Source organism: Pseudomonas sp. fls2-241-R2A-110, assembly GCF_030209165.1.
GTDB lineage: Bacteria > Pseudomonadota > Gammaproteobacteria > Pseudomonadales > Pseudomonadaceae > Aquipseudomonas.
In genome coordinates, this window is the sequence record NZ_JARVSN010000036.1 from 52,942 (window position 1) to 222,977 (window position 170,036).

Consider the following 170,036-nt stretch of genomic DNA (forward strand, 5'->3'; position numbering starts at 1 on the left):
GCTGCGGATGGCTCTTGAGGCCGGCGTAATGGACTTTCTCGATGCCATCCTGCTGCTCCAGCCACTCGGCCAGTTGCTGCGCGTTGGCGCAGTGCGCCTTCATGCGCAGACCAAGGGTTTCGAGGCCCTTGAGGAAGATCCAGGCATTGAACGGGCTCAGCGTCGGCCCGGCAGTACGCAGGAAGCCGACGACTTCTTTCATCTGCTCGCTGCGACCGGCGACCACACCGCCCATGCAACGGCCCTGGCCATCGATGAACTTGGTCGCCGAATGCACGACGATGTCCGCGCCCATCTTCAGCGGCTGTTGCAGTGCAGGAGTGCAGAAGCAGTTGTCGACCACCAGCATCGCGCCTTTGGCGTGAGCGATTTTCGACAGCTCAGCGATGTCCACCAGCTCGGCCAATGGGTTGGACGGCGATTCGACGAACAGTAATTTGGTGTTGGCCTTGATCGCCGCATCCCAGCCGGACAAGTCCGCCAAGGGCACGTAATCGACTTCGATGCCAAAGCGCTTGAAATACTTCTCGAACAGGCTGATGGTCGAGCCGAATACGCTGCGTGACACCAGCACATGGTCGCCAGCGCTGCACAGGCTCATGACCACGGCCATGATCGCGGCCATGCCGGTGGCGGTGGCCACGGCTTGCTCGGCGCTTTCCAGTGCGGCAATGCGCTCTTCGAACGCACGCACGGTCGGGTTGGTGTAGCGCGAATAAACGTTGCCCGGCACTTCCCCGGCAAAGCGAGCCGCCGCGTCGGCAGCGGTGCGGAACACATAGCTGGAAGTGAAGAACATCGGATCACCGTGCTCGGCTTCCGGCGTACGGTGCTGACCGGCGCGTACGGCCAGGGTATCGAACGCTACGCCTTCGAGGTCGCTGTCCAGCCGACCGGCATCCCAATCCTGACTCATGCTGTCACTCCTTGCCTTGCTCTTCTAGTAGATACAAAACCGGCCCCTCAGGGCCGGTAATTACTCAGTTGTTGTACAGATCAATGATCGCGCTGACTGCCTGCGTCTTGACCTTGGAGGCATCGTTACGAGCCTGCTCGATCTTGTTCAGGTAAGCCTCGTCGACGTCACCAGTGACGTACTGGCCGTCGAACACCGCGCAATCGAACTTGTCGATCTTGATCTTGCCGCCGCCGACCGCTTCGATCAAGTCAGGCAGGTCCTGATAGATCAGCCAGTCAGCGCCGATCAGGTCGGCCACGTCCTGGGTCGAACGGTTGTGGGCGATCAGCTCATGAGCGCTCGGCATGTCGATGCCATAGACGTTCGGGTAGCGAACGGCCGGGGCGGCGGAGCAGAAGTAGACGTTTTTCGCGCCGGCTTCACGGGCCATCTGGATGATCTGCTTGCACGTGGTGCCGCGAACGATCGAGTCGTCTACCAGCATCACGTTCTTGCCGCGGAATTCCAGCTCAATGGCGTTGAGCTTCTGGCGTACGGATTTTTTCCGCGCTGCCTGGCCCGGCATGATGAAGGTCCGGCCGATGTAGCGGTTCTTCACAAAGCCTTCGCGGAACTTGACGCCCAGGTGGTTCGCCAGCTCCAGGGCCGCGGTGCGGCTGGTGTCCGGAATCGGGATGACCACGTCGATGTCGTGCTGCGGACGCTCGCGCAGGATCTTCTCGGCGAGTTTCTCACCCATGCGCAGACGGGCCTTGTAGACCGACACACCGTCGATGATCGAATCCGGACGCGCCAGGTAGACGTGTTCGAAGATGCACGGGGTCAGGGACGGGTTGGTCGCACACTGACGGGTGTGCAGCTTGCCGTCTTCAGTGATGTAGACCGCTTCGCCCGGCGCCAGGTCGCGGATCAGGGTGAAACCGAGCACGTCCAGGGACACGCTTTCGGAGGCGATCATGTACTCGACGCCTTCGTCGGTGTGACGCTGACCGAACACGATCGGGCGGATGCCGTGCGGGTCGCGGAAACCGACGATGCCGTAACCGGTCACCATCGCCACGACCGCATAACCGCCGACGCAACGGTTGTGCACATCAGTGACCGCCGCAAACACGTCTTCTTCGGTTGGCTGCAACTTGCCGCGCTGGGCCAGTTCGTGCGCAAACACGTTCAGCAGCACTTCCGAATCGGAATTGGTGTTGACGTGGCGCAGGTCAGATTCGTAAATCTCCTTGGCCAACTGTTCAACGTTGGTCAGGTTACCGTTGTGCGCCAAGGTGATGCCGTAAGGCGAGTTGACGTAAAACGGTTGAGCTTCGGCCGAGGTCGAGCTGCCTGCGGTCGGGTAACGCACATGGCCAATGCCCATGTGGCCGACGAGGCGCTGCATGTGACGCTGATGGAACACGTCACGCACCAGGCCATTGTCCTTGCGCAGGAATAACCGGCCATCATGGCTGGTTACGATACCGGCAGCGTCCTGGCCGCGGTGCTGGAGCACGGTTAGCGCGTCATACAGCGCCTGATTGACGTTCGACTTACCGACGATACCGACGATGCCACACATGCGACGCAACCCCTACTTAATGGATCTGAACTGAACACAACTCACTGAGGCGTTTTGACCATCGGCAAGAGGTGCTCCTTGAACGGTATCTCAGCGGGTACGCTGATACCGCTGGCAAGCCACTGACTGCTCCACCCCAGGATCAGGTTTTTGGACCAGTCTGCGACCAATAGAAATTTTGGCACGAGCTGTGACTGTTGCCACCACCCGTCCTGCTGTACCGGCCCCAGGCTCAACAGCCCGACCGCCACGACCACCAGCAACACGCCACGCGCAGCGCCGAAGGCCATGCCGAGGAATCGATCGGTCCCGGACAACCCGGTGACGCGAACCAACTCGCCGATAAGATAATTGATCATTGCCCCTACGATTAACGTGGCGACAAACATGATGGCACAGCCCGTGATCACACGAGCCGATGGCGTTTGGATGTATCCGGCGAGGTACTCGGACAATGAACCACCGAACATCCAGGCGACGACTCCTGCGATGATCCAGGTCACCAGCGATAGTGCTTCTTTGACGAAGCCGCGGCTCAGACTGATCAATGCGGAGATGGCGACGATTGCAACGATCGCCCAGTCAACCCAGGTAAATGGCACAGTGCAGCCTACAGACGGATAAGGCGGCGCATTTTAGCAGAGCGCATGGCTATCGGTAAGCTGCGATTTTCAGTGCATTTCAAATCGGGGCGATAGTTTTAATTGCGCTCAGGCTGGAAGCGCACCACAAAACCCTTGAGGTTCTTCTGCCGACCCAGCAAGTCACGCAGACGATCGGCTTCGGCGCGCTCGATCAGCGGTCCGACAAATACCCGATTCTTGCCATCGGCCGTACGGATGTAGGCGTTGTAACCCTGGCTGCGCAGGTCTTTTTGCAGACTTTCGGCGCTTTCACGGCTCGACAGGCTCGCCAGTTGCACCGACCAGCTGACCGACAGGCCATTGGCGTCGACGCGGCTCTGAGTGGTGTCGGGCTTGCCCGGCGCGGCCGAAATCGGCTGAGACGGCGCGGCCGAGGGCTTGGCAGCCAAAGCGGGCACTGGAGCTGGCGCTGGTGCGACCGGCTTGGCGGCAGGCGCGGCAGGCGCAATCGGCTTCGCCGGCACTACCGGCTGAGCGATCTCTTCATCACTCGGCACAGGTTCCTGAGGCAATGCCTGCGGTTCAGGCACCACCACAGGATCGACCCGCACTTGCGGCACGGACGGTGCTTGCGGCGCGGACGGCGCTTCGACGGTTACCTGACGCTGTTCGTCCTGACGGGAAAACAGCATCGGCAGGAAAATCACCGCCAGCGCCACCAGCACCAGGGCGCCAACCATGCGTTGTTTGTATGCCTTATCCAGCAATGCCATTTGCCGCTTCCTCCGTGGAGCGCCGGGCCAGCCATTCAAGGGCCTCGGCAACACAATAAAATGATCCGAACAACAGAATCTCGTCGTCGCTTGTCGCCAGCGCGCACTGCCCTTCCAGGGCCGCAGCCACGCTGTCATAGGACGTTACCGCGGCGCCAAGGTTCTGCAACGCGGCCTGCAAATCGGCTACAGGGCGCGCCCGCGGTGAATCCAGCGGCGCAACCGCCCATTGCTGGACACTAGCATTCAATTCGCCGATGACACCATCCAGATCCTTGTCCGCCAACAATCCGAACACCGCCAGACGCTTGCCGACCGGCGGACGGCTGGCCAGACGGCGAGCCAGGTACTCGGCGGCATGCGGGTTATGCCCCACATCCAGCAAGAGGCTCAGGCGCTTGCCCTGCCAGTCGAACTGACGGCGATCAAGGCGACCGACCACCCGCGTAGCTTTCAGCGCATCAATAATCTGCGCATCCACCCACGGCAAACCAAGCAACAGGTAAGCCTGCAAGGCCAAAGCGGCGTTTTCCATCGGCAGGTCGAGCAACGGCAGGTCGTGCAATTCGACCACATGCCCTTGAGCATCCAGCCCGCGCCATTGCCAGTTGTGATCGGTCACACCGAGGTCAAAGTCGCGGCCACGCAGGAAAAACGGGCAAGACAGCTCGCGCGCCTTGTCCAGCAGGGGTTGCGGAGGATTCAGATCGCCACAGAGCGCAGGCGCACCCTGACGGAAAATGCCGGCCTTCTCAAAGGCCACGGACTCACGGGTATTGCCCAGATAGTCTGCATGATCGACGCCGATGCTAGTGACCAGCGCCATATCGGCGTCTACCACGTTGACCGTGTCCAGACGCCCGCCCAGACCGACTTCCAGCACCACGGCATCAAGCCCTGCCTGTTGAAACAGCCAGAACGCCGCCAGGGTGCCCATTTCGAAATACGTCAGGGACGTGTCGCCACGGCCCGCCTCCACCGCAGCGAAGGCTTCGCAAAGCTCGGCATCAGTGGCTTCGACGCCATTGACCTGCACCCGCTCGTTGTAACGCAGCAGGTGCGGAGAATTGTAGACGCCCACCTTCAGGCCCTGCGCCCGCAGCAATGAAGCCACGAATGCGCAGGTGGAACCCTTGCCGTTGGTGCCAGTGACCGTGATCACCCGAGGCGCCGGCTTGCCCAGCCCCATGCGGGACGCTACCTGTTGCGAACGCTCCAGGCCCATGTCGATGGCCGAAGGGTGCAACTGCTCAAGGTAGGCGAGCCATTCGCCAAGGGTACGTTCGGTCATATGTTCGCAGGTACCGGCGGAACCACGATCGGCTCGATTGGCGCGGCGACGAATTTCGGCGTCGGCAGGCCCATCATTTGTGCCAGCAGGTTGCCAAGGCGCGGACGCAGTTCCTGACGGTGAATGATCATGTCGATTGCGCCGTGCTCCAGCAGGAACTCGCTACGCTGGAAGCCTTCCGGCAGTTTTTCACGCACGGTTTGCTCGATCACGCGCGGACCGGCGAAACCGATCAGGGCCTTGGGCTCACCGACGATCACGTCGCCAAGCATTGCCAGGCTGGCGGAAACGCCGCCGTAGACCGGATCAGTCAGCACGGAGATGAACGGAATGCCTTCTTCACGCAGACGCGCCAGCACCGCAGAGGTCTTGGCCATTTGCATCAGGGAGATCAGGGCTTCCTGCATCCGCGCACCACCGGAGGCGGCGAAGCAGATCATCGGGCAACGGTTTTCCAGGGCGTAGTTGGCGGCGCGGACAAAACGCTCACCGACGATGGCGCCCATCGAACCACCCATGAAGGAGAATTCGAAGGCCGAAACCACCACCGGCATGCCCAGCAGGGTGCCACTCATGGAAATCAGTGCGTCTTTTTCGCCGGTCTGCTTCTGGGCAGCGGTCAGGCGATCCTTGTACTTCTTGCCGTCGCGGAATTTCAGACGGTCAACCGGCTCCAGGTCCGCGCCCAGTTCGGCACGGCCTTCGGCGTCGAGGAAGATGTCGATGCGCGCGCGCGCGCCGATACGCATGTGATGGTTGCACTTGGGGCAAACGTCCAGGGTCTTTTCCAGCTCTGGACGATACAACACAGCCTCGCAAGACGGGCATTTGTGCCACAGACCTTCAGGCACCGAGCTCTTCTTGACCTCGGAACGCATGATCGAAGGGATCAGTTTGTCTACTAACCAGTTGCTCATGCTTTCTTTCTCCAGTACCGGCGGCCCGAACGCTCTGGTTCGCAGCCCCGCGTATGCCCTTGAGCTAAATTCATATGTGTGGCGATGATCAGTGGATGGCCGGGTCAGTGAAGCGTGACCTGCGTACAACCCAAAAATCCTCAGCCATGCGTGTGGACGGCGGCAGTGTGCCAGCCGTCACATCGACGTATCGCGTACCGCTTTGATGAATGCCTGAATCTTTGCGTGATCCTTGATGCCCTTGCTCGCCTCCACCCCACCGCTGACGTCCACTGCGTAAGGCCGCACCCGGGCGATGGCTTCGGCCACATTTTCCGGCGTCAGGCCACCCGCGAGGATGATCGGCTTGCTCAAGCCTTGTGGTATCAATGACCAGTCGAACGCTTCACCGGTTCCACCAGGCACCCCTTCCACGTAAGCGTCCAGCAAGATCCCGCTGGCACTTGGAAACGCATCGCATGCCGCGGCGATGTCGTCGCCGGCCTTGACCCGCAGCGCCTTGATGTACGGACGGTGCCAGCCTTCACACTCGGCAGCAGTTTCGTCGCCATGGAATTGCAGCAAGTCCAGCGGCACGGCGTCGAGCAATTCGCCCAACTCGCAGCGGCTGGCGTTGACGAACAAACCCACGGTGGTCACGAACGGCGGCAGCGCGCTGATGATCGAGCGTGCCTGCTTGAACGTGACCGCCCGGGGGCTTTTGGCGTAGAACACGAACCCGATGGCATCCGCCCCGGCCTCGACCGCCGCCAACGCATCTTCTATGCGGGTAATCCCACAAATCTTGCTGCGAACGGCTGACATGTCGATAGAACCTCAGGGCAAATCCGAGAAAGTCCCGGATGGTAACAAATGCATTCGAGGGCGTCAGCCGTCAAGTTCCGTGAAACCGGTCAGGAAGTGTGGGCCGATGTAACGCTCGGGCAGTTCGAACTCGTCGCGATACTCGACTTGCACCAGATACAGACCGTACGGATGCGCCGTCACCCCGCCAGAACGGCGAATCCGGCTCTCCAGCACTTCCTTCATCCACTCCACCGGGCGCTCGCCGGCACCGATGGTCATCAGCACGCCCGCGATGTTGCGCACCATGTGATGCAGGAAGGCGCTGGCGCGGATGTCCAGGACGATCATTTTGCCGTGACGCGTGACGCGCAGGTGATGCAGCTCCTTGATCGGCGACTTGGCCTGGCACTGGCCGGCGCGGAAGGCGCTGAAATCGTGAGTGCCGACCAGATACTGCGCCGCCTCGGCCATGCGCTCGACGTCCAGCGGACGGTGATTCCAGGTGATTTCTTCATTCAGGTGCGCGGGGCGGATCTGATCGTTGTAGATCACGTAGCGATAACGCCGGGCAATGGCCTTGAAGCGCGCATGAAAATGCGCTGGCATGACCTTGGCCCAACTGACGCTGACATCGTGGGGCAAGTTGATGTTGGCACCCATGACCCAGGCTTTCATCGAACGCTCGACCTGGGTGTCAAAATGCACCACTTGGCCACAGGCATGCACGCCGGCATCCGTACGCCCGGCGCAGAGCAGCGACACCGGCGAATCGGCGACTTTGGACAAGGCTTTTTCGAGGGTTTCCTGCACCGTGAGCACGCCGGAGGCCTGACGCTGCCAGCCGCGATACCGCGAGCCTTTGTATTCAACGCCCAATGCGATCCGGAAAAAGCCCTCGGCCGCCATTTCGGCGACCGGGTTATCTAAATTTGCCAAGGAGTAACAGCCTGCTGATATGCGCAAAGGCGGGCATTATAAGGCCGTCGCACCGGGACGCCAGAGGCGTGTGGATTTTGTGTCATTGCATCGCCCGGACAGACTTCGCTATATAGATGGCTACACAACGAAAAAAACAGACACCACCGAGACCTGATGATGACCGCCACCCTCAAAGAAGCCGTCGGACTGGCCTACAGCCTGGACGGCATGCTCCACGCCAAACGCAAAACCTGGGAAGCCATCGACGAAATGGCCCGACGCGTGAAACCCGGCATGCGCGAATCCGAAGCCCTGGCGATGAGCCTCGAGGTGCTGAACGAACTGGGAATGGACCGCATCTGGCACCCGTCCAAAATCCGCTTCGGCGAGAACACCCTGAAAACCTTCAAGCAACCCTCCGATGGCGATCCGGTACTGGCTGACAACGATATTTTCTTCATCGACCTCGGCGTGGTCTGGGATCGCCATGAAGGCGACTCCGGCGCGACGTTTGTCGTCGGCGATGATCCTGAAATGACAGCCTGCGCGGCGGCAGCAAAGACACTGTTTGATCAGGTCCACGATTACTGGCGAACTCACCAGGTCGCCGGGCCTGAGCTGTATCGCTACGCCGACGAACAGGCGACGGCCATGGGCTGGAGGTTGAACCTGGAGATTAAGGGGCACCGGGTCAGCGACTTCCCCCATGCGATTTATCGGGCCGGTGACCTGGGGAGTTTCGAGGCATGTCCGAATATCGGGTTATGGATTCTGGAGATCCAGATCGCCCACCCTACCCGGCCGTTTGGCGCGTTTTATGAGGATCTGCTGTCCTGATCCGAAGAGCATCGCACAAACAAAAACGGCAGCCTCAAGGGGCTGCCGTTTCGTTTACTGCCTACCGATCATTCAAGCCAGACGCGAAAGCATTTCCTTGGCTTCGCTCTTCTGCCCGGCATCACCTTCGGTCACCACTTCATTGAGGATGTCCCGGGCGCCGTCGTTGTCGCCCATGTCGATGTAGGCCTGGGCCAGATCGAGCTTGGTGGCCACTTCATCGGTGCCGGAGAGGAAGTCGAAGTCCGGCTCGTCAGCCATCGAAGCCGCCGCGTCTTCTGCGGTGAACGTCGGCTCGCTCATGCTCTGGGACAAACGATCCAACTCGGCGTTGACATCATCCAGTTCGGCCGCGAAGGCATCCGGCTCAACCGGGGTGGCATCCATTTCATCGGACAGCGACAGATCGAAATCGGCCGGCAACTCCAGATCGTCCTGTGGAACCTCAGGTTTAGCGGGAGCAACAGGCTCGACTGGCAGGTCCTTCACGCCCTCGTCCAGATCCAGCAGGAAGTCGTCATCGGCGAGGATAGCCGGCGAAGGGTCGCCGCCCAGATCCATGTCAAGATCGAAGTCCGACAGGTCATCGAGGTTTTCCTTGATGTCGGTCTGCTGCTGCAACACCGATTCAAAGCTCAGGTCGTCGTCCAGCGGGAATTCGTCAAGATCAGCGGCAGGTTCCGGCTCTGGCGCAACCACCGCAGGAGAAGCGGCTTCCAGATCATCCAGGCTCAAATCGAAGGCGCTGTCGAAGTCATCATCCGCCGCTGCCGGTGCTTGCGGCTCGTCCAGCAGCAGGTCCTTGACGTATTGCGCGTCAAGTTCGGCGGCAAGGGCTGCAGCAGCCAGCCCACCGGCAACCGCAATGGCCATTGCCGGGAAGCGGGTTTTAAGCTTTTCGACCTGAGCGAAGTTGTCACCGTTGGCCACCAATTGGCGCTCCTGGGCAACAAACGCATCACGATCGCCCTGCTGACCGTAGACTTCCATCAGCTTGAGGCGCAGGTCGCTACGCTGCGGCTCCTGCTTGATGCCGTCTTCGAGCATGGCGGCAGCCTGATTCAAACGACCAGCGGTAATGTGCGACTGTGCCTTGCCCAGCACATCGTCATCGCGCTCAGCCGCAGGCGAAATCAGTGGCGCGGCAATGGGCTGGGTGACCACAACCGGCTCAATAACTGGCGCTGGAGCGGGAGCTGGTACTGGCGCAGGCGCAAATGCAGGTGCAAATGCCGGCGCGGTCGCGAGTTTCACGTTCGGCGGTGGCACTTCCAGACCTTCGAAGCTGCTTTCCGGCAGCTCCTGCTCGGTAGAGAATTCCTTCTCGTCCTCCAGGGCACGGGCCATGCGCAGGTGCTTCTCGGCTTCTTGCTGTGCTTTGCGTCGACGCGCCAGCAACAACAGCAAGAGCAGCAGAACCACTGCACCGCCACCGACCAGACCCAACAGAATCGGATTGGTCAGCAGTTCGTTGAATTTTTGATCATCAGAGGTCGCGGGTGTCGGCTCGACAGGCTTCTCGGCGGTTGCTGGAGCGACTTCAGCGACTGGCGTCTCAGGCTTTGGTGTTGCCGCCACGTCTGCCGGCGTTGCCGCAGGGCTTGGCGCCAGCTCGGCGGAGATCGCCGGCGTATTAGCGGGAGCAGCAGCGGGTGCAGCGGGTGCACCGGCTGCGCCTTCGGCCTGCAGTTTGGCCAGTTGATTGTTTTTCAGCTCGATCAGACGTTGCAGCTTATCCAGCTGGCTTTGCAGATCGGTCATGCGGCTCTTCAGTTCGGCGTTGTCACGACGAGTCGTGTCGAGGCTTTCCTGGGTGACCGCCAATTTATTGCTCAAGGCCTTGGCATCGCCCCCTTTGCCACGACCTTTAGCGGTGTCGGCCGATACCAGGCTCAGCTTGTCCTTGGCCGTCTGCGCTGAACCGGCATCAGCCCGCCCGCGCTTGGTCGCATCGAGCTGCTGTTGCCCGGTCCCTGGCTTGGCCACATAACGCCGCCCCTGACGCCATGCAGTGTTCTGCGCAGCGACTTCGGCGATGGCTTTAGGCTGTGGCAGGCTGGTGGTTTGGGTCTGATCCGGCATGCGCAGCACCTGGCCGGTTTTCAACCGGTTGATGTTGCCGTCGATAAAGGCATCCGGGTTCAACGCCTGGATGGCCAGCATGGTTTGCTGGACCGAGCCGCCATTACGCGCCTTCGCGGCAATTTCCCACAAGGTATCGCGCGGCGTGGTGGTGTATTGGGCAGACTTGGCGGCACCGGTGACGGGTGCTGTCACAGCTGGAGTCGGTGCAGGCTGCGCAGCCGCTTCAGCGGTCTGCGGCGAGAATTTGGATGGATCGAGCAGCACGCTGTAATCACGCATCAGTCGACCGCTTGGCCACATGACCTGAACCAGGAATTTCACCATCGGTTCGGACAGTGGTTTGCTGGAGGTCACGCGCAGGACACTTTTACCGCTGGCGTTGAGCACCGGGGTAAAGGTCAGATCGTTGAGGAATGCCTGGCGGTCGACGCCAGCCTTGGCGAAATCTTCGGGCGAGGCCAGGCTCGGCACCACTTCGGCAGCGGTGAGGTCCTTGACGTCGAGCAGCTCGATTTCCGCCACCAAAGGTTGGTTCAGCGTCGACTTCAGGGTCAATTCCCCGAGCCCGAGTGCCTGCGCCATACCGGAGGACAGCGCCGAGGCGGCCGCTATTGCTAACACCAGTTTGCGAACTTGAACCATAGCCTCATCCTTTGTTTGAACATTCCTCGGCCAGCGAGAAGGTATTGATGGTCGCTGCCGTAAGGCATTGCGCGCAGCGCCGAAGTGTCGTCGCACGCGATCATTTCATTCATGCCCGGAAAGCCCCGGAGGGTGACTCGCCATCAGCAATCCGCCCAAGCATAACGCTCGACCGGACTCATTCGAAAAATTGTTGCCAAGTATCTTTTACAGCAGGTCTTTTATCAACAATTCAGCCACCTGCACAGCATTGAGCGCAGCGCCTTTGCGTACGTTATCTGACGTCAGCCACAGATTTAGTTCCGACAGGTCGTCGACACCATGACGAACCCGACCGACGTACACCACGTCCTGCCCTACCGCGTCGCCGACTGGCGTCGGGTAATCGCCGGCCTCCACCAGCTCGATGCCAGGCGCATCTTCCAGCGCCGCGTTGACTTTCGCCAAGTCCACAGCGCTCGCCGATTGCAAGGTCACGCTAAAGCTATCGCCAAAAAACACTGGGGCTTGAATGCAAGTGACGGAAATCTTTAATGAAGGCAGCGCCATGACCTGACGCAGCTCACGCACCAGGCGTTTTTCCAGCAGGGTGTGCCCCTGCTCGTCAGGTTTGCCGACCTGAGCCAACAGGTTGAACGCCATCTGCCGATCGAAGAACGTCGGCTCCAGCGGACGCACGTTAAGCAGCTCGGCGGTCTGCCGGGCCAGCTCGGTCACGGCTTCGCGGCCTTGCGCGGAGACCGCCAGGCACGCGGTGACGTGAATGCGTTGCAGGTCTAGCAAACCGAGCAACGGTGCGAGCACCACCGCCAGGGTGGTGGCCGACGGGCTTGGGCTGCTGACCTGGAACGGTTTTTTCAGACTGGCCAGGATGTCGGCATTGGCTTCCGGCACCACTTGCGGCGCCTGATCGGCGGTCAAGGCGCCGGACAGGTCGATCAGCGAGCAACCGGCTGCGACGGCACGCGAGGCAAAACTCAGGGTCACCGCCGGTCCTGCGGCGAAAAACACTAGCTGGACTTTGCTGAAATCGAACTCGTCAACTTCCCGCACCCGCACGTTCTTGCCGCGGAACGGCACCGAATGACCGGCGGATTCGCTGCTGGCCAGCAGGTGCAGATCGCCCACCGGAAAATTGCGCTCTTCGAGTATCTGCACGAGCGTTTCGCCGACAGTACCGGTGGCGCCGATCACGGCAATATCAAAGGACTGGCTCATGGTTCTACCTCTGGCGAAACGGGGGGAGCGGCACTTTACCGGGTGGTTGGCGCGCAGGCAATTCACCCCCACCCCGATCGTTCCCACGCTCTGCGTGGGAATGCCGCCAAGGACGCTCCGCGTTCTGCTTGCGCAAGTGACGCGGAGCGTCACGGGATGCATTCCCACGCGGAGCGTGGGAACGATCGATAAGCGCAGGCTATCGGGATAAAAAAACCCGCGCCTTCTTCAAGGCGCGGGTTCTTTCATTGCTTCAATCAATCAACGCTCAAGCAGGATCCGCAGCATGCGACGCAGCGGTTCGGCCGCGCCCCACAGCAGCTGGTCGCCGACGGTGAACGCGCCGACGAACTGCGAACCCATGTTCAGTTTGCGCAGGCGGCCAACCGGGACGTTCAGGGTGCCAGTGACTTTCGTCGGGCTCAGTTCCTGAATGCTCGCTTCACGGTTGTTCGGCACCAGCTTGACCCAAGGGTTGTGCTGGCTGATCAGCCCTTCGATGTCGGCGATCGGCACGTCTTTGTTCAGCTTGATGGTCAACGCCTGGCTGTGGCAACGCATGGCGCCGATGCGCACGCAGATACCGTCGACCGGGATCGGGCTCTTGAAACGACCAAGGATCTTGTTGGTCTCGGCCTGGGCCTTCCACTCTTCACGGCTCTGGCCGTTCGGCAGTTCCTTGTCGATCCACGGGATCAGGCTGCCGGCCAGCGGTACGCCGAAGTTCTCAGTCGGGTACGCGTCGCTGCGCATGGCTTCGGCCACACGGCGGTCGATGTCGAGGATCGCGCTGGCAGGATCTGCCAGTTGATCGGCAACAGCGGCGTGGGTCGCGCCCATTTGCTTGATCAGTTCACGCATGTTCTGCGCGCCGGCACCGGAGGCTGCCTGATAAGTCATGGCGCTCATCCACTCGACCAGACCGGCTTCGAACAGACCGCCCAAGCCCATCAGCATCAGGCTGACGGTGCAGTTGCCGCCGATGTAGTTCTTGGTGCCCGCGTCGAGTTGCTGGTCGATGACCTTGCGGTTCACCGGGTCCAGCACGATCACCGCATCATCCTGCATGCGCAGGCTGGAAGCGGCGTCGATCCAGTAACCCTGCCAGCCGGCTTCGCGCAGCTTGGGGAAGACTTCGCTGGTGTAGTCGCCACCCTGGCAGGTCAAAATCACGTCAAGGGTTTTCAGCTCTTCAATGCTGTAAGCGTCCTTGAGCGGAGCAATGTCCTTGCCCACGGACGGGCCTTGGCCACCGACATTCGAAGTGGTGAAAAACACCGGCTCGATGAGATCGAAATCCTGCTCTTCCAGCATCCGCTGCATGAGCACGGAACCGACCATACCGCGCCAACCGATCAGACCTACACGTTTCATCGCAACTACACCTTCTTTAAAAAGTGGGCCGCTGCTTTCGAAGTTGAAAGTGGCAGCGGGCCCGAGAGATTACAGATTCCGCAGCGCGGCGACTACTGCGTCACCCATTTCCTGCGTACCGACTTTAGTGCAACCGGCCGACCAGATGTCGCCGGTGCGCAAGCCCTGGTCCAATACCAGACTAACGGCCTTCTCGATCGCATCCGCCGCATCCTGCAGATTGAAGCTGTAACGCAACATCATGGAGACCGACAAAATGGTCGCCAACGGGTTGGCAATGCCTTTGCCTGCGATGTCCGGCGCCGAACCGTGGCACGGCTCGTACATGCCCTTGTTGTTGGTATCCAGGGAGGCCGACGGCAGCATGCCGATGGAACCGGTGAGCATCGACGCCTGGTCGGACAGGATGTCGCCGAACATGTTGTCGGTAACGATCACATCGAACTGCTTGGGTGCGCGCACCAGCTGCATGGCGGCGTTGTCGACGTACATGTGGCTCAGTTCGACCTCTGGGTAATCCTTGGCCACTTCTTCAACAATTTCACGCCACAGCTGGCTGGACGCCAATACGTTGGCCTTGTCCACCGAGCACAGCTTCTTGCCACGCACCATCGCCATGTCGAAACCGACACGGGCAATGCGGCGGATTTCGCTTTCGCTGTACGGCAGCGTGTCGTAGGACTGGCGCTCGCCGTTTTCCAGGGTGCGGGTGCCGCGTGGCGCGCCGAAGTAGATACCGCCGGTCAGCTCACGGACGATCAGGATGTCCAGGCCGGCAACGATTTCCGGCTTCAGGCTCGATGCCTCGGCCAGTTGCGGATAGAGGATCGCCGGACGCAGGTTGCCGAACAGGCCCAATTGCGCACGAATTTTCAGCAGGCCGCGCTCAGGGCGGATGTCACGTTCGATGGCGTCCCATTTCGGGCCGCCAACCGCGCCCAGCAGAACCGCATCGGCCGCGCGGGCACGGTCCAGGGTTTCGTCGGCCAGTGGCACGCCGTGCTTGTCGATGGCCGCGCCGCCGATCACGTCATGGCTGAGTTCGAAGCCCAGGCTGTACTTGTCGTTGGCAAGTGTAAGTACCTTGACCGCTTCGGCCATGATTTCCGGACCAATACCATCACCCGGGAGAATCAGAATCTGCTTGCTCATGCTTTCCTCATGTCATCAGTCGGCGCGCCCGCGGGCACGCCGTGGAAAAAGTCTATTGTCAGGCGCTTATCGTTCAGCCATCAGCACCAATACATCGGTACTGAATGAACCATCGGCCTCAATCTCAAAATATTCGCGTACTTCGCTGCCCATCGACCGCTGCAATTCGCGGATTGCCGCGCGCATCACCTCTGGCGTGCGCATGCGCTCGACCCACGAGGTGTATTCCAGACGCAGCCGCTGGCGCGTGGTGCTGCGGGTATGCAACCCCGCTTCGCTGACCTGGCGCAACCACTCGCCGGCGGAATAATCGCGCACATGGCTAGTGTCGCGCAGCACTTCGACGCTTTGCAGGTAAGTGTCGAACAATGGGCTGCCCGGAGACAACACGTCGATGAACGCCGCCACGCCGCCCGGCTTCAGTACCCGACGGACTTCCCGCAAGGCCAGGCCGAGATCGCTCCAATGGTGCGCCGAATAACGGCTGAACACGAAATCGAACTCGCCATCGGCGAACGGCAGGCGCTCGGCAGCACCGTTGACGGTGGTTACGTTGCTCAAACCACGATCTTGAGCGGCAGCACTCACCACGTCGAGCATTTGCCGGGACAGGTCGTAAGCCACGACTTCCTTGACCAGCGACGCCACGTGAAAACTCACGTGACCGGCGCCGCACCCCAAGTCCAGCACCCGCGCATCGCCCCGCCCGGCCAACTCGGCCTGTAGCAGCGCGAATTCGGTGCCTTGAGCGTGAACGGCGCTGCTCAAATAGGCCGAAGCCTGTTCACCGAATTGCTTTTGGACTACCTGGCTGTGCTGGGCGGTGCTGGTCATCTGGACTTCCTTTTGGGGTGAGTCTTGGAGTGTTTATTCTGGCCTCATCGCGAGCAGGCTCGCTCCCACAGGGTTTTGTGATCGCCGCAAATCCAATGTGGGAGCCAGCCTGCTGGCGATGGCGTCATCACGCCTTACACAAACTTACGCGTCGCGAAACAACCACGGCTGGCTCGCACGATGCTTGGCTTCAAACGTCGCAATCGCCTCGTGATCCTGCAAAGTCAGGCCGATATCGTCCAGACCGTTCAACAGGCAATGCTTGCGGAACGCATCAATTTCAAAGCGCAGCACCTTGCCATCCGGACGGGTCACGGTCTGGGCTTGCAGATCGACCTGCAACTGATAACCCGGGGTCGCTTCCACTTGCTGGAACAGCTCGTCGACTTCAGCGTCACTCAAGATGATCGGCAGCAAGCCGTTCTTGAAGCTGTTGTTGAAGAAGATGTCGGCGTAGCTCGGCGCGATGATGCTGCGAAAACCGTATTCTTCCAGGGCCCACGGCGCGTGTTCACGGCTGGAACCGCAACCGAAGTTCTCACGGGCCAGCAACACGCTGGCGCCTTGGTAACGTTCGGCGTTGAGGACGAAGTCCTTGTTCAGTGGGCGCTTGGAGTTGTCCTGATACGGCTGCCCGACATCCAGGTAGCGCCACTCATCGAACAGGTTCGGGCCGAAGCCCGTGCGCTTGATCGACTTCAAGAACTGCTTCGGGATGATCTGGTCGGTGTCGACGTTGGCACGATCCAAAGGCGCGACAAGACCAGTGTGCTGGGTAAAAGCTTTCATGCTGCGCTCCTTTAGATCAATTCACGGACGTCGACGAAACGACCGTTTACCGCGGCGGCGGCGGCCATGGCCGGGCTCACGAGGTGGGTACGACCACCGGCGCCCTGACGGCCTTCGAAGTTGCGGTTGGAGGTCGATGCGCAATGCTCGCCCGATTCCAAACGGTCCGGGTTCATCGCCAGGCACATCGAGCAGCCCGGTTCACGCCATTCGAAACCGGCGTCGAGGAAAATCTTGTCCAGGCCTTCCGATTCGGCCTGAGCTTTCACCAGGCCCGAGCCCGGCACCACAATGGCTTGCTTGATGGTCGACGCCACTTTGCGGCCCTTGGCGATCACCGCCGCAGCGCGCAAATCTTCGATCCGCGAGTTGGTGCAGGAACCGATGAACACGCGGTCCAGTTGAATGTCGGTGATCGCCTGGTTGGCGGTCAAACCCATGTATTTCAAGGCGCGCTCAATGGAGCCGCGTTTGACCAGGTCCATTTCCTTGGCCGGGTCCGGCACGTTCTGGTCCACAGCCAACACCATTTCAGGCGAGGTGCCCCAGCTGACTTGTGGCTTGATCTGGGTCGCATCGAGCTCGACGATGGTGTCGAACTTGGCATCTTTATCCGTCACCAGGTCTTTCCAGGCTTCGACAGCCAAATCCCATTCCGCGCCTTTCGGAGCAAATGGACGGCCCTTAACATAGGCCACGGTTTTTTCGTCAGCGGCCACCAGGCCTACGCGAGCGCCAGCCTCGATGGACATGTTGCAGATGGTCATGCGGCCTTCGACCGACAGATCGCGAATCGCGCTACCGGCGAATTCGATGGCATGGCCGTTACCGCCGGCGGTGCCGATTTTGCCGATGACAGCGAGGACGATGTCTTTGGCGGTCACGCCGAACGGCAGTTTTCCTTCGACCGACACCAACATATTCTTCATTTTTTTGGCGACCAGGCACTGGGTGGCGAGCACGTGCTCGACCTCAGACGTGCCGATACCGTGAGCCAAGGCGCCGAATGCACCGTGAGTCGAGGTGTGGGAGTCGCCGCAGACCACGGTCATGCCCGGCAAGGTGGCGCCCTGCTCAGGACCGATGACGTGGACGATGCCTTGACGCACATCATTCATCTTGAATTCGACGATGCCGTATTCATCGCAGTTGTCGTCGAGGGTCTGAACCTGCAAACGCGAGACCTCGTCGGCAATGGCTTCGATGCCGCCCTTGCGCTCCGGGGTGGTCGGTACGTTGTGGTCCGGGGTCGCGATGTTGGCATCGATGCGCCAAGGCTTGCGCCCGGCCAGACGCAGGCCTTCAAAGGCTTGCGGCGAGGTCACTTCGTGGATGATGTGACGATCGATGTAGATCAGCGCAGAGCCATCGTCGCGCTGCTTGACCAAATGCGAATCCCAGAGCTTGTCGTAGAGCGTTTTGCCGGCCATCAGACGGTTTCCTCATCAGCTTGTTTCTATGCCCCGGGCCTTGAACATTTCAATAACCCCTTGGCTTGTGAGGTCGATCCTAGGGGGTTACATTAAATAACTCAAATTCATATTTTTTATGCTTTGGATAACCAACTGGAATACTTCAATGGACCTCGCCAACCTCAATGCCTTTATCGCGATTGCCGAGACCGGGAGCTTCTCAGGCGCCGGCGAGCGCCTGCACCTGACGCAACCAGCGATCAGCAAGCGGATTGCCGGGCTGGAGCAGCAATTGAAGGTGCGGCTGTTCGATCGGCTGGGCCGTGAAGTCAGCCTGACCGAGGCCGGACGCGCCCTGCTACCGCGGGCTTACCAGATCCTCAATGTGCTGGATGACACTCGCCGCGCGCTGACCAACCTGACGGGCGAAGTCACCGGCCGCCTGACACTGGCCACCAGTCACCACATCGGCCTGCACCGTTTGCCGCCCTTATTAAGGGAGTTCACCCGCCGCTACCCGCAGGTGGCGCTGGACATTCAGTTCCTCGATTCGGAAGTGGCCTACGAAGAAATCCTCCATGGGCGCGCGGAACTGGCGGTCATCACCCTGGCGCCCGAGCCGCATTCCCTGGTCAAAGCCACGCCGGTATGGGACGACCCGCTGGATTTCGTGGTCGCCCCGGAGCACTCGCTGATCAGCAACGGCGCCGTCAGCCTTGCAGATATCGCCCTGCACCCGGCCGTATTTCCCGGTGGAAACACCTTTACTCATCACATTGTCCAGCGCCTGTTCGAGGCCCAGGGATTGACACCGAACATCGCCATGAGCACGAATTACCTCGAAACCATCAAAATGATGGTCTCGATCGGCTTGGCGTGGAGCGTTTTGCCGCGCACCATGCTCGACGATCAGGTTGCGCGAATACCTTTACCGGGCATACAACTGACTCGCCAGCTAGGCTATATCCTGCACACCGAACGGACGCTGTCGAATGCGGCACGGGCTTTCATGGCCCTGCTGGATGCACAAATCGATCTGCCAGGGACTCAAGGCTAACGTGTGTAACTGCCATGCAGCCGCGAATTCCTGTGCCTAACGCCCAATTCAGCCCAAGGCTTGCTGCCAATGCCCAAATCTGTTGACCGTATTCCGCCAATGCCGCGTATCCAGGCGCTAGACCCAAAACGATCCGAGCAGAGCTGGGAAAGTGCGCCGCAATTGCTGGCCGCCCTCAATGGTGCGCGTCTGGGCGCCTGGTATTGGGACATCGAGCGCGGGCAGATCAGTTGGTCGCGGGGCACTCAGGCGTTATTCGGCTTCGATCCGCGCCAACCGTTGCCGGCCGATCTGGAATACCTCGACTTGTTGCCGCCGGAGGATCGTGCGAAAACCGTCCGCGCCTTCCATGCGGTGATCGCCGGCGCCCCGCTGGAACAGGCGATGCATCACCGCATCCGCTGGCCCGATGGCAGCCTGCACTGGCTGGAAATTAATGGCAGTTTGCTGCCGGATAAACACGGACGACCGCGAATGATCGGCGTGATCCGCGAAATCACCCACCAACGCCAACGCGAACAGGCGCTGAGCAGCTCGGAAAAACGCTTCGCCACGCTGTTCCACCTGTGCCCGAACATGGTGTTGTTGACCCGCCAGGAAGACGGCCTGATTACCGAAGCCAACCAGTATTTCGAAAGCCTGTTCGGCTGGCCGGTGCAAGATGCCATTGGCCGCACCACCGTCGAGCTGGGTCTGTGGGTACACCCGGAGCAACGGGCCGCGCTGGTCACGGCGACCAAGGCCAAGGGCGAACTGACCAGCATGGAGGTGCAGTTTCGCGCCAGCAACGGCCAGATCCACGACGGCATCCTCAGCGCACAAAAGGTCGAACTCGAAGGCCAGCCGTACCTGCTGAGCACCTTTCTCGACACCACCGAACGCAAAGCCGCCGAGCACGCCCTGAAGGACAGCCAGGAACGCCTCGACCTGGCCCTGGATTCGGCGCAACTCGGCACGTGGGACTGGCACATTCCCAGCGGCATGCTCTACGGCTCGGCTCGAGCCGCCCAACTGCACGGGCTGGACCCCATACCTTTTCATGAATCCTTCGAGGCGTTTTTCGAAGGCGTGCCCGGCGAAGAACGCGACAGCATGCGCGACGCCTACCGCAGCCTGCGTGAAGGGCCGGCGGGCAATTATCAACTGACCTACCGCGTGCAACTGGACGATGGCAGCTCGCGCTACCTCGAAAGCCGCGCGCGGCTTTACCGAGATGAAAACGGCGCCCCGCTGCGCATGGCCGGCACCTTGCTGGACATCACCGACCAGGTGGAACGCGAACAACGGCTGGTGGCATCTGAAGAGAAATTCGCCACGCTGTTCCAGGTCAGCCCGGACCCGATTTGCGTGACGCGCCAGGACACCGGCCAGTTCATCGAGATCAACTCCAGCTTCACTCAGACGTTCGGCTGGAGCGCCGTGGAAGTGATCGGGCGCAGCGCCGACGAAATCGGCCTGTGGGACGCTTCGGCAAAAAGCCTGCAACGAATCGAACAGGTCATCCGCGAACAGAGCCTGAACAACGTAGCCATCGTCGCCCAGCACAAGGATGGGCAATCCCTGACCTGCGTGATTTCCAGCCGGCAGATCAGCGTCGGCGAACAGCCGTGCATTGTCACGACGCTGCGCGACATCACCCAGCAGCAGCGCTCCGAAGCGGCACTGAAGGCCAGCGAGGAGAAGTTTGCCAAGGCGTTCCATTCAAGCCCCGACGCCATCACCATCACCGAGCGTGACACCGGGCGCTACCTGGAGGTCAACGACGGGTTCTGTCGCCTGACGGGATATCGCGCCGATGAGGTGCTGGGCCGCACGGTGTATCAGGTCGGCATCTGGGCGCAAGAGAAGCAACGCTCGGCGCTGCTGGCCGAGTTGCAGATCAAGGGCCGCGTGCACCACCAGGAAATGATCGGCCGCAACAAGCGCGGCGAACTGCTGACCGTCGAAGTCTCGGTGGAGCCCATCACCCTCAACGAAACCGCGTGCTTGCTGCTGACCGCCCGGGACGTCAGCCTGCTGAAAAATGCCGAAGCGCAAATCCGTCACCTGGCGTACCACGACCCGCTGACCAACCTGCCGAACCGTGCGTTGTTGATGGACCGCCTGAGCCAGCAAATCGCCCTGCTCAAACGGCATAACCTGCGTGGCGCGCTGCTGTTCCTTGACCTCGATCACTTCAAGCACATCAACGACTCACTCGGTCACCCGGTGGGCGACACCGTGCTGAAGATCATCACCGCGCGCCTTGAAGCCAGTGTGCGTATGGAGGACACCGTGGCTCGCCTGGGCGGCGATGAGTTCGTGGTGCTGCTCAGCGGCCTGGAAGGCTCGCGCAACGAGGTCAGCGCACAGGTCCGGGACTTGGCGGACACCCTGCGCGAATTGCTGTCGGAGCCGATGTTCCTCGACGGCCAACGCCTGCAGGTGACACCGAGCATCGGCATCGCGCTGATTCCCGACCACGGCTCGACACCGACCGACCTGCTAAAACGCGCCGACATCGCGCTTTACCGCGCCAAGGACTCGGGCCGCAATACCACGCAGATGTATCACAACACCATGCAGAAGGCCGCCAGCGAACGCCTGCGCATGGAAACCGACCTGCGTCAGGCCCTCTCCCGTGGCGAGTTTGACGTGCATTACCAACCCCAGGTCGACGCCCGGGGCAACCGCATTGTCGGCGCCGAAGCCCTGGTGCGCTGGAACCACCCGGAACTGGGGCCGCAATCACCCACCGAGTTCATCAAGGTGCTGGAAGACAGCGGATTGATTCTGGAAGTCGGCACCTGGATCCTCGACGAAGCCTGCGCCGCGTTCAAACAGCTGGTTGCCAAGGGCCTGGTCAACCCGCTCAGCTTCAGCCTGTGCGTCAACATCAGCCCGAGGCAGTTCCGCCAGAACGATTTTGTCGAACGCATCGAGCACAGCCTCGGCAGCCACGGCCTGCCCTGCTCGCTGCTGAAACTGGAAATCACCGAAGGCATCGTCATTCAGAATCTGGAAGACACCATCAACAAAATGCGCCGCCTGAAAAAACTCGGTGTGAGCTTTGCGATGGACGACTTTGGCACCGGTTACTCCTCGCTGACTTACCTAAAACGGCTGCCGGTCGACACACTGAAAATCGATCAGTCGTTCATCCGCGACGCCACCACCGACCCCAACGACGCCGAAATCATCCGCGCCATTGTCGCCATGGCGCGCAGCCTGGAATTGAAGGTAATCGCTGAAGGCGTGGAAACGGCGGAGCAACTGGAGTTTTTACAGGGGTTGGGCTGCCATTTTTACCAAGGGTACTTGCACAGCCGGCCGTTGCCTGTGGAGGAGTTTCAGAAGCTGCTGAAATGAAGACACAAAAAAGGGCGCCAATGGCGCCCTTTTCATCGCTCCGACTCAGTGCTGCAGAGCCGGTTTTTCTGTCCCGTTGATCGGGATTCGTTTGGCTTTCGCCTCTTCCGGAATCACCCGCAACAGGTCGATACTCAACAAACCGTTGCTCAGGCCGGCAGCCTTGATTTCGATATGGTCCGCCAGACGGAAGGACAGTTTGAAGGCGCGCTGTGCGATGCCCTGGTACAGATAGGTGACGTCTTCGTTTGCGTCACGTTTGCCACCACTGATGGTCAGCACACCTTTTTCCACTTGCAGGTCCAGGTCTTCTTCCTGGAACCCCGCGGCTGCCACGACGATACGGTATTGGTCTTCGCCGTGTTTTTCCACGTTGTAGGGTGGGTAGGTGCTACCTGGCTCGTTGCGCAGGGCGGTTTCGAACAAGTCATTAAAACGGTCGAAGCCCACCGAGGAACGGAACAGAGGGGCCATCGAAAATGCAGTACTCATGATTCAAATCTCCTGAAAACAGATCAGCAAGTTTTTTTGTCTCCGCGACCCGGATTCGGCATCGCGTAATCCTTAAATAAGGATCGCCAATTGCTTTTCAAGAGATTTTTTCTGGTTTTTTTTAAAAAATTTTACGCCGCTTCAGACACCTGCAACCCCAGCAAACGCGAGACTTGATCGAGTTCGGTTTCACGGCGCAGGACGGTAAACAACTCGACCGCTTCAGGATAATTGCGGGTCAACATCGCCAGCCATTGCTTCAAGCGACCGGGCGATTGGCGTGGCGTCATCTGTGCCTTGGCTTGCAGCCAGAAGTCCTGGATCAGCGGCAGCAACTCGCTCCAGGTCATCTCAATGACCTCCTCGCCAGCCCTCGCCGCCGCGATTTGCCGGGCCAGGTCAGGGCGTGAGACCAGGCCGCGACCGAGCATGATGTCTTCGACGCCGCTGATTTCGCGGCAACGGCGCCAGTCTTCGACGCTCCAGATGTCGCCGTTGGCGAAAACCGGCACCTTGACCACGTCCTGCACGCGGGGGATCCATTCCCAATGCGCAGGCGGCTTGTAGCCATCGGTTTTGGTCCGCGCATGAACCACGATGTGCGCCGCGCCGCCTTCGGCCAGGGCCGTGGCACAGACCAGCGAGCCGTCCGGGCTGTCGAAGCCCAGGCGCATCTTGGCGGTGACTGGAATGTGCGCCGGCACCGCGCGACGTACGTGTTCAACGATCTGGTTGAGCAATTCAGGCTCTTTGAGCAACACGGCGCCGCCGCGCGATTTGTTGACGGTCTTGGCCGGGCAGCCGAAGTTCAGGTCGATGACCTCGGATCCCAACTCACACGCCAGTGCAGCGTTTTCCGCCAGACACACAGGGTCGGAGCCGAGCAACTGCACCCGCAACGGAACACCGGACGCGGTGCGTGCACCGGTCAGCAGTTCCGGACCGAACTTGTGGTAATAGGCAGGCGTCAGCAGTTGATCGTTGATCCGGATGAACTCGGTCACGCACCAATCGATACCGCCCACACGGGTCAGCACGTCCCGCAGGATGTTGTCGACCAACCCCTCCATGGGCGCCAAAGCAATTTGCATGAAAAACACACTCGACGAAAAACGTGCGGCAGTTTACTGGATTGCGCGGGAAATCTGCAGAACATCGCAGATTCCCCTGTGGGAGCGAGCCTGCTCGCGATAGCGGTGTGTCAGCCAACAGGAATGCGGCTGATGCACCGCTATCGCGAGCAGGCTCACTCCCACATTAGATTTTGGTTGCATCCAGAATCTGCAACGCCGGGCCATAACCCTCGATGAACTCGGCCGGCATGCGCTTGGGCTTGCCGGTGGACAATTCGATGCACACAAAAGTGGTTTGCGCCCGCAGCAGCGTGGTGTTGTCGCTGGGCCGCTTCAACTGGAAGTGTCGGGTCATTTTCAGGCGCTGATCCCAGTCGACGATCCAGGTCGCCAATTGCAACTCATCGCCCTCATAGGCTGCGGCCAGGTAGTCGATCTCATGCCGCACCACCGCCATCGCCCGGTCCAGTCGACGATATTCGACCAGGTCCAGGCCCAGCCGCTGCGAATGGCGCCAGGCGCAGCGTTCGAGCCAGGTCACGTACACCGCGTTATTGGCGTGACCCAGCCCGTCGATGTCTTCGGCGCCGACTTCCAGATCAATGATAAATGGCGTTGCCCGATCCCAGCCCATGCCCCTCTCCCGGTCAGATGATTTTGACCGGGGCAGTGTAACGGATGCTTACGCCGATTGGCGCGATTGCAGACTGCGACCGGCCAGCAGTGACAGCACGCCATCAATCACCCGGTGATCCGCCAGCACGCGCTGATGGCCGCCCTCTTCCAGGCGCAACAGTCGACTGTCGAACCAGGCCTCATTGATCAACTGGGCTTCCTTGACCGGGACAAACTTGTCATCTTCGGCATGGACGATCAGGCCTGGCATGTCGAGCTGGTAATGGGCGACGTCCAGCGCTGCAGCGCGCATACCGACGTCTCTCTCGACCTGACGAATGAACGCAGAGCGCGCCTTGGGTGGCAGTCGCACGTGGCGGGCGAAACCGCGCAGGACCCCGAGAATCCGCGCCGGCGCGGCAATCGTCACCAGGGTTTCGGTACGCAGGCCCAACTGAACGGCGAGCATGGCACTCGCCCCGCCCATGGAATGGCCGATGACTGCTTGCAGCGGCGGCAACTCGGCAGCCGCCTCAAGCATGGCCCTGGCAAACAGCACCACATTGGCCTCACGACCAGGGGAGCGGCCATGCGCCGGACCGTCCAGCGCAACCACGGAGTAACCGGCATCGACCAGCGCAGTAATAAGGCTCGCAAACTGCGTCGGCCGGCCTTCCCAGCCGTGCATCAGCAATACCGCCGGCCCTTGCCCCCAGCGCAACGCCGAGAGGCCAAAGCGCAGAGTGATTCGTTCGGATCTTGCCAGTAGCGGCAGTTCCCAATCACGTGGTGGCAGGTCTCGTGGCGTCATGAACGCCAGTCGCATCTTGCTCGCGACCAATGTCGGAGCAAACCAGCCCAAGGTGCCATTAACGCCACGAACCCACTTCAACGTGTTCATCGCTCTCACTCCCAAGGCCTTGCCTTCAGGTCATAGCACCGCTGATTTGGCGGCGCGCAGCAATCGATCGGACAACTCTCCTGGCCCCAGCGCCCGTGCCAGAGCCAGACCACCGACCATCAAGGCCATGTCGGCCAAGGCTTTGTCGGTGTCTTCCGGGCTGGCCGCCAACTGCGCGACCATCATTTCAACGTGTTCATTCAACGCCACACGAAACTCGTCCGGCAGACGCCCCAACTCGCCGACAGATGCCGGGATCGGGCAAGCTGACTCGGAGGAATCACGGTGCTTACGCGACAGATAGAACGCCGCCACCAACGCGCGGCGCTCTTCGCCGGTCAGTTGCGAGTCCATCTCTGCGATCAAGCCACGGCGATGACCGAGCAGTTGCTTGAACGCTTCCAGCATCATCGCGTCCTTGCTTTCGAAGTGTGCGTAGAAGCCGCCAACAGTCAGGCCGGCTGCGCCCATCACTTCGCCCACACTCGGTTCGGCCGGGCCGCGCTGAATCAGCGCTGCGCTGGCGGCCTTGAGGATGCGTTCGCGGGTTTGAGCTTTTTTATCGTTCATCGTTGCCTCCGAATATTACGACTAGAATATTATTCTCATAATAATTTTCCGCAAGTCGTGGATGTGACCGCTGGTCTGAAGAACAGTTTGAAAGAAACGGGGGGATTTGGCCAAACGCCAGACAAACAAAAGGGCCATTCAATAATTGAATGACCCTTATAAAATCCCGCAGAGCGGGTAATCGTGGCGTCCCCTAGGGGACTCGAACCCCTGTTACCGCCGTGAAAGGGCGGTGTCCTAGGCCACTAGACGAAGGGGACGCAAAACCTTCTATACAACTGATCAGTGCTGAGTGCTGATCGATTCAAGGCCGGTGTGGCCAGACCTTGAACTGTAAAATTGGTGGAGCTAAACGGGATCGAACCGTTGACCTCTTGCATGCCATGCAAGCGCTCTCCCAGCTGAGCTATAGCCCCGGATTTTTCGCCTCGCGGCGGAGCGACATCTTGCAACATCGCTTCTGTAAAACTGGCGTCCCCTAGGGGACTCGAACCCCTGTTACCGCCGTGAAAGGGCGGTGTCCTAGGCCACTAGACGAAGGGGACGCAAACCCTTCTATACAACAGATCAACGCTGAGTGTTGATCGCTTCAAGGCCGGTGTGGCCAGACCTTGAAGTGTAAATTGGTGGAGCTAGACGGGATCGAACCGTCGACCTCTTGCATGCCATGCAAGCGCTCTCCCAGCTGAGCTATAGCCCCTCATCGCTGAGGACGGGGCGAATCTTAATGGCGCATCGGAAACGTGTCAAATTTATTTTTAACAATTTCCAAAGTTTTTTGCCGACATAACAATCACTTACCGCCCTCCCCCCGAAAAACCGGGGGTGACGCCGAAGGCAGGATCAAAAGATCACGGCCTCCGGCAGCGCCTGCACGGGATCAAATGCCCTTAGGCGATGTTGCCCAAGAGTTTTTCCCACTCCTTGTTTTCCTTTTTCGACACGCCGCCCAGCAGGTCAATCGCCTGGCGCAGACGGAAACGGGTCAGGTCCGGACCGAGGATCTCCATCGCATCAAGCACCGACACCGAGCTGGCCTGGCCGGTGATCGCGGCGAACATCAGCGGCATGGCGTCACGCAGCTTCAGCTCCAGGGATTCGACCACCGCCTGAATCGTCGCAGTGATGTTGTCCTTCTCCCACTGACGCAGGCTTTCCAGCTTCCACAGGATCAACTGCATCAACTGACGCACCTGATCGCCCGACAGCTTCTTGGACTCGAACAGCTTGGCATCCGGGTTCACGCCACCGGCGAAGAAGAAACCGGCCAGCGGTGCAACCTGGCTGAAGGTTTCAACACGGCCCTGCACGTGCGGTGCGATTTTCATCATGTATTCGGGGTTCAGCGCCCAGGTTTGCAAGCGACTGGCGAACTCTTCCACCGGCAAGTCACGTAGCCACTGGCCGTTGAGCCACGACAGTTTTTCGATGTCGAAAATCGGCCCACCGAGGGACACACGGCTCAGGTCGAAGTGGTCGACCATTTCCTGCAGCGAGAACTTCTCACGCTCGTCCGGCATCGACCAGCCCATGCGGCCCAGGTAATTGAGCATCGCTTCGGGCATGAAGCCCATGCGCTCGTAGAACGTCACCGACGTCGGATTCTTGCGCTTGGACAGCTTGCTCTTGTCCGGATTACGCAGCAGCGGCATGTAGCACAGCTGCGGTTGTTCCCAACCGAAGTATTCGTACAGCAGGATCAGTTTCGGCGCAGACGGCAACCATTCTTCGCCGCGCAGGACGTGAGTGATGCCCATCAGATGGTCGTCGACCACGTTGGCCAGGAAATACGTCGGCAGGCCGTCGGTCTTCATCAGCACTTGCATGTCCATGCGATCCCACGGGATCTCGACGTCGCCACGCAACATGTCCGGGACCACGCACACGCCTTCGCTCGGCACCTTCATGCGGATCACGTGCGGCTCGCCTGCGGCCAGGCGGCGCGCGACCTCTTCTTTGGACAGCAGCAGCGCACGGCCGTCGTAACGCGGGGTTTCGCCACGCGCCATTTGCTCGGCACGCATCTGGTCCAGCTCTTCGGCGGTGCAGAAGCACGGGAAGGCATGGCCCATGTCGACCAGTTGCTGGCAGTACTTCTGATAGATGTCGCCGCGTTCGCTCTGACGATACGGACCGTGCGGGCCGCCGACATCCGGGCCTTCGCTCCAGTCGATACCCAGCCAGCGCAGGGCGTCGAAAATCTGTTGTTCGGACTCGCGGGTCGAACGCAATTGGTCGGTGTCTTCGATCCGCAGGATGAACTCACCGCCGTGCTGCTTGGCAAAGCAGTAGTTGAACAAAGCGATGTAAGCGGTACCTACGTGGGGGTCCCCGGTAGGCGATGGCGCGATGCGAGTGCGGACGGTGGTCATGGCAAGTCTCGAAATGAAGATAAAACAAAGGGCGAATGGTAACAGGCGATACCCGCCCGGCTCCAGTCAGCAGGGCATTTAAGCCAACGTTGCGTCTACAACGGGCCTGAGCCGCGATGAATGATGGATTATCAGCCGATGGCATTTACCCACTATCGCCTGTATGCCAAATTCGCCTGCTGATAACTTCCCTTACAATTTCTCGACTACAGTCTGCCCCATGCCTGCCCAACTCAAGCGTCGCCTGTTTATTTTCCTGTTGATCGTCCTGCTGATTGCCGGGGGCTTTTTCGCCCAGTGGTTCTTCAAGGGACGGTTTTACGAAAGCACCGACAATGCCTATGTCCAGGGCGAGATCACCCGTGTCTCGAGCCAACTGGGCGCGCGCATCGAGCAGGTGCTGGTGCAGGACAACCAGCACGTAGAGAAAGGCCAACTGCTGATCAAGCTTGAAGGCGATGACTTCCATCTCGCCGTCGACCGCGCCAACGCGACCCTCGCCACCCGCCAGGCCGAACGCCTGCAAGCCCAGAGCAAACTGACCCAGCAAGCCAGCCTGATCGCCGCCAGCGAAGCGCAAGTGGCTTCCAGCCAGGCGAGCCTGGGCCGTTCGCAGATCGATTTGTCCCGGGCGCAAACTTTGCGCAAACCCGGCTACGTGTCGGAAGAACGGGTCACCACCCTCTCCGCCGACACTCACATCGCCCGCTCGCAAGTGACCAAGGCTCAGGCGGATGCGCAAAGTCAGCGCCAGCAAGTCAACTCCCTGAGCGCCGAGATCAAGCGCCTCGACGCCATGATCGCCAACGCCAAGACCGACCTCGCCCAGGCCGAACTGAACCTGACCCGCAGCGAAATCCACGCGCCCATCAGCGGCCTGATCGGCCAACGCGCGGCTCGCGAAGGCCAGTACGTGCAGGCTGGCGCGTATCTATTGTCGATCGTCCCGGATCAGGACATCTGGATTCAGGCCAATTTCAAGGAAACCCAGATTGGCCACATGCAGCCCGGGCAGAAAGCCAGGCTAACCTTCGACGCCTACAGCGACACGCCGATCGAGGCGCGAGTCGACAGTCTGTTCGCCGCCTCGGGCGCGCAGTTCAGCCTGTTGCCGCCCGACAATGCCACGGGCAACTTCACCAAAGTCGTACAACGAATTCCGGTCAAACTGACGTTCGCTGCGGACAATCCGCTGCGCGGCAAGATTCGCCCAGGGATGTCAGTCACCGCCAAAGTGAACATCAAAGACGCCCCTGACGATGGCCGGTGATCAACTGATCCGTCCGGTCGGCGAACCGACCCGGCGGGACTGGATCGCGGTGATGAGCGTGATGCTCGGCGCCTTCATGGCCGTGCTCGACATCCAGATCACCAACTCGTCGCTCAAGGACATTCAGGGCGCGTTGTCGGCGACACTGGAAGAAGGCTCGTGGATTTCCACTTCGTACCTTGTCGCGGAAATCATCATGATCCCGCTGACTGCGTGGCTGGTGCAGCTGCTCTCGGCGCGACGCCTGGCGGTCTGGGTCTCGCTCGGATTTCTCGCCGCCTCCCTGCTCTGTTCCATGGCCTGGAGCCTGGAGAGCATGATCATCTTCCGCGCCTTGCAGGGGTTCACCGGTGGCGCACTGATTCCGCTGGCGTTCACCCTCACGCTGATCAAACTCCCGGAACACCACCGCGCCAAAGGCATGGCGATGTTTGCCATGACCGCGACGTTCGCCCCCTCTATCGGCCCGACACTGGGTGGCTGGCTGACCGAGAACTGGGGCTGGGAATACATCTTCTATATCAACATACCGCCGGGCCTGATCATGATCGCGGGCCTGATGTATGGCCTGGAGAAGAAAGAAGCGCATTGGGAATTGCTCAAAAGCACTGACTACATGGGCATCCTTACGCTCGGTGTCGGCCTCGGCTGTTTGCAGGTGTTTCTGGAGGAAGGCCATCGCAAGGACTGGCTGGAGTCGAACCTGATCGTGACCCTTGGCAGCATTGCGCTGGTCAGCTTGATCACGTTTGTAATCGTGCAATTTTCCAAACCCAATCCGCTGATCAACCTCGGCATCCTGGGCAATCGCAACTTTGGTTTGTCGAGTATTTCCAGTGTCGGTATGGGCGTCGGGTTGTACGGCTCGATCTATTTGTTGCCGCTGTACCTGGCGCAGATCCAGAATTACAACGCCCTGCAAATCGGCGAAGTAATCATGTGGATGGGCGTGCCGCAGCTGTTTCTGATTCCGATGGTGCCGAAGCTGATGAAGATCATATCGCCGAAATGGCTGTGCACCCTGGGCTTCGGACTGTTCGGGCTGGCGAGTTTTTCATCGGGGGTGTTGAACCCGGACTTTGCCGGGCCGCAGTTCAATCAGATCCAGATCATCCGGGCGCTGGGTCAGCCGCTGATCATGGTGACCATCTCGCTGATCGCCACGGCATACATCCTGCCGCAGGACGCGGGGTCGGCGTCGAGCCTGTTCAACATCCTGCGCAACCTCGGCGGCGCCATCGGCATCGCCCTCCTCGCGACCTTGCTGGATGCGCGAACCAAGACCTATTTTGATTATCTGCGTGAATCGATCGTCCCGAGCAACCCGCAAGTGGCGGAGCGGATGGCGTCGATGACGGACCGGTTTGGCAGTGAAACGGCAGCGTTGGGCAAGCTGAGTGAGATCGCCCATCAGCAGGCGTCAATCATGGCGTACAACGATGCGTTTCATTTTGTCGGGATTGCGCTGGGGATCAGCATGATTGCGGTGTTGTTGACCAAGAAATTGCCAGCAGGGCTCAAGGCTGGCGAGGCGCACTAGTCACCGCCGATCGTTCCCATGCTCCGCGTGGGAACGATCACCTCTCAAACCTCGATCAACCGCTCCCGCAACTTGCCAATTTCATCACGCATCTGCGCCGCGGCTTCGAATTCCAGATCCCGCGCCAAGGCGTACATCTTCTCTTCCAAACCTTTGATGCGCTTGGCGATTTCCCCCGGTGAACGCAATTCCGCTTCGTACTTGGCGCTCTCCTCGGCAGCCTTGGCCATGCCTTTGCGCTTCTTGCTGCGCGAACCCGGCACGGTGGCGCCTTCCATGATATCGGCAACGTCCTTGAACACGCCTTTGGGGGTGATGCCGTTGGCCAGGTTAAAGGCGATCTGTTTGTCGCGACGACGTTCGGTCTCGCCAATCGCCCGCTCCATGGAACCGGTGATGCGATCCGCGTAAAGAATCGCCCGGCCATTGAGGTTGCGCGCCGCACGGCCGATGGTCTGGATCAGCGAACGCTCGGAACGCAGGAAGCCTTCCTTGTCCGCATCGAGAATGGCCACCAGCGACACTTCCGGCATGTCCAGGCCTTCACGCAGCAGGTTGATCCCCACCAGCACGTCGAAGGTGCCCAAGCGCAGATCACGGATGATTTCGACCCGTTCCACGGTGTCGATGTCCGAGTGCAGGTAGCGCACGCGCACGCCGTGGTCAGCCAGATAGTCCGTCAAATCCTCGGACATGCGCTTGGTCAGCGTGGTGACCAGCACCCGCTCCTCCAGCGCCACACGCTTGCCAATTTCAGAGAGTAGATCGTCGACTTGGGTCAGTGCCGGGCGGATTTCGATTTGCGGGTCCACCAGTCCGGTCGGACGGACCAGTTGCTCGACCACGCGACCGGCATGTTCCGCCTCGTAGTTGCCCGGCGTTGCCGAAACAAAAATGGTTTGCGGGCTGATGTTTTCGAACTCGTCGAAACGCATTGGCCGATTATCCAGCGCGGATGGCAAGCGGAAGCCATACTCGACCAGGGTTTCTTTACGCGAACGGTCACCCTTATACATGGCGCCGACCTGCGGCACGCTGACGTGGGATTCGTCGATCACCAGCAAGGCGTCGGCCGGCAGGTAGTCGAACAAGGTGGGTGGCGCCTGGCCGGATTCACGGCCCGACAGGTAGCGCGAATAGTTTTCGATGCCGTTGCAGTAACCCAGCTCGAGGATCATTTCCAGGTCGAAACGGGTGCGCTGTTCCAGACGCTGGGCTTCCACCAGTTTGTTGTTGGAACGCAGGTAGTCCAGACGTTCCTGCAGCTCGACCTTGATCCCTTCGACTGCGCCGAGCAAGGTTTCTCGCGGCGTCACGTAGTGGCTTTTCGGGTAGAAGGTGAAACGCGGCAGCTTGCGGATGACCTCGCCGGTCAGCGGATCGAAAGCAGACAAGCTCTCGACTTCGTCATCGAACAGCTCGATGCGGATCGCTTCGAAATCGGATTCGGCCGGGTGAATGTCGATCACATCGCCGCGCACCCGGAAGGTCGCCCGGGCAAATTCCATGTCGTTGCGGGTGTATTGCAGGTCCGCCAGGCGTCGTAGCAAGGCGCGCTGATCGAGCTTGTCGCCGCGATCCACGTGCAAAACCATTTTCAAATAGGTTTCCGGGCTGCCCAAGCCGTAGATGCACGACACCGTGGTGACGATGATCGCGTCTTTACGCTCCAGCAAGGCTTTGGTCGCCGACAACCGCATCTGCTCGATGTGGTCGTTGATCGACGCATCTTTCTCGATAAAGGTGTCCGAGGACGGCACATACGCTTCAGGCTGGTAGTAGTCGTAATAGGAAACGAAATACTCGACGGCGTTGTTCGGGAAGAACGCCTTGAACTCGCCATACAGCTGCGCGGCCAGGGTCTTGTTTGGCGCCAGCACCAGGGTCGGACGCTGAACTTGCGCGATCACATTGGCGATGCTGAACGTCTTGCCTGAGCCGGTTACACCGAGCAACGTCTGGTGCGCCAGCCCGGCTTCAATGCCCTCGACCATCAGGCGAATGGCTTCCGGCTGGTCGCCGGCGGGCTCGAAGCGGGTGACTAGCTGGAATTCAGACATGAAATACCTCTGATATCGCGCCAGCGCGGTCAAACCGGCAGCAACGAGAAAGGCCGCAAACGACTGACGTCGCTCGAGGAAAAAACTGGATTGTGCTCAATGTGGAGCCGAATGCCTTCGCTTTCAAGGCAAACGTCCTACATCGCGTAAAGACTTTGACGATACCGATCGACTAACGGTCGAAAAATAATCGGAAAAACTTAACTTAAAAGCCCAATCGTCTGTCGCCTTCAATCACGGATGACCTCTATACTAGCTCCCCGTTTGTGCACCGCTCTAGTGCATTCGGCTGGAGCGCGACACGTCCCTCCACTCTCCATTCAGAGCCGCCGCAAAAATGAGCCTGTTCTCCGCTGTCGAAATGGCACCACGCGATCCAATCCTGGGCCTCAACGAAGCATTCAACGCCGATACACGCACCACCAAGGTCAACCTGGGGGTCGGTGTTTACTGCAACGAGGAGGGGCGAATTCCACTCCTGCGCGCCGTTGTCGAAGCCGAGACGATTCGCGTCGCTCAGCACGCTTCCCGTGGCTACTTGCCCATCGACGGCATTGCCGCCTATGACCAAGCGGTTCAAAAACTGCTGTTTGGCAATGACTCGCCGCTGATCGCTGCTGGCCGCGTCATCACCACCCAGGCCGTTGGCGGTACGGGCGCCCTGAAAATCGGCGCCGATTTCCTCAAGCAACTGCTGCCGAACGCCGTCGTGGCCATCAGCGACCCAAGCTGGGAAAACCACCGCGCCCTGTTCGAAACCGCCGGTTTCCCGGTGCAGAACTATCGCTACTACGACGCCGCGACCCATGACGTTAATCGCACCGGTCTGCTGGAAGACCTGAACGCCCTGCCGTCCGGTTCGATCGTTGTGCTGCACGCGTGCTGCCACAACCCGACTGGCGTGGACTTGAGCCCGGCAGACTGGAACAACGTTCTGGACGTGGTGAAAGCCAAAGGTCACGTGCCGTTCCTCGACATGGCCTACCAGGGCTTTGGCGACGGCATCGACGAAGACGCGGCGGCTGTGCGCCTGTTCGCTGAATCGGGCCTGACCTTCTTCGTCTCCAGCTCGTTCTCCAAATCCTTCTCGCTGTACGGCGAGCGCGTTGGCGCCCTGTCGATCGTCAGCGAATCGAAAGAAGAAAGCGCGCGCGTGCTGTCGCAAGTCAAACGCGTGATCCGCACCAACTACTCCAACCCACCGACCCACGGTGCAAGCATCGTCGCCGCCGTGCTCAACAGCCCGGTACTGCGCGCACAGTGGGAAGAAGAACTGGCCGAAATGCGTCTGCGGATTCGCGGCATGCGTACCCAGATGGTCGACCTGCTGGCGAAAAACGCGCCACAGCGTGATTTCAGCTTCGTCGGTCGTCAGCGCGGCATGTTCTCCTACTCAGGCCTGACCGTTGAGCAAGTCACTCGCTTGCGCACCGAGTTCGGCATCTACGCCCTGGACACCGGCCGCATCTGCGTGGCCGCGTTGAACCAGAGCAACATTGATGCGGTGACCAAGGCCATCGTTGCGGTGATCTGAGTGGTTGCGTGATATGAAAAACGGGAAGCACTGGGGCTTCCCGTTTTTTATTGCAGGCAGATAATTCTCAATCCAGCGACTGAGCACTCTAGACTGCACGCAGATCAAATGTGGGAGCAGGCTTGCCTGCGATAGCGGTCGGCCAGCCAACATCAATGTTGAATGTTATGGCCTCATCGCGGGCAAGCCCGCTCCCACAGGCTCTATGTCCACCCGAGAATTCTTCAGAGACCTCACATGAAAAACGATGACCTACGCGCCGACCGTGACGAGCTGGACGATTTCGTCCCTCGCACGCCGGCCAAACGCGGTAACAACCTGGTGCTGCAAGTGGCCGCTGGCGTATTTCTCGGCGGCCTGGCGCTGTGGCTGGTGCAACTGGGCGCCACGATGCTGTACGCCAAATTGATGCTCGCCACGGTAACGTTCGGCGGTTAAGCCAGTTCGCTGGCACGCTGCGTGGCGGCGTCGTCATAGGCGACGTAGAGCGATTCGGCAACCTGACTCTTGATCGCCTTGGCGCTTTCCAGACCGAGGACAAAACCTTCAGCCTTGCCGCCCGCACGATTCAAATCGTCTGCGGTGCTGGCTTGGGTGATTGCGTCGAACAGTTTCTCGGCGTGCGGGCCGACACCTTTGGGCAGGCTGATCTGAGCGATGCTCATGGGAACACCCCGTTGATTTGAGGGGTGGAGATTGGGTGATTCATGGCGCGTACCTTTTCGGCGAATGGCCGGCAGCGCGTGTAACCACTTCCGGGCGGCCATGGTAGACCTCTGAGGCGATTCTGGTAACCGCCCACGGTCGATAAACCACCGCCCGTCCCCATGAACCGCTCATGTTCTACACAAGCGCTTGACTTCTCTTTTTGAATCAGTAACATACACGCCATTCCGCGATAGCTCAGTTGGTAGAGCAAGTGACTGTTAATCACTGGGTCCCTGGTTCGAGTCCAGGTCGTGGAGCCAGACAGCAATATCGAAAAGCCTCTGAATCGAAAGATTCAGGGGCTTTTTTGTGGCTGACAGAAAATCAAAAGGCCGATCTGTCTATTCAACAGATCGGCCTTTTCAATCGTTGCTGCTGTCAGACATGCTCACTGCTTTTGGCATGAGCCGCTCGATGCTCGCCCGACTCATGCCCCGCCTCCACCACCGGGATCTCATTCCCGTCGCAGTCACGCAGTTTGCCTTCGCTGAAGTAATCCCCTTCACGCAACGCGGCCAGGTCCTGGTAACGCAGAACGCGTTCAGTGCCGGCCGCAAACACCGACTGCTGGTCCGAGTTACCGGCCGTGAGGTGGTTGAAGGTCAGGTTCAGCACGATGGCCATGATGGCCGATGAGCTGATGCCCGAATGGAAGATGGTCGCGAACCAGCTTGGGAAGTGGTCGTAGAAGTTTGGTGCGGCGATCGGGATCATGCCGAAACCGATGGAGGTGGCGACGATGATCAGGTTGACGTTGTTGCGGTAATCGACCTTGGACAGCGTACGAATACCGCTGGCCGCCACGGTGCCGAAGAGCACGATGCCGGCGCCGCCGAGGACAGACGTCGGTACGGCGGCGATGACGCGGCCCATGAAGGGCAATAGACCGAGGATCACCAGGAACAAGCCGCCGGTGGCGACCACGAATCGGCTCTTGATACCGGTGACGGCTACCAGCCCTACGTTCTGGGCGAAGGCGCTTTGGGTGAAGGAGCCGAAGATCGGCGCGATCATGCTCGACAGCATGTCGGCGCGCAGACCGTTGCCCAGCCGCTTGGAGTCGACCTTGGTGCCGATGATTTCACCGACGGCGAGGATGTCCGCCGAGGTTTCCACCAGGGTCACCATGACCACGATGCACATCGACAGGATCGCGGCGAAGTGGAACGTCGGAATGCCGAAGTGGAACGGCGTCGGGAAGCCGAACATTGGGCCTTGGGTGACCGACGAGAAGTCCGCCATGCCGAGGAACACCGCGATGACGGTGCCGATCACCATTGCCAGCAGGATCGACAAACGGGAGATGGTCGAGCTGCCGATCTTGCTCAGCAACAGCACCAGCACCAGCGTCACCGCCGCCAGACCGATGTTGGCCATGCTGCCAAAGTCCGGGGCATGGCTATTGCCGCCCATGGCCCAGCGAGCGGCTACTGGCATCAACGTCAGGCCGATGGTGGTGATCACAATGCCCGTGACCAGCGGCGGGAAGAACTTGGTGATTCGCGAGAACACCGGCGTGATCAGCAGCCCGATCAGCGACGCGGCAATGACCGCCCCGAGAATCGACTGAAACCCGCCCTCCCCGCCACTGCTGACGATTGCCACCATCGTCGCGACGCCCGAGAAAGACACGCCCTGCACCAGCGGCAACTGACAACCAAAAAACGGTAAACCGAGGGTTTGCAGCAATGTCGCCAAGCCCCCCGCAAACAATGAAGCAGCAATCAACAAACCGATGTCCGCCGGCGAAAGCCCGGCTGCCTGACCAATGATCAATGGCACCGCGACGATGCCGCCATACATGGTCAGAACGTGTTGCAGGCCGTAAGCCATATTCGCGCCGACCCCGAGGTTTTCGTCCTCGGGCCGTTGGTGTGAAACATGGGGCGTTTTCATGGTTGGGGGGTTCCCTGGTTTTTTGTTATGCGCACACTGTATGCAAGACTCAGGACAAATGTCTATAGAGTTGTATACAACTCACCAGTCAGATTATGGACATGTGTCCACACGGCCCTCTGTCTGCGCGGCCTCCCCCCACGTAAAAATTTTTGAAATACATCCTTCCTCTGTCTGGTCCCCTGCCCGCTAGTCTTCAGAATTCAAAGCGACCGCCGGCACGGACGCCTCTCGCTTATACATATAAAGTATGCATAATGAAGTCATTCGAGATTCAGTATCACAAGGCAAAAAACGCAGCCAACAAACTCAAGCACTACGGCATCAGCCTCGCCGAAACAGAACCCGTGTTTCATGATGATCGAGCGCTGACATTTCAGGACAACCATCATGATGAACCACGATGGATCACCATGGGGCTGGACGCTAAAGCTCGCTTGTTGGTCGTTGCGTATACCTATCGCGATCCGAATTTCGTTCGAATCATTTCCGCGCGCCTCGCCACCAAAAGCGAATGCCGCCGCTACAGGGAACACTGACCGATGAAAGACGAATACGACTTCAGCAACGCCAAGCGTGGAGCGGTTGCCTCCAGCAAAGGCAAGACCCGAATTACTATCATGCTCGATGACGTCGTCATTGAAGCGGCGCGCGCCATGGCTGAGGATGAGGGGTATGGCTACCAGACCGTGATCAATAACACCTTGCGCCAGGCGTTACTCAGCAGCACGGGCAAAACTGCGACGCCCGACCCGGGCCTCGCTATTGCCAATGCCGGACATTTCAAAGAAGGAATAACGGCTTCCGAACTGCAAAGCCTGGAGAAAAAACTGGCAGAGGCACTCAGCGAGATCCATCGCGTGATGAAGCCTTGAATTCGACCCGACGAAAAGAGCAGATCGATCACGCCTGCTCTTTTTCTCGTTCCCTGCAATCGAACGCCTATGCCGAGGCAATCAATCGTTCAAGCACCTGTTTCAAGCCCGCATGTTCCGGCAGCAGAATGCCGAACTCACACTCCAGCACCTCACTCAACTCCCCGACATCTGTCACCTGCCGTCGCTCGCTCTCGGCCCCCACCCGATGAATAGCAAAACTGCCGTTGTTCAACGTGCGCCTCCAGCCCTCCCCTGTGCGCGCGACCATCAGTTGTTTGGCAAACGATGAGTCGGGATGGGTCGAGACGTACCAGTTGCCGAGGGCGTAATCGATGTCTTCCTGGCGTTGCAGGTCGAAAATGTACATCGCTCGCCATTCGCCGCCGACGTTGGCGCGCAAGGTGTAACCGTCCTCATGGCGTTCGATGCGATACGGTTCGTGTGGCGTGCGTTGTTCGGCATTGGTGTCGAGCACCAGCGGTGCGGTCGGCACCATACCGCCGAAACCGACATCGCTGATGTAGCGCACGCCGTCCAGCGTGACCAGGCTCAAGCGATGTGTGCGGGCGGTCCAGGCGCCTTCGGACTGCCCCATGACCACGCGACCGGTGATGCCGCGCGCCTCGAAACCCAGCTCCTGGAGCAAGGCCAGGAACGCATTGTTGAGTTCGTAGCAATAACCACCTCGCCCCGCGTGCAGAATTTTCTGCTCGATGGATGGCAGATCGATGAGTACCGGCTCGCCTGACAGCGTGGTGAGGTTTTCGAACGGGAAGGCGCCAGTGTGGCGCAGCTGAAGTTGACGCAGGGTCTCCAGGGTTGGCGCCGGGGGCGCGTCGAAACCCAGGCGTTGCAGGTATAACGCACGGTTCGTCAGGCGTGGCTCGCTCATTGCTCGGTCCTTATGCATGGGGCCGCGGATCTCTCCGCCGATGGGCGCCATGTATAAGGGATAAAGCGGCCCAACTGACAATTGATTTAGCCAATCGCCTGGCTCATTAAAATCAACGTTGCTTGCGCGAACCCAGTCGAATCCACGTCGGTGCATGATCGCTGGCGTGCGGCTCGTTGCGCACCCACGCATCGACTCCGCCCTCTTGCAGATAAGGACTCAAGGCCGGGTTAAGCAGCAGGTGATCGATGCGCAGCCCAGAGTTCTTCTGCCAGTGCTGCCTGAAATAATCCCAGAAGGTGTAAAGCCGATCCTCTGGATACAGATGTCGCAGGGAATCGGTCCAGCCCTGATCCAGCAAGCGTTGGTAACACTCGCGACTTTCCGGTTGCAGCAAGGCGTCCTTGAGCCATGAGCGCGGGTTGTAGATGTCCAGGTCGGTGGGCACGACGTTGTAGTCGCCGGCCAGCACCACCGGATGGTCGCTGCCCTGGAGGTCCTTGGCATAGGCGATCAGCCGCTCGAACCACGCCAGCTTGTAATCGAACTTGGGCCCCGGCTGAGGATTGCCGTTGGGCAGATACAAGCAACCCACCAAAATCCCGTGCACCGCGGCTTCCAGGTAGCGGCTATGGGTATCGGTGTCATCCCCCGGCAGACCACGCCGGCTCTCCAGAGGCTGGGCATCACGCGCCAGTATCGCCACCCCGTTCCACGACGACTGGCCTTGCCAGATGGCACCGTAACCCGCCGCTTCAAGTTCGGCGGCGGGGAATGCGCTGTCGACCGACTTGAGTTCCTGCAAACAGGCAATGTCCGGTTTTTCTCGCTCAAGCCAGGCCAGCACATTCGGCAAGCGGGCACGCATGCCGTTGACGTTGAAGGTGGCGATTTTCAGGTTCTTCATGGTCCCGGGCTCGTAACGGATTGACGGTATCCAGTTGTGACCGAGGCACGTCGCAGCAGTTGCCACGACACACCAGACAGGCGACTAAAGGTGTGGGCCCTGCGTCGGATAATCGTCTTGCGAAGCCTTGAGCAACGGCAACAACGCCTGTTTTTCCATCGGCCGACTGAGGTAAAAACCCTGCACCTCGTGGCACTCGTCAGAGATCAGGAAGTCCAGTTGCTCCAGTGTTTCGACCCCCTCTGCGGTCACCGTCAGGCCCATCGCCTTGCCCAGGTTGATGATCGCCTGCACCACGGCGCGGTCATTACCCGCGCCGCCCATGGAGGAGATGAAACGCTTGTCGATCTTGATCCCGTCGAACGGATACGTGCGCAGGTAACCCAACGACGAATACCCGGTGCCGAAGTCGTCCATGTTCAGCCGCACACCCAACTCCTTCAGTGCGTTCATGGTCGCCAAAGCACCATCGACATCGTTGAGCATCACGTTTTCGGTGATCTCCAGCTCCAGCCGACTGGCCGGCAACCGGCTGAGGATCAATGCCTCCCTGACATCCTCCACCACATCACTGCGAATAAACTGCACAGGAGACAGGTTGACCGACACCATCAGCTCGCCCGGCCAGCTCAGTGCCGTCTCGCAAGCTTCGCGCAGCACCCAGCGACCCAACGGCACGATCAGGTCGGTTTGTTCGGCCAATGGAATGAACGTATCGGGCGCCAGCAAGCCCTGCACCGGATGCTGCCAGCGCAACAACGCTTCGACCGAGACAATCTGCTTGCCATCAACGTGATAACGCGGCTGATAGTGCATCACGAACTCGTTGTTCTTGATCGCCTGGCGCAAGTCGTTTTCCAGTTTGCGTCGATGCTGGATCTGATCGTTCATGTGCGGCGCAAAGTAGCACCAGGTTTTCTTGCCGTCGGATTTGGCCTGATACAGGGCAATGTCGGCGCAGCGGATCAGCTCTTCCGGCATATGCCCCTGGCGCCTGCTCAAGGCGATCCCGATGCTCGCGCCGATGTGCAGCGTGTGATGGTCATAGTGGATCGGCTGTTGCAGGCTCTCGAGAACACGCTCGCAGATCCGGTCGATTTCCGTGTGGCTGTCCATGCCATTGAGCACCAGCACAAACTCGTCGCCGCCCAGTCGGGCGACCAGATCGATATCCCGGGTGCACTCACGCAAGCGCGCGGCAACCTCCAGCAATACTGCATCGCCGGCCGGGTGGCCGAGGGAGTCATTGATCGGCTTGAAGTTGTCCAGGTCGATCATCAACAGCGTCAGCGCCGCCGAATGCTCCCTGAGCACCAAGGCCTCTTCGAGGTAGCGCGCCAGCTTGTTGCGATTGGGCAGGCCGGTCAGGGCGTCGTGCAACGACAGGTGCTGGATTTGCGCGTGGGCAGCCACTTCATCAGTGATGTCACTGGCCGTTCCGCGATAACCCACCACGGTGCCTTTGTTATGGATCGGGCGGGCAGACACCCGGCAAATGCGCTGCTGTCCGGATTGATCACGATAGGAACAACGCAGATGACTGACGCTGTGTTCTTCATTGAGCCTGTTCAGCCACAGTGACAAGGACGTGGTATCGCAGAACAGCAATTGCTCGATGTCCTGCCCCAACCATTGCTGCTCGGAATACCCGGTGACGGCGCCGAAGCGCCCGGACAGGTACGTGATGTGATGCCTGTCGTCGATCTCCCAGATCCAGTCGGAAGCTGCCTCGGCCACCGCGCGAAAACGTTCTTCACTGGCCTCCAGCGCCTGGTTCGACAGGTCGAGGTTGATGTAACTGGCATCCACGTGGCCGGACGCGCGCAACACATAGCGGAAGAAATAGACCGTCAACAACGCAAGGATCAGCAAGGCGCCACCCAATGGAGGCAACAGCGACCAGAGCAATTGATGACCTGGCTGTTCGAGCCGGGACACCAGGCTAAAACCGGTGCCCGTGAGTGCCACGGCAGGCTGACCGGGAACGAGGGTGTTGTCAGCGGCAAGGCTCAAGTCATGCAAACCGTAATCGGCGCTTAAGTCATTGAGTTTTTGCGGGCTCAGCTGATCGACGAACACCAGCACCGAAGTGCTGAGGGGATCGACCGCTGGCCGCTCGTCATTGGGGATGATCGCGGCCGCCGTCAATAACGCAGGCTGACCTTCGAACAACGTGAACTGGCTGACCGGAACGATCAGGCTTTCCTGCGCCTGCACAACCTTGATCAGCTGCGCCATCGATGTCGACAGTAAGGCCGCAGCGTCATTGTGCAATTGAACGCCGCGCACCACAGCGTATTTGGTCCGCTGATGATCGACCACCAGGACGGCGTCGTAATGGTCCGTGGTGAACAAGGTTTTACCCATGTTCTGCTCGATATACGCCCACTGCACATCGACCTCACCGTTCAGGTGATCGTAGGCGGTTGTCCAGTTGGCGTAACTGGCGACGTAGTTTTTCGAGGCGGAGATGCGGTTTTCCAGCGCGCGCTGGGTGTAAAAAGTGGTCTTGGCCAAGTCCTGGGCATCGAGCCGGCCAGCAATGTTGAACAGTGCAACCAGGGCAATCAGCACCCCAAGGACAAATACCAACCCTACGGCCCAGACCAGGTTGCGTGTGATCGGCGTATGGCGCGCAGGGGCGGCAGTGGTAACGGCTGTCATTTCCATGCACATATCCTGTCAATCGATTGCCTGATCCGGTGCATGACAGGCAAGCGTCCATTGACCATAGCAGTCCTGTCTGGTCACTGCCGTTCAGGTATCAGTGATAGCTGTTTTCGACCACTCGTCATCCAGCCAACATCGATCGCCCTCCCCGGCACACCATCATCAGGTAACGATTCACCCTCGGAGGCGTGCCCCGATGAACATCAAAATCACCTCGCTGCTGTTGATCGGTTTGCTGTGCGCGCCAACCGGGGCTGCTTATGCTGTCTCCGGCAATGGCGCTGACGCGACGGGAACCCAGTCCGGCGCAACTCGCGGCTCGTCCGTGCCGCCCGATAACACCCCAGGCTCACCGGCATCCGGCAGCAGCGCAGGCAATGGCACTGGCACCTCTGGCGGAGCCAGCGGTTCAGGGTCCGGCGCGGGCGGCGGCACGGGTGCTGCCGGCGGCGGAACCGGAGGAGCCGGAGGTGGCACTGGCAGCTGGACGCATAAAAGCAGCCCATGATGAACATCGTGGGCTGCTTTTTTATGCGCGGTCTTTACAAGCGCTTGATGGGGGGCGGGTCCCATTTGCCGTTCAGCGCTTCAGGCTTTGGCCCATAGAGACGCATGGTCAGGTTGAACGGGCCTTTGGGCGCGGGAAGCCAATTGGCTTCAAGTTCCTTTCCGGGGTTTTCGTTCTGGAAGTAGATATCCAGCGATCCATCCGCGTTCGCCTTGAACGGCATCCAGCTACTGACCGCAAATCGGTTGAGCTCATTGCCGACCTGAAAACCTTCAGGATCGTACAAGGTGATTGACCAGAACGCATTGACCGGCGGCGCTTCACCTTTATCGAAATGCAGCACGTACCGGTTGGCCCCCTCGAGCGGCTTGCCGGTGTCGTCGCCCAAGTTCAACGGATAAATCGCATCCTCGGGCAAGTTCGCGCCCAGCCCCATTTGCGCAACGATTGCGCGCTTGAGGTAGTAGTTGCCATAAACCCCCATCGTGTCGGTGTTCATCGACCAACCGTTGACCACCCGTGCGAGGCTTGTGACCTTCCACTTCATCAACGCCTGGGCTTCCTCGGGCACCGTTTGAAGCGCTGCTTTAACGTCGGGATCGAGCGCATCGATATCGAACGGCTTGCCGGCTTCGATGCCGATGCGCTGCATTTGCGCCAGGATCGGCTGATCGGTGACGTGAGGCGGATGGACCTTGAGCAACGCGGCGGCGTAGGTGAAGTAATTGGCTGCCGACATCGTATCGACCTGAATCTTCGGCGGCGTTTTCATGTCCACCGTCGGGTCGATGACCACGTTGACCGGCTCGGCTTTTTTGCCCATTTTCGACAACGGGGTCACGGTGTAGCCCGCCTGGATTTTATGCACCGCGTCGTAGTCCGCCGCCCCGTCGGTCTTGGTGCGACCAATGACCCAGACGAAGGGCGTGGGCGCCGGCAACTGATTCAATCCGGGCGGCACCGTTCCGGTCCATCCCGGCGGTGTCACCAGAAACTGACTGGCCTCGGTGCCCGTCGTGCGCCAACCCGGCGAGGCGAACACATCGCTCCACATGTCGAGCATCGGCAACAGGTAAAAACGCCCGGCGGTGTCCGGTGCGCTGATCACCAGCGGCTCCTTGGTCAAGTCGAGCCACGCGATGGAATACAGCGTGTCGAAGTTCGACCGCACCACGCCCTTGAAATTGGCGGGTGGATACTGCGGCACACTCACAAACATGTTCATCGGGCCTTTACCGAACTCCTTGCCGGGTTCGATATTGGTGAACTGCTTGCGGGTGATGTCCATGGTCAACAGCGGGTAAAAATACAGATAGGCATCGACACCAATGGCGTGAGCTTCTGCAGGTGTGATTTTCGATTGAGCCTGGCTGGCCAATGGGAAGACGGCGCAGGCGGCAAGGCTTAGAGCAACAGCTGTCAATGCTTGAGTGATCAACATGTTGGCAATCGTCCGTGCTGTGGAAGCTCCGGCGGATTCGGCGGAGCTAACGCAACTCTAGACGATCAAAACAGACGGATATGACAGGGAGACAAACGGGCAAAATCTGTTGCAGAGCTGAAACAACCGCACGAATTTTATCAACGATCCGAGCGCATCAACGCCTCCACCCCGCCTTCCATCGACAACACGGCCGCACGGTTTCGCCCCGAATGCTTGGCCTGATACAACGCCGCATCGGCACGTTCGATGAACACTTCGATGGCGTCGAGCGCGGTCGGCACAAACGCGTAGCAGCCCAGACTGACCGTCAGGTAGCCCGTTGGTGAACCACTGTGGGTGATGTTCTTGCCCATGACGCTGTGGCGGATCTGTTCGGCAATGACCAGCGCGCCATGAATGTTGGTGTCGGGCAGCAATACAGCAAACTCCTCACCGCCATAACGCACCGCCAGATCGGCTTTTCGATGGCAGCAACTCTTGACCGCTCGCGCCACCTCAGCCAGGCAATGATCCCCCGCCACGTGACCGTAAGCATCGTTGTAACGCTTGAAATAATCGATATCGAGCATGATCAGGCTCAACGAGCTCGACTGCCGGGCACCCCGGCCGAACTCGATGTCCAATGCCTGCTCGAACAGCCGGCGATTGGCCAGCCCCGTCAGGCTATCGTGAGTAGCGATCAGCTTCAGCGCGTCCTTGGCCTTGCGCAAATCCGCCTCGACCCGTTCGCCGAGGCGCACCTGACGCACGAACACCCAACCGAACAGGCCGATGCCCATCACCACCAGGGCCACGATCACACTGGATTGAAACGCCGTGCCATACCAATCCTTGAGAATCGCATCCCTGGACGACGCCGCCGACACCACCAACGGATAAGCATCGAGTTGACGGTAGCCATACAAGCGCACGGTGCCATCCACGACCGAGTTGATCATCGCGTTGCCCGCGGGCGCGTTGGGCAAGTGTTTCTGGAAGATGTCCCCCTTGGCCAACGAAGTGCCGATCTGCGACTCCACAAACGGCCGGCGCGCCAGTAACGTGCCGTCGGTCAACGCCAAAAACATCGAGCCGTTGTCATCGATGCTGAAGCTTTTGAAGAACTGATCGAAGTAGGCCATTTTGATCCCGGCCAACAAAACGCCCTGGAAGTTGCCGTTCTTGTCGTTCACTCGTCTGGAGACCGGAATGATCCACTCGCCATTCTCCCGACTGCGAATCGCCGGCCCAATATGGGCGATCGTGGAGGCGTTCTGCTGGTGGAATTTGAAGTATTCCCGATCTGCGACGCCCGGGCCCCGGGGCATATCCTCGAACGAGGTGACAATCCACTGTCCCTGCTTGTCGAACAGGAAAATCCCGTGCAACTGCCCAAGCGCCTGCACCCGCCGGGCTAAGGTTTTCTGTAAGCGAGACCGTTGCGCGGTGCCGTAGCCATCGGTCTGGATCCAGTCCACCAGGCTGGTCAACACCAGATCGGCTTTCATGAAAGCGTCTTCGGCCTGCTGCGCCATTGCCCGGGTCAGGTTCGACGACGCCACTCGCGCCAGCTCCAGATCGTGGCGGCGCGATTGCTCCAGCTGCAAATACAGAAGCGCACAGAGACAGAGACACACCGTCACGATAAACAGCACCGCCGCCTTGAGCAGCGGCAACCGTTTCAACGCACCGCCCGGGGCTTGATCAGGGTCTTGAATGGGGATAGGCAAAAGCTCGTCCTGTAAGGGCAAGGCATGGGCAACGGCCCAAAGCCCTTATTTTTTGTGAGCTTAGTCTACGCAAGTTTTAGGGGCAATTGTCCTTTGGATAGCCGGCGCATCGCGCTGTGCAAATGCGCCCGCGCGCTCTGGTGGAGTTTTTGCGCAGAGAACTAGCGGTGTCGCGGAACTGAGCATTTGCCAAGACATGATTTGTCACGCATGTGTGGCTGACATGACGCAGGGCAAAACCAGAGTTACGTTGAAGCGGCTACGATTACTCATAGACCCCCACAAGGAATTGAAATGAGTAAGGCAGACGAACTCGCCGCGAGGTTGAAACAAACCCGGCAACCCAGCGCTGATCAGGTGATCGACTGTTGGCCAAGCCAGGTCTACGAGCTGTACCGTCAGATCGAGGTGTGGCTGGTGCCAGTAACCGAAATGGGCCTGGTCCTGCGGCGCAATCCCACTCACGTCTTCGAGTGCGATTCAGACGGTGAGACGTTCGACTACGCGATCGATCAATTGCAGATCGAGGGCAATAACCATCGCATCACTTTCGATCCCGTTGCACGCTTCACCGAAGATGGTGCGGGCCGCATCGAGATTCACGCTAAAAACAGAGAGCTTGCTTTACTGCGCACCGTAGGCGAACACGGCGAAACGCATTGGTGGTTGCAGGCGATCGAGCAATCCGGGCAACAACCGGATGCGGTGGCGTTGACCGAGCATAACCTGCTGGCGGTGGTGCAAGAGGGGCTGGAGCTCTGAGACCTGCGGGCGACCTCAAGGTCGCCCGCTACTACTGCCGCGCCGACGCCACCGAACCCACTGCCGAGTGCAAATCCAGCACCGGCAGCGGCGAAGGCCGGTTCAGTGCCCGCAATACCGGCTCATCGTACCCATACACATCAGGTTTGAATGCCACTCGCCCGTCACTTCCCAGATCAACGGTCCAGTAGGCCAGCAACACCGGCACTTTGACCGGAAGCCGGATGTTCTCGGTCTTGCCGTTGGCCAACTGTTTTTGAATGCCTTCGCGATTCCATTTAACCGGGTCGTTGAACAACAGCTCCACCAGTTGCAGCGGATTCTCTACCCGAATGCAGCCGGAACTGGTGGCGCGCACGGTTTTGGCAAAGAGCTCGCGGTGCGGTGTGTCGTGAAGGTAAATCGAATACTCGTTGGGAAAACGGATCACCACCTGACCCAGCGAGCTGTCCGGCCCTGCGTCCTGGCGCAGAGTCAGCCCGCGCGGGTTGCTCCAGTCGACGGTCGAGGGATCAAGCACATTGCCTTCCCGGTCCAGCACGCGAATACGGTTGGCGGCCAGGTAGCCGGGATTGCTCTGGATCTTGGGCAGCACGTCCTCCTTGAGGATCGTGGGCGGCACGGTCCAGGTCGGGTTGAACGTGATGTAGGTGATCTGCGCCTGGAAGATCGGCGTGTTGCGAGCCGTTTTACCGACCTGCACCCGGGACCGCCAGATCGGTTGACCATCGCGGTACATCGCCACTTTATAGCCGGCGATATCGACAATGACGAAGGTGCCCTGGAGCTTGTAGAGCAGCCAGCGCGCCCGCTCCATGTTCACCCGCACCTGATCGATTCGCGCCTGCACGGGTACGTTCAGGGCGGCCAGTGTTGTCCCCCCGGCCATGCCGTCCGCACCCAGGTATTGCTCGTTTTGATACTTTTTCACCGCTGCGGTGACGGCGCCGTCGTATTTCGTGCCATGGATCAATCGCGGGTCGAGAAAACCGGCTGCGACCATCCTCGCCCGCAACTGTGCGACAGCCGGTTCGTCCATGCCTGGCTTGAGTGAATGGTCCACCGCCACTTTCGGCCAACCGCCCCGGTCCCGAATACCACGCAATTGCGCCAGGGCCTGGCGCAAGCCGACGTACACCGCTTCTTGCGGCGGCGCTTGAGCAAACGCCTTCGCCACGTCGTGATGGTCGAGCGCGGCGAAGAAGGCGTTGACGTCGTCACGGGGGTCGACGCCGTTGGAATCAAAATTCCAGTGGATATCGAGCCGCGAAGGATCGACTTTGCCCCGGCGCAGCTGCAACAGTGCAGTGATAAACGTATGCGTGGTCGCCACATCGAACGCCGCGCGCTGCTCGGGCGTTGCCGGGGTCGTCTGCATCGTGGTGTGGGAGCGGATCAATTCATCGACATGAAAATCCGCCGGGATCAAGCCATCGGCCTCGGTCGCGTTCAGGCTGGCAATCAATTGCGCGACATCGCTGTCATTGGTCCACGCGGCGCGATAAGCGCGGTGCGTATAAAAATCCATGACCAGACGACTGACGTCCACCCGCCGATAGCGTGGCGCCGTGAGCAACGGTGGAAACGCGCTTTTCAAGGGCTCGAGCGAGGCCTGAATCGATTGAGCGACGTTATCGTCCGCTGCCGCCTCGATAATGGAGATAGGCGCATCTACAGGCTCAATCGGCGAAGTTTCCGCAACAGCCGTGCCGCTGATCAGAAAGCCCATAAAAAATATGCGGCTTATGAAGAATAACCTTGTTAAAAGCACCATGAATAATCCTTAATCTCCCGCATTCAACGTCCAGCCTTTAATGCCCCTGCTAGACTCGAACTTAACATGATGAGACATCTATATGGCGCCACTACGTTTTGGCTATCTACTTGCGGGCCTGCTATTGACTGCAATGTCCGTACCGTCAGCCTACGCCGATTCGCTCTCGGCCGCCCTCATCAAAGCGGCACCGAACGCTAACGCCAACGTCATCAACCTCGCCGTCCGCGCTTCACAATGCAGCATCGCTCAAGGCGCTGCCCCTGTGCAAAGACTGGCGATCATCGATTACTCGCTGCCTTCGACCGAACAACGCCTGTGGGTGTTCGATTTAAAGAAGCGCAAGTTACTGTTTCATGAACTGGTCGCCCATGGACGCAACAGCGGCGAAAACATGGCCGTCAACTTCTCCAATCAAAACGAGAGCTTTGCCACCAGTCTCGGCTTGTATCGTACGCAACAGAGCTATGTCGGACAGAACGGCTACTCGTTGCGCATGGAAGGCCTGGAGCCCGGTTTCAACGACAACGCGCTTGACCGCGCAATCGTCATTCATGGCGCACCTTACGTCAGTCCGGTACTTGCCCGCATCAACGGGCGGATCGGCAGGAGCCTCGGCTGCCCCGCGGTCCGACCGGCGGTAGCTCGTCGGCTGATCGATTCGATGAAAGATGGGCAGCTTCTGTTTTCCTATTATCCGGATCAGCGCTGGCTGAAGTCCTCTTCGTACATCAATTGTGGCAGCGGCACGATGGCATCAGCCGGCAAAAACACTGTACGCAAGTAAACCCAGCGTGAACCTGTCAAAACTGTAATCCCCGCCTCAGACTTCTGAAAGGCAGCGCTCGTTAGCCTCCCCGTCAACTTCCCACGTTGACGGACCGGGTAAACGGCATGCACTCCAGCACCACAAGACGCACTTTCGTTAAAGGCCTGGCCGCGAGCGGATTGCTCGCGGGCCTCGGTTTATGGCGCACGCCTGTCTGGGCGGTCACCAGCCCCGGCGAACCTCAAGTGCTGGCGGGCACCGAGTTCGATCTGTCGATCGGCGAAACCGCGGTCAACATTACCGGCAATCCACGCACCGCCATGACCATCAACGGCGGCCTTCCAGGTCCTCTGCTGCGCTGGCGTGAAGGCGACACCGTCACATTGCGCGTGAAAAACGCACTCAAGGTCGACACCTCCATTCACTGGCACGGCATCCTGCTGCCGGCCAACATGGACGGCGTGCCTGGCCTGAGCTTTCACGGCATCGAACCGGGCGGCGTGTACGTCTACCAATTCAAGGTCAGGCAGAACGGCACTTACTGGTATCACAGCCATTCGGGCTTTCAGGAACAGTCCGGCGTTTACGGCCCGCTGGTCATCGATGCCAAGGAACCAGAGCCGTTCCAGTACGACCGCGATTACGTGGTGATGCTGACCGACTGGACCGACGAAGACGCCGTCGGCCTGATGAAAACCCTGAAAAAGCAGTCCGATTACTACAACGAGCACAAACGCACCGTGGGCGACTTCATCCACGACGTCAGCGAGAAAGGTTGGGGGTCCACGGTCGCCGACCGAACGATGTGGGCCAACATGAAAATGAACCCCACCGACCTGGCAGACGTCAGCGGCGCAACTTACACCTACTTGATGAACGGTCAGGCGCCGGCCATGAACTGGACGGGGGTATTCCGGCCCGGCGAGAAACTGCGCCTGCGGTTTATCAACGGCTCCGCCATGACCTACTTCGACGTGCGCATTCCCGGCCTGAAAATGACCGTGGTTGCAGCGGATGGCTTGCACGTCAAACCGGTGAGCGTCGATGAATTTCGCATCGCGGTGGCCGAGACGTTTGATGTAATCGTCGAACCGACCGAAGCGGCTTACACGCTCTTCGCGCAATCAATGGATCGCAGCGGTTTTGCACGAGGCACCCTGGCGGTTAAAGCCGGTGCGAGCGCGCCGATTCCGGCACTCGACCCTCGACCGCTGGTGACCATGGAGGACATGGGCATGGGCGGCATGGACATGGCCGGCATGGACCACGCCAGCATGGGCGATATGGCGGGCATGGACCACAGCGCCATGGCCGGCATGCAGTCTCACCCGGACACCGAAAAAGACAACCCGCTGGTGGACATGCAAGCCATGAGCCCCACGCCAAAGCTCGACGACCCGGGCCTGGGCCTGGGCCTGCGCAACAATGGCCGCCGCGTCCTGACCTATTCAGACCTGCGCAGCACCTTCGAAGATCCGGATGGCCGCGAGCCCGGTCGCACAATCGAACTGCACCTCACCGGCCACATGGAGAAGTTCGCCTGGTCATTCAACGGCGTGAAGTTCTCCGACGCCGAGCCGCTGCGCCTCAAGTACGGCGAGCGGGTGCGGGTGGTGCTGGTCAACGACACGATGATGACTCACCCCATCCACCTGCACGGCATGTGGAGCGACCTCGAAGATGAGAATGGCCGGTTCATGGTGCGCAAACACACCATCGACATGCCGCCGGGCACCCGACGTAGCTACCGGGTCACCGCCGATGCGCTTGGCCGCTGGGCCTACCACTGCCACCTCCTGTACCACATGGAAATGGGCATGTTCCGTGAAGTTCGCGTGGAAGAATGAGGTGAACACCATGACCAGACTGACACTGATTTTTTGCGCACTCGCGACCGCGAGCCTGACGCTCTCGCCAGCGATGGCCGCCACCGATGACATGCAGGGCATGGACCATAGCCAGATGAGCGGCATGGACGACAGCCAGCTGCAAAGCATGGACGACGGTCAAATGCAGCCCGCCGCGCCGACTGAAAGCCGCACGCCAATTCCGGTGTTGACCGAGGCCGACCGCGCCGCCGTTTTCACTAGCCCGGCCGGCCACGGCGTGCATGACACCGCCCTCAACTATTACTTCCTCGCCGACAAACTCGAATGGCAGGACGCGGACAACGGCAGTGCCCTGGCCTGGGATTTCTCTGGCTGGGTCGGCGGCGACATCGATCGGCTATGGCTGCGCTCCGAAGGCGAACGCCTCAACGGCAAGACCGAGGACGCAGAAATACAAGCCCTTTGGGGTCATGCGATTTCCCCGTGGTGGGACGTGGTGAGTGGCGTGCGCCAGGACTTCAAACCCGGCGCCCCGCAAACCTGGGCCGCCCTCGGCGTACAAGGCATGGCGCTGTACAACCTTGAGACCAAGGCCACGGCGTTCATGGGTGAAGGTGGCCAAACCGCCGTGCGACTGGAAGGCGACTACGACATCCTGCTCACCAACCGGCTGATTCTGCAGCCGACAGCCGAGCTGAACGTCTATGGCCAAAACGACCCGCAACGGGGTATCGGTTCCGGGCTATCCAGCACCGAAGCCGGCCTGCGGCTGCGCTATGAAATCCGCCGGGAGTTCGCGCCCTATCTCGGCGTGACCTGGAATCGCACCTACGGCAAAACCGCCGACTACGCCAACGCCGAAGGTGAGGATCGCAGCGAAGCGCGCCTGGTCCTCGGCGTTCGGCTGTGGTTTTAAACGCATTAATCCAACTCCAAAAACACAACCGCTCCGAGCGGTAAGAGGCCTTGCATGCGCATGATCAAAACCACCGTTATTACCCTTGGGTTGCTGATGAGCGCATTCGCTCAAGCGCACCCCAAGCTGCTCTCCTCCAACCCGGCCGAAGCGGCAGAAGGTGCAGCGCCGAGCGCCATCGAACTGCACTTCTCCGAAAACCTGGTGACTCAATTCTCCGGGGCAAAACTGGTCATGACCGAAATGCCCGGCATGGCGCATTCCCCGATGCCGATGAAGGCCAAGGTCTCGGGTGGCAGCGACCCGAAAACCATGGTCATCACCCCGCTCGCGCCACTGCCTGCCGGGAGCTACAAAGTCGACTGGCGCGCGGTCTCTTCAGACACTCATCCGATCACCGGCAACGTCACGTTCAAAGTGAAGTGATTGATGAACGAAGCGCTCGGGATTGCACTGCGGTTTGGTCTGTATGTGGATTTGATGCTGTTGTTCGGATTGGCGCTGTTTGCGCTGTACAGCCTTAAAGGCCAGGAGCGGCGGTCGGAGACCGTGTTGCCGTTGCGCTCGATGTTGGCGGGCACGGCAGCGTTGGGCGCCCTGCTGTCGGTCGCCAGCCTGGTGGTGATGGCGAGCGCCATGAGCGGTGAATCGGACATTGCCGAGCTGCGTCCGCACATCGAGATGATGATTGTGGAAACGGACGTCGGATTCGCCTGGATCGTGCGTCTGGTTGCCTTGGTCGTGGTCGGCCTTGCGATGCTGTTCCACCCTCGTGCGCCAGGTGTCAGCGTGCTGGTTGCGTCGATGGCAGGCGCGATCGCCCTCGCCTCGCTGGCCTGGAGCGGTCATGGGGCGATGGATGAAGGTGACCGCCGTGTCTGGCATTTCACGATCGATATTCTGCACTTGCTGGCGGCAGGCGTGTGGCTGGGGGCTTTGGTGGCGTTTGCGTTGATGGCGAAAATCAATGCCCTGCAAAGCGAAGCACGCATTCGGTTACTGGCTCGAACGGTAACAAGATTTGAAACGGTCGGTGCATGGGTTGTGCTCTTCCTCACGGTAACAGGCGTCGTGAACTACCTGTTCATTGTGGGGCCGACGCTCGATGAGGTGTTTCTGAGCACTTACGGGGTGTTGCTGTTCATTAAAGTCGCCCTGTTCGCCGGGATGCTGGTGCTCGCCGCGTTGAACCGCTTCCACCTTGGGCCGCTTTTGCAGCAATCGTTGCGGGACGGCCAGTACCGGGTGGCGGCGAATGCATTACGGCGCAGCGTGATCGTGGAACTGGCGGCGGCGGTGTTGATTGTAGGGTTGGTCGCCTGGTTGGGGACGTTGAGCCCGGAAAGGGTCGACCCGTAGGGGCGCCTCTTTCCAAGGCAATGCGTGACCTGATGCCTGCGACTATCTAAACTCCCCCGGTGGCCAACAATACTTTTGGCCCGACCAGGGAAATTCACATGGACCTTCAACATCGCAACAACGTACGCGTGATGGGCGACGGTCCGGCGACGCTGGTCTTCTCCCATGGCTTTGGCTGCGATCAAACCATGTGGCGCTACCTCGTCGATCATTTCACGGGGCGTTGCAAAGTCGTGTTGTTTGACCTGGTCGGCGCGGGGCAGTCGGACCTCGGTGCTTACGACAAAGAAAAATACAATTCACTGGCCGGGTATGCCGAGGACTTGGGCGAACTCATCGATGAGTTCGCCACCGGCCCGGTGATTCTGGTGGGGCATTCCGTCAGCGCCATGATCGGCGCCCTGGTGGATCGTCAGCGCCCCGGCGCTATCGCCGCCCACGTCATGATTGGTCCTTCGCCTTGCTATATAGATGTCGACGACTACGTGGGCGGGTTCAAGCTCGAAGACATCCATTCACTGCTCGACACCCTCGACAGCAACTACCTCGGCTGGTCCAGCACGATGGCTCCGGTGATCATGGGCGCACCCGGGCAGCCGGCGCTGGGCGAAGAACTCACCAACAGTTTTTGCCGCACGGAACCCGAGATCGCCAAGCAATTTGCGCGCGTCACGTTCATGTCCGACAACCGTAAAGACATCGCGGGCCTGACCACGCCAACCCTGATCCTGCAATCCACCGACGACCTCATCGCCCCCGTTGCCGTTGGCGAATACCTGCATGGCGTGCTTCCCAACAGCACACTTTGCCTGGTCGCCAACGTCGGCCATTGCCCCCATATGAGCGCACCCTGCGCATGTTCCGAGGCCATGGACAGCTTCCTGTCGCCCTGGATAGACCCGCATGTCGACTGACGAACCGCCACTGCCCGACCCTCAGACGTTGTTCGAATATGCGCCCTGCGGCCTGGTGGTGACAAAAGAGGACGGCACGATCCTGCGCGCCAACCAGACCTTCTGCCACTGGATCGGCTTCGATTCCCAAGCATTGGTTGGCCGGCGTTTTCAGGACCTGCTGACCATGGGCGGACGCATTTTCCATCAGACGCACTGGGCGCCGCTGATGCAGATGCAAGGCTCCGTGGCCGAGGTCAAACTCGATCTGGTTCACCACGACAAACACACGGTCACCATGTTGCTCAACGGGGTGAGGCGCGAGCACGCCAACGGCGCGTTTAATGAACTGGCGCTGTTCGGCACCATTGACCGCGACAAGTACGAACGTGAACTGCTCAACGCCCGCAAACTCGCGGAAGGCCTGTTGTCCGAGAAGATGGCGGCCGATGCCGCCCTGCTCGACGCGCAGACCCTGCTGAACCGGTCCTACGAAAAAGCCAAGCGGCGCGCTTCGTTCGCCGAACAAATGGTCGCCATCGTCAGCCACGACCTGAAAAACCCGCTGACCGCCATCAAAATGGCCTCGGATATCCTCGCTCAAGGCGAGCGCACTGCCAGGGAAACCAAACTGCTCGGCCACATCAGCCAATCGGCAGAGCGCGCGCAGCGCATGATCGCCGACCTCCTGGACTTCGCACAGGCCCGAGTCGGGCGTGGAATCGGGGTTTCTCCGACTTCGCAGGACTTGCACACGCTCGTCAGACAGAGCATCGATGAGCTGCGCGTGACGTTTCCCGAGGCGGCGTTGCTGCACCAGTCCATTGGCTCCGGCAACGCAAACCTGGATGCCGATCGGGTGCAGCAGATCATTGGCAATCTGGTTGCCAACAGCGTGGCCTACGGCGATTTGGCGCAGCCGATTACCATTACCTCGCGACTGGAAGAGAATCAGGCCGTGGTGTCGGTGCAAAACCACGGGCCGGTCATTCCAGCGTCGTTGATTGCAGTTCTGTTTGAACCGATGACTCGCGGCACCGACACAGACAGTGATGTGCGCAGTGTCGGGCTCGGGTTGTTTATCGTCCGGGAAATCGCCATGGCGCATGGCGGTGATGTTTCGGTGAGTTCGACCCCGGAGGATGGGACAGTATTTAGCGTGTATTTTCCGTCAGGCGCTGCAGCGCAGTAAGCGCCACACCGAGAACCTGATCAAATCCATCATGGAAGCCGGATAACAATGAAAACCATAAAAAGCACAATCATCCTCGCCGGCCTGCTCGCGCTATCGCTTGCAGCTCAGGCAGAGCCATCGCATCTGGACAGCGTCATCCAGCAGGGCCAACTGCGGGTTTGCACCACGGGCGACTACAAACCCTATACCTACAAAGCCGAAGACGGCGAATATTCGGGGATCGACATCGCCATGGCTCGCTCACTGGCGGACAGCCTGGGCGTCAAGGTCGAGTGGGTACAGACCACCTGGAAAACCCTGATGCCTGACATGCTGGCGGGCAAGTGCGACATCGGTGTCGGCGGCATCTCGGTCACGCTGGAGCGTCAGAAAAAAGCCTTCTTCAGCACCACGCTGGACGTCGACGGCAAAATCCCGCTGGTGCGTTGCGAAGATCAGGCGCTGTACCAGACAGTCGAGCAAATCAACCAACCAGCGGTTCGCCTGGTTGAACCGGCCGGCGGCACCAACGAAGCGTTTGTCCACGCCTTTCTTCCCAAGGCACAGCTGAGCCTTCACGACAACGTGACGATCTTTCAGGAGCTGCTGGACAAGAAGGCTGACGTGATGATTACCGATGCGTCGGAAGCGCTCTACCAGCAAAAACTCAAACCCGGTTTGTGCGCGGTGAACCCGAGCCAATTCATGCAGTACGGCGAGAAAGCCTACTTGCTACCCCGAGATGACATGACCTGGAAGTTGTACGTCGATCAGTGGCTGCACCTGGCCAAGGTCACTGGCAACTACCAGAAAGTTCTCGGTCAATGGATAGCAACGCCCGCCTCGAAATAGCCGCAACACGCACGATCCCCGCAGCCTGCGTCCGGCTGCGCGGTGGTCGACGGGGCGTCAGGCATTGACGTGAGCCGGCACAGGTTTCCCCCCGCCGTCGCGTCACACCTCAGTCATCGTGCAACAAACCCGAACTGTACTCACTGAAACTGTTGCCGATCGCACTTCCGCCGAACTTCAACTGGTTGGCACCATGGCCGTCGAAAGATTGGCAACCTTGTGAAAAACACGTGCTGGTACTCACGCCCGAGCAAGCGCTCAACAGCAAAGCACCTGCGATCATCACGACTTTGACGAGGTTCGGGATCATTTTTCAGTTTCCTGTGGTTGGACGCGTGGCCATACGAATGTGCGCCCTTCATCCTAGGCCGCAAATACGTCAGACATAATGAAATCTGACGGGTCGACAGGATCTGTTCAGCTACTGCGGTATTGTCATCGCAATGAGGACAAATCCGATCGCGAGACAAACAGCGCGAGCACCGCAGCCAGTAAAAGAAATACTCCACTTGCGATAAACGTTGCCTGGTAGCCAACGCCGTCATAGAGCAACCCGCCCACGGTCGCACCGAGTGTGATCGCCAGCTGAATCACCGCCACCATCAGACCACCTCCGGTTTCGGCATCGTCTGGAAGTGTGCGCGATAACCATGTGAACCAACCGACAGGTGCGCACGTAGCGATCAGGCCCCACACGCCCAGCAGAACGGCTGTCGCCCACATTGAGCTGCCAAATACGAGCAGAGCCGCCGCAATCCCCGACATCAACAACGGGATGATCATCAGCACTCGATGAAGACCTCTGTGCAACACCGGGCCGATCACCATAGTGCCCACCAATCCGGCCATTCCTATGATCAACAACAGCAGGGAGAGTCCAGACACATCAACGCGGGTCACCAACTCCAGAAACGGACGCAGATAGGTGAACAACGCGAATTGCCCCATAAACAAAAATGCCACGGCTGCCATGCCCAGCGAGACTTTCGCGTTGGCTAATAGCCGAAACACATCCGTTACAGAGCCAGTCTCATTTTGGCCAGGCATTTTCGGCAACGTGAGTGCTTGCCAAAAGAGCGCCAACGCGGCGAGCGGAACCACGCAGAAAAATGCACCTCGCCAGCCGATCAGCCCACCCATGTAACTGCCAATGGGAGCTGCGACTGCAGTGGCGAGTGCCGTGCCGCCCTGGATCAAAGCGATTGCCTTGGGCACGAAATGCTCAGGTGCAATTCGCATCATGACGGCAGTCGACATCGACCAACTGCCACCAATAGCGATTCCCAAAATGGCGCGGCCCACCATCAGTGTCGAGTAGTTCGGGGCAAAGGCGACGAGCGTGCCCGAGGCAATCATCAAGCCGGTCAGGAAAAGCAAAACGGGCCTTCGGTCGAGTCGACGGATGACCGAAGAAATGAAGAGACTGGTGACGACCGCGAAGAGGCCTGAAATGGAAATCGCTTGTCCGGCCTGCCCCTCGGTCAGCGCGAGATCCGTCGCAATCGGCGTGAGCAAGCTCACCGGCAGAAACTCCGAAGTCACCAGGGCAAAGGCGCACAGTGACATCGCGAGGACAGCTCCCCATAACTGTCGATTCGCGGCCTGGATAGGAAAGGTGGTGCTGCTCATCTGATGCTCTCCAACACGAAAAGCTCCAACGCCAGCAAGAGCGCGTGGCGTCCGAATCGTTTTTTGGGTTCGTAGAGTGATGAAAGATCCGCGGCTCAGCGCGTCACTTAAGGTGTGTTTGGAAGAACGAGGTCAGCTTGGCAAACGGGATAAGATCGACCCGGTCATAGAGGTCCACGTGGCCCGCACCTGGAATGATGACAAGCTCTTTGGGTTGGCCGGCCAGTCGATAGGCCTCTTCACTGAACTCTCGCGAGTGAGCATTTTCACCGGCAATGAACAGCATTGGGCGCGGCGAGATCGTCTCGATATCGTTGAACGGATAGAAGTTCATGAACTTGGCGTTGCTGGTGAGCGTCGGGTGAGTGGTCAGTAACGGTGACTGACCTTTGGGCGTGAACTCTCCGCGTGGTGTGCGGTAGAAATCGTAGAACTCGCGCTCGATGGGGTTGGATGTGTCAGTCAGCTCATGGACGCTTCCGCTGGTGTACTGGGTTTCGCCACCGGTGAACTCAACGTATCGCTGCTCGGCAGCGGCGGCGATAGCTTGCTTCCTTTGCTCGACAGTGACGGAGTGCTTCAAGCCGTTTCGGTTGGCTGCGCCCATGTCATACATGCTGACCGTGGCAACGGCCTTCATCCGAGGGTCGATCTTGGCCGCGCTAATGACGAAGCTGCCGCTACCACAAATGCCCAGGACGCCTATCCGGTTCCGATCAACAAATGCTTGGGTGCCCAGGTAATCCACAGCGGCACTGAAGTCTTCGGCATAGATTTCTGGTGAAACCGCGTTGCGCGGTTGACCCTCACTTTCACCCCAGAACGACAGATCGATCGCAAGTGTCACGAAGCCCTGCTCCGCCAGTTTCTGGGCATACAGGTTCGAACTCTGCTCTTTGACCGCCCCCATGGGATGGCCCACGATGATTGCCGCGCTTTTGCTACCGGGCTTCAGATCTTTAGGGACAAACAGATTGCCCACCGTGCTCATCCGGTACTGATTTTTGAAGGTCACCTTTTGCATCGTGACCTTCTCGCTTTTGTAAAAATTATCGGCTCCGTTGGACATGTCTGCTCCCAGTGCGGAGAGCGACGCCATCAGAAGGCCGAGCAACAAAACGAGGTTTCTCATGAGGTGCTCCCATCAGTGAATAGGTGCTGACCGACCTGCTTTCCAGGGTCCGAATCAGCGAGTGGTATGAGCAATACCTGCAACGACAGGTGAGGCTTGCCCCCATTCTCTGGGAATACGTCATGCTTGATAATCTAATGAAAGCTTGTTGAAGTTATAAGTACAGCTAATCAATCTGGATAGGCGGGCTTCGATGTCACGGCATAACCTGAACGACCTTCTGGCCTTTGTGACGGTCGCCCGAGAAGGCAGCTTTACCCGAGCGGCCGCCCACCTGGGTGTCACACAGTCCGCCCTGAGCCAGACCATTTCCGGACTGGAAAAACGGCTGAAAATTCGCCTGCTTACGCGCACCACTCGCAGCGTTTCGCCGACCAGCGCCGGCGAACGCCTGATGCAAGCTATCGGTCATCGTTTCGACGAAATCGAGTCAGAGCTGGATGCTTTGACTGAGCTTCGCGACAAGCCTGCAGGTACGGTGCGCATCACCTGCGGTGATTTTGTCCTGAAGACCATCCTCCTTCCGCGACTCACTCCACTGCTCCTTGAATACCCTGACATCAAGGTTGAGTTCGATATCAACTATGGCTTCCGGGACATCGTCGCTGACCGCTTCGATGCGGGCATCCGATTTGGTGACACCGTCGATAAAGATATGATCGCCGCTCCCATCGGACCTCAGGTCCGGATGGCTGCCGTGGCATCGCCTGCGTATTTCGCACTCAATGGCGTGCCCAGGAAACCGCAGGATCTGGTGAATCACCACTGCATCGACATACGCTTTCCAACCCTTGGCGGAGTCGACGCCTGGGAATTCGAAAAGCGTGGTCGAAAGATCAACGTGCGTGTCACAGGCCAGGTCATTGTGAACACCAGCGCACATGTCCCGGCGGCGGCAATCAGCGGCTTGGGTATCGCCTATTTGCCGGAAGAAGAATTTGCACCGCATCTTGAAGATGGCCGCTTGGTACGCATCCTGGAGGACTGGTGCCCTTTGTTCTCGGGTTATCACTTGTACTACCCAAGCCGTCGCTTGCCAACACCCGCCTTTTCGCTGGTGCTGAACGCTCTACGCAGTGAGTCTTTGGAAGACATGCCAAGGCATGTCTCCTGATTTCAGTTGAGTCGACGTTGGGTGCCTGGAGCGATAGTTAACGGGCGCTGTCGATGATTTGGCCGCCGTCAGGCGTGAGGCTGTATCCGGTCAGGAACTGCCCATCCTTGCTGGCGAGGAACAGCACCACCGGCGCAATATCGTCTTCCGGTGATCCATAACGACCAAGGACGTTAGTGGGCGCAGGCACATCGACCGCTGTCCCCCAAGTATCAGCGACCGGCATGACATTGTTGACCGTGATCTTGTCAGCGCCCCACTCCCTGGCAGCCGAGCGAGTCAAGGCCCGTACCGCCTCCTTGGCCATGTTGTAAGGCGCGTAGCCCTGCATGCCGATAACACCGGCCAGGGAAGCGAAGTTGATCACCCTGCCCGCTCCGCTAGCTTTGAGATGGGGATAGCACGCCTGCATCGTTCGCAGATAAGCGATCGGGCCCATTTCAAAATTACGCTGCAACTGCTCGGCAGACAGCTCGAGCACCGATGAAAAAACCACCGAGGGATCGAACGCATTGTTTACCAGAATGTCGATCCGTCCATAAGCATCCATCACCTTGTCGACAGCGGCGTTAATCTGATCCGGATCAGCGATATCGCAAACGATTCCGAGCGCGACGCCGCCTGCGGACTGAATATCAGCAACGACCTGATCGACATTTTCAGCCGTACGCGAAACGACCACGACTTTCGCGCCCTGCACCGCGAAAAGCTTGGCCGTGGCTCGGCCGATACCACGACCGGCGCCGGTAACAATGGCAACTTTTCCACTGAGTCGAGTCATAGCATTCCCCATTATTCAAGAGTCGTTTGGATAATTGCCGCCGGTACGTTAGGCGACGGAAATTCGCGAACGGCGTTTTGTGTCATGAACGACGCAATCAGGAGAATGAGCCCCACGGCTGCCGGGATAGCACCTTTGGGCTTGTGAACACCCAGGTGTGCAGAAGCTGAAAGCAGCAGGTGATAAAACATGCCGGCATAAGCGAGATCACTGAGTGCAACATTGAAGCGCCACAAAATCGCGGCGGGCCCTAGTAACTTGACCACGATCATCAAAGGCACCAGATGGGAGGCTGAATAGCCCAACTCCGCCTGTGCGTTTCGAACATAGTCGCCTTTGGCAAGGTACATCGCGGCAGAGGCGAAATAGAGCAGCGAAAGCAGCACCGTGCTGACCCAGTAAATATTATTTTCGATCATGAGGTTTTCCCAAGCAGGTATTGTTACGTCGACTGGGCGCAACGATGTCGCCTAACATGAAAACCCACAAGTAGGATGAAAAACTGGCACTTAGTATGGAAAACCAGACCAATGATGATCAGATCAACATGCACGAGGAAATGCGGCGTGCGTTTTCGCTGCTTTCAGGCAAGTGGAAGCTGGAAATCATGTGGCTGCTGAATCAGCGCATCTATCGCTTTGGGGAACTGCGCAAGGCGATCACCGGCATCACGCAACACATGTTGACAGCGCAACTTCGGGAACTTGAAAGCGATGGTCTAATCTCGCGAACGGTCTTCGCCGAGGTGCCCCCGCGTGTTGAATATGAAATGACCGCAAAAGCACGCGCACTCGGACCGACAATGGAAGCGCTCTCGACATGGTGGAGCGAGTACGGGAAAAGCGTGCCGGTGAAGCCCGCCTCACGTGGCCGTAAAGCAAAGAGCACCTGAGCGACTGACGCACTTTCAGCTGTACGTTCCTGTACCGAGGCGGCCTGTTTCCGGGCGAATGTCCGGCACTCTTGGTAAACTGGTGACCCTTTGTTTTCAAGGCTGACTAAACACGCCTGAAAACGGCCCAGAATGCGCAGAGAAAAATGCTAGCTCAAACAGTGACAAACCCACAAAACACAAGCCCTGCGCTGTCTCGGCGGTTTAGTGTTGCGCCGATGATGGACTGGACCGACCGCCACTGCCGGTTCTTCCTGCGCCTGCTCTCAAAACACGCGCTCCTCTACACCGAAATGGTCACCACTGGCGCGTTGCTCAATGGCGATCACGAGCGTTTCCTGCGTCACAACGAAGCCGAGCACCCGCTGGCGCTGCAACTCGGCGGTAGCGTTCCGCTGGACTTGGCCGCGTGCGCGCGCATGGCCCAGGAACATGGTTACGACGAGGTCAATCTGAATGTCGGCTGCCCGAGTGATCGGGTGCAGAACAACATGATTGGTGCGTGCCTGATGGGGCATCCGCAGTTGGTGGCCGATTGTGTGAAGGCGATGCGCGATGCGGTGTCGATTCCGGTGACGGTGAAGCATCGGATCGGGATTAACGGACGGGACAGTTACGAGCAGTTGTGTGATTTCGTCGGCACGGTTCGGGATGCCGGGTGCACGAGTTTTACCGTGCATGCGCGGATTGCGATTCTGGAGGGGCTGTCACCGAAGGAGAACCGTGACATTCCGCCGTTGCGTTATGACGTGGCAGCGCGGCTGAAAGCGGACTTTCCGGAGTTGGAGATTATTCTCAACGGCGGCATCAAGACACTGGAGGCGTGTCACGCGCATTTGCAGACGTTTGACGGCGTGATGCTGGGTCGTGAGGCTTATCACAATCCTTATGTGATGGCTGAAGTGGACCAGCAATTGTTCGGCAGCACAGCCCCGGTGATCAGCCGGGCCGAAGCGCTGGCACAGTTGCGCCCTTACATAGCCGCGCATATTGATGCCGGTGGCTCGATGCACCACATCACCCGACATGTACTGGGATTGGGCACCGGGTTTCCTGGGGCGCGCAAGTTCCGGCAGTTGTTGTCGGTGGATATTCACAAGGCGAAAGAGCCTTTGGCGTTGCTGGATCAGGCAGCGGCGTTGCTTGAAGGGCGTTAATGACTATCCGCGTTGCCACCAGGCTGTCGATCGACAGCCTGGCGGTTAGTGTCAGAGCGCTGCAGCTTCAGTCCAGTTAATCCAACCGAACAGCCATGTCGCCAGGATCAACAACCCAAAGACGATCCGGTACCAGGCGAAGGCGGCGTAACTGTGGTTGGCGATGAACTTGAGCAAGCCGCGCACGGCGATCATGGCGAAAAAGAACGCGGTCACGAAACCCAAGGCAAAGACAGGCAAGTCGGCGGCCTGGAACAGATCCCGATACTTGTAGCCTGAGTAAACCGCCGCACCGACCATGGTTGGCATTGCCAGGAAGAATGAGAACTCGGTGGCGGCCTTGCGTGACAGGCCGAACAGCAGCCCGCCGATAATGGTCGAACCAGAACGCGAGGTGCCCGGTATCATCGCCAGGCATTGGGCGAAACCGACTTTAAGCGCGTCGGTCCAGCGCATATCGTCAACATGGTCGACATACACCACATGCTCCCGCCGTTCCGCCCACAACATGACGACACCGCCCAAAACCAAAGCCACGGCCACGGTAATTGGGTTAAACAAATATTCATGAATCTTGTCGGCGAACATTACGCCCAAGACAACAGCCGGCATAAAACCGATCAATACGTTCAAGGTAAAACGTTGCGCGTTACGCTGTGCTGGCAAGCCTTTAATAATCTCGAAAATCTTGCGCCGAAATTCCCAGACGACCGCCAGAATGGCGCCCAATTGAATAATGATATTGAACGCCATCGCACGTTCACCGCCGAAGTCGAGCAAGTCCGCGACTATAATCTGGTGCCCTGTGCTTGATATGGGCAAAAACTCCGTTAGCCCTTCTACCACGCCTAAAATCAATACCGTAACTGTCGTCCAAAAATCCATTAGTCTCTCTCACTGACAAAAGCACATCAACTGATCTGCTTTAGATGTATCGCCAACGAGAAATTAAAACGCATCCAGCCGAGTATTAAAACTTAATGTTATTAAATGTCCAGCGTCACCCTATTAACAGCGATGTTATATAACAACAAATATTAATTATAGACAGACCGAAGACCCACCAAAACGTCTCTACCAACTAGACCTGCCGTGGGCATTAACAACGTCCTCAGAAATCGGTATGTAACAGAATGTGTGAGTCGCGTGTAACGTTCATTGATCTGGAAAAGCGAGCGATCACAAAAAAAGATGGCACAATGACACTCTTTTGCCAGCCACGTGCTACATGCTGGAACTGCAAAGAATCACGTCGTAAGCCCCTGCAATGTTAAAAATTTTGTGACGGCCGCTGGAAAATCCCGTGAAATGTTACCAATTGTCAGTCACAAATGAGAATTGGTGCTTTAACATCCAAATGTCAGCACCCAGCCGAGTCAAAGCATGATGCTTACAAGGAAAACAACGACGACCCGCCACTACCACGCGAAGGAGGTGCCAGGCATTCTCACCATGGGGCGGACCCATTCAATAGCGGAGGATTTCAGAACATTAGTTACCAGCCACGTGGCGCATGATATACCCGTTGATACAATGTGCTACAACAATTCATTTAGAAGAAACAGGGACACTCATTCGTACCGCGCAATCTTCATTGTGATTGACAGCCCTCAGGTTTTTATTGAAAGCCTTGCGCTGGTAGATAGTATTCGCGCCCAGAATCAGGCAAGCATTATATTTGTCGCGATTACGGGAAAAGGCACTTACAACAAGATGAAATATTATCTTGCTGGCGCCGATCACTGCATTAAATTCGCGACATTACCGAATGAACACTGCGACGTACTTACTGATTTCTTTGACAGTGCAGAGTGGCAGAAGAAGCACAGCTTGCTCCTCGATCCGACGCGTATGTGCCTGATTGGAGATTATAAAAAGCTGGACGTTTCGTTTCCAGAAATGAAAATTCTTGAAGCATTTTCTGAAACCAGAAACCAAATATTGAGCCACGACGAAATCGCCAGAATCATGGGGCTAAATATAAATTATTACGACCCACGGGCTTTGGAAAAATCGATAAGCCGTCTTCGCGGCAAAATAAAAGGCATGTATGGCACCAACGCCATACAAAGTATTCGTGGCCATGGATATCGTTTAATCAGGGGTCTGATCGCGACCGCTTGATGAGTTAACAGGCAAGGGAGTTATTGCATTATGAACGCAACGGGGAGCGCGTCTTACGTCTATCCTGCGAGTCATTATTTGTCTCGACAATTGATCCTCACTCGCGACGACTGCCCTTTTGGCAGCGAGATCAGAATACAGTTTGACGAGCATCAGGCTCAGCCCGCGCCTGCATTGGCGAACCCGATGAGTAGCCTTTACAGTGAAGTACTCACGCAAACACGGCTGATTGCCTTCTCACTCAAAGACCGCAATACCTCAAGCGAAAGCAAGTACCTGAGCCGTCGATTCGTATGCGTCAGGCAGTCGGATCTCGCCAGTTCCGCCCTCGCTGAAGAGTTGATCCAGTGCGGCGATGCGCTGGGAAATCTTGGCCAGACGCTGGTGATCGCACTCAATGAGCTACCCCTCTCGGCGGTCAGCTTCGTCGAAAAAAAGAAAATCCTCAACAACCTGTACCTGTTGAAAGATCACGGCATTGAAATCGCCTTCGATGATTACAACATCGACGATGAAAGTATCGAGATGTTTACAACCCTGAATTTATTCGACTATATAAAGATCTCGCTTTCAACCCTAGACTTGAGCCTTAAACTCACTGGCAACCCAGACCTTTTCAATCGACTCCACGAACGCATGACGATGCTGACGCACACCACCAAAGTTGCATTTATAGCGGACAGAGTGGAGCAAGCTGCTAGCCATATACTGGCTCGCGCATTGCCTTTTGAATACTTTCAAGGGAGCCACTACTCCCCTGCCGACACCCTATTAAATTAAAACTGAGCGTACCCTTCAGGAGAGAGACATGGAAAGCAGTACACCCCTCCCCAGAAAATACTTTGTCGTCGTCACTCACAGCCCGGCATTACAACTTGAGCTTGAGGCATTACTCTCAAGCGAGCGATATAACTCATTCGGCACGTCGCAGGCAAAAATGTTTGTCGAAGGTGTTGCCCGTCCCTCATCAACGCCGAAACTCATGGAGTTTATCTCCCCTCACCTGGACAACAATGTCCCACCTGTTATCAAGCATGATACTCAGCGCATCCTCTCGACATTTGAGTCCGAATGGTTAGCCGCGCAATCCGACACATCGTTTAATAACATCACTTCGCTGACAGGCGACACTCGGGACGAGTCCGTCTCACTGCATGTGAAAGCCCCCTCTCCCTGCTCAGACGTCTGGCAACTGAGCAATGGCAGCGGTGCGCTGATCAAAGATGATGTCGAAATTGTCTTGACCGGCCTTGAGGCGACACTGGTCAATAAAATGCTGCATCATGATGATCGAGTGGTCAGCAAAGATGATCTGATTCGCAGTATTGGCAGAGAGCCCGAGCACTATCGCGGCCTCGAAATGTGCCTCAGTCGATTACAGGAAAAGTTTAAAAATGCCAGTAATGGCGAGCGCCTCTTCCGCGCGGTTCGAAACCGTGGCTATTGCCTGATACAGAAAATCACACGGGGGAAAAGTATCACCTGAGCCCAACTAATGACCCTTTTTGGTAGTGCATTACAAAAACAAGAAAGCACTTCACGACTCTACTTTCCGCCCACCTTTCACCCTGACTTATTTCCTCCCGCCCTGCCTTGCGCCCCCCTTACTTAATTATCGACCATTTCTAACACCGCCCACCCAATCTAACGCAACCAACAACTAACAACTCGTTAAAAGTCGTCAGACTGCTTTTACATCGATCAATTAATCTATTCACTGACGAGCGCGCCGCACAGTGGCGTTTCGATCGTCAACGCAACGCCATCTTATAAAAACAATAACGCTGATTTATCAACTTTGGCTGTTGTCTGTCGACGCGCAAATGGACGTATTTTGGGGATATCGCATGGTTAACAATCTTCGTATCAATCGAAATACCCACCTCAAAGGACTGACCTTCTGGGGACAGTGGGCATTGGGTCAGGGCTATGTAATGGCCCTGTTGTTTTTATTGGTTTATTACCAGACGGGAACACTGGAGTTCTATTATCGAGTCTGCGCCATTCTGACGGTACTGGCCTCGGTACCCGCTTATACATGGTGTGGCGTCTATGCCAAGAAGGACAACTACCTGGCGGGAATGGGACGTTTGCTGATGGGCTGGTCAATGACACTCGCGGCATTGGCCTGCGTGGCATTTATCTGCAAGGCTGATGAACTGTTTTCGCGCCAGATCATCCTGGTGTGGGCGGCAGCCGGTTACCTGGGGCAAGCTCTGCTGTACGTGCCGCTGCATGGATTCTCGCAATACTATCAACGGTCACTTCAGAGCGAGCATAAAACCCTGATCGTCGGTACAGGCGAGCTGGCATTGGGGCTCGCCAGAAAGCTGCGCAGCCTTGAGCACTTTCCGCTGGTGGGTTTGGTCAGCACGGACACAACGCTCCCGCTGGGCTTGGGAGCGCCGCGTATCGTCGGTCCTCAGGAGCAACTGCTGGAGTTGATCAAAGCCCACGACATCCGCCGTTTGTACATCACGCTGCCCCTGAGCGAAGCGGCAAAGATCGAAGCCATGTACATCGATCTGTTGGGGGCCAATGTCGATGTGGTCTGGGTGCCGGACTTGAACAGCCTGACGTTGCTCAATCACTCGGTGCGGGTCGTGGACGGCTTGCCGGCGATCTATTTGAACGAAAGCCCGTTGACCAGCCAGCCCACCGCCGCTCTGAGTAAAAGTCTGTTGGAAAAGAGCGTGGCGCTGTTGGCCATTGTCCTGCTCAGCCCCCTGCTGTTGCTGATTGCCCTGGCTGTGAAACTCAACTCTCCAGGGCCGGTGTTCTTCAAACAGGACCGTCACGGCTGGAATGGCAAGGTAATCCAGGTCTGGAAGTTTCGCTCGATGCGCGTGCACGACGACCATGAAGTCAAACAGGCCAGTCGAAACGATTCGCGGATCACCGCGGTGGGACGGTTTATCCGCCGCACGTCGCTGGATGAGTTGCCGCAACTGTTCAACGTGCTGCAAGGGCATATGGCCCTGGTGGGCCCACGTCCGCACGCGGTTGCGCACAACGATTACTACTCCGGAAAAATTCTCGCCTACATGGCCCGTCACCGAATCAAACCGGGTATTACCGGCCTGGCTCAAATCAACGGATGCCGCGGCGAGACCGACACCCTCGACAAGATGCAGAAACGCGTGGAAATCGACCTCAAGTACATCAACAACTGGTCGTTGTGGCTGGACCTGAAGATCCTGGTGAAGACACCCTTCACCTTGCTCTCCAAAGACATCTATTGATGGCTTAGTGGCCGGGCACCGCAGTATGACAAGGGGACGCAAGTCCCCTTTTTCGTGGGCGTCTATCAGGCTTTGCCGCCCGATCAAGGCCATTGACCGAGCGTGACAGGAGCGCCGCCGGGGATCTGGCTTACGGGTTTCAGTGGGTCGGGGATAACGCAGCGAACGCTGCACAGAAGAGGTTTCACCGTACGACCTTAAGGGCACGGCCCTTGCGGTAGGATCGCATCGCGAGCTACAGCGCTGATCGCCCTGTAGCCCGCTCGCTTTTACTCAGTGATCTTGTCGAAGTTGCGGTAGAACATGTCGCTGTCACGGCTATCGGTCATGGAGTGTAGCCAGTAGCTACGATTGAGCCGCGCGCCACCGTCCCGGGTCAGTGGTGACCAGACGATATTGGCGCGGCGCATGGTCGACATGCTCATGAGTTCGTCGAAAGGAATCGAGAGGTAGATGCCTTTGTCGAAACTGCCTTCGCCGTATTCTGCTGTGGTGGCAGTGGTCAACGTGGCCCAGGCACCGAATCGCACGCCATTGGAAAACTCCCGCGACAGGTCGATCGTGGTGCCCCAATCCCGCGCCAGGTAGCGTCCAACGCTCACGGCGGCCTGGGTATCGAAAGGCAAATCGGTGTAGCCGGTGATGTGGCCTGTCACGGTCGAGTAATCACGCAGGCCAAAGCCCTGGTTGAACTCGCGCTGACGCACATAGTTCAGGTCCGCGCCCACCGACCAGCGCTGGCCCGTCGGACGAAACAGCACCTCACCGCCAACGCCGGCAAACATCGATTCCAGATAACCGCCGTAGACCATGCCAAACAGGTCTTTATCGAGCTGCTCGGCGTGGCTGAGCTGAAACGTCGGCATGGTGACGTCCGACGTCGTCAGGTACTTTCGCAGGTCAGTGCGCACTCGGGGCAAGCCGCTCGGCGCGTCGTAGGTAAAGTGGTCGTAGTTGTTCGCCAGATTGGCACTGAGCATGCCGCTCCACCACGTATTACGCGTGAAGCGATACTCGGCGTCCGCATCGGCACTCAACTGATAGAGCAAGCCATCAGGGCCGCCGACGTTCTGTTTATAGCCCAGCCCGACCCCGTAATTGAACGGATCGCGCGCTGCGGTATAGAGCGTGGTCTCGGTGTGTGGCATCGCCGCATTGACCTCGGTGCTGCGGTGCAGGGCTTGCAGCGGTTCCTCATTGTTGACCACTTCGCGAAAGGTCTCGCGCGGCACGCTGGTTTCTTCCAGCGGCAGGTCGTAGCGCTTGTTCACCAGGGTGAACCAGTCGATGTCGTCGTTGACGCTGTTGTCCAGAATCCGGCTGGCGCGGCCGACCGCTTTTGCCGAATGGAAGTAATTCGACTGCTCGCCGTATACAAACAATTCTGAGCCGCGCTGGGTGATGCGCTCGACTTTGTAGCCGGCGTTTTTCTGCAATCGTTGCGACACGTTGGCCCAATTGACCTGGTCCGGCGCAGTGTTGGGTGCGTGTGCCGGCAGACGCTCCGCCGGCGGATCGTAAGTCTTGGCCGGCGCTTTGCGGCTGACGAAGTTGGTGTGCAGGGTAATGCCGAACATCGCGGTATTGCCACGTTCCCAGCCAGCGCTCAGGTCAACCGAATCGGTCAGTTTGAACACCGCGCCCAGGTTGATGGGCGAGTCTTGCTTGATCACGTTGTCCTTCGGTTCGTTTTTATAGTCGTTGCCTTCGTACTCGAGTTTCAGGCTGAGCGGCTCCCAGGGGGTCTGGTAGGTCACGCCGCCAAACAACGAGGGACGTCCACGGAAATAGGCGCTGGTATTGACGTCACCGGTGCCCTCGCCCTCCGGCCGGGTCTTGAAGCGATCATCCGCCCAACCCAACGGGTTTTCGAAATCGCCTCGATTGCCGATGTAGCCCCAGGCAATGCCCGCGCTGAAATCGAAATCGTCATAGCGTTTGTTGGCGACCAGGAACTCGCTGGAGAACAGACCGGTGCCGCCCACGTCGCGAAAACCCAGGGCCACATCAGGTGCCCAGTGGGTTTCTTGCCACAGGCGCACCTTGAGGTCCACGGCCTTGTCTTTGTAGCTCTGGTCGCCGCTCAACGATTCGGGACCGTACCGGCGGTTGGTGATGGCGGTGTAGCGAAACGAGCCTTCCAGCCATTCAAATGGCTGCAATGAAACGCTGTAGCGACTGTAGGGGCTGGTCCGACTGGCGTTCACACTCAACTCGCCGGCCGGGGCCATTCGGGCGGTCGGCGTCTGCATCAAGCCCACGCCGCCGAAATCATTCTGAGTCAATCGCGGCTCTGCGTGAGCCAGACCACACGGCAATAACAACACTGCTGCAAAACGTAAATTCAAGGAACCACCTCAGCCAGTTGCGTGGCAAGAAATTCGGCCAACTGCTGATTCAGTTCAGGTATAGGCGGATTGAGATCATCGTTTTTGACGGGGACCAGGATCTTGCTGCCTGCGGCGGGCACCTGACCGCTTTCGCGATTCCACGGCGCGATGCCGACCCGTCGGGTGACGCCATCGGGCTGAATGATCCACAGGTAATCGGCTTCGGCGTCGTCGCTCAGTGGCGAACACGCTTGCAGGTAATCACGAGCCTCTTGCATCGGCCGATAGGTCAGCCGGCACGGTTCGGCGACCGCGCCCAACACGTCAACCACATTCGAACGCGTCGGGTAGATCAGGCTGTCGCCGTCATTGAGGCGAAAGTTGCGCGCGAACCCGACTTCGACCGCCACAGGGTCCAGCACGGCCACCTGGCGCCCGGTCACCGGCAAGCGGCTGACGTGCTCATACAACTGCAACGCCAACGCCGCCCGGCTGGGACGGTCAAAGAGCAACGCCATGCGCTGCAGCACTTTCAAATCGAACAAGACGCCTGCTTTGAGCTGAGTCTGCTCGTCGAGCAGTGACCGTCGCAGCCAGGCCGCCGCCAGCCAGTAGCCTTCAGGATTGGGCTGCGCAATGCGCATGACGTCCAGCACGCGGCCACCGGGTTGCAGCTCGACCAGCCCCGGATGGCCGACGTCGCCATCAACGCTGACCCCCGCCTGGCTCACGCCCGCCAAAACCCAAAACAGACACGGGCATAACACCTTTGAAAGCTTCAACGGACCGCCCCGCGTTCAGCGGTCAACTGCACGATCTTCACGCGCAGTTGCGTCGTCAGTTGCTGCTCACTTTGCAGGATGAAACCACTGTCGGGATCGACCCAAAAATGATTGGTCGCGCGCAGGCCAATCGCCGGCGCATCAATCTGCTCATCGACACGCAACACAGCGTATTCCTTGTCCAGAATCCTGATGGTTTCCATGGCTTGCCGGGTGAAGCGACTGTTCACCGCAACCCCCACTTCGTAGCCGTGATAGAGATCGATCCAGCGCTGGCTGGTGTAACCGTCGGGCAGCCGATGGAGGCCTTGCCTGAACGGCGAGACCGCGTCAAAACGGGTCCCGTCCAGATCACCACCAAAGCCCAGACCGACAGTGCGAACCGCCAGTCCATCGCGCAGCATCAGCACTTGCTTGCCGGACGCGACCCAGTACTGAAAATCACCTCGGGCACGCACCATCGCCAACACCCCGACGCCGGACGGGGTGGTCAGTTTGAGTTGGGGGTATCGAACTTCGGCCACTTGGGCCGGGGTCAATTCCAGATCATCCGGACCGCTGGCCACGGCTTTGAAGTTCGCCAGCGTGGCCTTCATCAGGGGATTACATCCACACAACAGCAAGGCCGCCATCAAGCAGACGCTAACGTTCAACGTTCTCACAGTGGGACCAGGCCTTATCTGCTGTTGGCTTCACTTAAATTGTTTTGTGCCGCTGCGCCCATACCGAGAATCGAGGCGGATGGCACCAACTGACTGATGAAGCGGTTCCAGCGGGTGACGTTGGCAGGGCCCACGTAGACAATGTCTTGCGGGCGAACATCGAAGTGAGTGGCGAGCGCCATGGCGGACGGTGACTCGGCTTGCAACTGATAGATTTTTGCGGGTTCTGCATCGAGGTTTTCCACACCCCGGATGACGTACACGGCGTTGCCGTTCGACGTGGTCTGGTTCAGGCCGCCGACCGAGCCGATGACGTCAGACAGATTCATGGTGCGGGTCTTGAACGTCAGCGCGCGCGGCTGATTGACCTCGCCCATCACGTAGATCTTTTTGCTGTCGTTGTACGGCAGGTACAACTGATCGCCGCCCTTGAGGTAGACCTTTTGCAGCTCGGCATTCTGTTGATTGAGCGCATCGAGATTGAGCGGGTATACCCGTCCGTTGCGCGTCAACAGCAGTCCCGACAAGTCGGCATTCACCGGGTCGATGCCGGCCGAGCCCAAGGCTTCGACCACATTCAGCGCATTGGTGGAAATCGCTTGCGGGCCGGCTTTCAATACCGCGCCCGAGACCACCACTTTCTGACTGGCAAAGCGCAGCACGGCCACATCCACTTGCGGGTCCGAGATAAAGGTCGACAACTTCTCGGCGATATCGGATCGCAGTTGCTGAACGGTCTTGCCAGCGGCCTGGACCTCTTTGATGTAGGGGTAATAGAGCGTGCCGTCGGAACGAACCAGACGGCCGTTGGCATCAATTTGCTGTTGCGCCCCCGAGGGTGCGGTCAGTTCAGGGTGGTCCCATACCGTGATGTACAACACATCGTTGTTACCGATGCGGTATTCGTCCGGCGGGGTCAACAACTCTGCGGGCAGTGACTCGTGTTTCTGCGAGGCCCTGTCCATGGCGATGAGCTTGGGGGTAATCGGAATAAGCTCGACCCGACTGCTTTCACTGGCACCTTCGCGCGTAATCTCGCTGGTACTCAGATGTTGCCCCGGCGAAAACATACAACCTTGCAAAGCAATACTTGCCAGCATTAAAAATGGAACACTACGAATCATAATGGCACTACGCTATTCAAGGGCAAACCCAAAACAAGATCGCCCAGTGTTAGCCGGGCAATCTTGAATGACACCTGCGATATTTATCAGTTACTTGTGCCGGTCGTCCCGGTAGTGCCCGTTGTCCCGGTGCTGCCGGTTCCGCCATTGGAACTTCCGCCGCTGTTGGACGCGGCCACGGCACCGGCCACCAATGCGGTGCTGGCCACCGCCGCTTGACCAGCCGTCACCTCACCCACAACTTTGGTGTCCAGAGTGAGTGCCTCTTCCGCGGCGAGTGCCCAGCCGCTCGTCATCGACAACAAGGCACATAACATCATCTTTTTCATATCAAACTCCTTCCGGCGTGTTCTTTATATCTACGGACTTGCGGGCACTGTTTCCAGTCAATTTTCCCGACCTTAATTAACATCGCCGCCAGATATAACAATCGAGCGAAAAACACCCCGTCAAACCCACGCCCATCAGCCTTGATCGAGGTATCCCCTGGGATGGCTCGATTGCCAGCGCCAGGTGTCCGTCATCATTTCCTGCAAACTGCGCGTGGCCTTCCAACCGAGTTCCTTCTGCGCCTTGGAGGAATCAGCCCAACACTCGGCGATATCGCCCGAGCGGCGCGGCATCACGCGATAAGGCACCGACCGCCCCGAAGCCTGCTCGAATGCACGAACGACTTGCAGCACGCTGTAACCGTCGCCGGTGCCGAGGTTCCAGACATTGATTCCGCTACGCGTCGAGATCGATTGCAGTGCCTTGAGATGCCCGTCCGCCAGGTCCACCACATGAATGTAGTCGCGCACGCCAGTGCCATCGACCGTGGGGTAATCGTCGCCGAATATCGACAGTTCCTGCAGGCTGCCGACGGCGACCTGACTGATGTAAGGCACCAGGTTATTGGGAATCCCACTGGGATCTTCACCCATATGCCCGCTCGCGTGAGCGCCGATCGGATTGAAGTAACGCAACAGCGCGATGCTCCATTTCGGCTCTGCCGTGCACAGGTCACGCAATACGTTTTCGATGATCAGCTTGGATTGCCCGTAAGGATTGGTGGGCGTGCCCGTGGGGAAATCCTCGCGAATCGGCATCTGCTCAGGCGCGCCGTACACCGTGGCCGACGAGCTGAACACCAGCCGGAACACACCGGCCGCGGCCATCGCCTGGCACAGCGTGATGCTTCCGCAGACGTTGGTTTCGTAATATTCAAGAGGCTTGCGCACGCTCTCGCCGACCGCCTTGAGGCCGGCGAAATGCAGGACGGCATCAATGGCATGCTGCTGAAAAATCCGGTCCAGCAAGGGCCTGTCGCACACGTCCCCGTGAATCATTAACGCGGATTTCCCGCAGATGGCTTCTACCGCATGCAGCGCGGCGTCAGAGCTGTTGCACAGGTTGTCCAGCACGACCACTTCGAAGCCCGCTTCAAGCAGCGCAAGTGTGGTGTGAGAACCGATATAACCGGTTCCACCCGTTACCAGAATCTTCATAGAGCGGTCCATAGTGGGGGTATTTAAGTGTTCAACTGTCCGGTGCCAGGTCTATAACTCCCGGCACACATCACACAGCGACGCCCACTACTAATTAGCACCTCACCCGAACTAACACTATTAACCGACACCGACTAAAACTAACTAAACTCGCACCGGCCAGACAACTAATAACATTTCCAAAGTTACAAGCGTGCCACTAATTGCCATGAGTCCACCGCTGGGGTATTAAAGTGCAAACGCTGTAATACATCGATATTCACAGTCCCGTCTTTCGTGTTCTGTGAACAATGACTTTCCAGGATATATCTATGATTCGTAAATGCTTGTTCCCCGCCGCCGGCTATGGCACGCGCTTCTTGCCTGCTACTAAAGCAATGCCAAAGGAAATGCTGCCGATCGTCAACAAGCCTTTAATTCAATACGCCGTGGAAGAAGCACGAGATGCCGGCTTGCAGCACATGGCAATTGTGACTGGCCGGGGCAAACGTGCACTGGAAGACCATTTCGATATCAGCTATGAACTGGAACACCAGATTCGCGGCACCGAAAAAGAAAAGTTTCTGGCCGGCACCCGCGAGTTGATTGAAACCTGCACCTTCGCCTATACCCGCCAAGTCGAAATGAAAGGCCTGGGGCACGCGATTCTCAGCGGTCGCCCCTTGATCGGCGATGAACCATTTGCCGTGGTGCTGGCCGATGACTTGTGCCTGAACCTGCAAGGCGACGGCGTCCTGGCGCAGATGATTCAGCTCTACAAAAAATTCCGCTGCTCGATCGTGGCCATTCAAGAAGTCCCCCATGACCAGACGCACAAGTACGGCGTCATTGCCGGCGAACTGATTTCCGAAGGGATCTACCGGGTCAACAGCATGGTCGAGAAACCGGCCCCTGAGGATGCGCCCTCCAACCTGGCAATCATCGGCCGCTACATTCTGACCCCGGACATCTTCGACCTGATCGCCGACACGCAACCTGGCAAGGGCGGCGAAATCCAGATCACCGACGCACTGATGAAGCAGGCGCAAAATGGCTGTGTGCTGGCCTACAAGTTCAAAGGCCTGCGCTTTGATTGCGGTGGCGCGGAAGGCTATATCGACGCGACCAATTTTTGCTATGAGCAGCTGTACCTCAACGGCCTTTAAGCAACGCTCACCCTGCGCATCCGACATCAAACCCCTTCATCCAGGCAGGCCACTATGACCACCGCAAAACGCTCGGCAGACATCGAACCGAAGGCGAGCAACTTCGCAGTGATGGCCTGGCTGGGCACCAGCCTGCTGGTGGAGCGCATCGGGGTGTTTCCCTCGTCGGGCGATCTCCTTCGCCCGGTCAAGGCGCTGCGTCCCCTGCTCGCTCACCTGAAGAGCCTGTACGTTCAACAGGCGCTGGACATCGAGGAGCACAACGGACTGAAAATGATATTCAACGACTGGCGATTCCGGGTTCGCCCCCATGACAGCGGCCCGGTTGTCGTGATCACGGTTGAGACACGCTGCGATGCTGATCTGATGCCGCTGAAAACCGCAGAGTTGCTGGGTCATCTGGAGCATTTTGAGCGGTGACGATTATTTCAACCCGGCACCGCAACCCTGCTCACCGACCCCATCGACGATCAGTCGATAGAGATGATCGGCAATCAGCCGGCCGCCCGTACCGGGAATGGGATGGATCTTGTCCGGGCCGATCATCGGGGTCGGCCCGTCACTGGCATAGCGTTTGAAGTCGGGACCGAATGCACACTGCAAACTCAAAAACGTGATGGTTTGCGAACGCGCCCAGGGTTCCAGCACCCGGGCATAATCCGCCATCGGATAGGCACTGGATCGCGTGGTGTCCTGACGCAGGATCACGTCGATGCTCGCCGCTGGATGGATCTCGCGAATCATCCGCACCAGCCCTTTGATGTTCTCCAGATAATCCTGGGGCTTTACGCCAAACCCCTGATCGTTACCACCCAACATGATCAGGTAAACGTCCGCCGGTATCTTTGAAACGACTGCCTTCCACTGGGTTTGCCACTGGCTGTCGTCTTTATAAAAGTCAGCGGATGTGGCGCCGGAAGCGGCGAGCTTTGAGACCCTGACGCCGCCGCGATTATTGGCCAACCACAAACCGAACAACGTCGGCGCACCCTTCACCACTTCGAGTCTTAACGCCCAATCCGCGCTGGCGGGGACGCTCAGTTGCACTTCCTGTACCCCGGAACCCGCCATCTTCAACGCCTGCCAAGGGTCTGAAGGTGCCCACCGATAGCGCAACTCATTGGTTTTGCCGTCGCCCAGATAGAGCAATCTGGCCTGGGCAATGGACGTATCGATGACGGCCGTCTGACTGGAATCCACCTCAAGCCACGCCCCTACCTGGCCGGTCACAGTGCGGCTGTCCGGGCTCGCTTGGCCAAGCCTGGAAACGTCCCAATCACCACTGAAAAACTTCTCGCTGCTGCGGGTGTATTTGACGTTGGTACCGCCGAGCGCGCCGCCGTGGTTGAACCCGACATACCCGGGCCCGGCGAAACCGAAATCCTTGGCCAACCGCTGAGTCAGGCTGTTCAGATAAAAGTCCTGCCCGGCGCTGTAGCTGTCGCCAATCACTGAGATGTCCAGCACCTCCCCGGCTTTACCCTTGCCCAGCGCGGCAAATCGCTCACTTGAACTGCGCACCTCGACAACCGGAGCCGGCACGGGACGCACATCATCGACATAGGCCATTGACTCATCCCTCCTATCAAATCACCCGCTGAACACTGCTCAGGATTGAGAGACTTTCAGCTCGGGTATTGGCGTCTTTTTACCGCTCGCGCGCTCACCCAGAAACAGCACGGACGTCAGGGCGAAACGACTGAACATATTCGACAGCAGCACCGGCCCCAACAGCCCGCAGAGCACACCGCCGATGACCAGGAGGCTTTCGTCCGTAATGCCCAGTCGACCGAACGCGAACCGTGAACTGGCTGCAAACAACACGTGAAACAGGAAGATCGCGTAAGAATATCCACCCAGCCAGATCAGTGCTTTTGAACGCATGTCACTCGACAACAGCGCCACGCAGGACGTACAGCCGACAAGTAATCCGACAAGGCTTCTGCGATCGACGATCAATTCGCGGTCCACGGCTGCAATGTAGAGCAATGCGATGGAGATCAACACAAACACGACCGGCCCGATCACTTTGAGCGATTGCTTTATCACCGCGACTTTCTCGTGGCAGATCATTCCCGTGACGAAAAACGGCAGCAAATAGAACGCGCCATTAATGCCAAACGCATCGATCGAGAAAGGCGGCAACAAGAACGCCACCGCTGAAAACAGCAACAACAGGTACAGCCGCGTCATCGTCTGCAACAGACCACGCCACTGAAGAAAACCGACAAACATGAAAATGATGAACACCGCCTGCAAAAACCAAAAATGGTTAACCGGCACATAAAACGACAACAAGGCCTGGAATAACCCGACGTCCTTGTTCACACCCGGCGCCACAGCCTGCAACACCGAAAATGGAACACCGACAAAAAACAACGGCACGATCAACCGTCTCACCTTGCCTGTGCAGTAAGCGGAAAAGTCATTGCCCCTGATTTTGTAGATGGAATAGATGTAGCCCGATATAAAGGTAAATAGCGGCATCCTGACGTACACCATCGAGTCAGCCAGCACTCGAAACGGCGACCCCAGGTCTATTTTCAATCCGCCCCCCAGCGGCCCGATCACGTGATAGAGCACCAACAACAAACACGCCAGGCCTCTGAGGGTTTCTATTTCCAGCGACTTCTTCTTGCTTTGCATACAGCACAAACCTCAGTTCAAGACCCGTGATTCAACCGGCTCGGGTTTTCTTGCGCGCAACTGCAGCCCCAGCCCCAGAAAGAGCACCGGCACCACCATGGAGAAATGCCGTGCGAACGAGCCGAAGTCAGGCTCGAACAAGCCCTGCACCAACAAAAACGACAGTGGGATCGCAACCAGCTCTTTGACTTTCGGTTCGATGATCGAGCCCTTGAAGTGACTCGCCGTCATCATTTTGAAGATCAACAACGAGGTCATCATCATCAGCACGACAAAGATGATCTGGCCAAGGCCAGACAGCAGGATCAACTCCACCGGGAACGACAACCTGAAGAAGATGCTCATCGAATCCACGGCCTGGGAAGCGAAGTCGCCGCCGCTGAGCCACGACACGATCAATGACTTCGAGCCCTCCTCCCCCAGGGTCCGCTGTTCGTTGTTACTGGCGCGAATGGACGACACCGAATAACCGACCAGCAGTTGAATCGCGGTGGCAATCACCAGGTAGAACATGAACAACATCACGAAAAAGCTGAAGCGCGATACACGCTTCTTCATGACGCAGACACCGACCCAGACCAACGAGAACAATATCCAGTAGGGCCGAATCAGCACGCCATAGAACAGTGCAGAAAGAAAAAAGCCCGCCCGGTATCGCTTCGAAAAAGAAAAAAACAGGATGGCGATGACCGCCACCGACACGATGATTTCCTTGGTCAGGTTATCCAGAAAAAACGACCTGACCACGCCCCACAGGCACAGGGTGAGAAAGATCGTCAGCGGTATTCTTCTGAAGATAAAGATCGGAATAGACGTCAGGAACAAGTTGCACAACATGCCGTAAGCCCACGCGTTATCCAGGTTGATCCCGGTGGGACGCAACAGGTACGCGGAACATTCGTAGGAAGAGCGGTCTGGCGAAAACGGATTCCAGAAGTTGCAGTTGTCCGAGCGAACGTAGGACGTCCACAAGGTCATCGCATCAGGACCCGGATCGCGGTGCATCAACAGCGGCATCGCAATGGACAGGAAAAGACCGCAAAACAGAATCAGGAATGAAATGGACGAATCCAGTTTTCTGCCGCGAAACTCGATGGAAGGCAGGGATAACGCCATTACACAGTCCCCTTCGTCCGGGCAAACCGAGTCAGCAATGCAATGACGACCAGTTGCACCGTAATCGAAAAGACATTGCCCCACGCCGCGCCATAGATTGAATAGTGCTTGATCAACACGTAGCTGACGGGCAGCGAAATCACCAGGCAGATCGCCGCACTGGCCAATGACACCCGACTGTTCTTGGAGGCAATAAGGCCTCCCCAAACGATGTCGCCAATGGCGCGAAGCGCAAACGAAAAAATCAGGATCGCCAAAATCCTGTTGTCCGGTCGCGGGACTGCTGCATCGACATAATCCAGCAGGATGTTGAAAAAGGCATAGATCGCCACCGCCACAGCGCCGCAAACCAACAGGGAACGCAGCACCCATTGATTGAGGAACAACTGCCGAACCGTCAGCGCCTGTGGATTATTCTTGTAGCGCTTGGCGAGCACGGGAATGCCGACGACAGCAACCACCGCGTAGGACAGCGCTTGTAAAGTGTTGGCGGCGGACCAGGAATACACGTACTTGCCGAGGCTGGCGTAGGGTTCAATGTCCAGAATCAGAAAGCGCTCGGCGTATTGGCTCAACGCGATCAAACCACCGCCCAGGTAAAAAGGCAGCCCGGCTTTCCAGACGGACACCGTGGTGACGGTACTGACCTCCCGCTCCCGGTGAACGTTAACCACAATGAAGTAGCCGGCCAGGATCACCAGCACGTTGGTGACCACCCACAACCACAGCACGCTGGCGATGGAGGACACGACGCCCGTCATGAGTCCGCCCACGGCAATGAGCGCCCAGAGCCCGGTTTTTATGAAGAACAGCAACGCGCCCCAGTTGGCTTTTTGTGCGGAAAAAACAAACGAATTGATTTCGAAGGACAGATGCTCGGTGAGCAATAACAGCGTCACGCACGCGATCAACGCAGCACTCGCTTCGACATCGCCGATCAGTGAGTAAAGCGTGACTGTCGCCACCGACAACAACAGACCCACCGCCAGGTACAGGATCAGCACCTTGTCGACGACACTTCGCGAACTGCCGCCGACGCTGATCAGCCGGTTGATCTCGGAACTGAACCCGACGCTGTAAAACTTCGAGGCTATCAGTGAGGCTGCGACCACGACGCCGTAAAAGCCCAATGCGTCATAGCCCAGATAATGAGTAATGGCCAACACCAGCAAAAACTTGGCACCGAGGGCGCCGCCCCGCAGCAACAGCCGGAATATCATCGAACAATCCCTTTGATGATAGTGTCCATCTGCAGCGTTTTGGCTTCGATTTCCTTACAGGTGTCCGTGAGTCTTTTGCCGAATCGGGTCAGCGCATTCGGCGCATAAACAGTGTCGATGATGGTGTCGACGTTGATGTCCGCACCGTTGATCACCCAGTCTTCCACGCCCATGTCTTCATAGGCGCCAAAGCCTTTGCGCTCATAGCTGATATGGAACGCCGGTACGCCGGCCAGCAGCGACTCGATGGCGCCATGCAGTCTTACGGAAATGACCAGGTCGGGCTGATATTTGGCCAGCGTCGCCTTCAACGGCAGCAGGTCCTCGGTAATACCGAGTTCACGATAAAACGCTCCGTCATCGTTGCCGCGCACCGCGCTTTGCACCGCGCACACCACTTTGCTCTTGGCCCGCAATCGCTGCAGAAGAAGTTTCAGATTGGCCACGTAGCCGACTTTCTTGTCTTTGCTCCATTGCGGCGGTTTGCGTAACACCACGCAAACCACGGCCGGCGACGCTGCACAGCGAGTGAACTTGGGTTGAAGCAGGATCTTCTTGGCCAACGCCTGGACCGCCAGATCCGGCGCGCGATACACGTTTTCATGGGCCGCAAAAATGGCTGAAGAACGGTTGTCGCGGACAAACACTGCATCGGCGCTGGCGTAGTGCTCTACGATCTTGCTGCTCTGGCCATGGAACGGACCGATACTTTGCGGCAGGTAAACCGACGGCACCTTGCTCAAGATGGCTGTTTCGAGTTGCTTGGCATGCCCCAGTTTCAGCTTGATATGTTCAAAGGCACTTTTGGAGCGCATGTACCCACCGCCGACCCCGACAATCAAATCACAGGTGCTCAACAGATCAGCCAGCGCGGTGTAAGACTGGTTGAGAAACACGGCTTCCTTGACCCGGCCAAATCCTTTAGCCGCCATGACAGGCGCGTCATAGCGCTTATAGGGAAGATAACTAAATGATTGGGGGTCCGACGCAACTACGTTGATTAAAGTGTCAGGCCCGAAATTTCGCAGCACCAAGGCAATTGCCAAATCCACGAGAAGGCCATCGCCCGAGTTGGACGCACTGTAGCCATGCAGAATAGTTACGTTCATCATCTTGATTTCTACTTAATAGGTTTGAGCGGAATACACGTCGTAGGTTTGCTGAATCATCAAGGTCGCACTGAACCGCTCGCGCACTTTCTTGCGGCTTTCGGTCCCGAGTTCGAACAATTTTTGCTTTTTGATGTTCAGTAGAATGTTGGCCAGCGCCTGGTAATCGCCCGTCGAAAACAAGTAGCCGGTGATGTTGTCCGTCACCAGTTCGGGCAGCGAGGTGCAGTCACTGGCAATCACCGGCACGCCCATGGCCATGCCTTCAAGCGGCACCATGGCAAAGCCTTCCCAACGACTGGGAACAATCAAGGCATCGGCGGTTTTATACAGCTCGTTGACTTCCGCAGGCGTCACCCAAGGCAGGTATTCCACGGCATCGATGGCTGGGCACTCGACGGACTCTTCATTGACAGCACTGCCCACAACCGTAAGCCGCAAGTCTGTTCGCTCGACTTCAGCAAACGCCTTCAGCAGGACATCGAAGCCCTTCTGATAGTCGAGTCGACCCACGAACAACAGCTGAATGTCCGTGCTCTCGCCTGACTTGTTCTCTTCGCTTTTGTAATGAATACCGTTGTAGATCAGCTTCATCCGGTGCCGGTCGATACCGAACGAGGCCGCCTTATCCATTTCGTACTGGCTGACACAGATAATGACGTCGGTGACTTTCTGCAAAAGCCGCTCGACCAACGAATACACTTTCTGTTTGACCGCAGAGCTCTCCATCAAGAAAGAAAACGCATGCGGGCAGTAGATGATTTTGGGTGCGCGCCATGGACGCATGAGCAGACAGACACACCGGCCAATCACCCCGGAAAAAGTGCTGTGCAGGTGCACGACATCAGGCTTTTCCTTGAAGATCACCCGGAACAGTTGCCAGGCAAACCGCAGGAGGGAGATCACATCCCGCTTGTTCCTAGAGAAGGTTCTGATGTCTTTCTCATCAATACCGTGCAGTTCTTTTTTCTGATCGAACGGGATCAGATACACCAACTCATATTGACGAGCGTCGCCCTCGGGGGGCGTCGATATCGTACGAATGACTGTTGCCACTCCGCCTTTAATCGTTTCGGCCACGTGCAGTATTTTTTTCACAATCTACCCATCTCCATGATCGTAGTCGCAGGCGATAAAGTGCTGAGCGCGGGTATGTTTCACCCCACGCTCGGTTCAATTACCTGGCAGATAGAAATCGCGTCACGCCTTGTCAGAGGCGTATTCATAGTTGTAATAGCCATCGCTGCTATTACCGTAATAACTGGACGCCCGTTTCTCGACGCCATTGAAAATGGCGCCCTTCAACTCGATGCCGTTTTGAGCAAACCGGCGCATGGTCAGCTCGATCTCTTTGGCCGGATTAACGCCAAAGCGCGTCACGATCAGATTGATGGCCGCTTCACGTCCGACAATGGCCGCATCGGTAACAGCCAAAAGCGGCGGAGTGTCGATGATGACCACATCGTAGCGTTCGCTGAGTTCCACCATCAGCTCTCGGAAGTTGGCATGCATCAGCAGTTCCGAGGGATTAGGCGGTACTTGGCCACGACTGATGAAGTGCAGGTTTTCGACCTCGAGTTTATTGATCGCCTGGTCCAGGCTGCAGCGTTTGACCAACAGGTCCGACAAGCCATTGTTGATCGGGGTCGCCAACGTCTTGTGCAAATGACCTTTACGCATGTCGGCATCGATCAGGATGACTCGCTGCCCGCTTTGAGCCATGACAGCCGCGAGGTTAGAGGAGACAAATGTCTTGCCGACCTGAGGGCTCGGGCCAGAAATCATGATGCGGTTGTTGGTCGCGTCCAGCCCCGCAAAATGCAAACAGGTGCGCAGGCTGCGTATCGATTCGATGGACAAATCGGTGGGGTTGCGCAGCGCCAATAGAAAGCCATGATTGGGGCTACTGTCGCCCAGCCGGAGTTTCTTAGTGTCCTCTTCCTGCTGCAACGCGCTGTACGGAATAGAGGCGTAAACAGGCAGCCCAAGTTGCTCGATGGCTTCGGGCCCTTCAAGTCCGCGGCTCAGCGATTTGCGTACCAACACCAGGGCGACGCCGACAAACGCGCCCAGGAAAGTCGCAATAAGCACGATCAGGGCTTTACGTGGTTTGACCGGGGTGGTGATGTCGACATCCGCCGTATCAATGAGCCGCGCATTGCCGACCGCACCGGCCCTCACGATGTCCAGCTCCTGGGATTTGTTCAGAAGTTGGGTGTAGATCTGGGTCGCCACTTCGACATCACGGGTGAGGTTCAACAACTCTTGCTGTGTCGCCGGCAGATCCTGAACCTTCTTCTCCAGTCCACGGCGCTGGCTGTTCAAATCGCCCATCTGAGCCATCAAGGCGCGGTAAGCCGGGTGCTCGCGGGTGAATTTGCGATCAAGGTCGGCTTGCTGCAGCTTTAAATCCGAGAGGCGCGTATCCAGCACCACAATCTGCTCCAGGACAGACTTGGTCTCCAGGGAGATATTCACGGTGTTGCCGCGAGTCTGATAGCTGTTGAGCGCGTTGCTGGCTTTGACCAGATCGTCTTTGACTTGAGGAAGTTGTGCCTGCAAAAATTCCAGGCTCTGAGCCGCCTCGGCAGACGTGCGCTGCACGTTCTGCTGCACGTACAGGGTCGATATCTTGTTGAGTATCTTCACCGCCAGGGCGTAGTCGGTGCTGGCCAGGCCCAGGCTGATGATGCCCGACTCCTTACCTTGCTCGGAGACATCCAGGGCGTCCTGATAACTTTGGATGGTGACGATGCGAGGATTGCGAACCACCTCGAATTTCGTCCCCGGGTTGGCGGCCATACCCGTTACGAGCACTTCGACGCCATTCTCCGCGACGGCAACACCTGCGGCACCGCTGACCAACAAGCCACCGTTGTCATCAAACAGCTGGAATCGGTTTTGCTCACCGGCAACTAGCATCAGCTTCTTGCCCAACAACTCATCGGGCAGTTTGAGCTGTTCGATTTCAAGGCGCTCACCGCCCCAGGCATAACTGCTCATCCCAAAGCGTGCAGGTGACACCGGTTGATCAGGAGCGCTTTTATAACGACGCGCCAGAAAGCCACCTACCACGGGAAAGGTGTTGGGCGTGACCACAATATCCAGGCGCAGATCATCGACCGTTTTACCGATGACCGCGCGGGACTTTATGATGCCAATCTCGGTAGCCGCCGGCGATTGCCCACCCAGCATGCTGCTGATATCCGAGAAGCCCAGCATGTCGTTCTTTTTCGGCTCGACCTGTACCAGCGCGTTCGCCAGATACACGGGCGGCGATAACACCGAATACGCGGCACCGGTCACCATGAACGCACCGGTGATAGCACCTATTAACCATTTATGGTCAATCAATGTGCCGAGTAAACCGAGAAGATCAATCTCGTCTCTATCTTTATCCCGGGTGCTGATTACTGACGGTAACTGCATAAGGTCTATTCTTTTACCAATATTGCTAATCTGAAAATCATCCATCAACGTCCGAGGCGCTGCGCCCATGAGCAAACAGCCTCTTCAATCAATGCATGGGCATGGACAAAAGCAGCTTTTCCCTGACGATATGGATCCTTTATTTCGCGCTCACGCTGCCACTTCCCCAAAAGAAACACTTTGCCTCTGGCATGTGATGCAATATCGAGCACGCGTTTTACATGCTCTTTTTCCATGACCAGAATAAGGTCTGATTCATTAACGATGGCCGCTGTTATCTGCCGTGCTTTGAAGTTCGGCGCATCGCGCCCATGTTCTTCCAGTACCGAAAGTGCATCGGGCTCCATAGACTCGCCCACCCGCGCGCCAAGGCCCGCAGAGGTCACTGAAATTGAAGGTTCCAGCGCATTGCGCAGCAACATTTCGGCTGTGGGACTTCGGCAAATATTGCCGACGCAAACGACAAGAATTTTTTTGAACAAGGCTACTCTTCCCGTTGTAGTGTCGAATCGGCCAATGTGCAGCGGGAGTTGAGTGAACCCATAAGATCGTCCCGCAGTCAGCGCTGGATCCATCATGAAATTACAAGTGTATTAAATACCACGACCCACAAAAGACGCCCAACCAGAATAACTGGACCAAAAATAACAACAGCATGTCCGCGATTATTTATCCGACAAAAAATAACAACAGCGTGTTTTAAGCAATCGATTAATGGGATGGCTGTATTGACGAGTCGATGGTACTTTCATTCAACTAACACCGGGACGATACACTTGATTACCAGGAAACCTGCCAATGACCTTGACGCGCTTTCGATTGATGACAACTTCCGTGCTCTTTCTATGCGCCGCCAGTCCTGCTTACGCCGGGCAGCCATTTGCAGTGCTGGCGAAAGACGACAAGACAATAGGCGTTCAAGTCAAAATCCAGAACTTCACCGCTAACGATGCTCAACAGATCAAAGCCTCGGGATTTGGGTTCGTGCGCTTTGGCGTATGGACCAACAGCTTGGGCACCCCGTCGTATCAACAGCAGATCAGCGAAGCCTTCGCCGCCGCCAAAACCGCTGATCTGCCGGTATTGATGACCGTGCGCTCAACCAAACCCTTGACCAGTACGACAAACAGCAGTGACAGTGATCTCGCCGCGGCAGGTGAGGCATTCGCCCGCTCGGTCATCAGCCTGGACAACGCATACCGCACCCAGCTTGTCGCCATCGAAATATGGAATGAACCGGACTTGCCGAAGTATTGGCCGACTCAAGACTTCGAAGTAACGTTTGTGCCCTTCATGAACGCCGTGTGCAACGGGCTGCAAAAACGCGACACTTCAACCCCGCTGATCGGCTTTGGATTTGCAAAGGCACCTGCCCAGGGCTCCAAGGCTACCGTCGCACTGAACAAAATCATCAATGACCACCCGCAGTGCCTGAGCGCGGTGTCCTATCACCCCTACGGCATGTCGAGCGCGCAAATCAGCGATGCTCAAGCCTTCATACTCGATAACTTTCATCTGCCGGGTGTCATCAGCGAATGGGGCGTGCCATCGCTCAGCTCCATCGGCGGTACCACCGGGCAAGCCTCGCGAATCAGCCAGTTCATCAGCGACACCCAAAAACTGAACATACCGCTGACATCCATCTACGAATGGAAAAACAGCGATTCTGGAGGCAATGATCGCGAGAGAAGTTTTGGGATCTTGTCATCGGACGGGACTTCAAAACCTGCGGGAACGGCGGTCAAGTCGCTATTAAAATCACACTAGCCAATCTATGCCCCTTCTATTGGAGAGGGGCTTCTTTGTCCAACTGCGAATAACGCTCGATGTCCATCGCCAGCGATGCCTCCACCAGCGCATCAAACAGAACGATTTGCGCTTGGAAACGCGGGGCTTGCTTGAGCGTCTGCGCGTCGTTCATTTGCTCGATCAACACATGGGAGACCTGGATGGATGTGCTGGATTCCACGCGCTTCAGCCAGAAGGGAATGTGGGCTGCGCCTTTGATGCTCGCCATCTCCAGCAAACCCTGCATATTGTCCGGGTGGTGTTTCCTGGAAACCTCCATCAACGCCTCAAAAACGTCGGTCAGTTTTCTCAAGACATAACCCAGAATAAGGTGATCGACGACCTCCACACTGACGCACGCTTGTTGCTCCTGTGAAGCCATGTTCCGATCCACTGCGTCCATTTATCAGCAGCACATTACACGGCATCCGCACCTCTCTATTTGACATCTTATAACGTCTGTACCTGACCCTTTTTAACCGCGACAGAGGCTCAAATTCAGGCATGGAAGTGGACGCACCGGCGTTGACCGAGCGATGCCAACGGTCAATCGCTTTGAACCTGTGTCGTGTTTTGGCATCGTATTATCACTACCGTGCCCCGCCTTTCAAACATCCGTTTTCCGGTTGTTGCCGCCGGGACCCATCGATACATACATGCGCCCTTGAGTGGCTGTCAGCGCTCGGGTAATGTCATTAGACCCATAGGACAGAGCACGCCCATGACTTCCAAGCTGGAACAACTCAAACAAATGACTACCGTGGTTGCCGACACCGGCGACTTCGAAGCTATCGCTCGCGTTAAACCCGTGGACGCTACCACCAACCCTTCCCTGCTGCTCAAAGCCGCGGCCATTTCCGGTTATGCCGAGTTGCTGAACGCCTGCGTTCACGACTGCAAAGGTGATGTGGGCCTGGCCAGCGACCGTTTTGGCGTTGCCGTCGGCCAGGAAATCCTGAAGGTCATACCGGGTCGCATTTCCACCGAAGTGGATGCTCGCTTGTCGTTCGACACTGACGCCGTATTGAAGCGCGCGCACCGTCTGATCGAGTTGTATGACAAAGCCGGCATTGGCCGCGACCGCGTGCTGATCAAGATCGCTTCCACTTGGGAAGGCATCCGCGCTGCCGAGATCCTGGAAAAAGAAGGCATCCAGACCAACCTGACGCTGTTGTTCTCGTTTGCCCAGGCTGCCGCGTGTGCCGATGCAGGCGTGTTCCTGATTTCGCCCTTTGTCGGTCGTATCTACGACTGGTACAAGAAAGCCAACGGCAACGACTACACCGGCGCGGATGATCCGGGCGTGCAGTCGGTAACGCGCATCTACAACTACTACAAGGCCAACGACTACAAGACCGTGGTCATGGGCGCCAGCTTCCGCAACCTCAATCAGATCGAGCAGTTGGCCGGGTGCGATCGCCTGACCATCAGCCCGGATCTGCTGGAGAAACTGGCGGCCGACACCGGCAAGCTGGAGCGCAAACTGGCGCCGGGTCATGCCGGTGAAGCGCGCTTGAACTTGAACGAAGCGCAGTTCCGCTGGTTGTCCAACGAAGATGCGATGGCGACCGAGAAGTTGGCTGAAGGTATTCGTCAGTTCGCTCGCGACCAGGAAAAACTCGAAGCATTGCTGCAAGCCAAGCTCTGATCCAGCAAGGCAAACGCAAAAAGGGCGAACCTTGACGGGTTCGCCCTTTTTTATGCGTTGATTTTGGGTCTGTCGCGCAGCCTTGGGGGAGCTTGCTCCCTCACCAGACGTCAGTGGCGCTCGAGCGCGTTCACCAGGTCATGGAACGCTTCACGATTGGAGTCGTTCAGTCCCATGAGGATCTTGTGCGCTTCCAGCACTTTGATTCGCACCACTTCTTCGGACTGGTCCTGATCCGGCAAGTCGGTCAGGCACTCAGGGCACGGAATCGGACGGTCAACAATGTTGAACACTTGCTCGAAGCCCATGGACTCCAGCAGACGCGTGATGTCTTCGTGGGTGGTGACGACGGTCGGCAGCAGGCCGACCTTTTGCCGCGACAGGATCGACAATTTGGCCAGCAGGCCAAGGGTGGTGCTGTCGATGCTGCGGGTTTCGGTCAGGTCGATCACGATCGCGTTGAAGTTCAACGCCGTGAAGATCCGATCAATAGTCGCATCCAACGCCGAACACAGGGTCAGGCGAACTTCACCGACGAACTTCAGGACAAAGGTGCCGTCCTGCTCGGCGAACTGGATTCTACCGGTACTCATTAAAGATTCCTGCTCAACACCAACAGGGCGATATCATCCGGCATCTCCCCTAGCGTGGCCAATCCAAAAACCTGCCGCAGACCATCCAGGCTGCCGCCCGCTGCCTTGACCCGTTGGGGCAAAGCCGCTTCTTTTTCTTTGAGTGTCGGTTCTGGCAAAAGGTCCAAAATGCCATCGGACATCAGCGTCAGGCTGAACGTCGGCGGCAGTTCCAGTACGTGGTCTTCGTAGGTAGCTTCATTGAAGAGGCCCACCGGCAGGCCACGCCCTTCCAGATAACGAACACTGTCTGGCGTGTACAACACTGGCAACGGCAAATGACCACCGATGCTATAGGTCAACAAACCTGTCTCCTCGTCGATGACTCCACCGACCATTGTGACGTGTTTACCCAGCTTACAACTGATCAGGCCCCGGTTGATATGACCAAGAACCTCTGAAGGCTTGAATTCCGGCAATGTACCGCTGCGCTTGGACTCGAACAGCAAGCGCGTGGTCATGAATTTCAGCAGCACAGTGACGAAGGCTGAAGAGGCGCCATGACCGGAAACGTCCGCCAGGTAGAAGGCTACCCGACGCTCGTCGACCCGAAAGTAGTCAACGAAATCACCCGACAGGTACAGCGACGGGATGATCTGGTGAGCAAACTGGAACTCATCGATGGTCCAGGGGCTGACCGGCAGCATATTCATCTGCACCTGGCGACCGGCGTTCTGGTCTTCCTGGAGCAGGTTCAGGCTGGCGGCGAGCTCACGGTTGGCTTTTTCCAGCTTCTCGCGGTAACGCTGGTTTTCCACCAGCAAGCGTGCGCGATCCAGGGCTCGGCGCACAGAGTGCTCGAGCACAGCCAGATCTTCGAGAGGCTTGATCAGGTAATCCGCCGCGCCCAGGCGCAAGGCCTCGACCGCGTCGTTCATCACCCCGGCGCCCGACACCACGATCACCGGGGTTTGCGGTGACCGCTCGGTGACCTGACGAATGAGTTCGAGACCGCCCATCTGTGGCATGCGCAGATCGCAGATGACCAAATCGGGCTTGTCTTGCTCGAATACCTGAAGACCCTGCTGGCCGTTACTGGCCTGCAGGACACTGAAACCACTGTCTTCCAAGTAGGCCGCGAGGCTCGCGCGCACTACTTCGTCATCATCGATTATCAGCAGCGTGGCACTGGTTTTTGGCATGTGGGCAAACGGCGCCAGAATTAGGTTGGCGTAGCAGGCGGGGCTGTCGCCCGGCTCACACTACTGGATTCGCTTTCTAGCCTCTCTGTCGCACCATTTTCGAGCATCCGCCCTACTCACAGGTCCACCAGAGGTGCCCTTCTAAGGCGCAGACGGTACTCCCATCCGCGGGGCGTTTCAAGCTCACGCCGATGGTCGCTTGACGACTTTACTTGTCAAATCACCGGGAGTTATAAGAACAGGCAAATCCGTAACCCAATGGAAGGATGGAGCCCATGCGTAAAACCGATCGGGACTACAGCGAAAAGCGCGATTTCATCCGCATGCGGGTCGATGCCGATGTGTCGCTGATTCATGAAGGCGATGAGGTGCCAGCCGTCTGCATCGACCTTTCCAGCAGCGGCATGCAGGTCGAGGCGCCGCGTTTGTTCAAGGTCGGAGACCGGCTCAGCGTGCGTATCGATTCCGATCATGCGGCGCTCAAAGGGCTTGAGGCCGACACTGAGGTGGTGTGGGTGAAGGAACAGGACGGGGGCAGTCAGAAACTCGGGCTTACAATCTTGAAGATGAAATAACCCCCAAACGTAAAGAAGGCGGCCAATTGGCCGCCTTCTTCGTTTTACCGGTCGAGATCAAAAATCGTCTACGACCTTGCCGTCTTTGACTTTGAATTCGCGGTTCTGCAAATACGCATTGCGAATGAAGGTGTATTTGTCGCCGGTGATCAACTTCTCGCTCGACAGCAGACTGGCGCGGGTGTCGACAATGTTCAGACCGAAGACCGAGTTACGCACAGGCACATCGTTGATGTACGGGTATGGGCCGGTGTAGTTGTCGACGACCTTCGATGGTGCATCACGCAACGTGCTTGGACCCAACAGCGGCAGCATTACGTATGGACCGCTGCCCACGCCCCAATACCCCAGGGTCTGGCCGAAGTCTTCGTCGCTGCGATTGAGGCCCATTTTGGTGCCCACATCGAAGAAGCCCAGCAGGCCAAAGGTGGTGTTGAAGATCAGGCGAGCCGTGTCGACGCCGGCGGCGGCTGGTTTGGCCTGCAAAATGTTGTTGGCAAGGTTGGTGACATCACCCACGTTGCGGAACATGTTGTGGATGCCGTCTTCCAGAAACCGTGGCGTCACGAACTCATAGCCCTGCGCGATGGGCTTGAGTGCGTACGTATCGACGAAATCGTTGAACTGGTAGATCGGACGGTTGACGCTTTCCCAAGGGTCTTCTTCCGTAGCAGCCTGGGCAACAAACGGAACCAGCATTACGCTGGCACACACACAAAACTGAGCTAGCTGATTGCTCCAGCGCATAGAAAAACTCCTTGGATTGTACTGGCACGGGCGCATGAGCCCAGGCGTTAAGCTGGTCAGTATAAGACGTAAACACCGATTTAGGCAGCCTCACCGTGACAGGCTAAAGTTGATTCCTCTGGATCGAGAGCGGTTCACCGCCCTGTCACGCAACTGTAATGGACGACACCTAGCCTTGTAGCTATTTCAGGGACGTTGATATGCCGCACGCCAACACCTTGCCTCTCGCTGTACCCAGCCTGACCGCCGTGTTGTTCGGCCTCAGCGGTTGCCTGGTGGATTTCGGTGCCCGGACGCGCCACGGCAACCCCGCCGCCGAGCATGCCGAGACCACGCCCGGCGCGCTGGAAAGCCTGCGCAGCTTGCAGCGTCAGCAGATTCCGTGTGCCTGGCTCGACGAATTGCCCCCCGCCCTCTCCCACTCGCTGGCCGCTGCCCTGCCTTCCTGGATCAAATCTTCGCAACACCTCGCAACGCACGCTCCCTGGCCAGCACCGAACGCTTGCTGGCAAGCGCTGATGGCGTTGAACGTCGGGCAGCTGGACGGCTGCGTGCTGGTCAGTGGCGAACCTCGCTTGTTGCAGTCAGGCCTGAATGCCGGGTTGTGGACCATCGGCCTGGCCTCCTGCGGCTCGCTCTGCGGTCTGGCACCCACTGAATGGCTCGCCTTGAGCCCGAAGGAGCGCGAACACCTGCGCGGCCAGGCGACGATGCAACTGTTCAGCCTCGGCGTGCACTCGGTGATCGATCACCTGGGCGAACTCGACACCTGCCTGGCGGATATCAGCCTGCGTCGGCTCAAGGGCGAAAAGCCCTGACAGAGATCATGCAGGTTGCGCGCGAGTGGATTAATCTAAAGGTCAGCCATAGACCTTTGGCGTGCTGCTGCGGTCTATGCCAGTGCCTATCGATAAAAGGAAGAACGCCATGCCTGCCCGCGAACTGCAAGAACAGCTCAACACTCTGCGCGAGCAACTGGAACAGAATCCACCGCTAACGGAAGCCGAGCGCGCCGACCTGCACGCGCTGATGCAGCAGATCGAACTCGAACTTGAGCTCGAAACCAAAACCCAGGACTCCAGCCTCGCCGATGGTGTGAACCTGGCCGTCGAACGCTTCGAACTCGAACACCCCGTCATTGCCGGCACCTTGCGCAGCATCGCGCAAACCCTGGGTAATATCGGAATCTGAATCCCGCAGATGCAAAAAAGCCCCGCTATCGCTAGCGGGGCTTTTTAATGTCTTCGATTTGAAATGCAATCCCTGTGTTTACTGGCGCACCAACCGATGGTTCGGCAGTTGCACGTCTTCAGTACTGCGATACGGGTTGATGTCCAACCCACCGCGCCGCACGTACCGCGCATACACGGTCAATTTCTCGGGTTTCAGCAAGCGCTGCAGGTCGAGGAAAATCCGCTCCACGCACTGCTCATGGAAGTCCGAGTGCTGGCGGAAGCTCACGATGTATTCCAGCAGACTCGCGTGATCCAGCGCCGCGCCACGGTACTCCACCGCCACGCTGCCCCAGTCCGGCTGACTGGTCACCGGGCAATTGGATTTGAGCAGATGACTGTGCACGCTCTCTTGCACAATGCGCGATGGATCGCAGCGCAGCAGCTCGGGGCGCGGGTGCTCGTAATTGCTGACGCTGATCTCCAGATCGTCAATGCACTCGCCCGGCAGCGCCACGACACCTTCGGCTTCAACCTCCTTGAGGCTGCGAATACGCACGCCCACCGGTTTGCCGGCAGCCGCCGACAGGTCTTTCACCAAGGTGGCTTCAAGGGTGGCGGTATCGGCGAACGGCGTCTGGTTCAAGGAGTTCAGGTACAGCTTGAATGACTTCGATTCGATGATGTTCGGCGAATCTGCCGGAATGCTGAATTCACCGATCGCCACCACGGGTTTACCGGACGGCAGCAGCCAGGACAGCTCGAAGCAGTTCCAGAAATCCACGCCCTTATACGGCAGGGTTTCAGCGGTCAGGCCCAGCTCCGCCCATTTCGCGGTGCGCGGGATCGGAAACAGCAAAGACGGCGTGTAAGTGGCGATGTATTCGCTGGATTTGCCCAGCGGCGAGTGTTCGGCTGCGGGATGCATGGCGGAAACCTGACTGAAGAATCAGCGGATTCTACCAGCCTTTGCTCCCGCCTTTGAGTGCTTACTGACTGACAGTCACCTTGCCGACCATACCGGCCTGATAGTGACCTGGAATATTGCAGGCAAATTCCAGGTTGGTGGCCTTGGTGAAGGTCCAGGTCAGCTCGGCTGTTTTGCCCGGTTCGACGAGGACGCTATTGGGATCGTCGTGTTTCATCATGCCATGGTCCATGCCCGCCATCGAGCCGTGGTCCATTTCCTTCATGCCGGTCGGCGTGAGCATGCCGCTCTGCTGCATCTTCAACATTTCCTGCTGGTGCCTGGCATGCATCGCTGCATCGCCGAGGTTGAATTCGTGCAACAGCTGGCCTTTGTTCACCAAGACAAAACGCACCGTCTCACCGGCCTTGATATCGATGGCCTTGGGGGTGAAAGACATGTCGCCCATTATCACCTCGACACTGCGGGTCGCCTTGGACGCCGGGGCCGGTTCACCGAAATCGTAGGTCGACGCAGGCGAGGCCCATACCGGCGAGCTCAGCGCCAGCAAACAAGCGGCCAGCAGCAGCGGTTTGCGCAAAAACATAGTCGTACTCCAACAAGATAAGGTTCAGCCTGTGGAAAACTCTAAACTGCTACCACTGCCCGCAAGCTGACAGCCAGATTACAACTTTGTCAGGTTGACCTGTACTAACGCTGCCCACGGTATAAAGCGTTCGTTCCACTTGCCTTGAGTTGCCCATGAAACTGCTGATTGTCGAAGACCAACCGAAAACCGGCCACTACCTGCGCCAAGGCCTGACCGAGGCCGGGTTCAACACGGAACTGGTGGCCGACGGCAACACCGGACAGCAATTGGCGTTGAGCGGCGACTACGCGCTGTTGATTCTCGACGTGATGCTGCCCGGGCGCGATGGCTGGCAGATTCTGCAAGCCGTGCGCGGTGCCGGTCTCGATACACCGGTACTTTTCCTGACCGCGCGAGACGCGGTGGAGGACAGGGTCCACGGCCTCGAACTGGGTGCCGACGACTATCTGGTCAAGCCTTTCGCCTTCTCCGAGTTGCTGGCCCGGGTCCGCAGCCTGCTGCGCCGTGGCAGCGCTTCGCCTCAGGAAACCAGCCTGCAACTGGCCGACTTGCGCCTCGACCTGATCCGGCGCCGGGTAGAGCGCAACGGTCAGCGCATCGACTTGACCGCCAAAGAGTTCGCCCTGCTGGAAATGCTCCTGCGACGCCAGGGCGAAGTGCTGCCCAAATCGCTGATCGCCTCTCAGGTCTGGGACATGAATTTCGACAGCGACACCAATGTCATCGAAGTCGCGATCCGTCGTTTGCGCCTGAAGATCGACGATGAATTCCCCAACAAGCTGATTCACACCGTGCGCGGCATGGGTTACGTCCTTGAAGAGCGCCCTGCCTGATGCGCCGTCTTTCTTTAAGCAGTCGCCTCGCGCTGTTGTTTGCCGCATGCACCGCCGTGGTTTCATTGTTCGCCGGGGTGTTGTTCAGTCGCGCCAGCGAGGCGCACTTCGTTGAACTGGACCAGCAGTTGCTGGATGGCAAACTGATTGGTCTGCGCCGGGCGCTTCACGACATTCAATCGAGTGAAAGTGAAATCAGGCTGGCCGATGAATTGAGCCGACAAGCCGATCTGTCGCTGCGGATCACGGGCAGCGACGGCAAGCGCTGGTACGACAGCTCGACAGGTTTGCCCGAGGATTTGCCGCATCAGCCGGGATTGTCGACGGTCAGCGACGAAGGCACGGACTATCGCGTATTGAATGCCCCGCTGTATCTCGACAAGCCCGACTCGCCACAACTGACCCTGCTGTTGGACATCACCCATCACCAACATTTTTTACAGCGCATGCAGCGCCTGATCTGGCTGACCGTGGGGTTGTCGGCGCTGGCCACGGCGTTGCTCGGTGCATGGGCGGCGCGTAGTGGGTTGCGGCCGTTGCGCAGGATGAGTGCGATTGCCAGCGGCGTTTCGGCGCAGTCGCTGAATGCCCGGCTACCCGAAGAGAATATGCCCTCAGAACTCACGGATCTGGCCCACAGTTTTAACGCCATGCTCGGACGCCTTGACGACTCCTTTCAACGGCTCTCGGCGTTTTCCGCTGACATCGCCCACGAACTGCGCACCCCGCTGTCGAACTTGCTGACCCACACCCAGGTCACCCTCACCCGCCCGCGCCCCCTGGAGGATTACCGCGAAGCGTTGCACAGCAACCTCGAAGAGCTGCAATGGATGGCGCAACTGGTCAACGACATGCTGTACCTGGCCAAGGCTGACCATGGATTGCTGACGCCCAATCGAGAGCCATTGGAGTTGGCGGAGGAAGTGGATGTGCTGCTGGAGTACTTTGCGCCGCTGGCCGAAGACGCTCATGTGGCGCTGAGTCGCGAAGGAAGCGCGCGCATGGAGGGAGACCGAAACATGTTGCGTCGGGCACTTTCCAACCTGCTGGATAACGCGTTGCGCTTCACCCCCGCCGATGGCGAGATTCGGGTGCTGATTGCCGATCAGCTCAACGGTTTGAGCCTGACGATCGAGAACAGCGGAGATGGTATTGACCAGGCGTTGCTGCCGCGCTTGTTCGATCGCTTCTACCGCGCTGATCCGGCGCGCCAGGAAGGCAGTAGCGAACATGCGGGATTGGGGCTGGCGATCACCCAGTCAATCATCCGTGCCCATGGCGGGCAGATTCATTGTGAATCGGATGAGGGATGGACGCGGTTTGTGATTGAGTTGCCGAAGGGGGATTGAGACCAGCAGGCCTGGCCTCTTCGCGGGCAAGCCCGCTCCCACAAGGTCCGGAGTCGTTCACAAGTTTGTGGCTCTTCTCGTTCACTGTGGGAGCGGGCTTGCCCGCGATAAGGTCTGACAGATTACGAATACCGCAACGCCGTAGCCGGCTCGACTTTCGCCGCCCGCCACGCCGGATAAACCGTCGCCAAAAAGCTCATGATGAAACCGGCGGAGCAGATTAACAACACATCCCCGCCCTGCAGTTCCGAAGGCAGGTTGCTGACGAAATACACATCCGAACTGAAGATGTGCTGCCCACTCACCCTCTCCATCCAGCCCACCAGTTCACTGACGTTCAGCGCCGCAATCACACCCAGCACGCCGCCAATCAAGGTGCCGACAATCCCGATGACCGTGCCCTGCACCATGAAGATCGCCATGATCTCCCGGGGTGTGGCGCCGATGGTGCGCAGGATCGCGATGTCCGCGCCCTTGTCGTTCACCACCATGATCAGGGTTGCAATGATGTTGAACGCGGCCACGGCAACGATCATCAACAACAGCAGGCCGATCATGGTTTTTTCCATCTTCATCGCACTGAACAGGCTGCCTTGGGTGTGGGTCCAGTCATCTGCCTTGTAAGCAGTGCCCAGTGCGCCGGCAATATCGCTGGAGACCTTCGGTGCGGCGTACAAATCCTTCACCGCCAGGCGCACGCTCTGCACCTGATTCGGCTGCCAATGCTGCATCTGCGCGGCATCGGCCATGTGGATCAACGCCATCGACCCGTCCAGTTCGGCGCCCACCTTGAACACGCCGACCACGTTCAGCCGCTGCATGCGCGGGGTGATCCCACCCGGCGCGGTGCTGACTTCCGGCACGATCAAGGTGATTTTATCGCCGACATTCAAGCGGAAACGCCGCGCGGTGATCTCGCCGATCACCACGCCGAATTCACCCGGCTTCAAGGCCTCGAGACTGCCCTGCACGATGTGCTTGGCAACAATCGACACCTTGCCTTCCAGCGCCGGATCGACGCCGCTGACCTGAATGGGCTGCATCGTGCCCTTATAGGAGAGCATGCCTTCCATTTCAGTGAACGGCACGGCGGCAGTGACTTCCGGGTTTTTCATCGCGGCGGCGGCCACTGGCTGCCAATCGTCAATCGGATTGACGCCGACGATGGTCGCGTGCGGCACCATGCCGAGGATGCGTGAGCTCATTTCGCGCTGGAAGCCGTTCATTACCGACAGCACCACGATCATCGCCAGCACGCCAAGGGCGAGGCCGATCATCGAGGTCATCGAGATGAAGGAAACGAAGCGATTGCGGCGCTTGGCGCGGGTATAGCGCATGCCGATAAAGATCGATAACGGTCTGAACATTCGCTGGGGCACCGTATAAAAATAAAAGACCCGACGCACCGTTCAGTAACGTCGGGTTTCGTCCAGTCAGATGGGGGTCAGGCAACCTTCCTGCAAATGCAGGACGCGATCCATCTGGCGGGCCAGGTTCATGTCGTGAGTCACCACCAGGAACGCCGTGCGCATCGAGGTGCTGAGTTCCAGCATCAAATCCTGAATGCCCTGGGCGGTGTGGGAGTCGAGGTTGCCGGTCGGCTCGTCGAGCATCACCAGGCCCGGCTTGTTCACCAGGGCGCGGGCGATGGCCACGCGCTGACGTTCGCCGCCGGACAATTCGGACGGCTTGTGTTCCAGGCGATGGCCCAGCCCTACCCGCTCCAGCAATGCCGTCGCCCGCTGACGCGCCTCCGGGATCGCGGTCTTGCCGATCAGCAGCGGCATGCAGACGTTTTCCAGTGCGGTGAATTCCGGCAGCAAGTGGTGAAACTGGTAAACGAAACCCAGCGACCGGTTGCGCAACAGACCGCGTTTTTTCTCGCTCAGGGCCGACAGTTCTTCGCCGTCGAGCCAGACGCTACCCTTGGTTGGCGTGTCGAGACCGCCCAACAGGTTAAGCAAAGTGCTTTTGCCCGAGCCGGAGGTGCCGACAATCGCCACGCGCTCACCCGGATGCAGTTCCAGTTGCAGCCCTGCCAGAACTTCTACCGACTCCGGGCCTTCCTCGTAGGATTTGCCCAGGTTGCGGCAGCTCAAGATTGCTTTATCACTCATGCCCGACTCACTCATAACGTAGCGCCTCCGCAGGCTGGGTGCGCGCGGCACGCCAGGCTGGATACAGGGTGGCGAGGAAACTCAGGACCAACGCGGCGGCGCAGACCATCAATACATCCTGGCTCTGCACTTGCGACGGCAGGTAATCGATGAAGTACACATCGGCGTTGAGGAATTTATGCCCGATCAAGCCTTCGAGGACCGAGATCGCGGCGCTGACGTTCAGCGCGGCGACGATCCCGACCACCGCGCCGATCAGCGTACCGATCACACCGATGACCGTGCCCTGCACCATGAAGATCGCCATGATCTGCCCCGGCGTTGAGCCGAGGGTGCGCAGGATCGCGATGTCGCCCTTCTTGTCGTTGACCACCATCACCAGCGTGGAAATGATGTTGAAGGCCGCGACGGCGACGATCAGCAGCAACAGCAGGCCGATCATGGCTTTCTCCATGCGGATCGCCTGATACAGATTGCCGTGGGTGCGCGTCCAGTCGCGGGCATAGAAGCGGTCTTCACCGAGCTGCTGGGCGATCGTCCACGCCACGCGCGGCGCCTGGAACAGGTCGTCGAACTTCAGGCGGATGCCCTGGACCTGATCCGGCTTCCAGCGATGCAGCCGGGCCAGATCCTGCAGGTTGGTGACACCCAGGTAACCGTCGATCTCGCCAGCGCCGACATGGAAAATGCCAACGACGGTAAAGCGCTTCATGCGCGGAAACATGCCGGCTGGGGTCACCGTGACTTCGGGCGCGACAAACGTCAGTTTGTCGCCAATGGCCGCACCGAGCTTGGCCGCCGCCTTGTCGCCAATGACGATGCCGAAGCTGCCAGGCGCCAGGTCGTCGAGTTTGCCCTGAAGCATGAACTTGTCGATGATCGAGACCTGCCGTTCCAGCGCAGGGTCGACGGCATTGAGCAGCACTTTGGACACCTTGCCATTGTTGGTCAGCAGGCCCTGCATCTGGGTGAAGGGCGCGACGGCCGTCACCTGCGGGTTCTGCTTGACCTTGGCGGCCAGGCTCTGCCAGTCGCTGATCGGCTCACTGGACTCGATGGTCGCGTGGGGCACCATGCCCAGCACGCGGGTGCGCATCTCATGATCGAAGCCGTTCATGACCGACAGCACGACAATCATCACGACCACGCCGAGGGCCAGTCCGATCATTGAAGTCAGGGAAATGAACGACACAAAATGATTGCGACGCTTTGCACGGGTATAACGCGTGCCAATAAATACGAAGAGAGGTCTGAACATGTCGGGGCTTGTTCGGAGGGAAAAGGAACGTCCTTGTGGCGGGGGTCGGTAACCAGCTTTACACTCAGACCACCGCCGCTACCATGGGTTCGCCATGTCGACATTAGATGAAGAAGATCGCCGCGAATACTACCGTATCGAGGACATGATCGCACTGGAAATTCGGCCCCTGTCCGCTCCCGAAGCCGCAGGCCAGGAAGTGTTGCAGGATGCTTCTCCACTATTCAACTTGCTCAGCGAGCTGCACCTGAGCGAATTCGAGTCGCAGCACCTGCTGCGCCAGATCAGTGAGCGTGACCGCAATCTCGCGGCGTTCCTGAAATCCCAGAACAAACGCATCGACCTACTGAGCCAGGTGATCGCCATCACCGTGCTCGGGCAGATTGGCGAACCACAGCCGGTGATCATTTCCGAAGGCGGCGTGGAGTTCCAGCACCCGACCCCGATCGCCGTGGACGCGCACCTGTCAGTCAAACTGGTGCTGATGCCACAAGCCCTCGGCCTGTTGTTGCGCGCGCGCGTCACCCATTGCGATCGCAAGGGCGAAGGCTACGAGGTCGGCACTGAATTCGAATACCCGACCGATGCCCAGCGCCAGCTGCTGGCCCGTTACATTTTGCAGAAGCAGGCCCAGGAACGACGTCTGGCCCGCGAAAACGAATCAGGCATTTAATTAAGGAAGAACCGTGACCCTCATCTACGGCCATCGCGGCGCCAAGGGCGAAGCACCGGAAAACACCCTGACCAGTTTTCAGGAATGTCTCAAGCACGGCGTGCGCCGTTGCGAACTGGATTTGCACCTGTCCAAGGACAACGAGCTGATGGTCATCCATGACCCGACGCTCAAACGCACCACGGAGCGGCGCGGCAAGGTCGTCGAGCACACGGCGGCCGAGCTGTTGACCTATGACGCGCGCAAGGGCGGCCCAGGCTGGATCAAGCCCTGCCCGATTCCGTCACTGGAAGAACTGTTCGAGAAATGCGATTTCGAGCACTGGCAACTGGAAGTCAAAAGCGCTTCACGCACCCGCGCCGCGACAACCGTGCTGGCGATTCGCGAGATGGCTCAGCGTTTCGGCCTGCTGGATAAAGTGACCATCACCTCAAGTTCGCGCGAAGTGTTGAAAGCCGCGCTGGACCTGGTGCCGGACGTGTCCCGCGGATTGGTGGCCGAGTACGCCTGGCTCGACCCGTTGAAGGTCGCGCAAAGCTATGGCTGTGAGATTCTGGCGCTGAACTGGACCCTGTGTACGCCGGAACGCCTGCAAAAGGCGCAGCGGCAGGGGCTGCATGTGTCGGTATGGACAGTCAACGAGCCCGCGCTGATGCGCAGACTCGCCGACTTCGGCGTTGACAGCCTGATTACAGACTTTCCCGGTTTGGCCAGCGCCACGCTCGAGAATTGCTGAAATCGGTCTCCCCGGCCGGCTCAGGCCACCGGCCGGAGCCGCTCAAAAAAGCCGGTTGAGGCCATCGTACGCCGCTACCCGATAGGCTTCGGCCATGGTCGGGTAGTTGAACGTCGTGTTGACGAAGTACTTCAGCGTGTTCAGTTCGCCCGGCTGGCTCATGATCGCCTGACCGATGTGAACAATCTCCGACGCCTGATATCCGAAGCAGTGAACGCCCAGCACTTCCAGGGTCTCGCGGTGGAACAGGATCTTCAGCATGCCCTGAGGTTCGCCGGCGATCTGTGCACGCGCCATGCTCTTGAAGAACGCCTTGCCCACTTCGTACGGCACTTTGGCTTGGGTCAGCTCCTGCTCGTTCTTGCCGATCGAGCTGATCTCCGGAATGGTGTAGATGCCAGTCGGCACGTCATTCACAAAGCGCCAGCTGTTGTTATCGACGATGCTGCCAGCGGCCGAACGGCCCTGGTCGTGCGCGGCACTGGCCAGGCTCGGCCAGCCGATCACATCACCGGCACCGTAAATGTTCGGCACGCAGGTGCGGTAGGCTTCGTCGACTTCGATCTGGCCACGGCTGTTGACCTTCACGCCGATGTTTTCCAGACCCAACTGATCGGTGTTGCCGGTACGACCGTTGCACCAGAGCAAGGCGTCGGCCTTGATCTTCTTGCCGGACTTGAGGTGCAGGATCACACCGTTGTCCACACCTTCGACGCGGTCGTAGTCTTCGTTGTGGCGAACCGTGATGTTGTTGTTGCTGAAGTGGTAGCTCAGGGCCTGGGAAATTTCCGAGTCGAGGAAGCTCAGCAACTGACCACGGTTATCCACCAGCTCAACCAATACACCCAGGCCACTGAAGATCGAGGCGTATTCGCAGCCGATCACGCCAGCGCCATAAACGATGAGTTTGCGCGGGGTGTGGCCGAGGCTGAGGATGGTGTCGCTATCGTAGATACGCGGGTGATGGAAATCGATGTCCGCCGGGCGATACGGGCGCGAACCGGTGGCGATGATGATGTGCTTGGCGACCAGCTTTTCGACCACGCCATTGGCGCAGACTACTTCGATGGTTTGCTCGTCGGCGAAGCTGCCAGTACCGAAGAACACGTCGACACGGTTACGGGCGTAGTAGCCGGTGCGCGAAGCGACTTGTTTGGAAATGACTTTTTCAGCGCTTTTCAGCACATCCGGGAACGAGAACCAGCGCGGCTCACCAATGGCCCGGAACATCGGGTTGGTGTTGAACTGCATGATCTGCCGGACCGAGTGACGCAGGGCCTTTGACGGAATGGTGCCCAAGTGGGTGCAGTTACCGCCGACCTGGCGACGGCTATCGACCATCGCCACCTTGCGCCCTGCTTTAGCGGCGTTCATTGCCGCGCCTTCTCCCGCCGGGCCGGAACCCAGCACCACCACGTCGTAGTTGTAGACAGCCATGCGTACTCCTCAGAACAGGCCGCGGCGCCCTCGGCACCTGCGGCTAAATCACGCCATCTGCGGCGTGAAGGAACAATTTGGGGCCAATGCAGAACCCGGACACAGTCTATAGAAGCGTCAACGCCGGGCACATTAACCCTTGGTCGCGTCGTAGGCTAGTTTTGCCTGCACTACAACGCCAGTCTTTCAATGCGCGAATCGCCGCGATCATTCGGTTTTGCCGGCACTGAGCCGCTCAAAAGCCTGATTGGCTCGTGTGACAAAACCTGTATCGGCACGAATCACAAAAAATGCGCCGATATCGTGTTTTTCTGCGTAGTCCCAACCCTGTTCGGGGCCGAGAATCAGCAACAGCGTCGATAAGCCATCGGCCATCAACGCGGAAGGATTAATTACCGTGACGGATGCCAGGGTGTGCGAGACCGGTGCACCGGTACGAGCATCGAAGGTGTGGGAATAGCGCCGGCCATCCTGTTGAAAATAATTGCGGTAGTCGCCGGAAGTGGACAGACCGTAGCCGTCGACCGCGATGATTTTTTGCGCGACCTGCTGATCGTCACGGGGCTCTTCCAGCGCGATCTTCCAGGGCGAGCCATCGAGCTTCTTGCCCGACGCCTTGAGCTCCCCGGTGGCTTCGGCGAGGTAATCGTGGATGCCCATCGCTTCCAGTCTTGCGGCAATCGTGTCGACGGCGTAACCGGCGGCGATGCTGTTGAAGTCGACTTCGACGGCGGCGTCCTTGCACAGTTGATCACGGTCGATGCGCAGGTGCTGATAACCGACTCGTTGCCTGACATCAGCCAGCGCCTGGGCGCTGGGGACTTTTTCTTCACGAGCCTGCGGGCCGAACCCCCAGAGATTGAGCAGCGGCTCCACGGTCAGGTCGTAGGCGCCTTCGCTTTGCTCCGAAAGTTGCTCACCAAAGCGGATCAGCTTGAGGACCGGCGCGGGCATTTTCTGACAGCGATTGGCGGGCAAATCGTTGAAGCGTTCGATGTCGGAGTCGCTGCGGTAGGTCGACAGTTGTTGATCGACCTCAGCGAGGATTTTTTCAACTTGGGCCTGGACGGCGTTCGCAGCAGGAAGACCGGCGTGACGTACGTACTTGATCGAATAGGTGCTGCCCATGGTCGGGCCACCGAAGCTTTCCATGGAATCGCCGTTGCCGCAGCCTGATAACGCGGCGATCAATATCAAGCATCCGCACAGCCGCCATTTCGACAAAACCTGTATCCCCCTGAAGTTTTACCTGGCACACCGCCAAGGCCAGCCATTATGCGACACAAACGTTGAAGCGTTGATCGCAAACGGTAATTCACTCCAGTGCGCAATTCATACCGGCTAATGGCTATATCGTTTAAGCAGCACCCTAACTAGTTGTTGCCTATCCATCTTCATACACATATCGTTACAAAGTTGTTCGCCGAAGGAGCCTGCCTTCATGGCGGCGGCGAGGACGCGTCTAGACCAAGGATTTACAACAAGACAACTAAAAGTGAGTACGTATACATGTCCTCGAATACGGGCAAAGGCAAAGCGATTTTTCGCGTTGTCAGCGGTAACTTTCTCGAAATGTTCGACTTTATGGTCTACGGCTTCTACGCCACGGCCATCGCCAAAACCTTCTTCCCCGCCGACAGCGCCTTCGCTTCCCTGATGTTGTCACTGGCCACCTTTGGTGCCGGCTTCCTGATGCGTCCGTTGGGGGCCATATTCCTAGGCGCCTACATTGACCGTCATGGCCGTCGCAAAGGACTGATCATCACCCTGGCAATGATGGCTGCCGGCACAGTGCTGATTGCTTGCGTGCCAGGTTATGCCACGCTGGGTGTAGCGGCGCCGCTGATCGTGCTGTTTGGCCGATTGCTGCAAGGCTTCTCGGCCGGCGTGGAATTGGGCGGCGTGTCGGTGTACCTCGCTGAAATCTCCACACCGGGCCGCAAAGGCTTCTTCGTCAGTTGGCAGTCTGCCAGTCAACAAGCCGCAGTGGTGTTCGCCGGCCTGTTGGGTGTGGGTCTGAACCACTGGCTCAGCCCGGAACAAATGGGTGACTGGGGCTGGCGTGTGCCGTTCCTGATCGGCTGCATGATCGTGCCGGTGATCTTCGTGATTCGCCGCTCGCTGGAAGAAACCCCGGAGTTCCAAGCGCGCACACATCGCCCTACCCTGCGGGACATCCTCCGTTCGATCAGTCAGAACTTCGGCATCGTTATCGCCGGCATGGCGCTGGTGGTGATGACCACTGTGTCGTTCTACCTGATCACCGCCTATACACCGACCTTCGGCAAAGCCGAGCTGCATTTGTCGGATCTGGATGCGCTGCTGGTAACGGTGTGCATCGGGCTGTCGAACTTCTTCTGGCTGCCGGTGATGGGCGCGCTGTCCGACAAGATTGGCCGTAAACCCCTGCTGTTGGCGGCGACGATTCTGGCGATTCTCACGGCTTACCCTGCCCTGTCGTGGCTAGTGGCGAACCCGAGTTTCAGCCATTTGCTGATCGTCGAGTTGTGGTTGTCGTTCCTGTATGGCTCGTACAACGGCGCCATGGTGGTGGCCCTGACCGAAATCATGCCGGTGGAAGTTCGTACGACCGGTTTCTCGCTGGCCTACAGCCTGGCGACTGCGACCTTTGGTGGTTTTACACCGGCGGCCTGCACTTATCTGATCCATGTGCTGGACAACAAGGCTGCACCGGGGATCTGGCTCAGTGGCGCGGCGGTGCTGGGCTTGATTGCCACGCTGGTGTTGTTCCGCGGTAATCGGCATGAGTTGCGGACTGCGCAGGCGTCAGTCGTCCGCGGCGCTTGACAGACCGCAATCGCTAGCAGGCTAGCTCCCACACTGGATCTGTGGCGTTCACAAGTCCTCTGTGGGAGCTAGCCTGCTAGCGATGAGGCCAGTGCAGGCAACAAAGACCCAACAGACACACAAACAAAAACGCCCCGACCTAGGTCGGGGCGTTTTCATGTGCAGCTAATGAAGCTTAGCGCGGGAAAGCTGGCGGGTTTACACCGGCCATGTCTTCCATCACGCGAACCACCTGGCAGCTGTAACCGAATTCGTTGTCGTACCAAACGTACAGAACAACGCGGTTGTCTTGGGTGATGGTCGCTTCAGCGTCCACAACGCCTGCGTGGCGCGAGCCAACGAAGTCGGTGGAAACCACTTCCTGCGAGTTGACGTAGTCGATTTGCTTATGCAGATCGGAGTGCAACGCCATGTAGCGCAGGTACTCGTTCATCTCTTCACGGGTAGCGGCTTTCTCAAGGTTCAGGTTGAGAATGGCCATCGACACGTTTGGCGTCGGAACGCGGATCGCGTTACCGGTCAGCTTGCCAGCCAGCTCAGGCAGGGCCTTGGCAGCAGCAGTGGCAGCACCGGTCTCGGTGATGACCATGTTCAACGCGGCGCTACGACCACGGCGATCGCCTTTGTGGAAGTTGTCGATCAGGTTCTGGTCGTTGGTGTACGAGTGAACGGTTTCGACGTGGCCATTGATGATGCCGAACTTGTCGTTGACAGCCTTCAGCACCGGCACGATGGCGTTGGTGGTGCAGGAAGCGGCCGAAACGATCTTGTCATCAGCGGTGATTTCACCGTGGTTGATGCCGTGAACGATGTTCTTCAGCTTGCCTTTGCCAGGCGCGGTCAGCACGACGCGGTCGATACCCGGGCAGGACAGATGCTGGCCCAGGCCCTCGGCGTCACGCCATACGCCGGTGTTGTCCACCAGCAATGCGTCTTTGATGCCGTACTGGGTGTAATCCACCTCAGTCGGGTTTTTCGCGTAGATCACCTGGATCAGGTTGCCGTTGGCGGTGATGGTGTTGTTGGCTTCATCGATAGTGATGGTGCCATCGAACGGACCATGAACCGAATCACGACGCAGCAGGCTTGCACGCTTGACCAGATCGTTCTCGGCGCCCTTGCGGACAACGATGGCGCGCAGACGCAGGCCGTCGCCACCACCGGTTTTCTCGATCAGGATACGCGCCAGCAGACGGCCGATACGACCGAAGCCGTAGAGAACCACGTCAGTGCCTTTGCGAGCGGCAACGTTCTGTTGGCCAACCACGTCAGCCAGTTCTTCACGGACGAACTGCTCGGCAGTACGGCCATTGCCTTCGGCCTTGAACTTGACGGCAAGCTTGCCCAGGTCGACCGAAGCGGCGCCGAGCTTGAGCTCGCTCATTGCTTTGAGCAGCGGGAATGTTTCGTGGACGGACAGTTCGCTGTCATCGGACTGGCGGTGACGAGCAAAGCGATGAGCTTTGAGAATCGCAATGACTGAACGGTTGATCAGGCTGCGGCCATAGATCGAGCTCACCACGTTGTTATTGCGGTAGAGCTGACCGATAAGCGGAATCATCGCTTCTGCGAGTGCTTCACGGTCGATCCATTCACCAAGACACTGGTCGGGCTTCTGAGTCACGGGAACCTTCCACATGTAGGGGCAGAAAAAAGGGGCTACATTATGCCGCCGAGTGCCTCCCGTAGCAATGCGCGCCTGTCGTGCGATCCGTAACAAATTCCTGTTCAAAAAAATCACGCATCGCTAAAGCCCAGTAAATCCGCGGCTTTCAGCGCAGTCAATTTTTTGGAGATACCGCTGTCTTATCCGTAACCCTCCGTAACACTCGATCGATTTGCCACTACATAATCGTCAATTTCGAGTAAAAACCGGCGGTATTTTGTCTTTACCACTACATTTCGCCAAACCTGCGTAATAGACACACTAGCAACTGACAGGCGGCACCCGGGGCCGCTACAATTACCGACTTTGTCGCAACGCTTGGAGCTCAACCTTCCGTGCCCGTTCTGCGTCTACCGCTTCTCCCTGCCGCGGCAGGTAAACAGCACTGGGGCAACTTGCCCGGTGCCGCCCTGAGCCTGGCCATCGCCGAGGCCGCCAGCGCTGCCAAGCGCTTTACCCTGCTCCTGACCGCCGATAGCCAAAGTGCCGAACGGTTGGAACAGGAGCTGAGTTTCTTCGCCCCGGATTTGCCGGTGTTGCATTTCCCGGACTGGGAAACCCTGCCCTACGATTTGTTTTCGCCACACCAGGACATCATTTCCCAGCGCATCGCCGCCCTTTATCGATTGCCGGAACTGAGCCACGGCGTGCTGGTAGTACCGATCACCACAGCCCTGCATCGCCTGGCGCCGACCAAATTCCTGCTCGGTAGCAGCCTCGTTCTGGATGTCGGTCAGAAGCTCGACGTCGAACAAATGCGCACCCGACTGGAAGCCAGCGGCTATCGCTACGTCGATACGGTTTACGAACACGGTGAATTCACCGTGCGTGGTTCGCTGATCGATCTGTTCCCGATGGGCAGCAAACTGCCCTTCCGCATCGATCTGTTCGACGATGAAATCGAGACGCTTCGTACATTCGATCCGGAAAACCAGCGCTCCATCGACAAAGTGGACACCGTTCGCCTGTTGCCCGCGCGGGAGTTCCCGCTGCAGAAAGACGCGGTCACACGCTTCAAGGCACGCTTTCGTGAACGCTTCGATGTCGACTTCCGGCGCTGCCCGATCTTTCAGGACTTAAGCAGCGGGATCACGCCGGCCGGTATCGAGTATTACCTGCCGCTATTCTTCGATGACACCTCGACGCTGTTCGATTACCTGCCTCAGGACACGCAAGTGTTCTCCTTGCCGGGCATCGAGCAGGCGGCGGAAAACTTCTGGAACGACGTGCGTAATCGCTACGAAGAGCGTCGCGTCGATCCATCCCGTCCTTTATTGCCTCCGGCCGAACTGTTCCTGCCGGTGGAAGATTGCTTCGCCCGCCTGAAAAACTGGCCACGGGTGGTGGCCAGTCAACAGGACGTGGAAACCGGTGTCGGCCGCGAGCGCTTTCCGGCGCGCGAATTACCGAACCTGGCCATCGAAGCCAAGGCCAACCAGCCGCTGGCGGCGCTGGCCGGCTTCCTCGACGAGTTCCCCGGACGCGTGCTGTTCACCGCCGAGTCCGCGGGTCGTCGCGAAGTGCTGCTGGAATTGCTCGAACGCCTGAAGCTACGACCGAAAACCGTCGACAGCTGGCCGGACTTCGTGGCGAGCAAGGAGCGCCTGGCAATCACCATCGCGCCGCTCGACGAAGGCCTGGTGCTGGACGATCCGGCCCTGGCGCTGGTCGCCGAAAGCCCGCTGTTCGGGCAGCGCGTGATGCAACGCCGTCGCCGCGAAAAACGCGCCGATGCCAACAATGATGCGGTCATCAAGAACCTCACCGAGCTGCGCGAAGGCGCGCCGGTGGTTCATATCGATCACGGCGTCGGTCGTTACCTGGGACTTGCGACCCTCGAAATCGACAATCAGGCCGCCGAATTCCTGACCCTGCAATACGCCGAGGGCGCCAAGCTTTACGTGCCGGTAGCCAACCTGCACCTGATCGCGCGTTACACCGGCAGCGACGATGCTCTGGCCCCGTTGCATCGACTTGGCTCCGAAACCTGGCAGAAAGCCAAGCGCAAAGCCGCCGAACAGGTGCGCGATGTGGCTGCCGAGTTGCTCGACATTTATGCCCGTCGCGCTGCTCGCGAAGGTTATGCCTTCGAAGACCCGAAAGCCGATTACGCGACATTCAGCGCTGGCTTCCCGTTCGAAGAAACGCCAGACCAGCAAACCACCATCGACGCCGTACGCGCCGACATGCTCGCGCCGAAGCCGATGGATCGACTGGTCTGCGGCGACGTTGGTTTCGGCAAGACCGAAGTTGCAATGCGCGCCGCGTTCATCGCCGTGCATGGCGGTCGCCAGGTGGCGATCCTGGTGCCGACCACCCTGCTCGCCCAGCAGCATTACAACAGCTTCCGCGACCGCTTCGCCGACTGGCCAGTGACCGTGGAAGTCATGAGCCGCTTCAAGTCGACCAAGGAAGTGAACGCAGCGGTCGCAGACCTTGCCGAAGGCAAGATCGACATCGTCATCGGCACGCACAAGCTGCTGCAGGATGACGTGAAAATCAAAAACCTGGGGCTGGTGATCATCGACGAAGAACACCGCTTTGGTGTCCGTCAAAAAGAACAGCTCAAGGCCCTGCGCAGCGAAGTCGATATCCTGACCCTGACCGCCACGCCGATTCCGCGCACGCTGAACATGGCGGTGTCGGGCATGCGTGACCTGTCGATCATCGCCACGCCGCCGGCACGTCGGCTCTCGGTGCGCACCTTCGTCATGGAGCAGAACAAGAGCACGGTCAAAGAGGCCCTGCTGCGTGAGCTGTTGCGTGGCGGCCAGGTCTATTACCTGCACAACGACGTGAAGACCATCGAGAAATGCGCCGCCGACCTCGCCGAACTGGTGCCGGAAGCACGGATCGGCATCGGCCACGGACAGATGCGCGAGCGTGATCTCGAACAGGTGATGAGCGACTTCTATCACAAGCGCTTCAACGTGCTGATTGCCTCGACCATCATCGAGACCGGCATCGACGTGCCGAGCGCCAACACCATCATCATCGAGCGTGCCGACAAGTTCGGCCTGGCGCAGTTGCACCAGTTGCGCGGTCGGGTCGGTCGCAGCCACCACCAGGCTTACGCGTATCTACTGACGCCGCCGCGCCAACAAATCACCCCGGATGCGGAAAAACGCCTGGAAGCAATCGCCAACACCCAGGACCTCGGCGCGGGCTTCGTCCTCGCGACCAACGACCTGGAAATCCGTGGTGCGGGCGAACTGCTGGGCGACGGTCAAAGCGGTCAGATCCAGGCCGTCGGTTTCACGCTGTACATGGAGATGCTTGAGCGCGCGGTGAAGTCGATCCGCAAGGGCGAGCAACCGAACCTCGATCAGCCGCTCGGCGGTGGCCCGGAAGTCAACCTGCGAGTCCCGGCGTTGATTCCCGAAGCCTATTTGCCGGACGTGCATGCCCGACTGATTCTCTACAAACGCATCGCCTCGGCCACTGACGAGGAAGGCCTCAAGGACCTGCAGGTGGAGATGATCGATCGTTTCGGCCTGTTGCCTGAACCAACCAAGAACCTGATGCGCATCACGGCGTTGAAGTTGCAGGCCGAACTACTGGGCATCAAGAAAGTCGATGGCGGCCCGCAAGGCGGTCGAATCGAGTTTGCGGCGCAAACACCGGTCGACCCGCTGACGCTGATCAAACTGATTCAAGGCCAGCCCAAACGCTACAAATTCGAAGGCGCCACGATGTTTAAATTCATGGTCCCGATGGAAAGCCCGCAAGAGCGCTTTAATACTGTAGAGGCGCTGCTTGAATGCCTCATCCCGAAAACTGCTTGAAGGACGCCGCATGCGCCTGTTTCGTTTACTGACTTTGCTGACAACGGTGTTGATAACATCGTTCGTCCCGACGGCGTTTGCCGATGACCTGTATCAGATTGAAATGATTCTGATCCGGCAGAACTCCGTTCCCGCCATTGTCAGCAAAGCCGCACCCGAAGACTGGGCTGCCGGCGCCCAACGCATCAACCCCGACAGCTTGCGCACGCCGAGCCTCAATAGCGAAGTGGCAAAACTCACCGCCAGCACGGAATACACGGTGTTGCTGCACAAGGCCTGGCAACAGACCCTGGGCGAAGCAGCCAGTAAAGTTGCGATCAACGACGGCAAGGAACAGTTCGGCCAGTTCCCGATCGAAGGCACCCTGACCCTGAAACTGGGGCGTTTCACCGACGTCGACGCCGACTTCTGGGTCAACCAGATTGACGCCAACGGCCTGGTGACCGCCAGCGAACGCCTGAAGCAGAACAGTCACACCAAGAACGGCCAGCTGAATTTCCTCGACAACGGCCACTTGGCCATGCTGATCAAGATCACCTCGCTGACCGTCCCTGCGCCTCGGCCAGTCCCCGATGAAATTCCGGACTGATTGAAGTCCTTATGGCCCCGACCCTGAGCAAACCCCTGGCACCTTCCTGGGTCAGCCGATTCAAGGAACAAAGCCTGGAGCGCGGCCGCCGCTACGCGCTGGAGAACCGCGTCAGGATTGTCGAGGCCGGCGATGCAACGATCCTCGCTGCGTGCGAAGGCTCTGGCGGTAACGTCTACCGTCAGACCATTCGCCTGCGCGAATCAGCCAAATCCACGCTGCTGATGGTCGATGCGACATGCACATGCCCGGTGCACAGCAACTGCAAGCATTGCGCGGCGGTGTTGCTGAAGGTTCAGGAAACCCTGGCCTACCCCGCCGCCGCGCAAGATGCCGAGCTGCTGGAAAAACTTCAGGCGGTGCTGGAAAACCGTAGCCCCAAGGCGCCGCCACAAGTGCTGGTGGAGAACGTGCAACCGGTGCCGCGCCTGTGGCTGGCAAGCATCGAGTTCAGCGCCTTCGAACCACGCAACGGCAAGATGCAGCGCTACATCCAGCATCGCGCGGCGTTGTCGTTCAGCTATCTGGATGAGTACGTCAGCGGGCAGAAGAATGCCGACATCCTGATCCGTCAGGAAACCCAGACGCTGCGGATAAAGCGCCACCCCGAAGTCGAACAGGCCTACAGGGAACAGCTGCGAATTCTTGGCTTCAAAGTCGCCACCCGACAAAGCAAAGCCTTGCCGGAAAGCGCCGGCGAACTCTATGAGATGGTCAACGACAGCGCCTGGCTGACCTTCACCCTCAATGAGCTACCGAAACTGCGCACCCAGGGCTGGGAGCTGCAGATCGACGAAGATTTCGGTTTCGACCTGACGGCCGTGGACGATTGGTACGCCACCGTTGAACAGGCGCCGGAGCGCGACTGGTTCGATCTGGAGCTGGGGATCATCGTCAACGGCGAGCGACTGAGCCTGCTGCCGATCCTGCTGAACCTGATGCGCTCCCACACCGAAATCCTCAACCCGGAACGCCTCGCCCGCCGTCGTGATGACGAACTGATTTTGGTGAACATCCCCAATCGCCCGAATTCCGAGTACGGCCCCTTGCAGGTCGCCCTGCCCTTCGGCCGATTGAAACCGGTGCTGGCGACCCTCGGCGAGTTTTATCTGCAGGAACCCGGCGAAACCACATTGCGCCTGAGCAAGGCCGATGCCATACGCCTGAACCCACTGGAAGACATGCCTTTGCTGTGGGAAGGCGGCGAGCAGATCCGCACCTTTGCCCAGCGCCTGCGCGACATCAAAGACTACACCGCTGCCGCGCCAGAAGGCTTGAATGCGACCTTGCGTCCGTATCAGCTCGAAGGCCTGAGCTGGATGCAGTCGTTGCGGCAACTGGAAGTCGGCGGAATTCTCGCGGACGACATGGGCCTGGGCAAAACCCTGCAAACCCTGGCGCACATTCTCAGCGAAAAAATCGCCGGACGCCTCGACAGACCGTGCATGGTGGTAATGCCCACCAGCCTGATCCCGAACTGGCTGGATGAAGCGGCGCACTTCACGCCGCAGCTAAACGTACTGGCGCTGTACGGTGCCAGTCGGAAAAAGCATTTCGACACCCTGGCCGATTACGACCTGATCCTGACCACCTATGCATTGCTGCCCAAAGACATCGAACGACTGGCGGCGCAGCCGCTACACGTGCTGGTGCTGGACGAAGCGCAATACATCAAAAACCCCAACAGCAAGGCCGCCCATGCTGCCCGCGAGTTGAACGCGCGCCAGCGCCTGTGCCTGAGTGGTACGCCGCTGGAAAACCACTTGGGCGAACTGTGGTCGCTGTTTCACTTCCTCTTGCCTGGCTGGCTCGGTGACGTCAAAAGCTTCAACCGCGATTACCGAGTGCCCATCGAAAAGCGTGCCAGCGAAATCAGGCTTCAGCATCTGAACGGTCGGATCAAACCGTTCCTGTTGCGCAGGACCAAGGAACAAGTCGCAACGGAATTGCCGCCCAAGACCGAAATCATCCATTGGGTCGAACTCAACGAAGCACAGCGCGATGTATACGAAACCATGCGCCTGGCGATGGACAAGAAAGTCCGCGACGAAATCACCCGCAAAGGCGTGGCGCGCAGTCAGATCATCATTCTTGAGGCGCTGCTGAAGCTGCGTCAGGTGTGCTGCGATTTGCGCTTGGTCAACGATGCTGTATTGCCCACTCGCGGCAGCACGTCGGGCAAGCTCGACAGTTTGATGGAAATGCTTGAGGAATTGTTTGAGGAAGGTCGGCGGATTCTGCTGTTTTCGCAGTTCACCTCGATGCTGGCGCTCATCGAAGTGGAGCTGACTAAGCGCGGCGTTGAATATGCACTGCTGACCGGACAGACCCGAGACCGACGTGCGCCGGTGAAAGACTTCCAGAGTGGTAAGCGTCAGATCTTTCTGATCAGCTTGAAGGCTGGTGGTGTTGGTTTGAACCTGACCGAAGCGGATACGGTGATTCACTACGATCCGTGGTGGAACCCGGCGACGGAAAACCAGGCGACTGACCGGGCGTATCGCATCGGCCAGGAGAAACCGGTGTTCGTCTACAAGATGATTGCCCGCGGAACGGTGGAAGAGAAGATTCAGCACCTGCAAAAGGAAAAATCCGATCTGGCGGCCGGCGTGCTGGACGGACGTCAGACCGGAGACTGGAAGTTGCAGAGCGATGATATCGAAGCGTTGTTTGCGCCATTGCCGGACAAGCTGGAGAAGCGCTGAAACGCCGGTGCCTGATAGATTGCATTCGCGAGCAGGCTCGCTCCCACATTGGATTTGGATTGCCCGCAATACCGGGGACAGCATCAAACCATTGTGGGAGCGAGCCTGCTCGCGAAGAGGCCCTCACTCATAAACTATTGATCAAGATTTGAGACCAGGCAGCGGCGCAAACAACGCCTCGATATCACTCTGCTCAAGCTTCAACCCGCCTGTCGTCCCGCCCTCAAGCACCGCCCCTGCCAACGCAGCCTTCTCCTGCTGCAACGCCTGTATTTTTTCTTCCACGGTGCCACGGGCAATCAGCTTGTAGACGAACACGGGTTTGTTTTGCCCGATTCTGTAGGCACGGTCGGTCGCCTGATTTTCTACCGCAGGGTTCCACCAGGGGTCGAAATGAATCACCGTGTCCGCAGCCGTCAAATTCAGGCCTGTACCCCCGGCCTTCAAGCTAATCAGAAACAGCGGCACTTTACCGCTCTGGAAATCCTTGACCGGCGTCCGCCGATCCGTCGTTTCACCCGTCAGCAATGAATAACCGTAGCCACGCTGCTGCAACTCCTCCTCGATCAACGCCAGCATCGAGGTGAACTGCGAAAACAGCAAAATCTTACGACCTTCGCTGAGCAACTCTTCCAGCATCTCCATCAAGCTGACCAGTTTCCCACTGCCTGATCGAAGAGCCTTTGCCGTGATCGGCATGTTGATCAAGCGCAAATCGCAGCAGACCTGACGCAACTTGAGTAACGCATCGAGGATGATGATTTGACTGCGGCCGACGCCACTGCGCGCGATTTCGTCCCGGACCTTTTTGTCCATCGCCACGCGCACGGTTTCATACACATCCCGCTGCCCATCGCTGAGATCAACCCAGTGGATGATTTCAGTCTTGGGCGGCAATTCCGTGGCGACCTGATCTTTCTTGCGACGCAGCAAAAAGGGTTTTATCCGCGCGTTCAAATGTTGCATCCGCTCACTGTTGCCGTGTTTTTCAATCGGCGTGCGGTAGTCGCGATTGAAGGTTTTGCTGTCGCCAAGCCAACCGGGCAGTAAAAAGTGAAATTGGGACCAGAGCTCGCCGAGGTGGTTTTCCAGCGGTGTGCCACTCAGGCAAAGCCGTTGACGTGCCTGTAGATCACGGGCGGCCTGAGCCGCTTTGCTGATCGGGTTCTTGATGTTCTGCGCCTCATCGAGAATCAGCACACTCCAGACCTGAGGCTGTAAAACCGCTAGATCCCGCGACAACAGTGCGTAGGTGGTCAACACCAGGTCATATTCGGCCAGGCTGGCAAAGTCTTTTTGCCGTGCCGTGCCATGCAGCGCCAACACCTTCAATTGCGGAGTAAAGCGCTGTGACTCGTCTAGCCAGTTGGGGATCAGGCTGGTGGGCATCACGGCAAGTGCCGGACGATCAAGCCGCCCGGCCTGCTTTTCCGTCAGTAGGTGAGCCAGGGTTTGCAGGGTTTTCCCCAGCCCCATGTCGTCGCCGAGAATGCCACCGACTTCCAGCTCCCGAAGGGTTTGCATCCAGTTAAGACCTTCCAGCTGATAGGGCCGCAGTGTCGCTTTCAAGCCCTCGGGCGCAGAGACATGAACATGGTTCGACTCTCGCAGACGCTTCGCAAAACTACGCAGTCGTTCACCGCCCTGCCAAACCAGCGGGACACCTTCCAGTGCACTGAGGCGCGCGGCATCCGGCAAACTCAAACGCAATGAATCACCTTGATGCCCCCCCAGGTACAACTCGCCCAGGGTGGCCATAAGCGGTTTTATCCGACCATAGGGCAGCGCGACTTTGCCATGGGGTTTGGCTCCGAAACGCCCATCACCCAGGCCAATCAGCAACAATTCGTCATCGTTGCGTTGGGCCAGAGTTGCAGGATCCATCAACTGTGGCTGGCTACGCAGCAAATGCAGCAATATCGGCAGCAGGCTGTGGCGCTCGCCGTTGACCACGATGCCCAGTTGCAGGTCAAACCACTGATGCCCCGACTCTTCCTCGACTTGCGCATACCACTCTTCTACGGGCTGCACGTTAAAGTGGAATTTATCGCCGATCTCGATCAGCCAGTTTTTCTCCCTCAGCGCCGGAACCCCCTCCTGCGCAAAGGCAAGCCAGGCTGCGTCATCCGCCAGGGTGAACATTTCGCCGGGACGGTCCAGGCTGCTTTTGCGCGTGGCCTTTTTGAAACCATGCTTTTGCAGGGCCTGACGCAGCGCTTTCTCCGCGAAGGGGTTGCGCTGTATACGCTGGGTTTCAGTCCCGGAAAGGATTAACACTTCCGGATTTCTGTCCGACGTCGGATGGCCGTTGTAAGTGATCGCCAATGCGGCACGATGCTCCGGCTCATACTTCCAGTTTTTGTAGCGCATGCCGCTATTGAGCGTCAGGTGCGCTTCGGGAAAAATGTCATCGATCACCCGCTCCGTCAGCCTTTGCGGTGGAGCAACTTTCGTCGAGGCACTCATCCGATGGCTGAATTGCATGGCCTGACCCGCCGGGATTTCCGGAGCCAAAGTCAGGTGACAAGCCAGTTTGTCATCCAGCTCGCTGAATAGCGGCCCTACTTGCAGCCGCTCGCGATCCAGATAATACAAGGGCTCCAGGGCCAGAATTGTTTCTACTGGGGCCGTTTCACTGCCCCATTGCGGGCGAAAACTGCCATTGGTTTGTTCGGCCCAGGAAAAGTGCCCCGCTCTTCTCATTCCCGGCGTCAGGGGCTGCGGTTGTTCGAGATCAAGGAAAAGTCGCGAGGTTCGCAACAGCATTTCGATAAGTTCGGCGCCACTGCTGCTTTCCAGGGGGTAGCCGGAGTAATAGGCGTGGTGGGAGTGAACGGCGACTAACAGCCTGGCGATTCGAAGATCCAACTCGGTCAGGTAACCGGGCTGGCGTATGAGTGTGTCCGACAGCGAGTACATCGACCTGATGTCTTGAAAACGGCCATCCTTTAGCTGACGCGCCTTGAAAACCTCCAGCGTCCATTTCCCGGCGACGGACGTTGCCTTGAGTTTGTAGAGCAGGCGCGCATTTGTCCCCACCGCCGGCTCAACGGGCGTCTTGTCTGTAGAAGGAATTGCGTCGAGCCAGCGCTCCAATTCGCGATTCAGGTGGACCTGAACGGCGCTTTCAGGCTGTTGACCGTGATGATCTTGCAGGTGATAGATAACTGCAGCGCAGTGCTTGCAATTGAACATGACAGGACAGGAACAAACGCATCGAAGCTCTTCTTGCCCCTGCAGAGATTCAGAGAGCTCAATGACTTGCTCATACACCTGCGATTTGGAGCCGACGCACGATGCGACAATCATCGAATCGTCGATCTGATGGATCGTTACCCGATCCTCATCCGCATAACTGCGGGCCTTCTCGAGAGCGCGATGACTGAACACTTCTGCCCAACGAAGCGTATGAAGTTGCTTGGTTATTGTCGTCATAAATCAACGTCGCTTGAAATCAGTACGGCAGCCGGACATTTCATCAGGACGGAATTCAACCCGCCAATACCCGCGCCAATGTCGACTTCACCTTACCCATCCCGTCATGCAACGCCTGCTCGATCTGGGCCATGGTGATCACCGCCGAGGACTTGCCTGCTGCCGGGTTTACCACCAGCGCCAGACAGGCGTAATCGAGTTCTAGTTCACGCGCCAACGCCGCTTCCGGCATGCCGGTCATGCCGACGATGTCGCAGCCGTCACGCTCCAGTTTCGCGATTTCAGCAACGGTTTCCAGGCGAGGACCTTGAGTGCAGGCGTACACGCCTTGATCGCTGTAGCCAACGCCTTCAGCCGCCAGCGCCGCAATCAATTGCTGACGCAGTGATTCGCTGTAGGGGTAGCTGAAGTCGATGTGAGTGACGTGTTCCAGGTTATCGGCGAAATAGGTGTGTTCACGGCCGCTGGTGTAGTCGATCAGTTGGTGCGGCACGCAAAAATGCCCGGTGCCCATCGCCGCGTGAATCCCGCCCACGGCATTGACCGCCAGGATCGCTTCGGCGCCAGCCTGCTTCAGCGCCCAGAGGTTGGCGCGGTAGTTCACCTGATGCGGCGGAAACCGATGCGGGTGACCGTGACGCGCGAGAAACAGCACTTCCTTGCCCGCGTACTCACCGATCTGCACCTCAGCCGAAGGGGCGCCGTAAGGAGTGTCCACCGCCAGCGACTGACGAATGTTCAGGCCTTCGAGCTGAGTCAGGCCGGTGCCACCGATAATCGCGTAAACCGTCATAACGAAAAGTCCTTAATCAATCAGTTGGGCTTCTTTGAGCGCGCCGACAGCGGCGAGCCAGCGCGGGTCTTGACGGTATTCGGTGCCGGCGAATGACTGCCCGCGCATCCGCGCGATACGCGGCGACGGCTTGACCCTCATGCGTTGGGCGGCGCTCAGCGCCAACTCCGCGGCCGCACGGTCATTGCACACCAGGCCCATGTCGCAACCGGCAGTCAGCGCGGCTTCGATTCGACTGGCCGCATCGCCGACCACGTGGGCGCCCGCCATGGAAAGATCATCACTGAAGATAACCCCGTCGAACTGCAACTCGCCACGCAGGATGTCTTGCAACCAGCGTCGGGAGAAACCGGCTGGCTGGGAATCAACCTGTGGATAAATCACATGCGCCGGCATGACGGCAGCCAGTTGCTTGCTCAGTCGAGAAAACGGCACCAGGTCTTTGGCGCGGATCTCGTCGAGACTGCGTTCGTCGGTAGGAATAGCGACGTGGGAGTCTGCCTCGGCCCAGCCGTGACCCGGAAAATGCTTACCTGTGGCGGCCATGCCGGCACTGTTCATTCCGCGGATGAAGGCACCGGCCAGAAGCGCAGCGCGCTCCGGGTCACCTTCAAAGGAACGGGTACCGACAACGACGCTGCGCTGGTAGTCCAGGTCGAGCACCGGGGCGAAGCTCAGGTCCAGACCAACGGCCAATACTTCGGTCGCCATGATCCAGCCACACTGCTCGGCCAGGTATTCGGCGTTCGGGTTGTCGGCGATGGCGCGCATGGCCGGCAGCCGGACGAACCCCTGACGCAGACGCTGAACCCGCCCCCCCTCCTGGTCTACCGCCAACAGCAGATCGGGGCGGATGGCGCGAATCGCGGCGCTCAACTCGCGCACCTGGCGTGGGTGCTCTATGTTGCGGGCAAAAATGATCAGGCCGCCCACTTCGGGCTGGCGCAACAATTGGCGATCTTCGGCCGTCAGCCAGGTACCGGCGACGTCCACCATCAACGAGCCTTGCAGGCCAGCAGTCATAGAGATTCCTTGAAAACGATGAGTCCGGCTCGCACATAATCGCCGCCGTGGGCGGTGCCCGGCGGGACGGCGATATCAATCGGGAGCGGGTTCAGAACGAGAGTCGGCATGGGCGGCTAGCTTAGCGGATGTCAGCTGCCCCGCCCACCCGTGTGCGGTTAAACCTTGGCGGCAACCGGGGCTGATTTGCTGCGAGGGCGTAACTGCGCGGTGGCCATCGCCGAATCGGTGACGCCGGTTTCGGCGCGCATGCCAGCGGCCAGGAACGGCACCATCAAGCGCATGACCTGCTCGATGGAGGTGTTGACGCCGAAATCGGTTTCGGCAATCGCTCGCAGCGCCTTGATCCCCGACATGCTGAAAGCCGCGGCACCGAGCATGAAATGTACGCGCCAGAACAACTCGATCGGTGGAATACGCGGCGCGGCTTCGTTAACCAGCATCATGTAGCGGCGAAATACCTTGCCGTACATGTCTTCCAGATAACGTCGCAAGTGGCCCTGGCTCTGACTGAAAGCCAGGCCCAGCAACCGCATGAAAATAGACAGATCGTTGCCACTGCGTGGCTGCACGACGAGCGCCTGCTCGACAAGAATTTCGAGCAACTCTTCAAGCGTCGGCTTGTTTTCAGGCTTGGCCTGACGGCGCTCGAGCTCTTTATCAAGGCTCAGGCAGAACGGGCCGAGAAAACGCGAAAAGACCGCCTGAATCAGCGCCTTTTTCGATCCGAAGTGATAGTTCACCGCCGCCAGATTGACACCGGCCTTGCTGGTGATCAGGCGCAAAGAGGTTTCCGCGAAACCTTTTTCCGCGAACAACTGCTCGGCAGCATCAAGAATGCGTTCAACGGTTTCCGACTGGGCCATGGCTACTCCGCCTGACAAACACTTGTTTGAAACATACGTTTCAGCCTGTGCGTTGTCAAGCCTGCCGGTTCGTTTTGGGAATGGTCGGTCAGCTATTTAACCATACATCGTCAACGCTTTAATCAGCAGCCTGATTGACCGTCCAGCGGCCAACAAAAAAAGGGGCATTGCCAAGACCGATCCACTGTATATAATCCCAGTCACTGTATAAAAAGACAGAGCGATCAATATGCTAAAGCTGACGCCACGCCAAGCAGAGATTCTGGCCTTCATCAAACGCTGCCTCGAAGACAACGGTTACCCGCCGACACGTGCGGAAATCGCTCAGGAACTGGGTTTCAAATCGCCCAATGCGGCTGAAGAGCACCTGAAAGCACTGGCCCGAAAAGGTGCTATCGAGATGACCCCGGGCGCCTCCCGCGGCATTCGCATCCCTGGCTTCGAAGCCAAGGCCGACGAATCCACACTGCCGATCATCGGCCGAGTGGCCGCCGGCGCGCCGATACTGGCCCAGCAGCACATCGAAGAGTCCTGCAACATCAACCCTGCCTTCTTCCATCCGCGTGCCGACTACCTGCTACGCGTTCATGGCATGAGCATGAAAGACGTCGGTATTTTCGACGGCGACTTGCTGGCCGTCCACACCACCCGTGAAGCCCGCAACGGCCAGATCGTCGTGGCACGGATCGGTGATGAAGTGACCGTCAAGCGTTTCAAGCGCGATGGCAGCAAGGTCTGGTTACTTGCCGAAAACCCTGAATTCGCCCCTATCGAAGTGAACCTGAAAGATCAGGAACTGGTGATCGAAGGCTTGAGTGTTGGCGTCATTCGCCGCTAAAGGAGGCTCTATGCAGTTCCCACACACACCACAGCAAGCCCAACTGCCATTGTTCGAGGCATTTATGGCGCAGCCATTGGCACCGATCCTGAAAGACGTGGTCGAGTCGCCTTGGAGCGCAGAACCCGAAGTCTTCAGCGAGCTGTCATTGCGTGGTGCGGCGGGGAACTGCCTGAACCTTCTGGCGCCCATTCTACGGGAGCTGAGTCAGGATCAGGACGCACGCTGGCTGACACTGATTGCTCCGCCCGCCAGCCTGACTCAAGTGTGGCTGCGCGAAGCTGGCCTCAACCGCGAACGTATCCTGCTGCTGCAACCGCGCGGCACTCAGAGTGCCCAGCAGCTGACTTGCGAAGCCTTGCGCCTGGGCCGCAGCCACACGGTTGTCAGCTGGCTCAACCCGCTGAACACAAACTCACGGCAACAACTGATCAGCGCAGCCCGTATCGGGGATGCCCAAAGCCTGAATATTCGATTGGGTTAACGTGTATCAACGCGCCATGCATAGCGCAGGGCTTCTCAACGGACAGAGAAGCCGGACTGGAGCGGTATCAGCAGAAAGCGACGAACGGGATCAATGAAGGACCCGCGAACCCTCATCCGTATTGAATTCACCTTCAACCAGGCGCCCTGCCATCTGCACGCCGACGCTCAACATCGCCTTGGCGACTTCCACGTGCTGACCTTGCAGGAACACTTTGGCATCCTCGGAGAAATCCAAAGTAACCAGAGAACCTTCGTCCTCGGCCCTGCGCAGCTCGATTCGGCCGTCTGGCAACTCGACAATTTCTAGAAAGGACGTTGGCATAAAGGTCTGTTCTCCACGAAAGGCGGGGATTATATAGGCATCGGCCAGGCTTCGCTCAGTAACTTGACCAGATGTCATCGCGAAGCAGAATCTACCAGCGCTCATCCCTGAGCAGACGACCCATCGGGTCATCCTTCCCTTAACACTCGTTCAAACCTTCGCGAAACCGAATCGCCAACCCTTTCAGGTTCTGACGCCAGCTCTCCAGCTCTTCCCGGCTCAGCTCCTCTGGCGCGTCTTCATCATCCAGATTAACGGCCAGGATGAGTGGTTGCGTCACATCACCTTTAGGCTTGTGCGGAGCGCGAGGTGGTTGAAACAACGCTGCGTGAGCCGCCAGCAGTTTGGCCAGCCAGGTTTCAGGGTTTTGCGCCAACTCGACCATCTCGGCCATTTCGGGAATGGCGATGGTGTCCAGCATCTCGCGAGTCAGCAGTAACTCGGCACGAGGCGCGCTGGCCTGAGGCAGGCGATAGAAGCCGGCGATTTCATGGCACAAGCCCAGCAACGCACCGTACAGGTGGAACAACGCCGATTCACGTCCTGCCTGAATCAACGCCAGGGAGTTCATTGCCCGCCCCTCTTCGGCTTTAGCGAGCGCTTCCAGCGACAGGCCGGCGAAATAAATCTTCTGGTTGGTGCGGGTATAGAGTTCGTGGGCCATGACGGCAGTCTCCACAACGAAATAATTGCTTCACGCAGGTCAGACAGTGTCGTGGATGACCTCCGCCTCCCGCAAGTACAAAACAAAAAGGCCGCATGAAAACCCGAAGGTTTGCATGCGGCCTTTTGTGTATCGCGCCTGATTAAGCCTTGGCTGCCGGGCGCTTGTCTTCAACGGTCCACTTGCCGCCGTCGTAATACGCCTTCCAGCCAGTCGGCTTGCCGTCGACTTCAGTCTGCACGTATTGCTCTTTGGTCTTGCGGCTGTAACGGATCACGGCAGGCAGGCCGTCCGGATCCTTTTTAGGTGCTTCGCAGAGGAAATGGTACTTCGGATCGATTTCATCCTTGTGCGGCACAATTTCCATGACCAGCGGAGCACGCGTCTCGCGGTTTTTCGGGAATTGGCTGGCTGCCAGGAACAGACCCGAAGCACCGTCACGCAAGATATAGGTGTCGTTGACCTTCTCGCATTTCAGCTCAGGCATCTTCACCGGGTCCATCTTCGGCGGTGCCGCGTCACCACTTTTCAGCAGTTTGCGGGTGTTCTTGCACGTTGCATTGGTGCACCCGAAGAACTTGCCGAAACGGCCGGTCTTGAGCTGCATCTCACTGCCGCACTTGTCGCATTCCAGGCTCGGACCTTCATAGCCCTTGATGCGGTAGTTACCCTCTTCGATTTCGTAGCCGTCGCAATCAGGGTTGTTACCGCAGATGTGCAGCTTGCGCTTTTCATCCAGAAGGTACGCATCCATCGCCGTGCTGCAAATCGGGCAACGGTGTTTGCCGCGCAGGACCAGCGATTCCGATTCACCCTCGTCATCCGCAGCGATTTCATCGCCCGGCACCAGGTTGACGGTGGCCTTGCAGCGTTCCTTCGGTGGCAGGCTGTAGCCCGAGCAACCCAGGAACACACCAGTGGACGCGGTACGAATCTGCATTGGACGACCGCACAACACGCACGGAATGTCAGTCATTACCGGCTGGTTGGCGCGCATGCCGCCTTCGGCGCTTTCGGCTACTTCGAGCTTCTTCTTGAAGTCGCCATAGAACTCGTCGAGCACGTTTTTCCAGTCCCGTTCGCCTTGGGCCACGTCATCGAGGTTCTCTTCCATGCCGGCGGTGAAGCCGTAGTCCATGAGATTGGAGAAGCTCTCGGCCAGACGTTCAGTGACGATATCGCCCATCTTTTCCGAGTAGAAACGACGGTTGTGCAGCGCGACGTAGCCACGGTCCTGAATGGTCGAAATGATCGCCGCATAGGTCGAAGGACGACCGATGCCGCGTTTTTCCATTTCTTTAACCAGGCTCGCTTCCGAGTAACGCGCCGGCGGCTTGGTGAAGTGCTGGGTCGGATCAAGCTTGATCAGCTTCATCGCGTCGCCCTGGGCCATGTCCGGCAGCACATCGTCATCGCCTGGCTTGGCGATTTGCGGCATGACGCGGGTGTAACCGTCGAACTTCAGGATACGGCCCTTGGCGCGCAGCTCGAAATCACCGGCGCCGACAGTAACAGTGGTCGACAGGTATTGAGCCGGCAGCATCTGGCAAGCGAGGAACTGGCGCCAGATCAGCTCGTAGAGCCGCTCTGCGTCACGTTCCATGCCCGACAGCTTGCTTGGCTCGGTATTGGCGTCGGACGGACGAATCGCTTCGTGAGCCTCTTGTGCGCCTTCCTTGCTGCTGTAGACGTTCGGGGTTTCCGGCAGGTACTTCTTGCCGAACTCGCCTTCGATATAAGTGCGCGCCATCGTCACGGCATCGGCCGAGAGGTTGGTGGAGTCGGTACGCATATAAGTGATGTAGCCCGCTTCGTACAAACGCTGGGCCATCATCATGGTTTTCTTCACACCGAAGCCCAGGCGGTTACTCGCAGCCTGTTGCAGGGTGGACGTGATGAACGGTGCCGACGGCTTGCTGCTGGTCGGTTTGTCTTCGCGCTTGACGATGCTGTAGCTGGAAGCCTTGAGCTTCTCCAGCGCAGCCATGGCCTGGGCTTCGTTGAGCGGCTTGAAGGCCTCGCCTTTCTCGCGGGCCACATCAAAGCGCACGGTCGCGCCCTTGGCGGTGCCCAGGTCAGCGTGAACTTCCCAGTACTCTTCCGGGTTGAACGCGCGAATTTCACGCTCACGCTCAACGACCAGCTTCACCGCCACCGACTGCACACGACCGGCAGACAGGCCACGGGCAACCTTGGCCCACAGCAGCGGAGAAACCATGTAACCCACGACACGATCGAGGAAACGACGTGCTTGCTGTGCGTTTACACGATCAATGTCCAGCTCGCCCGGCTTGGAGAAGGCTTCCTGGATCGCTTTCTTGGTGATTTCGTTGAACACCACGCGCTTGTAGCGGCTGTCGTCACCACCGATGGCTTCGCGCAGGTGCCAGGCAATGGCTTCCCCCTCGCGATCCAAGTCGGTTGCGAGATAGATGGTGTCAGCATCCTTGGCGAGCCGGCGCAGCTCTTCGATGACCTTTTCCTTGCCAGGGAGGATCTCGTACTTGGCTTTCCAGCCATGATCGGGATCGACACCCATGCGCGAGACCAGCTGCTTGCGCGCTTTCTCTTTCGGCGTGAGCACCGGACCTTCACCCGCGGCGGCCTTGCCGCGCTTGGCGGCTGGCTCTTTGCTGGCGCTAGCCGAACCGCTGGTGGGCAGGTCTCGGATATGGCCGATACTCGACTTCACCACGTATTGGTTACCCAGATACTTGTTGATGGTCTTGGCCTTAGCCGGGGATTCCACAATGACCAGCGATTTGCCCATGGATCAGAAAATTCCTGAATTCTAGAAGTGAAAGGCGGTTGGCGCCTGACGCGGCACCGCTATATATAGTGGCTACAAGGTGAGGTCAAGCGCAGGGTTTTGCGCGCACTCAGCTTATGGCGTCGAAAAAAGGCTCGGTTCGGCTTGCACCAAAGCAAAGCGTGGCACCTGTTCGCCGTCAACTTCGACCGACTCCAGGAACATGCTCAAGGGACGCACCCAAAAGCCGTAATCGCCATACAGGGCTTGATAGAAGACCACTTCTTCTTCGGTTTCCGAGTGCCGCGCAATGCTGAATACGCGGTACTGCGGACCTTTGTAATGCTGGTAGAGCCCAGGTTGTATCGGCATGGCTTGGCCCTCACTCAAATCTTTTAAAAATAAAAACAAAAAATAAATTCAGAAAAACAAAAACCGGGGCACTTGGCCCCGGCTTCCGTCAACGGAACGCTTAAACGCGTTCGAAGACGGTGGAGATGCCTTGGCCGAGACCAATGCACATGGTGGCTACCCCGAAGGTGCCGCCATTTTGCTTCATCACGTTCAGCAGAGTGCCGGAGATACGAGCACCGGAGCAACCGAACGGGTGACCCAAGGCGATTGCGCCGCCGTGCAGGTTAACCTTCTCGTTCATCTTGTCGAGTACTTTCAGATCTTTCAGCACTGGCAAGGCCTGTGCGGCGAAAGCTTCATTGAGCTCGAAGAAGTCGATATCGTTAATACCAAGGCCCGCACGCTTCAAGGCTTTTTGGGTGGCCGGTACTGGACCATAGCCCATGATCGCCGGGTCCACACCTGCCACTGCCATCGAGCGGATCACCGCCATAGGCTGGATGCCCAGGTCTTGTGCACGCTGCGCCGACATCACGATCATGCACGAAGCACCGTCGGTGATCTGCGACGAAGTACCCGCTGTCACGGTGCCGCCCTTCGGGTTGAAAGCAGGCTTGAGAGCCGCCAGGCTTTCCAGGGTGGTTTCCGGACGAATGGTTTCGTCGTAGTCGAACAGTTTCAGGAAACCGTTCTCGTCGTAGCCCTGCATCGGGATGATTTCGTCTTTGAACTTGCCTTCCACAGTCGCCTTGTGAGCGAGCTGGTGGGAACGCACGCCGAAAGCATCCTGTTGTTCGCGAGTGATGCCGTGCATTTTACCCAGCATTTCAGCGGTCAGGCCCATCATGCCCGAAGCTTTTGCCGCGTACAGCGACATGTGCGGGTTCGGATCGACACCGTGCATCATGCTCACGTGGCCCATGTGCTCGACGCCACCGACCACGAACACGTCACCGTTGCCGGTCATGATCGCTTGTGCGGCAGTGTGCAGAGCGCTCATCGACGAACCACACAGACGGCTGACGGTCTGGCCGGCGGCAGTGTGCGGGATCTGAGTCATCAGCGACGCCATGCGAGCAATGTTCCAGCCCTGCTCCAGGGTCTGGTTTACGCAGCCCCAGATGACGTCTTCGACTTCATTCGGGTCGACCTTGACGTTGCGCTCCAGTAATTTGCTGATCAGGTGCGCCGACATATCTTCGGCGCGGGTGTTGCGGTGCATGCCGCCCTTGGAGCGGCCCATCGGAGTACGACCGAAGTCGACAATCACGACGTCTCTTGGATTCAAGCTCATAAAATTTCACTCTCGCTCAAAAGTTGGGACGCTTAACCGAAGAACCGTTGGCCGGTTTTGGCCATTTCACGCAGTTTTGCGGTCGGGTGGTACAGCGCGCCCAAATCAGCGTACTGGTCAGCCAGGGCAACGAACTCGGCAACACCGATCGAATCGATGTAGCGCAGCGCACCGCCACGGAATGGAGGGAAACCAATACCGTAGACCAGACCCATGTCGGCTTCGGCAGCAGTTTCGACGATGCCGTCTTCCAGGCAACGCACGGTTTCCAGGCACAGCGGGATCATCATCCAGTTGATGATGTCTTCGTCAGTGACTTCGCGCTGCTCGTAAACGATCGGCTTGAGCACTTCCAGCACCGACGGATCGGCCACCTTCTTCTGCTTGCCTTTCTTGTCGGTCTCGTAGGCGTAGAAGCCTTTGCCATTCTTCTGGCCCAGGCGCTTGGCTTCGTAGAGGACGTCCACAGCCGAGCGGCGGTCGTCTTTCATGCGGTCCGGGAAGCCTTCAGCCATCACGTCACGACCGTGGTGACCGGTGTCGATGCCGACCACGTCCATCAGGTAGGCCGGGCCCATCGGCCAGCCGAATTTTTCCATGACCTTGTCGATACGGACGAAGTCCACGCCGGCGCTGACCAGCTTGGCGAAACCGCCGAAGTACGGGAACAGCACGCGGTTGACCAGGAAGCCCGGGCAGTCGTTGACGACGATCGGGTTCTTGCCCATTTTCTTGGCGTAGGCAACGGTGGTGGCAACCGCCAGCTCACTGGACTTCTCGCCACGAATCACTTCAACCAGCGGCATCATGTGCACCGGGTTGAAGAAGTGCATGCCGACGAAGTTTTCCGGACGCTTGAGGGCCTTGGCCAGCAAGGTGATGGAAATGGTCGAGGTGTTGGACGCGAGGATGGTGTCCTCTTTGACCTTGTCTTCGACTTCAGCCAGCACGGCTTGCTTGACCTTTGGATTCTCGACGACCGCTTCGACAACCAGATCCACGTGACCGAAATCACCGTAGGACAGGGTCGGACGAATGCCGTTGAGCACTTCAGCCATTTTCGCCGGGGTCATGCGACCTTTATCAACGCGGCCGACCAACAGCTTGGCGGCTTCTGCCAGACCTTGCTCGATGCCGTGCTCGTTGATGTCTTTCATCAGGATCGGAGTGCCTTTGGACGCCGACTGATAAGCGATACCACCGCCCATGATGCCAGCGCCCAATACGGCAGCCTGCTTCACGTCCTTGGCGATTTCATCGTAGGCCTTGGCCTTTTTCTTCAGCTCCTGATCGTTCAGGAACAGACCGATCAAACTCTGCGCGGCAGAGGTCTTGGCCAGTTTGACGAAACCGGCCGCTTCGACTTCCAGCGCCTTGTCGCGACCGAAGTTCGCGGCTTTCTGGATGGTCTTGATCGCTTCAACCGGTGCCGGGTAGTTAGGACCCGCTTGCCCGGCAACGAAACCTTTGGCGGTTTCGAAAGCCATCATTTGTTCGATGGCATTCAGCTTGAGCTTTTCCAGCTTCGGCTGACGCTTGGCCTTGTAGTCGAACTCGCCGGAGATGGCACGCTTGATCAGCTCAAGGGCCGCTTCCTGCAGCTTCTCAGGTGCAACCACTGCATCGACGGCGCTGACTTTCAGTGCGTCTTCAGGACGGTTTTCCTTGCCGGAGGCAATCCACTCGATGGCGTTGTCGGCACCGATCAGGCGCGGCAGGCGCACGGTGCCGCCAAAGCCAGGGTAGATGCCCAGCTTCACTTCCGGCAGACCGATCTTGGCCTTGGTCGACATGACGCGGTAGTCCGCCGCCAGGCACATTTCCAGACCGCCACCCAGGGCGATACCGTTGATAGCGGCGACAGTCGGGACGTTGAGGTCTTCGAAATCGCTGAAAATCTTGTTGGCTTCCAGATTGCCAGCAACAAGCTCGGCATCAGGCAGCTTGAAGTTCTCGACAAATTCGGTGATGTCGGCGCCGACGATGAAGACGTCCTTGCCACTGCTGACGATCACACCCTTGATCGAAGCATCTGCCTTGATGGTGTCTACGGCCTGACGCAGTTCGTTCAGGGTTAGACGGTTGAACTTGTTGACGGACTCACCCTTGAGGTCGAATTTCAATTCGACGATGCCACTTTCAAGAGCCTTAACCGTGATGGCTTTACCTTCGTAAATCATCAACTGATCTCCACGATATGGAAGCTGAACAGTACACGTCGGACGCAGGCAAATGGCTTGGCAGGACGTTTAACGTCGATGCTACGCCAATCCACCCGGCACACCCGCCAACGCGATAGTCGGGATTCTGTAGGAGCGATCTGTAATACAAACGCTCAATTCATACGCCCGTTTGATTTGGGTATGCCACCTTCACGGAATTTCCGACAATTGTCAATCGCCCAAAATACAGGTTGAAACGCGACTTTGCGGTCACTTCCGTACTGCGAAGATCTTCAACACGCAGATGCATGTGTAGCCATTCATAGAATCAATAGTTAGAAAAGTCGCCCTAATTCGCTGCAGCCTTTGTTTAACAAGCTACGCTGGCAGGAACCTGAGAAAAAAATGTCAACGCTGCTGGCGGATGCCCGGCGTAGATTCAGCGACACAAAGAATTACCGGCCTGCCTGGCCAACCCCGGCCCGATGATGATGTCGGGCTTTTTATTGCCTGTCTGTCGGAGGTTTCGCGCCATTGCAGCGCGAAATGTCCACGGGTCATGCCAGCGCTTTCAGCACCGCATCAATGTCCTGCAATACTGTCGCTTCTCCTTTTTCTCCCCAATACAGCGTAATCATTTGCTTGTCCGCCTCAATCTTGTAGACATTGGCTGGCAATTTTTCGAAATGATTGAGCAGCGCTTGATCCTCGCAGACCTCCTGCCACTGATTCACCCACACACCTGGCGACTTTTGCCAGTAGCTCCAGCACGCGGGCTGGCTGCCACGACGCGGCCGATGGTACTGGGCACACGGGCTCGGCGGCTCCTGACTCAGCCAGTGCGGCCACTCTTGCGGTGCCAGTTGCATGGACAGCCCGATGCGTCGCGCCTCCATCCGTAACGCCATTCGTCCACTCTGCCCGCGAGACGGGCGCAACCATGCAAGTGGGCTCAGTACCACCAGCAGGATTGACACCACTATCCAGACCGTCATATCTGTACTCCCGATTCTTGATGGGCGCTTTGAGTCACTTTGAAACCAATGCGCTTGAAACCAGCCATACTTACCAATATTGCAATCCTCAGGAGGAGCACCTCATGCCCTACACCCACATCCTGGTCGCTGTAGACCTAACCGAAGAGTGCGACCCTGTCATCCACCGTGCTCGCGAGCTATCGGTGAGCAGCGGTGCGAAATTATCCCTGGTACACATCGTCGAACCCATGGCCATGGCCTTTGGCGGCGACGTCCCCATGGACCTGTCACAACTGCAACAACAACAGTTTGATCAGGCCAAGGAGCGACTGGACCGGTTGATCGTGAAATACCCGGAACTCTCCAGGGAATACAGTCACCTGACCTACGGCCAGCCACGCCAGGAGATCCACCACTTGGCCAAGGAACAAACCTGCGACCTGATCGTGGTGGGCAGCCATGGTCGACACGGCCTGGCACTGCTGCTGGGCTCGACCGCCAATGACGTGCTGCACGGTGCGCCTTGCGATGTACTCGCGGTTCGCCTGATCAAGAGCTGACCGCTCCCACAGGGCGTCTACTACAGCCTGTAGATCGCAATCGATACAAAAAGCCCGGCGCTCATCACTGAGCGCCGGGCTTTTTTATCGCAGGGTCAATCAGGCATCCAGCTCAGCCCAGCGCTCGACCATCACGTCCAGTTCAGCCTGCAACTGTTCCAGCTGAGCGATCACCGCGGCTGTCTCCGTGGCCGGGCGCTGATAGAAAGCCGTATCAGCCATCTGAGCTTCAACGGTTGCGATCTGCTTTTCCATGACTTCGATCTGACCCGGCAACATTTCCAGCTCACGCTGCAATTTGTAGCTGAGCTTTTTCTTCGCCACCGGCGCTTCGACCGCTGCTGCTACTGGTGCCGCTTCGGCAGTCACAACCGCGGAGGCCAGGTCGGCCTTGCCGGATTTGCTCTCGGTCACGCCCAACAGACGCGGCGAACCGCCCTGACGCAACCAGTCCTGATAACCACCGACGTATTCGCGAACCTTGCCTTCACCTTCGAAAACCAGGGTGCTGGTAACCACGTTATCGAGGAATGCCCGGTCGTGGCTGACCATCAGCACGGTGCCGTTGAAGGTCAGCAAGACCTCTTCCAACAGTTCGAGAGTTTCAACGTCGAGGTCGTTGGTCGGTTCGTCGAGGACCAGCAGGTTGGCCGGCTTGCTGAACAGTTTCGCCAGCAGCAGGCGCGCACGCTCACCACCCGACAGCGCCTTGACCGGCGTGCGGGCACGCTGCGGGCTGAACAGGAAGTCGCCGAGGTAGCTCAGCACGTGACGGCTCTGACCGTCGATATCGATGAAGTCGCGACCTTCGGCAACGTTGTCGATCACGGTCTTTTCCAGGTCCAGTTGATGGCGCAACTGGTCGAAGTAGGCCACGTCGATGCGCGTCCCTTCTTCCACTGTGCCGCTGGTCGGTTGCAGACCGCTGAGCATCAGCTTGAGCAATGTGGTCTTGCCGGTACCGTTGGCGCCGAGCAGACCGATACGGTCGCCGCGCGTCAGGACCATCGAGAAGTCCTTGATCAGGAACGGGCCGCCCGGGTGAGCGAAGCTCACGTTCTCGAGGACCATCACCTGCTTGCCGGATTTGTCAGCGGTGTCCAACTGAATGTTGGCCTTGCCGGTGCGCTCGCGACGCTCGCTACGCTCGACGCGCAGGGCTTTCAAGGCGCGTACACGGCCTTCGTTACGGGTGCGACGCGCCTTGATACCCTGGCGGATCCAGACTTCTTCCTGGGCCAGCTTCTTGTCGAACAGCGCGTTGGCGGTCTCTTCAGCCGCCAGCGAGGCCTCTTTGTGCACGAGGAAACTGGCGTAGTCGCCGTTCCAGTCGATCAGGCCGCCGCGATCCAGTTCCAGAATGCGGGTGGCGAGGTTCTGCAGGAATGAACGGTCGTGCGTAATGAACAGCACGGCGCCCTGAAAATCCTTCAGCGCTTCTTCGAGCCAGGCAATCGCACCGATGTCCAGGTGGTTGGTCGGTTCGTCGAGCAGCAGCAGGTCCGGTTCGGAAACCAGGGCCTGAGCCAGCAGGACGCGACGACGCCAGCCGCCGGACAATTGAGCGAGGGTTTTGTCAGCCGGCAATTGCAGACGGCTCAAGGTGCTGTCGACCAGTTGCTGCAGACGCCACCCATCACGAGCTTCGAGGTCGTGCTGGACATGCATCAGCTTGTCCAGGTCGGCATCGGTGACGATGTTCTGGCTCAGGTGGTGATACTGCGCGAGCAGCTCGCCAACACCGTCCAGGCCTTCGGCAACCACGTCGAACACGGTCCGCTCGTCGGCTACCGGCAATTCTTGCGGCAATTCGCCAATCTTGAGGCCTGGCGCACGCCAAACGGAGCCCTCATCGGGCTTCTGGTCGCCCTTGACGAGCTTCATCATGCTGGACTTGCCAGTGCCGTTGCGGCCGATGATGCACACCCGCTCTCCACGGGCGATCTGCCAGGACACCTTGTCCAACAACGGCATAGCGCCGAAAGCAAGGGACACATCGCTGAATTTGAGCAGGGTCATGAGCTTCTCCAAAAACCGGGCGCGTATTCTACCTGACTTGAGGCTTCAGAAGGCCGGCAATTTCACCTTCGTCTCACTCTGCATGACAATTGTTGCGAACTTGTGCCGCAAGGCCGGCAAAGCTTTCGCCCGTTGCTGGCAAAAGGCTAAGCTACAGATTATCCAGTGCGACTTACGTCAGCACTTGTCATGATTTTCTCTGCCCGGACGTCTCATGCGCAGTCGCCTTTTTAGTTTTTTATCTTGTTTGATTCTCTCTGCCGCTGCCGTTCAAACCGCCCAGGCGGTGGACCTGTCTACCCAACGTCAATATTACGATGAGGCCAAGCGTGCCTTGGCCAAGGGCGATACCGGCCCTTATTTCCGTTACAGCCAGGCCCTCAGCGATTATCCGCTGGAGCCGTACCTGGCTTACGATGAACTGACCGCTCGGCTGAAAACCGCCAGCAATGCCGAGATCGAAAAATTCCTTGCCGAACACGGTGACCTGCCCCAAGCCAACTGGATGAAACTGCGCTGGTTGCGCTGGCTGGCCGAGCGCGGTGACTGGGCGACCTTCGTCAAGTATTACGATCCCAAGCTCAATTTCACGGAGCTGGACTGCCTGAACGCGCAGTATCAGATCGGTCACAACCAGAAAACCGAAGGCTACGCCAACGCGAATAAACTCTGGCTGACCGGCAAATCCCAACCTGCCGCGTGCGATGCACTGTTCGGGCAATGGGCCGCCGAAGGCCAACTGACCGAACAAAAACGCTGGGAGCGCACCAAACTCGCCGCCCAGGCACGCAACTATCCGCTGGCCAACAGCCTGATCAGCGGACTGACCACCCTGGCCCCTCGAGGACGCTTGCTGGTTGATGTCGCGCAAAAACCCGAGCTGCTCAACCAGCCTTCGCGCTTCACCCCGGCCGATGAGCCGATGTCCGACGTGGTCAGCCTCGGCTTGCGCCGCCTGGCTCGCGAGGATCCCGACAAGGCCATGAACTTGCTGGATGGCTATGCCAGCAGTATGCATTTCTCCCGTGATGAGAAAGTGGCCATCGCCCGTGAAATCGGCTTGACCCTCGCCCGCCGCTTCGACCCTCGCGCGCTGGACGTCATGACCAAATATGACCCCGAGCTGCGCGACAACACTGTGTCGGAATGGCGCCTGCGCCTATTGCTGCGTCTGGCCCGCTGGGACGATGCCTATCAGTTGACCCGCCGCCTGCCGCAGGATCTGGCGACCACCAATCGCTGGCGCTACTGGCAGGCTCGCAGCCTTGAACTGGCGCAGCCGCAGAACCCGGAAGCGCAAACGCTCTACAAGAATCTCGCCCGTGAGCGCGATTTCTACGGCTTCCTCGCCGCCGACCGTTCGCAGTCTCCCTATTCGCTGGCGAACAAGCCGTTGGTGCTGAGCCAGGCGTTAATGAACAAGGTACGCAACACGCCGGGCATTCGTCGCGCCCTGGAGTTCCACGCTCGCGGGCAGATCGTCGATGGACGCCGTGAGTGGTACCACGTCAGCCGACACTTCAATCGGGATGAAATGGTCGCCCAGGCAAAACTGGCCTACGACCTGAAATGGTATTTCCCGGCGATCCGCACCATCAGTCAGGCGCAATACTGGGACGATCTGGACATCCGCTTCCCGATGGCCCACCGCGAAACCATGGTGCGTGAAGCCAAGGTCCGTGGCCTGCATTCGAGCTGGGTGTTTGCCATCACTCGTCAGGAAAGCGCCTTCATGGACGACGCCCGCTCCGGCGTCGGCGCCAGCGGCCTGATGCAGCTGATGCCGGGCACTGCCAAGGAAACCGCGCGTAAATTCAGCATCCCCTTGGCTTCGCCGCAACAAGTGCTCGACCCGGACAAAAACATCCAGCTCGGCGCCGCCTACCTGAGCCAGGTTCACAGTCAGTTCAACGGCAACCGCGTCCTCGCCTCTGCCGCCTACAACGCCGGCCCTGGCCGTGTTCGTCAGTGGTTGCGCGGCGCCGATCACCTGAGCTTCGACGTGTGGGTGGAGAGCATTCCGTTCGACGAAACCCGCCAGTACGTGCAAAACGTACTGTCGTACTCGGTGATCTACGGCCAGAAACTCAACTCGCCACAACCACTGGTTGATTGGCATGAACGGTATTTTGACGATCAGTGAGGAGGGTTTGACCTCCTGAACAAAAATGCCCGCATCGATTGATGCGGGCATTTTTTTTGCGATCTGCTTGGCCGGTTACTCTGTTACCGGGTCAGTCAGAGCGGTGTACCCATCACTGAACTGCAACGCCGCCAGCCGCGCATACAGCGCATTGCTCGCAATCAGCTCCTGATGCGTTCCCACCGCCACCAGTTTCCCTTGATCCATCACCGCGATCCGGTCGGCGTTTTTCACCGTAGCCAAACGATGGGCGATGACCAGTGTGGTGCGGTTCTTCATCAGGCTCGGCAGGGCTTGCTGGATCAGGTGCTCGCTCTGCGCGTCGAGGGCGCTGGTGGCTTCGTCCAGCAGCAGGATCGGTGCATCCACCAGCAGCGCCCGAGCGATGGCCAGACGTTGACGCTGACCGCCGGACAATCCGAGACCGCCGTCACCCAAGTGGGTCTGGTAACCATTGGGCATTTGCTCGATGAACTCATGGGCGTAGGCAATTTTTGCTGCTTCCTGGACCTGGGCCAAAGTCGCCGTCGGATTGCCGTAGCGGATGTTCTCTTCGATGCTGCCGAAGAACAGTGCCGGGGTTTGCGAGACCAGGGCGAAACAGCGGCGCAGGTCGAGGGGATCGAGCTGGGTCAGCGGCACGCCATCCAAAAGAATCTGCCCTGAGGCCGGATCGTAGAAACGCAGCAGCAGGTCATACACCGTTGACTTGCCGGCACCGGACGGACCGACCAGAGCGAGGGTTTCCCCGGCGTTGATGGCCAGGCTCAAGCCATCGACGGCATAACTCTCCGGGCGTGAAGGATAGGAAAAACGCACGTCTTGCAGCGCCAGACTGCCTTTTACCCGATCAGGCAAGGTCACCAAACCCGTGGTTGGGGGCTGGATGATGTTTTCCGAACGCAGCAACTCGGCAATACGTTCCGCCGCCCCTGCCGCGCGCTGCAGTTCGCCGATCACTTCGCTCAACGTGCCGAAGGCGCTGCCGACAATCAGGCTGTAGAAGACAAAGGCCGCCAGTTCACCCGCCGAGATGCGCCCGGCGATCACGTCCATGCCGCCGACCCAGAGCATCACGCCGACGGCGCCCAGCACCAGCACGATCACCAGGGTAATCAGCCAGGCCCGCTGGAAGATGCGCTTGCGAGCGGTGTTGAACGCTTCTTCAACGGTCACGGCAAAACGTTGCTCGTCCTGGACCTGGTGGTTGTAGGCTTGCACGGTTTTGATCTGACCAAGGGTTTCGGAAACATAGCTGCCAATGTCGGCAATCCGGTCCTGACTCAGGCGCGACAAGCTGCGCACCCGGCGGCCGAAGATCAGGATCGGCGCAATCACCAGGGGCAGCGCCACCACCACAATGCTGGTGAGTTTGGGGTTGGTGATGAACAGCAAGACGATCCCGCCGATCACCATCAGCAAATTGCGCAGAAACAGCGACAACGAAGAGCCGATCACCGATTGCAGCAACGTCGTGTCGGCGGTTAGGCGCGACTGAATTTCGGAGCTGCGATTGTCTTCGTAGAAACCCGGATGCAGATAAACCAGGTGATTGAACACTTGCCGGCGGATGTCCGCGACAACGCGCTCGCCGATCCAGGACACCAGATAAAAGCGCGCAAAGGTGCCGATTGCCAGCCCCACCACCAACACCATGAACAGGCCGATGGATTGGTTGAGCAGGTGTGGCGATTGAGTCATGAACCCCTGATCCACCAACAGCCGAATCCCCTGCCCCATGGACAAGGTGATGCCGGCGGTGACGATCAACGCGAGCAAAGCGCCGAAGGCTTGCCAGCGATAGGGCACAAGAAATCGCAGGGTAAGGCGGATCGCACGGCGGTGACGGGCAGAGAGCATCGAGGTTTTCCAGGTACGCATTGGATGGGCTCAGCCTACACCGCTCAACGTGGGCTGAAACGTTGTAAATCACAATGAGTCACTTTAATTATGACCGCAGAGACTAGGCGCTAGACGCTATCGGTCTAAAGTGCGGGTGGCAACGTTCGGGAATTTCTGGTGGAGTGGGGTTGCCGATCTGGAAAGACCGTAGGGAGTTGTCATAGCCCGGTCACCTGGCGGTTTTAAAGTAGGCGCACAACCTGAAGAGGAGACAGGCCATGTCCTTGCAACACAGCAGCGATGACAAGATTCAAGTGATCCGCACAAAGCGCGACCAGTCTCTGGGTTGCTCGATTATTGATGAGAATGGCCGCGAAGTACCGATCACTGAAGACATGATCCAGGACGCTTGCCGCGAACTGGAAAAGCGATTGGTCAAGCCTGCCGAACAAGAGTGATATAGCCACCGTCTTCTTGACCCGGCCCTGATGGCCGGGTTTTTTATGGGTGCTTTTCCAGAAATCGTGGCGCGGCCATCGCGGGCAAGCCACGCTCCCACACATTTAGGGCGTTAGCCAATTAGCTGAACGACGCAAAACCGGTGGGAGCGTGGCTTGCCCGCGATAGGGCCGACTCGGTTCCTAGACCGCGGTCGCACCCAAAGCCGACACAATCCTCAGCAACTCAGGCGAATCCCCATCGATCCGTACCTTGAGCCCATCGATCTCGCGTCGCTGCGGGTAATGCTTGCGCAACGCATCAAACGCCGCACGCTGCTCACTCACATTGCCGACAAGGCTACGACGGAAATCCGCATCGTCGCGACGCGGGTCGTACACACCGCGGCACAGCATCGCCAACGCCCAGGCCGGATCGCTTTCGGCGCTCAGGGTGACCTGCGACAACCACGGTGCCGGCAGCAAATCGCTCAAGCTGACCTGCGGCGCTTGCCCGATAAATTCGCAATACGCCTGGTAGATCTGCGCCGTCCCGCGCTGTTTGCCGTCAAGGCTGTAACCGGCAATGTGTGGTGTCGCCAACACGCAGAGCTCGGCCAGCGCCACGTCGACTTCAGGTTCGCCTTCCCAAACGTCGAGCACCGCTTGCAGGTCTTCACGCTGCATCAACACCTGGCGCAGGGCGGCGTTGTCCACCACCGGGCCTCGACTGGCGTTGATCAACCAGGCGCCGTGCTTGAGCTGGTTCAAGCGGTTTCGCTCGAACAGATGCCAGGTCGACTGGGCGCCGTGTTTCTTCAAAGGGGTGTGCAGGCTGATGACGTCGCACTGTTCAATGATCTGTTCGAGACTGACGTAATCGCCGCCTTCAGCGGCTTGCCTTGGCGGATCGCACACCAGCACGTTCCAGCCCAGGCCACGCAGAACCTTGACCAGGCGGCCACCGACTTCACCGGCACCGATCACGCCGTAAGTGCGTTGGTTCAGGTCGACGCCCTCGATCTCGGCAAGGGTCAACAGACTGCCGAGCACGTAGTCGACCACGCCCCGGGCATTGCAGCCGGGGGCGCTGGACCAGGTGATGCCGGCCTGCTGAAAGTAGTCCAGGTCCAGGTGGTCGGTGCCAATGGTGCAGGTGCCGACAAAACGCACCTTGCTGCCTTCGAGCAGCGCGCGGTTGACGTTGGTCACCGAACGCACCAGCAGCACATCGGCCTGCTCGACAGTGGCGCGGTCGATGGAGCGCCCCGGCACCCGGCGGATTTCACCGAAACGTTCGAAGAAGGCATCGAGCAGCGGTATATTTTCGTCGGCAACAATCAGCATGGCAGGCTCCTTTGGGGGATCGGCAGTTTAGGCGTAGATGAAGGTGATGGGCCACCCGGGATGCATAAAGATCCGCAAACCGCTTACAAATCCCTAACACAGGACTTTTCCTGACCGCTGCGTCAACGCGTAGAATGCGCCGCCTCGCGCCTCAAAATCTTTGGACGTTTCGCCCTTGAATTCCGTGACCGACCGCCCCGCCGCTACTTCCCTCACCCGCCCGGCCCGGGTTCGCCTGGAGCTCAAAACCCTGCTTGCGCTCGCGCTGCCGATCATGATCGCGCAGCTGGCAACCACCGCCATGGGCTTCGTCGATGCGGTGATGGCCGGTCGGGTCGGACCGCGCGACCTGGCGGCGGTGGCGCTCGGCAACTCGATCTGGGTGCCGGTGTTCCTGTTGATGACCGGCACCCTGCTGGCCACCACCCCGAAAGTCGCCCAGCGTTTCGGCGCTGGTACCCACAGCGAGATCGGTCCGATCGTGCGTCAGGCGCTGTGGCTGGCATTGGTCGTGGGCCTGATCGCGACGGCCATGCTGTTCAGCGCCGAACCGATCCTGCACAAAATGAAGGTCGATCCCGAGCTGATCGGCCCGTGCATGCAGTACCTGCACGGCATCGCCAGCGGCCTGCCCGCCGTTGCCATCTACCATGTGTTGCGCTGCTTCAGTGACGGCCTGGGCCGCACACGCCCGGCGATGGTCCTTGGCCTGTGCGGCCTGGCGCTGAACATTCCGTTGAACTACGTCTTCATCTACGGCCACTTCGGTGTGCCCGCCATGGGCGGTGTCGGCTGTGGCTGGGCCACGGCGATCGTGATGTGGGTGATGGCGCTGGGGATGGCCGGCTGGGAGCGCTGGGCACCGGCTTACCAGTCGAGTCAGTTGTTCAGCCGTTTCGACTGGCCACAATGGTCGGTGATCAAACGCCTGCTGGGCATCGGCCTGCCCATCGGCATTGCGGTGTTCGCCGAGTCGAGCATTTTCGCGGTGATCGCCCTGCTGATTGGCAGCCTCGGCGCCACAGTGGTTGCCGGACATCAGATCGCGCTGAACTTCAGCTCGCTGGTGTTCATGATCCCCTACTCCCTGGGCATGGCGGTGACGGTTCGGGTCGGCCAGGCGCTCGGGCGCCAGGAACCGCGAGAGGCTCGCTTCGCTGCCGGGGTCGGCATGGGCACGGCGCTGGCTTACGCCTGTATTTCGGCGAGCATGATGCTGTTGCTGCGCGAACACATCGCAACGATCTATACGGCTGATCCTACGGTGATTCGCGTGGCGTCGATGCTGATTGTGTATTCGGCGCTGTTCCAGTTTTCCGATGCGATCCAGGTGACCGCGGCCGGCGCGTTGCGCGGTTATCAGGACACGCGGGTGACGATGATCCTGACGCTGTTCGCCTATTGGGGGATCGGTTTGCCGGTGGGTTACGCGTTGGGGCTGACCGACTGGTTTGGCACGCCGAGCGGCCCAAGCGGGCTGTGGCAGGGTTTGATCGTGGGCTTGAGCTGCGCGGCGCTGATGCTGTCGATCCGTCTCACGCGCAGTGCACGCAAACGGATCCGCATCAGCCAATCGGCGGGTTAAGCGAGTTTCTTGCGGATCCAGTACAGGTAGGTGCCAGCCTCTTCGTGCTGCGCGACCAGTTCGTGATCGAGAAACACGCAGAATTTGGGAATGTCGCGACGGGTCGAGGGATCGGTCGCGATCACCTTGAGCAGGCCGCCAGGCACCAGGTCACGGATGTGCTGGTGCAGCATCATCACCGGTTCCGGGCAGTTCAGGCCGGTGGCGTCGAGGGTGCCGTCTACCGGCGTATCAAGCATTTCACTCATGATTAACTCCTGAAACTGGCCGGCATTGTCGCGCATTGCCGGGTGTTCGGTCATCTATTGCGTTACGCGTTGATCGTTCCCACGCTCCGCGTGGGAATGCCGCCGGGGACGCTCTGCGTTCCGCCTTTGGATGTGACGCAGAGCGTCACGGGATGCATTCCCACGCGGACGGTTCGACGCCTCGACGTGGGAACGATCAGTGCACAACTTCAGCGGGATTTTGGTTTCTTTGTGTCAAGCCGACGCAGGTGGCAGGTCACTTCTTCGCGGTCGTGATAGAGCTGCTTGCAGCCAATCTCGACCCGAATGCCACGGGCCTTGAAGCCCTCGGCAATCCGCTCCAGCAAACGCTTCACTTCGGCGTAACGCTGTTTCATTGGCAACTTGAGATTGACCACCGCTTCGCGGCAATGCCCCTCGCCAATCCACTCTTCGAGCATCGCAGCGTTACGCGCCGGTTTCTCGACGATGTCGCAGACCATCCAGTCCACCGGCTGCTTGGGCTTGAAGGTGAAACCGTCGGCCATCAAGTGTTGCACCAGGCCGGTGTCCATAAGGCTTTCGGCCATCGGTCCGTTGTCGATGGCGGTTACCAGCATGCCACGATTGACCAGTTGCCAGGTCCAGCCACCGGGTGCGGCGCCGAGGTCGACGCCGGTCATGTCGCTGTGCAAGCGCTCATCCCACTGGTCGCGGGGGATGAAGTGGTGCCAGGCCTCCTCCAGTTTCAGCGTCGAACGGCTCGGCGCTTCACGCGGAAACTTCAGGCGTGGAATGCCCATCGGCCACATCGCCGAGTTGTTCGACTCGGCCAGCCCCATGAATACTTCGCGACCACTTTTGAACGTCAGCAGCAGACGCGGCTTGTGGGCGTCTTCGACCAACTTGCCCGCCGCCATCAGCGCCTTGCGCAGGTGACCTTCGAATTTTTTGCAGAAGTTCGAAAGCTCTTTGCCATCATTGGTGTCGACCATTTCCAGCCACAGGCTGCCGCACAGCGGGAAGTCGGCCATGTGCGCAAGGATCACGCTGATGCGGTCGGTTTCCGGCAGGTCGATGAAGATCCCGCGAGCCCATTGGCGCGGAAAAATCAGCTCGGCGAAACGCTGGCCGCGCATCAAGCGCTCGGCGCCGTCTTCTTCGGTGCAGATGAACTCGGCGCAGGCGCTGGCGGCCTTGGCCTTGGCATAACCGGCCACGTTCAGCCGCGCGGCGTGTTCGGATATCTCGGAACAGACTTCGCCTTCGAAGCCCGGCCGGCAATGCATAAAGAGGGTGTTCATTCTTACTCCTGGGCAGATGGCGAGAAATTCAGCCACTGCGCGATGCCCAGACTTGCGGTGAAGCAAAGCCTGTCACGAAAACCGGCGCATGATAGCCGAGATCGGAACCTTGGACTTATCCATAGAGTCCAGTTATTAGCTTTAACGCTCAAACAGGGCTAGGTTGAATGCTCTGTCCGTCCCCTCAGTCCGTAGCCGTGCGGACTCAAAGGAGTGATCGCAATGCCGTCCCTCGATAGCCTTAAATCCCTTAAAACCCTGCAAGTCGACGACAAGACCTACCATTATTTCAGTCTGCCCGACGCTGCCAAGAGCCTCGGTGATCTCGACAAATTACCGATGTCGTTGAAAGTGCTGTTGGAAAACCTGCTGCGCTGGGAGGACGAAAAAACCGTCACCGGCGCCGACCTGCGAGCGATTGCCGCCTGGCTCAAGGAGCGACGCTCCGATCGCGAAATCCAGTACCGCCCCGCGCGGGTATTGATGCAAGACTTTACCGGCGTGCCCGCCGTGGTCGACCTGGCCGCCATGCGCGCTGCCATGGCCAAGGCCGGCGGCGATCCGCAGCGGATCAACCCGTTGTCGCCAGTGGACCTGGTGATCGACCACTCGGTGATGGTCGACAAGTTCGCCAGCGCCAGCGCCTTCGAGCAGAACGTCGACATCGAAATGCAGCGCAACGGCGAGCGTTACGCCTTCCTGCGCTGGGGCCAGAGCGCCTTCGACAACTTCAGCGTGGTGCCGCCGGGCACCGGCATTTGCCACCAGGTGAACCTTGAATACCTGGGCCGCACCGTCTGGACCAAGGATGAGGGCGGCCGCACCTATGCCTTCCCCGACACCCTGGTCGGCACCGATTCCCACACCACCATGATCAACGGCCTCGGCGTGCTCGGCTGGGGCGTCGGCGGGATTGAAGCGGAAGCGGCGATGCTAGGGCAACCGGTGTCGATGCTGATTCCGGAAGTGATCGGCTTCAAACTCACCGGCAAGCTCAAGGAAGGCATCACCGCCACCGACCTGGTGCTGACCGTCACGCAGATGCTGCGCAAGAAAGGCGTGGTCGGCAAGTTCGTCGAGTTCTACGGCGATGGCCTCGCCGACCTGCCGCTGGCCGACCGCGCGACCATCGCCAACATGGCTCCGGAATACGGCGCCACCTGCGGCTTCTTCCCGGTGGACGACATCACCCTCGAATACTTGCGCCTGTCGGGTCGCCCGCTGGAAACCGTGAAACTGGTCGAGGCCTACAGCAAAGCCCAGGGCCTGTGGCGCTTGCCGGGCCAGGAACCGGTGTTCACCGACACCCTGGCGCTGGACATGGCCAGCGTCGAAGCCAGTCTCGCCGGGCCAAAACGCCCGCAAGACCGCGTCTCACTGCCGAATGTCGCGCAAGCGTTCAGTGATTTCATCGACCTGCAATTCAAACCCACCAGCAAGGAAGTCGGTCGCCTCGAAAGTGAGGGCGGCGGTGGCGTTGCGGTGGGCAATGCCGATCTGGCCGGTGAAGCCGACTACGAATACGACGGCCAGATCTACCGGTTGAAAAACGGCGCGGTGGTGATCGCGGCGATCACCTCGTGCACCAACACCTCCAACCCGAGCGTGATGATGGCCGCAGGCCTTGTGGCCAAGAAAGCAGTGGAGAAAGGCCTCAAGCGCAAACCGTGGGTCAAGAGTTCGCTGGCCCCTGGCTCCAAAGTGGTCACCGACTACTACAAGGCTGCAGGCCTGACTCAGTACCTGGATGAGCTGGGTTTTGCCCTGGTCGGCTACGGCTGCACCACCTGCATCGGCAACTCCGGGCCGTTGCCGGAGCCGATTGAAAAAGCCATTCAGGCTGCCGACCTGACCGTCGCCTCGGTGCTGTCGGGCAATCGTAACTTCGAAGGGCGCGTGCACCCGCTGGTGAAAACCAACTGGCTGGCCTCCCCTCCGCTGGTCGTTGCCTACGCGCTGGCCGGCACAGTACGCATCGACATCAGCAGCGAGCCTTTGGGTACCGACAAGGATGGCAACCTGGTTTACCTTCGGGACATCTGGCCGAGCACCAAAGAAATCGCCGACGCGGTGAATCAGGTCAACACCGCCATGTTCCACAAGGAATACGCTGAAGTGTTTGCCGGTGACGAGCAGTGGCAGGCCATTGAAGTGCCGCAAGCGGCGACTTATGTCTGGCAGGACGATTCAACCTACATCCAGCACCCACCGTTCTTCGATGACATCGGCGGGCCACCGCCGGCGGTCAAGGATGTCGCTGCGGCGAGGATTCTCGCGCTGCTCGGCGATTCGGTGACCACCGACCACATCTCGCCCGCCGGCAACATCAAGGCTGACAGTCCCGCCGGCCATTACCTGCGCGAAAAAGGCGTGGAGCCGCGGGACTTCAACTCCTACGGCTCGCGTCGCGGCAACCATGAAGTGATGATGCGCGGCACCTTCGCCAACATCCGTATACGCAACGAAATGCTCGGAGGTGAAGAAGGCGGCAACACGATCTACATCCCCACCGGAGAACGGATGCCGATTTACGACGCCGCCATGCGCTATCAAGCGTCGGGCACGCCGCTGGTGGTGATTGCCGGTCAGGAATACGGCACGGGTTCAAGCCGCGACTGGGCCGCCAAGGGCACCAATCTGCTGGGTGTGAAAGCGGTCATTGCCGAAAGCTTCGAGCGCATCCACCGTTCCAACCTGGTGGGCATGGGCGTGCTGCCGTTGCAGTTCAAGCTGGATCAGAACCGCAAGAGCCTGAACCTCACCGGTAAGGAAACCCTGGATATCCTCGGTTTGACCGGCGTCGAGCTGACGCCGCGAATGAACCTGACCCTGGTGATCACCCGCGAAGATGGCCAGCGCGAGAAAGTCGAGGTGTTGTGCCGGATCGATACGCTCAATGAAGTGGAGTACTTCAAGTCGGGGGGGATTTTGCATTATGTATTGCGACAGTTGATTGCGTCGTGATCCACCGCTGACAAAAACACCGCCTTCGGGCGGTGTTTTTGTTGGTGGCAATCCAGTCAACTCGCTGCCTGACGGGATTTTCAACGCCGGACGAAGTTTCAGACAAGCCTCTTGGTCAGGACTGGGTTGCCAGTCTCCGGCCAAGCTGTTGTGCATGGATGCGAAGTTCTGGAACTGCAATTGCCTCCCAAAAACTCGCCTTGAGCATCGGACCGATGTAATGCAGTCCTTGCAACGAATCACCCTGCGCAGTAATGAGCTGATAGTGCTCATCCACCTCAAGCCCGATTTTTTGCTTATCCTGTTTGATCAGGCCATCACATAGCAACTGATTGAGAATAGGCTGATCCACAGCAGTGATGTCATAGCTGGGGCCGGTTCCATTGATCAGAGCGCCGACCTGGATACTACTCAACCCTTTGAGACCTCTGAGCGCTACCTCGATCTGCACACCTGAACAGGCATGCTCTACCCTCGTTACCTTGCCGGCCAGTCGAACAACCTGCCCCGATTCAATCAGTTGCTTGATGCGGCGTTCGGAAGCGGGTGCCAGGCGGTGGCGGTGGATATCCCAATACGGCAGGACCCTTTGCAGGAATTTCCGCCGCTGCGAGTCTGAAAAGCTTTTCCATATCGTAGCGGTGTGAGGGCGAAGCTCATTGAGCATGTCCCGCCAGTTGCCTCCGTGCGCCTCACGAGCCTTTGCTTCCTCCCGCGCAGCACGGGTATACGCGCGTATGGTCACGGGAATGGACGCTAGCCAGGACGGGAATCCGCTAGTCCGCGGCGGCTGGGGATTGAAGCGATGACCAAAAGGCAAAAGACCCCGCCGCGAAATCATATAGACCTTGCGGTCCGGGTTACAGCTGGTCAGCCTGAACACCGCATCGATAGCGGTATGGCCCATACCGAGGACCGCTACTGGAGCGTTTCGGTCAAGGGCGTCGATAGCGGCGAAGTCCAAGGCATTGACGACCTGACTGCTCACTGTGAGCTGGATTCCTGCTGGCAGTTTTGGTGCAAAGTGACCTAACGCCAATACAACCTTGTCAGCCATTACATCTTCTGCGCCTTCCAGTTGAAGCCTGTAAGACTTGCAGTCAGTTGACAGCTGCACAGCATTCACTTGCGCATTCACAATTGAAATGACACCCGGGTACTGGTCCATGGCGTCCTTTAACTTCTGCTCCAGATACTCCCCATACAGCCGGCGCGAAATAAATGACTTGGTGTTGAACGCTGGATCCAGTTCCTCACAAAACGCGACGAAGTCGTTGGGCTCATCTGCGAGAGCACTCATATTGCCTGCGGGAACATTGAGCAGCAGATTATCGTCATCGTATCGATAGGCAAGACCACGACAAGTCTGCCTGGTTTTCTCGATGAGCAGAATACGCAGCCCCTCTGCCGAGTTGGCCTTGAGCGTGTTGATTGCTGTGAGGGTTCCACTGAATCCAGCGCCGATTATCGCGATGCAGCGTGCAGGAGGGGGAAAAGCGGTCATAAGTATTGGGACATCCAAGTGGGCGAAACCAGCAGAGGGGACCGCCAGCGTGCGGGCTTCCTCAATCATCCTGACGTAAAGCTGTCACGTGGAAGCTTTCCGAAGAAACCATGTCGCAGATTGTGATTTAATACAAAAAATAATCAAGCCAAATGATCAAGACAGTGTTTTTTCATATAAACCAGCATAAATTGCGTATTGCGACAAAAGGAGCTGTCCGTGTTAAACCCTGATTTTCTTGGATTGGACGCGCCATTGGTTTGGGATACGCAGCTGGCGTTTCTCCACCTGAGCCAACGTAATCAAGCCGATACCAAGCGCACAGCCGAACGGCGACTTCACGAACTGGGACTGCTTCCTCCCGAGCTGACCGCACAAAACCTGAATGATGAGACAGGACGACAGCCGACACCCCTGGTCCTCGCTTCGGACATGGAAAGGGCACGCACCAAACGTAAACTGGTGCTGTTCGCCCAGTTGCACCGCCCCTCTGACGGTGCTGATTTTTTGCACGCCAACGACGCCCGGGGCGCTCGCTACTGGGTGCCACTTGGCACTCATCCCGTTGACGCACAACAGCTCTCTGATGCGCTGCAACGCCTGCAAGCGCATATCGCCAAGCCCATTACCCTCTTCCCAAGCGGTCGACTGGTTGCCGTGTGCAGACACACCCGTGCACCCGAGAACGTTGAACTGGGACTATTAAGTTATCCGGCTGCTCAGTCCGAAAGCGATTGCTGCATGCCTGTCTATTCGTTGAAGGTGCGTACCCCACACCTCAAGCGTCTTGAAGCTGAAAGCCTGCAGATTATTCGCGAGGCTGTCGCTGAAGCCGAGAACCCAGTCATGCTCTATTCCATGGGCAAGGACAGTGCGGTGATGTTGCATCTGGCCCGCAAAGCGTTCTACCCGTCGCCGCCGCCCTTCCCGCTCCTGCATGTCGACACGCGCTGGAAGTTTCAAGAGATGTACAGGTTTCGCGATTGCATCGCTCAGAAAAGCGGTATGGATCTGCTCGTGCACGTAAACCCGGACGCCATCAGCAAAGACATCAACCCTTTCGATCATGGCTCGGCACTACATACCGATATCACCAAGACCAAAGGGCTCAAGCAAGCGCTGGATCATTACAAGTTTGACGTCGTGTTTGGTGGCGCGCGCCGAGATGAAGAAAAATCCCGGGCAAAGGAACGCATTTTTTCGTTCCGCACCCAAAGCCATCAATGGGATCCGAAACAACAACGGCCCGAACTGTGGAATATCTACAACACACGCAAAAACCAGGGCGAGAACATTCGTGTCTTCCCACTCTCCAATTGGACAGAAGTCGATATCTGGCAATACATCTACCAGGAAAACATCCCGGTGGTGCCCCTGTACTTCGCCAAGGAGAGACCCGTTGTCGTGCGCAACGGCATGACAATCATGGTCGACGATGAACGCATGCCCCTACTGCCCGGAGAGAAGATTGAAGCCAGACACGTGCGCTTTCGTACCCTTGGCTGCTATCCCCTGACTGGAGCCGTGGAATCGAATGCCACCACTGTCGCCGACATTCTGCTGGAGCTGCTCGGTTCCGGCAGCTCCGAGCGACAGGGGCGAACCATAGACAGTGATACTTCGGCCAGCATGGAAAAGAAAAAAAAAGAGGGTTATTTCTGATGGCACTTAAAGCGCAAACAACAGCCACCTACATGCCCTTGTCCATTGAGACTTACCTTGAACAGCTGCAAGGCCAGGACCTGCTGCGTTTTATAACTTGCGGCAGCGTGGACGATGGTAAAAGCACGCTGATCGGACGCCTGCTATGGGACGCCCAGCACCTGACCGACGATCAACTGGCAGTCCTGAAAAACGAATCAAAAAAATTCGGCACCCAAGGATCCGAAATCGACTTCGCCTTGCTGGTCGACGGTCTGTCAGCGGAACGCGAACAGGGCATCACCATCGACGTGGCTTATCGATATTTCGCCACCGCCAAGCGCAGGTTCATCGTTGCCGACACCCCGGGCCACGAGCAATACACGCGCAATATGGTGACCGGCGCTTCAACTGCCGACATGGCCATCATCTTGATCGACGCCACGCAAGGTGTTCTGACCCAGACTCGACGGCACGCTTACCTGGCATCGCTGATGGGCATTCGCCAAGTGGTGCTTGCGGTAAACAAAATGGATCTGGTCGGCTATGACCCCAGCACCTTTCAACACGCCGTCGACACATTCCAAAAGTTCGCACACACACTGGGCTTTGATCGAATCACCTCAATACCGGTCAGCGCGCTCAAGGGCGACAACATCACGCAGCGCTCGGCCAACACACCTTGGTACTCCGGGCCGACGCTAATGGGCTTGCTGGAAACAATCGAGATCAACACTCCCGAATCCGAGCGCCTGGTGTTTCCGGTGCAGTGGGTCAATCGACCTGATGCTTCGTTTCGTGGATTCAGTGGCTATGTCGGTGAGGGAAAGGTCAGTGTTGGCGACGAAATACGCGTCACCCTCTCCGGCCACACGGCAACCGTAACTGAAATTGTCAGCATGAACGGCCCGATGCAGGAAGCTGTATTTGGCGATGCGGTGACCTTGAAACTCAGCAAGGAAATTGACGTCTCCCGGGGCGACATTATTTCCCTGAGCCAACGCCCGTTGGAAACGACCGATCAGTTCGAAGCGACGTTGGTGTGGATGAATGAAGAGGCTGGCCTGCACGGTCGTAACTACGACATCAAACTGGCCACGCAATGGGCCTCCGCGTCGATCACCAACATCAAGTATCGGGTAGACATCAATACCCTCGCCCATGAAGCCTGCACCCGGCTGTCGCTCAATGATATCAGCGTGTGCACGCTGGCGATCAGCAAACCATTGGTTTACGACAACTTCCAGCACTCGAAGACACTCGGCAGCTTCATCCTCGTTGATCGCATCAGCAATGCCACTGTAGCTGCGGGGATGATTACCCACAGCTTGCGACGTGCACAAAACGTACATACACAAGTGCTGTCGATTTCGCGAGAGAACCGCGAAAAACTCAATGGCCACAAGGGCAAGGTCATCTGGTTTACCGGCTTGTCCGGCTCCGGAAAATCGACACTCGCCAACGCATTGGAAGTCGAGTTGCACGCCAGTGGCTATCGAACCTATCTCCTGGACGGTGACAACGTTCGCCAAGGACTGAACAAGGATCTCGGTTTCACTGATGCAGACCGCGTGGAGAATATTCGGCGCATCGCCGAAGTGGCCAAACTGATGATGGATGCCGGGCTGATTGTCATGACGGCGTTTATTTCACCGTTCCGTCGGGAAAGGCAAATGGCGCGAGAGCTGATAGGGGAAGAGAACTTTGTCGAGGTGTTTGTCAGCACGCCGCTGGAGGTGTGCGAGCAGCGCGATGTGAAAGGGCTTTACAAGAAGGCGAGATCAGGGCTATTGCCTAATCTGTCGGGAGTGGGGAGTCCTTATGAAGCGCCGGAGGCCGCTGACTTTGAAATCAATGCAGGACAGACGGAACTTGATAAGGCGATTGCTCAATTGATGCGGAGCATTACATAGTAATTGAACAACCAGACATCAAACAAACACCCCGAACACCGGGGTGTTTGTTTCTGGGTAGGAGGACGCGGAAACCCCATCCCCCCTCAAATCAATCCACCCAGCAATGCCGCGATTCGCACGCCAGCGCTCAAGCGTTATTAATCAACCCTTGGATTTAATATCAAACTTCGATGGACTGGTGCACGCAAAACGGCTGATGCCTTCTTGCTGGATAATCTTCACGGTGTAAACGCCGGACTTCAAAGCACTAATGTCTACGACACCGTTAAACCCGGCCATTTCCAAGTCTGGCTTGGCAAAGGCTTTGACTACATCCGGACGCGAAGAGCGAGTCAAAGGCGCAGTTATCGCCACATCGCCACCTGAGGATATGATCTGGATAGAAACGTCTTTAGGCACTGTACCCGCCGCCACATTATAAGCCCAACCCCACACTTCAAATGGCGCAGCTGCCGATAGTTTGGCTTCATTAGCCGGACTGTCCAAAGAACAGAAATTGTTGGCTACGATATCTTTCGGCTTGCCTGAATCGCAGGCAGCAAGAAGACCGAACACAGCAATCGCCGGCAAGTACAAATAGCGCATAACACTTCCTTTATGTATTTTCATTTTCAATAATCACCACGCCTTAAAAGTCTTTTCAAGGCGTGCCTGGCACCTAGTGTTTTGTCGCTAATCACGGCCAAAAATTTCGGACGCAATACATCAATTTCGCCCATTTTAGCCTGAAACCATTGCCCATCTACTCCATATGCCTCGTCAAGAACCCCTCGGTACTCAGGGCGATCGAGCAAATGATGGAGCTTGATGATCCCAATCATCCGATAGGCCTTCCCAATAGCAGGATTTGGACTAAAAAACAGCAAAACCTTTTCAATGTCAAGGTGAATCGAGCTGGGTATTTCAGGATACCTCAACAACTCGGAAAATCCATCCTTGAGAAGTTGCGCTTCAACATCCTGAAAAAATGTCTCGGCTATCAGATAATGTTCATTCATCGTACGAATGGAATTCGTCACCGACAACGAACTAACACTCTCGCCCGGCACCACCCGAAAGTTAATTAACTCGCGCTCTGAAACATGGATGGGGTAGCGTTTTACCAGCCTGATCCACATATCATAATCGGGCAGTTGTCGGAGACTATTGCTATACCCACCCAGCTCTTCATAACACTTACGCCGGATCAACATTGTTGGATGGCAAATACAATTACCATGATCCAGAAAGTAACGCAGCCATCCACCTTGAGTTCGATTCCCTTGATCAAACACCGAACCGAATGGCAAACTTTTCTTGTTGACGTCATTTCCATGTTTGTCAACAAAACGGGCCCGACCAAAACTCGCACCCAAACGAGGGTCCGCGCGAAGAATGTCGAGTTGATAAGCCAACTTGTCCTCGCCCACCCAGTAGTCATCAGAATTGATGAGTGCCACAAATTCACCGGTGGCACGCTCAATCAATTCATTTGTGACAACACTCGCTCCTCGATTAATCGGATGTGGAAAAAAACGAATCCTGGCGTCTTTAAACGATTCGATAACGTCCCGAGTAGCATCGCTTGACCCGTCATCGGCTATCAGAAACTCAAAGGAGACACCGCGCTGCGCCAATACGCTGGCGATAGCTTGAGCGACGTAAGCGGCATGGTTATAGCTCGCCATCACCACGCTGATTACCGGTGGCATCATTACGTTCGCCCTCGACGGGCAATCTTCATGAGCAACCGGATGATCACCGGGGGCATGAGTGCCCGTACGACGGTGATAATAATAGGCGGTAAGAAGTCATGCAGCCTCGCCAACAGCGAGAGCGCCGGCCGCAACTGTTTTCCGGCCAGTCGCTCGCCACGCGCCAACATGATGACTGCACGCAAATTCTGCTCCAGACGGGTGAATTCTGCGTGGTACTTTTGCTGGGTGAGCCTGTCGTAATCTGGAATCAAGTCCAGTTGCAGCTGTAGCTTTTCTACATGTGCGAAATTGGACCACGCGCCGTCTGCATGAATGCGATAGACAGACATTGGCTCTTCGATAAACCCGATCAGACTGCTGCTGGCCACGCAGATATTAACAATCCAGTCGTAAGACTTGAGTTCGAACAGCTCGGCTGGCAAACGATCCAGAGCGGTCTTTCTATACAGGCATGTAGAAAAATTGCCCACCAGATTATCCGCGATAAGATCGCGAGCAGCCAACAATCGATGTCCAGTACCAATTGTTGTTCGCTCAGTGAAGGTCGAACTTTCTTCATAGAACACAAGATAGTTGACGGAGCAAAGATCGCACTCCCAGTGCTCATTCAAAAACTCGACTTGCCGTGAAAGTTTTCTTGGGCTTATCCAGTAATCGTCTCCCTCCAACACAGCAACATACTGCCCGGTGCAGGCGGTGAAACCACGCTGGTAATTTCTGGTGATGCCTAAGTTGTTGCCTGACAGATATTTAAACGTAAACCGTGAATCGACGCCATCGTAAGCGCGGATACGTCTCAACGTATCATCCGTCGAAGCATCATCTGCGACCACCAGCTCAATAGGACCTGAATAGTTCTGCTTGAACAGCGACTCCAATGCCCGATCAATGTAAGACTCATGATTATAAGTCACGAGCAGGACCGACAAACCGAAGTCTGGATAAACTGACATTACTTCACCATTGGCCTGGCAGGGTTGCCCACCACTGTTGTGTAAGGTTCAACGTCTTTAGTAACAACGGCCCCCATTCCGACAACCGCCCCCTCTCCGATCAGCAGAGGTTTACCGTGTCGTCCTTGCTTGATCAACGCGCCGGCCCCAATGTAAGCGTGATCACCGATAGAGACGTTACCGTTGCACTTGACGCCAGGTGCGAAGGTTACATAGTGCCCGATCACACAATCGTGGGAAATATTGCACTGGTTATTAGCCTGAAAGAAACGACCAATCCGGACGTTTGACGTAATGATCGTTTGCTCCGAAATCATGCAGCCTTCGCCGATTTCGTTGTCATCCAGCATCGTCACACTGTTTGCGACCAGCGAAAAAGGCTCGATTTTCTGAGCGATGCAGACCTCAGCAATCCTCTGACGAACTTTTGAATCACCAATTGCCACGTTAAAGCGCTTGGTTCCCTCCAGCTTGAAAAAAGATTTCAGGCTAATCGTCCGATACCCGTTTATCTCGGTTTCTTGCTCCAGGTTCTCTACGACGAACAGTAATTGGGCATTCAATCCGGCTATCTTGCCCTGGAGCATCGAACGCAACATTGGCATTACTTCCCTGCCATGGCCACCAGCACCAATCAAGCCAAAATAGGTATTCATAAAATTCTGCATTCCATTCTCAATGGATAGGGTGCGGGGACGAAAGCATTCGCTGGAAACCGCTTAACCATACGCCCTCGCCCCTCTCGACCCAACCGCCAACAGTTCCGCGCGTGTTAATTCTGACGCACTGCATTAACCAACCGGCGGGCAATTCGCTTGAGATAGCGAAGTGAGCGAAACAGCAAGGTCGGCAAGTTATCGCCCTGTCCACCTAATCCGACACTAGGGCCCGCGACTGGGGCAGGTGCGCTGAGGGCATGCATCATATAGTGACCGAACCCCGCTTGCCCGGTCAGCCGGTAGAAATCGAACACGTTGAACATGTACTCATCGCGCAGTACCCGCTCGAACTCTGGATCGGTGAGGTTTTTTATGCATAAAGACAGACCAGCAGCCCTGCCGGCGGCGTGGGCGAAGGTACTATCGAGTAGCAGAAACAACCTTTCGCACTGCAGCCTTGCCGGTGTGGGTGGCACTCCCTTGAGACGAAACTCTTTACCGAACCCCTCGATAAAAATTTCATCCGAAACGCCATCGAAGAACGAGCCAAATATTTCAACCAGCTCTGTCAAATTACGTGCTGAGTTCTCAGGCGAGACGGCGCTGGTATTATTTCCATCCCGAAGATGCGCGACAAGGTTCTCTTCAACGATATGAATCGGGTATTTTTTTACCAGTCGAATCCACATGTCGAAATCAGGCAGCTGTCTCAACCCCGGATTATAGAAGCCCAGCTCATCGTAGATTTCCTTGCGCGCCAGCATGCTTGGGTGACATATACAGTTGCCATTAAAAAAGAAATGCCGCAACCATTCACCCTGGCTACGGTTTGGCTGCCTAAAGACATCATTCCATATGGCCTCGGCTCCAGATATCTCTCGCCCCTGATCATCAACCAGGTCCGCCCAAGTAAAACTGGCCCCCAATTGTGGCTGAGCTTCCAGGATTGCTACCTGTTTGCCGAGCTTTGATGGATACCAGGCGTCGTCCGAATTTAACAACGCAATATACTTTCCGCGCGCCTGCTTAATCAGGAATACCAGATTACCGACTGGACCCAGATTTTTTTCCTGCTTGAAGGAACGTATGCGCGGATCATCAAAACCGGAAATCACATCCCAACTATTATCCTGAGACATGTCATCTGAGATCAGGAGCTCAAAATCAGCAAAGCCCTGCCGCAAGATGCTGTCCACCGCTTTGCTGATGTACTTTGCATGATTGTAGGATGGCACCACAACGCTAACTAATGGCACCGGGCCCACATTAACCGAAGTATCACTTTCAATTGGAAGCATAGTTGCCTTTCCACATACGGTATAATTTTTTAATCGGGCCTGGGCAAATTTTTCGCAATACATTCCAAAGGAGTGAAGTGGTTTGCACAGGAGCCTCCGCCAACACTTCAGGGCTCTCTAAAATATCAGCAGGTACTGTTTCGTCGTTAACAGACAGCTTACTATTTAACGTATTAAATGGAAAGCGTTCCGCGAGTGGAGTCTCTTCAAGCTGGATGATGACCTGTTGTAATAACTCGATCCGTGGAGTCATTTGAGCATCTAGACTATAGAGTTCACGAATTTTTTGAGCACCACGCTCGCCAAGTTCTCTCAACGCGTCAGGTTCGGAATAGTAGCTCTCAACTTTGTCAACAATCGCCATTAGATCGTATCTAATGAGCACAATATCTTCACCGTCGGTAAAGCGTCCACTGGCAGAGTTGAACTCATCAATTGCAAAGATCGCAATACCGCGCAAACCAGCTTCGGTACAACTGGCCGTAGGAAATCCATCAAAAGAGCCAGGAAAAATCTTTCCGCTGATATTGGGTGACATAATAATATCCATGCCACTGAAGAAAGCATCAAACTGATCCGGATTCAAAGAACCGTGAAAAGTTATACGATCGCTGAACGTACTGACGTCAATCACACGCCTATCAAAAGGACCGACCACATGAAAGTAAATATCGTCATGGCGCTGACGCAGTATGCTTGCCACATTTACAAAAACGTCATAGCCCTTATCCTCGCCATACGCCGTGTACTTGTGCGCCATGAAGCAGATATCTAAACGAGATTTACCCAAGCCCCACCGACTCTTGCCCTGAAAACTCTGCTCGACACGATTCTCGGGCATCACAACGCCAAAGATCATCTGAACTTTTTCGGCTGGGCACAGATTACGATGAACTATGTAATCGTAGGTGACCTGCTGGGTCACTATAACTTTTTGGAAACAAGGCGAATCAAAGACCTGCTTGAGCTTCCGGTCACAGTCTGGATTATTTAGGACAAACCCGGCACCGGGGTAAAGTGTAAATACAAAAGGCACTCTTTCTGCTTCTACATAGGGCAGTAGTGCATATGCATTCGTCAGAAAATTCACATAAAGCAGTTTTCCGAGACGGAGCGGAAACTGTTTATTATAAATCATTACCTGGCTGCCCAACTCTGGATATTGTCGCTGGTAGCTACGAACGACGTCCTTAATCGGAGTATCTTCCAAAACGGGCAACGAGGCTCCGGAAGTCAAGACCAACGACTTCTCAAACGCACGCAAATAGGAAGTGAATTCTGTATAACGAAAACCGCTTCTTGTCGAGGGAAAAACATCATCAAAAACGACGAGATCCAATTTATTCGACGTATCTGAATATTTTTCATCTAGCAGGCAATACAACTTATTACTGTATTCCTGAAACCCCTCATCATAACTAAAGTCTAGGAAGGCGTTGTAATCGGAAATATGCTCAAGCAACGTTGTAATCTTATCTACGTCACGACGAGCACTCCATTCACCACCGCCATGCTGACGATAAATGGAGAGTGGCTTCTTCAGATGCGCAAGTGTTCCGAACTGTGCACAATAAAGATTGAAGAACCAATCAACTGTGTAAAACTGAAACAGTTCACGCGGAATGACGCTAATAAGCGCACCATGATAGAAACAGGCGCTAAAATTACCGATAAGATTATTTTCAGCCAGTTGAACGCCATCTATACCGTCGGCGACCAAATTTTCATGATCAGCAAAAACCTTACGGGACAAACCATCAGCCGCACATAGCTCAATCGTGTTAAACGACATAACAGCTTTAGGCCGAGCACTCAGGAAGTCTATGTGTTCCTGAACGCGGTTTTCCGAACTCCAGAAGTCATCGCCCTCGCAGAAGGTCAGATAGTCACAGCCTTCAGCAAGTCGCAGCGCCGTCGCCAAGTTGGCGACAACTCCAACATTCTGTTGATTTGCGTGAAACGCTATATCCAGATGCTCATATTGTTTATCTGAAATAAAGGCGTTTACGATCTGTGCAGTTCCATCGGGAGACGCGTCGTCGATGATGACAACTCGCAAACGGAAACGTCCTTTTTGATGCAATACCGACTGCAGACACTCAGCAATAAAGCTTTCGTGTTTAAAGGTCAAAACAATGACCGTCACAAGCGGCAGATCAATGTCGACCGAAAGAGCCAACTGGCGCTTTCGATCGAAAGACAACTTCCTGCGAAACAAATCAACTTGATATCGCATACTGCGAATTGGTCGATCTCCGTCTACCTGAGCAAATATCAGGAAATCTGGAGTTTCCAGTACGGCCTTAAATTTACCGGCAAGGAGTCGATCAACTTCGACCGAACTACTACCAGCTTCAATGCAAATGACTCCTTTTCGCGACAGGAGGTCAAAAAGTTTAGTGATGACTGACGAACTGGCAACCTGTAAAGCTTGCGCATCAAGATAGAAGAGATCGATCTTTTTATTTTGCCGAGAGAACTGTTCAAGCAGGAACTGTGCCTCGACTCCAGAGCCAGTCCCCTTCAAAACCAGGGGCTGCTGAAGTGCGAACTCGCGCATGAGAAAATTCAGCAAAGCAAGCTTGTCATCTTCATTCAAGTGTTCATCTTTGAACGAGTCAATGAAAAACTTATCACTCATGGTGCTGTATGTAATGGTGTCGCCACTCATTACCGCAGGTTCGTAAATTCCATTTTCCATGCTTACTTTATCCATAACTCAGTTCCTGGGTAACAAATCTACAAATCATATCCACTTCTTCAACAGAAAGTGTGTGATAAAGTGGGAAACAAAGAACTCTTTTAGAAATATCCTCCGCAATAGGCGCACTTTGCCCGCTTACGTAAGGGAGATTGGTCAACGATGGATAAAAATAACGACGCGGGAAAATATTATTGAGATTGAGTAACTCGACCAACTTTAGAAGTTTTTCTTCGCTTTCGAGTACGACCGGAAAATAGGCATGATTATATTCCGTCTTCGCGATAATCTGCTGAAACTTGACAGGCAACCCTTCAAGATTCTGCATGTATCGCTCTGATAATTTACGACGTACTGCCAGCACCTCGTGAGTATATTTGAGATTACATAACCCCATGGCAGCATGAAATTCGGAGTTCTTCCCATTGATCCCCACACTGCCGAACTCAGTGGCTGAAGAGTGCCCAAAGTTCCTCATCATCGACATTTTTTTATGGACAACAGGGTCGGTGGTTGTAACAGCACCGCCTTCGACAGTATGGAAAAGTTTAGTCGAATGAAAGCTGCAGGTCGAAACATCACCGTAGGAAAGAAGTGACTTCCCCTTATACTTGGTTCCGAATGCATGAGCCGCATCATAGATCACTTTCAGGTTATGCTTTTTTGCAATAGCGCCAATAGCTTCTACGTCACACGGATTACCAAAAACATGAGTCGCCAAAATGGCTGTCGTCTTACTGGTAATTGCCTGCTCAATTTTCGACGCATCAATATTCAACGTATCTGGACAGATATCCACCATCACTGGCTGACAGCGCTCCCAAACGATACTGGAAGTCGTCGCCACATAACTGAAGGGAGTGGTGATAATTTCACCCTCCAGTTCAAGTGCCTGAATAGCAATTTGAATCGCAATGGTGCCATTCGTCAGAAACAATAGATGATCGACATCTAGATGCTCTTTCAGCTTGATTTCTAACTCATTCAGCAATGGACCATTGTTGGTCAACCATTCCCGAGCCCAAATCCCAGCTAAATATTCCTGAAACTCCGTGTAAGGAGGCATAAACGGCTTGGTAACGGTTATATTCATAAATAAACTAAAACTCAGAACATTGAAATTTTACTTATTCAGCAAACTCTTTAGCTTTCCACACCAAGAGTTCCTAAGCCCGGTAAGCTCTACTTCTAACTTCCCTATATTGCTTCTTGCATTTTCAACTTCCTCTTTGAGCACAGCGTTATCAATCGTCTGTGCTTCAATATTTTTCGAGAGCTGCTCGACCAAATTTCTACATGCAGCCAGGTCCTGCTCTACGAGCTGAACGTGCCTGGACCGCATGCTAAGTTCCTGTTCTAGTAAGATACCTTGATTGGTCTGGACATCAAGATTATTCGAGAGTTGAGTAATCAAGTCTCCCCGGGCTGCCCAATCACGCTCCACTAGCTGTATTTGCTCAACCTGATCAACCAGCTGCTGCTGCAGTTGCACGTTATGGTTAACCTGCGCCTCCAACGTCGCCGAGAGTTGACCGATCAAGTCCCCACGAGCCTCCCAGTCACGCTCTAGCGAGTGAATTTGTTCCGCCTGTTTGGCCCAATCCTGCTCCAGTTGTGCGTTATGACTGACCTGCTTCTCCAGCGAATTCGAGAGCTCGCCGATCAGATCTCCGCGAGCTGCCCAATCTTGCTCTACATGCCGTATGTGCTCTATCTGATTAACCAGCTCCCGCTGCAGTTGCGCATTATGATTGACCTGCGCCTCCAACGTACCAGAGAGTTGGCCAATCAATTCCCCACGGGCCGTCCAATCTTGCTCTACATGCCGTATGTGCTCTGCCTGATTAACCAGTTCCTGCTGCAGTTGCGCATTATGATTGACCTGCGCCTCCAACGTACCAGAGAGTTGGCCAATCAATTCCCCACGGGCCGTCCAATCACGCTCTATTGACTGGATATGCTCGGCCTGCGTTACCAATTCCTGCTCAAGTTGACCGATATGACTGACCTGCGTCTCTAGCGTATTAGAGAGCTCACCGATCAAATCTCCGCGGGCCACCCAATCTTGCTCTATCAACTGGTTTTGCTTAACTTGCGTTGCCAGCTCTTCATGGAGTTGAGCGTTTTGGTTCGCCTGCGCCGCCAATCTATCGGAATGCTGCTCGATCAAATCTCCGCGCGCGGCCCAATCCAGCTCTACAAGATGGATATGCTTGGTCTGCCTGGCCAATTCATCTTCAATAACGGATATATGAGCAACCTGACACTCATTAGCGTCCAAAAGACGGGCATTCGTCTCCGCGCGCGTAGCCAGGTCCCGCTCCAGAGCATTGAAGCTATATTCCTGATGATATTGAAATATGTCAGTTTCGGCCCCATCCACTTGCTCCACTTCGTACTCGTAATGAGTAAGCCAGCTTGCAATTTGTGGAGGCAACGGAGCATGAAACAAATCCTCCGACCGCCGCCAGGCTCCGACGTTCTCCGAAAAACTGGTGGAGTCTTTCCGAAGTCGCCAATCGGTGTAGAACTGAGATGAGACCGTTTTCATATCAAACTTGCAGAACTGATCGTAATCAATCAGATTTTTCGGATCCAACATCACCGGATCAAAGTTGACACCCAAAAACTCGCAAATACGGCGCATTTCAAATTCGGTATTCGTCACCAAACTCTCGTATTTAACCTCTAAGTAAGTATCAGCACTTAAATAAAAGGCCGCATCCAGGGCAATCTTCTTGATTTCTCTTTGCCATCTGGCCAAGTTAATTCGTGGCGATACATGCCACCAAGGTGTCCTGGAAAACGATAGTGCAACGTCTCGCCCATCTCGAATCATATGAACGAATTTGGCTTTGGGAAAAAACCTGGAAACCAGATCCAGCCGCTGTCCATACCACGGCGTTTGCTCAATCAGCCATTTTTTCCCATAAGACTGGGCAATCGCAGAATAGAATGCTGATAAAAAATTCACCGCTGAATTCTTGGGCGTATCTTCTCTTAGGCAAAACTCACGATAATCGAAGAACAAATCGAGGTTGTGCGGGCATCCTTGTTCAATGATGGAAGCCAACAACTCACCATCAGGCTCGGACTCCCCTGCCAATGAAAACTCTTCGAACAGGCGATTACCGTTGCCCGAATACTCAAATAGCAACTGAATCTCTGGAGGCACACAAATATCGGCATGGCTGTTTAGCATTTGCCCCAGCCAGGATGTGCCGCACCGTCCGGTACCGATTATAAATGCATTATTCATAGGGAGAGCCAAGAAGGATTCCAGGGATACTCCTTACCAATGAGCGAAAATAATTTCTGATTTGGCTCACGGTATAAGTCGTACAATTTCAAAAACACTTGGGAGTGCGTATCAACTGCAACATCCTCATAGTCACCTTTATTACTAATTTTTTGCGCAATCCCGGAATCAAGATCAGATTCAATTTCAAGAAAATCACAAATTCGGCTTATGCTCCCGGCAACATCCCTACCAAACTCCTCCTGCTCTAAAAACAAAAAATCCTCAAGACTGTAAAATTCCAAAAAACGCAAAATTTGTTCGTAATAAAACCCACGACGAACAAAACTTGGCTCTTCATTCGATGAACACTGCTGCCGCCTTGTCAAATCATCATTGACACACTGTTCAAAGCTCGGAAATTCTTCGGCATATAGCAAATCACGAAGCGCCTCCATCGAGCCGGCATTGGTATTTTTTATAAAAGTATCGTAGATATAATCTGCAGTCTGCCTATTACCATTAAAACTTCTAAACATATTCCAAGCAGAAAAGCAGCGTTTCACCGGATCCCGGAGCATCACGATAAATTTCATCGATCCGAAATTATTATATATCCGCCCAGGCACTTCTCGCATATATATATACGAAGGGGTCGCCTCAAATTTCTTGGCACCGACCTTTGCATTGAAGAAATTCAAATACCACTCATTGCCTTTTTGATAGTTAAAGTCATTATCAAAAAAATGAAGCTCTTTTGACGACGAGCCCGCAAACCCCTCCAAACCATCTAACACATCAAACAACGCGGTTGTTGCCGATTTTTGAACGCCCAAAATCAAAAAATCCGGGCGATTTGGCGTAGTCAAACAACTTAGGGGCGGCATGTCGTGCATCTTACACCTCAAACTCGTGTAGCTTCAATTCGGAAAAAGCATGCACTTTCGACCAAACTCTGGACTTCTGCCAGCGCCCAACCTTAAATACTATGGCATCACTGACAAAGTCCACAAACTCAGCAGACTCGTTCTCCACAATGGGGGACGATATATTGATCCGAATAGAGTAATTACCTTCTTGCAAAGGTAGCTTCAACGAATACTCCGCCAAATATTTAGCATTATTACGTGTCACCAAGTAAGGCTTATCCGCATGGGGAAAACCACAACCAACAATATTATTTTTCTTCTCGTCGAAGACACTGAAATTCACTGAAATGGTTTTTTCTGCGTAGGCTTCGAAATAAACTTTTACTTTCACATCCTGGTTAAACTCAACAAATGTCAGCTCTTTACCCTCAGCGTCCAACAACTCAACCAGCGCTACCTTAACTTCACCAGTACCATAGCGAAACTGCGCGACCCTAGTATCAAAGTCTAGCGATCGCTTAAAGCCAGGCTCATCAACGCTGTCAAGCGTTTCAACGGGGAGTGCTGGCTTTTCGCCGAAAGCAGCCGAAACTCGTGAAAATTTCTTGTGTTCCTCATTCATTTCCTCCCGCATAGTCCGGATATAACGCTCCGCAACTTCTGCTGCTGGTCCGGCCGCGACCAGCTGACCGCGCTCAAGATAGACACCACGCGAGCACAAACTTTTGACCGAGCCGATGTCATGGCTGACGAACAATATAGTTGCACCATTATCCTGGATACGAGTCAATGCAGTCATGCACTTGGCTTGAAAGTTCATATCGCCAACCGACAGCGCCTCGTCGACGATCATAATTTCAGGTCTTGACATAATGTTCGACGCGAATGCCAAACGTACAAACATACCACTCGAATAAGTTTTAACCGGTTGCTCGATGAAGTTACCGATATCAGCAAAAGATGCGATTTCCTCGAAGCGAGAATCGACTTGATCTTGAGTCAAACCGAGAATTGCACCGTTCATGTACACATTTTCCCGACCAGTAAACTCGGGATTAAAACCGGCACCAAGTTCCAGCAATGCAGCAATACGGCCGTACGTCTGCACACTTCCACTCGTCGGATTAAGCGTGCCGCAAATCATTTGCAGTAACGTCGATTTTCCACTGCCGTTACGACCTATGATGCCGATTGTCTCACCTTTCTTAATTTCAAAGGAAACATCACGCAGAGCCCAAAACTCTTGGAAATATTGCCGCCTCCCACGCATCAACATTTGTTTCAGTCGATCATGTGGCTTGTCATAGATGTGATAACACTTATTAAGGTTTTCAACTTTGATGGCGATATCAGAGGACATCTGCAAACCCCTTGCGTGTCTTTTGGAACCAAGCGAAACCCAGCCACGCAAAAAAAGCAGAGCCAATTAAGTAGACTGACAAGAACCCCATATCGGGCAATTTACCCCAAAACAAAACATCTCTCACACCTTCAATTACAGGTGTCAGTGGATTAAGCATAAGCAAATGACTGTATTCAGGTGGCAATGCGCTAGAGGGGTAGAAAATTGGCGACAAAAACATCATTACCGTTGTAAAAATCCCGATAAACTGACTAACGTCGCGCAAATAAACGCCCAGTGAAGCCAACCCCCAAGACAACCCTAATACAAGAAAGAGCAATGGAAGTATCACAATCGGCAATAATAACGCTGTCGCATGCGGTACGCCGAAGAATATGATAAATGCAATCATCCATACACTAAGGCTTACCAGCCAATGAAACATCGCTGAGCCGAGGTTAACCCAAGGAAAAATCTCCAAAGGAAACACGACTTTTTTTACGTAGTTGGCGTTAGCCAAGATAACGCCAGGCGCCCGATTCACGCACTCGGAAAACAGGTTAAAAACCATCAATCCGGCGAACAAAACCAATGCAAACTCTGTTTTAGAGTCGCCGCCGCCATTCCAGCGTGCTTTGAATACAACACTGAAGACGAACGTATACACGGCCAACATCAGAACGGGATTAAAAAAAGACCAGAAAATCCCAAGAAAAGAGCCTTTATATCGCCCAACAACTTCACGCGCAGCCATCGCTTTGATCAGACTACGATTAGACCAAAGACTTTTGACGAGTTCTTTGGGAGAAATGGAGTGTGCTTGCATCAGGCGAACACCTCAGCATCATGTAATTGCGATCCGCGCTGATCTTTTACAGAAAGGTCAGGGACTCCGTCACAAGGCCAGTCGATACTCAAGGCCGGATCATCCCACGCGATGCAGCGCTCATGGGCGGGAGCATAGTAATCAGTTGTCTTGTAAAGAAACTCGGCAGCCTCCGACAAAACATAAAAACCATGGGCAAACCCTTCAGGCACCCACAATTGCCTTTTGTTTTCGGCGGACAGGATTTCCCCCACCCATTGGCCAAAGGTTGGCGAAGATTTGCGTATATCCACGACTACGTCGAAGACTTCACCAGACACCACTCGCACCAGTTTCCCTTGTGCCTGCTCAACCTGGTAATGCAGCCCACGCAACACGTTTTTCAGGGAGCGCGAATGATTGTCTTGCACGAACTTAACTTCCTTCCCAATGGCCGCCGAAAATTGCGCCTCATTGAAGCTTTCAAAGAAAAAGCCACGTTCATCGCCGAATACCCTGGGCTCAAACAGCACGACGTCCGATATGGCTAATGGGGTGAACTTCATCAGAAAATTGTCTCATGCAGGCTGCGTTTGAGGTATTGGCCGTAGCCATTTTTGGAGAAAGGTGCTGCAAGCGTCTCAAGCCGTTTGGCTGATATCCATTTTTGCCCGGAGGAAATTTTCTCGGGACAAGTGACTTTGAGACCCTGACGATGTTCCGGCGTGACGATGAAATGGCTGGCTTCAAGCAACGAGTCGTGGGTACCGGTATCCAGCCAGGCGTAGCCGCGCACCATGATTTCCACCGGCAAGCTACCATGCTCCAGATAGACGCGGTTAAGATCAGCAATTTCCACATCCGACTGCGCCAGCCAATCCAGTACAAATTTCGCCCCAATAAAGCCCGCGCCGCCGGTTACTAAGTTGGTCATTGATTTAGATCTTTTTTAGTAAAATTGCGAGGATCAATCCCAGATTTCCAAACAAGGTCTGCCTGTATATGCCAGCACGCAGGAAACCTACGATCCTCGGAAACAACCTTTGCTCACGCGCCCCCTTGAATCGGGCGAGCTTCACTTGATTTTCTTGGCTCAAGCGATGGCGCATTGTCTCAAGCGCATGGATGTTTTGAGTATTCCACACGTAAAAGCGCCCTTGGAAGGCCATCCGCAAACGCTTGATCCGTGAGAACCAACTGGAGTTGGTGCCAACCAGGTTTTCGTCATGCTGGCGGTAAAGCACCGTAGGTATGGGATCGTAATGGACAACCCCTCCAGCCCCGGAGATAAGCTGATATGCCCACCAATCGTGAGAAGGGACAATCAAGCTATAACCCGCCTCTTGCAGGAGCTCACGCGCTGCCTGGTTAAACACCATGGTGTTACCACCACCAATATTTTGAACCAGAGCATTGGAGAAATGCGGGGCAAGCCTGAACTTGGGCGAATACCCAAAGGAAACGCCTGACTCGTCAATCAGCTCGGTGCGGCCACAGTAAAGCGCGGGGATGTGCCCGGGGATAGTCTTCAGCCAGGCTAAGGCCCTTTGGAGCTTATCCTCCTTCCAAACGTCATCCTGATCGGCCCATGCATAAAAGTCTGCTTTTATGTCAGCCCGACAGGTCAACGAGAGAAAGTTGGCAACGAAGCCCCGCCGAGGCCCCTCGACGATTTGGAGACGGTCCTGCCCCCACTGAGCATTTGACGCATGCAGAAGGGCCAACGTCTCGTCTTGCGAGCCATCGTCTGAGGCATAGACCGTCCAGTTACAATGAATTTGCCGATGAAATGAGGCCAACTGCTCAGCCAGGAACAATTCACCGTTGTACGTACACATCAGTATTGCGACTGTTGCGGTGTGGCAATCACCCTTCTCGGCACTGATGGAACCAAGAGGAGAATCAGAGCCCAAAATACACACCAAACCCCTTCCCTACTGCGGACGATACGCAAAAACGATGACTGCTTTCTGTCAATAAACTCGAGAGTTTCAACCCGTAAAAACAACCTACAAAATTACATTAGCTGTAACATATTATAGCTACTGCACTTTCCAGACAATCGACTCCAGCAATGTGTTGAAATCCAATTTCAGCAAGTCGGCCTATAAATGAGGCCGCGATAGTGATCACGCCGAATCACGAGCGCTCTCCTAGACCATTCAGCCGCTGCGACGCGCGGAGCTTCAAGTGTTACCAACAAAGCATTTTTGTGACGCAGCCCCCAATAATTGAAAAAACATCCTCAATAAATTCCTCCCACTGCCGACAAACCGACAAAGCCTTGCAAAGTCTTGCGGATTAAAAAATACCATGCGTAATAACCAGCCCATCACACAGCGCGAACGGACTTTCCCGGCTCAGCAACGGTTGATTTCCACCACCGATGCCAAGGGCGTGATCACCTACTGCAACGACGCCTTTGTCGAAATCAGCGGGTTTTCTCGTGAAGAGCTGATCCGTGCGCCGCACAATCAGGTCCGTCACCCCGACGTCCCGGCGGCGGTGTTCGCGCACATGTGGGGCACACTCAAACAAGGCTTGCCATGGATGGGCATTGTCAAGAATCGCTGCAAAAGCGGGGATCACTACTGGGTTAACGCCTACGTGACGCCTGTGTTTGAAGGCAATCAGGTGATCGGTTACGAGTCGGTGCGGATCAAACCCACCGCTGAACAGATCCGCCGTGCCGAAGCGCTCTACGAACGCATCAACCAGGGCAAATCGCCGATTCCTTCAAGGGACAAATGGCTGCCGGTGCTTCAGGACTGGCTGCCGTTCATTCTGGTCAGCCAGCTGAGCTTCATGATCGGCGCCACGCTGACATCCCAATGGGGCTTTGCCCTGGCCGCCGGCCTCTCCGTGCCGTTGGGGCTGATGGGCTTGAGCTGGCAACAGCGCGGCCTCAAGCGCCTGCTGGTCCTGGCCGGACAAACCACTTCCGATCCGCTGATCGCGCAGATGTACACCGACAGCCGCGGTGCTCAAGCACGTCTGGAGATGTCGATCCTCAGCCAGGAAGCACGCCTGAAAACCTGCCTCACCCGTCTGCAGGACACCGCCGAACACCTCACCGAGCAAGCGAAGCAGTCCGACGCCCTAGCGCACAACAGCTCCACAGGCCTGGAACGTCAACGCGTTGAAACCGAGCAAGTGGCCACTGCCGTCAACCAGATGGCCGCCACCACTCAGGAGGTCGCCAGCCATGTGCAGCGCACCGCCGATGCGACTCAGGAAGCCAATCGCCTGACCGGTCGCGGTCGCGACATCGCAGGCGAAACCCGCGATGCCATTCAGCGCTTGTCGGTAGTAGTCGGCGAAACAGGCCTGACCGTGACCCAACTGGCCAAGGACAGCGACGAAATCGGCGGCGTGGTCGATGTGATCAAAGGCATCGCCGACCAGACCAACCTGCTGGCCTTGAACGCCGCCATCGAAGCGGCGCGTGCCGGCGAGATGGGCCGAGGTTTTGCGGTGGTGGCCGACGAAGTGCGCCAACTGGCGCAACGCACCAGCGAATCCACCGGGCAGATCCACGCGCTGATCGCCAAGCTGCAACAGACCGCCAGCACCGCAGTGCAAACCATGGAAGCCGGGCATCGCCAGGCAGAAGAAGGCGTAGCGCGGGTCCTGGAAGCGGATCAGGCGCTGGTGGGAATCAGTGAAGCGGTGGCCAACATCACCGACATGACTACCCAGATTGCCGCAGCGACCGAAGAGCAAAGTGCGGTGGCCGAAGAAATCAGCCGCAACATCAGCAACATCTCGCACCTGGCGGACCAGACCTCGGAACAGGCGCAGAACTCGGCGCTGTTGAGTGAAGAGCTGACCAAAACCGCGAATACCCAGTATTCGTTGGTAGAGCGTTTTAACCGCTGATTGTTCTGGCAATACAAAAAACCCGGATAGCGCGAGCTTCCGGGTTTTTTATTGTGGCTCACCGCGTGACTACACATAGGGGCGCCATGCCCTACAGCCACGCCAGAATCCGCCGACTGGTGCACTTTTTGGGTCGGCTCTATCGTTTGCCGGTAGAAACCCAATCCCTTAAGCTGGTCAGCATGAATACATCTCCTTTGGAGGCTCCGATGGCCACCACCAGAAAGATCGACAAGCCGGTCAAAAAAGTCGTTAGCGATGAACTGACTTTTCTTGATGTCAGGCAAGCCGCGCGTGATGGGCAGAAAGCGTTCGATAAATATGTGATCACTGGCAAGCTACCCATAACAAAGTAGCCATAGATGCCAGCCGTCAAAATCTCTGCGCTTTTTGAACAATCAGCAACTGGAAAAACTTCGCCGCTCATTTTTATAACTACAAAGTGTGCGGTGAACTGCCCGCAATTTTCGGGCGAGACGAACGACTCGACCTCACCGACATGCACCACATCCACTTGGCCAGCCCTCAAGCGATCCAGGCAAGATGGGCAAAAATAGACCGCCAGTATTATCGAACCGCCCTGGTTGATGATCCTGACAACGACTTCTGGCTTATCTACGCCTATGACGCTTTCCGGGATGAATACCTTTTGCTGACGATCACTGGTCCGGATGCCCATAACCGGAGTGAGTGGGGTTGTTTCCTGCGCACGGTGCATTGCGAGGTTGTTGAGCCATGGGTCGTGGGAAAAACCATATATCCCGACCTCGATGACTTTTGATCAACTGGCTGGCCAGCTCTAGGAACATGCATTGAATGGGTGATAACAAATAACCGGATAGTGGAAGCCATCCGGTTATTTTTTTCTTATTTGGCGCTATTCACGGCTATCCGCGGCTATTTCGGCAAACGAAGCCTGTCCAGCAATCGATTGACCAGCAGCTCGTTCAACATGATCAGCTGTTGCAACGCCAGCAGCGGTTTGCGCTCCGGGCCTCTCACCGAGTTGGCGATATTGCCGGCCATGGCATTGGCCGATGACAGTGATTCACTGGCTTCGACCAGCAGCGTTTCGTCATCCAGCGTGGGGTCGACCTGGTAGATGGGGCGGGTCTTGGGTGGGAAGTACTTCGGGATTTCGGGGCAGAGGTAATAGTCGAGTGCGCGGTCGGCGGCATCTTTTGTCTTTTGAGACTCGAGCTCGGGATCGTTGGAGGTTGGATCGGTTTCTGGTGGGTTGGGTGTAGCTTTGAACATAGGTGTAACTCCGGTTTCGAATTTTAGGAGCTATCACCCTCGCTACCAAACGAAGGGTGGTGGCCATACGCGGGTTGGTAGACCGGTCGAAACGGGAAACCCGGCGCTCACAAAGGAGCCCCACGCATGCCCACCATAAATATCTGAGCCCCAAATAAAGGACTGCATACGGTGACGCCATACGACGGTTTCGAAGCGGGCTACCAAACCCGATCACTGTTTTTCAGTGACAGGGAAACGATATAGCCCACCCCATAGCCGCGTAAGCCGGCGGATTCTGGCGTACGCGTAGGCAACGACGCAAGGTGTTGTAGCCCTTATGGCGTAACGGTTCGTGTACTTTAAACGCGCTTTCTGGATTAGGTTTACGCGCAAAAAGCGGCCGGGTATTTCCGTGCTCTTTTGATGTGCTCTGGAAGACCGCTTTCGCGAGCAAGCTCGCTCCCACATTTGGTCCGATTACATCTGGCAGAAACTGGCCGGCCAGTAGGCCGCCATCGCTGCGATGCGGCGACCCGACAGGCCAGCTCCCACAGTTTTGATTTGAGTGCATTCAGTTAAAGAATGGTCGGCTGTCAGGCCGCCTTCGCGAGCAAGCTCGCTCCCACAGAAGAGCAAGAGCAGAACGCGTACCGCTTCTGCTTCTGCTTCTGCTTCTGCTCCTCACCACTCAACAGGATGAGCGTTAGCTCGGCTGCAGCTCTTGATCTTGATCCAC

General features: G+C 57.4%; 147 protein-coding genes, 5 tRNA genes and 1 pseudogene (1 of these 153 running past the window's edge). 55 read left to right on the forward strand and 98 right to left on the reverse strand.

Features of this window, described 5'->3' with window-relative positions; genetic code table 11:
* From QRN31_RS26770 to truA, 8 genes are all read right to left on the reverse strand, one after another.
* On the reverse strand, positions 1-916 hold the 5' portion of the coding sequence (locus QRN31_RS26770) for an O-succinylhomoserine sulfhydrylase (protein ID WP_090182294.1). 296 nt of this gene lie to the left of the window's left edge; only the first 916 of its 1,212 coding nucleotides appear in the window; its start codon is at positions 914-916; its stop codon lies beyond the left edge, outside the window.
* A gap of 64 nt (positions 917-980) precedes the next feature.
* Positions 981-2,486, reverse strand: a complete 1,506-nt coding sequence (gene purF / locus QRN31_RS26775; RefSeq protein ID WP_150654185.1) for an amidophosphoribosyltransferase — start codon at positions 2,484-2,486, stop codon at positions 981-983.
* A gap of 41 nt (positions 2,487-2,527) precedes the next feature.
* Complete coding sequence (locus QRN31_RS26780) at positions 2,528-3,088, reverse strand: CvpA family protein (RefSeq protein WP_285435630.1); 561 nt, start codon at positions 3,086-3,088, stop codon at positions 2,528-2,530.
* 98 nt (positions 3,089-3,186) lie between these two features.
* A complete protein-coding gene (locus QRN31_RS26785; RefSeq protein ID WP_285435631.1) occupies positions 3,187-3,843 on the reverse strand; it encodes an SPOR domain-containing protein in 657 nt (218 codons plus the stop codon).
* Positions 3,827-5,134: a bifunctional tetrahydrofolate synthase/dihydrofolate synthase gene (gene folC / locus QRN31_RS26790; RefSeq protein WP_285435632.1), complete on the reverse strand. Its 1,308-nt coding sequence runs from the start codon at positions 5,132-5,134 to the stop codon at positions 3,827-3,829. Before folC ends, QRN31_RS26785 begins: the two co-directional genes overlap by 17 nt.
* Positions 5,131-6,051, reverse strand: coding sequence for an acetyl-CoA carboxylase, carboxyltransferase subunit beta (gene accD / locus QRN31_RS26795; RefSeq protein WP_056744405.1), 921 nt, complete (start codon positions 6,049-6,051; stop codon positions 5,131-5,133). The genes folC and accD overlap by 4 nt, the downstream gene beginning before the upstream one ends.
* A gap of 177 nt (positions 6,052-6,228) precedes the next feature.
* A complete protein-coding gene (locus QRN31_RS26800) occupies positions 6,229-6,855 on the reverse strand; it encodes a phosphoribosylanthranilate isomerase (protein WP_285435634.1) in 627 nt (208 codons plus the stop codon).
* Positions 6,856-6,918: 63 nt separating this feature from the next.
* Positions 6,919-7,743 (reverse strand): tRNA pseudouridine(38-40) synthase TruA, encoded by an 825-nt coding sequence (gene truA, locus QRN31_RS26805; protein ID WP_208672265.1) that lies wholly within the window; start codon positions 7,741-7,743, stop codon positions 6,919-6,921.
* Between the two features lie 189 nt (positions 7,744-7,932).
* Between truA and QRN31_RS26810 the strand changes: the two genes are divergently transcribed.
* On the forward strand, positions 7,933-8,592 hold the full coding sequence (locus tag QRN31_RS26810; protein WP_285435804.1) for a M24 family metallopeptidase: 660 nt from the start codon (positions 7,933-7,935) through the stop codon (positions 8,590-8,592).
* 72 nt (positions 8,593-8,664) lie between these two features.
* On the opposite strand, the gene QRN31_RS26815 is transcribed toward QRN31_RS26810, so the two are convergent.
* The 7 genes from QRN31_RS26815 to leuC all read right to left on the reverse strand — a co-directional run bounded on the left by QRN31_RS26815 (position 8,665) and on the right by leuC (position 18,116).
* Positions 8,665-11,319 (reverse strand): FimV/HubP family polar landmark protein, encoded by a 2,655-nt coding sequence (locus QRN31_RS26815; RefSeq protein WP_285435636.1) that lies wholly within the window; start codon positions 11,317-11,319, stop codon positions 8,665-8,667.
* A 207-nt stretch (positions 11,320-11,526) separates the two neighbouring features.
* Entirely contained in the window at positions 11,527-12,537 is a 1,011-nt protein-coding gene (locus tag QRN31_RS26820; protein WP_285435637.1) for an aspartate-semialdehyde dehydrogenase, read from the reverse strand.
* A 261-nt stretch (positions 12,538-12,798) separates the two neighbouring features.
* Positions 12,799-13,911 carry an aspartate-semialdehyde dehydrogenase gene (asd, locus tag QRN31_RS26825; protein ID WP_045057948.1) on the reverse strand — a complete coding sequence of 371 codons (1,113 nt, stop codon included), beginning with the start codon at positions 13,909-13,911 and terminating at the stop codon, positions 12,799-12,801.
* Positions 13,912-13,980: 69 nt separating this feature from the next.
* The gene (gene leuB / locus QRN31_RS26830; RefSeq protein ID WP_285435639.1) at positions 13,981-15,063 is read right to left on the reverse strand and encodes a 3-isopropylmalate dehydrogenase; all 1,083 of its coding nucleotides are present in this window, start codon (positions 15,061-15,063) and stop codon (positions 13,981-13,983) included.
* Between the two features lie 66 nt (positions 15,064-15,129).
* Positions 15,130-15,897, reverse strand: a complete 768-nt coding sequence (locus tag QRN31_RS26835; RefSeq protein WP_285435641.1) for a class I SAM-dependent methyltransferase — start codon at positions 15,895-15,897, stop codon at positions 15,130-15,132.
* A 144-nt stretch (positions 15,898-16,041) separates the two neighbouring features.
* Entirely contained in the window at positions 16,042-16,686 is a 645-nt protein-coding gene (leuD, locus tag QRN31_RS26840; RefSeq protein WP_222585551.1) for a 3-isopropylmalate dehydratase small subunit, read from the reverse strand.
* An 11-nt stretch (positions 16,687-16,697) separates the two neighbouring features.
* Positions 16,698-18,116 (reverse strand): 3-isopropylmalate dehydratase large subunit, encoded by a 1,419-nt coding sequence (gene leuC / locus QRN31_RS26845; RefSeq protein ID WP_285435643.1) that lies wholly within the window; start codon positions 18,114-18,116, stop codon positions 16,698-16,700.
* 148 nt (positions 18,117-18,264) lie between these two features.
* On the opposite strand from leuC, the gene QRN31_RS26850 reads away from it, so the two are divergent.
* On the forward strand, positions 18,265-19,155 hold the full coding sequence (locus QRN31_RS26850) for a LysR family transcriptional regulator (protein ID WP_285435644.1): 891 nt from the start codon (positions 18,265-18,267) through the stop codon (positions 19,153-19,155).
* A 69-nt stretch (positions 19,156-19,224) separates the two neighbouring features.
* Positions 19,225-22,503 carry a PAS domain S-box protein gene (locus tag QRN31_RS26855; RefSeq protein WP_285435646.1) on the forward strand — a complete coding sequence of 1,093 codons (3,279 nt, stop codon included), beginning with the start codon at positions 19,225-19,227 and terminating at the stop codon, positions 22,501-22,503.
* A gap of 45 nt (positions 22,504-22,548) precedes the next feature.
* On the opposite strand, the gene QRN31_RS26860 is transcribed toward QRN31_RS26855, so the two are convergent.
* The 10 genes from QRN31_RS26860 to gltX all read right to left on the reverse strand — a co-directional run bounded on the left by QRN31_RS26860 (position 22,549) and on the right by gltX (position 28,526).
* A complete protein-coding gene (locus QRN31_RS26860; RefSeq protein ID WP_285435647.1) occupies positions 22,549-22,995 on the reverse strand; it encodes an Hsp20 family protein in 447 nt (148 codons plus the stop codon).
* Between the two features lie 131 nt (positions 22,996-23,126).
* Positions 23,127-24,086 carry a tRNA dihydrouridine synthase gene (locus QRN31_RS26865; protein ID WP_285435649.1) on the reverse strand — a complete coding sequence of 320 codons (960 nt, stop codon included), beginning with the start codon at positions 24,084-24,086 and terminating at the stop codon, positions 23,127-23,129.
* A 166-nt stretch (positions 24,087-24,252) separates the two neighbouring features.
* The gene (locus QRN31_RS26870) at positions 24,253-24,702 is read right to left on the reverse strand and encodes an acyl-CoA thioesterase (RefSeq protein ID WP_285435651.1); all 450 of its coding nucleotides are present in this window, start codon (positions 24,700-24,702) and stop codon (positions 24,253-24,255) included.
* Between the two features lie 48 nt (positions 24,703-24,750).
* Positions 24,751-25,584, reverse strand: coding sequence for an alpha/beta fold hydrolase (locus QRN31_RS26875; protein WP_285435652.1), 834 nt, complete (start codon positions 25,582-25,584; stop codon positions 24,751-24,753).
* Positions 25,585-25,614: 30 nt separating this feature from the next.
* Positions 25,615-26,154, reverse strand: a complete 540-nt coding sequence (locus QRN31_RS26880; RefSeq protein WP_090182264.1) for a TetR/AcrR family transcriptional regulator — start codon at positions 26,152-26,154, stop codon at positions 25,615-25,617.
* A gap of 184 nt (positions 26,155-26,338) precedes the next feature.
* Positions 26,339-26,414 (reverse strand) — tRNA-Glu (locus QRN31_RS26885).
* An 80-nt stretch (positions 26,415-26,494) separates the two neighbouring features.
* Positions 26,495-26,570: transfer RNA gene (locus QRN31_RS26890), tRNA-Ala, on the reverse strand.
* 53 nt (positions 26,571-26,623) lie between these two features.
* A tRNA-Glu gene (locus tag QRN31_RS26895) sits at positions 26,624-26,699 on the reverse strand.
* Between the two features lie 79 nt (positions 26,700-26,778).
* A tRNA-Ala gene (locus QRN31_RS26900) sits at positions 26,779-26,854 on the reverse strand.
* Between the two features lie 190 nt (positions 26,855-27,044).
* Positions 27,045-28,526 (reverse strand): glutamate--tRNA ligase, encoded by a 1,482-nt coding sequence (gene gltX, locus QRN31_RS26905; RefSeq protein WP_285435653.1) that lies wholly within the window; start codon positions 28,524-28,526, stop codon positions 27,045-27,047.
* A 220-nt stretch (positions 28,527-28,746) separates the two neighbouring features.
* On the opposite strand from gltX, the gene QRN31_RS26910 reads away from it, so the two are divergent.
* Positions 28,747-29,796: an HlyD family secretion protein gene (locus QRN31_RS26910; protein ID WP_285435654.1), complete on the forward strand. Its 1,050-nt coding sequence runs from the start codon at positions 28,747-28,749 to the stop codon at positions 29,794-29,796.
* Positions 29,786-31,336, forward strand: a complete 1,551-nt coding sequence (locus QRN31_RS26915) for an MDR family MFS transporter (protein ID WP_502942525.1) — start codon at positions 29,786-29,788, stop codon at positions 31,334-31,336. The genes QRN31_RS26910 and QRN31_RS26915 overlap by 11 nt, the downstream gene beginning before the upstream one ends.
* A gap of 44 nt (positions 31,337-31,380) precedes the next feature.
* Here QRN31_RS26915 and uvrB read toward each other — a convergent pair whose 3' ends face one another.
* A complete protein-coding gene (uvrB, locus tag QRN31_RS26920; RefSeq protein ID WP_285435655.1) occupies positions 31,381-33,396 on the reverse strand; it encodes an excinuclease ABC subunit UvrB in 2,016 nt (671 codons plus the stop codon).
* Positions 33,397-33,733: 337 nt separating this feature from the next.
* Between uvrB and QRN31_RS26925 the strand changes: the two genes are divergently transcribed.
* Together QRN31_RS26925 and QRN31_RS26930 are read left to right on the forward strand one after the other, a co-directional pair.
* Complete coding sequence (locus QRN31_RS26925) at positions 33,734-34,930, forward strand: amino acid aminotransferase (protein ID WP_285435656.1); 1,197 nt, start codon at positions 33,734-33,736, stop codon at positions 34,928-34,930.
* A 237-nt stretch (positions 34,931-35,167) separates the two neighbouring features.
* Entirely contained in the window at positions 35,168-35,368 is a 201-nt protein-coding gene (locus tag QRN31_RS26930; RefSeq protein ID WP_090182254.1) for a hypothetical protein, read from the forward strand.
* Here the strand turns inward: QRN31_RS26930 and QRN31_RS26935 are convergent.
* Positions 35,365-35,595, reverse strand: coding sequence for a hypothetical protein (locus tag QRN31_RS26935; protein ID WP_285435658.1), 231 nt, complete (start codon positions 35,593-35,595; stop codon positions 35,365-35,367). The two genes, QRN31_RS26930 and QRN31_RS26935, sit on opposite strands and share 4 nt — an antisense overlap.
* A 227-nt stretch (positions 35,596-35,822) precedes the next feature.
* Here QRN31_RS26935 and QRN31_RS26940 point away from each other — a divergent pair.
* Positions 35,823-35,898: transfer RNA gene (locus tag QRN31_RS26940), tRNA-Asn, on the forward strand.
* A gap of 118 nt (positions 35,899-36,016) precedes the next feature.
* On the opposite strand, the gene QRN31_RS26945 is transcribed toward QRN31_RS26940, so the two are convergent.
* Positions 36,017-37,534 carry a nucleobase:cation symporter-2 family protein gene (locus QRN31_RS26945; RefSeq protein WP_285435660.1) on the reverse strand — a complete coding sequence of 506 codons (1,518 nt, stop codon included), beginning with the start codon at positions 37,532-37,534 and terminating at the stop codon, positions 36,017-36,019.
* 257 nt (positions 37,535-37,791) lie between these two features.
* Between QRN31_RS26945 and QRN31_RS26950 the strand changes: the two genes are divergently transcribed.
* Positions 37,792-38,073: a BrnT family toxin gene (locus QRN31_RS26950; RefSeq protein ID WP_285435661.1), complete on the forward strand. Its 282-nt coding sequence runs from the start codon at positions 37,792-37,794 to the stop codon at positions 38,071-38,073.
* Positions 38,074-38,076: 3 nt separating this feature from the next.
* The gene (locus QRN31_RS26955; RefSeq protein ID WP_285435662.1) at positions 38,077-38,409 is read left to right on the forward strand and encodes a BrnA antitoxin family protein; all 333 of its coding nucleotides are present in this window, start codon (positions 38,077-38,079) and stop codon (positions 38,407-38,409) included.
* A 67-nt stretch (positions 38,410-38,476) separates the two neighbouring features.
* Here the strand turns inward: QRN31_RS26955 and QRN31_RS26960 are convergent, their stop codons facing one another.
* From QRN31_RS26960 to QRN31_RS26970, 3 genes are all read right to left on the reverse strand, one after another.
* Positions 38,477-39,304: an arylamine N-acetyltransferase family protein gene (locus QRN31_RS26960; protein ID WP_285435664.1), complete on the reverse strand. Its 828-nt coding sequence runs from the start codon at positions 39,302-39,304 to the stop codon at positions 38,477-38,479.
* Between the two features lie 112 nt (positions 39,305-39,416).
* Positions 39,417-40,211: an exodeoxyribonuclease III gene (xth, locus tag QRN31_RS26965; protein ID WP_285435666.1), complete on the reverse strand. Its 795-nt coding sequence runs from the start codon at positions 40,209-40,211 to the stop codon at positions 39,417-39,419.
* Positions 40,212-40,295: 84 nt separating this feature from the next.
* Positions 40,296-42,881: a bifunctional diguanylate cyclase/phosphodiesterase gene (locus QRN31_RS26970; protein ID WP_285435668.1), complete on the reverse strand. Its 2,586-nt coding sequence runs from the start codon at positions 42,879-42,881 to the stop codon at positions 40,296-40,298.
* A gap of 196 nt (positions 42,882-43,077) precedes the next feature.
* On the opposite strand from QRN31_RS26970, the gene QRN31_RS26975 reads away from it, so the two are divergent.
* Positions 43,078-43,389 carry a hypothetical protein gene (locus QRN31_RS26975; protein WP_285435670.1) on the forward strand — a complete coding sequence of 104 codons (312 nt, stop codon included), beginning with the start codon at positions 43,078-43,080 and terminating at the stop codon, positions 43,387-43,389.
* A 34-nt stretch (positions 43,390-43,423) separates the two neighbouring features.
* Here QRN31_RS26975 and QRN31_RS26980 read toward each other — a convergent pair whose 3' ends face one another.
* Entirely contained in the window at positions 43,424-44,830 is a 1,407-nt protein-coding gene (locus QRN31_RS26980) for a DUF1254 domain-containing protein (RefSeq protein ID WP_285435671.1), read from the reverse strand.
* A 140-nt stretch (positions 44,831-44,970) separates the two neighbouring features.
* Positions 44,971-46,542: a GGDEF domain-containing protein gene (locus QRN31_RS26985; RefSeq protein ID WP_285435673.1), complete on the reverse strand. Its 1,572-nt coding sequence runs from the start codon at positions 46,540-46,542 to the stop codon at positions 44,971-44,973.
* Positions 46,543-46,836: 294 nt separating this feature from the next.
* Between QRN31_RS26985 and QRN31_RS26990 the strand changes: the two genes are divergently transcribed.
* Positions 46,837-47,304: a hypothetical protein gene (locus QRN31_RS26990; RefSeq protein WP_285435675.1), complete on the forward strand. Its 468-nt coding sequence runs from the start codon at positions 46,837-46,839 to the stop codon at positions 47,302-47,304.
* Positions 47,305-47,335: 31 nt separating this feature from the next.
* Here the strand turns inward: QRN31_RS26990 and QRN31_RS26995 are convergent, their stop codons facing one another.
* Positions 47,336-49,078, reverse strand: a complete 1,743-nt coding sequence (locus QRN31_RS26995; RefSeq protein WP_285435676.1) for a L,D-transpeptidase family protein — start codon at positions 49,076-49,078, stop codon at positions 47,336-47,338.
* A gap of 82 nt (positions 49,079-49,160) precedes the next feature.
* On the opposite strand from QRN31_RS26995, the gene QRN31_RS27000 reads away from it, so the two are divergent.
* The 8 genes from QRN31_RS27000 to QRN31_RS27035 all read left to right on the forward strand — a co-directional run bounded on the left by QRN31_RS27000 (position 49,161) and on the right by QRN31_RS27035 (position 56,870).
* Complete coding sequence (locus QRN31_RS27000; protein WP_285435677.1) at positions 49,161-49,865, forward strand: murein L,D-transpeptidase catalytic domain family protein; 705 nt, start codon at positions 49,161-49,163, stop codon at positions 49,863-49,865.
* Positions 49,866-49,972: 107 nt separating this feature from the next.
* Positions 49,973-51,694: a copper resistance system multicopper oxidase gene (locus QRN31_RS27005; protein ID WP_285435678.1), complete on the forward strand. Its 1,722-nt coding sequence runs from the start codon at positions 49,973-49,975 to the stop codon at positions 51,692-51,694.
* A gap of 10 nt (positions 51,695-51,704) precedes the next feature.
* Positions 51,705-52,592 carry a copper resistance protein B gene (locus QRN31_RS27010; RefSeq protein WP_285435679.1) on the forward strand — a complete coding sequence of 296 codons (888 nt, stop codon included), beginning with the start codon at positions 51,705-51,707 and terminating at the stop codon, positions 52,590-52,592.
* A gap of 54 nt (positions 52,593-52,646) precedes the next feature.
* Positions 52,647-53,018, forward strand: a complete 372-nt coding sequence (copC, locus tag QRN31_RS27015; protein WP_285435681.1) for a copper homeostasis periplasmic binding protein CopC — start codon at positions 52,647-52,649, stop codon at positions 53,016-53,018.
* A 3-nt stretch (positions 53,019-53,021) separates the two neighbouring features.
* Positions 53,022-53,951, forward strand: coding sequence for a copper homeostasis membrane protein CopD (gene copD, locus QRN31_RS27020; protein ID WP_285435682.1), 930 nt, complete (start codon positions 53,022-53,024; stop codon positions 53,949-53,951).
* 98 nt (positions 53,952-54,049) lie between these two features.
* Positions 54,050-54,865, forward strand: a complete 816-nt coding sequence (locus QRN31_RS27025) for an alpha/beta fold hydrolase (protein WP_285435684.1) — start codon at positions 54,050-54,052, stop codon at positions 54,863-54,865.
* Positions 54,855-56,036 carry a PAS domain-containing sensor histidine kinase gene (locus QRN31_RS27030; protein ID WP_285435686.1) on the forward strand — a complete coding sequence of 394 codons (1,182 nt, stop codon included), beginning with the start codon at positions 54,855-54,857 and terminating at the stop codon, positions 56,034-56,036. Before QRN31_RS27025 ends, QRN31_RS27030 begins: the two co-directional genes overlap by 11 nt.
* Before the next feature lie 48 nt (positions 56,037-56,084).
* The gene (locus QRN31_RS27035; RefSeq protein ID WP_285435687.1) at positions 56,085-56,870 is read left to right on the forward strand and encodes a transporter substrate-binding domain-containing protein; all 786 of its coding nucleotides are present in this window, start codon (positions 56,085-56,087) and stop codon (positions 56,868-56,870) included.
* A 109-nt stretch (positions 56,871-56,979) separates the two neighbouring features.
* On the opposite strand, the gene QRN31_RS27040 is transcribed toward QRN31_RS27035, so the two are convergent.
* From QRN31_RS27040 to QRN31_RS27050, 3 genes are all read right to left on the reverse strand, one after another.
* Positions 56,980-57,180 (reverse strand): hypothetical protein, encoded by a 201-nt coding sequence (locus tag QRN31_RS27040; protein WP_285435688.1) that lies wholly within the window; start codon positions 57,178-57,180, stop codon positions 56,980-56,982.
* A 125-nt stretch (positions 57,181-57,305) separates the two neighbouring features.
* Entirely contained in the window at positions 57,306-58,499 is a 1,194-nt protein-coding gene (locus QRN31_RS27045; protein WP_285435690.1) for an MFS transporter, read from the reverse strand.
* A 103-nt stretch (positions 58,500-58,602) separates the two neighbouring features.
* Entirely contained in the window at positions 58,603-59,631 is a 1,029-nt protein-coding gene (locus QRN31_RS27050; RefSeq protein WP_285435691.1) for an alpha/beta hydrolase, read from the reverse strand.
* A 193-nt stretch (positions 59,632-59,824) separates the two neighbouring features.
* Between QRN31_RS27050 and QRN31_RS27055 the strand changes: the two genes are divergently transcribed.
* Positions 59,825-60,745 (forward strand): LysR family transcriptional regulator, encoded by a 921-nt coding sequence (locus QRN31_RS27055; protein WP_285435692.1) that lies wholly within the window; start codon positions 59,825-59,827, stop codon positions 60,743-60,745.
* Positions 60,746-60,782: 37 nt separating this feature from the next.
* On the opposite strand, the gene QRN31_RS27060 is transcribed toward QRN31_RS27055, so the two are convergent.
* Together QRN31_RS27060 and QRN31_RS27065 are read right to left on the reverse strand one after the other, a co-directional pair.
* Positions 60,783-61,526 (reverse strand): SDR family NAD(P)-dependent oxidoreductase, encoded by a 744-nt coding sequence (locus QRN31_RS27060; RefSeq protein WP_285435694.1) that lies wholly within the window; start codon positions 61,524-61,526, stop codon positions 60,783-60,785.
* Between the two features lie 11 nt (positions 61,527-61,537).
* Complete coding sequence (locus tag QRN31_RS27065; protein WP_285435696.1) at positions 61,538-61,945, reverse strand: DoxX family protein; 408 nt, start codon at positions 61,943-61,945, stop codon at positions 61,538-61,540.
* Between the two features lie 95 nt (positions 61,946-62,040).
* Here QRN31_RS27065 and QRN31_RS27070 point away from each other — a divergent pair, with 95 nt between their 5' ends.
* Together QRN31_RS27070 and dusA are read left to right on the forward strand one after the other, a co-directional pair.
* The gene (locus tag QRN31_RS27070; RefSeq protein ID WP_285435698.1) at positions 62,041-62,418 is read left to right on the forward strand and encodes a winged helix-turn-helix transcriptional regulator; all 378 of its coding nucleotides are present in this window, start codon (positions 62,041-62,043) and stop codon (positions 62,416-62,418) included.
* A gap of 146 nt (positions 62,419-62,564) precedes the next feature.
* On the forward strand, positions 62,565-63,575 hold the full coding sequence (dusA, locus tag QRN31_RS27075; RefSeq protein ID WP_222585501.1) for a tRNA dihydrouridine(20/20a) synthase DusA: 1,011 nt from the start codon (positions 62,565-62,567) through the stop codon (positions 63,573-63,575).
* A 51-nt stretch (positions 63,576-63,626) separates the two neighbouring features.
* Here the strand turns inward: dusA and QRN31_RS27080 are convergent, their stop codons facing one another.
* Positions 63,627-64,460, reverse strand: a complete 834-nt coding sequence (locus QRN31_RS27080) for an undecaprenyl-diphosphate phosphatase (protein WP_285435699.1) — start codon at positions 64,458-64,460, stop codon at positions 63,627-63,629.
* A 498-nt stretch (positions 64,461-64,958) separates the two neighbouring features.
* Between QRN31_RS27080 and QRN31_RS27085 the strand changes: the two genes are divergently transcribed.
* From QRN31_RS27085 to QRN31_RS27100, 4 genes are all read left to right on the forward strand, one after another.
* Positions 64,959-65,699, forward strand: a complete 741-nt coding sequence (locus tag QRN31_RS27085; RefSeq protein ID WP_285435701.1) for a winged helix-turn-helix domain-containing protein — start codon at positions 64,959-64,961, stop codon at positions 65,697-65,699.
* A gap of 30 nt (positions 65,700-65,729) precedes the next feature.
* Entirely contained in the window at positions 65,730-66,479 is a 750-nt protein-coding gene (locus tag QRN31_RS27090) for an EAL domain-containing protein (RefSeq protein WP_285435702.1), read from the forward strand.
* A 28-nt stretch (positions 66,480-66,507) separates the two neighbouring features.
* A complete protein-coding gene (locus QRN31_RS27095) occupies positions 66,508-67,185 on the forward strand; it encodes a winged helix-turn-helix domain-containing protein (RefSeq protein ID WP_285435704.1) in 678 nt (225 codons plus the stop codon).
* A 361-nt stretch (positions 67,186-67,546) separates the two neighbouring features.
* Positions 67,547-68,941, forward strand: coding sequence for an undecaprenyl-phosphate glucose phosphotransferase (locus QRN31_RS27100; RefSeq protein WP_285435706.1), 1,395 nt, complete (start codon positions 67,547-67,549; stop codon positions 68,939-68,941).
* A 269-nt stretch (positions 68,942-69,210) separates the two neighbouring features.
* Here the strand turns inward: QRN31_RS27100 and QRN31_RS27105 are convergent, their stop codons facing one another.
* The 6 genes from QRN31_RS27105 to galE all read right to left on the reverse strand — a co-directional run bounded on the left by QRN31_RS27105 (position 69,211) and on the right by galE (position 75,326).
* Positions 69,211-71,289, reverse strand: coding sequence for a YjbH domain-containing protein (locus QRN31_RS27105; RefSeq protein WP_285435708.1), 2,079 nt, complete (start codon positions 71,287-71,289; stop codon positions 69,211-69,213).
* Complete coding sequence (locus tag QRN31_RS27110) at positions 71,286-72,053, reverse strand: capsule biosynthesis GfcC family protein (protein ID WP_285435710.1); 768 nt, start codon at positions 72,051-72,053, stop codon at positions 71,286-71,288. Before QRN31_RS27110 ends, QRN31_RS27105 begins: the two co-directional genes overlap by 4 nt.
* Positions 72,050-72,715 carry a YjbF family lipoprotein gene (locus QRN31_RS27115; RefSeq protein ID WP_285435711.1) on the reverse strand — a complete coding sequence of 222 codons (666 nt, stop codon included), beginning with the start codon at positions 72,713-72,715 and terminating at the stop codon, positions 72,050-72,052. The genes QRN31_RS27110 and QRN31_RS27115 overlap by 4 nt, the downstream gene beginning before the upstream one ends.
* 14 nt (positions 72,716-72,729) lie before the next feature.
* The gene (locus tag QRN31_RS27120) at positions 72,730-73,839 is read right to left on the reverse strand and encodes a polysaccharide biosynthesis/export family protein (protein ID WP_502942526.1); all 1,110 of its coding nucleotides are present in this window, start codon (positions 73,837-73,839) and stop codon (positions 72,730-72,732) included.
* Between the two features lie 86 nt (positions 73,840-73,925).
* Complete coding sequence (locus QRN31_RS27125) at positions 73,926-74,168, reverse strand: hypothetical protein (protein WP_259150505.1); 243 nt, start codon at positions 74,166-74,168, stop codon at positions 73,926-73,928.
* A gap of 135 nt (positions 74,169-74,303) precedes the next feature.
* Positions 74,304-75,326 carry a UDP-glucose 4-epimerase GalE gene (gene galE, locus QRN31_RS27130; protein ID WP_285435715.1) on the reverse strand — a complete coding sequence of 341 codons (1,023 nt, stop codon included), beginning with the start codon at positions 75,324-75,326 and terminating at the stop codon, positions 74,304-74,306.
* Positions 75,327-75,637: 311 nt separating this feature from the next.
* Here galE and galU point away from each other — a divergent pair, with 311 nt between their 5' ends.
* Positions 75,638-76,471, forward strand: a complete 834-nt coding sequence (gene galU / locus QRN31_RS27135; protein ID WP_222585489.1) for a UTP--glucose-1-phosphate uridylyltransferase GalU — start codon at positions 75,638-75,640, stop codon at positions 76,469-76,471.
* 54 nt (positions 76,472-76,525) lie between these two features.
* Positions 76,526-76,891 (forward strand): mannose-1-phosphate guanylyltransferase, encoded by a 366-nt coding sequence (locus QRN31_RS27140; RefSeq protein WP_285435716.1) that lies wholly within the window; start codon positions 76,526-76,528, stop codon positions 76,889-76,891.
* 3 nt (positions 76,892-76,894) lie between these two features.
* Here QRN31_RS27140 and QRN31_RS27145 read toward each other — a convergent pair whose 3' ends face one another.
* The 8 genes from QRN31_RS27145 to QRN31_RS27180 all read right to left on the reverse strand — a co-directional run bounded on the left by QRN31_RS27145 (position 76,895) and on the right by QRN31_RS27180 (position 86,473).
* Entirely contained in the window at positions 76,895-78,040 is a 1,146-nt protein-coding gene (locus tag QRN31_RS27145) for an SGNH/GDSL hydrolase family protein (protein WP_285435717.1), read from the reverse strand.
* Positions 78,041-78,079: 39 nt separating this feature from the next.
* Positions 78,080-79,117: an acyltransferase family protein gene (locus tag QRN31_RS27150; RefSeq protein WP_285435719.1), complete on the reverse strand. Its 1,038-nt coding sequence runs from the start codon at positions 79,115-79,117 to the stop codon at positions 78,080-78,082.
* A 12-nt stretch (positions 79,118-79,129) separates the two neighbouring features.
* Positions 79,130-80,233, reverse strand: a complete 1,104-nt coding sequence (locus QRN31_RS27155; RefSeq protein WP_285435721.1) for a hypothetical protein — start codon at positions 80,231-80,233, stop codon at positions 79,130-79,132.
* Complete coding sequence (locus QRN31_RS27160; protein WP_285435723.1) at positions 80,233-81,453, reverse strand: MATE family efflux transporter; 1,221 nt, start codon at positions 81,451-81,453, stop codon at positions 80,233-80,235. Before QRN31_RS27160 ends, QRN31_RS27155 begins: the two co-directional genes overlap by 1 nt.
* Positions 81,450-82,562, reverse strand: a complete 1,113-nt coding sequence (locus QRN31_RS27165) for a polysaccharide pyruvyl transferase family protein (RefSeq protein ID WP_285435806.1) — start codon at positions 82,560-82,562, stop codon at positions 81,450-81,452. Before QRN31_RS27165 ends, QRN31_RS27160 begins: the two co-directional genes overlap by 4 nt.
* Positions 82,563-82,577: 15 nt before the next feature.
* The gene (locus tag QRN31_RS27170) at positions 82,578-83,660 is read right to left on the reverse strand and encodes a glycosyltransferase (RefSeq protein WP_350310397.1); all 1,083 of its coding nucleotides are present in this window, start codon (positions 83,658-83,660) and stop codon (positions 82,578-82,580) included.
* A 102-nt stretch (positions 83,661-83,762) separates the two neighbouring features.
* A complete protein-coding gene (locus QRN31_RS27175) occupies positions 83,763-85,991 on the reverse strand; it encodes a polysaccharide biosynthesis tyrosine autokinase (protein WP_285435726.1) in 2,229 nt (742 codons plus the stop codon).
* A 44-nt stretch (positions 85,992-86,035) separates the two neighbouring features.
* A complete protein-coding gene (locus QRN31_RS27180) occupies positions 86,036-86,473 on the reverse strand; it encodes a low molecular weight protein-tyrosine-phosphatase (protein ID WP_285435728.1) in 438 nt (145 codons plus the stop codon).
* A 316-nt stretch (positions 86,474-86,789) separates the two neighbouring features.
* Here QRN31_RS27180 and QRN31_RS27185 point away from each other — a divergent pair, with 316 nt between their 5' ends.
* Positions 86,790-87,758 carry a glycosyl hydrolase family 5 gene (locus tag QRN31_RS27185; protein WP_285435730.1) on the forward strand — a complete coding sequence of 323 codons (969 nt, stop codon included), beginning with the start codon at positions 86,790-86,792 and terminating at the stop codon, positions 87,756-87,758.
* A 16-nt stretch (positions 87,759-87,774) separates the two neighbouring features.
* On the opposite strand, the gene QRN31_RS27190 is transcribed toward QRN31_RS27185, so the two are convergent.
* Positions 87,775-88,182, reverse strand: a complete 408-nt coding sequence (locus tag QRN31_RS27190) for a hypothetical protein (RefSeq protein ID WP_285435732.1) — start codon at positions 88,180-88,182, stop codon at positions 87,775-87,777.
* A 318-nt stretch (positions 88,183-88,500) separates the two neighbouring features.
* Between QRN31_RS27190 and tal the strand changes: the two genes are divergently transcribed.
* Positions 88,501-89,427, forward strand: a complete 927-nt coding sequence (tal, locus tag QRN31_RS27195) for a transaldolase (protein WP_285435733.1) — start codon at positions 88,501-88,503, stop codon at positions 89,425-89,427.
* A gap of 110 nt (positions 89,428-89,537) precedes the next feature.
* On the opposite strand, the gene rssC is transcribed toward tal, so the two are convergent.
* Entirely contained in the window at positions 89,538-90,020 is a 483-nt protein-coding gene (rssC, locus tag QRN31_RS27200; protein ID WP_090182139.1) for an anti-sigma factor antagonist RssC, read from the reverse strand.
* Positions 90,020-91,201 carry a two-component system response regulator RssB gene (gene rssB / locus QRN31_RS27205; RefSeq protein ID WP_090182138.1) on the reverse strand — a complete coding sequence of 394 codons (1,182 nt, stop codon included), beginning with the start codon at positions 91,199-91,201 and terminating at the stop codon, positions 90,020-90,022. Before rssB ends, rssC begins: the two co-directional genes overlap by 1 nt.
* Before the next feature lie 275 nt (positions 91,202-91,476).
* Between rssB and QRN31_RS27210 the strand changes: the two genes are divergently transcribed.
* Positions 91,477-91,776, forward strand: a complete 300-nt coding sequence (locus QRN31_RS27210; RefSeq protein ID WP_285435734.1) for a PilZ domain-containing protein — start codon at positions 91,477-91,479, stop codon at positions 91,774-91,776.
* A gap of 57 nt (positions 91,777-91,833) precedes the next feature.
* On the opposite strand, the gene QRN31_RS27215 is transcribed toward QRN31_RS27210, so the two are convergent.
* A complete protein-coding gene (locus QRN31_RS27215) occupies positions 91,834-92,523 on the reverse strand; it encodes an MlaA family lipoprotein (RefSeq protein ID WP_285435735.1) in 690 nt (229 codons plus the stop codon).
* Positions 92,524-92,723: 200 nt separating this feature from the next.
* Between QRN31_RS27215 and pcrP the strand changes: the two genes are divergently transcribed.
* Both pcrP and QRN31_RS27225 read left to right on the forward strand, forming a co-directional pair.
* Positions 92,724-93,341 carry an HAD superfamily inactivated hydrolase PcrP gene (pcrP, locus tag QRN31_RS27220; RefSeq protein WP_285435737.1) on the forward strand — a complete coding sequence of 206 codons (618 nt, stop codon included), beginning with the start codon at positions 92,724-92,726 and terminating at the stop codon, positions 93,339-93,341.
* Between the two features lie 109 nt (positions 93,342-93,450).
* Positions 93,451-93,714, forward strand: coding sequence for a DUF4404 family protein (locus tag QRN31_RS27225; protein ID WP_285435739.1), 264 nt, complete (start codon positions 93,451-93,453; stop codon positions 93,712-93,714).
* 78 nt (positions 93,715-93,792) lie between these two features.
* On the opposite strand, the gene queF is transcribed toward QRN31_RS27225, so the two are convergent.
* Together queF and copI are read right to left on the reverse strand one after the other, a co-directional pair.
* Complete coding sequence (gene queF, locus QRN31_RS27230; protein WP_285435740.1) at positions 93,793-94,623, reverse strand: NADPH-dependent 7-cyano-7-deazaguanine reductase QueF; 831 nt, start codon at positions 94,621-94,623, stop codon at positions 93,793-93,795.
* A gap of 61 nt (positions 94,624-94,684) precedes the next feature.
* Positions 94,685-95,209, reverse strand: coding sequence for a copper-resistant cuproprotein CopI (copI, locus tag QRN31_RS27235; RefSeq protein ID WP_285435742.1), 525 nt, complete (start codon positions 95,207-95,209; stop codon positions 94,685-94,687).
* A gap of 155 nt (positions 95,210-95,364) precedes the next feature.
* Here copI and QRN31_RS27240 point away from each other — a divergent pair, with 155 nt between their 5' ends.
* Positions 95,365-96,045 (forward strand): heavy metal response regulator transcription factor, encoded by a 681-nt coding sequence (locus tag QRN31_RS27240; RefSeq protein ID WP_285435744.1) that lies wholly within the window; start codon positions 95,365-95,367, stop codon positions 96,043-96,045.
* A complete protein-coding gene (locus tag QRN31_RS27245; protein ID WP_285435745.1) occupies positions 96,045-97,394 on the forward strand; it encodes a heavy metal sensor histidine kinase in 1,350 nt (449 codons plus the stop codon). The genes QRN31_RS27240 and QRN31_RS27245 overlap by 1 nt, the downstream gene beginning before the upstream one ends.
* A 122-nt stretch (positions 97,395-97,516) precedes the next feature.
* Here the strand turns inward: QRN31_RS27245 and QRN31_RS27250 are convergent, their stop codons facing one another.
* The 3 genes from QRN31_RS27250 to QRN31_RS27260 all read right to left on the reverse strand — a co-directional run bounded on the left by QRN31_RS27250 (position 97,517) and on the right by QRN31_RS27260 (position 100,769).
* Positions 97,517-98,761, reverse strand: a complete 1,245-nt coding sequence (locus QRN31_RS27250; protein WP_285435746.1) for a lipoprotein-releasing ABC transporter permease subunit — start codon at positions 98,759-98,761, stop codon at positions 97,517-97,519.
* 66 nt (positions 98,762-98,827) lie between these two features.
* Entirely contained in the window at positions 98,828-99,511 is a 684-nt protein-coding gene (gene lolD, locus QRN31_RS27255) for a lipoprotein-releasing ABC transporter ATP-binding protein LolD (RefSeq protein WP_167362278.1), read from the reverse strand.
* 7 nt (positions 99,512-99,518) lie between these two features.
* Entirely contained in the window at positions 99,519-100,769 is a 1,251-nt protein-coding gene (locus tag QRN31_RS27260; protein WP_222585470.1) for a lipoprotein-releasing ABC transporter permease subunit, read from the reverse strand.
* 94 nt (positions 100,770-100,863) lie between these two features.
* Between QRN31_RS27260 and QRN31_RS27265 the strand changes: the two genes are divergently transcribed.
* Together QRN31_RS27265 and QRN31_RS27270 are read left to right on the forward strand one after the other, a co-directional pair.
* Entirely contained in the window at positions 100,864-101,442 is a 579-nt protein-coding gene (locus QRN31_RS27265; protein WP_285435747.1) for a PilZ domain-containing protein, read from the forward strand.
* 13 nt (positions 101,443-101,455) lie between these two features.
* Complete coding sequence (locus QRN31_RS27270) at positions 101,456-102,178, forward strand: glycerophosphodiester phosphodiesterase (protein ID WP_285435748.1); 723 nt, start codon at positions 101,456-101,458, stop codon at positions 102,176-102,178.
* Positions 102,179-102,220: 42 nt separating this feature from the next.
* Here the strand turns inward: QRN31_RS27270 and sthA are convergent, their stop codons facing one another.
* The gene (gene sthA / locus QRN31_RS27275) at positions 102,221-103,615 is read right to left on the reverse strand and encodes a Si-specific NAD(P)(+) transhydrogenase (protein WP_007907752.1); all 1,395 of its coding nucleotides are present in this window, start codon (positions 103,613-103,615) and stop codon (positions 102,221-102,223) included.
* A 207-nt stretch (positions 103,616-103,822) separates the two neighbouring features.
* The gene (locus QRN31_RS27280) at positions 103,823-104,767 is read right to left on the reverse strand and encodes an FAD:protein FMN transferase (RefSeq protein WP_285435749.1); all 945 of its coding nucleotides are present in this window, start codon (positions 104,765-104,767) and stop codon (positions 103,823-103,825) included.
* Here QRN31_RS27280 and QRN31_RS27285 point away from each other — a divergent pair.
* Both QRN31_RS27285 and QRN31_RS27290 read left to right on the forward strand, forming a co-directional pair.
* Positions 104,766-104,960, forward strand: a complete 195-nt coding sequence (locus tag QRN31_RS27285; RefSeq protein WP_285435750.1) for a hypothetical protein — start codon at positions 104,766-104,768, stop codon at positions 104,958-104,960. The two genes, QRN31_RS27280 and QRN31_RS27285, sit on opposite strands and share 2 nt — an antisense overlap.
* Positions 104,961-105,124: 164 nt before the next feature.
* Positions 105,125-106,423: an MFS transporter gene (locus tag QRN31_RS27290; RefSeq protein WP_285435751.1), complete on the forward strand. Its 1,299-nt coding sequence runs from the start codon at positions 105,125-105,127 to the stop codon at positions 106,421-106,423.
* 175 nt (positions 106,424-106,598) lie between these two features.
* Here the strand turns inward: QRN31_RS27290 and QRN31_RS27295 are convergent, their stop codons facing one another.
* A complete protein-coding gene (locus tag QRN31_RS27295) occupies positions 106,599-108,062 on the reverse strand; it encodes a glyceraldehyde-3-phosphate dehydrogenase (RefSeq protein WP_222585466.1) in 1,464 nt (487 codons plus the stop codon).
* Between the two features lie 362 nt (positions 108,063-108,424).
* Between QRN31_RS27295 and mfd the strand changes: the two genes are divergently transcribed.
* From mfd to QRN31_RS27310, 3 genes are read left to right on the forward strand one after another with little or no spacing between them, the layout of a single operon-like run.
* Positions 108,425-111,874 carry a transcription-repair coupling factor gene (mfd, locus tag QRN31_RS27300; RefSeq protein WP_285435752.1) on the forward strand — a complete coding sequence of 1,150 codons (3,450 nt, stop codon included), beginning with the start codon at positions 108,425-108,427 and terminating at the stop codon, positions 111,872-111,874.
* Between the two features lie 10 nt (positions 111,875-111,884).
* On the forward strand, positions 111,885-112,463 hold the full coding sequence (locus tag QRN31_RS27305; RefSeq protein ID WP_285435753.1) for a CsiV family protein: 579 nt from the start codon (positions 111,885-111,887) through the stop codon (positions 112,461-112,463).
* An 11-nt stretch (positions 112,464-112,474) separates the two neighbouring features.
* The gene (locus QRN31_RS27310) at positions 112,475-115,168 is read left to right on the forward strand and encodes a DEAD/DEAH box helicase (RefSeq protein WP_285435754.1); all 2,694 of its coding nucleotides are present in this window, start codon (positions 112,475-112,477) and stop codon (positions 115,166-115,168) included.
* Positions 115,169-115,309: 141 nt separating this feature from the next.
* Here QRN31_RS27310 and QRN31_RS27315 read toward each other — a convergent pair whose 3' ends face one another.
* From QRN31_RS27315 to QRN31_RS27330, 4 genes are all read right to left on the reverse strand, one after another.
* Positions 115,310-118,603 carry a DEAD/DEAH box helicase gene (locus QRN31_RS27315; RefSeq protein ID WP_285435755.1) on the reverse strand — a complete coding sequence of 1,098 codons (3,294 nt, stop codon included), beginning with the start codon at positions 118,601-118,603 and terminating at the stop codon, positions 115,310-115,312.
* A gap of 55 nt (positions 118,604-118,658) precedes the next feature.
* Entirely contained in the window at positions 118,659-119,396 is a 738-nt protein-coding gene (locus QRN31_RS27320; protein WP_285435756.1) for an S-methyl-5'-thioinosine phosphorylase, read from the reverse strand.
* A gap of 12 nt (positions 119,397-119,408) precedes the next feature.
* The gene (gene nagZ, locus QRN31_RS27325) at positions 119,409-120,419 is read right to left on the reverse strand and encodes a beta-N-acetylhexosaminidase (RefSeq protein ID WP_285435757.1); all 1,011 of its coding nucleotides are present in this window, start codon (positions 120,417-120,419) and stop codon (positions 119,409-119,411) included.
* Positions 120,420-120,577: 158 nt separating this feature from the next.
* The gene (locus tag QRN31_RS27330) at positions 120,578-121,285 is read right to left on the reverse strand and encodes a TetR/AcrR family transcriptional regulator (RefSeq protein ID WP_090182102.1); all 708 of its coding nucleotides are present in this window, start codon (positions 121,283-121,285) and stop codon (positions 120,578-120,580) included.
* A gap of 229 nt (positions 121,286-121,514) precedes the next feature.
* Between QRN31_RS27330 and lexA the strand changes: the two genes are divergently transcribed.
* Both lexA and sulA read left to right on the forward strand, forming a co-directional pair.
* Complete coding sequence (gene lexA, locus QRN31_RS27335; RefSeq protein WP_090182100.1) at positions 121,515-122,123, forward strand: transcriptional repressor LexA; 609 nt, start codon at positions 121,515-121,517, stop codon at positions 122,121-122,123.
* A gap of 10 nt (positions 122,124-122,133) precedes the next feature.
* A complete protein-coding gene (sulA, locus tag QRN31_RS27340) occupies positions 122,134-122,607 on the forward strand; it encodes an SOS-induced cell division inhibitor SulA (RefSeq protein WP_285435758.1) in 474 nt (157 codons plus the stop codon).
* A gap of 90 nt (positions 122,608-122,697) precedes the next feature.
* Here sulA and QRN31_RS27345 read toward each other — a convergent pair whose 3' ends face one another.
* From QRN31_RS27345 to QRN31_RS27375, 7 genes are all read right to left on the reverse strand, one after another.
* Complete coding sequence (locus QRN31_RS27345; RefSeq protein ID WP_285435759.1) at positions 122,698-122,931, reverse strand: hypothetical protein; 234 nt, start codon at positions 122,929-122,931, stop codon at positions 122,698-122,700.
* 139 nt (positions 122,932-123,070) lie between these two features.
* Positions 123,071-123,595 (reverse strand): DUF6586 family protein, encoded by a 525-nt coding sequence (locus QRN31_RS27350; protein ID WP_285435760.1) that lies wholly within the window; start codon positions 123,593-123,595, stop codon positions 123,071-123,073.
* Positions 123,596-123,737: 142 nt separating this feature from the next.
* A complete protein-coding gene (topA, locus tag QRN31_RS27355; RefSeq protein ID WP_285435761.1) occupies positions 123,738-126,365 on the reverse strand; it encodes a type I DNA topoisomerase in 2,628 nt (875 codons plus the stop codon).
* A 114-nt stretch (positions 126,366-126,479) separates the two neighbouring features.
* Positions 126,480-126,716, reverse strand: a complete 237-nt coding sequence (locus QRN31_RS27360) for a DUF1653 domain-containing protein (protein WP_285435762.1) — start codon at positions 126,714-126,716, stop codon at positions 126,480-126,482.
* 100 nt (positions 126,717-126,816) lie between these two features.
* On the reverse strand, positions 126,817-127,992 hold the full coding sequence (gene fadA, locus QRN31_RS27365) for an acetyl-CoA C-acyltransferase FadA (protein WP_090182092.1): 1,176 nt from the start codon (positions 127,990-127,992) through the stop codon (positions 126,817-126,819).
* 32 nt (positions 127,993-128,024) lie between these two features.
* Positions 128,025-130,172 (reverse strand): fatty acid oxidation complex subunit alpha FadB, encoded by a 2,148-nt coding sequence (gene fadB / locus QRN31_RS27370; RefSeq protein ID WP_222585457.1) that lies wholly within the window; start codon positions 130,170-130,172, stop codon positions 128,025-128,027.
* 539 nt (positions 130,173-130,711) lie between these two features.
* Positions 130,712-131,149 (reverse strand): hypothetical protein, encoded by a 438-nt coding sequence (locus QRN31_RS27375; protein WP_285435763.1) that lies wholly within the window; start codon positions 131,147-131,149, stop codon positions 130,712-130,714.
* Between the two features lie 104 nt (positions 131,150-131,253).
* Here QRN31_RS27375 and QRN31_RS27380 point away from each other — a divergent pair, with 104 nt between their 5' ends.
* Complete coding sequence (locus QRN31_RS27380; RefSeq protein WP_285435764.1) at positions 131,254-131,691, forward strand: universal stress protein; 438 nt, start codon at positions 131,254-131,256, stop codon at positions 131,689-131,691.
* A gap of 99 nt (positions 131,692-131,790) precedes the next feature.
* Here QRN31_RS27380 and QRN31_RS27385 read toward each other — a convergent pair whose 3' ends face one another.
* Positions 131,791-133,710, reverse strand: coding sequence for an ATP-binding cassette domain-containing protein (locus QRN31_RS27385; protein ID WP_222585455.1), 1,920 nt, complete (start codon positions 133,708-133,710; stop codon positions 131,791-131,793).
* Between the two features lie 214 nt (positions 133,711-133,924).
* Here QRN31_RS27385 and QRN31_RS27390 point away from each other — a divergent pair, with 214 nt between their 5' ends.
* Positions 133,925-135,853 (forward strand): transglycosylase SLT domain-containing protein, encoded by a 1,929-nt coding sequence (locus QRN31_RS27390; RefSeq protein WP_285435765.1) that lies wholly within the window; start codon positions 133,925-133,927, stop codon positions 135,851-135,853.
* Between the two features lie 75 nt (positions 135,854-135,928).
* On the opposite strand, the gene QRN31_RS27395 is transcribed toward QRN31_RS27390, so the two are convergent.
* Complete coding sequence (locus QRN31_RS27395; protein ID WP_285435766.1) at positions 135,929-137,734, reverse strand: ABC transporter transmembrane domain-containing protein; 1,806 nt, start codon at positions 137,732-137,734, stop codon at positions 135,929-135,931.
* A gap of 239 nt (positions 137,735-137,973) precedes the next feature.
* Between QRN31_RS27395 and QRN31_RS27400 the strand changes: the two genes are divergently transcribed.
* A complete protein-coding gene (locus QRN31_RS27400) occupies positions 137,974-138,153 on the forward strand; it encodes a PA1571 family protein (protein ID WP_285435767.1) in 180 nt (59 codons plus the stop codon).
* A 183-nt stretch (positions 138,154-138,336) separates the two neighbouring features.
* Here QRN31_RS27400 and pdxB read toward each other — a convergent pair whose 3' ends face one another.
* Positions 138,337-139,479 carry a 4-phosphoerythronate dehydrogenase PdxB gene (pdxB, locus tag QRN31_RS27405; RefSeq protein WP_285435768.1) on the reverse strand — a complete coding sequence of 381 codons (1,143 nt, stop codon included), beginning with the start codon at positions 139,477-139,479 and terminating at the stop codon, positions 138,337-138,339.
* A gap of 175 nt (positions 139,480-139,654) precedes the next feature.
* Here pdxB and QRN31_RS27410 point away from each other — a divergent pair, with 175 nt between their 5' ends.
* Positions 139,655-141,064 (forward strand): MATE family efflux transporter, encoded by a 1,410-nt coding sequence (locus QRN31_RS27410; RefSeq protein ID WP_285435769.1) that lies wholly within the window; start codon positions 139,655-139,657, stop codon positions 141,062-141,064.
* Here QRN31_RS27410 and tusA read toward each other — a convergent pair.
* Together tusA and rlmM are read right to left on the reverse strand one after the other, a co-directional pair.
* Positions 141,061-141,312: a sulfurtransferase TusA gene (gene tusA, locus QRN31_RS27415; RefSeq protein ID WP_007945068.1), complete on the reverse strand. Its 252-nt coding sequence runs from the start codon at positions 141,310-141,312 to the stop codon at positions 141,061-141,063. The two genes, QRN31_RS27410 and tusA, sit on opposite strands and share 4 nt — an antisense overlap.
* 209 nt (positions 141,313-141,521) lie before the next feature.
* Positions 141,522-142,595: a 23S rRNA (cytidine(2498)-2'-O)-methyltransferase RlmM gene (rlmM, locus tag QRN31_RS27420; RefSeq protein ID WP_285435770.1), complete on the reverse strand. Its 1,074-nt coding sequence runs from the start codon at positions 142,593-142,595 to the stop codon at positions 141,522-141,524.
* Positions 142,596-142,817: 222 nt separating this feature from the next.
* On the opposite strand from rlmM, the gene acnA reads away from it, so the two are divergent.
* Entirely contained in the window at positions 142,818-145,559 is a 2,742-nt protein-coding gene (gene acnA / locus QRN31_RS27425; protein WP_285435771.1) for an aconitate hydratase AcnA, read from the forward strand.
* 115 nt (positions 145,560-145,674) lie between these two features.
* Here the strand turns inward: acnA and QRN31_RS27430 are convergent, their stop codons facing one another.
* Positions 145,675-147,063, reverse strand: a complete 1,389-nt coding sequence (locus QRN31_RS27430) for an FAD/NAD(P)-binding protein (RefSeq protein ID WP_285435772.1) — start codon at positions 147,061-147,063, stop codon at positions 145,675-145,677.
* Positions 147,064-147,804: 741 nt separating this feature from the next.
* On the opposite strand from QRN31_RS27430, the gene cysD reads away from it, so the two are divergent.
* Both cysD and cysN read left to right on the forward strand, forming a co-directional pair.
* On the forward strand, positions 147,805-148,725 hold the full coding sequence (cysD, locus tag QRN31_RS31470) for a sulfate adenylyltransferase subunit CysD (RefSeq protein ID WP_350310398.1): 921 nt from the start codon (positions 147,805-147,807) through the stop codon (positions 148,723-148,725).
* Positions 148,726-148,757: 32 nt separating this feature from the next.
* A complete protein-coding gene (gene cysN, locus QRN31_RS27440; RefSeq protein ID WP_285435774.1) occupies positions 148,758-150,617 on the forward strand; it encodes a sulfate adenylyltransferase subunit CysN in 1,860 nt (619 codons plus the stop codon).
* Between the two features lie 144 nt (positions 150,618-150,761).
* Here cysN and QRN31_RS27445 read toward each other — a convergent pair whose 3' ends face one another.
* The 14 genes and pseudogenes from QRN31_RS27445 to QRN31_RS27510 all read right to left on the reverse strand — a co-directional run bounded on the left by QRN31_RS27445 (position 150,762) and on the right by QRN31_RS27510 (position 166,104).
* On the reverse strand, positions 150,762-151,205 hold the full coding sequence (locus tag QRN31_RS27445) for a hypothetical protein (protein ID WP_285435775.1): 444 nt from the start codon (positions 151,203-151,205) through the stop codon (positions 150,762-150,764).
* Positions 151,206-151,231: 26 nt separating this feature from the next.
* Entirely contained in the window at positions 151,232-152,314 is a 1,083-nt protein-coding gene (locus tag QRN31_RS27450) for a glycosyltransferase (protein ID WP_285435776.1), read from the reverse strand.
* Positions 152,314-153,270, reverse strand: a complete 957-nt coding sequence (locus QRN31_RS27455; RefSeq protein ID WP_285435777.1) for a glycosyltransferase — start codon at positions 153,268-153,270, stop codon at positions 152,314-152,316. Before QRN31_RS27455 ends, QRN31_RS27450 begins: the two co-directional genes overlap by 1 nt.
* Complete coding sequence (locus QRN31_RS27460; protein WP_285435778.1) at positions 153,270-153,926, reverse strand: acetyltransferase; 657 nt, start codon at positions 153,924-153,926, stop codon at positions 153,270-153,272. The genes QRN31_RS27455 and QRN31_RS27460 overlap by 1 nt, the downstream gene beginning before the upstream one ends.
* 116 nt (positions 153,927-154,042) lie before the next feature.
* A complete protein-coding gene (locus QRN31_RS27465; RefSeq protein WP_285435779.1) occupies positions 154,043-155,227 on the reverse strand; it encodes a glycosyltransferase in 1,185 nt (394 codons plus the stop codon).
* Positions 155,214-157,943: a glycosyltransferase gene (locus QRN31_RS27470; protein WP_285435780.1), complete on the reverse strand. Its 2,730-nt coding sequence runs from the start codon at positions 157,941-157,943 to the stop codon at positions 155,214-155,216. Before QRN31_RS27470 ends, QRN31_RS27465 begins: the two co-directional genes overlap by 14 nt.
* Positions 157,936-159,021 carry a DegT/DnrJ/EryC1/StrS family aminotransferase gene (locus QRN31_RS27475; protein ID WP_285435781.1) on the reverse strand — a complete coding sequence of 362 codons (1,086 nt, stop codon included), beginning with the start codon at positions 159,019-159,021 and terminating at the stop codon, positions 157,936-157,938. Before QRN31_RS27475 ends, QRN31_RS27470 begins: the two co-directional genes overlap by 8 nt.
* 30 nt (positions 159,022-159,051) lie before the next feature.
* Positions 159,052-161,187, reverse strand: a complete 2,136-nt coding sequence (locus QRN31_RS27480) for a sulfotransferase (RefSeq protein WP_285435782.1) — start codon at positions 161,185-161,187, stop codon at positions 159,052-159,054.
* A complete protein-coding gene (locus QRN31_RS27485) occupies positions 161,184-162,062 on the reverse strand; it encodes a sulfotransferase domain-containing protein (RefSeq protein WP_285435783.1) in 879 nt (292 codons plus the stop codon). Before QRN31_RS27485 ends, QRN31_RS27480 begins: the two co-directional genes overlap by 4 nt.
* Before the next feature lies 1 nt (position 162,063).
* Positions 162,064-163,395, reverse strand: coding sequence for an ABC transporter ATP-binding protein (locus QRN31_RS27490; RefSeq protein ID WP_285435784.1), 1,332 nt, complete (start codon positions 163,393-163,395; stop codon positions 162,064-162,066).
* The gene (locus QRN31_RS27495; RefSeq protein WP_285435785.1) at positions 163,385-164,203 is read right to left on the reverse strand and encodes an ABC transporter permease; all 819 of its coding nucleotides are present in this window, start codon (positions 164,201-164,203) and stop codon (positions 163,385-163,387) included. Before QRN31_RS27495 ends, QRN31_RS27490 begins: the two co-directional genes overlap by 11 nt.
* Positions 164,203-164,748 carry a dTDP-4-dehydrorhamnose 3,5-epimerase gene (gene rfbC, locus QRN31_RS27500; RefSeq protein ID WP_285435787.1) on the reverse strand — a complete coding sequence of 182 codons (546 nt, stop codon included), beginning with the start codon at positions 164,746-164,748 and terminating at the stop codon, positions 164,203-164,205. The genes QRN31_RS27495 and rfbC overlap by 1 nt, the downstream gene beginning before the upstream one ends.
* Positions 164,748-165,053, reverse strand: a pseudogene (locus QRN31_RS27505) (sugar phosphate nucleotidyltransferase); the annotation flags it as partial. The pseudogene QRN31_RS27505 and the gene rfbC, both read right to left, overlap by 1 nt.
* Positions 165,054-165,120: 67 nt before the next feature.
* A complete protein-coding gene (locus QRN31_RS27510) occupies positions 165,121-166,104 on the reverse strand; it encodes a glycosyltransferase family 2 protein (RefSeq protein WP_414923151.1) in 984 nt (327 codons plus the stop codon).
* 391 nt (positions 166,105-166,495) lie between these two features.
* On the opposite strand from QRN31_RS27510, the gene QRN31_RS27515 reads away from it, so the two are divergent.
* From QRN31_RS27515 to QRN31_RS27525, 3 genes are all read left to right on the forward strand, one after another.
* Positions 166,496-168,061, forward strand: a complete 1,566-nt coding sequence (locus tag QRN31_RS27515; RefSeq protein WP_285435790.1) for a methyl-accepting chemotaxis protein — start codon at positions 166,496-166,498, stop codon at positions 168,059-168,061.
* Between the two features lie 86 nt (positions 168,062-168,147).
* Positions 168,148-168,417, forward strand: a complete 270-nt coding sequence (locus QRN31_RS27520; protein WP_285435791.1) for a hypothetical protein — start codon at positions 168,148-168,150, stop codon at positions 168,415-168,417.
* An 86-nt stretch (positions 168,418-168,503) separates the two neighbouring features.
* Complete coding sequence (locus tag QRN31_RS27525; protein ID WP_285435792.1) at positions 168,504-168,842, forward strand: type II toxin-antitoxin system YafO family toxin; 339 nt, start codon at positions 168,504-168,506, stop codon at positions 168,840-168,842.
* Between the two features lie 116 nt (positions 168,843-168,958).
* On the opposite strand, the gene QRN31_RS27530 is transcribed toward QRN31_RS27525, so the two are convergent.
* A complete protein-coding gene (locus QRN31_RS27530) occupies positions 168,959-169,318 on the reverse strand; it encodes a DUF6124 family protein (RefSeq protein WP_285435794.1) in 360 nt (119 codons plus the stop codon).
* Between the last annotated feature and the right edge of the window lie 718 nt (positions 169,319-170,036).

Coding starts and splice junctions, on each gene's coding strand:
- QRN31_RS27345 (WP_285435759.1), bottom strand. CDS start 122,931: ATGCCAACGTCCTTTCTAGAAATTGTCGAGTTGCCAGACGGCCGAATC.
- QRN31_RS26855 (WP_285435646.1), top strand. CDS start 19,225: ATGCCCAAATCTGTTGACCGTATTCCGCCAATGCCGCGTATCCAGGCG.
- rssC (WP_090182139.1), bottom strand. CDS start 90,020: ATGAGTACCGGTAGAATCCAGTTCGCCGAGCAGGACGGCACCTTTGTC.
- leuD (WP_222585551.1), bottom strand. CDS start 16,686: ATGAAAGCTTTTACCCAGCACACTGGTCTTGTCGCGCCTTTGGATCGT.
- QRN31_RS26850 (WP_285435644.1), top strand. CDS start 18,265: ATGGACCTCGCCAACCTCAATGCCTTTATCGCGATTGCCGAGACCGGG.
- lexA (WP_090182100.1), top strand. CDS start 121,515: ATGCTAAAGCTGACGCCACGCCAAGCAGAGATTCTGGCCTTCATCAAA.
- QRN31_RS27120 (WP_502942526.1), bottom strand. CDS start 73,839: ATGATTCGTAGTGTTCCATTTTTAATGCTGGCAAGTATTGCTTTGCAA.
- QRN31_RS27125 (WP_259150505.1), bottom strand. CDS start 74,168: ATGAAAAAGATGATGTTATGTGCCTTGTTGTCGATGACGAGCGGCTGG.
- QRN31_RS27305 (WP_285435753.1), top strand. CDS start 111,885: ATGCGCCTGTTTCGTTTACTGACTTTGCTGACAACGGTGTTGATAACA.
- QRN31_RS27150 (WP_285435719.1), bottom strand. CDS start 79,117: ATGCAAAGCAAGAAGAAGTCGCTGGAAATAGAAACCCTCAGAGGCCTG.
- rlmM (WP_285435770.1), bottom strand. CDS start 142,595: ATGAACACCCTCTTTATGCATTGCCGGCCGGGCTTCGAAGGCGAAGTC.
- QRN31_RS27475 (WP_285435781.1), bottom strand. CDS start 159,021: ATGAATATAACCGTTACCAAGCCGTTTATGCCTCCTTACACGGAGTTT.
- QRN31_RS27375 (WP_285435763.1), bottom strand. CDS start 131,149: ATGACGGTCTGGATAGTGGTGTCAATCCTGCTGGTGGTACTGAGCCCA.
- pdxB (WP_285435768.1), bottom strand. CDS start 139,479: ATGCTGATTGTTGCCGACGAAAATATACCGCTGCTCGATGCCTTCTTC.
- QRN31_RS26880 (WP_090182264.1), bottom strand. CDS start 26,154: ATGAACGATAAAAAAGCTCAAACCCGCGAACGCATCCTCAAGGCCGCC.
- pcrP (WP_285435737.1), top strand. CDS start 92,724: ATGCCGCACGCCAACACCTTGCCTCTCGCTGTACCCAGCCTGACCGCC.
- QRN31_RS27035 (WP_285435687.1), top strand. CDS start 56,085: ATGAAAACCATAAAAAGCACAATCATCCTCGCCGGCCTGCTCGCGCTA.
- QRN31_RS26875 (WP_285435652.1), bottom strand. CDS start 25,584: ATGAACACGTTGAAGTGGGTTCGTGGCGTTAATGGCACCTTGGGCTGG.
- QRN31_RS27495 (WP_285435785.1), bottom strand. CDS start 164,203: ATGCAAGCACACTCCATTTCTCCCAAAGAACTCGTCAAAAGTCTTTGG.
- QRN31_RS27360 (WP_285435762.1), bottom strand. CDS start 126,716: ATGCCGATACAACCTGGGCTCTACCAGCATTACAAAGGTCCGCAGTAC.
- QRN31_RS27280 (WP_285435749.1), bottom strand. CDS start 104,767: ATGGAAAGCTTCGGTGGCCCGACCATGGGCAGCACCTATTCGATCAAG.
- QRN31_RS26930 (WP_090182254.1), top strand. CDS start 35,168: ATGAAAAACGATGACCTACGCGCCGACCGTGACGAGCTGGACGATTTC.
- QRN31_RS26915 (WP_502942525.1), top strand. CDS start 29,786: ATGGCCGGTGATCAACTGATCCGTCCGGTCGGCGAACCGACCCGGCGG.
- QRN31_RS27065 (WP_285435696.1), bottom strand. CDS start 61,945: ATGATCGAAAATAATATTTACTGGGTCAGCACGGTGCTGCTTTCGCTG.
- QRN31_RS26865 (WP_285435649.1), bottom strand. CDS start 24,086: ATGCAAATTGCTTTGGCGCCCATGGAGGGGTTGGTCGACAACATCCTG.
- fadA (WP_090182092.1), bottom strand. CDS start 127,992: ATGAGCTTGAATCCAAGAGACGTCGTGATTGTCGACTTCGGTCGTACT.
- QRN31_RS27250 (WP_285435746.1), bottom strand. CDS start 98,761: ATGTTCAGACCGTTATCGATCTTTATCGGCATGCGCTATACCCGCGCC.
- copC (WP_285435681.1), top strand. CDS start 52,647: ATGCGCATGATCAAAACCACCGTTATTACCCTTGGGTTGCTGATGAGC.
- QRN31_RS27395 (WP_285435766.1), bottom strand. CDS start 137,734: ATGCGTACCTGGAAAACCTCGATGCTCTCTGCCCGTCACCGCCGTGCG.
- QRN31_RS27090 (WP_285435702.1), top strand. CDS start 65,730: ATGAACGCAACGGGGAGCGCGTCTTACGTCTATCCTGCGAGTCATTAT.
- QRN31_RS27265 (WP_285435747.1), top strand. CDS start 100,864: ATGTCGACATTAGATGAAGAAGATCGCCGCGAATACTACCGTATCGAG.
- QRN31_RS27175 (WP_285435726.1), bottom strand. CDS start 85,991: ATGCAGTTACCGTCAGTAATCAGCACCCGGGATAAAGATAGAGACGAG.
- QRN31_RS26785 (WP_285435631.1), bottom strand. CDS start 3,843: ATGGCATTGCTGGATAAGGCATACAAACAACGCATGGTTGGCGCCCTG.
- QRN31_RS27290 (WP_285435751.1), top strand. CDS start 105,125: ATGTCCTCGAATACGGGCAAAGGCAAAGCGATTTTTCGCGTTGTCAGC.
- purF (WP_150654185.1), bottom strand. CDS start 2,486: ATGTGTGGCATCGTCGGTATCGTCGGTAAGTCGAACGTCAATCAGGCG.
- QRN31_RS27140 (WP_285435716.1), top strand. CDS start 76,526: ATGACCACCGCAAAACGCTCGGCAGACATCGAACCGAAGGCGAGCAAC.
- cysD (WP_350310398.1), top strand. CDS start 147,805: ATGCCTGTCTATTCGTTGAAGGTGCGTACCCCACACCTCAAGCGTCTT.
- tusA (WP_007945068.1), bottom strand. CDS start 141,312: ATGAGTGAAATGCTTGATACGCCGGTAGACGGCACCCTCGACGCCACC.
- QRN31_RS27460 (WP_285435778.1), bottom strand. CDS start 153,926: ATGAATACCTATTTTGGCTTGATTGGTGCTGGTGGCCATGGCAGGGAA.
- QRN31_RS26970 (WP_285435668.1), bottom strand. CDS start 42,881: ATGGAAATGACAGCCGTTACCACTGCCGCCCCTGCGCGCCATACGCCG.
- copD (WP_285435682.1), top strand. CDS start 53,022: ATGAACGAAGCGCTCGGGATTGCACTGCGGTTTGGTCTGTATGTGGAT.
- QRN31_RS27210 (WP_285435734.1), top strand. CDS start 91,477: ATGCGTAAAACCGATCGGGACTACAGCGAAAAGCGCGATTTCATCCGC.
- QRN31_RS26810 (WP_285435804.1), top strand. CDS start 7,933: ATGACCGCCACCCTCAAAGAAGCCGTCGGACTGGCCTACAGCCTGGAC.
- leuC (WP_285435643.1), bottom strand. CDS start 18,116: ATGGCCGGCAAAACGCTCTACGACAAGCTCTGGGATTCGCATTTGGTC.
- QRN31_RS27260 (WP_222585470.1), bottom strand. CDS start 100,769: ATGTTCAGACCTCTCTTCGTATTTATTGGCACGCGTTATACCCGTGCA.
- QRN31_RS27315 (WP_285435755.1), bottom strand. CDS start 118,603: ATGACGACAATAACCAAGCAACTTCATACGCTTCGTTGGGCAGAAGTG.
- QRN31_RS27485 (WP_285435783.1), bottom strand. CDS start 162,062: ATGCACGACATGCCGCCCCTAAGTTGTTTGACTACGCCAAATCGCCCG.
- QRN31_RS27285 (WP_285435750.1), top strand. CDS start 104,766: ATGGAATCGCCGTTGCCGCAGCCTGATAACGCGGCGATCAATATCAAG.
- QRN31_RS27025 (WP_285435684.1), top strand. CDS start 54,050: ATGGACCTTCAACATCGCAACAACGTACGCGTGATGGGCGACGGTCCG.
- QRN31_RS27390 (WP_285435765.1), top strand. CDS start 133,925: ATGCGCAGTCGCCTTTTTAGTTTTTTATCTTGTTTGATTCTCTCTGCC.
- QRN31_RS27185 (WP_285435730.1), top strand. CDS start 86,790: ATGACCTTGACGCGCTTTCGATTGATGACAACTTCCGTGCTCTTTCTA.
- QRN31_RS26960 (WP_285435664.1), bottom strand. CDS start 39,304: ATGAGCGAGCCACGCCTGACGAACCGTGCGTTATACCTGCAACGCCTG.
- asd (WP_045057948.1), bottom strand. CDS start 13,911: ATGAAACGTGTAGGTCTGATCGGTTGGCGCGGTATGGTCGGTTCCGTG.
- cysN (WP_285435774.1), top strand. CDS start 148,758: ATGCCCTTGTCCATTGAGACTTACCTTGAACAGCTGCAAGGCCAGGAC.
- QRN31_RS27100 (WP_285435706.1), top strand. CDS start 67,547: ATGGTTAACAATCTTCGTATCAATCGAAATACCCACCTCAAAGGACTG.
- QRN31_RS27480 (WP_285435782.1), bottom strand. CDS start 161,187: ATGAATAATGCATTTATAATCGGTACCGGACGGTGCGGCACATCCTGG.
- QRN31_RS27085 (WP_285435701.1), top strand. CDS start 64,959: ATGATGCTTACAAGGAAAACAACGACGACCCGCCACTACCACGCGAAG.
- QRN31_RS27385 (WP_222585455.1), bottom strand. CDS start 133,710: ATGACCCTGCTCAAATTCAGCGATGTGTCCCTTGCTTTCGGCGCTATG.
- topA (WP_285435761.1), bottom strand. CDS start 126,365: ATGGGCAAATCGCTGGTCATTGTGGAATCCCCGGCTAAGGCCAAGACC.
- truA (WP_208672265.1), bottom strand. CDS start 7,743: ATGGCGGCCGAGGGCTTTTTCCGGATCGCATTGGGCGTTGAATACAAA.
- QRN31_RS26995 (WP_285435676.1), bottom strand. CDS start 49,078: ATGGTGCTTTTAACAAGGTTATTCTTCATAAGCCGCATATTTTTTATG.
- acnA (WP_285435771.1), top strand. CDS start 142,818: ATGCCGTCCCTCGATAGCCTTAAATCCCTTAAAACCCTGCAAGTCGAC.
- QRN31_RS26945 (WP_285435660.1), bottom strand. CDS start 37,534: ATGAAAACGCCCCATGTTTCACACCAACGGCCCGAGGACGAAAACCTC.
- gltX (WP_285435653.1), bottom strand. CDS start 28,526: ATGACCACCGTCCGCACTCGCATCGCGCCATCGCCTACCGGGGACCCC.
- rssB (WP_090182138.1), bottom strand. CDS start 91,201: ATGCCAAAAACCAGTGCCACGCTGCTGATAATCGATGATGACGAAGTA.
- sthA (WP_007907752.1), bottom strand. CDS start 103,615: ATGGCTGTCTACAACTACGACGTGGTGGTGCTGGGTTCCGGCCCGGCG.
- QRN31_RS26925 (WP_285435656.1), top strand. CDS start 33,734: ATGAGCCTGTTCTCCGCTGTCGAAATGGCACCACGCGATCCAATCCTG.
- QRN31_RS27310 (WP_285435754.1), top strand. CDS start 112,475: ATGGCCCCGACCCTGAGCAAACCCCTGGCACCTTCCTGGGTCAGCCGA.
- sulA (WP_285435758.1), top strand. CDS start 122,134: ATGCAGTTCCCACACACACCACAGCAAGCCCAACTGCCATTGTTCGAG.
- QRN31_RS27330 (WP_090182102.1), bottom strand. CDS start 121,285: ATGGCCCAGTCGGAAACCGTTGAACGCATTCTTGATGCTGCCGAGCAG.
- QRN31_RS27455 (WP_285435777.1), bottom strand. CDS start 153,270: ATGTCAGTTTATCCAGACTTCGGTTTGTCGGTCCTGCTCGTGACTTAT.
- QRN31_RS26815 (WP_285435636.1), bottom strand. CDS start 11,319: ATGGTTCAAGTTCGCAAACTGGTGTTAGCAATAGCGGCCGCCTCGGCG.
- QRN31_RS26990 (WP_285435675.1), top strand. CDS start 46,837: ATGAGTAAGGCAGACGAACTCGCCGCGAGGTTGAAACAAACCCGGCAA.
- QRN31_RS26910 (WP_285435654.1), top strand. CDS start 28,747: ATGCCTGCCCAACTCAAGCGTCGCCTGTTTATTTTCCTGTTGATCGTC.
- galE (WP_285435715.1), bottom strand. CDS start 75,326: ATGAAGATTCTGGTAACGGGTGGAACCGGTTATATCGGTTCTCACACC.
- QRN31_RS27445 (WP_285435775.1), bottom strand. CDS start 151,205: ATGCGCTATTTGTACTTGCCGGCGATTGCTGTGTTCGGTCTTCTTGCT.
- QRN31_RS27005 (WP_285435678.1), top strand. CDS start 49,973: ATGCACTCCAGCACCACAAGACGCACTTTCGTTAAAGGCCTGGCCGCG.
- galU (WP_222585489.1), top strand. CDS start 75,638: ATGATTCGTAAATGCTTGTTCCCCGCCGCCGGCTATGGCACGCGCTTC.
- QRN31_RS27245 (WP_285435745.1), top strand. CDS start 96,045: ATGCGCCGTCTTTCTTTAAGCAGTCGCCTCGCGCTGTTGTTTGCCGCA.
- QRN31_RS27470 (WP_285435780.1), bottom strand. CDS start 157,943: ATGGATAAAGTAAGCATGGAAAATGGAATTTACGAACCTGCGGTAATG.
- QRN31_RS27450 (WP_285435776.1), bottom strand. CDS start 152,314: ATGATGCCACCGGTAATCAGCGTGGTGATGGCGAGCTATAACCATGCC.
- QRN31_RS27010 (WP_285435679.1), top strand. CDS start 51,705: ATGACCAGACTGACACTGATTTTTTGCGCACTCGCGACCGCGAGCCTG.
- lolD (WP_167362278.1), bottom strand. CDS start 99,511: ATGAGTGATAAAGCAATCTTGAGCTGCCGCAACCTGGGCAAATCCTAC.
- QRN31_RS27070 (WP_285435698.1), top strand. CDS start 62,041: ATGGAAAACCAGACCAATGATGATCAGATCAACATGCACGAGGAAATG.
- QRN31_RS27095 (WP_285435704.1), top strand. CDS start 66,508: ATGGAAAGCAGTACACCCCTCCCCAGAAAATACTTTGTCGTCGTCACT.
- QRN31_RS27380 (WP_285435764.1), top strand. CDS start 131,254: ATGCCCTACACCCACATCCTGGTCGCTGTAGACCTAACCGAAGAGTGC.
- QRN31_RS27430 (WP_285435772.1), bottom strand. CDS start 147,063: ATGACCGCTTTTCCCCCTCCTGCACGCTGCATCGCGATAATCGGCGCT.
- nagZ (WP_285435757.1), bottom strand. CDS start 120,419: ATGACTGCTGGCCTGCAAGGCTCGTTGATGGTGGACGTCGCCGGTACC.
- QRN31_RS26820 (WP_285435637.1), bottom strand. CDS start 12,537: ATGAGCCAGTCCTTTGATATTGCCGTGATCGGCGCCACCGGTACTGTC.
- QRN31_RS27350 (WP_285435760.1), bottom strand. CDS start 123,595: ATGGCCCACGAACTCTATACCCGCACCAACCAGAAGATTTATTTCGCC.
- QRN31_RS27030 (WP_285435686.1), top strand. CDS start 54,855: ATGTCGACTGACGAACCGCCACTGCCCGACCCTCAGACGTTGTTCGAA.
- QRN31_RS27320 (WP_285435756.1), bottom strand. CDS start 119,396: ATGACGGTTTACGCGATTATCGGTGGCACCGGCCTGACTCAGCTCGAA.
- QRN31_RS27225 (WP_285435739.1), top strand. CDS start 93,451: ATGCCTGCCCGCGAACTGCAAGAACAGCTCAACACTCTGCGCGAGCAA.
- QRN31_RS27055 (WP_285435692.1), top strand. CDS start 59,825: ATGTCACGGCATAACCTGAACGACCTTCTGGCCTTTGTGACGGTCGCC.
- dusA (WP_222585501.1), top strand. CDS start 62,565: ATGCTAGCTCAAACAGTGACAAACCCACAAAACACAAGCCCTGCGCTG.
- QRN31_RS27465 (WP_285435779.1), bottom strand. CDS start 155,227: ATGCTTCCAATTGAAAGTGATACTTCGGTTAATGTGGGCCCGGTGCCA.
- QRN31_RS26870 (WP_285435651.1), bottom strand. CDS start 24,702: ATGGGCTGGGATCGGGCAACGCCATTTATCATTGATCTGGAAGTCGGC.
- QRN31_RS27040 (WP_285435688.1), bottom strand. CDS start 57,180: ATGATCCCGAACCTCGTCAAAGTCGTGATGATCGCAGGTGCTTTGCTG.
- QRN31_RS27045 (WP_285435690.1), bottom strand. CDS start 58,499: ATGAGCAGCACCACCTTTCCTATCCAGGCCGCGAATCGACAGTTATGG.
- queF (WP_285435740.1), bottom strand. CDS start 94,623: ATGCATCCCGCAGCCGAACACTCGCCGCTGGGCAAATCCAGCGAATAC.
- rfbC (WP_285435787.1), bottom strand. CDS start 164,748: ATGAAGTTCACCCCATTAGCCATATCGGACGTCGTGCTGTTTGAGCCC.
- QRN31_RS27295 (WP_222585466.1), bottom strand. CDS start 108,062: ATGTGGAAGGTTCCCGTGACTCAGAAGCCCGACCAGTGTCTTGGTGAA.
- leuB (WP_285435639.1), bottom strand. CDS start 15,063: ATGAGCAAGCAGATTCTGATTCTCCCGGGTGATGGTATTGGTCCGGAA.
- tal (WP_285435733.1), top strand. CDS start 88,501: ATGACTTCCAAGCTGGAACAACTCAAACAAATGACTACCGTGGTTGCC.
- QRN31_RS27520 (WP_285435791.1), top strand. CDS start 168,148: ATGCCCTACAGCCACGCCAGAATCCGCCGACTGGTGCACTTTTTGGGT.
- QRN31_RS27490 (WP_285435784.1), bottom strand. CDS start 163,395: ATGTCCTCTGATATCGCCATCAAAGTTGAAAACCTTAATAAGTGTTAT.
- QRN31_RS26955 (WP_285435662.1), top strand. CDS start 38,077: ATGAAAGACGAATACGACTTCAGCAACGCCAAGCGTGGAGCGGTTGCC.
- QRN31_RS26980 (WP_285435671.1), bottom strand. CDS start 44,830: ATGTTGATCACTCAAGCATTGACAGCTGTTGCTCTAAGCCTTGCCGCC.
- QRN31_RS26835 (WP_285435641.1), bottom strand. CDS start 15,897: ATGACCAGCACCGCCCAGCACAGCCAGGTAGTCCAAAAGCAATTCGGT.
- QRN31_RS26975 (WP_285435670.1), top strand. CDS start 43,078: ATGAACATCAAAATCACCTCGCTGCTGTTGATCGGTTTGCTGTGCGCG.
- QRN31_RS27080 (WP_285435699.1), bottom strand. CDS start 64,460: ATGGATTTTTGGACGACAGTTACGGTATTGATTTTAGGCGTGGTAGAA.
- QRN31_RS26860 (WP_285435647.1), bottom strand. CDS start 22,995: ATGAGTACTGCATTTTCGATGGCCCCTCTGTTCCGTTCCTCGGTGGGC.
- uvrB (WP_285435655.1), bottom strand. CDS start 33,396: ATGTCTGAATTCCAGCTAGTCACCCGCTTCGAGCCCGCCGGCGACCAG.
- QRN31_RS27050 (WP_285435691.1), bottom strand. CDS start 59,631: ATGAGAAACCTCGTTTTGTTGCTCGGCCTTCTGATGGCGTCGCTCTCC.
- fadB (WP_222585457.1), bottom strand. CDS start 130,172: ATGATTTACGAAGGTAAAGCCATCACGGTTAAGGCTCTTGAAAGTGGC.
- accD (WP_056744405.1), bottom strand. CDS start 6,051: ATGAGCAACTGGTTAGTAGACAAACTGATCCCTTCGATCATGCGTTCC.
- QRN31_RS27165 (WP_285435806.1), bottom strand. CDS start 82,562: ATGAACGTAACTATTCTGCATGGCTACAGTGCGTCCAACTCGGGCGAT.
- xth (WP_285435666.1), bottom strand. CDS start 40,211: ATGAAGAACCTGAAAATCGCCACCTTCAACGTCAACGGCATGCGTGCC.
- QRN31_RS27530 (WP_285435794.1), bottom strand. CDS start 169,318: ATGTTCAAAGCTACACCCAACCCACCAGAAACCGATCCAACCTCCAAC.
- copI (WP_285435742.1), bottom strand. CDS start 95,209: ATGTTTTTGCGCAAACCGCTGCTGCTGGCCGCTTGTTTGCTGGCGCTG.
- QRN31_RS27000 (WP_285435677.1), top strand. CDS start 49,161: ATGGCGCCACTACGTTTTGGCTATCTACTTGCGGGCCTGCTATTGACT.
- QRN31_RS27240 (WP_285435744.1), top strand. CDS start 95,365: ATGAAACTGCTGATTGTCGAAGACCAACCGAAAACCGGCCACTACCTG.
- QRN31_RS27145 (WP_285435717.1), bottom strand. CDS start 78,040: ATGGCCTATGTCGATGATGTGCGTCCCGTGCCGGCTCCGGTTGTCGAG.
- QRN31_RS27400 (WP_285435767.1), top strand. CDS start 137,974: ATGTCCTTGCAACACAGCAGCGATGACAAGATTCAAGTGATCCGCACA.
- QRN31_RS26950 (WP_285435661.1), top strand. CDS start 37,792: ATGAAGTCATTCGAGATTCAGTATCACAAGGCAAAAAACGCAGCCAAC.
- QRN31_RS26800 (WP_285435634.1), bottom strand. CDS start 6,855: ATGTCAGCCGTTCGCAGCAAGATTTGTGGGATTACCCGCATAGAAGAT.
- QRN31_RS27515 (WP_285435790.1), top strand. CDS start 166,496: ATGCGTAATAACCAGCCCATCACACAGCGCGAACGGACTTTCCCGGCT.
- QRN31_RS26935 (WP_285435658.1), bottom strand. CDS start 35,595: ATGAGCATCGCTCAGATCAGCCTGCCCAAAGGTGTCGGCCCGCACGCC.
- QRN31_RS27060 (WP_285435694.1), bottom strand. CDS start 61,526: ATGACTCGACTCAGTGGAAAAGTTGCCATTGTTACCGGCGCCGGTCGT.
- QRN31_RS27155 (WP_285435721.1), bottom strand. CDS start 80,233: ATGGCGTTATCCCTGCCTTCCATCGAGTTTCGCGGCAGAAAACTGGAT.
- QRN31_RS27215 (WP_285435735.1), bottom strand. CDS start 92,523: ATGCGCTGGAGCAATCAGCTAGCTCAGTTTTGTGTGTGTGCCAGCGTA.
- QRN31_RS27160 (WP_285435723.1), bottom strand. CDS start 81,453: ATGATATTCCGGCTGTTGCTGCGGGGCGGCGCCCTCGGTGCCAAGTTT.
- QRN31_RS27190 (WP_285435732.1), bottom strand. CDS start 88,182: ATGGACGCAGTGGATCGGAACATGGCTTCACAGGAGCAACAAGCGTGC.
- folC (WP_285435632.1), bottom strand. CDS start 5,134: ATGACCGAACGTACCCTTGGCGAATGGCTCGCCTACCTTGAGCAGTTG.